This is a genomic window from Microlunatus parietis (assembly GCF_013407955.1).
GTDB classification, from domain to species: Bacteria; Actinomycetota; Actinomycetes; order Propionibacteriales; family Propionibacteriaceae; genus Microlunatus; species Microlunatus parietis.
Genome location: NZ_JACCBU010000001.1, coordinates 3,046,019 through 3,268,650, shown reverse-complemented (window position 1 = coordinate 3,268,650; position 222,632 = coordinate 3,046,019). Strand labels below are relative to the sequence as shown.

Sequence of the window (222,632 nt, the reverse complement as noted above, 5' to 3'; positions counted from 1 at the left end):
CCGCGGGGTGTTCACATCGTGTGCGGGCACTCGCGGCGAAGTTGATCATTCTGATCTACTGAGGCCATGGCTGATCAGGTTCGCATCGGAGTCGTCGGCGCCGGCAGCATCTCGGTGCGGGGGATCCTGCCGCATCTCGCTCAACCTGATCTTGCTGACCGGGTCGCGCTGGCCGCAGTGTGCGACCCGGTGCCGGGCAGGGCCGCGGCGGCAGCCGAGAAGTTCGGGGTCGAGCAGGCGTTCACCTCGTACGAGGAGCTGCTGGCCGCCGGTGACGTGGACGCCGTGACGATCGCCTCGCCGATCGGGTTGCATTACGAGCAAGGGAAACTGGCGCTCGAAGCGGGCAAGCATGTCCACTTCAACAAGACGATGACGATCACCGTCGCCGAGGCGACCGAGTTGATCGATCTTGCTGCGGCCCGGCAGCTGCGGATCGTCGCGTCGCCGGGCGAGATGCTCCGTCCGCATCACGTACGAACTCGCGAACTGATCGCGGAGGGCGCGATCGGGACACTGTCCTGGGTCAGCTGCGGTGCCGCCTTCGGGACGTACCACGAGAACGAGTCGGTCCGCGGCGGCAGCGACGTCCTGACCAACATCGACCCGTCCTGGTACTTCCGCAAACCCGGCGGCGGCCCGATGTACGACATGACGGTCTATTCGCTGCACACCGTCACCGGGATCCTCGGACCGGCCCGGCGGGTGACCGCGATGTCCGGCGTCCGGGTCCCGACGCGGTCGTTCGGCGATCGCTCGGTGGAGACCGACGCCGACGACAACACGGCGGTCTTGATCGACTTCGGCGACAACCTGTTCTGCGTGGCGACCGGTACCGCCGCCGGAACGATGACCGGTGGCATGGGCGGCGCCTTCTACGGGACCGACGGCACGATCAACGGGCTGCTGCTCAACGGCGAGCCGTTCGACTTCCCGGGCCGCAACCCCGCCGAGACGCAGGCCCGCGGGCCGCTCAACCAGGCGCTGCTGCCGCACGTGACCGGGCCGCATCGGGAGATCGAGGAGCAGCACGTGTACGAGGACGTGATGCAGCTCGTCGACTGGGTCCGCGACGGTACGCCCTCGATCGTCACTGCCGAGCACGCCCGGCACGTGATCGACATCATCGAGTCCGGTTACCGCGCGGCGGAGACCGGTCAGACCCAGGACCTGACGACGACGTTCTGATCGAATCGGCCGACGCGGCTACGCGACCACTAAGCTGCTGCCTCACGGTGCCACGGCGGGACCGAGGCAGGGGTGCGCGGAGTTGTCAGGTGGTGACACGGATCTGGACCTCTCGGGCTGGTCGCTGCGCGACCTCGAGGCCCAGCTGCGCCAAGCCGACGAAGCGATCCGGACCGTCAGCATGCTCGACGGCGTCGCGCGGAGCCGGAACAAGAACATGGCGATCCGTGAGGTCGCGATCCTGTCCGTTCGCCGGCGTCGGATCCTGGCCGAGATCAAGCGTCGTCGGAAGGCGCTCGAAATCTGGCGGGCGAACCAGACGCTCGTTCACTCGCCGGCCACGCCCGACGTCTAGTCTTCGGCGGCAGCCCTGAGTCGGGGACCGGCGTGCCCGGCCAGCAGGCGCCACCGGCCGGAGTCCCTGATCCAGGTCATGGTAATCAACAGCCGGAACTCCTCCGGTTCACCGCCCGCGCCGGCGACGATGTCGATCACCGTCCCGGTCAGCACGGCGCAGTCGCCGATCACTCGGATCAGCGGCTGCACGATCTCCTGCGCCGCCCAGCCGACCGTGGTCGTGTTGCGCCGGATGTAGTCGTCCCGATCCAGTACCAGACCGGCGAACGAGGTCCAGCGGCACTCCTCGTGCATCGACGCCCGCAACCCGTCCGCGTCACCGGTCGACAGGGCTTCGGCCCGCCGCCGGGCCGCGGCCAGAACATCCTCCGCGTCGCTCATGCCGCCCAGCCTGGCGGGCCGGGGCCCTTGATCAACACTGGGTCGATCATGCCCGAAGGGTTGCGCCGCGAGCATTTGTTCTACAAGATAGAAGAATGGTTGGACGACGACGCCAGGTGCCGGGCGGGCTCGAGTTGGTCGCGCTGCTCGCTGTGGCGGAGCTCGAGCAGGAGGCGTACGGGTTGAGCATCCGGCGCGAGGTGAGCCGGCGCTGCGAGCACGACTACTCGGTCGGCGCGATCTACACCACGCTGGCGCGGCTGGAGGAGAAGGGCTGGGTCAGCTCGACCGTCTCCGCGCCGTTGGCGGTCCGAGGCGGCCGCTCCCGTCGCCAGTTCACCCTCACCGGCGACGGTCGTCGAGCCTTGGCCGCCGCCCGGCGGCACGCCGAACAGCTGTGGCAGCCCACGATCGGAGAGCAACTCACATGAGGAACATGATCACCGAGACCACGTTCGCGGCCCTGGTCTCCGACCGGGCGACGGCGGACGCCATGCTCGGCGACCTGGTCGAGGAGCGTTCCGAGATCGCCGCCGAGCGCGGCGAGTCGGCGGCCCGGCGTTGGTATCGCTGGGAGTTGATCCGTTCTGCGCCGGCGTTGGTTTGGCGTCGAATGCGGGAGGCGCCGGTGCCGGTGCTCCTGTGGGCTCTGCTCGGCCTGTTGATCATCGGCGCCGTGGCGCCGGTGATCGGTATGGCGATCGAGCTGCTGCAGCAGGTGATCACCGGACCGACGCCGTACACCGACCTGTTCGTTCCGCTCGCGATCGGTCATCTCGTCGGCGGCGTGGCCGCCGGTGGGATCGTTGGCCGGCTGAGTCGGCGCGCCCCGCTGGCCACCGCTGTCTGGGTTGCGTTGGCCTGGATTGCCTGGCTGATCATCTCGGTCGTGCTCAGCCCGGTTGCGGTGTGGATGTTGCTGACGCCGGTCGGGTCGGTGACGGAGGTCAACCTGGCCGGCCGGACGTTCTCGATCGTTGCGGGAGTTCCTGATCTTCTGGTGATCATCGGTGTGCTCGCCGGCGGATTCGCGGTCACGCTGCGTTCCGCTCCCGGACCGCGTACGTCAGGTAGGTCACCCCTCTCGGCGAGGCCTCCGCACTGACCGGCTCCAGGCCGAGACGATCGGCGTCCACGCCTTCGAACAAGCGGATTCCGGTGCCGAACAGCACCGGGGACAGCGTGATCATGAACTCGTCGACCAGGCCGGCGTTCAGATATTCCATGATCGTCGTGCCACCACCGGAGATGCGGACGTCGCGATCGCCGGCGACCTGGCGGGCCTGGACGAGCGCCGCCTCGATGCCGTCGTTGACGAAGTGGAACGTGGTCCCGCCCGGACGTTCCCAGGGATCACGCTGCTCGTGCGTCACCACGAAGACCGGAGTGTGGAACGGCGCTTCCTCGGGCCAGGACAGCTCGCCCGCGTCGAACATGCGCTTGCCCATGACGTTCGCGCCGATGCGCTCGTGCGTCATCCGCGCGACGTCGTTGTCGAGGCCTTCCTCGCCGCCCTGACCGAGCTTCAGGTTCTCCCGGAAGAACCGCTGCGGAAAGGTCGCCTGATGCAGCTCCGACCACTGGGCCAGCCAGCGCCGCACCTTCGGATCGTCCGGTTTCCGCTGCGGCCCGAAAAGATCTTGGGCGGGTACGTCCTCGGGTGCGACGAAGCCGTCCAGCGACATCGCAACGCTGAAGAACACCTTGCCGGTCATCGGTCGATCCCTGTGTTGATCATGATCATGAGTCGAGGCCGGCCAGCAGCTTGCCGATCGCGTCGAGCAGATCGGAAGTGCCGGACTCGCGGCCGGCGGCGGCATCCGGCCCGGGCCCGTGCACCCCGTCGAGATGGACGCCCTGCTCGGTGAACGTGAGCCGGGTCCCCGCATCGATCGGCTCGAACATGATCGTGGTGATCGACGTCGAGGCGTGGGGCCCCGTCGAGCCACATGTCGTAGCTGTAGACGATCCGTTCGTTCGGCACGATGTCGGTGTAGGTGGCACGGAACTGGGACAGCGGACCGTCCTCGCCGTGCCGGGCGTCATCGATCACGAGCCCGCCGACCCGGAAGTCGTCGCTGCGCTCGACGTAGACGAAATCGTCGCTGCCGAACCACTGCTGCTTGATCTCGGGGTCGGCGAACGCGGTCCACACGCGCTCGACCGGAACCGGGTACTCCCGCTCGAGCACGAAGGTGGCATGGGTCTGGGTGCGGTCGGTCATTGTCAGTCCTTCTGATCTTGTGATGTTCGGGTGAGGTAGTCGCCGAGCCGGTCGAGCCGGCTCTCCTGCGGGCGGCGCTGGGCCACGATCCAGGTGTTGGCCGGGACCAGTGCGTCGGGCACGAGTTGGTACGTCCGCACTCGGCCGACCTTCTCCGACGACACGATCCGCGCCTCCTCGAGCACCCGGAGGTGCTGGACGACGGTCGGCAACGCCATGGCGAACGGCTCGGCGAGCTGGCTGACCGAGGCCGGCCCGTGCACCAGCCGGGCGACCATCGCCCGGCGAGTGCCGTCAGCCAGCGCCCGGAACATCCGGTCGAGCTCGGCGTCTCCGCCGCCCTCCTCCGAATACTTAGCCATATGACTAAGTATTCGGGAATCGAGCGGGACGTGTCAAGCGCAGGAAGCGGTGACTCAGACCTTGAGCCGGACGACGACGTGGATCCAGGGACGTCGTTGATCACCGGTGAACTCGTCGAGCGCGGTCGGCTTGAAGCCGAGCTTCTCGTACATCGACAGCATGCCGGTGTGGTCCATGGTCTTGGTCGTGACTGCGCAGCCGTTCACCCGGCCGATGCCCGGGATGTCCTTGGTCGGCCAATGATCACGGAGATAGGCAGCGATCTCCGGCGATCGCCAACCGTGCGCCCGGCGCAGCTTCGTCAGCATCGGGTCGCGGTGCGGAAAGGCCGCCGGGGTCGCCTCGATCCAGCCGCCGCCGCGCTTCTTGATCGCCGCCACCGCCGCCGCGAGGGCGGTTCCGGCCACGCCGCGGCGTCGATGATCGATCCGGGTGAGCAGGCAGGTGATCCGCCAGTCCGAGGACGGATCGCGGGCGAACATGCGTTGCGGGATGGAGTCGTCGCGGGGGACCGGGACCTCGTCCGCCCGGCCGAAGTGGCACCAGCCGACCGGCTCCCCGTCCGCGTAGACCAGGATCCCGTGCGCAATCCCCTCGCGGACGAGCTTCGCCACCGCCGCCAGCTCGCCGGCCCGCCAGTCCTTGCCGGTGAAGCGCCGGCCCTGATCGCCCAAGGTCTCGGCCGGGCTCAGGTGCCGGCCGAAGAGATACAGCGCGCAGGCGCACCCGTTGACCTGCCAGAAGAACCGCTCGAAGTCGGGCAGGGTGCGCACCGAGAGCTCCCGGGTGGTGTAGGGACCTGTCTGCGACGTCGCCATCAGGTCAGTCTGCGCTGTCGTACAAGACATCCTGTGTCCGGTACGGACCGGACGGAGTCTTCGGTCCGGTACAAGACGGGCTGCTCAGCCGGGTGATTGACTCCGGCCCATGCGCAAACTGGTCGAATACGATCACCTCTCCATCGACGGGAAGATGTCCGGCGACGCCTGGTGGGCGGGCCAGCAGAACGTCGTCCCGAACGACAACCACTTCGCCTACCAGCGCGAGCTGCTGTCCTCGGCCGTCGGCCTTGTGCTGGGCCGGGCGACGTACGAGGGTTTCGCCGAGACCTGGCCGACCATGACCGGAGAGGTCGCCGACAAGATCAACTCGCTGCCCAAGCATGTAGCGTCGACGACGCTGACCGAGACCACCTGGAACGCCGAGGTGCTGGCCGGCGATCCGGTCGAGGCGGTCGCCAAGCTGAAGGAGGCCGGTGACGGCACCTTGATCAAGTACGGCAACGGTCCGTTCAGCCGGGCGCTGGTCGAGGCGGGCCTGCTGGACGAGCTGCATCTGAGCGTCTCCCCGTTCGTGGCCGGGTCCGGCGAGTCGCTGTTGTCCGGACTCGCCACGACCGCCGTCGAGTTGAAGAAGGTGACCGACCTCGGCAACGGCACGGTGGTGCTGGCCTACGCCTTGAGTGGTTAGCCTGCACTCCAGATATCCCTTCCACGGCAGACGAAAGGTAGCGACATGGCGCAGGGCGCGTACGCCTCGGTGAACGGCATCGATCTCTACTACGAGATCCTCGGCGAGGATCGACCGGGACCGCCGTTGATCATGCTGCACGGCGGCGCGCTCACGTTCCGGCTGAGCTTCGAGGCCCTGCTGCCGGCGCTGACCGCCGAGCGGAAGGTGATCGGCGTCGAGTTGCAGGGCCACGGGCACACGGCGGACAGCGATCGGCCGTTCTCCCTCCGGCAGTGCGCGGAGGACGTGATCGCGTTGCTTGATCAACTCGGTATCGAGCAGGCCGACTTCTTCGGCTACAGCCTGGGCGGGCTGGTCTCCACCGAGGTAGCCGTCCTGGCGCCCGGACGGGTCGGCCGGCTCGTGCTGGCCGCCTCGCACTTCGGTTCGACCCGCGGCAAGGCCTACTACCCCGAGATCACCGGGCTGGACCTGGAGTCGCCGCGGATGCCCACCGAGGAGGAGGGTGCGGCCATGATCAGCGCCTACCAGGAGGTGGCGCCGGATCCGGATGGCTTCTTCAGCTCCGTACCGAAGTATCAAGCTGCGGTGCACGACTACGAGGGATGGACCGACGAGCAGTTGGCCGGGCTGACCATGCCGATCTTGATCATCATCGGCGACACCGACTTCGTCCGGCTCGAGCACGCCGTGGAGATGAAGCAGGCAGTGCCGGACGCGCAGCTGGCGATCCTGCCGGGTACGAAGCACATGAAGGTCATCCGGCCGGACCTGGTGCTCCCCATGGTGACCGCGTTCCTGGGCCGGTAACCGACCGTTCTCGTGATCTTCCAGCAGCCTCCCGGTTCTCCGCGTAGCGTTGGTGCCAGGGCACGAGAGCGGGGAGGCAGCCATGGCTGTCACGGTGGGCACGTTCAATCTGAACAACCTCTTCGACCGGTGGAACTTCGACGGTGCGGTCGAGGCACTGGCCAAGGGCAGCAAGGAGATTCCGGCGACGTACGAGTTCGCGAGCGAGTCGGAGCGGCGGCTCCGGCTGGACTCCCGCGGCAAGTTGATCTTGGCCAAGAAGCCGGAGGACACGGCCCGAGTCGCGGAGCGGCTGCTGGCCGCCGACGTCGATGTCTGGATCGTGCAGGAGGTCGAGCACGCCGACGCGTTGAAGGAGTTCAACCGTGATCACCTGGCCGGCGCCTACCGGCATCTGATGGTGATCGACGGGAACGACTCGGCCCGGTTCATCGATGTCGGGATCCTGTCCCGGCGCCCGCTCGGCGGAGTGACCAGCTGGCAGCGGACGTTCCACCCCGACGATCCCTCCGGGCCGATCTTCTCCCGCGATCTGATCGAGGTCGAGATCCTGGACGCGCGCGGCCGGCGCCAGCTGACGGTCTTCGGCACTCACCTGAAGTCGAAGTTCGTCCCCTTCGACGACCCCGACCCCGTCGCGGCGGACCGGCGCAACGACCTGCTGCGGACCCGGCAGGCGGACATGATCGCCCGGATCGTGGCGGCCCGGACGAACAGCCGGCAGCGTTACCTGGTCTGCGGCGACATGAACGACACCCCGGACTCGGCCCCGCTGCAGCCGATCGCGTCGGCCGGCCTGATCAACGCCCTGGCGGAGCCGATCGAGATCGGGACGGTGAAGACCACGGTCGACCTGCCGGCCAGCCCGGCCTGGACCTCGACGTACAAGGAATCCGGCAAGCCGCGCACGTTCGATCTGATCGATCAGATCTGGCTGAGCCCGGCCCTCGCCTCGAAGCTGACCGGCGCGTTCATCGGCCGGCGGCGGAAGCTGAGCCGGGACGGCACCGATCACGATCCCGCCTGGGTCAGCTTCGATCTCTGACGGGCTCGACGGCGCGGACCAGGATCACCGCGCCCAGCCCTCGGCCGTGGTGATCGGCCGCTCGTCGTCGCGCCGCTCCACCGGACGTCCCTCGTACTGGGTGGACAACACGATGTGGGTCCGCATCTCGCCGTGGGCGCCCAGCTTCTCGATCAGCCCCTCGAGATCACCCAGCGACGACGCGCGGACCTTGAGCATGGTGCAGTGCTCGCCGGAGAGCTTGTGCACCTCCACCACCTCGGGGTAGTCCTCCGCCGACGTGGTGCGCAGCAGGCAGTCGGCCGGTCGGCAGCGCAGTTGCAGGAACGCGAGCAGCGGCTGCCCGGCCTTGGCGGGGTCGACCTTGGCGCCGTACCCGGCGATCACGCCGGCCGTCTCGAGGCGTCGTACGCGTTCGGCGATCGCCGGGGCGGACAGGTGAACCCGCCGCCCGAGTTCCTTGTACGACAGCCGCCCGTCGGCCTGCAGTTCGCCGAGGATGCGCCAGTCGGTTTCGTCCATCTCGGTCGACTGGAAAGTCTTCATCGCGAAATCCCTTTCGACTGGAATCCGGAGCGCCCGGTACACCGTTACTGTCTCATTCTCTTTGCAGCTTGACTTTTCTAGCGTAGTTCCCGTGACGAACTCGAGGGGACGACTGCGGGGCATCTGGGGATTCGCCGCGCTCGGCGGCCTGGCCCAATCACTCGCGGGCGCGGCGGGCGGACTGCTGGCCCGCGAACTGGGCGGCACCGAACTGATGGCCGGCCTGCCGGCGACGATGCTGACCCTGGGCGCCGCGGGCATGGCGGTCGTGTTGTCCCGGATCACCCGGCGACGGGGACGGCTGCCGGCCCTTCGGCTGGGCAGCATCCTGGCGGCCGTCGGCTGCGCCGCGGTCGTCGTCGGCGGCCTGCCGGGCGTCATGATCGGAAGCCTGCTGGTCGGCTCGGGCAACGCGGCGGTGATGCTGGCGCGGTACGCCGCCGCCGACCTGCGGCCCGCCGTGGCCCGAGCCCGGTCGATCGCCTCGGTGATGGTCATGATCACCGTCGGTGCGGTGGTCGGTCCCAATCTGCTCGCGCCCAGTGCGGCGATCGGGGTTCTGATCGGTGCTTCCGGCCTGGCCGGTGGGTACGTCGTCGCCGGCGTGATCTTCGTCGTCGCGGCCGTCGCGCTGGGACGGACCGGGTCGAGGCCGGCGGGTTCGGACCTGACGGCGGTGCGCCCGGCCGGCCGGTTGTCGGCGTCGGCTCGCAGCGCCGTCGTCGTCCTGGCAGTCAGCAATCTGGTGATGGTCGGCGTGATGACGATGGCGCCGCTGCACCTGGAGCACGGCGGCACCGGGCTGGCCGGCATCGGGCTTGTGGTGAGCCTGCACATCGCGGGCATGTTCGCGCCGGCGGTCGTCAGCGGCCGGATCACCGAGCGCCTGGGTGCGCGGCCGGCCGTGCTCGTCGCCCTGGCGCTGCTGGTCGGGGCGGGTGCCTGGGCGGCGCTGGCCGGTGCCGATCCCGTCCCGCTCGGCGGGGCCATGATCATGCTCGGAATCGGCTGGAATCTTGCCACCGTGGCCGGCAGCGATCTGCTCACCGCTGACGTACCGCCGCTGGAACGTCCGCAGCGGGAGGGCCTGGGCGAGCTCGGCATGGGTCTCGCGGCCGCGCTCGGCGGAGTCGGCTCCGGCGTCGTCATGCATCTGACGAGCTATCCGACCCTGGCCTGGCTGGGCGCCGGGCTACCCGCGCTGCTGCTGGCGGCGCTGTTCATCTGGAAACCCTCGACCGAGGAGATTGATCATGTTCGAACTGATGACCCCGGACCTGCCCCTTCAGCTGTACGCGGAGCTGGTGCGAACCAGGGAACAGGAGCGCCTTGCGCGTCGCCTGAGCCGGGAGCGTAAGGCGACCTCGCGCGCCGAGGATCGAGGTGTTCTCAGAAGGCGGGGTGGGGCGTTGCCGTGCCCGGAACGAACGGCTGAGGCCGCTTGCCCCGGCGGGTGAGCCGGGCGGCGAGGCGGGCGAGCCGCCGCTCCCGGAGGATGCTGCGGCCGAGCCGGTCCTGCCGGGCGATCTCGGCCAGCTCCGCGTGCCGGTGCTGCTGCACCGCGGAACCCAGCAGCGTCTCGTGGCCGGTCGTCGGTCCGTACATGATCATTCTCCTCGGTCGGGGAATCCGTTGTCGTTACCCCTATCGACCGAGCTCGGGGCCAGGACTCATCGGCCGGAGCGCTAGTTCATCCGAGGATCTTCCGTCGGGTCGTCGTAGCGGGCCGGACAGCCTCGGTCGTCGGCGTCGGGCCGCAACTCGTAGTGCCACGGTTCGTTGTCGTAGATCTGGCACAGCCCGTAGTCGGCGCCGTGCTCGGCCAGCCACATCGTCGCCTTCGCCGGACCAAGATCAACAGCGTCACCCGACACGTGCTGCGACTTCTCCGGTGTCGCTACCCAGCGACGGGCTTCCGCCTCCGAGCCGTACTTCTCGATCGCCTCCCGGAGCAGCTGGTTCTGGTACGCCGTGGACCGCCAGCCGCTGTTGACGACGAACTCGACGCCGTCCTGCTCGGCGTCACCGGCGGCCTCGCGCAGCGCCTCGAGCAGGGCCGGATCGAGCTTGCCCACGGCCGGGACCTTGTCGTCGAAGACCGTCGTGCCCTCCGGTACGGCACCGTCGGCGATGCCGAGCTTTCCCTTCCCCTGGGCCTGGCCGCGGGGCTGGCGCTGGTCCTTCGTCTGCGCCTTGGGTGGCGTCTTCGGCGTGGGCTTGGTCTCGGTCCCGGGGGTCGCCGAGGTGGCCCGGGCGGCCGGAAGGGGCGGGGCCGACTCGGTCGCCGGTGCCTGGCAGCCGAGGGTCCCGAGGAGGGCCGCGCCGGCGAAGGCCAGCGCCAGGGCGGTCGCTCGGGAACGACGTTCTGCGGGTCTGCTGGAGGGCATGCCCTCCAGTCAAGGCAATGTCCTGTTGCCGGTCCGTATGCGGTTTTCGATACGCCGACGATAGGTCAGGGCCGCTGCGGCCCGGCCCGGACCAGGGACCGCACGGCCTGGAGATCGAGCGGGTGCGGGTCCTGGTCGGTGAGGATCCAGGTCGCGCCGGCGTCGACGTACGGCGCGGGGTCGGTGCCGGCCTCGAGCGAGACCACGAAGTCGTACGGCGTCGTCGGGTCCTCGCGCAGTGCGGTGATGGCGCCGACCGCCTCGCCGAGCTCGTCCGGGTGCTGCAGATTGACCGGGAAGAACCCCTCGTGCCGGGCCGCCCGGCGGCGTGGCCGGACCTTGCCCGGGAACCCGGCGACCCAGACCGGGATGGTGCCCTGCACCGGCCGAGGAAGGAAGTCCAGCTCGTCCACCGTGTAGTGATCACCGCGGTGGACGACCCGCTCGCCGGACCAGGCCCGCCGCAGGATCGTCAGCGACTCGTCGAGCATCGCGGCCCGGGTCGGCTCGTCGGCCACCTCGCCGGTCCGGGAGTACTCGTCGCCGAAGCGGTCGCTGCCGACCCCGACACCCAGGATCAGCCGACCGTCGCTGAGCAGGTCGAGGGCCGCGGTCTCCCGGGCCACCAGCGTCGGCCGCCGTCTCGCCAGCGGCGTCACCATCGGGCCGATCCGGACCCGCTCGGTCGCGGCGGCGACGGCGGCCAGCGTGATCCACGGGTCGAGGGCGGCCCGCACCGGAGCCCGCCAATGGGTGTGGTCCCAGACGAAGAATCCGTCCCAGCCGGCCTGTTCGGCCTCGACGGCGAGCTCGACCACCAGCCGCGGGTCGGCCAGGGCGTCGAAGAGCGGCAGCCAGATCCCGAAGTTGATCTTGGGCGGAGTCGTCATACCCGGCAGGTTACGTCAGCGTGGCTCCGATCCTCTTGAGCGTCCTGGCGAGCCGGGCGTGCGCCGGCGCGGAGAGGTCGCGCGTGAGTTCCTTGTCGAGCTCGATCGCCGCCTGTACCGCGTTGCGCAGCAGTGCCTCCCCGATCGGAGTGAGGACCAGGAACTGCCGGCGTCGGTCGTCGGTATCCCTCTCCCGCACGATCGCCCCCAGCCGCTCGAGGTCGTCGGCCAGCCGCACCACGCTGCCCGAGGTCATGCCAAGATCCGCTGCGTACTCGTTCTGGGGCGCGCGTTCCGCAACCCTGATCGCCGTGAGCAGACGGACGTGCAGAGGGCGTAATCCCAACCGCGCGAGCCGGTCCGCGTACCGGTCACCCGCGGCGCGGCCGAGTCGCATCAGGTGAAAACCGAGCGTGTCGGGGAGGTCGGTCACGGGACGACCCTAGATTCCTCGACTCAACTGCAAGCTTTCGCCGACTGTCGGGACGGCACGCCGCGGGCAGGAGATCTCAACCCTGCATCGGTGGTTGAAAAGCTGCGGTGGATCCTGAACCGGCGACAACAGGTGGCCCTCGAACCAGGCCCCGACTCTACGTCGCAGGTTGGTGCACGACTGTGCGAAACCTGGTTGCGCGCGGGCGATGGGCTTGCCACGGTGGCGTCATGATCACGCTCCGGACGGCGACGCGGGCCGATCTTCCCGTCAGGGCCAGAGGATCGGCACGTCGTTGATCATCGAGCTGATCGAGGAGGCCCGGGCGACCGGACGGCCGCTGCACCTCATCGTCGACAAGATCAACACCGGTGCCCGCCGGCTGTACGAACGGCTCGGCTTCGGCCTGGAGGCCGAGGAGGAGCAGGAACTCCGTCTCGTGATCAGGCCGACGTCCGTGCCGTACGACACTAGGCGGGGACCGGGTCCCAGCCGGAGGCGAACCAGGTCACCGCACCCGTCGCCGGGTCGTAGCGCCGGCGCTGGATCGTCCCGATGTTGCCGCCGTAGACATGGATCCCGATGGTCGGTACGTCGCCCTCGGCCACCACCGCGTGCACGTCGTCGTCGGTGGTGCAGCAGATCGTCACCTGGCCGGCCCGCCAGCGGGTCTCGCCGGCCGGCGTCAGCGGCGCGGCCGGCGCGGTGGCGGACGGCTTCAGAAAGCGGACCTCGTGCTCGATGCCGGAGTAGATGCCGACGACGCCCCAGGTCTCGTGGCCGTGCACCGGGGTGCGTTGATCAACATCCCAGACCACCGAGGCCAGGCACCAGCTGTCGTCCGGTGCGATGTAGAGCGGATAGGTCATGTTGTGGTCCGGCGACGGCCGGGTGCACTCGTCCGGCAGCCGGTAGCCGTCGGTCAGCAGTTCGGCCATCAGCGGGGAGATCCGCGCCGTGAGTTCGTACTGATCATCGGTGTCGGCAACCACTCGGTCGACGTCCTCGATGAACCGCCGCAGTCGCTTGGTGATCATGATCCGCTCCGGGTCACCCGGTACTTCAGGTGGGTCACGCCCGGTGCCTCGACGGCCCGGACCTGTTCCAGCTCGATGCCCTGGACGTTTGCGTCGAAGATCCGGGAACCGCCGCCGAGCAGCCGCGGGACGACATGGAGCTCGAGTTCGTCGAGCAGGCCCGCAGCCAGGTACTCGCCGATGATCTGGCCGCCGCCCCAGAGCTTGACGTCCTTCCCGCCGGCGGACCGCTTCGCCTGCCCCAGCGCGGCTTCGATGCCCTCGGTGACGAAGTGGTACGTCGTCCCGCCCGCCATCTCGACCGGCTTCCGCGGGTGATGCGTGACCACGTACACGTCGTGGTGGTAGGGCGGGTTGTCGCCCCACCAGCCGGTCCAGGTGTCGTTCCAGGCCCCACCGCCGATCGGGCCGAACATGTTCCGGCCCATGATGCTGGCGCCGATGTTCGCCTGCGCCTCCTCCATCACCGGGGTGCTCGCGTTTACCTCTCCGCCCTCCTTGTCGTGACCCTCCCGGAACGCGGCCAGTGGCACGACCCAGTCGTGCAACTCCTCGCCTCCCACGCCGAGCGGGTCCTGCTCGCTCTGCTCCGGGCCGGCGACGTAGCCGTCCAGCGAGATCGAGATGTCGCACCTGAGCTTGCTCATCGTTGTCCCCTCACGCCTCGGCGCCGTCGTTCGGTGCCCTTGCCAAAAGCATCGACCGGATCGAAGATGACGTCTAATGCCTATTCTTCGACGAACTCATCAAGGTCTTTGATCTATGTTCAACCTGACTCATCTCAAGGTGCTGGCGGCGGTGGCGCGGAACGGTTCCGTCACCGAAGCCGCCCGCGAACTGCACTACTCGCAGCCCTCCGCCAGCCATCACCTGTCCCGGCTGGAGGCGGCCACCGGGGTCAAGCTGGTCCAGCGGGTCGGCCGCGGAATCCGGCTGACACCGGAGGGGCAACTGCTGGCGAACCGCGCGATCGAGATCATCGGCCGGATCGACGCGGCCGCGACCGAGCTCGCGGCGCAGGCCGAACTGCGGACCGGCCGGGTCCGGCTCGCCGCCAACGCCTCCGTGCTGAGCACGATCGTGCCGAAGGCGGCCGCCGTGCTCGCCGAGTCCCATCCCGGTCTCGAGCTTCAGGTGATCGAACGGCACCCGGTCGAGGCGTTGCAGCAGTTGCGGGAGGGCGAGATCGACGCCGCGCTCGTCTTCCGCCACGCGCACTCGCCGCTCGCCGACGAGGAGTTCCGGCTGGTCCCGGTCGGCAGTGATCAGATTCACCTGCTCAGCCGGCAGCCCGACGACAGCGTCGAGAACCATCGCGAGTCGGCCTGGATCGGTGGCTGCGAACGCTGCCAGAACGAGTTGACCGCGATCTGCGCGCAGCAGGGGTTCACACCGCGGATCCAGTCGATGAGCGACGACATCGTGGTGGTCCAGGCGCTGGTCGCGGCGGGCGTCGGTGTCGCGATCATTCCCGGGTACGCCCTCCAGGCCCATCACCGGCCCGGCGTGCAGGCCACCGCCATCCCGGAGGCGATCCGGCACATCCACGTCGCCACCTACGGCGATCCGCCAGACCCGCCGGCCACGACGGCGCTGATCCGGGCGATCAAGGAAGCCGTCGCGGTCTGATCTTCGTACCGGACTGAGGATGTCCGGTATCCCTTGCCACACTGGCCCGATGGGACAACGAACGTCACCGAACGTGGAGATCGTCGATCTGGCGCCGGGGCTGTGGCTCTGGCGTCTGGAGCATCCGTCCTGGAGCGAGGGCCACGACTGGCCGGAGGTGGTGACAAGCGTCTGCGCCGACGCCGGCGAGGAACGCTTGGTGATCGACCCGCTGCTGCCGCCGGAGAGTGCGACCGTGGTCTGGGATCGGCTCGCCGCCCGGCCGCCGACCGCGGTCGCGGTCCTGCTCGGTGATCATCTTCGCGAGACCTGGGACGACCGGAGCCGGTGGAGCAGCGACGTGCTGGCCGACCGTTTCGGCAGCCGCGTGTTCGGGCCGAACGCCTTCGACCCCGACATGATCGAGAACGTCGGTCCCGCGGTCGCCGAGGTGAACCAGATCATTCCGGGCCGGGAACTGCCGGGCGGCGTGCTCCCGTTCCGCGACGTCCGGGGCTGGCACGAGACGCCGCTCTTCCTTCCGGAGCAGGGAACCCTGGTCTTCGGCGACGGGATGACCGAGCGCGACGGGGCGCTGCGGGTCTGGATGTCTCCGACGCACGAGGAGCGTGCCCTGCCCGATCTGCGCGCCATGCTCGACCTGCCGTTCGAGCGGGTGATCATCTCCCACGGCGAACCCGTCCACACCAGGGCGGAGTTCGAGCAGGCCCTGGAGCGTCCACCCTGGCCCGCCTCGTCCCTGCACATCGCGGCCTGGCGCGGTGATCTTGATCAGGTACGCAAGCTGGTCGAGCGCGGCGCCGACCTGACCGCCCGCTCCGACACCGGTCACGAAACCCCGGTGGAATGGGCCGTCAATGCGACCCGGAACGACTGGTCCCGCCAGCCCGGTCACGACGACGTGATCGCCTACCTGCGCGCGGCGATGGCGGCGAACGGGGTATAAAGGGAAGCGACAACAGCACAGCACCATGTTCAGGGACTGAGGTGGGCGAACCCAGGTGAGGTCTGCCCATGATCAACTCGTCCCGGGTGGCTGCTGCCAGCCCCCGTCGCAACATCAACCGGCTGTGGTTCGCCCAGTCGGTCTCGCTGGTGGGACTCCAGACCGGTTCGGTCGCGGTTCCCTTGCTGGCCGTGGATGTGCTGCAGGCCAGCGCGTCCCAGGTCGCTCTGATCGGCACCCTGTCGAGCGCCCCGTGGCTCGTCGCGCCCGTGATCGGGACACTGTTCGACCGGGCGAACCGGAAGCGACTGCTCGTCGTCTCCCATCTCGCGCGGGGCCTGCTCTGGCTCAGCATCCCGGCGGCCTACCTGCTCGGTGTCCTGACGCTGCAGCAGGTGTGGCTGGTTGCCGGTCTGGTCGGCCTGCTCGGCGTCGTGTTCGTCATCGGCTACCGGACGTTCCTGCCGACGATCGTGGCCAAGGCGGAACTCGGTGCTGCGAACGGGAAGATGGCCGGCACCGACGCCGTCGCGCGCGCCACCGGACCAGCCGCCGCCGGGTTTCTGGTCCAGACCCTCGGCTCCGCGTGGACGATCTTGATCCAGACGGCGACCTCGTGGGCGGCGGCTGGGGCGACCGTCGCCATCCGGCCCGGGTCGGCGGCGCCGTCCCGGGCCCGGCGCGAGGGACGGTCGGGCCGGCTCGCCGAGTGGTGGCGGAGCGTGATCGACGGCTTCCGCTGCCTCCACCGGATCAGGCCCTTGCGGTGGCTGACCCTGGCCGACACGGCCTATCTGTTCTGCTTCGACGTCTGTTTCGCCGTCGTCGTGGTGTTCTTCCGGGAGTCGCTCGGGATCAGTGCGGTCATGATCGGGGTGATCTTCTCGGTCGGCAGTCTGGGCGGCATCGTCGGCGCCGCGCTGGCCCATCGGCTGCGCGTCCGGGCCGGCTTCGATGTGATGATCAAGGTAGCCGCAGTGCTGCGCGGCGCCGGACTGATCGCCCTGCCCCTCGGTCTGCTGGTGCCCGGCGGTGCCGTCCTCGCGGTCCTCGTCGCCGGCCGGGCGATCAATGCCTGCGCCTGGAGCGTGTACGAGGTGCTGTCCGACACGTACCAGCAGACCGTCCTGCCCGATGATCACCGGGGCAGCGCCACGGCAGCGAGTCTGTGGCTGGGCAACGGTGCTGCGACGCTCGGAGCCACGACCGCGGCGGTGCTGGCCGCCGTCGTCGACGTCGCCGTCCTGCTCGCCGTGGCGGGGATCGGGGCCGTGGCCGCGGGCCTGATCAGTTTCCTGGTGGACACCGGAGGGCGCGGCGAGCGGATCAGTGACGAGCGACGATGATCAACTCGTTGCCCTCCGGGTCGGCGACGACGTGCCGGTCGCCGTCGCCGCTCAGCAGGCGTCCGCCGGCTCCGAGCGCGGTCTCGAGGCGGGCCGTGGCCCGGTCGTGCGGCACCTGGAGTTCGAGCCGGATCCGGTTGCGCTGCCGCCGCCGTTCGTGGTCGTCCCGGTCGAGGTCCTGGAAGAAGATCACCGGCAGCAGCCGGCGCGGGTCGTAGCGGTCGGTCAGCCAGTCCCGGTGATCGGCCTGAAGACCCAGCGTCGTGGCCCAGAACCCTTGCACAGCGGGGATGTCGATCGCGTCGACGCCGAACTGGACGAACCTGAGCCGGCTCGGATCGGCGGTGAGGCCGAGCCGTCGCGCCGCGTCCTGGACCTGGCCGGCGAGTTCGGTGAACCGCTCGGGGTCCTCCTCCCAGCCGTCCTTGCCGCTGTCGATCGTGACCCCGTCGTGGCGGAGGTCGATCAGCAGCGGGATCGCTGCGTGGTGGGCGAGGGCGACCGTTGCCGCCGCGAGCTCGGCCGCCGTCGTGGCCGACGTGACCGGATAGTGCACCATGGCGCCGAACACGGTGTGCCAGTCGGCGGTGTCCGGGCCGGCCGGCAGCCGCCCGCCGGGCACCAGGTCGATCTCGTTGCCCTCGGTGTCGGCGAGGGTGACCCCGAAGGCACCGTACGGTTCGCGACGGAGTTCGGTCCGGACCGCTGACACGGCGGCGGGCGGGCGGACCACGTCGACGTGAATCCGGTTCCGCAGCGGACGCGGCTCGGTCAGCTCGCCGACCATGATCATCGGGTCGCGCCGGGACGGGTCGATCAGCCCGGAGCCGTCCGCTCGGTAGCCGAACACCGTCTGCCAGAAGGCGCGGACCGCGGCGGGCTCGGTGGCGGCGACCTGGACCCGCAGCGAGGACAGTCCGGTCGGGTCCGCAGTGAGGTCCAGATCCCGGGCGGCGGCGGAGATCGCCTCCGCGAGGTCCGGCTCGGCGGCGGCCACCGTGACCCGTACCCCCTGCGGTCGCACCTCCAGCGCGGGCATCCGGGTGGCCTGGCTGAGCCCGGCGATCCGCCGCACCAGTTCCACCCCGGCCGGCGGCGACGGTGCCTCGAACCAGGCCGTGCAGCCGTTGGCGAGCGGGCGCCAGTCACTCGTGATCATGGTCATGAGTCGACGATAGACCCGGTTCCGGACGTTCCCCGTCCTGATCGGGGATGAGCGCGGCACGGGCCACGACCAGGAGACCCGTACCGCGCAACTCGGGGGATCAGAAGTTGATCTTGCAGGTCACCTTCCGGCTGATCAGGCTCCACTCGGCCGAGATGAGGTACTCGTGCACCCGCCAGCCGTGGCCGGTGGGACCGGTCCAGGTCTTCGTGCGCAGGTACTCCCAGTAGTAGGAACCGGAGTGTTGTCCCTGGGGGATGCATTTCGGCGGCGGTGCGTTCGGGGGCTGGCACAACGGGCAGACGCTGGCCGCTGTCGTGCTCTTCGTACTGCCGGCACCGACCGGCGCTGCCGACGCCTGCGCCGGGGCCAGCATCAGCGCCGCCACCGCGACCAGGGCTGTCACCAAACCCCGCCAGGGCAACACACCGCGTTGTCCGATGTTCGAGATCATCGATCCTCCTCGTTCCGGGACAGCCCCGCATGAGCTGTCCGGACCAGGGGATCAGGTGCGACTGACGTGGCGCTGACGTGTCACTGACCGGCCGCGAGCGCCGCGACGATCAGCTCCAGCACTTCGTCGGGATGCGTCGCGACAAGATCATGGCCGGCCGGCACCCGGCGCACCGTGATCGTCGGCCGGGAGGCGGCCAGGGTGTCGACGGCGTCGCGCCAGGCCTGGTTGAGCTCGCGCGCCCGGTCGCTCTCGGTCCCGGCCATGAACTCGGACATGATCATCGTGATCGGCCCGTCGATCCGGTCGAACCGCTCGGCGGCGGTCCGGCGATGCTGGTCGATCTCGTCCTGCAGCCGGAAGATGTCATCGCCCGACAGCGCGACCTGGTGCGGCGTCCCGGCCAGCGAGCGCTGGAGTTCCAGGGCCTCCTCGCTGCCCATCGCCTGCCGCATCCCCTCCAGCTCCGCCGGGGTGAGCAGTGAGGACGACAGCGGGGTCCCGCCGTCGATCAAGATCAATCCGCGCGGGGCCGCCGGCAGCGCGGCGGCCTGATCCACCAGCAGGTCCGCGCCCATCGAGTGTCCGATCAGCACCAGCGAGCCCGGCCCGCCGAGCGCGTCCAGGACGGCGGACGTGTCGGCGCCGAACGTCGGGTAGTCGTACGGCCCGCCGACGCTGCTCGTACCGTGCCCGCGATGATCGAATGTCGCCAGCCGAAGGTGGCGCCGGAGTCCCTCGAACAACGCCCCGAGTTGGGCCTGGGTCCCGCCGAGACCCGGCACGAACACCGCCGCCGGCCCGTCCCCGGCCACGGTCACCGGAATCGCCGCCCCGTCCCGCCGGATCGTCAGCTTCTCCATGCCCGGCAGTCTTTCACGACCTCCTCCACGATGATCTTCATGGTCTGCCATGATGTTGATCATGCTCAGTGAAGAGGCGCGGCCCAAGGTCTCCGCCTTCGTCACGCGATCGGACGGCCGATTGCTGGTGTTCGCGCATCCCGAGTCGCGGGAGGCCGGCATCCAGGTGCCGGCCGGAGGGATCGAGCCGGGCGAGGATCCGGCTGCAGCCGCGGTGCGCGAGACCGAGGAAGAGACGGGCTTCACCGGGTTCGTGGTCGAGCGCTTGGTCGATCGCCAACTGCTGCAGGAGCGGCGCCGGGGCCGGCTGGAACGACACGACCGCTGGTTCTTCCACCTCATCGCGCCGGCCAGCCTGCCTGATCGGTGGCGGCACGGCGAGGGCTCCGATCCCGGGGCGGACGACTGGATTCCGTTCGACTTCTTCTGGATCGATCCCGACGCCGAGCCGCTGCCCCTCACACCTGATCATGCTGCCGTCTTCCGCCGCCTTCGTGAAGCCACCTAGTCGTCACCCTCGGCCATCAGCGGCCGGCTGTTGTCGATCATGACGTCGGTCAGCCAGTACGTGCAGTCGGGATCCCAGCCGCCGATCAGGCACGCGGACCCGTCGGGCAGTTCGATCGCCTTTCCGGCGGCGCTCAGGTAGCCCGCGGCGGTGAGGTGCACCGCGTCGAACTCGGTCGCGACCTCGGCCCAGTCCGGCAGGCACCAGCGCCCGTGCCGGCCGGTCGCCCGGTACCAGTCGTGCCGGCGGTCGGCGGTGACGTCGATCGGGTGCCGGACACACACCTCGGCCCAGTCCGTCGCGGTCCGCAGCTCCAGGACCCGTGGCTCCCGGTCGAGCACGACCTTGCGGGCGGTCGCGGTCTCCGGCTGGACCTCGTCCTCGGCCAACCACCAGCTGGTCGGCCCGCCCGCCGGCAGCCACCGGCTGGTCCGCGGCAGGTCGTTCGGCGGGGTGGACCACCAGGTGCCGCTGATCGGCTCGCGGGGATCGGCCGGCCGCTCCCGTACCGCTTGGGCCTCGTCGGCGAGCGTCCCGGAACGCCAACGGTGCAACCGATCCGCGGCATCCGTGCCCGTGATCGGCGGTCGGCCGGGTCGCTCGACCAACCACTGGCCGGTCAGGTCGACCGGCGCCGCCCACCACGCCGCGTGCGGGGAGACGACCAGCGCCGCAGCGACCCGCCGCAGCGCCGCTAGCACGGCGGGTTCGGCGGCGAGCACGTCCGCTCCGTCGAGTTCCTGCCAGGGCCGGGCGCTGGCGACGGCGTCGGCGAACGCGGTCCGGACCACCGGCTCCGCGAGTTCGTCGAGCGGGACCTCGTTGATCAGGGTCGCGGTCTCCTCCGGTGTCGCCGGGCGCTGGGAGCTCGCAGTGATCAGCCGCGCTCCGTCGGACTCCCGAGCCGCCGCAGCGAAGAACAGCGCGGTGGTCAGGTCCGCCCCGTCCGGCCGCTCGCTCGCGACCAGGCGGACCAGTTCCAGGCAGCACCGACGTCCGCGCGGCCCGGCCAGCAACTCCTGCGCAGTGATCATCACCCGACCACCTTAGGTGCCGGTCCAGCGAGATGGGATGATCATGAACCGGGAGGCACCGTGATCAGCAGGACGGAACGCCGGGTCGCCGCGGCGGACTCGATCGAACAGTTGCGCCGGATCGCCCGGCGCCGTACGCCGCGGGCGGTGTTCGACTACACCGACGGCGCGGCCGAGGAGGAGCTCACCCTGCGCCGGGCGGAGGCGGCGCTGCGGTCCGTCGAACTGCGGCCCCACTCCTTCGGCCCGACGCCCGGAATCGACACCAGCACAGAGATCCTGGGCCGGCGGGCCACGCTGCCGCTGGTGTTGGCGCCGACCGGTTACACCCGGATGATGCACCACGAGGGCGAGTTGGCGGTGGCCCGGGCGGCCTGGTCGGCCGGGCTGCCGTACACGCTGTCGACGATGGGAACCCGGTCGATCGAGGAGGTCGCCGCCGAGTGCCCGGCTGCTGATCGCTGGTTCCAGCTGTATCTCTGGCGGGACCGGGCCGCCAGCGAGGACCTGGTCGACCGGGCCGGCCGGGCCGGCTACCGAACCCTGATGCTCACCGTCGACACCGCGGTCGGCGGGCTGCGGCTCCGTGATGTCCGCAACGGGCTGACCATCCCGCCGGCGTTGACCGCGCGGACCCTGTTCGACGGCGCCCGGCATCCGCACTGGTGGTTCAACTTCCTCACCACCGAGCCGCTCAGCTTCGCGTCGATGAAGGCCTGGACCGGAACCACCGAGGAACTGCCGAACCTGTTGTTCGACCCGACGGTCACGCTGGCCGACCTGGCATGGCTCCGCTCCGCCTGGGCCGGACCGTTGTTGATCAAGGGCATCCAGCACGCCGACGACGCGCGTGCGGTGATCGACGCCGGGGCGGACGGGGTGATCATCAGCAATCACGGCGGCCGCCAACTGGACCGGGCCGCGACGACGATCGACCTGCTGCCGGGGATCCGGGCCGCGCTCGGCCCGGCGGCGACGATCTTGGTCGACGGCGGCTTCCGCTCCGGCGCTGATCTCGCCGCCGCCCTGACCCTCGGCGCCGACGCGGTGATGATCGGCCGCCCGTACCTCTACGGGTTGATGGCCGGCGGCGAGGCAGGCGTACGGCGAGCGCTGGAGATCTTCGACTCCGGGCTGCGCTCCACGATGCGCTACCTCGGCGCCGGCACCATCACGGACCTCACTGGAACTCGGGCATGATCTTGTCGTGAATCAGCCGGAGCTGGGTGTTCACGTCGGCGACGCCCTCGATGTCGCGGCCCATGAACGTCTTCACCAGCGTGGCATCGGTGATCGCCAGGATCATGTGGTTCACGCCGGCGGCGGCGATGTCCTTGAGCTTGGCGACGCATTCCTCCGGCGTGCCGGCGATCGACAGTGTGTCGCCGATCTCGGGCGTGGTGGCCTCGATCGACCCGGCCAGGTCGCCCGCGCCGAGCTTGGCGATGATCGGTGCCATCGCCTCCGGCGCGATCCCGTTGCGCTGCAGCTGCTCGGCCGGCATCGCCGACGCATAGAGGCCGACCATGGACCGGGCGGCGTCCTTAGCCACGGCTGAGTCCTCGCCGGTTGCGAACACCACCCAGGCGCCGATGTCGAGGCTGTCGACGTCCTTGCCGGCCCGGTCGGCGCCGATCTTCATGTTCTCGTACATGTATTCGTAGGCCTCGCGGGTGTAGCTCAGTGCGTGATGGCAGCCGTCGCTGAACTCCGCGGCGACCTGGAACGACTTCGGCCCGCGCATCGCACCGAGCTTCACCGGAAGATGATCTTGGACCGGGCGGGCGAACGAGAACAGTCCCTGATAGTGGTAGAACTCGCCGCCGAACGTGATCGCGCCGTCGTCCAGCAGGGTCCGCACCACGTGCGCGCCCTCCTTGGTCCGGGACAGCGGCTTCTGGGTCGACCAGTCGATCCCGTACTGGGCCAGCAGGCCGAAGTTGCCGGAGGAGAGGACGACCTCGGCCCGGCCGCCGGTGAGTTCGTCCAGGGTGGCGGCGGCCTGGGCGATCAAGGTCGGCTCGCGCAGGGCGACGGTCGAGACGCTCGGTCCCATCCTGATCTGCTTCGTCTTGTCCGCGGCAGCGGCGAAGATCAACCACAGATCCTTGTGCCAGGTCTCGTCCGCGGCATAGACCGCGTGGAAGCCGAGCTCGTCGGCGAGTTTGATCGATTCGAGCGACTCGGCGACCGGATAGTCGGGCAGGGTGACGTAACTGAACTTCATCGGGAGACCTCCTGATCGTTCACGGGTGGTACGGGTTGCGGGAACAGGGTCGAGTCGGTGATCGCATCGCCGTACGGCGTGCTGCCGCTCCGGTACGGCCGCGCACCGAACAGGTAGACCGCGCCGAGACCGATCACGATCACCGCGCCGAGGACGACGATCCAGTTGTCGTACCAGGGCGCGTCGGGGGTGCGCGGCCAGGCGATGTTGATCATGGCCAGTACGCCGTACGCCAGCGCGCCGATGGTCACCGGCAGACCCCAGCCGCCGAGCCGGAACGCACCGGCCGGGCGCCAGCCCTTGAGCCGGGCGCGCAGGGCGGCGAGGACGACCATGTGGAAGCCGAGATAGATGCCGAGCGTGGCGAAGGAGATGATCTTGGTCAGCGCTTCGGCGGAGGCGATCGAGACCAGGATGATCAAGGCCGGAACGGCCGCGGCGACGACCATCGCGTACGGCGGCACGTGGCGCTTCGGTAGCACGACCCGCAGGGCACGGGAACCGATGATCATGTCGTCGCGGGCGTACGAATACATCAACCGGGAGGCCGCCGCCATCAGGCTCAGGGTGCAGGACAGGAACGAGATCAGCACCACGCCGAGGACGATCAAGCTGGCGACCGGGCCGAACGCGGTGGTCAGGATGGTGCCGATCGGATCGGGGTCGGTGCCGCCGATCACGGCCGCGTAGTCCTGCACGGCCAGGATCAGCGACAGGCAGACGAACATCGCCGCGGCGCCGCCGATGTAGATCGTCATCCGCATCGCCTTCGGGATCCGCCGGGTCGGGTCCGGCACCTCCTCGGCGACGTCGCCGCACGCCTCGAAGCCGTAGTACTGGAAGATGCCGATCAGGCCGGCCGCCAGGAACGCCCCGACGTAGGAGCCGCCGGACCCGGCGCCGAACGAGTCGAACAGCACCTCGAGCCCGTGGTGCCGCTGGCTGATCAACAGCCAGCCGCCGACCACCAGCGCACCGAGCAGCTCGGCGACGAAGCCGATGATCGCCGCGTACGCCAGCCACTTGGTGCCGCCGAGGTTGATCACCAGCGCCGCCGCGATCAAGATCAGCGCGCACAGCACCGTGGTCCCGGTGCCCGCCTCGAAGTCGAACAAGGCGCCGAGATAGGGCCCGGCTCCGTACGCGACGCCGGCGATCGTCGCCAGCAGCGCGAAAAGGTAGACCCAGGCGGTCATCCAGGCCCACTTGCGGCCCCAGAGCCGGCGCGCCCACGGATAGATGCCGCCGGCCACCGGATACTGCGAGACGACCTCGCCGAACACCAGCGCCACCAGTAACTGGCCGAGCCCGACGATCACCAGCGACCAGAACATCGGCGGCCCGCCGGTGGCCAGCGACACCGCGAACAGCGTGTAGATGCCGACGACGGGGGACAGGTAGGTGAAGCCGAGGGCGAAGTTCGCCCACAGACTCATGTCCCGCTTGAACTCCGACCGGTAGCCGAGCGCCGCCAGCTGGGCGTCGTCATCGATCGGGGTGGTCATCGTCCACCTCGGCCAGCAATTCGGAGCCGGTGATCACTCGCTCGGCGAAGTGCCGGTGCATCCAGTCCAGATGATCATGGCGGGCGTTCATGATCCGCAGCGAATCCCAGTTGGGGAAGGTCTGCTGCAGCACCCAGCGCTCCATCAGTCGCGGATCGACCTCGTACAGGTGCGGATGGGTGGTGACGGCGACCTCGCTGACCCGCTCGGCCGGCGGCGGCGAGGACTGCTCGACGTACCGGTAGCCGAGTTCACGAGGATCGAGTCTGGCCATGATCAACCACGCCCTCTCAGCGCGTCCAGGGCGGCCAGCGGATCGCCGGCGTAGGCCGCGTCCAGCAGGTACTTGCCCGGGTTCATGATGTTGTTCGGGTCGAGGGTCCGCTTCAGGTCGAGCATCACCTGGTAGCCGCGGCCGAGCTCGTCCGGCACCAGGTCGACCTCGCCCTCGCGGCAGGAACCGTGGCAGGCGCTGATCGACCCGTTGTTGGCCAGCGCCACGGCGGCGATGTCCCGCTTCGCCTTGACCCATTCGGCCCAGGCGGCATCGCCCAGTTGCTGTTCCCAGATGCCGATGTCGATCTCGGTCAGGTAGTCGACGCCGGTGTCGGCGGACGTGTAGGCGAACATGCCCCAGTCGTCGAAGATGTCGGTCTTGCGGCGAAGCTCGGCGACGATCTCGTGCCAGGCCTTCGTCACCGCCGGCAGCAAGGTGTAGTTGATCGCGGCGTCCTCGCAGTGCCAGCTCATCGGCACCACCTGCCCGGTCCGGGTCCGGCCGTGCAGCGGGGTCGCGTAACGATCATGGCGGGCCGCCCAGTCACCCTCGGAGATCTCGTCGCCGAGGTAGCGGGCGCCGTGTTCCTTGGCGATCTTGAACAGCCGCCGCCCGGCCGGCCGGACCTCGTCCTCGTAGCCGTACATCACGGCACAGACGAGGGCCCGGACGTCGTTCGGCTGCGGGATGTAGGCCTCGTCGTCCCGCCGCAGGTACGCCACCTTCCACTCGTCGAACAGCACGGCGCCGGCGAACGTGGCGACGCCGGCCCGGGCCAGCGCCCCGACACAGCGGTACGCGTCGTCGTAGTTGTCGAAGGCCCAGAACGGGGACAGCTCCGCCTCGGGCTTCGGATAGAGCTTCAGCGTCGCCCGGGTGGCCACGCCCAGCGTGCCCTGGTGCCCCATGAACAGGTGCTTCAGCTGGTAGCCCGACGAGGACTTGGAGATCTTGTGGCCGAACCCGTCACCGACGTGCAGCACCTCACCGGTCGGCAGCACATGATCGAACGAGAGCACCAGATCACGGGTGTGCCCGTAGCGGGCTCCGATCAACGACCAGCCCGAGGTGCCGATCCGGCCGCCGACCAGCGAGCACGGATAGGAGGCGGGATCGTCGGGGTAGATCAACCCGTGCCGGCCGAGTTCCTCGTTGAGCTTGAGCATGTTGATCCCGGTGCCGACCGTGACGGTGCGGTTCTCCAGGTCGAGTTCGTGGATCTGGTTCATCCGCTTCACGTCGAGCACGATGCCGCCACGCAGCGGCACGGCGCCGTCGGTCAGCCCGGTCCCGCCATCGCGCGGCACGATCGGCACCTTCAGTTCGTTGGCGATCGTGATCACCTGGGCGACCTGCTCGGTCGAGGTCGGCAGCACGGCGAGGTCGGGCACCCGTTCGGCCCACCGGTGTACCGGGAACGGCGCCGGCACCCGGGCCCGGTTGTACCGGTCGGTGCGGCTGGTCAGGATCTGGTCCTCGGCCAGCACGGTTCGCAGTCGCTGCACCATCTGATCGAGTTGATCTTGGCCCGGGCGTTCGGTGACAACGGTCATGATCACTCCTTCCCGCAACCGCAGCTGCCGCCGCCACAACCGCCGGTCCGTCGATCGCCGACCTCGCCGCGGCTGCCACCGACCTCGATCCCGACCGACTCCGCCAGCAGTTCGTGGATGTCGATCACATCGATGTCGTGCGCGTCGCCGGCGGCGGACAGCGGCCGTTCCGACCAGGGGCAGGCGCTGACCAGCAGATCGGCGCCGGTCTCCGCGGCCTTGGTCAGTCGGAGCTCGCTGATCGCGGCGGTGAGCTCCGGCTTCTCGATCGGCAGGCCGCCACCGCCGCCGGAGCAGTACGACCACTGGGTGACCCGGTCCACGTCGTTGAACGTCAGGCCGGGGATCGAGCGCAGGATCGCCCTGGGCTCCTGCCAGATCCCCTTGCGCTTGTTCAGCCGACAAGGATCGTGGTACGTGATCGTCCGCTCGACCGGCACCGTCGGGGTGAGCCGGCCGTCCTTGATCAACTCGGCCAGCAGCTCGACCACCAGCACCACCTCGATGTCGTACGCATCCCCGAAGTACTTGGGATAGTCCTCGGTGAATGTGATGTAGTCGTGCGGATCGAGCACCAGCACCCGCTTGGTCCCGGTGGCGTGCCAGTTGTCCAGGTTGTGCTGGGCGAACCGCTTCGCCTGGTCCACGTACCCCATCTCCGCGGCCGGCCCGCCGCAGCACCACTGCTCGCCCATCAGCCCGAACGGGTACCCGGCCTTGATCAACAACTGGGCCACCGCGCGCGGCACCGAGGTGCGATAGAAGGCGGCCTCGCAGTCGACGAAGAGCACCGTCTCACCGCCGATCGGCAGCTCCAGTCCGTCGGCCCAGTCGCGCACCGTCTCCTGGCTGACGTCCGTCTCGCCGAGCACCGGCTCGTGGGTCTGCGCGTTGGTCCGCGCGTTCCAGGTCTGCCAGCCGGGCTGGTGGACGCCCTGGTCGACGGCGAGCGCCCGGACCGCCTTGACGACGTCCACGGTGCGGGTCCGGAACCGGTAGAAATCCCCGGTGAACAAGGTGTTCGGGCAACGCAGCTCGCAGGCGCCGCACTGGGTGCAGTTCACGTAGTCGGCCGCGATGTCGGCGACGTCCAACTGCCCCTGCTCGAGCGCGATCACGTTGGCGTGGAAGGCGGTCGGGGTCCAGGATTCGTTCCGGGTCACCTGCATCACCGGGCAGACCTCGCGGCAGAACTTGTGGCCCGACGAATAGCAGTTGTACGACGCGTTGCGCCACTCCTCGACGAACGCGCGGGTGGTCGGGTCGGGCAGCGGAACGGGCTCCGGCCGGGCCAGCGTCTCCGGGAACTCGGCGAGTCCCGGGTCGTTCGTCGGCGCCCCCGGCGTGAACGGCCGGGCCAGTGCGTCGTCGCGCACCGGAATCTCGGGGGGCGTCGGTCTGGGGTCGGTCTGGGTCACGAGGCCTCCTCGTCGACTGTGACGTGTACCACGGGGTTCCGCTAAAACATATAAGATCATAGGATTAACGGAGTCTCAAGGGCGCGGAGCCGAGGAGGACACATGTCGAGTGCCGAATCCGAATACGCGGTGATCAATCCGGCGACCGGCGAGCGGGTCGCCGACTATCCGACCATCTCCGACGCGGACCTGCGGGCCGCGATCGATGCCGCGGCGGCGGCGCACCGGTCCTGGTCGGTGGCGCCGGTGGCCGAGCGGGCGGCGGTGATCGGCCGGGTCGCGGACCTGCACGAAGAACGCCGGGAACAGCTGGCGGCGATCATCGTGCGGGAGATGGGCAAGCCGGTCGAGCAGGCGCTCGGCGAGGTCGACTTCTGTGCCGCGATCTACCGCTACTATGCCGACAACGGGGAGAGGTTCCTTGCCGACGAGCCGATCGAGCTGCTCGACGGCGACGGCTCGGCGCTGGTCCGCTACTCGTCGGTCGGCGTGCTGCTGGGGATCATGCCGTGGAACTTCCCGTACTACCAGGTGGCCCGGTTCGCCGCCCCGAATCTCGTTGCTGGCAACACGATCCTGCTCAAGCACGCGCCGCAGTGCCCGGAGTCGGCGGCGGCGCTGCAGCAGGTGTTCGACGACGCCGGGCTGCCTCGGGGCGGGTACGTCAGCATCCTGGCCAGCAACGACCAGGTGAAGACGGTGATCGCCGATCCGCGGGTCGAGGGCGTCTCGGTCACCGGCTCGGCGCGGGCCGGCTCGGCGGTCGCCGCGACGGCCGGGAAGCACCTGAAGAAGGTGGTGCTGGAGCTGGGCGGCTCGGACCCGTTCCTGCTGCTGTCCACCGATGATCTTGATGCGGCGGTGCAAGCCGCGGTCGACGCCCGGCTGGAGAACAGTGGCCAGTCCTGCAACGCGGCCAAGCGGTTCATCGTGCTCGATCCCCTGTACGACGCGTTCCTGGAGAAGTTCACCGAGCGGTTCACCGCGGTCCGCCCCGGCGATCCGGCCGACCCGGAGACCGCGCTCGGGCCGCTCTCCTCGGCGACCGCCACCGAGCGGCTGCAGCACCAGGTGGCCCGCGCCGTCGAGCAGGGTGCCGAACTGATCTCCGGCGGCGAGCGGAAGGGCAACTTCTTCCCGCCGACCGTGCTGACCAAGATCACGCCGGAGTCGGAGGCGTTCACCGAGGAGTTCTTCGGGCCGGTCGCGTCGGTCTACCGGGCGGCGACGGAGGACGAGGCGGTGGAGATCGCCAACGGCACCCCGTACGGGCTCGGTTCCTACGTCTACTCGAATGACGAGGAGCAGGCACTCCGGGTCGCCGACCGGCTGCAGGCCGGCATGGTCTTCGTCAACGTGGTCGGGGCGGACAGCGCCGAGCTGAGCTTCGGCGGCGTCAAGCGGTCCGGCTTCGGCCGCGAGTTGGGTCGGTTGGGGATCGGCGAGTTCGTCAACAAGAAGTTGATCAGGATCGCCCCCACGAACCCTGAGTCTGGCGAAGGGCCAAGATCATGACCGCCACCCCGCTGCTGGGCGGGCCGACCCTCCCGCAACGGCGCGAGCTCCGCACCGATCTGCCCGGCCCGAAGTCCCGGGCCCTGCTGGACCGCAAGGTGGCCGCCGTCGCGCCCGGGGTCGGGCTGAGCCTGCCGGTCTTCGTCGCGGCGGCCGGTGGTGGCGTCTTGGTCGACGTCGACGACAACGTCCTGATCGACCTCGGCTCCGGGATCGCGGTGACCACGATCGGCAACTCCGCGCCGGCGGTGGTGGCAGCGGTCACCGAGCAGGTGGCCCGGTTCACCCACACCTGCTTCATGATCACCGGGTACGCGTCGTACGTCGAAGTGGCCGAGGAACTCAACCGGCTGACCCCGGGTGATCATGTCAAGACCACGGCGCTGTTCAACTCCGGCGCGGAGGCGGTGGAGAACGCGATCAAGATCGCCCGGCGGCACACTCGCCGCCCGGCCGTCGTCGCGTTCGACCACGGCTACCACGGCCGGACCAACCTGACCATGGCGCTGACGGCGAAGGTGATGCCGTACAAGGACGGGTTCGGGCCGTTCGCGCCGGAGGTCTACCGGGCGCCGGCCTCGTACCCGCTCCGGGACGGCCTGTCCGGCGAGCAGGCGGCCGCCCGGGCGATCGGGCAGATCGAGAAGCAGGTCGGCGTCGACAACCTGGCGGCCGTGATCATCGAGCCGATCCAGGGTGAGGGCGGGTTCGTCGTACCGGCACCGGGATTCCTGGCCACGTTGGCCTTCTGGGCGAAGGAGCACGGCGTCGTCTTCATCGCCGACGAGATCCAGACCGGATTCGCCCGGACCGGTGATCTCTTCGCGTGCGAGCACGAGGACGTCGTGCCGGACCTGATCACCACGGCCAAGGGGATCGCCGGCGGCCTGCCGCTGTCCGCCGTCACCGGCCGGGCCGAGATGATGGCGGCGGCCCACCCCGGCGGACTCGGCGGGACGTACGGCGGCAGCCCGGTGGCCTGCGCGGCCGCCCTGGCGGCGCTGCGCAGCTACACCGAACAGGACCTGGCCGGACGGGCTCGGGCCGTGGAAGCGATCATCCTCGACGAGCTGTCCGAACTCCGAGACGACCCGCGGATCGGCGAGATCCGCGGTCGTGGGGCCATGATCGGCATCGAGTTCGTCGGCGAGGGCGGCCGGCCCGACCCCGACCTGACCACGCGGATCGTCGCCGCCGTGCACGCTCAGGGCGTGGTTCTGTTGACCTGCGGCACCTACGGGAACGTGATCAGGCTGCTGCCGCCGCTCTCCATCCCGGACGACCTGCTGCGCGAAGGGCTCGCAGTGTTGAGGGAAGCCGTGCGGTCGGTCTAGGTCGGTCTAGGACGGATAGGACGTCCCGCCGTGGTGGAGAATGGCGCGGTGAGCACGACGCATGCGCGCGGCCTGGTGCCGTCCCGGATGCGCAGCGCCATTCTGTTGCCGGTCGGCGACGAGGGCAGAGTCGAGCAGGTGGAACAGCGGCTGATCCAGGCCGTGACCGGAGGTGTGCTCCGGACCGGTGAACGGCTGCCGTCGGAGTCCGAGCTGGCCCGGGTGCTGCGGGTCTCGCCGGTCACCGTACGCGAAGCCCTGGGGTTGTTGAGAGATCGCGGCCTGATCACGACGAAGCGAGGCCGGTCCGGCGGCAGCTTTCTCACCGAGGCGGCCGATCCGGTGGTCTTCGCGCGGGACCGGCTGCGCGGCCTGACCCGGCTCGCGTTGCGCGACCTCGGCCAGCATTACGCCGCGATCGGTTCGGCGTGTGTCGCGCTGGCGGCCCGCCGGGCCCGGGCCGAGGAGGTGGACGCGATCCGCCGCCGGCTCGCGGCCGCGACCGCCCATGATGATCATGAATGGTCCCGGCACCTGGACGAGGCGGTGCTCGAACTGACCGCGCTCGGCCAGTCGGCCCGGCTGACCCGCGAGCAGATGCGGTTGCAGGCCGAGTTCTCGCCGCTGTTGGCGTTGATCGACGGGGATCGCCGGAAGGCCAGGGAGACGGCGTTCCGGCGGGTGCTGACCGCGGTCGAGCGGGGCGAGGCGCGGGCGGCGGCCGATCGGTTCGCCGCCGCGACCGAGGCCGACCTGGTGAATCTGATCGAGATCCAGCAAGATCTACAGCAGTGATCACACAGGAGTGATCATGGAAGGGGAACCGTACCGTGGGAAATCGCACGCAGCGCCGTCCCGCCGTGGCCCGGCTGGTCTGTGACTTCTTCGACACCGCCTTCGATGTCCTGGAGAGCTGGAAACCCGACCTGGCCGCTGAACTGGCGGCGATCACGGACGACACCCGGCTGACCTCGGCCCGGCTGGACGACCTGGTCCGCCCGTACGCGGCGCAGACGCTCAGCGAGACCAGGATCCCGGTCTACGGCGCCGGCTTCATCGCCGCGATCGGCCTGCTCCGCGACGCCCGGGGCCACCTGTCCTGGTGGCAGGGCCCGGACCGCGAGAAGCTGTCCCTGGCCTGGTCGATCATCAACAAGGAACACCTCGACTACAGCGAGTTCGAGTGGTACCGGGTCCCGATGAACACCGGCAAGGCGCATCTCAGCGGCCCGAGCGTCGACTACCTGTGCAGCGATGAGTACACGATGACCATCGCCACCCCGGTCACCATCCGCGGCCGGTTCGTCGGCGTCGCCGCCCTGGACCTGTTGGTGGACAGCGTGGAACGGCAACTGGTGCCACGGCTGCGCCAGGAGGCCGACCGGGCCACCTTGATCAACAGTGCGGACCGGATCATCGTCTCCACCGACCCCAACCTCGCCGCCGGCGACCCGATCAGCCGAGCCAACGCCGACTCCGCCATTCGGCACTCCTGCGGCTCCCTCGCCCTGCTGATCGGCTGATCCGAGCCGGCATGACGCTGTACCAGATCGACGGGCTGTCCGGGACCGGCAAGTCGACCCTGGCCAGCGAACTGCGCCGGCGCGGACACCGCGCTGTGGACGCCGACGCGGAGTTCGGCTACTACGGCGACCCGGCGACCGGACGGCCGTCCAAGATCATGATCCGTGACCACTGGATCTGGGATCTCGACCGGCTGCGTACGTTTGCCGCCGAGGTCGCGGATGGTCACGTGTTCCTCTGCGGCGGCGCCCTGAACCAGGAGCAGGTACTGGACCTCTTCGCCCGCCGCTTCGTGCTTCACATCGACAACGACACCCTGCGCCACCGGCTCCGGACCCGAACCAACAACGACAACGGCAAGGCCCCGGCCGAACTCGCCGAGCAGCTTCGGCTGAACGAGCAGGCGCTCGTCGACGCGGAACGTCAGGGAACCGCCGTGATCGATGCGACCCGCCCGATCGCGGACGTGGCCACCGAGATCCTGGCCCGGGTCCGGCGCCGAGCGTGAGGTTGCGACCCCCGTTCCGGCGGATTACGGGTACGCAACCTCACACTCGACGCCCTTCGAAGAGGGAGCGCCAAAGCGGGGTGTAGGTGGGACGGCGGCCGGAGTAGCCGCGTTCGGTGAGGACGGTGTAGGTGGTCTCGGCGATCTCGCGGGGGTTGGTCAGCCGGCCGTTGGTGACGCGGATGATCCGGTAGCCGGCGGCGACGGCCGCCTCGTGGCGGGCGATGTCGCGGCTCCACTGCCATGGGTCAGTCCGGTGTTGATCGCCGTCGTACTCGATGATCGTCTTGTAGTCCTCGAGGACCAGGTCCATGCGTCCGATCGGGGCAGCGGCGGTGCCGATCCGGGGATTGCAGCGGGGCTCCGGCAGGCCCGCCAGGACCAGCAGGAGCCGCAGCTCGGTCTCCTTCGGCGACTCGGCCCCGGCCCGACACAGGCCAGCGGCGCGGCGGGCCAGTCGGCAGCCGCGCCCCGCCGCCTGCGCCGCCAGGGCCTGAAGCCCATCGGGTGTCGTCCGGCCCAGCCGCGTCAGCCAGTCCGCAGCGGCCACGGCCTCCACCAGATCGAACTCCGTGCAGGCGGCCAGCCAGGCAGCCGACGGCGTCGCGACGCGTCGCCGGCACTCGGGAAGCCGCCCGACGCGGCTCAGCCGGATCTCCGGCCGGACGGACTGAGTCTTGGTGGCGGTCGCAGCCCGGATCGGCATTGGCGAGCCGACCTCGACCCCGTGCAGCCACAGAGCCGTCACCCCGGTGATCACGGTGTCCATTGGGCAGGACGAGGAGCGCGGCGGCGGCCAGCTCGGTCAGGTTCGGATCGTCCGGTCCCGTTGTGTAGACGCCCCGCGCCAGCCGGCGAAACCGGGATCGCCGCTGGAGCTGTCGCGCCCTCAATCCGTGCCGCGCGGCGTGGCGCACGGTCATCAAACGCGGAAGTTCCATCCAGCCACCCAACACGCGCCGCCCCAACTCCGCCATCCCGAAGCCGCGTTATCCACAGGATGGCGCGCCGAGGGCGTCGAGTGTGAGGTTGCGTACCCGAAATCTGCCCGAACGGGGTCGCAACCTCACACTCGGCGCATCTGCGCTGTGGGGTCAGGTCGAGGCCAGGTTCTCGGCGGCGCGGCAGAGGGCCGGGGTCCAGGACGGGACGTCGTTGTCGACGCTCCAGCAGGCGTTGAACAGGTGGTTGATCATCCGGTAGAGGCGGATCCGCCGATGATCGATCTCGCCCGGGTAGGCGGCCAGCATCCTTGGTTGCAGGACGGCGTGGATCGGGTCGTCGGCGGGGCCGCCCATCGAGAAGATCGCGACGTCGAACAGCGGGTCGCCGATGATCGCCGCGGCCCAGTCGAGCAGCCCGGTCACGGCGCCGGTCGCGGGATCCACGAGGACATGGGACAGTCCAAGATCACCATTGAGGATGCTGCCCGGCAACCGCTCGGGTACGTCCTCGTCGATGGCCGCGTGTGCCCTCGTGACGAAGTCCGCGGACAGCCGCGGGCCGAGCTTGGCTGCGCTCTCCGTCACCTGCTGCCGCAGCCACTCGCGCCAGGACGAGGACGTACCGCGGCCGTCGTCGCCGACCCAGCCCCAGCCCGGTGCGCTGAGGGTGGCCAAGATCGACAACAGCCGGGCGACCTGGCCGGTGACGGCGTCCAGCCGCTCGGGCGAGGCGTTGCTGGCATCGAAGCCGACGCCGGGCAGTCGGCGCATCACCAGCCAGCGGCCGCCGGGCAGTCGATCAACGACGCCCTCGCCGACGATCTCCGGAGCGGGCACGCCGGCGGCACGGACCCGCCGGGCGATGATCGCCTCGGCCACGGTGCTGCGATCACCGTTCGCCTTAAGCAGCAGGCCGTCCCGCTCCACCACGATCGAGGCACCCCAGGTCTCGTGCACCGTGACCGGCCCGCGAGCTCCGTACTCCCGACGCAGGATCTCGGCCGCGATGTCGGTGATCATGGTCCGTGAGTCTTCCCGCCTGGGTCGCGGGCTTCAACCGGATTTCGGCTCAGAGCAGTTGGCGCTCCAGTGAGTCGGTGACGAACTGCTCGAACTCCGCCGGCTTCCAACCCGACTCGTCAACCAGTTCCTGGTACACACCCGGTGCCGCCAGGGCACGGTAGACGGCCTGGGCGCGGCGCAGCGGAATCCGTAGTTGATCTTTGAGCGAGGCGATGATCTTGTCCATCACCTGGTTCCGGCCGGCCAGCTTCGAGCGGAGCAGGGCCTTCGTCTCCGCGCTCTCGTCGGTCGCGGCCTCGAAGATCAACACGACGTCGAACCCGGCGACATAGAGCGTGGTGAGCCAGTTGGCCGCGCCCCGCACCCGCTCCCGGGGGTCGTCCAGCGCGAGCACCTGCTGGGCCAGCTCGATCGCGTTCGCGTCGCGGAGCCACTGGTCGCAGATCAGGGACAGGATCTCCCGCTTGGCGCCGAACGCCGAATAGACGGTACGGGTGGCGACGCCGGCCTCCTTGGCGATCGCGTCGATGCTCGTCGCGCCATATCCCTGCTCGGCGAACAGCCGGCGGGCGGCGTCGGCGATCCGGAGCCGCGTCGCCTCCGCCTGTTCCTGGCGGTAGGTTCTTGACAACCTTGGTCACGGAGATCCTGACCGAGGGCTTCGGGACCGGCAACGCCGGCCTCGTCGACGAGTTGTGTGCTCCGGATCTGATCGAGCACCAGTTCGGTCTCGCCGGAGTCGGCGAGCAAGCCCGGAACAACGTCAAGGCCGCCATCCGCCAGGTCCACGCGCTGATGCCGGACGTCGTCTACACGGTGGAGGATTCGATCACCGTGGGTGACATTGTCTGGGTCCGCGGCCGAGCCCGCGGTACGGCGACGGGAGGCTTCTTCGGGCCGCCGAGCCACGCCATGATCGACATCGCGCTCTTCGAGCAGGCCCGGGTCGTGGACGGCCGGATGGTCGAGCACTGGGGCTGTCCGGACCGGTTCGCCCTGTTTGCCCAGACCGGCGTCCTGGAGCGGCTGCAGGAACCTGCACCCGCCGGAAGCGGACTTCCGGCGGGCCCAGGGTGATGATCAGTTTCAGCTCGCCGGACGCCGGTCGGCGACGGTGAACCGGATCGTGTCCGTGTAGGTCCGACCATGATCATCGGTCACCGTGACCCGCGCGGTGTGGGTCCCCTCGGCGAGCTTCTCCGACAGCGGCAGCTTCCACAGGTGCGGCGTGCTGCGCGGTACCGAACCGCTGCTGAGCAGGTTGCGGGTCGCCCCGTACGGATCGGCCCATTCCCAGCCCTGCCGCAGCGCCTCACCCTTGGCGGGCTGGGTGTGCTCGGCGGCCACCGGGTCGCCGCCGTCCAGCGCAACCTCGACCTTGGTGCCGGTCGAGCCGAGGTAGACGTTGGCTGTCAGCCAGCTCCCGCCGGCAAGATCATCACGGGTGATCAGATGCTCGTCGCCGAGCGCCGGAGCGGGGCCCTCCTTGCCGTTGTCCCGCCAGGCCAGGGCCTTCGGCGCCCACTGCCGCCAGTGCGGCGAGTTCAGGCCGAGCGAGAACCGTACCGAATCCGGCTCGTTGCGCACCGTGTAGCGCTCGGAGAACTCGCTGCCGTTCAGTTCCAGGGTCAGAATGCCCGGCCGGGAACCCTCCGCCATCAGCGAGTACGGCAGCCCGCTCTCGTCCAGCGCACCGGAGTACCAGTCACCGGACACGGCGCCGGCGACCAGCTGGGTGAACTGCAGTTCCTCGATGCCCACCTTGGCCCACTCGGCCCGGCGATCACCCGGCCGGTGCTTCTCCGCGGTGTGGGTGTGGCCGCCGATGGTCACCGCCTTGCGGCCCTCCAGCAGGTCATAGAGCGCCGTGCCGTTGACGGTCATCATGAACCGGTGGTCGACGATCGGCGCGTGTGCGGCGATCACGATCAACTTGTCCTTGCTGACGCGCTTCAGGTCCTCGGCCAGCCACGCCAGCTGTTCCTCGTCGAGCTGCTCCTCGTACCCGGTGGCGCCTGGCGCCCTCGGATACAGGATGTTGTCCAGCACGACGAAGTGTGCCTCGCCCACGTCGTAGGAGTAGTAGGCAGGCCCGACCAGGTGCCGGTAGGTGTCCAGGCTGTGCCCAGATTCATTGGCGTCGAAGTCCATGTCGTGGTTGCCCGGCACCATTCGGACCGGGCCGTTGACGTCGCGGTAGATGTCCTTCAGAGCCGGGTAGAGGCTGAGGTCGTCGCCGACGTTGTCGCCGAGCAGCAGCACCCCGCAACCGCCATAGTCGGTGCGGTCGACCAGGTCGGCCACGGCACCGTCACGGGCGTAGCCCATCTGCTGCAGGTTGTACGGCTGCGTGTCGGCGGCGATCGGGCAGTTCTGTTGCTTCGCGCCGGTCGTCTTCGACTTCACCAGCGGGAAGTTGATCGCCTTCGGCAGCGGCCCGGTCGCCGGAATGCCGCCGTACTTGAGCTTCGGCGATCCTGCGGGCAGGTGGTTGTAACTGAACTGGGCAATGTTGTCCTCGTCCACCGGCACGGTCCAGCCGGCCGGCTGGGTGACGAAGACGGTCATGTTGTCGAAGGCGGGGATCCGGTAGCCGCCGCTCCGGTCGGTGATCACCACGTCGCGGCCGTTGGAGACGGCGACGCCGGCGATGCCGCGCTCCCGGCTGTCGTGTTCGGAGTCCTGGTCGGTGTCGTCGAAGACGGAGCCCACCAGGACCTTCTGGTCGGCGGCGGCGCCTTCGACGACCTGGACCTTGCCGACGTACGTGTCGGGCAGGACCTCGGCCGGCGCCTTGGCCGGTGCGGGGTCGGCGATGGCGAGCGGGGCACCGAGCGACAGACCGATCAGGGGGATCAGTCCGATCGCTGCGAGTCGGGATCTGTTCGGGGTACGGGACGTCATGGCGTTCACTCCTCAAGCAGTCTTGGTGGTGACGCTAGGCAGCAGGAGTGACCCCGCCGTGACGACGAGAAATCCTTGCCCGGAACGGATGTGGACGTGCCACACCAGACGTTGATCATCTGCGACGGGACCAGACCCGGGTCGGCGAACGCGACATGATCATCAGGGGACGACCAGGTGAGCAGGCGGTCCCGGTCGACTGAAGGCGAATCCTTGATATCGATTTCGTGTTGCCCCTCCCGCTGCGCGCCGGGAGGCAATAGGGTCCTGCGTGGACCAGTGACGGTCCGGCCACCCGTCCGCACCAGCCGGTGCGGCCCTTCCGAGGAGCACCTCATGAAGCGACGCAGCTTCGTCGGCCTCGCACTCGCCGCGCCCCTGGCGGCCTGCAGCACCGGCACGCCCACCGGTACGGTCAGCAGCCCGGCGCCGAGCAGCGCGCCGTCGACGCCGGCCGCCCAGAGCGCGAAGCTGGTGGTCTGGGTGGACGGATCGCGGGCGCCAGCGGTGAAGGAGATCGGCAAGCAGTTCTCCACCGACAACCCCGGCGTCACGATCGAGGTGGTGACCAAGAACTTCGCCGACATCGGGCCACAGTTCTCCACCCAGGTGCCGTCCGGGAAGGGCCCCGACATCGCGGTCACGCCGCACGACGGGATCGGCAACTTCATCAAGTCGGGCGTCGTCGCGCCGATCGAGCTCGGTGATCTTGCCAACCGGCTGACCCCGCTGGCGGTGTCGGCGTTCAGCCAGGACGGCCAGTGCTACGGGCTGCCGTACTCGATCGAGAACATCGGGCTGGTCCGCAACAACGCCCTGAGCAAGGACGTCCCGCAGACCTGGGAGGACTTGATCACGGCCGGCAAGGAGGCCGGGAAGAAGTACCCGCTGCTGCTCGGCGTCGGCGAGGGCGGCGATCCGTACCACACGTTCCCGTTGCAGTCCTCGTTCGGCAACACGGTGTTCCGGATGAACGACGACGGCACCTTCTCCGACACGCTGACCATCGGCGACGAGACCGGGCTGAAGTTCGCCACCTGGCTGGGAAGCCAAGGAAAGAAGGGAAACAAGGTCCTGGACACGTCGCTGACCGGCGACATCGCGAAGGAACAGTTCCTCAACCAGAACTCGCCGTTCTTCATCACCGGTCCCTGGAACACACCCGACTTCGAGAAGAAGAAGCTGGACGTCACCGTGATGCCGATCCCGTCGGCCGGCGGCCAGCCGGCCCGGCCGTTCGTCGGCGTGCAGGGCTTCATCCTGTCGGCACGGAGCAAGAACGCGTTGCTGGCCACCGAGTTCCTGGTCAACTACCTGGGCACCAAGGAGGTCCAGCTCAAGCTGTTCGAGCAGGGCGACCGGGTGCCCGCCCTCACCGAGGCCGCCGAGGACGCGACCGTCACCGGCAACCCGCTGGTGCAGGGGTACGCGGAGGCCGGCCAGGACGGCCTCCCGATGCCGTCGATCCCGCCGATGGCCCAGGTCTGGACGTTCTGGGGCGGTGCCGAGGCCGCGATCGTCGGTGGCGCCGAGCCGGAACAGACCTGGACCACGATGGCCAAGAACATCGAGGCGGCGATCAAGAAGGCCGGCTGATGCCCGGGTTCCTGATCAAGCTGCTGCTGATCGCGCTGGTCAACGCGTTCGGCGTCTATCTGGTGGCTCGGGCGATCGCCACCGATCACCCGGTGATCGCCGGTGTCTGCGTCGTGCTGGTGATCATCGCCGACATCGTCTACTTCGCCCGCCGGGCGCTGCCGCTGCGCTACCTGCTGCCCGGGTTGATCTTCCTGCTGGTGTTCCAGGTGTTCAGCATGGGCTACACCGGCTACGTCGCGTTCACCAACTACGGCGACGGTCATCTGGTCACCAAGGCCGAGGCGATCGACTCGCTGTTGGCCCAGAACGAGAAGCGGGTGGAAGGCTCGGCGCAACTGCCGGCCTCGGTGATCCGCAACCTGCAGAATCCCAGCGAGTACGGGCTCGCGGTGATCATCGACGGGCAGGTGCAGCTCGGCACCGCCGGCCAGCCGCCGCGCCCCGAGCCGGCCGCGACGATCACCGGGACCAAGATCACCGCCGTGCCCGGCTGGCAGGTGCTGACCCTGACCGACCTGCTGCCGATCCAGGACCAGATCAACGCGCTGCGGGTGCCGGCCTCGGCCGACGCGGAGGACGGTGCGTACCGGACCACCGACGGGTCGCACGCCTACCTCTACAAGTCCTTCCTGATCTACGATCCGGCCGCCGACACGCTCACCGACACCGAGTCGGGCACCGTCTACCGGCCGAACGAGCGGGGCAGCTTCGCCGCCGCCGACGGCCAGGAGCTCGGCACCGGCTGGGCCGTCCCGGTCGGTACGGAGAACTTCACCCGGCCGTTCACCGACACCCGCTACTCGACGATCATGGGCCAGGTCCTGCTCTGGACCGTGGTCTTCTCGATCGTGACCGTGGCGACCACGTTCCTGGTCGGACTCGGCCTGGCGATCACCATGAACGACCGCCGGGTCCGGGGCCAGCGCCTCTACCGGTCCTTCTTCATCGTCCCGTACGCGTTCCCGCCGTTCATGTCGGCGCTGCTCTGGTCCGGCATGCTCAATACCGACTTCGGGTTCATCAACCAGACGTTCTTCGGCGGCGCGTCGATTCCCTGGCTGACCGACCCCTGGCTGGCCAAGCTGTCCGTTGTGCTGGTCAACCTGTGGCTCGGCTTCCCGTACATGTTCCTGATCTGTACCGGCGCCCTGCAGTCGATCCCGGCGGAGTTGATCGAATCGGCCCGGATCGACGGCGCCTCCGCACTGCAGATCTGGCGGCTGATCACGCTGCCGCTGCTGCTGGTCTCGGTGGCCCCGCTGTTGATCGCCTCGTTCGCGTTCAACTTCAACAACTTCAACATCATCTATCTGCTGACCCGGGGTGGGCCGCCGTTCCCCGGTGCTCCGGTCGCGGTCGGCCAGACCGACATCCTGATCTCGATGGTGTACCAGATCTCCGGCCTGGCCGGGCAGGGCGGCACCCGTCAGTACGGCCTGGCCAGCTCGCTGTCGATCATCATCTTCCTGATCGTCGGGGCGATCTCCTTGATCAGCTTCCGGCAGACCCGGCGGCTGGAGGAGATCAACTGATGATCGAGACCCGACGTTCCCCGAGCCTGTCGGAGGGCGACAAGCTGACCGGCACCCGCTGGTGGCGGGAGATCGGCTGGCGGCACGTCATCGGTGTGATCGTCATCGGGTACGCGATCTTCCCGATCGTCTTCGTGATCTCCGCGTCGGTCAACGCGACCGGCAGCCTGGTCGGCAGCAGCCGGCTGTTCAGCTCGTTCTCGACGGCGAACTTCCAAGCCCTGAACGAGACCCAGTTCTGGTCCTGGATCGGCAACAGCCTCTGGATCGGCGCGGTGACCAGCATCGGCTCGGTGCTGATGGGCGCCGCGGCCGCGTACGCCTTCTCGAGGTTCCGGTTCTCCGGCCGCCGGGCCGGTCTGATGACGCTGCTGATCGTGCAGATGTTCCCGCAGCTGCTCACGTTCGTCGCGATCTTCCTGCTGCTCACCGCGCTCGGCGACCTGCACCCGCTGCTCGGCCTGAACAGCCGGATCGCGTTGATCATGGTCTACCTCGGCGGCGCGCTCGGCATGAACACGTTCCTCATGTACGGCTTCTTCAACACGGTGCCGAAGGAACTGGACGAGGCCGCCAAGGTGGACGGCGCCAGCCACCTGCAGATCTTCTTCGTGATCATCCTGCGCCTGGTCGCGCCGATCCTCGCCGTGGTGGGCCTGCTCGGCTTCATCGGCACCTTCTCCGACTACCTGCTGGCCGGGATCATCCTCACCGACGAGAGCAAATGGACCGTCGCCGTCGGCCTGTTCCAGTTCGTCTCCGAGCAGAACTCGGCCCGCTGGGGTCTGTTCGCCGCCGGCGCCGTGATCACCGCGATCCCCGTGGTGGTGCTGTTCCTGGTCCTGCAGCGCTACATCGTCTCCGGCCTGACCGCCGGCGCAGTCAAGGGCTGACTGTCCCGGGTGCGCTGGGGTGCCCTGTCAGTACCTCTATCGGCAGGGCCTCCCGCGCGGGCACAGCATCGGGTTGGCTGAAGGTGACCATGACGCGCGAGGAGGACCTGGCTATGGAGTTGATTCCCGCTGTGCCGACGGCGAAGGGACCGGCGGAGACCTTTGTCGGCGACGTGTACGTGGATCCGATCAAGGAGGCGGCCGAGCCGTCGCGGTTGAACGTCAGCGCCGTCCGGTTCACACCGGGTGCGCGGACGAACTGGCATTCCCATGCGGTCGGGCAGACCCTGCACGTGACCGACGGTTCGGGCCTGGTGGTGAACCGCGACGGCACGGTGATCCGGCTACGCCCCGGTGACACGGTGTGGACACCGCCGGGTGAGGAACACTGGCACGGGGCGACGGCCGACCGGCTGATGTGTCACCTGGCGATGTTCGAGGGCACCGAGAGCAGCAACGGCACGACCTGGCTGGAGCCGGTCAGTGACGCCGAGTACGAGGCCGCGCAGCGAACCTGACGTCCGGGATTCCGGTCCCGGCCGATCACCGCGATCGCCCGTCCAGGGGATCGGTCTCGGGTGGCGCGGCGGTCCGGTCGGGGGCGAGGGAGCGGTCGGGGAGCCAGAGGACGAAGGTGCTGCCGATCCCGGGCCGGCTGAACAGCACGAGCCGGCCCTCGTGGCTCTCGGCGATCTGGCGCGCGATGGCCAGGCCGAGGCCGGAGCCGGGCGTCGACCGGGTGGACGGGTCGCTGCCCCGGTGGAACCGGTCGAAGACGCGTTCCTGTTCCTCCACGGCGATTCCGGGGCCCTGGTCGCGGACGGCGATCCAGGCCCAGCCGTCCCGGCTGCCGGAGGCGATCATGATCGTGCTGCCCTCGGGTGCCAGCCGGACGGCGTTGGACAGCAGGTTGGACACGGCGCGCTCCAGCGACTCCGCGTCGCCGTACACGATCGGCCCGTCATGGCCGCGAAGATCAAGACGGATCGAACGTTCGTCGGCGACCAGCCGGTACGCGTCGGCGACGTTGCGGCCCAGCCGGGCAAGATCAAGTTCCCGATCGACGAACGCCGCCGAGCGCTTCCGGGCGGTCGCCAGCAGATCCTCCAGCAGCCGGGTCATCCGCGCGGTCGCGTGGGTCACCACGGCCGTCGCCTCGCGGCGCTCCGCGATCGTCGCGGATTCGTTGCCCAGCACGGCTTCCACGTTCGCCTGGACCACGGCGACCGGGTTGCGCAGCTCGTGCGAGACGTCCTCGACCAGAGTCCGCTCGGCGCGGAACGCGGTGTCCAGCCGGTTCAGCATGTCGTCGATCGTGTCCGCGAGCGTACGCAGTTCGTCCGGCGGCCCGCTCGCGCCGATCCTCCGGGACAGGTCGGTCGCGGTGATCTCCCGGGTCGCCGTGGTGATCCGCTTCACCGGTCGCAGCGCGCGGCCGGCCACCCACCAGCCGATCACCAGGCTGAGCCCGAACATGATCACCAACGCCAGCACGGAGTAGTCGCGGACCGTCTGCAGCACCGCGAAGTTGACCGCTTTCTGGACGCTGGCCAGGTCCGCGGCCTGGAACTGCTCGCCGGGCCGGTACACGATCGTGCCGTCGGAGTTCTTCTCGAACCGCTTGACCGTCACCGGGTCCAGCGGCTCGGCGACGATCGTCTGGGACAGCGCGACGTAGAGACAGACCAAGATCAACGCGGTGATCCCGAACAACAGCGCCGAGTACGTCAGCGTCAGCCGGACCCGGATCGTCCGCGCCCCGTCCGGCAGTCGCAACCAGGCTCGGCGCAGCAACCGTCCGGCCGGGGTCCGTGGTACGACGAGCTGATCGGCCATGATCATTCCTCGAAATCGTGATCACGGAGCCGGTAGCCGCGCCCGACCAGCGTCTCCAGAAGTTGCGGCTCCCCGTCGACGGTGAGCTTGCGGCGCAGCGTGCCGACCGTGACCCGGACCGTCTGGCTGAACGGGTCCGCGTTCTCGTCCCAGACGTGCTGCAGCAGTTCCTCGGCCGAGACGACCGCCTCCGGTTTCGTCAGCAGATAACGGAGAACGCCGAACTCCTTACGGGTCAGCCGCAGCTCGCGCTCGCCGCGGTGCGCCAGCTGCCGGGCCGTGTCCAGCCGGACCGGGCCGTGGCTGAGCACGGCCGTGTCGCCACGGACCTCGCGGCGGAACAGGGCTCGGATCCGCGCGGTCAGCTCGGCCAGCGCGAACGGCTTCACCAGGTAGTCGTCGGCGCCGACGTCGAGCCCGCGGACCCGGTCCTGCAGCTGGGTCCGGGCGGTCAGCATCAGGATCCGGACGTCGGAGCCGGACATGCACTCGACCCGGCCGTGCCGGATCGCCTCGGCGAGCGAGAAGCCGTCGCCGTCCGGCAGGTTCGCGTCGAGCACCAGCAGGTCGTACTCGGCGGTGCCGAGCTTGAAGCGCGCCTCGGCGCAGGTGAGGGCGACGTCGACCGCGTACCCCTGATGGGCGAGGCCGACCCGGAGGGCGCTGGCGAGCCCCGCTTCGTCTTCCACGATCAGCACGCGCATGAGGTCAAAGCTAGACGTACCGCGAAAATCCCGCTGCTCCTTCTTTCGCTCGATTTTCGGCTGCACTTCCGGAGGCTTTCGGCCCTGCGTGCTGATCTTGAAGCAGGCCCGCACCACCGCGGCGCCGTACGACGGAAGGAACGACTGACCTCATGACTGCACCAGCCAAGCGCCGACTGACCATCGCTGCCGTACTCGCCGGAGCCGGGATCGCGATCGCGACCGTTTCCGGTGTCGCCTATGCGGCGACCGAATCGGCCGAACCGATCTGGGCCACTGTCGTCGACGGCACCGGCTCCGGGGCTCCCGACCCGTCAGGCGCGACCGACGACGGCGCCGCACCCGCGGCGGACCCCGGGAAGGACTGCCCGGACGGCTCGACCGGACCCGGCTCGGGCTCCGCAGCCCCGGGCCAGCCGCAGACCGAGAGCGACGGTGACCTGTGAGGACCGACCAGACCTCCGCCGACGCCGTGACCGGGATCGCCGCGGGCGAACGCCGGCTCGCGCCGGTCGGGATCCTGGAGCGCGCCCTGTTCGAGATCAAGCGCGTCGTGGTCGGCCAGGACCAGATGGTCGAGCGGATCCTGGTCGGGCTGCTGGCCCGCGGCCATGTCCTGATCGAGGGCGTGCCGGGGGTGGCCAAGACGCTGGCCGTCCGCACCCTCGCGGACGTGGTCGGCGGCCAGTTCGCCCGGCTCCAGTTCACGCCCGACCTGATGCCGGCCGACATCGTCGGCTCCCAGGTGTGGCGACCGGCCGACCAGAGGTTCGGTACGGAGCTCGGTCCGGTGTTCGCCAACATCGTGCTGGCCGACGAGATCAACCGCGCCCCGGCCAAGGTGCAGTCGGCCCTGCTGGAGGCGATGGCCGAGCGCCAGGTGAGCATCGGCGGCGCCACCTACCGGTTGCCGGAACCGTTCCTGGTGCTGGCCACCCAGAACCCGATCGAGACCGAGGGCGTCTACGCGCTGCCCGAGGCGCAGCGGGACCGGTTCCTGCTCAAGGTCGACGTCCGGCACGCCGGTGAGCTGGAGGAACTCACGATCGTGCAGCGGATGAGCGTCGCACCGCCACGGGCCCAGACCGTGCTCAGCCTGACCGAACTGCAGGCCCTGCAGCAGGAGGCGGACCAGGTCTTCGTCCACCACGCGGTCGCGCTCTACGCGGTGCAACTGGTGATGGCGACCCGGCAGCCGCACCGGTTCGGGCTCGGCCACCTGGACCAGGTGCTGGACTACGGGATCAGTGCCCGCGGCACGCTCGGGCTGGTCGCGGCGGCCCGGGCGATGGCCCTGCTGCGCGGCCGGGACTACGTGCTGCCGGCGGACGTCGCCGACGTGGCCCCGGACGTGCTGGCGCACCGGCTGGTGCTCGGCTACGACGCGATCGCCGAAGACGTTGACCCGCGGCAGGTGATCGGCGCCGTGCTGGCCGCGGTGCCGAGCCCCCGGGTCGCGCCCGACGACGAGTCGGAGCAGGCCGCGTGACGAGCCGGGATGCCGCGCTGGGACGCTTCCGCAGGCTGGATCTGACGGTCCAGCGGCGGCTGGACGGGCTGCTGCACGGTGATCATCAAGGCGCCCGGCTGGGGCCGGGTGACGATCCGGAGGAGCTGGTGCGTTACCAGCCCGGCCACGACGTACGGCGGATCGATCAGCACGTGACGGCCCGGGCTCGCGAGCCGTACGTCTGGCTGACTCGGGCCCAGCACCCGCTGGACACCTGGGTCCTGCTGGATCGCTCCGCGAGCATGGCGTTCGGTACGGCCACGGACGAGAAGGACGACCTGGCCCAGAGCCTGTCGGCGGCGATCGGCCTGCTCACCGATGCTCCCGGCAACCGGCTCGGGCTCGGCGAGCTGACCGCCGACGGGCTGCGCTGGCGGCGGCCCACGCCGGCTCGGATCGGCGCCCAGCTGGCCCTGCGGACCGAGCCGCCGCCGCGGTCGGGTTCGGCCCCCGTCGGCCTGGCCGAGGGTCTTCGCCAGTTGGCGGTACGGCATCGGCGGCCGGGCCTGCGGATCATCGTGTCCGACCTGGTCGACCCGGACGGGCGGAGCGAGCGGCCGTTCGACTGGGAGGCGCCACTGCGCCGGTTGGCCGCCCGGCACGAGGTGATCATGATCGAGATCGTCGACCCGCGGGAGCTGGAACTGCCCGAGGTCGGCCTGCTGGTCCTGGTCGATCCCGAGTCCGGCCGTCAGCGCGAGGTGGACAGCAGTGACCTCAGGCTGCGCCATTCCTATGCCCGAGCGGCCGCCGCCCACCGGGAGGCGACCGCGGCGGCCGTCGCCGGGGCCGGCGTTGATCATCTGCTGGTCCGGACCGACGGCGACTGGGTCGCCGATCTCTCCCGTTTCGTTCAGCTCCGCCGGCATCGGCCGGCCCGTCGTCGGAGGACACGATGACCTTCCTGTCACCACTCTTCTTGTTGATCTTGATCCCGGTGGCCGGGCTCGCGGTCGGCTATGTCCTGATGCAGCGGCGTCGCCGACGCTATGCGGTCCGGTTCGCGGCGCTGCCGATGCTGGACAAGGTCGTGCCGAAACGCCCCGGCTGGCGACGCCATCTGCCGGCGACGTTGATCTTGGTCGCCCTGGTGGCGCTCGGCCTGGCCGCGGCACGGCCCGAGCTCGCCCTGCGCGTGCCGTACGACCGCGCGACCGTGATCGTCGCGGTCGACATCTCCGGATCGATGGCAGCGACCGACGTCAGCCCGAACCGGCTGTCGGCGGCGAAATCGGCGGCAGCGGCGTTCGTGGCCGATCTGCCGGAGACCGTGAACGTCGGCGTGGTGACCTTCGCCGGCAGCAGCACCGTCGTCGCGGCGCCGACCACTGATCACGAAAGCGCGCAGCGGCAGATCGAGTCGCTGACCACGGCGGGCGGGGGCACGGCGATCGGGGAGGCCGTGTTCTCCTCGATCGACCAGGTCGCCCGGCTGGCCGCCGAGGAGGGCGCCGAGGGCGTACCGGCCCGGGTGGTGCTGCTGTCCGACGGCGACAACTCGGCCGGCCGCGATCCCGGTCAGGCCGCTCGGGCCGCGGCCGAGAGCGGGTTGCCCGTGTCGACGATCGCGTACGGGACTCCCGACGGGGTCCTGCAGAACGGCCGCGGGGTCAGCCAACCGGTCCCGGTCGACGAGGAGGCGTTGCGCGAATTGGCACAACAGACCGGCGGCACGGCCTACACGGCGGCCAGCGGCGAGGAGTTGGCCGCGGTCTACTCCGACATCGGCTCGTCGATCGGCTGGCGGGTCGAGCCGCGGGAGATCACGCCCTACCTGGCCGCGGGCAGCTTGATCATCGTGCTCGTGGCCGGTGCGTTCTCGTTGCGCTGGTTCGCCCGGATCGTCTAGCAGAGCAGGAAAGGAGAACGACCGATGACGTACCCGAATCATGATCAAGATCCCCGGGGATCCGGGGCGGGCTGGCCGGGACTCGGCCGGCCGGCAGGTCCGCCGATGGAGTCAGGCCGGCCAGGTCCGGCGGGCCCGTTCGCTCCGCCGCCGGGTCCCTTCGAGGCGCCGCCGGTGCCCGCTGCCGGCCGACCGGCCCCGCCACGGCGCGGCCGCGCCGGCACCGTCGCGGTCGCTGCGACCGTCGCCCTGGTGGTCGGCGGACTGTCCGGGGTCGGCGCGACCCAGCTGATCGACCGGGCGGAACCGATCACCCAGATCGTCCAGGGCCAGCGGCCGGCCCCACGGTCGGTCGGCGAGACCGAGGCCGAGCAGGCGGCGGCCGTGATCCTGCCCAGCGTGGTCCAGGTCCGGGCCGGCCGCGGCAGCGGTTCCGGCGTCGTGATCGACGGTGCCGGTCACGTGATCACCAATCACCACGTCATCGCCGGCTCGCAGACGGTCCGACTGGTCCGCGCCGACGGCCGGTCCGTGTCGGCCAGGATCATCGGCTCGGACGCCACCAACGACATCGCGGTCCTGCAGGCGGACAACGCGAACGGGCTGCCGGCCGCGGACCTGGGCGACAGCGACGAGTTGCGGATCGGCCAGTCCGTGCTGGCCGTCGGCTCACCGCTCGGCCTGAACGGGACCGTGACCGCCGGCATCGTCAGCGCCATCCAGGGCCGCAGTACGCCGCGGGCGATGATCCAGACCGACGCGTCGATCAACCCCGGCAACTCCGGCGGCCCACTGGTCGACCTGGACGGCCGGGTGGTCGGGATCAACACCTCGATCGCCACCCTCGGCGGCCGGACCTCGGGCAACATCGGCATCGGCTTCGCCGTCCCGATCGACCGAGCGGTCGACGTCGCCGAACGGATCCTGACCGGCTGAGCCCGACCCTTGTCGCAATCCCTCCACACACGGAGTGGTTAAACGTTCAGAGCGCTTCCAGCGTTCGGCTGATGGAGGTTTCGCGACATCAGCCGAGGTCGACCAGCGCGACATCGGGTGCATAGGCGGCCAGGGCTCGCTCCAGGGCCGGGCGGTCGAGGGTCCAGCCCGAGATGGGTCGGCTGACGGCGATGACCCAGGGCGGGACATGAGGGACGAAGTGCGCCGCCGCCGGCCCGAAGCCGCGCAGCGGCGGCGCCGCGATCGGCCCGGTCCGGCCGTCCAGGCCGAGGTAGGGTGGCCGGCTCGGCCCGACGTGTTGCCGGAACAGGACGACGGCGCCGATCTCAGACCACGGCACGAACAGGCTGGAGGCGGGTCCGTGAAAGGCAAGTCGGCCGAGCAGGACTCCGTTCGCGTCGACTCGGAGCGCCGGCTTCCCCCAGACCATGACGGTGCTGATGATCATCGTGACGGCACAGGCTCCGAAGAACAGGATTGAGGCGATGGCCACGATCGGATTCCGATCGAGCAACCAGACGCCGAGGGCGACAAATCCCAGGCCGATGACGATCACCAGGACGTTCTTCGGGGTGATTCCGTGCCTGGCTTCGTAGCTCGCACCGTTCACCCCGAGCATGTTAGGCCGAGCCGGGCTCGGTCAGCCGGTCTCGACCCAGGTCAGGTTGGCTCTGGGTAGCCTGGTCCGGGTGAGCGACGAAGCCGTCGAATGGCTGCTCGCCTCGGACGAGCCGGCGATCCGAGCGCTGACGCAACGGGCTGCACAGGTTCTGCGCCAATGTGGAGGGGCACGCGTTGATCATCGGCTGTCGCCTCGGCCGGGTTGGTGACGATCCCCGGCTGTCGTACCTGGCCGAGAAGTTGATCGAGTGGCAGTGGCCGGACGGCGGCTGGAACTGCCATCGGAACGCCTCGGGCCGCCGCTCCTCGTTCCACGAGTCGATCGCCGCGATGCTCGGTCTGTACGAGTACGCGAGGGCCACCGGTGATCATGATGCCGCGGCTGCCGCCGATCGTGTCGCCGAGTTGTTCCTCGACCACCGATTGATCTTCAGCCTCGGCACGGGACGGCCGAGCCGGTTCCGGCCGAAGCCGCCGCCGGAAGGCCAGTTGATCAACGAGCGTTGGGGAAAGCTCGGCTACCCGTCGTACTGGCACTACGACGTGCTGGTCGCCCTGCGCTATTTGACCCGGATGGGACGGGTCGCCGATCCGCGGAGCGCGGACTGCCTTGATCTGCTGGAGCAGAAACGCGGGCCGGACGGTCGGTGGGCCGCCGACCGGCAGTGGTGGGTGCCACCGGGCCATCGGTTCGCCGAGAATCAGGGCGAGGCAGTGGACTGGGGTGCGGTCCGCCAGCCGAGCGAGTTGATCACCTTCCACGCCTTGCGGATCCTCAAGGCTGCCGGTCGCGCGGCTCCCAGGGATTGATGACTTCCAGGCCCAAACCCTCGAAGTGGCGCACGTTGCGGGTTGCGATCGCCGCTCCATTCGCTGCGCAGATACCCGCGATCATTCCGTCCTCGGCGGAGAACTGCCGGCCCCGGGCCTCATGCTCGGCGCGAAGCCCGGCAAATGCACGCGCTGCGTCTTCGTCGTACGGCAACCGGTGGCGAGCGGTCGACTTGATCATCTGCTCGACCGCCTTGATCATCTCCGTCTGTCGGCGACCGGTCGGCAGACGTCTGGCCCCATAGACGAGCTCTCCGATCGTCACCGTCGTGATCGCCAGGTTGGCCGACTCGGCAAGGAGCCAGTCGAGCACGTGGGGATCCGGTCTGCGTCGGACGGGCTCCGAGACGACGTTGGTATCGATGACGATCACGACAGATCGACGGTGCGTGCCGGCGAACGCTCGGGGATCGGAAGCGGGTCACCGCGAAGGGACTCGGCCGCGTCGAGCCACTCCTCGACCCAGTTCGGGCCGCCGTCACCCACTGCCTCCTCGAGAATGCTGCGAGCCTCGGCTTCCATCGACCGGTTGTTGCGAGCGGCCCGTTCCTTGAGTGCCCGCCGGGTCGCCTCTGGCAGGTTTCGAACCGTGATCGTCGACATGTCGGCACCTCCTCCACGCACTATGCAAGCAATGCTAGCACCCCGCTCTAGCCGGTCTCGACTCGGCTCAGGTGGGTCTCGGGGTCGTAGAAGATCGTGACCGGGCCGCCAGTCGTCGTGTAGGTCATGTTCGGGCCGTCGCGGACGCCGCCCTCGCCGTAGTTCTCCTCCCAGGAATTGTTCAGGGCGATCTTGTACTCGTAGGTCCCGGCCGGGATGCCGGTGAAGGTCTTGGACCAGGTGCCGTCGTCGCCGAGCTCGAGGCGGGCGGCGGCGCAGTCGACCTGCCAGTCCGAGGCGCAGCCCATGGCGGCGTTGTGGGTGCCGGGCACGGTGACGATCCCGTCGCCCGGGTCCGGGACCGAAAGATCGACGGCGAAGCCGACGGAGCCGTACGACGAGGCGGCGGACCGGTGGCCGGCCGCGTCGACGGTGACCGCGCGGTATTCGATCAAGGTGCCGAGAGCAAGATCGGCGACGTCGTGCCGGACGGACGGTGCGGTCAGGTCGCTGGTGCCGAGCGGTTGCCAGTCCTTCGCTCCCGCCACTCGCCAGCCGAACGAGGTCTCCTGCCAGCGGCCCGGATCGACCACGGCCGTCACCGGTGCCAGGCCAGCCAGCGCCGCCCCAGGAGTCGGCGCACCGACCTTGATCGACTGCGCGGCGGCTGGTGAGGCGACCGATCGGTCGGCCTTGAGGACCACGGTCGCCAGCGCCGGTACGGTGATCGTCACAGAACCGTCCTCGGTGGCGGTGACCGGCTCGGAATCGCCGTACAACAAGGAGAACCGGGCACCGGGCGTCAGCGTATCGAACGTCACCATACGCGGCACGGACGCGTTGTTGAGGGCCACCAGGTGTTCGATCCGCTGCTCCCGATCGACCCGGCTGAACGCGTACACGCCGGGTCCGTCGTCGGCGAACCGCTCCCGCTGTGCGCCGGTGGCGAGGGACGGATGGTCGGCCCGGAGCCGGCCGAGTGCGGCCAGGTCGGGATACAGCGCGCCGTTCGTGTCGTAGCGGTCCCGCTTCCCGACCGGCTCGCCGGTGATCAACTTCTGCTGGGCGTACGCGTCGACCTGGGTGGCGAACATGTCCTGCCGCGCGGCCACGTCGGTCCACAGGTCGCCGCCGCCGGTGAAGCCCTGCTCGTCGCCGTAGTAGAGCACCGGCTGGCCGCGGCTGAGCAGCATCAACTCGTGGGCCAGCCGGTCCCGGTCCGGCAGCCGGTCGGCGTCGCCGAGCAGGTGGCCGATCCGGCCGATGTCGTGGTTGGAGACGAACGTCGAGAGGTTCGACGCCGACGCGTTCGGCGTGGTGTAGAGATCATCCGTGGCGAAGAACGCGGCCAGTCCGCGCGCTGTCGTACCCTTCGCGAAGTTCACCGCGTTGCCGGCGAACGCGAAGTCGAGCACGCCGCCGAGCTCGGTGTCGCGGACGTATGGGGCGAGGTTCTTCGGGTCGCCGTCGAACACCTCGCCGAACATGAAGAAGTCGTCGTTGCCGATCTCGCGGGCGTGTTTCATGATCGCGGCCGACCATTCCTGCCAGAACTCGAAGTTCACATGCTTGACGGTGTCGATCCGGAACCCGTCGACGCCGAAGTCGACCCACTTCTTGTACACGTCGATGTAGCCCCGGACCACCCGCGGATGCTCGGTCATCAGGTCGTCCAGGCCGAAGAAGTCGCCGTAGGTCACCGACTCGCCGGTGAACGTCGAGTCACCGCGGTTATGATAGAGCCGCGGATCGTTGAGCCAGTGCGGCTTCTTCGCGTTGCGCAGCGCGGCCGGCACCTCCGGGACGTACGGGAACGAGGTCTTCGGGTCCAGCGGCGGGAAGTCGGCGTCGCCGGCGATCGCCGCGATGTCGATCACCTTGCCATGCCGGTCCGTGTACGGGTGGTCGGCGATCGGCACGTAGTCGGACGTGCCGCCGGTGTACCTGATCACGTCGGCGGTGGTGTTGATCTCGATGTCGAAGTAGATCTTGATCCCGCGCCGGTGCGCGGACTTGATCAACCGGCGCATGCCCTGCTCGGTGCCGAGATGGGCGTCGATCGTGGTCAGGTCCAGTGTCCAGTAGCCGTGGTAGCTGCCCAGGCTGAGTTCGCCGACGGTCTGCACCGGAAGGTTGCCGAACGGCGGCGTGATCCAGATCGCCGTCGTCCCGAGGCCTTTGATGTAGTCGAGCTTCGACTCCAGGCCGGCCAGATCGCCGCCGTGGTAGAAGTTCGCGTCGGTCGGGTCGTAGCCGGAGCTGAGCTTGTCCGGCTTCCGGCCGCCGGTGTTGTTGGTCGGGTCACCGTCGGCGAACCGATCGGTCAGCGCGAAGTAGAACTGCTGGCCGGTGCCGGGCGCCCGGGCCGGCTTGCCGACCAGGCCGGCGTCGCCGGGATCATGATCACCGGGCAGATCCAGCGGGGTGAGCCCGATCCGGTGCACGGTGTCGTCGTAGCGGACCGTGAGCCGGACCTCGCCGGCGATCGTCAGCGGTACGTTCTCCGGCCCGCCGTTCAGGCCCCAGCTGATCTCCCAGCCGTGATCGATCGCCACCTTGTACGCGTACCTCCCGGCCGGCAGAGTGAACGTCGCGGCCCAGCGCCCCGGCTCGCCGGTCGGCCGCAACGCGGTCTGCGGGCAGGCCGGGTCCCAGTCCTGAGCACAGCCGAGTTCGGTCTGCAGATCACCGACCAGGGTGACCGCCGTCGGCGGCTGGGCCGAGGCCGGCGCGGCGCCGAACCAGCCCGCCACCAGCGCCAAGATCAACAACAACGACCAGCCACGTCGCCGCATGCGCGCACCACCTCACTGTGGGGAACTTCCGGCCGCGATGTCCCGGCTCGAACTTCCCCAATCTTGTCACGGAGAACCCGGTAGCGTTCCGATCATGACGCATGCCGTTGGGCGACCGCTGCCGGCCGGGTCGACGGTGCCGGAAGGCTGGATCGCCCGGCAGGCCAGACAGAATCTCGACGGCTTCGTCGGCGCGTTGCCGCGGATCAGCGCCGAGGTCGGTGGCGAGGTCTTCGCGGCCGGCCGGCTCGGCCCGGACTCCGCGGCCGTCGGCGACAACGTCGGCGCGGTCCAGTGGTGGAACGGCGAGAGCGAGGGCAACTGGCTGATCGGCTATGCGGGCCACGTGCGGATGGTCGGCACGGATCGGGAGCGGGCCGATGTGGCGGCGCGGATCGCGGCGGCGGTCGCGCACCAGGACCCGGACGGCTACCTCGGCATGTTCACCGCCGCGGCGCGGCAGGCGAGCCGGTGGCTGCCCGGCGACTGCTGGACGACGAGCCGGCTGCTGCTGGCGATCGAGGAGTGGGCCGGCGCTCACCATGATCATGACCTGCTGGCGGCCGTGGACCGGGCCGTCGACTGGCTCGGCGCCCGGTTCGAGGCCGCGGGTCCCGCGGCCTTCGCCGACGCCGAACCGGAGACCGCGGTCCGCGGCCACGATCTGCAGGTGGTCGACCTGCTGCTCGACGTGGCCCGGCGGACCGGTCGACCGGAGCCGGTCGACCTGGCCGTGCGGATCTACCGCCGGTTCAGCCTGGCCCCGTTGAGCTGGGTGGAGGACGACGGCCAGCTTGATCATCTGCTGTCCGGCGACCCGTTCCACGGCCACGGACCGCACGTCGCCGAGAACCTCAGGATCCCGCTCCGGCTGTACGAGTTCACCGGTGATCAACAACTGCTCGATGCGGCACAGGCCGGCTGGGCCAAGCTGTTGGCCGCGGTCGGCGTCACCGGCGCGCTGCGCAGCGACGAGACCGTGGGTGCCCCCGGTCAGCGGCCCTGGCCGGTGCCGGAGGCCGGCTACGAATACTGCGCGATCACCGAATTAGCGATCACCGCCTCGGAGTTCGCCCGGATCCTCGACCGGCCGGACGCCGCTGACCTGGCCGAGACCCTGTGGCTGAACGCCGCCCAGGCCGCCCGAGCCGCCGACGGCAGCGGCGCGGCCTACTTCTTCGCCGAGAACCAGCCCGCCGCCACCAGAGCCATGGGCGCCCGCTGGGACATCTCGCCCACCCATGACGACGCCGCCGTCTGTTGCGTGCCGAACGCCGGCCGGATCCTGCCGGCCATGATCGACCGGTCCGTGATCATGATCGAGAACGGTCTCCGCGTGGTGCAGTACGGCCCGATGATCACCACGGTCCGGCTCGGCGATCACCGGGTCACCCTGCGCCAGCGGACCGAGTTCCCGTTCTCCGACACGATCACGCTGGAGCTGTCCGGGCTGCCGACGGACTTCGTGCTGGAGCTGCGGGTGCCCGGCTGGTGCGAGAACCTGGAGTTCGTCGCGCCGGTGATCGAGACGCCGGAGGTCGGCACGGTGGTCCGGATCGCCGCCAGTTGGCCGGAACAGGCCGTCCTCACCGTACGGCTGCCGATGCGGATCGGGTCGAAGCGTTCCGTGGACGGCCGGGTGGCGCTGACGGCCGGGCCGTTGATCATGAGCCACCCGATCGAGCACCGAGCGGAGCCGACCAGGAGCTATCCCGGCAGTGAGTTCGCCGACCAGGATCTGACCCCGGCCGACCCGCGCTCGCTGCACGCTCCGTACCTGCTGCGGTCAGGCCTCGACACGGCGACCGTGATCATGAAGGAGCCGGGCGAAGATCCCTGGACCGCGCCGGGCCTGACGGTCGAGGTCGAGGGCCTCGACCCGAATCCGCGCCAGGAGGCGCTCGGCGGGGCGGGCACCGGCACGCTCCACCTGGTGCCGATCGGCTCCACTATGCTCCGCTACACCTGCCTGGTCGTGCTGGAGGGATGATGGCGCACAACGTTGCCGAGCGGACCATGACGGCGCTCCGCTGGTGGGGCCGGCGCGACGTCCGGGTGGACACGATCCCGGTGCCGGCCGAGCTTTCCGACGGCTGGGTGTTGATCGAGATCGAGGCCTGCGGCATCTGCGGTACGGATGTCGAGGAGTACCTGAACGGCCCGATCGTGGTGCCGCTGACCGAGCATCCGCTGACCGGGGCGAAGGCGCCGCTGACCTTCGGCCACGAGGCGGTCGGCACGATCAGGGAGTCCCGGGACCCGGCCGCGCCGCCGGTCGGCACCCGCGTCGTCGTCGAGGGAAACCGGTTCTGCGGTCAGTGCTTCTGGTGCGGCCGCGGCGAGTACCCGCTCTGCGCCCAGGTCGCCTCGCTGGGGCAGATGGACCACGGCGGACTGGCCGATTTCATGATCGCGCCGGGCTTCATGTGCCTGCCGCTGGACGCGGACCTGCCGCCGACCGAGGCCGTGCTGGTGGAGCCGCTCTCGGTCGGTGTCCGGGCGCTGAGCCGGCAGCCGGAACTCGCCGGGTCCTCGGTGGTGATCTTCGGCGCCGGTACGGTCGGGCTGCTGGCCGGACAGGCCGCCCGGGCGATGGGCGCCGCCGACGTGATCATGGTCGACGCGAACCCGGCCAAGCGGGAGGTGTCGCTGGCCTGCGGCGCCAGCACCTTCCTGACCCCGGCCGAACTCGGCGGCCTGCCGCAGCGGTACGAGGCGGGCGGGCCGGACCTGGCCATCGAATGCGCCGGGTCGACCGCAGCGGCGCGCAGCGCGATCGACGTGATCCGGCGCGGCGGCACCGCCATCCTGCTCGGCGTGCACGACGACACGTTCGCGGTGCCGATGCTGCCGTTCGTGCTGGACGAGAAGACCGTCACCTCGAGCCGCTCGCACGCGTGGGACACGGACTTCCCGCGCGCCCTGGAACTGCTCCGCTCCGGCGCGATCGTGACCGCGCCGCTGATCACCCGCGTGATCCCGTTGAGTCGCACGGTGGAGGACGGCTTCGTTCCGCTGTCCCGGCCCGGCCACAGCGAGATCAAGATCGTTGTCGTACCCGATCATCTGCACCCGACCGGAAGTTGATCATGATGGACCTGAATACTGCGAGTGACGCGGAGATCCGGCACTACCTGGACCGCCGGGGCATCCACGCCGGCACCCTGGCCCGCGTGGAACGGCTGCCCGGCGGGGTGTCCGGGATCGTCGTCCGGATCGATCTCCCCAACGGTCCGGTGGTCTGCAAGCAGGCCCTGGAGCGGCTGGCCGTACCCGGCGCCTGGCATGCCGACCGGCGCCGGATCCTCACTGAGGCAAGGGCTCTCGAGGTGTACGGGAAGCTGACCCCGGAGCTGGTGCCGCGGCTGATCGACGTCGACCCCGACCAGTTGATCTTGACCATGACCTGCGCCCCGTCGGAGTGGTGGCCGTGGAAGGAGCGGCTGCTGGCCGGCGAGAAGGCTGTGGTCGCGACCGACGTGGCCGGACGGCTCGGCCGTTGCCTGGCCCGGTGGCATGCGGGCACGGCCGGCGACGCGGCGCTGCTGGCCGCGTTCGATGATCAGGAGACCTATCGGCTGCTGCGCACCGATCCGTTCTATCGGGCACTGGGCGAGGTCCATCCCGACCTCGCCGGCCGGTTGCGCGAGCTCGCCGACGACCTGCATCGCGATCACCGGTGCCTGGTCCACGGCGACTTCTCACCGTAGAACGTGCTGGTCGGCGATGACGGCCTGTGGATCGTCGATCACGAGGTGGCGGTGGCGGGCCGGCCGGTCTTCGATCTCGCCTTCCTGGCCGCGCATCTGACCCTGAAGGCCGTGGAGCGGGAGCGGCGCTTCCTGCTCGACGCCGCGATGACGTTCTGGACCACGTACCGCGAGGCGTGGCCCGAGTCCGGCGTGACCGGCGAGGAGCTCGGTGATCATGTCGCGGCGCTGATGCTGGCCCGGGTCGACGGGGTGTCGAAGGTGCACTACCTGTCCGAGCGGCAGGAGGGTCTGGTCCGCGAGCTCGCCCGTGATCAGGTGGCTGGCGACGGCACGATCGAGGAGCTGTGGCAACGGGTCCGGGTCCTGAACGGGCCGGCGGCCGGAGAACACGCGTGATCAGGAGCCGAATCGAGCAGGTCCAGGCCTGGGAGGCGTTGGACTCACGCGGCCGCCCGACCGTCGCGGCCCGGGTTCGGCTGACCGGCGGGGCGACCGGCACGACCCGGGTGCCGTCCGGTGCATCGGCCGGTTCGCACGAGGCGCGCGAGCTCCGCGACGGTGGGGATCGCTACCAGGGTTACGGTGTACGGACCGCGGTCGCCGGCGTGATCGAGGCGCTCGAGCCGGCCGTCCGGGGTCTGGACGCGAACGATCAGGCGACTGTGGACGCGGCCATCGAGCAGGCCGCGGCCGACGCCGGGCCGGACCGGGTGGGCGCCAACTCGACCCTCGCCGTCTCGATCGCCACGGCGCTCGCTGCGGCCGACCAGGAGGGTGTCGACCTGGCCTGCCGGCTGGCCGGCGACGGGCCGCTGCTGCTGCCGATGCCCATGATCAACATCGTCTCGGGCGGAGCCCATGCCGGCTCGGCGATCGACCTGCAGGACTTCCTGGTGGTGCCGCACGGAGCCGCTTCGTTCGCGGAGGCGATCGCCTGGGCCCAGGCGGTACGTCAGAGGGCCGTCGAGGTGGCCCGCCGGCGCGGGTTCGAGGAGGCCGTCCTGGTCGCCGACGAGGGCGGGCTGGGGCTGCGGCTGGAATCCAACGAGGCCGCGATCGGGCTGGTGATCGAGGCCATCGAGGCGGCCGGACTGACACCGGGGGAGCAGGCCTCGGTGGCGATCGACGCCGCCGCGACCGAGTTCTACGCCGAGGGCGCCTACCGGCTGGCGGCCGAGGACCGCGTGCTCACGGCCGAGGAGTTGATCACCGAGTATGCGGGCTGGCTGGACCGCTATCCGATCGTGTCGATCGAGGATCCGCTGGCCGAGGACGACTGGGCCGGCTGGCAGACGATCACCGCACGGCTGGGCGGGCACTGCGATCTGATCGGAGACGATCTCTTCGTGACACAGCGAGATCGGCTGGACCGGGGCATCGCGGAGCGGTCAGCCAACGCGATCTTGATCAAGGTCAACCAGAACGGCCTGCTGAGCCGGACCCAGGACGTGATCACGGCAGCCCAGCGGGCCGGCTTCCGTACCGTGGTGTCGGCCAGGTCCGGTGAGACGGAGGACGCCTGGGTGGCCGACCTCGCCGTCGGCTGGCGGGCCGGGCAGATCAAGGTCGGCTCGACCCACCGCTCGGAGCGGACCGCGAAGTGGAATCGCTTGCTGGAGTTCGAGGCCACCGCCGACACGGAATGGGCCGGCTGGCCCTGACGGCGCGGGAAGTGGCGCGGCGGTGGCCGGATCGCTACCCTGCCGAATGCCTGCATCCTCGGGGGACGGACGCTTCACGTACGACCAGAGGACGGACATGCCCCGACGCTCCCTGCTGACCATCGGCTCACTGCTGCTCGCCACCTTGTTGATCCTGGCCGGTGCCGGCCCGGCCGCGGCGGCGCCGGCGGGCTGGGCCGCCTGGGAGCCGCTGTCCGGCAGCTCGCGCGACTTCACGACGACGATGCGGCAGCAGGCGGCGGGTTTCCCGGCCGCGTCGGTGGCCACGAACTCCGTCGGCGGTTCGGCGGTCGGCGTCCAGTCCGGCGTCTCGACCTTCCTGGCCCCGCAGACCCCGCCCGGCGAGAAGTACGGGTCGAGCCAGGGGCAGCCGTACCTCAATCTCCGACCCAACGGCCTCAGCGCGGCGCCACCTTCGACGACGACGTACACCTTCGAGCGGCCGACGCCGGCCTCCGGCTGGACCTTCGTACTCGGCGACGTCGACGCGGACGCGGTGACGATCAGCGCGACCGGTGCCGACGGCTCTGCACTGACCGCCGCCCAGCTGGGGTTCCAGGACACGTTCAACTACTGCGCGCCGGGCGTCTCGCCGAAGCCCTCCTGCTCCGGCCCCGGCAACGACGGCTCCGACCTGCCGACCTGGGACGCGGACACCTTGACCCTGACCGGCGGCGGCCCCGACACGGCGGGCGCGAGCGCTTGGTTCGAGCCGACCGTGCCGATCTCGACGCTGACCTTCGTGTTCAGCCGGACCTCCGGCAGCCCGGTCTACCAGACCTGGTTCTCCTCGCTGGCGTACGACATCTCGGGCACGGTGACCGCTCCGGCCGACCGGCAGGAAGGGATCACCCTGCAGCTGCTCGACAGCGACGGCGAGGTGATCGCCGAGACCGAGACCGATGCGGAGGGCAACTACACGTTCCCGGGTTACGCGACCTACGACGACTACCAGGTGACGGTCGTCCCACCGGCCGGGCTGGAAGCGGACGGATCGACCACCCGCGAGGTCGACCTGAGCGACGGTGATCAAGAAGGTGTCGACTTCGTCCTCGTCGAGCCGACCGAGCCGACCGGTTCGATCACCGGCACCGTGACCACCGACCAGGGCGATCCGGTGCCCGGCGCCAAGATCACGATCACCGGCCCAGAGGGCTTCGAACAGACCGTGATCACCGACGACGACGGCAGTTACCGGCTGGACGAGCTGCCCGCAGGCGACTACCAGGTGATGATCACGCCGCCGGAGGGCTACCAGACGTCCGGCCCGGCCGAGGGCGAGGCGACCATCGAGGACGACGGCGACGTCGCCGAGGTCGACTTCCAGCTGACGGCCACCGAGGAACCCGCCTACGACGTTTCGGGTACGGTCACCGATCCGGCTGGCGACCCGGTCCCGGACGTCGACGTCACCCTGACCGGTGACGAACTCGAGGAACCGGTCGTCGTCAGCACCGACGAGGAGGGCAGCTTCACGTTCCCGGACGTGCCGGTGGGCGACGACTACCAGGTGACCGTCGAGCCGCCCGCCGATGGCGAGGTGGTCGGCGATCCGTCGGTCACGATCGACGTCGTCGACGAGGACGTGACCGGGATCGAGTTCACGGTCGAGCTGGCGCAGCCGTCGCCGACCCCGACGCCCTCCGAGCCGACGGACGAGCCCTCCGACGAGCCGAGCGACGAGCCGAGCGACGAGCCGAGCGACGAGCCGACGGGCGAGCCCTCCGAGGAACCGACCGAGGAGCCGTCGGACGAGCCGACCGAGCCGGGTGAGGAACTGCCCAACACCGGTGGCCCCTCGGCCCTGATCGGTCTCGGGGCGGCCACCATGATCACCGCCGGCCTGGTGCTGGTGGCGCGGCGGCGGTCCAGGCTCTGACGGTCAGGCCTGCCAGACCCGGAGGTATGCCATCCGGACGGCGGCACCGTCGAGGTACATGCCGATCGGCTGGTTGTCGTAGCTGACGCCCTGGTAGACGCCGGGCGCGGCTCCGGCGGCCGTCTGCACGATCAGCCGGTCGTCCGAGCCGTCCTCGGCGTGCCGGTGAAAGACGCTGATCCGGTCGCCGGCCCAGGTGATCTTGAAGGAGCGGTACGTCTCGATCGGCGTCGGGTAGCTGACGTTGGCCAGGGTCGTGTACTCGTGGCCGAACTCGCGCTGGATGGTCACATACCCGGACTTGCGGATCAGCAGCACGGCGTAGTTGTAGTCGTTGCTGTGGTGACCGAGCAGTACCTTGAGCCCGCCGTTGGACGAGCGGGTCACCCCGTCGATCACCCGGCCGCCGAGCGGGTCGTACCAGAGCGTACGGCCGCGGACCACGACCGAGTAGTTCTGCTGGAAGCTGCGCCGGGAGCGGACCCGCACCCGCCGCACATTGTGGCCCCAATCGCCACGGTGGAAGGGATCCGTGTAGCTCCCGTTCTCCACGCTGCCGACCGCCGCGTCGTGCACCCAGAGCCCGCCGCGGACTCCGGTGGCGGCGTAGGTGATCAACTCCGGGCCGTCGGAGTAGTTGCCCTCGTCGCCATAGGACGCGGCGTTGCGGAAAAGGTTGTACGTGGTCGCGGCAGCGGCCGGGGTCGGATCGGGCCAGGCCGCGGCTCCGGCGGCCGCGAGTCCGCCGGTCAGGCCGAGGCCGAGCAGGCGACGGCGATTCAACTGCGGATCGGGCTGTTCGAGCATCGGAACCTCCTCGCAGGGGAGGGCGGCGACGCCCTCGGGTACCGACAGCTTGACCTGCAATCGGTTGCAGGTCAAGGGGTTGCCGGGGACCGGCGCGGGATCGGACTCAGCACGAGTCCAGGCTTAGGGTGGGGCGATGGCGTTGATCACCTGTGACTTCTTCTCGGACGTGCTCGAGGTCGGCACGTCGATGACCGTCGTACTACCCCAGGCGACCGAGGAACAGATCGGAGTCTCGCCGGCCGGGCTGCGGACCGACTTCCCGGTGCTCTACCTGCTGCACGGGCTCTCCGATGATCACACAGCCTGGCTCCGCTACACGAGCATCGAGCGGTATGCGGCCGCGGCCGGGCTCGCGGTCGTGATGCCGGCGGTGCACCGGAGTTTCTATGCCGACGAGGCGCACGGTCACCGCTACTGGACCTTCGTCTCGGAGGAACTGCCGAAGATCGTCGGCGCGTTCTTCCGGGTCTCGGATCGTCCCGAGTCGACGTTCGTGGCCGGGCTGTCCATGGGCGGCTACGGAGCGCTGAAGCTGGGCCTGACTCATCCCGATCGGTTCGGGGCGGTGGCCAGCCTGTCCGGGGCGGTCGACGTGCGCCAACTGCTCAATCGCCCTGAGCGGTCGGAGCTCGCGCGGCGCGTGTTCGACGATGAGATCGCCGAGTCCGATGATCTTTTCGCGCTGCTGGCCGGTGCCGCGCCCGGGACCGTACCGCCGCTCTACATCGCTTGTGGAACGGAGGAAGACCGCCTGATGCCGCCGAACCGGAAGCTCGCCGAGCAGGCCCAGAGCCAGGGCGTCGACGTGATCACCGACTTCCGGCCCGGTGTGCACGAATGGGGACTCTGGGACGACGTGATCCAGGACGTGATCACCTGGCTGCCGCTGCCCGGCCGGACCGAGGACTGACCGCGATGATCTTGCTCGTCGTCGGCGGCAGCGGGTTCCTCGGCCGCGAGGTCGTACGGCAGGGTGTCGCCGCCGGCCATCGGGTCACGGCGACCCACCTGACCCGACCGCCCGGAGCCGAGGTGTCGAGCGAGAAACTCGACGTCCGGGACCGGGCCGCCGTCGAGGACCTGGTGTCCCGGGTCCGTCCGGACGTCGTGATCAACACGGCGTACCAGTCGAAGGACTGGGCGAGCACCGCCGACGGCGCGATCCACGTCGCCCTGGCGGCAACGGCGACCGGGGCGCGGCTGGTGCACGTCTCCAGCGATGCGCTGTTCTCCGGCCAACATGATCATTACGACGAGTCCGCCCGACCCGATCCGATCACGCCGTACGGTGCGGCGAAGGCAGCCGCCGAGACCGCGATCATGATCATCAACCCGGCGGCCGTCGTCGCCCGCACCTCCTTGATCATCGGAGACGGCGACTCACCCACCGAGAGACTCGTCCACGCCCTGGTGGCGAAGGAGGCGACCGGGGGCCTGTTCACCGACGACTTCCGCTGCCCGGTCCACGTCGCCGACCTCGCCGCCGCCCTCCTCGAACTCGGGTCAGGCGACCGTGCCGGAATCCACCATCTGGCCGGCCCCGACTCGATCAGCCGCCACGACTTGGGCATCCTGATCGCCCGCCGCGACGGCCTCGACCCCGCCCTGCTGCCGACCGCGACCCGAGCCGGCAGCGGTATCCCCGGCCCCCTCGACGTACGCCTCGACTGCACGGAAACCCAGCGCACTCTTCGGACCCGACTCCGCGGTGCCCGCGAGTTCCTGTCGGGGTGATTGCCCTACTTCCGGGCTTGCACGAGGAACCGTCGGCTGTGCACGTCGAATCCACCGGTCCTGACGATGTGATCATGGATCCGTCTCAGTTCGGACCGATGCCGGATCGGGTCGAAGCCGGGGGCCTGCCAGGAGACGATCCGAAGCTGATAGATCACGGCACCGACGTCGAGGTACCGCGTGCGGATCGAGGCCTCGCGGGCTTCGATGATCACGAGCCCGGCACGCTGGAGTTCCTCCTCGAGCCGGGACAGGGAGATCGGGGCCGTGGGGTCGAAGGCCGGCGGGATGCCGAGAGCATCGTTGAACTCAAGATCGTTCTGCGCCGCGACCTGCTGGGTCAGCAGCAGACCGCCGGGTGTCATGGCCCGGTGGATCTCCGCTGAATCGAGATGGCCGTGGCGATTGAGCACAAGATCGAATTCACCGTCCGCGACCGGAAGTCGTTCGCTCGGGCGTTCGATCACCCGGACGCCGAGCGGACCGAGCCGAGCAGCGGCGACGGGAACATTCGGCGCGTGCGGCTCGACCGCGACACTCCCCGTGGGCGGGCGAAGCGACCCAAGGATCTCGCCGCCTCCGGTGTCGATGTCCAGGACCCGGCGCGCCCGGGCCACCAGCGGGCGGGCGAGGTCCTGGTAGCTCCAGGGCAACGGCTGATCTTCGGTGCGGCCCCGGTTGAACGAGAAGTCCCAGCCCTCGATGGGCACAGACACGGCCTCATCGAACAGTTCGTCGAACGATCGTGCGGATGATGCGTCGAGCAAGATCATGTCCCTTCAGGTGAATGCGAGCACGCTGAATGCGACCCCGGATCCGGGGCCAGGGCCAGACCTGCGCAGAAGACGATTCGGGTGCGGCCCGTCGCGTGAGGAGAACTTCGCGAACGGGCTAGCTAGCTCGGGACATCACGAAACCGTTCTACCACCCCGTCCCCTCGGAGTCCGGCGCGCCATCACTGAGCGGACTCCTTGACCCGAAAAATCGGCCGGAAACGAGGTCAACGCGTCCGCTCGACGTGTTTCGGACCGGGCTTGCAGGGTGGCCCGGAACCGAAGGTGACTGATCACGTCACCAGCGCTCACACGTCGCCCTTCGCTAGGTGCGATCCGAGGAAATGTCGGTGGTAGGTGCCAAGATTGCCTGCATGGGCAACTCTGTGCTGGACCGTGCGATCTACTCCTATGCGGACGTGGATCGCCTGGTCGGCCTGCGCACCGGGACAGCCCGCCGTTGGCTCGAGGGCTACGTGCGGGCCGGTCGCTACTACGACCCGGTCCTGCGACCGGCGGCGACTGGCTCGGACTCTGTCACCTGGGGTGAAATGGTGGAATCTCGCCTACTCGCTGAGTTCCGACGAGACGTGCCCGTGCAGCGTCTTCGGCCGGCGGTCGTTCGCCTCCGGGAGGAGTTCGGCGACTATCCGTTGGCAGTCGCTCGGCCTTTTCTCGACGTCGAAGGCCGGGAACTGGTCCGGGTCGTGCAGGACGAGGTCGGCTTGGAGAAGTCCCTCCAACTCGTGGTCGTCCGCAACGGTCAATTGGTCCTGACCGAGACCACCGAGAGGTTCCGGTCAGCGGTCGAGTACGACACAGATGTGGTGATTCGGCTTCGGCCGGATCTCCGCACGCCCGGCGTCATGATCGATCCGAGTCGATCCTTCGGGCAACCTGCGATCCGCAACGTGCGGACAGAATCGCTGGCGGAGGACTTCCGGGCCGGTACCAGCCGTGAGGAGTTGGCCGACCTCTACGACCTGACCGCGACGCAGATCGATGAGGCGCTGCGGTTCGAGTTGATCGCCGGAAGCGGGCGCGCCGCCTGATGCCGTCCAGGCCCGGGACGACATCGGCTACCCGGATCGACGGAGGTTTCCCGAGGTCGGGCTCGGCGCACTCGATTCGATTGGATGCCGGTGATCGCTGATCATGAGCTCATCGTCATGATCAGCTAGAGCTCTTCCTCTGGCATGAACCTCGGCTCGCGCGCGAGATCACCAAGCGGGGAGCCGGGCCGTGGGCGTTGGCGATGACCGGCACCGGAGTCCGTCCACTGACTCTGTACGCTCCGGTGCCGGTCATCGACGAGGATTCCTGAAGCTCGTCAGCCCACGTGCGCCGGGGTTCGTGTGCCGATCAGGCTCATCTCGTGGCCGGCGTCTTCGAGGACGTCGCCGAGGCGGGCGACGATCTCGTCGAGCAGGTCGCGGTCGCTGATCAAGGGCGGGGCGATCTGGACGACGCTGTCGCCTCGGTCGTCCGGGCGGGCGATCAGGCCGGCTGCCCGGAGTTTACGGGGGAGATAGCTGCGGAGCAGGAAGTCCCGTTCGGACTGATCGAAGCGGGTGCCGCGTTCGTCCTTGACCAGCTCGACGGCCCAGAAGAATCCGGAGCCGCGGACGTCACCGACGATCGGCAGCGAGCGCAGGGACAGCAGTTCGGCGGCGAGGTGCGGGGATTGTGCCCGTACGTTCTCCAGGATCCGATCCCGTTCGAAGATCTCGATGTTGCGCAGCGCGATGGCCGCACTCAACGGATGCCCGCCGAACGTGATGCCGTGCCGGAACGGTGAGCCGGTGCTGATCATGGGATCGATCACCCGGGACCGGGCGAGCACTCCGCCCATCGGCGCATACGCCGACGTGAGGCCCTTCGCGATGCTGATCAGGTCCGGTGCGATGGACTCGGCGGTGATGCCGAACCATTCGCCGAGCCGGCCGAACCCGGTGATCACCTCGTCCGCCATCAACAGAATGCCGTACCGGTCGGCGATCCGGCGCAGTCCGGCCCAATAGCCGGGTGGCGGCACCAGGCAGCCACCGGAGTTCTGCACCGGCTCGGCGATGATCATGGCGACGGTGTCCGGCCCGGCGTCGATGATCGCGTGCTCGACCTCGGCCAGCAGCCGGTCCCGGAACGCGACCGGGTCGGTGCCGTCCGGGGCACGGTAGGCGTTGGTGTTGGAGACATGGGTGACCTCGACCGGCGCCGGCCCGAAGCCCGCCGCATAGCCCGGCAGCCCGGTGAAGGACAACGCGCCGAGAGTCACTCCGTGATAGGCGGTCTTGCGGGCGATCGCCTTGGTCCGCTGCGGTTGGCCGATCGCGATGAAGTGCTCCCGGGCCAGCTTCCAGGCGGCCTCGACCGCTTCCGACCCGCCACTGGTGAAGAAGACCCGGTAGTCCTCGGCCGGTGCCCGGGCGGAGATCGCCTCGGCCAGTTCGATCGCGGTCGGATGGGCGGTCGCCCAGGTCGTGTGGAAGGCGAGCGTGCTGAGCTGCCGGCTGGCCGCCTCCGCCATCTCCTCGCCGTACGAATAACCGAGCTGTGCGCAGAACAGGCTGGACAGCGAGTCGATGTAGCGCCGCCCGTCGGTGTCGAACACATACGGCCCGTCGCCCCGCTCGATCACCAGCAGGTCGTCGATCCGTTGCTTGGAGAAGTGCAGCAACAGGTGGTCGCGTGCCCTCTCCTGCCAAACGTCGTGAGTCATGATGCCGCTGAACCCCTCAATCCCAGATCCCCTGATTTCCTGACGTCCCCGAGTGCTGAAGAACCCATCGTGCGCCCAATCGCGGCATCCGTCGAGGGGTCGAGCCGTCCCCCGGACCGTTGCCCTCGCCGGACCACCGGGAGAATGGTGCTGCCGACGACCGACGAGGGGACTCGCCATGGATTCTCGATCACGCGAAGCGACCGGATTCCAGGAAAGCGCGCCGTACGATCCGCGGATCGATCTTCGGACCGACTTCGTCATGGTGTACGGGCTCGACGACAGCACCGCCGAGCGGATCGCCCGCTGGCGCGAGGCCGGCTATCGAGTCCACCTGATGACCGGCATCTCCTGGGGGAAGTACCAGGACTATCTGGACGGTCGCTGGGACGGTACCGATCACTGGTCCGACGCGCAGACCGACGCCGACGGCAGGCCGATCCTGCACGGCGAGAGCACCGACATCCCTTATCTGGTGCCGACGATCACCTTCACCGAGTACCTGATCGAGAAGCTGGCGCCGATCGTCGATCTTGATCTTGACGGGCTGCACCTCGAGGAGCCCGAGTTCTGGGCCCGCGGGGGCTATGCCGAGTCGTTCCGCCGCGAATGGCTCGCCTACTACGGCGAGCCGTGGCAGCCGCCGCACTCCTCGGTCGAGGCCCACTACCGGTCCGGCCAGCTGATGCAGCATCTGCTGACTCGCAGCCTCGACCGGGTCACCACGGTGCTGCGCGACCGGGCCCTGCACCGCGGCCGGGACCTGCGCTGCTACGTGCCGACGCACAGCCTGCTCAACTACACCCAGTGGCAGATCGTCAGCCCGGAATCGCGGCTCCGTGAGCTGCCGGCCGTGCACGGGGCGATCGCACAGGTCTGGACCGGCACGTCGCGGACGCCGAACGTCTACGCCGGCCGGCACGCCGAGCGGACCTTCGAGACGGCCTTCCTCGAGTACGGCATCGCGCAGGACCTGACCCGCGGCACGGATCGCACGCTGTGGTTCCTGCACGACCCGATCGAAGATCATCCGGGCCGGACCTGGGAGGACTACCGGGACAACTACCACCGGACCCTGGTCGCCTCGCTGCTGCATCCTGGCGTGGACCGATTCGAGGTGACGCCGTGGCCGCGCCGGGTCTTCACCGGGCGCTACCTCCGAGAGGGCAGCGGCGAACGGGTGCCGATCCCGGCCGACTACGCGACCTCGTACCTGATCACGATGAACGCGCTACGTGATCTTGATCAAGCCGACGTCTCGGTCGAGACCGGCGGGCCGCGGATCGGTGTGATGCTGTCCGACACGGCGATGTTCCAGCGCTGGCTACCGGGAGCCGGGAGCGGTGAGAAGTATGACGGCCTGCAGGGCACGCCGAGCGAGGAATCTCGAAGGCTGCTGGACTTCTCGGCCTTCTACGGGCTCGCCCTGCCGCCACTGTTCGCCGGCCGGCGGGTGGTGCCGGTGCAGCTGGAGGCGCTGCTGGACGACCCGACCACGCTCGATGATCATGACCTGATCATCCTCAGTTACGAGTTCCAGAAGCCGCGGCTGCCGGTGATCAACGAGATCCTGGCCGGCTGGGTGCGCCGCGGCGGCGCGCTGCTCCATGTCGGGGACGGCGCGGATCCGTACCACGGTATCCGGTCCTGGTGGACCGGCCGGTATCCGACGCCCGGTCACCACCTGGCCGAAACGCTCGGTGTCGATCATGGAACGGCGGAGCCGGTGCCGGTCGGCAAGGGTTGGGTACGGTTCGTCGCCGAGGATCCGGCCGGCTTCACCGACAGCCCGGAATCCGCCGGCGACCTGGTCGCCGCGATCCGCGGGCTGGCCGAGGCCGCCGGGCAGGAGTGGCGATCGGGCGGCTGGCTCTCGGTCCACCGGGGCCCGTACCTGATCGGAGCGGTGCTGTCCGAGGCGGCCGAGTCGATCTCGCTGACCGGCCGCTATCTCGATCTGCTGGACCCGGACCTGCCGGTGATCACCGAACGCACGGCGATTCCCGGCGACGTGGTCTGGCTCCGCGATCTCGATCATGAGCCGCGCCCCGGCGAAGTGCTCGCCTCCGCCGGTCGGATTCGTGATCAAGAGATCGACGGCGACCGGATCAGCCATGTCTGCGAGGTGCCGGCCGGGATCGAGGCGATCACTGCGCTGCGGCTGCCCGAACGGCCGGGCGAGATCCGGGTCGACGGCGTCGCGGGCGCCGACTGGGATCACGAGGCGGCCACCGGCGTTCTGTGGGTTCGCCATCCCGGCGACCCGTCCGGCACCGCCGTCCAGATCAACCGGTGAAGCCGAGGTCGGCCGCCGCGATCACCGTACCCAGGCGTGGGAAGTCGAGCTCCACCGCCGCCTGGTGTTCTTCCGCGGTGAACGCCGTCATCGCATCCTCGACGAAGATCAACCGGTAGCCATGGTCCAGCGCCGCCCGGGCCGTCGACTCGACGCCGAGGTTGGTCGCGATGCCGGCGAACACCAGCGTTTCGACGTTCCGCTCCCGGAGCCGGTCGTCCAGGCCGGTGCCCTGGAACCCGCCGATGGTCCGCTTGACGATCTCGACGTCGCCGTCCTGCAGCAGCCCGGCGACCAGCCCGCTGCCCGGCGGCTGCTCGGCCACGTTCGGGCGCTCGACCCGGACCAGGACGACCGGCGCACCGTGCTCCCGGAACGCCGTCGCGAGCGATTCGGCCGTGGCGACCACCTCGCGGCCCGGACGCGGCTGCAGAGGTTGGTCGACGATGCGGTCTATCAGGTCGATCAGCACCAGCGCGGTGCGGCGGGGGTCGAAGAGGTCGGCCATGATCAGGAGCCTAGTCGGGACGACGGCGCGAGTACCCTGGCCCGCGTGATGACGGCGGACGACGTGCTGGAGGTGCTCGGGCTGATCCGGCGCGCCGGTGCCGAGGTGTGGATCGGCGGCGGGTGGGGGATCGACGCGCTGGTCGGACGGCAGACCCGTGATCATCGTGATCTTGACCTGATGCACCGGCGGGAACAGGAGCCGGCTCTGCTCACGTCCCTCGCGGCGGCGGGCTTCGTCCGGGGCCTGGACTGGTACCCGATCCGGTTCGTCATGGCGCACCCGGACGGCCGCGAACTCGACCTGCATCCGCTGGTGTTCGCCCCGGACGGCTCGGCCGGGCAGGCCTCCCTCGATCCCGATCATCCGTTCCACTACCCGGCCGACTGCTTCGTCACCGGCATGATCAACGAAACTCCGGTGCCGTGTCTGTCGGCCGAACAGCAGATCAGGTTCCACCAGGGCTACGAACCGGCCGACCGCGACCGGCACGACATGGCGCAGTTGCGCCGTGCCTTCGGCCTCACGACTCACTACTGATTCTGGGCTTGGAGTCTGCCGGTGCGACCGACCGGTCAGTTGTGCCGCGACACGCCGCAAAGACCGCTGCTTTTGTGACTGGTCGGCGGAGGGGTTAGGCGGGTTCGGCTGAGCGGGCCTCGGTGCAGGCGATGCCCAGGCGGTGCAGGACGAGCTCGCTGATCTCCCCGAGCGCTTCGAGCTGGGCCGGGTCGAGGGCGTCGACCAGATGCACCCGGATCCGCTCCTGCTGGAACCGGTCCGCGGCCCGGCGGGCCGTCCGGCCGGCGGCGGTGATCACGATGACCGTGCCGCGGGAGTCCTCGGTGCACTCGGTGCGGCGGACCAGTCCGCGCTGCTCCATCCGCCGCAACTGGTGCGACAGCCGGCTCTTCTCCCAGGCCAGCTCCCAGCGCAGGTCCCGGGCCCGCAGGGTTCCCTTCGGCGCTTCGGCCAGCGCGGCCAGCACCTCGTGGTCGGCCTCGGACAGCCCGGTGGCCTGGGCCAACTCCCGGCCGAGCACCCCGATCAACTGCGACTGCATGCGGTGGAACCGGCGCCAGGCCGCGACCTGGGCCGGGGTCAGGGGCGCACCGCGAGCCATGGGCCCCAGCCTAGCGCAATTTTGTTGATGTATCATCCATTCTGACAAAGGTTGACGTATCACCATGGAGGGGTGCGAGGCATGACGGACTACGGGCATGAACTGAAGTTCGGCGGGTTCCTGACTCCGGACGCCGGCGACCCGGAACGGGTGGTCGACCTGGTCCGGCTGGCCGAGCAGGACGGCCTCGACCTGGTCACCTTCCAGGACCATCCGTACCAGCCGGCGTTCCTGGACACCTGGACCTTGATCAGCTACGTTGCGGCCCGGACCGAGCGGATCAGCCTGGCCGGCAATGTGCTCAACCTGCCGCTGCGGCCGCCGTCGGTGCTGGCCCGCAGCGTGGCCAGCCTGGACCGGCTGTCCGGCGGCCGGATCGAGCTGGGTCTCGGCGCCGGCGGTTTCTGGGAACCGATCAAGGCGATGGGCGGCGAGCAACGGGCGCCCGGCGAGGCGGTCGCCGCGGTCGACGATGCGATCTTGATCATGCGCGAGCTGTGGGACACCGAGCAGCGCGGCGGGGTCCGGGTGCGCGGCAAGATCTACCAGGTCGAGGGCGCGAAGCGTGGCCCGGCGCCGGCGCACCGGATCGGCATCTGGCTCGGTGCCTACAAGCCGCGGATGCTCGAGTTGACCGGGCGCGCCGCCGACGGTTGGCTGCCGTCGCTGTCGTACCTGCAACCGGGCGATCTGACCCGCGGCAACAAGATCATCGACGAGGCGGCGGAGGCGGCCGGCCGATCCCCGAGCGACATCCGCCGGCTGCTCAACCTCGACCGGACCCGGCCCGAGGAACTGGCCGAACTCGCCCTGACCGAGGGGATCGGCACCTTCATCATCACGGCCGACGACCCGAACACGCTGCGCCGGTTCGCCGCCGAAACCGCTCCTGCGGTACGGGAGCTGGTCGCGGCCGCCCGCCGCGGCGGCGGTTCCGGCCCGGACCTGACGCCGGCCACCGGACCCGTCCAGTCCGGTGGGACCGGCAGCGACGTGTTCGACCGGCTCGGCGTCCAGCCGACCCCGGACGACGGCACCCGGCTGTTGCCCGATCAGCCCTGGGACGAGTCGGCCCGGCCGCACCGCGACATCGTGCCGCAGCAGGAGTACGACCCACAGGGGACCGCGATCGGCCAGCACCTGATCGACGTCCATGATCATCTGCGACAGGAACTGGAGACCGTGCGGGATCTGGTCCAGCAGGTCAAGCAGGGCACGATCGAGGCTTCCCGGGCCCGCTCGGTGATCAACGAACTGACCCTGCGGCAGAACAACTGGGCGATGGGTGCCTACTGCGCGTCCTACTGCCGGGTGCTCACCCAGCACCACACGATCGAGGACCGCAGCATGTTTCCGCACCTGCGCAGCACGGACCCGGAGCTGGCGCCGGTGCTGGACCGGCTCGCCGAGGAACACGGGGTGATCCACGAGGTGCTGGAGGAGCTGGATCGCCGGCTGGTCGAGCACCTCAAGGCTCCTGGCGAGTTCACCGAACTCCAGCACGCGGTCGATCGGCTGACCGACACGCTGCGGTCTCATCTCTCCTACGAGGAAAGGGAGCTGGTGGAGCCGCTGGCCCGGGTCGGGATGTACCAGGGCCAGGTCTGACCCCAGACGGGCGGGGCCAGCCGGTTAAGCTCGTGAGCATGTCCACCTCCGACGGGATCACCGCAGCCGGGGGCTGGGCCGTGATCACCGGGGCCACCGGTGGGCTCGGCGCCAGTTTCGCCCGCGCCCTGGCCGGCGAGGGCCGAAACGTCCTCCTGGTCGGCCGCAACGAGACGGCGCTGGACGGGCTCGCGACGGAGCTGACGGACCGCTTCCGGGTGTCGGCCCGGCCGCTGGTCGCCGACCTGGCCGAGCCGTCGGCGGTGTCCGACCTGGTGAAGCAGCTCAACGAGCTCGACATCGACCTCCTGATCAACAATGCCGGTTTCGCCCAGCACGGCCCGTACGAAGCCCTCGACCCGGCCGGCCAGCATGATCAACTCCAGGTCTGTGTGGTGGCCCTGGCCGACCTGGCCCAGGGAATCGCCCCGCAGCTGGTCCGGCGCGGCCGCGGCGGCATGATCAACGTCGCGTCCACGGCGGCGTTCCAGCCGACCCCCTATCTGGCTGCGTATGCCGCCAGCAAGGCGTTCGTGCTTTCGTTCAGTCAGGCGCTGCACGACGAACTGCAGGGCAAGGGCGTGACGGTGACCGCGCTCTGCCCGGGCCCGGTGATGACCGGCTTCTGGGACCAGGTCGGTTCGACCGACGCCGCGTTCGGGCAGCGGCTCACCGCCGATCGGGTGGTGGCCCAGGGCTTGGACGGCTTCCGCCGCGGCCAGGCGGTCGTCGTCCCGGGCTGGCGGAACCTGATCACCGCCCAGGCGAACCGGATCATCCCGCGCCGGCTGGCGGTCAAGATCGCCGGCCTCGCCGTACGACCTCGGGGGCGAGCCTGATGAGTGATCACTGCTGCGCCCCGGAACGGCCGGCCGGCCCGGCCCCCGAGGACTCGAGCCGCCGGACCAAGATCATCCCGGCCGACGGCCGGCACCTGATCGAGCAGGCCGAACTGCCCGGCGGCTCGTTCACCATGGGGGACCAGCACGGCGACGGACTGGCCGCCGACGGCGAGACCCCGGTGCACCAGGTGACGCTGTCCCCGTTCTCGATCGACGTCACCTCGGTCACCAACGCCGACTACGCCCGGTTCGTCGACGCGACCGGCTACCGGACCGACGCGGAGATGTTCGGCTTCTCGGCTGTCTTCCATCTGGCCGTCCGGGCCAAGCCGAGCCAGGTCATGAGCAACGCCGACGGCACGCCGTGGTGGATCGGTGTCCGCGGTGCCGACTGGCGCCATCCCGGCGGGCCACTGTCCGACCTGGACGGCCTTGATGATCATCCGGTGACCCACATCAGCTGGACCGACGCCCGGACCTACTGCCGGTGGGCCAAGCGGCGGCTGCCGACGGAGGCGGAGTGGGAGTACGCCTCCCGCGGCGGCGTCGAGGGCGATCGGTACCCCTGGGGCGACGACCTGGACACCGAGGACTGGGCCTGCAACATCTGGCAGGGCACCTTCCCCAAGATCAACACCGAGCAGGACGGCTGGCTCACCACGGCGCCGGTGCGCAGCTACCGGCCGAACAGCTTCGGGCTGTGGCAGACGGTCGGCAACGTCTGGGAGTGGTGCGCCGACTGGTTCGATCCCTTGTATTACACGGCTTCGCCGGGCACCGACCCGAAGGGGCCGCCGGGCGGCCGGAGCCGGGTGCTGCGCGGCGGCTCGTACCTCTGCCACGACTCGTACTGCAACCGCTACCGCAACGCGGCCCGGTCCTCCAACACCCCGGACTCGTCGATGGGCAACGCCGGCTTCCGGACCGTCTCGGCTCGCTGACGTCGCCTGCCCAGCGGCTTCCCAGCGTTTCTCCAGCGTGTACTCCCATGCTCGGAGTGCTCCGTCGGCCTCGGCGGCCGGTGAGCCGGAGCCTACGGAGGAGAGCACGATGAACCTTGTCCACGGGGGACGCCTGGTTCCCGCCGCGATCATGAGCCTGGTGATCTTGGTGGCCGGCGCGGTGCAGGCGACGCCGGCCCGAGCAGCCGATCCGCCGGTTCCCGGTCAGATCGCGGTGCTGACCCAGAACCAATCCCTCGGGGCGGACCTGCGGCCGGTGCTGAACGCGCGCGACCAGCCGACGTTCCAGCACGAGATCCGGAAGGCCCTCAAGCAGGTGGCCGACAACCCCTTCCAGGTTCGTGCGCTGGCGTTCGCGTACCAGATCGTCAAGGCCGATCCCGATGTCGTGGCGCTGCAGGAGGTCTTCGATCTCCGCCGCAACGGCGAGCACGCCGCGGGCCCGTACCGTGATCATCTCGCGGACACGCTGGCCGCCCTCGACCTGCTCGGCGGCCGGTACCGGGTGGTGGCCAGGGTGCAGAACATGTCCACTACCTTCCCGGTCGACCTCGATCGGAACGGCAGTCTCGAGACCCAGGTCGGCCTGGCCGAGCACGACGTGATCTTGGTACGCGAAGGCCTGACCGCGGCGCCGGTCCCGTTCCCGGACCTCTGTCTCCGGCCCTCGCTCGACGGGTGCCAGTTCCAGGTCGTGTCGATCGCGACCGACCTGCCGAACGGCCGGGTGAACCGGGAACGCGGCTTCGTCGGGATCGACGTCTCGCTCAACGGTCGTGCGTTCCGCGTCGTGAACACCCAGCTCGAGGAGTTCGACGTGGAGCCGGAGACCGGACCGATCTCGCGGACGTTCCAGACGTTTCAGGCCAGCGAACTGATCACGATGATCGAGGCGTCCAACCCTTCGGGTCGCACCGTCGTCGTCCTCGGCGACCTCGCCTCGACCCCGGACGACGAAACCATCCTGCTCGGCACCCTGCCGGTCGTCCCGGGCTACATCGTGCTCCAGACCAATGGGTTCCGCGATGCGCTGACCCTGGATCCCGACAACCTGCCGCTGGGCGACACCTGTTGCCAGGCGCCGGATCTGCGGAACCGGAAGTCCAGGCTCGACCGGCGCGTCGACCACGTCTTCACGACCGACCAACCGGTCGAGGTGCATTCCGACGTCCTCGGCGACTCGGAGCTGGAGCGCCGCCTGCTCAAGCGTTGGCCGTCCGACCACGGCACGGTCTACGCCCGGATTCGTTACCAGTAAGGGATCAGCGGGCGTGTCGGCGCAGGCTGAGCCGACGGAAGATCCGAGACCAGCGGTCCTGGTGCCGCTGGTCCGGATACTCCGGCACGTAGCCCAGGCGCAGGTACGCGGAGATCGCCGGCAACCGGTCGTCGTCGGTGTGCAGGATGCTCGCCGCCAGGCCGTCCGCCGCGAAACGGCGCAGAACGGCGAGGGTCACCGTCAGGCCGAGCCCGCGGCCGCGCAACGCCGGATCGCTCGCGACCCAGTGCAGGATCCCGACGTCCGGCTGGTCGGCCCGCACCAGCGCGGACGCCGTGGCCACCGCGAGCCGGCCGCGACGGACCAGATAGGTGTCCCGGACGTCCGGTTCGTCCAGCAGTTCGCGGCGGACCCGGGCCGGCGTCCATTCCTTGGTGAACGCAGCATCCAGCAGCCGGGCCAACCCGTCGGCGTCGGCACCGGTGGCCCGCTGGACCCCGGTTGGAAGCGGCGGCAGGTCGTCCAGGTCCGGCCGGCGCATCCGTAACTGCATGGGCGGTTCGGTCAGGCGGCGGCGTCGCGCGCGTTGGTCGCGACCCGGTAGAGGCTGGTGGTCGCGGCGATGTAGACGTCGGTGCCGTCCGGGCCGCCGAAGCACAGGTTGGCCGCGGTCTCCGGCAGCCGGATCGCCCCAAGCTGCCGGCCGGCCGGGTCGAACACGCCGACGCCGTAGCCGGTCGAGGTCCACAGGTTGCCGGCCGTGTCGACCCGGAGCCCGTCCGGCACCTTGTCCGCGATCGTGATCACGGTGCGCCCGTTCTTGCAGCGGCCGTCGACGAGGTCGTACGCGCGGATGTGGGCGTTGCCGATACCCGGATGGAGGCCGGTGCCCGAGCCGGAGGAGTCGGCGACGTAGATGATCTTCTCGTCCGGGGAGAAAGCGAGCCCGTTCGGGGCCTCCACGTCCATGATCACCGGGCGGGTCTCACCGGCCGTCTCGTCGTGCCGGAACACGTACTGATCACGGTACTCGCGCTCGCCGGGATGACCCTCCTCCGGGATGGTGATCCCGTACGCGGGGTCGGTGAACCAGATCGAGCCGTTCCGGGCGACGATCACGTCGTTCGGCGAGTTGAACCGGTGCCCGTTCCACTGCTCGACGATCGGGGTGACCTCGCCGTCATGATCACGTTCGACCCGGCGGCGGCCGTGCGAGCACTGGACCACCCTGCCCTGCCGGTCCAGCGTCCGCCCGTTGGTGAACTCGGCCGCCTCGGAGTAGATGATCGTCCGGCCGTCGTCGACGTGGAACTGCAGGATCCGGTTGTTCGGAATGTCACTCCAGCGAACGGCCCGCAGGTCAGGCAACCAGACCGGACCCTCGGACCAGATGGCGCCGGTCCAGAGGCGTTCGACTTCGGTGCCGGAGTCGATCAAGCCGGCCAGGCCCTCGACGACGGGGGCGGGGTTATCAGGCATGGCAGGAATTATCACCGGCCCGCCATGGCCCGCGGCGGGCGGGTGGACCAGAATGGCGGACATGGCTAACTCGACGGAATCGATCGTCATCATCGGAGCCTCGCTGGCCGGCGGCGCCGCGGCCGTAGCCCTGCGGGACGGCGGCTACCAGGGCGAGATCACCCTGCTGGGCACCGAGACCCACCGGCCGTACGAGCGACCACCGCTGTCCAAGGCCCTGCTGCTCGGCGACGCCGACGAGCCGGACTGGGTCGGCGAGGACGGGTTCTTCGACAGCGCCGTCACCTGGCTGCCGGGCACCACGGCGACGGCGATCGACACCGACCGGCACATCGTCGTCGCCGGCGCGGCGGAGTATCCGTACCAGAAGTTGATCATCGCCACCGGATCGACGCCGCGCCGGCTTGACCTGCCGGGCGGCGACCTGGCCGGCGTGCTGACGCTGCGTACGCTCGACGACGCCCTGGCCCTGCGGGAACGGTTCGCGGCCGGCGGTCCGATCGCGGTGATCGGAGCCGGCTGGATCGGGTGCGAGGTCGCCGCCGCGGCCCGGAAGCATGGTGCCGCCGTGACCATGATCGCGCCCGAGGAACAGCCGTTGGTCCGGGTGCTCGGCGAGCAGGTCGGTGCCGTGTTCGGCGACCTGCACCGCGAGCACGGGGTCGAGCTGCGGCTCGGCGCCTCGGTGCAGGGCTTCGAGGGTGACGGCTCGATCTCCGGGGTCCGGCTTGGCGACGGCACCGTCGTCCCGGCCCAGACCGTCGTCCTCGGTGTCGGCGCGGTGCCCAACGTCGCGCTGGCGGAGGCGGCCGGGCTGGACCTCGCCGACGGCGGTATCGCGGTCGACCCGACGTTGCGTACCTCGGAATTCGACGTCTACGCCATCGGCGACATCGCCGCTCATGATCATCCGCGCTATCCGGGCCGGGTCCGGGTCGAGCACTGGGCCAACGCGAAGGACCAGGGCGCGCATGTGGCCGCCAACGTCCTCGGCGCCGAGAAGCCTTATCAGGCAAGCCCGTACTTCTTCACCGATCAGTACGACCTCGGCTGCGAATACCGCGGCCTGGCCGATCCCGATCATGATCGACTGGTGGTCCGGGGCGACCTGGCCGGCCGGGAGTTCATCGCGTTCTGGGTCCGCGACGGTGTGGTGACCGCCGCCATGAACGTCAACGACTGGGATCACGGCGACGCCCTCGGCGCCCTGGTCGACTCCGGTCGCCAGGTGACCGACGACGAGTTGATCAACGGCGAGCTGGGATAGGGCGAGCGCTTTCCTGAACGGCCACCTGTCGGTCACCCGGTGGTCACCGGGCTGACCACCAGGCGTCGGACTGGCGTCGCACGGTGGTCCCATGGGGACTCGGGGGCCTTCGCGCCGCACTCTGATCAAGGCCGGACTGGCCACCGCGACGACGTCAGCGCTGGCGTTCTCGACGAAGGGTGCCGCAGCGGCACCCTCGCCGCGGCAGAACCCGTTCACGCTCGGCGTCGCCTCCGGTGACCCGTGGCCGACCAGTGTGATCTTGTGGACCAGGCTCGCGCTGAACCCGCTGGCCGACGACGGCCGCGGCGGGATGCCGGAGCGGGACTACGAGCTGGTCTGGCAGGTGGCGACCGACCCGGGCTTCCGCAAGGTGGTCAAGTCCGGGCGGGCGGTCGCACGGCCGGAGTTCGGCCACGCCGTGCACGTCGAGGCGACCGGGCTGCAGCCGGGCCGGGAATACTGGTACCGGTTCCGGCAGGGCAGCCACGTCTCCGGGCCGGGCCTGACCAGGACCGCGCCGGGGCGGGGCGAGTCGCCGGCTTCGCTCGCGATGTCGTTCGTGTCCTGCTCCCAGTACGAGCACGGCTGGTTCACCGCTTACCAGCGTCTGGCCGAGGACCAACCCGAGTTGATCTTGCACCTGGGCGACTACCAGTACGAGTACAAGGCCGGCGTCTACGTCGCGCCGACCGGCAACGTTCGTGATCATGCCGGGCCGGAGACCACCGACCTGGCGACCTATCGGCAGCGGCACGCGCAGTACAAGGCGGATCCCGATCTTCAGGCGGCGCACGCGATCGCGCCCTGGCTGGTGGTCTGGGACGATCATGAACTGGACAACAACTGGGCCGACGAGATGCCGGAGAAGCCGGCCGAGGCCGGCCCCGCGTACCTGGAACGGCGCGCCGCCGCGTTCCGGGCCTACTACGAGAACATGCCGCTGCGGCCGAGCTCGGCGCCCCAGGGGATCGATCTGCTGCTCTACCGCCGGATTCAGTGGGGCGACCTGGCCACGTTCCACATGCTCGACACCCGGCAGTACCGCGATGATCAAGGTTGCGGCGACGGCTACAAGACCGACTGCCCGGCCGCCGTCGACCCGGCCCGGACGATCACCGGCGACGAGCAGGAGGCCTGGCTGCTGGACGGCTTCCGGCAGTCGAAGGCGCGCTGGGACATCATCGGGCAGCAGGTCTTCTTCGCGTCTCGCGACAACAACGTCTCGCCGGACATCAAGACGGTCTCGATGGACGGCTGGGACGGCTATCAGGCCTCCCGGGAACGGATCACCCGCGGCTGGGTCGACGCCGGCGTCCGCAACCCGGTCGTCCTGACCGGCGACGTACACGCGCACTGGGCCTCCGATCTCAAGATCAACTACGACGACCCGGATGGCGAGGTGGTCGGGTCGGAACTGGTCTGCTCCTCGATCACCTCCGGCGGCGACGGAGCGGACTCGGCGACGCCGCACCCGTGGCTCGGCTGGAACCAGCACCTGAAGTTCCAGAACAACCTACGCGGCTACGTGAACACCACGATCACCGCCGACCAGCTGGACGCCGATTTCCGTTGCCTGCCGAAGGTTTCGGTCCCCGACCAGCCAGTGTTCACCCGGCGCTCGTACAAGATCGTCGACGGGGAACGCGGCCTGCAGCAGACCGCCGACAACCCGCCCGCCGCCCTCCGGACCACCGGTCGCGGCGCCGAGGAGATCACCCGGGAAACCGTGGCCTGGGAGACCGAACGCCCCTGAGTCGGGCCCAACGTTCCCTGAGCAAGGCGGAAGGGCGGACCACCTCTGGCCGGGCACTTCGACAGGCTCAGTGCGCGTCTTGACCTGGGCTGGTCGGTTCGCGTTGGATGAGGGCAGCCGAGGTGCGGGAGGGTGACCCGATGTCGCGTCCGATTCGTCTGATGGCTGTCCTGTCGTTGGCGGTGCTGGCGGCCTGCGCGCTGCCGGCGGGAGCCGAACAACAGAACGTTTTCCGGGCACCGCTGAACAACGGCGCCGATCCGTTCATGGTGGTGCACGACGGTGCGTACTACCTGATGACGACCCGGGGTGATCGGCTCACGATCAACACGGCGCCGAGCATCGCGCAGCTGCCGGCCGCCGAAGATCACGACGTCTGGATCGGGGCCGAGGACGACCCGAGCCGCAGCACGCAGATCTGGGCGCCCGCCCTGTACCAGTTCGACGGCGCCGACGGCCGGCCGCACTGGTACATCTACTACACGGCCAGTGACGGCGTCGACGCCAACCACCGGATGTATGTGCTGGAGTCGGAGGGCGACGATCCGCTGGGCCCGTACGCCTTCAAGGCCAAGATCGCCGACCAGGGCGAATACATGATCGACGGCGAGCCGATCGTGGTGAACGGCCGGCCGTACTTCACCTGGTCGATGAACGGACGCGGCCACGGCGGCGGGCCGCAGCAGGTCTACATCCAGAAGATGATCAATCCGTGGACGACGGACGGGCCGGTGGTCGAACTGCCGGTCGATGCCGGAATGTGTTCCGAGGTACGGGAGGGGCCGACCTCGATCGTGCACGGTGATCGGCTGTTCCTCACGTACTCCACCTGTGACACCGGCAAGCCCGACTACTCGCTGTATCTGATCTCCATCCCGACCGACGGCGACCCGATGGTGCCGGGCAACTGGACCACCTATCCGGACCCGATCCTGACCCGGAACGACGATGCCGGCGTGTACGGTCCCGGGCACCACTCGTTCTTCAAGAGCCCGGACGGCAGCCAGGACTGGATCGCCTACCACGCGAAGAACACCAGCGACTACACGTACGAGTGGCGCACCACGCGGGCACAGCAGGTGACCTGGAGCGACGCCGGGCTGCCGGTGATCGGCCCTCCGGCGGCGCTCGGCACCGATCTTCCCTTGCCGGCCGGGGATCCCGGACCGGGACCGCGCGCGATCAACGACACCGACACCGGGACCGGCGCCTTCCAGGTCGAGTACAGCGGGACCTGGTCGTCCGGCTCCGGTTGCGGGAATCAGTGCTACCGCGGCGATGATCACTGGAGCGGAGAGACCGACGCGACGGCGACGTTCCGGTTCACCGGGACCCAGCTGGCCCTGTTCAGCGTCCGCGACGTCGGCAACGGCATCGCCGCGATCTCCATCGACGGCGGCCCGGAGACCCGGCACGACTTCTACTCCTCGCCCCGGCAGGGCCAGGTGATGAACTACCGCACCCCGGAGCTGCCGCCCGGTGATCATGTGGTCACGGTCAGGGTCACCGGCGAGCGGCATCCCGAGTCGACCTCGGCCGTGATCAGCATCGACCGAGCCGAGGTCTGGTCCTGATCTCGGCCAGGTAACGATCAAGGTGAGGTCCGGCGCCGGGCAGGAACCGACCGCATACTGCTGGTCGGGGGGCGGTGGCGACGGTCGTGGGGACCGCCGACGGGGGCCTGCCGGGAATTGAGGGATTCATGCGGATCAAGCGCGCGCTCATCGGGCTGGCGGCCGCCTCGGCCCTGCTGGCCGGGACCACGGTGCTGCCGGCGGACGCGGCTCCGAAGCCGAAGTCGTACAAGAACTGCGCGGCATTGAACAAGGTCTATCCGCACGGCGTGGCCAAGAAGGGCGCCAAGGACAAGGTCAAGGGCAAGTCCAAGCCGGTCAAGAACTTCACCGTCAGCAGCAAGGTCTACAGCTACAACGACGGCAAGCCGAAGAAGTACAAGGGCGAGCGGGACCTTGATCGGGACAACGACGGCGTGGCCTGCGAGAAGCGCTGATCATCGGCGTTCCGTACACCAGGACCTGAACGGGGCCGGCGGCAGCGGCGTCGGTAGGCTGCGTGCTGCGTGAGTTCCGCGCAGATCGGGTCCGATGGTGGAGGAAGCGACGTGGTTTCGCTACGCAGTCAGGAGTGGTACGCCGGGCAGGATCGGGACGGCTACATCCACCGGGCCTGGATGCGCCGGGGGCTCCCGGTGGACGCGTTCGACGGCGAGAAGCCGCACATCGCGATCGCCAACACGGCGTCCGACCTGACCCCGTGCAACCTGCACCTCAACGAGGTCGCCAGCAGCGTTCGGGACGGCATCTTGGAGGCGGGCGGGGTGCCGCTCAACCTGCCGGTGGTGTCGCTCGGCGAGACGCTGGTCCGGCCGACCGCGATGCTCTGGCGCAACATGGCCGCGATGGCGATGGAGGAGATGTTCCGCGCCAACCCGATCGACGGGCTGGTGCTGCTCGGCGGCTGCGACAAGACGATCCCGTCACTCCTGATGGCGGCCGCGTCGGTCGACCTGCCGGCCGTCGTCGTGCCGGGCGGTCCAGCGCTGACCGGCACGTTCAAGGGCCGGCCGCTCGGCTGCGGCACCGATGTCTGGCGGCTCAGCGAGGACGTCCGCGCCGGCGTGATGTCCGCGCAGGAGTTCACCGACTCCGAGTCGGCCATGCTCCGGAGCAAGGGCCACTGCAACACGATGGGGACCGCCTCGACGATGGCGGTGGTGGCCGAGGCGCTCGGGATGACCATCCCCGGCGTCGCGGGCACCCCGGCGCCGGACGCGCGGCTGCTGGCGACGTCGCACGCGACCGGCAAGTTGATCATCGAGATGGTGCGCGAGGACCGCCGGCCGAGTGAGATTCTGACCAAGGCTGCGTTCCACAACGCGATCGTCGCGGTCGCCGGCGTCGGTGGCTCGACCAACGCCGTCGTGCATCTGCTGGCTCTGGCCGGTCGGCTCGGCGTTGACCTCACCCTGGCCGACTTCGACGAGATCGGCCAGCGGATCCCGCTGCTGGCCAACCTGCAGCCGTCCGGTACGCATCTGATGGACGACCTGTTCCGGGCCGGCGGCGTCCTCGCCGTGCTGGCCCAGCTCAAGGACCAGCTCCGGCCGGAGGCGATCACGGTCACCGGCAAGCCGCTGGTTGACTACCTCGGCGACCGGCCGATCTATGACGACGACGTGATCAAGCCGGTCACCGAGCCGGTTCTGGAGGACGCCGGAATCGCTGTCCTGCGTGGAAATCTGGCCCCGAACGGCGCGATCATCAAGCCGTCCGCCGCGTCGCCGGAGTTGCTCACTCACCGCGGCCCGGCCGTGGTCTTCCACAGCATCGAGGACCTGCACGCGCGACTCGACGACGAGGACCTGGTCATCACCCCGGATTCGATCATGGTGCTGCAGGGCTGTGGCCCGCGCGGCTACCCGGGCATGCCGGAGGTCGGCAACATGCCGCTGCCGCAGAAGCTGCTTCGCCAAGGGGTACGGGACATGGTGCGGATCAGCGACGCCCGGATGAGCGGCACCGCGTACGGCACGGTCGTGTTGCACGTGTCACCGGAGTCGGCGGCCGGTGGCCCGCTCGGCCTGGTCCGGGACGGCGATCTAATCTCGCTCGACGTACCGAACCGGACCCTGGTGCTCGAGGTCTCGGACGAGGAACTCGCCGCCCGCGCCGCGGCACCGGCCGACTCGTCAACCGCTGCGCCGACCCGCGGCTGGGAGAAGTTGTACGTCGACCACGTGATGCAGGCCGACACCGGCGCCGACCTGGACTTCCTGGTCGGCTCCAGCGGCGCCAAGGTCGGCCGCGAGTCTCACTGACCCGGCGACGGACCCGGTCAGGGTCACCCGGCGGAGGCGAGCAGGTTGCCCAGCAACTCGTGCCGGTTCTTGTCGCCCCAGGCCTCCAGCGGGCGGAGGGCGACGTCGAGTTCCCGGCCCAGCGGCGTCAGCGAATACTCGACCCGCGGCGGCACCTCGGCGTAGACCTCCCGGTGCACCACGCCGCTCGCTTCGAGCTGGCGCAGGTTGGCGGCGAGGACCTTCTCGCTGACGCCGGTCAGCAGTTTGCGGATCTGGCCGAAACGCTGTGGGCCGGCCGCCAGCACCCAGATCAGGTGCAACCGCCACTTACCGCCGACGACATCGATGGCGACGCTCATGCCGCAGACGTCGTGATCCGTGTCACTGCTCATGGTGCCAGTATCCCTCCTGACCTGATTTCGGACCTCGCGGTAAGTAACCCCACCTCGATGTGCGGTCTTCCCCGTTGCCTCGGCAGCCGCTGATCATGGAGCCCGATCCTGATCAACGTCTGAACGAGAAATGGAAGGGACACCCGATGTCCGAACAGAATGCGCGCTCCGTCGCCGTCATCGGCCTCGGCCCGATGGGGAAGGCCATGGTTCGGGCCTTCCTGGACGCGGGCGTGGAGGTGACGGTGTGGAATCGCAGCGAAGGCAAGATCACGGAGATGGTCGAGCTGGGCGCCAAGCGGGCCGGGTCGGTCGCGGAGGCGCTGGACGCCAACCTGGTCACGGTCCTCAGCCTCACCCACTATGCCGCCATGTACGACGTGCTGGGCCAGGCCACCGACCGGTTGGCGGGAAAGGTGATCGCGAACCTGTCGTCGGACTCCCCGGAGAAGGCGCGCCAAGGTGCCGCCTGGGTTCGTGATCATGGTGCGGAGTTCCTCTCCGGCGGCGTGATGTCGGCCGGGAACAACATCGTTCATCCGGCGTCGTACATCTTCTACAGCGGTCCGCGGGAGGTCTTCGACGCTCATGCCGAGCTGCTGCGCCCGCTCAGCCCGCAGGAGTACCTCGGCCCGGACGACGGCCTGGCCCAGGTCTTCTACCAAGCCCTGCTGACGATCTTCCACCCGTGGTTGCTGTCGTTCGACCAGGCGACCGCGGTGATCGAGCGCTCCGGCCAGAGCATCGCCCAGTTCGTCCCGTACGCCGTGCGGTCGGCCGCGGCCTTCCCGTACTTCATGGAGGAGTTCTCGGTCGCCAACCAGAACGGCGGTTGGGCGTCCCTGGCCGGGCTGAAGATGATGGAAGCGGGCGCGCAGCACGTGATCGACGCCAGTGAGGAGGTCGGCGTCGACGCGACGCTCTCGCACACGGCCCAAGGCTTCTGGCGCAAGGCCGTCGCCGCCAGCGAGGAGCGAGGCGAGCCGGTGTCGACCTACACCCTGATGATCAACTCCCCGCGAGAATGATCGCGCTGGTGTAGTAGTGGCCGGGCCCGGTCGGCTTCGGGACCACCACCTCGCTGCGCAGCGTCACGCCGGGCAGGTCGAACGCGCGGAGGGTGGTGGTCTCCTGATCTTCGGGGGAGCTGAGCACGTAGAGCGTCTGGTCCTTGATCGCGATCATGTCGAGGCCGCCGCCGACGTCGAACCGCTCCACCTTGCCGGTCCGGGTGTCGTAGCGCGAGACCCAGCGATACTCCGACCGGTCCCGGTACCCGGGGTTCATGAAGGTGTGGCCGATGTAGAGGTCTTCACCCGACTCGACCATGAGGTACGGAGCCGGTGAGCCAAGATCAACTCGTGAACGTCGCCCGGTCCTCAGGTCGATCACCCGCAGGTGGGTCCCCTCGCTGCCGTTGACGGTGGTCTCCGGATAGTAGAGGCGATCGTCGATGATCGCGCCGGCGTACGGCGAGCCATGCTCGGGAAACACGACCCGATCCAGCTCGACCAGCGAGTCCGCGTCGAGCGTGATCATCATCGTCCGGTCGTCCTCGAGACTGGCGCCCAGCGCATAGAGGCGGTCGCCGTGAACCAGCAGTTTGGTCGGGATCACGCCGGCCAGCGCGATCTCGGCCAGCACCGCCCGGTCCGCGTCGCGACGCCGGATCACACCCTCCCAGTTGAGCGTGTTCGTCGTGTAGACCTCCTGACCACGGGTCTCGATGCTCCAGACGCTGGACTCCTCGACGCCGTGACCGGTGACCGAGCAAACGCCGGTGTCGATGGTGATCAAGTGCCTCGGGCCGAAATAGGGCGAACCATCGGCGGCCATGATCGCGTCCTGACCGGACTGCTCCACGGCCGCAGTCGAGGCGGTCGAGAATCCGATGTACGGCAGGTTCTGGCGTTCGATCCGGCCGTCCCCGGTGACGTAGGCCAGCTGGCTGTACCAGCCACCCTCGGTCGACCAGAGCACCGCCGACTGCCAGCCGGCCGGGCAGGGCCCGCCGGCGGGAAGGCCGGGAACGACCCCGCACCCGGCAGCCAGGGTCAGCGCCAGGACACCGACGATCCACGGCAGCGGACGCCGCCTCCGGATGCCGTAACGCCTCATGATTCCTCCCGCGGTTCAACCATCCCGACGCACCCTGTACGGACAGAGTGCCCGATCGGTTGTCACCGCGACCGAACTTTCTCAGACTCGCCTGGGTACCGGTGAGTCGGACGGCCAGGGCAACCTGCCGTGCCCAGGCCCTGCCCTTGGGGCCTACTCGGGTCGACGGCGACCGGATCGATGATCGGAAGTGGTTGACCCGGGCGCCTGCCGGGTGCGAGGCTTGGAATTAGCAAACCGGGTTTCGCAATTCGTCACGGGAGCGTGCGTGTCAACCGAGGACCCCGCCGGCGCGGCCGTCCGCCAGGCCAATGCGGCGGCCTGCCTGACGGCACTGCGGGATCAGGCGCGGCCGTTGACGATCGCCGAGCTCGCCGTGGCGACCGGGCTGTCCCGCCCCACGGTCAACGCCGTGATCACGGACCTGCTCCGGAGCGGTCCGGTCCGGTCCGCCGGCCCCCGGCAGGCACCGGGTGCAGGCCGGCCGGCGCGGGCGTACGTCTTCGATCCGGAGGTCGGCCGGGTGGCCGGGATCGACGTCGGCGATCGCCGGGTCCGGGCCTGGGTAGCCGATCTGGCGGGCCGGCTGGTCGGGCTGGCCGAGACCAGGGTGCTGAGCGGGACCACCGGAGCCGGCCGGATCACCGCGATCCGGCAGTCGGTCCGGGACGCACTCGCCGACTCCGCGGCCGAGCCGGGCGCGCTGCGCGCCGTGGGCATCGGGGTGCCGGGCATCCTGGACGCCGCGGGCCGGGTGGCCCGCAGCCTCGCGGTGCCTGATCTGGTCGGACTCGACCTCGCCGCCCGGCTGGAACGGTCGCTCGGCTGCCCGGTGCTGGTGGAGAACGACATCAAGCTGGCCGCGCTGGCCGAGCAGCGGCTGCGCTCCGACGACGACGATCTGGTCTTCCTCCAGCTGGGGCACCGGATCTCGGCGGCGTTGATCATGAACGGGGCGATCCTGCAGGGCCGGCATCGGCTGGCGGGCGAGCTGGGCAGCCTGCGCGGGATGCGCTGGACCGAGTCGTCGGTCCGCGGCCGGCTGCGCTGGCGTACGGCACGGACGGGGCGGAAGGTGTTCGACCTGGCCCGGTCCGGTGATCAGCGGGCGGCCGCCGAGATCAAGGCCTTCTGCGCGGAGATCGCGCCCAAGATCGCCACCCTGGCCCTGACCGTCGACCCGTCGGTGATCATCATCGGCGGTGGGCTCTCCCAGGCCGGCGACACCTTGATCGAGCCGCTCACCGCGGCCATCCACCACGACCTGATGACCGACGACAAGCCGGCCGTCGCCGCCGCGCACCTGTCGACCGAGGGCACGCTCTGCGGTGCGCTCGGATCCGCTTTCGAATTCCGTTCGGCCGAGATCGTCGGTGTGCCGGGAGTGCCGGCACGCTGGAGTTCCTGGGCCGACCTCCCGACCACCCACCGAGAGAACACGAGGATGATCAGATGAAGTTCGGCTTCAGCTCCTACAGCTTCAACCAGAAACTCAGCAGCGGCGAGATGACCCTGTTCGACGTGATCGACTGGGTCGCCGAGAGCGAGGGCGAGCACCTCGAACTGGCCGCGATCTACCCGAACGCGGACGGCCCGGTGCCCAACGCCGACAGCGATCCCGGCTTCATCGACAAGATCGCCGAGCACGCCGCCACCCGCGGCGTGACCCTGTCCAACCTGGCCATCGGCGCCAGCTTCCTCGGCGACGAGACCGAGAACGCGGTCGAGGTGGAGCGGGTCAAGGCGCACGTCGATCTGGCCGAGCGGCTCGGCATCAAGCTGATGCGGCACGACGTGGTCCGGCATGCCGGCATCGAGGGCGACGACACCCCGGCCTTCGAGGAGGCCCTGCCCAAGATCGTCAAGGCCAGCAAGGAGATCGCCCAGTACGCAGCGACCAAGGGCATCACCACCAGCCTGGAGAACCACGGCTTCTTCGTCCAGTCCAGCGACCGGGTGCGCCGGATCGTGCACGCCGTCGACGAGCCCAACTTCAAGACCACGCTGGATGTCGGCAACTTCATCTGCGTCGACGAGGACTCGACGGTCGCGGTGCCGGCCAACCTTCCGTACGCGATGATCGTGCACTTCAAGGACTTCTACATCCGGCCGGCCGACCGCAACCCCGGCGAGGGCTGGTTCCGCAGCCGGGGCGGGAAGTACCTGCGCGGCGCGATCGTCGGCAACGGCGACCTGGACACCTGGAGCATCGCGAAGTCGATCAAGGAGTCGGGGTACGACGGCTATGCCTCGATCGAGTTCGAGGGCCACGAGGACTGCCTGATCGGCTGCGCTCGCGGCGTCGCCAACGCCAAGCGGATCTACGACGAAGCCTGACCCGGCAAGATCATCAGACACCGAATTCAAGGAGAACCATGCAGCAGGTCAAGATCGGCGTCGTCGGCACCGGCGGCATCGCCGGCTGTCACCTCAAGGCCTACCAGGGCAACCCGCGGGCCGAGTTGCTCGCGGTGTGCGACATCAACGCCGACCGGGCCACCTCGGTGGCCAAGCAGTGGGGCGCTGCCCGCTCCTACAGTGATCCCGCCGAACTGTTCGCCGACCAGGACGTCGACGCGGTGAGCATCTGCACCTGGAACAACACCCACGCCGAACTCGCCGCCGCCGCGATCGAGGCCGGCAAGCACGTGCTGGTCGAGAAGCCGATGACCCGCACCTACGCGGAGGCGCAGAAGCTCGAGGACGTGGTCAACGCCCATGATCGCGTGCTCCAGGTCGGCTTCGTGCGCCGGCACTCGGCCAACTGCCGGGTGCTGAAGTCGTTTATCGACGCCGGCGAGCTGGGCGACCTCTACTACGGCAAGGCCAGCTGCATCCGCCGGGTCGGCAACCCCGGCGGCTGGTTCGCCAACAAGTCCATCTCCGGTGGCGGGCCGTTGATCGACATCGGCGTCCACGTGATCGACCTGGCCTGGTATCTGATGGGCAACCCGCGGGTCACCTCGGTCAGCGCCAACACGTACGAGAAGCTCGGCAATCGCTCCAACATCACCACCATGCCGCGCTACAAGGTCGCCGACTACGACCCGACCCTGAACGACGTCGAGGACATGGCCAACGCCATGATCAGGTTCGACAACGGTGCGTCGCTGATCATGGAGTCCTCGTTCTCGCTTCACGCCACCGAGGATTCGCTCAGCGTCTCGGTGTACGGCGACAAGGGCGGCGCTGACCTGGAGCCGAAGCTGCAGATCGCGACCGAGAAGCACGAGACGGTGCTCAACGTCACGCCGCGGATCGGCTTCGAGACGTTCAACCTCGACGACGGCTTCAGCCACGAGATCGAGAACTTCGTCGCCGCCTGCCTGGGCGAGGCGGAGAGCATCGCCCCGGTCTGGCAGGGCGCCGAGATGATGAAGATCCTGGACGCCGTCTACACCTCTGCCGCGGAAGGCAAGGAGATCCAGGTCTAGTTGGCGAAACCACAACGCTCCCTGAGCTTGTCGAAGGGCAGGTCCGATGAACCGGGCCCGAACCCTTCGACAGGCTCAGGAAACGAAAGAACCGGCGGGTCGTGGACCCGGGCGTTGATCACCAGCGCCGCGTTGGCGATCTTGCTCGCGCTGACCTGGCTGGTCTCGGATCTTGCGGTACGGCGAGCCGACCCGGCCGTGGTGGCGGCCGGGCGGTCGGCGTTCAGCGCGCTCGGCCTGTGCCTGCTGGCCTTCCGCGGCAAGGGCGCCCTGCGCCGTTCGATCAACCAGCTCCGGCAGCGGCCGCTGTCGCTCGGGTTGTCCGGGCTGCTCGGCGTCTCGATCTACGCGCTCGGCTCGCTGACGGCGATCTCGCTGGTCGGCGTGACCGTACCGAACCTGCTGCTGGCGACGACGCCGTGCCTGTCGCTGCTGATCGGCGTGCTGTTCTTCCGCAAGCGGACCAGTTGGCCGGCGGTGGTCGGCGTCGTGGCCGGGTCGGCCGGCGCGGTGCTCTTCGTCACCGCGAGCTTCGCGCTCCGGCCCGACCTGTCGAGCTCGACCGTGCTGTCCGGGGTGATCGCCTCGGTGGTGGCGGTGATCGCCATCGCCGCGTACGGACAGCACTATGCGCGGCTGGCCAAGGGGCACGACCCGCTGGACCTGCTGCCCGGGATCTTTGGCATCGGAACCCTGGTCGTGATCATCTTCCTGGTGATCACCGGCCAGCTCGGCGGCGTGGCTCGACTGACCTGGCTGGACTGGGGCCTGCTGGCGCTGCTCGGGGTCGGGATCTACGTGCCGGTCTACGTGCTGCAGCATCAGTTGATCCACCTCCGCGGCGCGGTGTTCAAGGCCTCGATCTCGCTGGTGGTCCCGTTCCTGGTCCGGTTCGCCGAGACCCTGCTCGGCGCGCCGCCGCCGACCCTGTTCGAACTGGCGACCATGATCGTCTGCGTGGCCGGAGTCGCGCTGGTGATCCGGCACCCGGAGCGGGACCGGGACCGCGGGTGACACACTGGTTCCCATGGCAGGCAAGGAACACCACTACCGGGTGACGACCACCTGGACCGGCAACACCGGCACCGGGACCTCGGGTTACCGGGACTACTCCCGTGATCACGAGGTGGCGATCGAGCCGAAGCCGGCGCCGCTGCTGGGCTCGGCCGACCCGACGTTCCGCGGCGACCCGCAGCGGTACAACCCGGAGGAGCTGCTGCTCACCGCGCTGAGCCAGTGCCACATGCTGTCGTACCTGCATCTGTGCGCGGTGAACAAGATCATCGTCACCGGGTACGTCGATCGAGCCGAGGGCACCATGGCGACCGACCAGACCGGCGGCCACTTCACCGAGGCGACCCTGAACCCGGAGATCACGATCACGCCGGAATCGGACGCCGAGCTGGCCGCCCGGCTGCACGAGCCGGCCAGCGCCAATTGCTTCATCGCGGCCTCGGTCAACTTCCCGGTGCACCACCGGCCCACGATCACGCAGTGAGCCCACCCGGCGGACCTCCAGGTCACGACCCGACGCACTGGATTTCCGCCGCGACTCGGCCTCTTCGATCCGCTTGTTGCGCAGGAACCGCAACTTGGCTGCGGTCATGCCGTTGGCGTCCCTGGAATCCGACCACCAGTCGGCCGCCAAGGTGCCGCTTCGCAGCGTGTCGTCGCGGTTGGCGCCACTCGAGGTCGGAATCCAGGGTCGACGAGGGCGTTCACTTCGGGGATGAAGGAAACGCCCCGCTCGGTGCCGTCCGGGGTCGATTCAGAAGGCCGACTCGGGCAGGTCCATCACCGCGTTGACTGGGGCGTGTTGCGGATTCGGCACCGTGGGCGTTCACCGTAGATCTTGTGGTTCGTCGTGCGGGCGGCCTGGGTCGCGGTTCGGCTCGTGCGTCGAGTGTACGGATATCGACCTCGAGCTGGCCCGAAGCGGTCGTTACGTCGCCACTCGACGCTCGTGGTGGAGCGCCCGCCGGAGGGATCCGCTCGGGACCGGAGATTCTTCGGTATCCGCGTTGCGCCTTGATCGCGTGGGCGGGGCCGGGGGAGAGAGATCTTGTTGGTGCGGTGACGGCCGATCGGGTGTGGCCGCCGCCGCGGCCGGGTCGCAAGATCTTCGGCGTTGAACCATCCGGAGCGAATTCGCACAGGCTCACTTACCGACGCGAGCTCACTAGGTCGTGTGGAACTGCACCTACTCAGGAGATCAGCCGGACGCTGAACAGCGTTGCCGTGCGGAGCCGGCGGACGTTGTCCGGGTCGCCGCCGTTCTGGCTCTCCCAGTACGCCGACGCGACGTAACGGGCCAGCGAGAGCCGGCTCGCCCAGCCATGATCGACTTCGGCGGCGCGGGCGGCCTCCTTGGTCAGCTCCGCCAGCGTCGCGGTGTCGCCGATCTCGGGCAGCCGGCTCCGGACGATCGTGTGCACCTCGTGGGCGACCGGGCCGGCGACGAGCAGCGGGTCGATCGCGACCCAGCGACCGTCGCCGTCGGAGAGGACATTGTCGAGGCTCAGATCGCCGTGGGTCAGCCGACGGGGCCGGCTGCGGCCGAGCTCGGCGACCGCCTGCAGCGCCTGGGCGAACAGGTCGTCAGGGAACGCGAGGCCGGCCTGATCCGCGGCCTCGTGCTGTTCGATCAACTGGTGCCGCCATGCTTCGGCTCCGTCGTCGAGGCCCGCGATGCCGGCCGGCGCCGGGGTCTGGCCCAGCCGAGCAGCCAGCCCGCCCGCGATCCGTACCGCCGCCTGCGGGTCCGGTTCGGAGTCCAGAGACGGACCGGGCAGCCACTCCAGCAAGAGGGCGTTCGCCGTGGGGTCGGCTTCGAAGAGCCGGACGACGCCGTCACCGTCGAAGGCCTGCAACGCCGTGGCCTCCGTCGTAGCATCGATCGTCGGCCCGATGATCTTGAGTGCCGCCCGGCCTGCCGGCATGATCACCGGAACCACCATCGAGGTGCCCCCGGCGGCGACGGGACCGCTGATCGTCAGCCGCCACCGGCGGCACAGCTCGGCACAGCGCCCGGGCAGCTCGGCCAGCCAGGCCGCGCCGGCGACCGGAGTTCGGCGCAGCACCTCGTGCCGGAACCGGTCCGGGACCTGAAGTTCGGATGCGTGCACACCGCGAGTCAACCACCGGCACGGGAACGCGTGCTGGGGCTTGCCGCGATCGACAGGCACGACTTACCCTATATAAGGAAAAGTCTTTCGAAATATCGAAGCTAACTCGGGAAGGTCACAACGATGCGACGACTCCTGCTCGGGGCGATGCTGGCCCTGCTGATGATGATCACACCGGGGATCGCGGTGGCGAAACCCGCACCAGGTTCGGTGATCCCGAAGGGTACGTTCCTGTCCGCGATGACGGGCGGCAACATCGTCGACTCGCCTTTGCGGGAAGAGAAGCCGCGGGCCGACGGCTATCGGCACATCGACACACCGGCCATGATCAAGCGTCTCCAAGGGCTCAATGTGAATACGTTTACATACGGTGTCTGGGACCAGCACACCGACTGGCAGGACCTGGTCGAGGAGTTCGCGCCGGCGGCCCAGCGGGCCGGGATCAAGATCATGGTCTACATCGTGCCGCCGAGCGAGTGCTTCCTGAACGACGTCACGCACCTGGACGGCCGCTGCTCGCGCCCGTTCAACAAGGATTACCGGGCCTGGGGCAAGGCGATCGCCGAGCTCTCGGTGACGTACGACAATGTCGTGTCCTGGGGCATCGACGACTTCCTGGTCGGCGACAACAGCCAGCTGTTCACCAAGGCGTACCTGGACAGCATCCGGGCGATCATGGACGGGATCAACCCGGGCCTGAAGTGGTACGTCACCATGTATCACTGGGACATCACGCCGGCGCACATGGCGACGATCAAGGACGCGCTGGACGGCGTGATCTATGCCTACAACGGCTACCTCAACAACACCGTGGACCCGACCTGGCTCGAGCCGCGGGTGGACGCGGCGCTGCAGGTGACCGGTGACGCGAACCTCGAGCTGGTCCTGTTGATCTACAACGGCCGGTTCCTGGACGGGATCATCTATCCCGACGACCGCTACGCCACGGCGATGCTGAAGCGGGCCGAGCCGTATCTCGCGGACGGCCGGCTGACCGGCGTGATCGCGTACGGGACCCCGCTGCAGTTGGAACAGCAGGCACCCAGCTGGGACTCCTGGGCGCACGGCGGGATGGGCCGGCTCAGCCTCAGCGTGAGCAACTTCACCGCGACGAAGGACGGTTCCTGGGCGGCGGCCGAGCAGCGGATCAGCGTGCCCGGCGATGATCAACCGCGCAAGCTCACCTTCCACCACCATGATCAGGACGAGGCCGGTCTGCCCGGTTATCAGTACAAGCAGTTGCTGGTCGACGGCGAGGTGGTCTGGCAGACCGACATCACGGCCGACCCGCGGATGGAGTGGCTGAAGACCACGGTCGACCTGACCGAGGCCCTACGTGGCAAGACCCAAGCGACGCTCTCGTTCCGGCTCTTCCATGCCAAGGGCGTCGGCTGGTGGCCGGCCGACGTCGCCATCGACGATCTCAGCGCCGAAGGCTTCACGATCAAGGGCGGCGACTTCGAGTCCGAGACCGGCTGGACCCTGGACCGCAACGAGCCGACCATGCAGCCCTACATCGAGCTGTACACGCCGGATCGGTGGACCACGACGTTCAACGCGATCAGCGAGGGTTTCGCCCGCCTGCAGGGCCGGGAGTTCCGCCCGGTCTCGTACAACTCCTGGCCCAATCTCCGGATCGGCCGGGACAACCGGGCGATGTACGGTAACGGCCGGCTGCAGTTCAGCACCCCGAAGAACACACCGATCCCCGCGAACACCTGCGCGACCGCGACGCAGACCGCGACCGTCCTGCCCGGACTCGGCCGGTACGAGATCTCGTTCTGGCACACCGACTGGTACCAGGCCAACTTCGGCAACCTGTTCAAGCAGTTGCGGATCGACGGCAAGATCATCTGGGACCGCGACGCCGGCGACTACTGGCCGTGGTTCTACATCAACGGATCCGACCATCAGGGCGTGATCGACCTGACCGACCTGGTCAAGGGCAAGCAGCAGGTGGAGATCGAGTTCGCCGTCTGCAGCAAGGCCGCGATCGCGAAGTATCAGACCGAGATCGGCTTCGACCACATCGAGACGATCGGGCTCGATCTGGCCAACGGCGAGCTGGAGAACACGTCCGGCTGGAAGCTTGCCTCAACCGCCCCGATCACCGCCGCGTTCGACCTGCACGGCCCGTGCCAGGTCGACGACGACGCGCGGGTGATCACCGGTAAGCACCGCGGTTCGCTGGTGATCAAGGACCGGGTCTGCCTGGACCGGGCCGAGGTCACCGGCTCGGTGGTGATCAAGGAAGGCGGCTCGCTGGAGGCGACCGGCTCGGTGATCACCGGCAGCCTGTCGGCGGCCGGCGCCGTGTCGATCCGGCTGGCCGGGACCAAGGTCGGCGGGGCGGTGTCGATCACCGGCAGCACCGGTGAACTGAGCCTGGAGCACAGCCGGTTCGGTGGCGCGGTCTCGCTGACCGGCAACCACACCGACGCCTGGCGCACCGTGTTCCGGAGCAGCGAGGTGGGCGGAGCGCTGGCCTGCCGGGACAACCAGCCCCGGCCGACCGACCTCGGCTTCTCGAACCGGGTCCGCGGGCCGGTCAGCGGGCTGTGTTGATCACTCGGTAGCGCAGGTGGGTGGCGTTGGGCGAGTCGATCACCTCGGTCCGCTCCAGCGCCGCCTGCCCGCCGAGGTTGATCGACCTTCCCCGAGACCTCGGTTTCCCGGTCAACGGGGTCCGCCTATAAACGCCGGAACGACGACGGTTAAGTGTGTAACGCAAACCGCTAGAATCTATCTCCTTGACCGCGAAAGTGGCGAGGAGAAGGTTCAGCCATTGCGAGAACGATCATCGGTGAGGTTGACAAGAACGTGATCACGACATATCCGATCAACGCGCACTGTTGAGACATGACCAAACCTGCGTCAACAGCGAGTCTCCTCCGGCGACTTGTCGAGACTTTGGCCAGCCGAGGTGTGCAGCCAGTGATCGAGGGCACCGCATTTGATTCTGTCGTCGATGTCCCCGTTGTGCTCGACCCTCGAACGCGGATGAGACTTTCTTTTACACTTGAAGACTTCGGTCGTGCCGTCGATGAATTGGACGTAGGCACGGCCTCGCTTTGGCCCGATCGCCCGGCGAGAGTGCGCGCACTGCAGCTCATGCTCGTTCATATTGATGAGGATCTGGCTACGCGAACGCATGGCGCTGCAGAAACCGTGATGACGCTTCATCCTGGGGGACAAGCGAGGATTCGTCCCGCCTAGTGCAACTGTCGGACCTCGTGATCGATCGTGGTTTGCTGTCGCCAAAACTCCACAACTCGACTGATGGAGGGTCCTATAGCGCTCCAGCGATCGAGCCACGGAGCTTTCGCGACAGACACGAACCTCGACCTCAACCGGTGCCGCCAGACCCAGACCGCCATGCCGCCAGATCACGTTCGGCTGTCGGCTCGACGGACGGCCGGTTGTCGAGAGCGGGGCCACGATGGTGCATGGCCTTACCTCGGCTTCCCGAACCGGGTCCGCGGGCCGGTCAGCGGGGCGTGTTGATCACCCGGTAGTGCAGGTGGGTGGCGTTGGGCGAGTCGATCACCTCGGTCCGCTCCAGCGCCACCTGCCCGCCGAGGTGATCGAACAGCCTGGTCCCGGACCCGAGCAGGACCGGCACCAGATGCACCTGGAGCTCGTCCATCAGGCCGGCGGCAAGGCACTGCTGGGTGATGCTGGCCCCGTGCACGCCGACCACCTTGTCGCCGGCCGCAGCCCGGGCCTGCTCGACCGCGCTCCGGACGCCGTCGGTGACGAAGGTGAACACGTCGCGAGCCCGTACCGTCTCCGGCTCGGGCACCCGATGGGTCACCACGAAGCAGGGCACCGGACCGGCCGGACCGCCGTCGCCCCAGCCGCCGTCCCCTTCGGCAAGGTCGTAGGACCGGCGGCCCATCAGGATCGCCCCGACGCCGCCCCGCATGCTGGCCAAGAGCTCCGAGTCGAGCCGGTCCGGCTGCCACAGCCATCGGTGCAGGACCGCGCCGCCGTCGCCGAGCTGCTGGTCCCGGGTGACGTTGGGGCCGGTGACGAAGCCGTCCAGCGACATCGAGATTCCGGCGATGACCTTGCCCATGATGGTTCCTCCTTGATCGAGTACGGCGACCTCCGCCGTCACCCCCTCGTCGGAGCCGAACAGCCGGTCACGACAGTCCGCGGCACGAATCTGCCGACTCCTACTCGAAGTGGATCCGGGTGGTGAGGTATTCGGTCAGGTCCGGTTGGTCGTCGAGGTCGTTGGTCAGTTGCGAGAACCGCCAATAGGTCCGGAACGGCTGGAACCGCGGCAGCGGGAGGATTTCCTCGTAGCCGCGGCGGAAATCGTCCGGGCGGGTGAGGCACAGCTCGGCGACCGTCAGCTCGAGCTCGCGCGGCCCGGCGACGTAGGAATCGAGGTCGACCACGCCCGCGATCCGCGCGCCGTCGTAGACGAACTGGTTGGCGGAGACATCCGGCATGATCGGCGCCGGCGCAGCGGCCAGCGCGTCGGGGTCGGTCCGGATGATCTGGCCTTCGAGGAACGCGACCACGTCGGGCCGGTGCGTCCAGTAGCTGTCGACGATGGTCGCCATGCTCTGGTTCGCCCGGGCGATCAGCCGACCGGTATCGAACGGCTGGTGCTCCAGCGTCCCGAATCCCTCCAGTCGGCTGCCGTCGGCGTGCAGCGTGGCCAGGTAGCGCCCGAGCTGCTCGTGCACGTCTGCTGAGTCGGGGAACTCGTCCGGCTCCCACGCCTCGCCGTCGACCCAGCTGAAGAGGTAGGCCGTCGTGTCCCCGAACGGCCCGCTGGCCACCGGCCGAGGCGCGGCGACGATGCCGGCCCGGCCGATCCGCTCCGCCAGCGGTCCGACGTGGCCGAGCTGGGTGCCGTACCGAAGGCCGAACGTGTCCCGCAACTGTTGCCAGTACGCCGACAGCCGATCCGGCCGGAGCAGCGGCACCCGAAGCGAATAGCGGGCGCCCGTTTGGCGGTCCGGTGCGACGGTCGACAAGGTTTGTCGGAAAAGTTCGGCCGAAGTGTCGTGATCGTGTCGACGGCTCCGTACGAGAGGTGACAGCAACCTCGACCAAGGAGTCATCATGACCACGCAGACCCTCTCCGCCACCGCCGTCCGGCCGGCCCGGACCGGCGGCCGAGTTCGTACCGTCTCCTCCTGGATCCTCCAGGTGGCGCTGGCCAGCCAGTTCGCGATGGCCGGCATCCCCAAGCTGGCCGGCGATCCGCTGATGGTCGGCATGTTCGACGTGCTCGGGGCCGGTCAATGGCTCCGGTACGTCGTCGGAGCGCTCGAAGTGGCCGGCGCCGTCGGTCTGCTGATCGCGCCGCTGGCCGGCATCGCCGCGATCGGCCTGTTCGCCCTGATGATCGGCGCGGCCGTGTCCTGCGTCGGGCCGCTCGCGACCAGCCCGGCGATCCCGCTGACCGTGGCCGCCGTCGCGGCTGTCGTGGTCCTGTTGCGGCGGCATCGCCTGCTCGCCTTCGTCACGGTCATCCGCCGGTACGCTGAGCGCACCGCAACGACGAGGAAGGCCCGGTGATCTCCATGAAGTACATGCTGATGACCTTCGGCGACGAGTCCTCCTGGGACTGGGACCAGTGGCCGCGCGAGCGGGTCGAAGATCATTTCCGGAACATGAACGCGTTCCTCGAGGAATTGCAGGCCTCGTCGGAGCTGGTGACGGGGGAGGGCCTCACCCCGCCGTCGCATGCGCTGACCGTGGAGCTCCGGGACGGCCGGCCGGTGGCCTCCGACGGCCCGTACGCCGAATCCAAGGAGGTGCTGGCCGGCTTCCTGATCGTCGAGACCGAGTCCCATGATCGCGCGCTGGAACTGGCCGGCCGGTTCGCCGGGCTGGTCGAGAGCCGGGTCGAACTGCGGCCGGTCGACGAGAACGCCGGGCCGGACTACATCTGAGCCGAAGTGCCCCAAACCACCGGGTTCGAGAGCCTGCTGCGCGAGATTGCGCCGCAGGCTCTCGGCGCGCTGACCCGGCGGTACGGGCGGTTCGATCTCTGTGAGGACGCCGTCCAGGAGGCCTTGCTGGCGGCCGCGACGCAGTGGCCGGAGTCGGGGGTCCCGGACAATCCGGCGGCCTGGCTGACCACCGTGGCCGGCCGCAAGCTGACCGACCTGCTGCGCAGCGAGCAGTCCCGGCGGCAGCGGGAGCAGCGGGAGTTCGTCCGCGAGGTGCCGATGCCGTCGCCGGCCCCGGACACGCCGCGGCCGGAGGATCGCGACGACACGTTGATCACGGTCTTCCTGTGCTGCCATCCGGACCTGAAGCCGCCGTCCCAGATCGCCCTGACGCTGCGCGCGGTCGGCGGCCTGACCACGGCCGAGATCGCTCGCGGGCTGATGATCCCGGAGACCACGGTCGGGCAGCGGATCACCCGGGCCAAACAACGGATCCTCGAGTCGGGCGCCCGATTCCGGATGCCGGAGCCGAAGGAACGGGACAAGCGGCTGGCCGCCGTGCTGCAGGTGCTCTACCTGATCTTCAACGAGGGCTACACGGCCTCGTCGGGCCCCGACCTGCAACGGGTCGAGCTGGCCGACGAGGCGATCCGGCTGACCCGGTTGCTCTGGTCCCGGCTGCCCGACGAACCGGAGGTCGGCGGCCTGCTCGCCCTGATGTTGATCACCGCGTCCCGCCAGGACACCCGGACCGGGCCGGCCGGCGAACTGATCCCGCTGGGCGAGCAGGACCGCAGCCGGTGGGACCGGACCATGATCACCGAAGGGGTTGGCCTGCTCGAGCAGGTGCTGCCGCGGCAACGCCCGGGCAGCTACCAGCTGCAGGCCGCGATCGCCGCCTGCCATGCCGAGGCGGAACGGTACGAGGACACCGACTGGCCCCAGATCGCTGCCCTGTATGGCGTTCTGGACCGGATGTCGGACGACCGGATGGTCACCTTGAACCGGGCCGTCGCGGTCGCAATGGCGGATGGCCCGGTCGCCGGGCTGGCATTGATCGACGGCGTCGCCGACCATCCGCAGCTGGCCGGGCATCACCGCCTGTTCGCCGTTCGGGCTCATCTGCTGGAGCAGGATGATCAACCGGAGGCCGCCCAGGCCGCCTACCAGGAGGCCGCGCGGCTGACGCTCAGCCAGGTCGAGCGGCGCTATCTGCAATCCCGCGCCGCTCGCCTGGCCGACGGTTAGGCGTTCTGCGCCTGCCCTTCGATCGCCGCGACTCGGCGCTGGATGTTGCGGAGCCGGGTCAGGTCGAACTTCGGCTTGCGGTCGAAGAAGAAGACCCCGTTCTGCTCCTGGAACACGTCGGTCAGCTGGGTGTAGCAGTAGCCGAACATGTTCGGGTCGTCCATCAGCACCTTGAGCAGACCCTCGAACCGCTCGTAGAACTCCTCCTCGGTGCGCGGCCGATCACCGTACCCCCAGGAATCGCCCTGCTCGACGCCGGACGCGGCGACCTCGGGATTCCACCAGATGCCGCCGAACTCGCTGCAGAAATAGGGCTGTCCGCGGTACGGCAGCGACCAGAGCCGGTCCGGTGCTTGATCATCCGGATTCGCGTACGGCTTGCCCTCGGCCAGCGGGGCCATGATCGCGGCGAACTTCGCCGGATCCTGCTCGTAGTTGTGCGAGTCGTAGATGTCGGTCTCGGCGACCCGGTGCGAATAGCCGGAGGAGTCGATCACCGGCCGGGTGGTGTCCATCGCCTTGGTGGCCAGGAACATGCCGCGGGTGACGTCGTCCAGGACGGTGACCTGATCACTGATCACCTGCCAGGTCTCGTTCAGCGGGCACCAGCCGACGATGCTCGGGTGCGAGTAGTCCCGCTCGACGGCCTCGAGCCACTGGGTGACGAACCCCTGCGACGGCTGCTGATGATCATAGGGAGCCTGACCGGTGCCACAGCCCCAGTCGCCGAACTCGCCCCAGACCAGGTAGCCCAGCCGGTCCGCGTGGTAGAGGAAGCGTTCCTCGAAGACCTTCTGGTGCAGCCGGGCGCCGTTGAAGCCGGCCTCCTGGCTGAGCCGGATGTCGTCGATCAAGGCCTGGTCCGACGGGGCGGTCATGATCCCGTCCGGGTAGTAGCCCTGGTCCAGCACCAGCCGCTGGAACACCGTACTGCCGTTGATCCGGACCTGCTTGCCGACGATCGAGACGCTGCGCAGCCCGGCGTAGCTGAGCACCGAGTCGATCAGGTTGCCGTCAAGATCACGAAGCTCGATGGTCACGTCGTAGAGGTACGGGTCGTCCGCCGACCACCGCCGGGCCCGGTCGGCCGGCAGTCGTACCTCGGTCCGCGGAGCAAGATCGAGATCGGCCCGGACCGACCGCACCGCGACGGTGCCGGTGTCGTCGGTGATCGCGATCCTGATCATGGTGTTGTCGCGGTTCTCGGACAGCGGCAGCTCGAACTCGAACGAGGTGCCGGCGACGTTCGGCGTGATCCGGGGCCGGCGCAGGTGGTGCTGCGGCACCGACTCCAGCCAGACCGTCTGCCAGATCCCGGTGGTCCGCGTGTAGAGGCAGCCGTACTTCTCGTAACGCGTGGACTGCTTGCCGCGCGGCTGCGGGCTGTCCCGATCATCGCGAGCCCGTACGGTGATCCAGGCGGGCCGGCCCGGCGTCACGGAGTCGGTGATGTCGAGCGTGAAGCCGGTGAAGCCGCCGCGGTGTCGGCCGACCTCCTCGCCGTCGACCCAGACCGTCGCGTCGTAATCGACCGCCTGGAAGTGCAGCAGCACCCGGTCGCCGGCCCAGTCCGCGGGCACGGTCACCTCACGCCGGTACCAAACGGCGGTCATGAAGTCGACGTTGCCGATGCCGGACAACTCCGACTCCGGAGCGAACGGAACCGTGATCTCGTCCGGCAGATCACTGGTCACCAGCCCACGCTGCAGGCCGGAATCGCCCGGATCCTGGGCGAACTGCCATTGGCCGTTGAGGTTGAGCCAGCGCTCCCGACGGAATTGCGGGCGCGGGTATTCGGGTCTCGGGATGTCGGTCACGAGGTTCCTTCGGTACGGATCGGAGGTCACGATGTCAGCGAGCACAGAGCGTCTATCGTGGCAGACTCCACCGGGCGCCACGCCTGGAGGTCGCGATCAGTTGGTCGGGCGGTCACCACGCAGCAGACTGGCGCCATGAACGGCGAACCGGTGCGCCCTGAGCCTTCCCCACCCCCGCGCCCTGAGCCTGTCGAAGGGCCCGGCGCGGGCTGCCCTCTCCCGGCGTCCCTGGCGCCGGCCCGCCTGAACCACCTCCGCCGCGGCATCTCGGGCACCGGGCCGCTGCAGCAGGCGATCATGCCGTTCACCGGCCAGCCGCTGACCGAGTTGCCGACCTCGACCACTGATGATCTTGATGCGGCGGTGAGCCGGGCCCGAGCGGCCCAGACCCGCTGGGCCGAGACACCGGCGCAGGTGCGGGCCGCGGTCGGCCTGCGGCTGCAGGAGGCGATCCTGGACCGCTCCGACGAACTGCTCGACGTGATCCAGGCCGAGACCGGGAAGGCCCGCGGACACGCGTTCACGGAGCTGCTCGAGGTCGCGCTGTTGAGTCGGTTCCTGGGCCTGGTCACCCGCTCGACGCTGGCGCCGCGCACACTGCCGGGCGCGTTGCCGATCTTCACCCGGGTCCGGCAGCATCGGTTCCCGGTCGGACTGGTCGGGCTGATCAGCCCGTGGAACTACCCGTTCTCGCTCGGCGTCGGCGACGGTCTGGCTGCGTTGCTGGCCGGGAACGCCCTGCTGCACAAGCCGGACAGCCAGACCGTCCTGACCGCGCTGCTCGGCCGAGAGTTGATCATGGACGCCGGCCTGCCGGCCGACCTGTGGCAGATCGTGGTCGGGCCCGGCGGCGAAGTCGGTCCGGCCGTGATCGACCGGTGTGACCAGGTGCTCTTCACCGGCTCGACCGCCACCGGGCACCGGATCGCCGAGCAGGCCGGGCGGCGGATGATCGAGGCGAGCCTCGAACTCGGCGGCAAGAACCCGATGATCATCCGGGCCGACGCCGACCTGGATCGGGTGGTGCCGGGCGCGGTCGCGGCCTGCTACTCCTCCGCCGGCCAGCTGTGCGAGTCGATCGAACGGATCTACGTCCACCGGGCGGTCGCGGCGGAGTTCACTCGCAGGTTCACCGCGGTCACCGAGCGGCTGGTGGTCGGCGTCGGGTTCGGCGATGACTACGACATCGGGTCGCTCACCTCGGCCGAACAGCTGGCCAAGGTCCAAGATCACGTCGCCGACGCGATCGCGCATGGAGCACGAGTGCTGGCCGGCGGCCGGCCGGTGCCGGAGACGGGACCGTACTGCTATCGGCCGACGGTGCTGACCGACGTCCCGCCCTCGGCTCGCTGCTACCGGGAGGAGACCTTCGGCCCGGTCGTCGCGATCACGCCGGTCGAGTCCGACGACGAGGCGGTCGCGCTCGCCGCGGACTCCGAGTTCGGCCTGAACGCGTCGATCTGGTCCGCCGATGTCAGTGCGGCCCGGGCGCTCGCCGCACGGCTCCCGTTCGGCAAGATCAACATCAACGACGGCTTCGCCGCCGCCTACGGGTCGGTCCACGCCTCGATCGGCGGCTGGGGCCAGTCCGGCGGCGGCCACCGGCACGGCCGGGAATCCTTGCTCGCCGTCACCCGGGTGCAGACCGTCGCCCGGCAGGCCGGCGTGCCGACCGGCGAGTTCGGCCCCTTCCGCGGCGAGTCCTACCGCCGCCTGATGACCGCGGTCCTGCGAGCCGTCCGAATCCTCCCCGGCCGCTAGCGCGCGAGCGCCCCTATCTACTGCCGCGACCGTTCCTCGCGTCCGCGACCGTTGCAACGGTCGCGGATGGGTGCAACGGTCGCGGCTGCGGCGGGATGCGGGTCGCTACGCGGATTCTGGGCTGATGTTGTGGTTGCGCGCGAACAGGTTGGCCGGGTCGTAGCGCCGCTTGATCGCCGCCAGCCGGTCGAGGGTCCCGGCCGGGTAGACCGCGGCAAGATCATCTTCGGACGTCCCGGTGAGGAAGTTGGCGTAGGCACCACTCACGTGCGGGGCCAGCCGCTCCCACAGGGCCGCGACGCCCGGTCCGGCGGCCTCGAGCACCGGCGGCGGGCCGGCGACCACGGTGATGATCATCAGTTCGGCCTGCCGGTGCGGGTACGCGGTGGCGTCGTCGGCGACCCGGGACACGGCCCCGCCGAGGCTGCGGATCGCGATGAACGGCGACCGGCCCGACGTGCCGACCTCGGCCAGCAGCGACAGCGCCTGCGGCACGGAGTCCCGGTCGACGAAGGCGTTCCGGGTGATCAACTTCAGGCCGGGTGGCAGCACCTGGCCCGGCACCAGGACGTCGCCGTACGGCCGCGGCGCCACGTCGTCGTCGATCACCGGGGCGAGCCGGCGGATCTGGTCGAGGATCCGGGCGGCCAACTCCGGATCGTCCGTGTCCACGGCGACCTGGACCTGCACCGGAGCGGCCGGGCCGCCGGCGAGCGGATTGGCCAGGTCGGCGATGGCGGTCAGCTCCTCGGGGGCGTCGCGGAGCACGTCGGCCCAGCCCTGCAGCACGGCGGCCGCGTGCTCCTGCGCGAAGGTGATCTTGCCGAAGTGGACGTCGGTGGTCGGGTGGGCCGCGAACTCGAAGGCGGTCACGATGCCGAAGTTGCCGCCGCCGCCCCGGAGCGCCCAGAACAGATCATCATGATCATCCGCGCTGGCCCGGACCAGGTCGCCGTTCGCGGTGATCACCTCGGCGGCGACCAGCTGATCGAGTGCGAGGCCGTACTTCCTCACCTTCCAGCCGATCCCGCCGCCCAGGGTCAGCCCGCCGACGCCGACGGTGCGGGTGTCGCCGGACGAGATCGCCAGACCGTGCGGGGCCAGGGCGTCGGCGACCTGACCCCAGGTGGCGCCGCCGCCGATCCGGACCAGGTGCCGGTCTTGGTCGATCACCTCGACACCGGCGAGCGAGCCGAGGTCGATCACGATGCCGCCGTCGTTGGTGCCGAAGCCCGGGAAGCCGTGACCGCCGCCGCGGACCGACAACGGCAGCCCGCTGGCTGCGGCGAACCGTACGGCGGCCCGGACGTCGGTGACGGTCTCCGGGCGGAGGATGGTGGCCGGGCTGCCGAGGGCGAGGGGCGTCCGGCTCGCCGCCGCGTACTGATCACTGGTCGCGTCGATGATGACTCCGCCGAAGTCACGGCCGAAGAGTTCGAGGGTGGTGCTCATGATGGTGTCCTTCCACGTCAACGGAACGCTCACAAGACGCCGCCCGCCGGCCACCTGTGACCGCCCACCGCTGTGACCTAGGTCACGGAAGTGGACGTGTCACACGCGCGCGGCCGGAGGAGTCTTATGGGTGACCGCCGAGCCAGAGGAGCACCATGCCCAGCGACCCGGACGCCGCCACCGAGACGTTCGTCGAGCACCGCAACCTGCTCTTCACGGTCGCCTACGAGTTGCTCGGCTCGGCCGCGGACGCGGAGGACGTGCTGCAGGAGTCCTGGCTGCGCTGGGCGGCTGTTGATCTTGATGAAGTACGTGATCGGCGGGCCTATCTGGTCCGGATCGTCACCCGGCAGGCGCTCGACCGGCTGCGCTCGCTCGGTCGGCGCCGGGAGTCCTACGTCGGGCCCTGGCTGCCGGAGCCGCTGCTGACCACGCCCGACGTGGCCGACGACGTCGAACTCGCCGAGAGCGTGTCGCTGGCGATGCTGCTGGTGCTGGAGACGCTGTCGCCGACCGAGCGCGCGGTGTTCGTACTGCGGGAGGTCTTCGGCCTTGGGTACGACGAGCTTGCCGCGGCCGTCGACAAGAGCCCGGCCGCCGTCCGCCAGATCGCGCACCGGGCCCGGGAACACGTGGCCGCCCGCCGGCCCCGCGGCGAGGTGTCCCGGGAGGAGGCCGGCGCCGCGTTGGCGGCGTTCCAGCGGGCGGTCGAGACCGGTGATCTGCAGGGCCTGGTGGACCGGCTGGCGCCCGATGCCGTACTGCTCGGCGATGGCGGCGGTGTCGTCCAGGCCACGCTGGAGCCGCTGGTCGGCGCCGACCGGATCCTGGGCCTGCTCTCGCTGCGGCTGCCGATCCCCGACCTCGAGTCCATCGAGCAGGCCATGATCAACGGCTGGCCGGCGTTGATCATGCACATCGACGGCAAGATCAACACCGCCGTGACGCTGCGGCTGGACGGCGGCATGATCACCGGCATCTACCTGGTCCGCAACCCGGCCAAGCTCTCCCGCCTCACAGAGCCGACCATGATCACGCGGTGATCGACTTCACGGGATCAGCGTCGTCTGAGCGGGGTGCGCCTTGGCCAGACCGCGGTCGAACGTCGCCAACCGTCCATGTCTGCTCTGGGCGAGCGCGGCGAGGTAGGTGTCGGTGACCTGGCGGTGCCCTGTGACGTGGTCCAGGTCGGCCGCCGAGTAGGAAAAGGAGTCCTCCCAGAACTCGCAGCGAGCTGAATCGTGCATGGCCTCGAGTACGGCCTTGGCGGTGGCCGGAGTCTCGCCGGTTCGGACGAGGAAACGGACCAGCGCACCTTCGACGATCGGACACAAGGCGATACTCTCTGCGTCACGCGCCCAGCGGGCAGCTCTGTCGTGATGCTCGTGGTTGGCGACGACCAGAGCGATCAGGACGTCCGCGTCCAGAAGGTAGGTCACGCGTCGTCCAACACTTCGGCGACATCATCTGAGGTGATGACCCGGTCGCCGAGGGTCAGGGCCGGAAATCCGCTGACCGGATCGGTCGTCACCTGGACCGGTTGCCCCAGCGTGGCGAGGCCACGCGTCGTGAGCTCGGCGACGACCGTTGACAACGACTGATGACGTTCGCGCGCCAGTTCGCTCGCGCGCCGATGGACGGCTGGCGGCAGATCGACCGTGGTTCGCATGCCTGCATCATACCTGCATCATCTTGATGCAACTAGGTGGTGACGCGGTTCGTCGCCGGGAGTGCGGTCCGATCCGGGCGTCGACGATCTTCCCCTCGCCATAGCACCAGCCAGCTGGGGGTGCGGTTGTCGACATTCCGACGCCGAGTCCGGCGAACTGCGTGCGGTTGTCGACAAACCCGCAGTGTTGGGGGAGCGGGTCGACGTCAGGTGTTGACCCGGTCCATGGCGTCGGGGTGCGGGCCGATCCGGGCGTCGGTGTTGAGGGCGGTGATCGCGGCCACGTCCTCGTCCGACAGTTCGAAGTCGAACAGGGCGAAGTTCTCCTCGACCCGGCTGCGAGTGATCGACTTCGGGAAGACGATGTCGCCGCGCTGCAGGTGCCAGCGCAGGGTCACCTGCGCCGGCGTGCGGCCGACTCGCGCCGCGATGCCCTTGATCACCGGGTCGTCGGCGACCTTGCCCTTCGCGATCGGCGCCCAGGCCTCGGTGGCGATCCCGTGCGCCTGGTTGTAGGCCCGGACGACGTCGTTGGTCAGGTACGGGTGTGCCTCGATCTGGTTGATCGCCGGTACGGTCTCGGTCTCGGCCGCCAGCCGGTCCAGGTGGGCCGGCTCGAAGTTGGACACCCCGATCGCGCGAACCCGGCCGCCGGCCAGGATCTCCTCCATCACCTTCCAGGTCTCGACGTAGTCGCGGACGGTCGGCAGCGGCCAGTGGATCAGGAACAGGTCGAGATAGCCGAGGTCGAGCTCGGCGAGCGTCCGCTCGAACGCGGCCAGAGCGTCGTCCCTGGTCTGGTACGGATTGTTCAGCTTGCTGGTGACGAACACGTCCTCGCGGGCCAGCCCCGACTCCCGGACCGCCTCGCCGACACCGCGTTCGTTGCGGTACATCTGGGCCGTGTCGATGTGCCGGTAGCCGACCTCCAGCGCCGCCAGGGTCGACTCCCGGGTCTGCTCCGGCGGCACCTGGTAGACCCCGAAGCCCAACTGGGGGATGGTGACGCCATTGTTCAACGTGATCACTGGCACGGAAGTCATGCGTCCAGCCTATCGGCCGCGGGCGCGCCGGTTCTTCGTGGTCGGCGTGATCACGTACGCGGTCGGGCTGACCCCGCCGAAGCTCAGCACCCGCTCCCGGATGATCTTGATCCCGCCGGTCCGCTGCACCGACTCGGCGAACAATCGTTTGTCGTCGGTGAGCAGCACCGCCCGGCCCCGCGGATCCAGGATCCGGCCGATCTCGCGCAGCGCGGCGGGGTAGAGCTGCTCGTTGTCGCGGTGGCTGCCGACCTGCTTGCCGAACGGCAGGTTGGCCACCACCCGGGCGGCGGCCCCGTCGCGGAGCTCGATCGACTCGGCCGATCCGGTACGCCAGCGAGCCCGGATGCCGAACCGGTCGGCGTTGAGCTTGGCCAGCCGGATCGCCTCCGGGTCGCGATCGGAGCCGAACAGGCGCGCCTCCGGCTCGGCCAACCCGGCCAGGACGAGCAGCGTCCCGGTGCCGCAGAACGGATCGGCGACCAGGTCGCGCGGGCCGATCTTGGCCAGCCGGACCAGGGTCGCGCCGAGCACCGGCGTGCTGGACCAGGGCAGCCGCTCCAGCCGGCCGAAGCGCCGGGACCAGTGCAACGGACCGAGCTCGGCCAGCCAGCGCTCCCCGTACCGGGTGAGGTTGACCAGCCAGTCGCCCGGCGCGTTGACCCAGCCGAACTCCGCCGTGATCTTGTCGGTCAGCGCGGTCCGGACCTCGGCGGAGTCGTGACCCACCCGGAAGGTGATCGCACCGTGCTCGGGCGCGAGCGCGGCGATCATCCCGTGCTCGGCGGACTCCCGCAGCGGCGCCAGGTCAGGATCGGCAGCATCGCCGAGGGGCAGCGCCGCGGTGGAGCTGAGCCGGAGCCGGGTCAGCGTCTCGGGCGGCCCGGCGGCGGTCCCGGTGACCCGGCGCTCACCGAGGGCGAGTTCGGTCAGGCCGGCGTCGCCGAGCTCCTCGGCCAGCAGGTCCTCGGCGCCGCCGATGGTCCGGAACTCCAGCCGGTCGGTGATCATGAGCGGCTCCGTCGCCGGGCCAGCTGTCGCTGGGCGTACCGCTGGATGATCAAGGTGAGCACCCCGGCGACGATGATTGCCGCGAGGTTGATCAACAACTGCACGACCGAGCCGCCGGCCTCCCACGGCACCCAGTAGGCCCCGATGCTGGCGATGATCATGGCCACCGTCATGAGGACCAGGTACGTCCAGCTCAGCTTCGCCTCGTCGCCGGAGCGCTGCTCGATGTCGGACCAGACGATCGCGTCACTCGGCTCACCCGGCGTCCTGTCGACGGCCGAGTCGGCAGCGGTGGAGAGGGTCAGGTCGACCTGCTCGACGCTGATGCCGCCCTCCTTCTCCAGCCCCAGCCCGCGGAGCCGGTCCAGGATGTCCTGGGCACCCTCCCGCGCGATGTCGCAGCTGATCACGTCGCCGGCCGGGCGTTGCGCGGCGCCCCGGAGCACGAACAGGTGGGTCACCGCCTCGTCGTCCCGCAACAGGTCCAGGGTCGGGTCGGTGAGCGCGTCGGGCGAGATCACCCGCAGGTGCAGCATCCGTTCCTCCTCGGCGATCCTCGATTCGCCGTCCAGAATCGCATAGCCTTCCCGACAGCGCGGAAGGGAGCGGGGCGATGGTCGCCGATCGGACTGCCGGAGTGGAACTGTGGACACCCGACGAGGACGCCACCCAGCGGTCGCAGGTGGCCCGGTTCCGGGACTTTGTGGCTGCCGACCTCGGCCTGCACCATCCGGACTACGCCTCGCTGCACCGCTGGAGTGTCGCGCAGCCGGAGGAGTTCTGGGCGGCCGTCTGGCGCTTCTTCCGGCCCGGAGTCGATCTTGGCGCCGAGCGGATCCTGGCCGATCCGACGATGCCCGGTGCCCGCTGGTGTCCCGGCGCCCGGCTCAACTTCGCCGAGGAATTGCTCCGGCCGGTCCCGGACGAGTCGCCGGTCGCGTTGATCGTGATCGACGAGCGGGACGAGCCGGTCGAACTCACCCGGGCCGAGTTGCGGCGCCGGGTGGCCGGCCTGGCCGAGACGCTGCGCTCGGCCGGGATCGGCCCGGGCGACTGCGTCGCGGCCTATCTCCCGAACGTCGCCGAGACCGTGATCGCGCTGTTGGCCGCGGCGAGCCTCGGCGCCACCTGGACCTCCTGCTCGCCGGACTTCGGCGTGGCCGCGGTGGTGAGCCGGTTCGAGCAGGCGGAACCGTCGGTGATCTTGGTCGCGGACGGCTACCGCTACAACGGCAAGCTGTTCGACCGGACGCCGCAGGCCCGGGAGTTGATCACCGCGCTGCCCGGCGTCCGTCTGGTGATCACGGTCGACCTGGTCGGCGGCGCCGACTGGTCCGGCCTCGGCCCGCAACGGATCGCCTGGACCGAGGCCGTGGCACCCGAGGCCGAACTGATCTTCGCCGCCCTGGAGTTCGATCATCCCCTCTGGGTGCTCTGGTCGTCCGGCACCACCGGCCGGCCGAAGGGCATCGTGCAGTCCCACGGCGGCATCGTGTTCGGCTTCCTGGCCTCGATCGGGCTCGGCTCCGACATCCGGCCCGACGATCGCTACTGCGTGATCACCTCGGCGAGCTGGATGATGTGGAACTACCTGGTCGGCGGCCTGATGTTCGGCGCCACCGTGATCTTGTACGAAGGCAGCCCGACGGCCGGCGGCGGCGACGCGGTCTGGCGGATCGCCGCCCGGACCGGGACCACCGTGCTCGGCATCGGCGCCGGCTACCTGGACGCCGGGTTCCGAGCCGGCGCCCGGCCGCGGGATGATCATGACCTGAGCCGGCTGCGGTCGATCCTGCAGACCGGCTCGCCGTTGCCGGCCGAGGCCTGGGTGTGGGTTTCCGAGGCCGTGTCGGACCGGTGTTGGTTCGCCTCGGTCAGTGGCGGTACGGATCTCTGCGGCGTGCTGGTCGGCGCGTCCCAACTGCTCCCGGTGTATGCGGGCCGGATGGCGGCGCCGTACCTCGGCGTCGACCTGCACAGCTGGGATCCCGACGGCAACGACCTGATCGGGACCGAGGGCGAGATGGTGATCACCGCTCCGCTGCCGTCGATGCCGATCCGGCTGCTCGGCGACCCGACCGGCGAACGCTACCGCGAGGCCTACTTCGACCTCTATCCCGGCGTCTGGCGGCACGGTGACTGGCTCACGATCTTCGCCGACGGTTCGGCCGCGATCTCCGGCCGCTCCGATGCCACCCTGAACCGGCAGGGGATCCGGATGGGCTCGGCCGATCTCTACGGCGTCGTCGACGGCGTGCCGGGCATCGCGGACAGCCTGGTGATCGGCGTCGAACTGCCGGACGGCGGCTACTTCCTGCCGCTGTTCGTCGTCACCGAGCCCGGCACCGAGCTGGACGACGCGCTGCGCGACCGGATCAAGACGGAGCTGCGGACCCGGTTGTCGCCGCGGCACGTGCCGGACGCGATCATCGCGGTGCCCGCAGTGCCGCGCACCCTGACCGGCAAGAAGCTCGAGGTGCCGGTGAAGCGGATCCTGCGCGGCGCCGACCTGGCGTCGGTGAGCGGCGGCAAGGGTTCGATCACGGCGCCCGAGATGCTGGACTGGTTCGCCGACTTCGCGCGGCGCGAGCCGCGGCTGGCCCCGCTCCGCGACCAGAAGGGGAGCTGAGCAACGTTCCCTGAGCCTGTCGAAGCGCGTTGCTCTACACTGATCATGATTCGAGACATTCTGTATTGAAATGTGAGACGACCATGATCAGCGAATTCCGCCGCTGGGCCCTGTTGGCGGTGAGCATGCTGGCCCAGGCGACCAGCGCGTTCTTCGTCCATGGCATCGCCTTCATGATCCCCGAACTGCGCGGCCGGCACGGGTTGACGCTGATCGAGGCGGGCGTCGTCGTCGCGATGCCGACGATCGGGACCATGCTCGCCCTGATCGCCTGGGGCGCCGTTGTGGATCGGATCGGTGAGCGTCGAGTGCTGGTCGTCGGCACCGCGCTGACCGCGGCCGCGGGAGCCGGGGCGGCGCTGTCGGACTCGATGATCATGATCTCGGCGTTCCTGCTGCTGGGCGGGATGGCCGCCGCCAGCACGAACGCGGCCAGTGGGCGGGTCGTCGTCGGCTGGTTCCCGGCGCACCGGCGCGGCCTGGCGATGGGGATCCGGCAGATGGCCCAGCCGCTCGGGGTCGGCCTGGCGGCGATCACCGTACCCACCTTGGCCCTCGGGTACGGCCTCGGCGCCGCCCTCTGGCTGTCCGCCGCGCTGGCGGTGGCGGCCGCCGTGCTGTCCTTCCTGGTCGTGCTCGATCCGGCCCGGCCGGAGCGGTCCGACCCGGCCGCGGCGGGTCAGCTGGCGAATCCGTACCGGAGCGGCGGGTTTCTCTGGCGAGTGCACGCGGTGTCGGTGCTCCTGGTGGTGCCGCAGTTCATGGTCTGGACGTTCGGCCTGGTCTGGCTGATCGGCGAGCGCGGCTGGTCGCCGGGCGCCGCCGGTACGTTGATCGCGATCACCCAGGTGCTCGGAGCCCTGGGCCGGATCGCGGCCGGACAGCTGTCGGACCGGGTCCGCAGCCGGATGCGTCCGCTGCGTTGGGTGGCGATCGCGGCGGCCGTGACGATGATCATGCTCGCCGCCGCCGATCAACTCGATTCGCCCGTGGCGGTCGTGATGCTGGTCCTCGCCACGGTGATCACCGTGGCCGACAACGGCCTCGCCTTCACGGCGATCGCGGAGCGGGCCGGCCCGTTCTGGTCCGGCCGGGCTCTCGGTGCGCAGAACACGGCCCAGTTCCTGACCGCCTCGCTGGTACCGCCCGTACTCGGCGCCGCGATCACCGTTCTGGGCTATCCGTTGGCGTTCGCCCTGACGGCGGTTTGCCCGGCGATCGCGGTGTCCCTAGTTCCGGCACGGCAGGAGGAGTTGATCAGCTGATCGGCTGATCGGCTGATCAACTCCTGCCCGGCCGAGCGTCAGTCGGCGGCCTTCTTGCTGCCGAACCGGTTGGAGATGAATCCCCAGATGATCAAGACGATCAGCGAGCCGACGATGGCGAGCAACCAGCTGCGCAATTCGAAGAATCCGCCGAGGTTGACGTTGAAGATCAGCCCGCCGAGCCAGCCGCCGAGCAGCGCTCCGACGACTCCGAGAATGAGGGTGGCGATCCACCCACCGGCCTGCTTCCCGGGCAGGATCAACTTGGCAATGGCTCCCGCAATCAGGCCCAACAGCAAGAATCCAAGAAAGCCCATCTCTGTCTCCCTCAATCGTTAGTTGGACCAAACCAACGTAGCGCTCGTTCGCCGGTTCTGGCGATGATCAGCCGCACGAATTCTTCGCGTCGTGACCGACCGACATCAAACCGTGATCCTGAGTCGCGGTTGATCACCACAATCTGTTTGACGGCCCTCGATCCTGGGTAGCACGACGGGTCGGCCCGGGTCCCGCGGTGCGATCGGGAGTTGACCTCAACCGAGGTTGAGGTCCTACCGTCCAGGGCATGGAACTTGGCAAGGCAGGCATCGCGGTTGAAGTGGCGGACGACTTCACGTCCCAGGCACAGCGGTACGAAGAGCAGGGCTATCGAGCCGCCTGGATCGCGGGCGGTCAACTGAAGTCGCTGTCGCTGGTCGGCGACCTGATCCTGGGCACCCGGGCCATGACGGTCGCGACCGGCATCATCCCGACCGGGGTGTTCCCGGCCGACCAGGTGGCCGCGGCGTACGCGGACCTGGAGGCCGTGGCTCCGGGCCGGTTCCTAGTCGGGCTCGGCGGCGCCCAGCAACCCCGTTCCCTGCAGGCGTTGCACGACTATCTCGACCGGCTCGACCGGGCGGCGACGCCCGTCCCGCGGGAGCGTCGCTATCTGGCCGCGCTCGGCCCGCGCAAGCTGGCTCTCGCCCGCGAGCGCTTCGCCGGCGCGATCACGCTGCTGGTCACGCCCGAGTTCACCGCGCAGAGCCGGCAGGCTCTCGGCGAGGCGCAGCAGATCGTGGACCTGCTCGTCGTCGGCGACACCGATCCGACCCGGGCCCGGGCGGCGGTCCGGGAGACGCTCGGCTTCCTGACCCAGGTGCCGGGCTACCGGTCCCATCTGACCCGGCTCGGGTTCGCCGAGGCGGAGCTGGACCGGGTGGACGATCGTCTGGTCGACACGGTGGTGCCCTGGGGTGACGCGGAGACGGTGGCCGCCGAGGTGCGGCGGCACTGGGACGCCGGTGCCGACCAGGTGGTGATCAGCCCGACCGGCGCCGGTGCCGCCGAGTTCGCCGCCGAACTGAGCGACGTGCTCGGCCTGGCCTGACCCTCGGCCCCGCTCGCCCCGACACCACGGCTCAGCGCAACAGCGCACCGAGCAGCCGGACCGCCGGTCGGTCCGGCGGCAGCCAGTCGACGGTCGCCAGCTCGGCCCGGCCGAGCCAGCGAAGCTGATCATGGGAATCGGCGGGCGCCGGCTCCCGCCCGTCGGCCCGTGTCGCGGTCCAGACCCGGAGCCGCCAGGCCGGCGTGATCATCCAGGGAGTGCCGTCGGAGAGCTCGGTGCCGAGTTCGATCATGACGCCGAGCTCCTCGACGATCTCGCGCACCAGCGCGTCGATCGGCGCCTCGCCCGGCTCCACCTTGCCGCCCGGGAACTCCCACCGGCCGGCCAGTTCGGCCGGCCGGCTGCGTCGCGCGGCGAGCAGCCGGCGAGGTCGTACCGGATCATCGAGGATCGCGGCCGCGACCACCAGCCCGGGCGGTTCCGGGCCGGTGGTCTCCGGCGCGGCTGGGGTCACGAAGGAACGATCGTCCCCCGGTACAGCGACATGACCACCGGGTTGTCGATGTAGGCGGCGCTCTGCCAGATCGGGTCGTCGTCGGCCGGGAACTCCTTCACCCGCGGCCCTTCCTGGGCGGGGTTGTTGCCGAACCGCTCCCAGGCCGGGAGCCGCGGCAACTCGTGGTTGAAGATAATCGCCAGCTGCTGGATCAGCGCCCGCTGCTCGTCCTCGTTCAGGCCCTGGCCCGATCGGATGACGAGGTCCTGGATGTCGACCTGGCCGACGCCCGGGACGTTCCGCTTCAGATCGAAGTCCATCCCGCGGCCGCCCTGGTTGCGGGCGATCGGCTCGTTGTCGTTGATGAACGCCGTGCTGTACGCGTAGTGCGGATGGACCTCCTGGCCGCCCCACGACGCGGTGGCCAGGTCGAACCGGCTCTGGTAGATCCGGTCGGTCATGTTCGGGCTCTCGATGCCGTCCAGGGCCACCTTGATGCCGAAGGCGGTCAGCTTCTCCGCGTAGTACTGCGCGCTCGGCGGGTAGTCCGCGTAGTCGCTCGGGAAGGTGAACTGGTACTCAGCGGGCTTGCCGTCGGGCTTCGCCCACGCGTTGTTGCTGCGCTTCCAGCCGGCCTCCTCGAGCAGGGCCGCGGCCTTGTCCTGGTCGAAGGGGTACGGGTTGAGCTTGGCCTTGGTCTCGTCGTCCAGCCAGCGCTCGTCGAGCAGGCTCGGCATCCCGGACATCGTCTCCGACACTTTGGCGGAGGCGTCCAGCGAGATCAGGCCAGCCTCGGCCCGGTCGACCGCGTGCGCGATCGCCTGCCGGAAGCGGGCGTCCTTGAACTCCGGATGGCGGTTGTTGCCGAACAAGATCGACATGCCGGCGTAGACCGCCGGCTTCAGGGTGCGGTGCTTGCCGTCGGACTCCCAGTTCTTCTGCGTCGAGACCGGGAACCCGTGGGTCGCGTAGTCGATCGTGCCGTCCAGCACCAACGGCGTGATGTCGTTGGTCTCGCCGTTGTAGATGTGGATCGTCTTGAACTCCACCTGGTCGGCGAGCAGGCCGCTGTCCCGCTTGGTCAGGGTCAGCCGGGCATCGGTCATGGAGTCGATGTCCCAGTGGAACGGGCCCGAGGACAGGACCTCGGTGGCGTTGTCCTTCGGGCGCCAGGCCGACACCTCCTCGCGGAGCGCGTTCGCCTCGGTGGAGTCGGTCGCCTTCTTCGCCGCGAAGAGCGCCTTGGCCTCCTCGCCGAACCGGCCGTAGACCGACGCCGGCAGGATCGCGGCCTTGAGGATCCGCCGGTCGAGCACCGTCGACGGGGCGGTGAGGGTGAACTCGACGGTGTCGTCGCCGGTCGCCTCGAGCCCGCTGATCATCGGCCACTCCTGCTGGTTCATCAGCCAGCGCAGCCAGAACGTCATCTCGACGTCCTTGATCGTGATCGGGGAGTCGTCGCTCCAGGTCAGCCCGGACTTCAACTTGTAGGTGAACTTCTGCTCGTCGAACTGGTGGCTCTCGGCGAGCAGATACAGCCACTCCTGCGCCGCCCAGTCCCACATCGCACCGGCGGGCAGGGTGAACTCGCGGTAGATGCCGAGCGCGACGGCCTGGGTCAGGCCCGGGGTGAAGTTGAAGTGTCCGGTCGGCGGCATCACATAGGGGTACGCGGCGTGGAACGCGCCGTCGGGGTTGCTGGACCCGACGTCACCCCCGTCTCCGTCGGCGTTCGGGTCGGCGCGCATGCAGGCGCCGAGTGCGGGCACGCTCGCAGCGCCCAGGACCAGGGCCGTGAACGAGCGTCGGGTGAAGGCCGGGAGCGATCCCGGTCGGGGCCCATCAGTCATGGTGCTTCCTCTTCTCTGGGTGTACTGAACTGCTGCGATCATCGGATCGTTGCGACCGCCGGAGGATGATCATCAGGAGCGTGCACAGGAGTGCCGCCGCGGCCAGCATGATCACGGTGATCACGAACGGGGCGCTGCCGGGCGCCGGGCGGCCGAAATACAAGATCATCGCGGCCAGGACGAAGACGAACATGATCATGCCGAGTCCGGCCCGTCCGACCTCCAGCGGAAGTTTCATCAGGCCGTCGCCTCCTGCAGCCGGCGGGCGGCGCGCTTCTGCTGGGCCAGGTCCGGGTCCGGCTCCGGAACCGCCTCCAGCAAGGCCTGCGTGTACGGGTGCTGCGGCCGCTCGATCACGTCGAGGGTCGGCCCGGACTCGACGACGGCGCCGTGCCGCATCACGGCCATGGTGCCCTCGGCGCCGAAGAACTTGGCCATCGCCAGGTCGTGGGTGATGAACAGCATGCCGACCTGCCGGTCGACCCGCAGCCGGGTCAGCATCTCCAGCAGGCCGATCCGGATCGAGACGTCCAGCATCGAGGTGGCCTCGTCGGCCAGGATCACCTTCGGGTTCAGGGTCAGCGACCGGGCCACCGCGACCCGCTGCCGCTGGCCGCCGGACATCTGGTGCGGGAACAGCGAGATGAACCGGTCGGCCGGTTTCAGGTCCACCTCCAGCAGGAGTTCCCGGACTCGCTGCTCGGCCTCGTCCGCGCCCTTGACCAGCTTGTGCTCCAGCAGTGGCGCGGACAGGATCGTGTAGACGTCCTGGATCGGGTTCAGCGAGGCGTAGGGGTCCTGGTGGACGTACTGCACGCCGCGCCGGAACGTCTTCCAGGCCCGCCGGTTCCGCCGGTCGTAGACGTCCTTGCCGTCGTAGCGGACCTGGCCACCGGTCGGCCGCCGGAGTCCGGCGGCGATCTTGGCCAGCGTGCTCTTGCCGGAGCCGCTCTGCCCGACCAGGCAGACCACCTCGCCGGGACCCACGTTGAGGCTGACGTCCTTGACCGCGACCACGCTCTCCCGGGTCGAGTGGAACACCTGCCGGATCGAGTCGAGTTCCAGCAGCGGACCGGTACCGGGGGACTGGCTGGGTTCAGACATCGCGCTGCTCCTGGTCGGGGCGCCGGGCGGCGCCGGTCAACGTCGGCACCGAGCCGATCAACTTCTGCGTGTACGGATGCTGCGGGCGGTAGAAGATGTCCCGGACGTCGCCGACCTCGACCATCTCGCCGTCGTACATGGTGGCCACCCGAGTGGCCAGCTCGGCCGCAACCGCCAGGTCGTGCGACACGAAGATCATCGCGAAGTCGAGCCGCTCGTGCAGGTTGTAGATCAGATCGACGATCCGACGCTGGGTGAGGATGTCCAGGGCAGTGGTCGGCTCGTCCAAGATCAGGATCTGCGGCTCGAGGAGGATCGCCATCGCGATCAGGACCCGCTGCCGCATGCCGCCGGACAGCTCGTGCGGATAGGCGCGGAGCACCCGCCCCGGCTCCAGGTCGACCTCACGCAGCGCGTGCTCGGCCCGCTCGGTGATCTCCCGCTTGCCGATGCCGTCCTGATGATCACGGATGGTGTCGGCCATCTGGTCCTTGATCTTCAGCACCGGGTTGAACGAGTTCATCGCACCCTGGAAGACGATCGCCGCCTCGGACCAGCGGAACCGGCGCATGGCCGACTCGGACAGGTCCCGCAGATTGATCAGTTGACCCGAACGGTTGCGGTACTCGATCTGCCCGCCGCTGATCCTGGCGATCTTGGGCAGCAGCCGGAGGATGCTCAGCGCGAGGGTGGTCTTGCCGCACCCGCTCTCGCCGATCAGGGCGATGCTCTCGTGCGGATAGAGCTCGAAGCTCACCCCGTCGACGGCGCGGAGCACGTGCGCGTCCGATCGTTGGCTCGCCTCGGTGCGGTATTCGACAGTGAGGTCCTTGATGCTCAGGACCGGGCCGGCGTTCATCGTGTCCACCCCGTTCTCAGTTGTGCCGCAGCCGCGGGTTGAGGATCTCTTCGAACGACCTGGACATCGTGACCAGGGACAGCTGCAGCAGGGAGATGGCGACCACCGGTCCCATCGCCCACCAGACCGACTCGTCGCGGAAGTGGGCGCCGGCCTTCGTGGCCCAGTGGATCGTGATGCCCCAGTTGGTGCCGGTCAGCGGCGCCAGGCCGAGCAGGTAGAGGCCGACCAGCGAGTAGATCGCGTTGATCGCGCCGAGCACGAAGTTCATCATGATGTAGCTCGCCATGTTCGGCACGATCTCCCGCAGCACGATCCGGCCGATGCCCAGGTCGAGCAGCCGGGCCGCCTCGACGTACTCGCGTTCCTTGATCGAGAACGCCTGGGCGCGCACCGTTCGGAGCAGGCCTGGCCAGCCGAGCACGCCGATCAGGACGGCCAGCCCCCAGTCGGAGCCGATCGAGTAGAACGCCGCGATCACCGCCAGCAGGATGATCGACGGGATCGTCAGCGCGATGTCGGTGGCGGTGACGATCACGGCGTCCAGCCGGCCGCCGACGTACGCGGCGAGGGAGCCGAAGAAGACGGCGATGGCGGTCGAGATCAACGCAGCCAGGAAGCCGACCAGGATCACCGCCCGGCCGCCGTCGATCACGTCGACCAGGACGTCCTTGCCCATGTTGTCGGTGCCGAGCCAGTGCTGCCAGCTCGGCCCGGCCAGTCGGTTGGCCACGTCGGTGCTCTGCTCCGGCGTGAAGAACGGACCGACCAGGCAGATCAGGAGCATCGCCACGAAGACGCAGAAGCCGACGAAGCCGGACCGGGACCGCCGGATGCCGCGCCAGAACACCTGCAGCGCGTTGGGCCGGTCCAGGCGGCCGCCGGTGGCCGGAGTGGTGGGTTCCGGTCCGGTCGGCTCGTCACCGACCGGGCTGGTACCGGACGCGATGATCATGCCCATGGCTCAGCCCTCCTGTCCGCGGACCCGGACCCGGGGATCGATCGTGCTGTAGAGGAAGTCGGCCGCCAGGTTGGCGATCACCACCGAGATCGTGGTGAGCAGCAGGACCCCCTGGATCGTGGTGTAGTCGCGACTGCTGATCGAGTCGTACAGCAACTGGCCGATGCCCGGATAGCGGGTGATCGTCTCGACCAGGATCGAGCCGCCGACCAGGAACCCGATCGAGAGCATGAACGCGGTGAACATCGGCAGCATGGCGTTGCGGCCGACGTACTGGTACTGGATCCGGGAGGTGCGCAGCCCGCGCGCCCTGGCCACCTGGACGTAGTCGTCGCCGAGCACCTGGACGGTGGAGGACTTCATCACCAGCATCCAGCCGCCGACCGAGGTGAGGATGTAGCACCAGATCGGCAGCGCCGCGTGGAACAGCGCGTCCATGATGAAGGTGAGGTTGAAGCCGATCTCCACCCCCGGTGTGTACGCGCCGCGCATGTCGGCCAAAGGCAACCAGCCGAGCTTGACCCCGAAGATGACGATCAACATGATCGCCAGCAGGAACGACGGGATCGACTGGGTGACCGAGCCGAACGCGGTGGCCACATGATCGAACCAGCTGCCCCGGCGGTACGCCATCACCATGCCGAGTGCGACACCGGAGACGAAGCTGATCACCAGGGCGATGCCGACGCTGAACAGGGTCCAGGGCAGATACTGGCCGATCATCGAGGCGACCGGAGTCCCGGGAGCCGTGATCGAACTGCCCAGATCCCCCTGGACCAGGCCGCCCAGGTAGTCGAGGTACTGCTCGACCGGCGACGCCGTGGGGTCGAACGAGAACAGCGACGCCGCCGCGGCGGCGGCCTCCTCGTAGCTGCGGCCGTACTGGGTGATCTGCTCGTTGATGTAGACGTCGAGCGGGCTGCCGGGCAGCAGTCTGACCAGGAAGAACGTCGCGGTGGCGACCACGAAGATCGTCAGCAGAGCCCGCAGCACCCGGAACGCGACGTAACGGATGGTGCCGACCAGATGTCGGCGGCGCCACTCCGCGGAGCTGGCCGCGGCCGCCGAGGCCTCGTCAGCCTCATCGAGTTCCGGCAACGGGTCGGCGGACGTCGCCGTGGTGCCGGAAGAGATCCTGCTCGAGTCCGTCATTCAGCCTGACCCTCCTGGCCTCGTTCGAAGACAACGCGTGTGTAGGTCCAGGTGCGTCGTTGCCCTCATGCCGATCTGTTCCGCCGCCTGTTGGCGCCGAACCGGAGCGACCCGTCGCGTCCGTGCGACGGCCCTCGACCAGATTGTCAGGCCATACCCCGATTGCGGGAAGACTTTACCCCGAATTGCGCCCGAACTTGTTCAGGTAGATTACAAACCGAACACAATCACTCACACCGTGGATCTGCGGTCGAGCCGCCGGTACGCTGTGCCGGCCTCCCCAGGAGATCCGGGCGAGTAGGGTCACACGCGATGTTGCTCTCCAACCGGATCCCGGCCACCCCCGACCCCGACGCCGTCTTCGAGGCGTTCGTCGACTGGTCCGTCGAGCGCGGCTGGCAACCGTACCCGGCGCAGACCGAGGCCCTGATCGAGATCGCCTCCGGCTCGAACGTGATCATGGCGACGCCGACCGGCTCCGGCAAGAGCCTGGTCGCCACCGGGGCCCAGTTCGCCACCCTGGCAGCCGGCGGCACCACGTACTACACGGCGCCGATCAAGGCGCTGGTCTCGGAGAAGTTCTTCGCCGCGACCGAGTTCTTCGGACCCGAGCGGGTCGGCATGCTGACCGGCGACGCCAGCGTCAACGCCGGCGCGCCGATCATCTGCTGCACCGCCGAGGTGCTGGCCAACATCGCGCTGCGCCAAGGGGATCGGGGGCAGGGTGATCGCGGCGCCATCGACACCGTGATCATGGACGAGTTCCACTACTACGCCGAACCCGATCGCGGCTGGGCCTGGCAGGTGCCGTTGATCGAACTGCCCTCGGCTCAGTTCCTGCTGATGTCGGCGACGCTCGGCGACATGACCCGGTTCGAGGCCGACCTGTCCCGGCGGACCGGCCGGCAGACCGCGGTGATCAGCTCCGTGGAACGCCCGATTCCCTTGTACTACTCGTACGTGACGACGACGCTGCACGAGACGATCGAGGAGCGGCTGGAGTCCCGGGACGCGCCGATCTACGTGGTGCACTTCAGCCGGGCGGCCGCGATCGAGCAGGCCCAGGCGATGGCCAGCCTGAAGGTGGCGACCCGGGAGGAGAAGGACAAGATCGCCGAACTGATCGGCGACTTCCGGTTCTCGGCCGGCTTCGGCAAGACCCTGTCTCGGTTGGTCCGGATGGGCATCGGGGTGCACCACTCCGGGATGCTGCCGCGCTACCGGCGGCTGGTCGAGCGGCTGGCCCAGGCCGGTCTGCTCAAGATCATCTGCGGTACGGACACGCTCGGCGTCGGGATCAACGTCCCGATCCGGACCGTACTGCTGACCTCGCTGAGCAAGTACGACGGCGTGAAGCCGCGGCTGCTCACCGCCCGCGAGTTCCACCAGATCGCCGGCCGGGCCGGGCGCGCCGGCTACGACACCGCCGGCAACGTCGTGGTCCAGGCCCCCGATCACGTGGTCGCCAACGAGAAGGCGCTGGCGAAGGCCGGCGACGACCCGAAGAAGCGGCGCAAAGTGGTTCGCAAGAGGCCGCCGGAGGGCACCGTCGGGTACGGCCAGCCGACCTACGACCGGCTCGTCGCGGCCGAGCCGGAGCCGCTGGAGTCGAGCTTCGGGGTGAGCCACGCGATGGTGATCAACGTGATCGCCCGCGGCGGCGACTGCTTCGCCGGGATGCGGCACCTGCTCACCGACAACGACGAGCCGCCCGCCCGGCGCCGCCGGCACGTGCACCGGGCGATCGAGATCTACCGCGGCCTGCTGGCCACCGGCATCGTCGAGCCGAACCCGTCCGGCACCGGGGCCCGGCTGACCATCGACCTGCAGGAGGACTTCGCGCTGAACCAGCCGCTGTCGCCGTTCGCGCTGGCCGCGCTGGACCTGCTCGACCCCGAGTCCGACGACTACACGCTGGACATCGTCTCGGTGATCGAAGCGATCCTGGAGGATCCGCGGCCGGTGCTGACGGCGCAGCGGAATCGGGCCCGCGGCGCGGCGGTGGAGGCGATGAAGGCCGAGGGGATCGAGTACGAGGAGCGGATGGAGCTGCTCGAGGACGTCACCCACCCCCGGCCGCTGGCCGAGCAGCTCGGGCATGCGTACACCGTCTATGCCCAGACCCACCCCTGGGTTCTTGATCATCGGCTTTCCCCGAAGTCGGTCGTCCGCGAGCTCGCCGAGCAGGCGATGACGTTCTCCGAGTACGTCAGCCAGTATCAGCTGGCCCGGTCCGAGGGGATCGTGCTGCGTTACCTCTCCGATGCGTACAAGGCCTTGCGGCAGACGGTGCCGGAAGCGATGCGGACGCCGGACCTGGCCGACCTGATCACCTGGCTCGGCGAGATGATCAGGCAGGTCGACTCCAGCCTGGTCGACGAGTGGGAGGAGCTGCGGCACCCCGGCGCGCAGCCGAAGGAACACCCGATCGACGAACGACCGGCGCCGGTCACCCAGAACCAGCGGGCCTTCGCGATCATGGTCCGCAACGCGATGTTCCGCCGGGTCGAGTTGGCCGCGCGGCGTCGCTGGGAGGACCTCGGAGCGCTGGATGGCGACGCCGGTTGGACCGCGGACGACTGGTGGGAAGCCCTGAAGCCGTACTTCGAAAGACACGGCGAGATCGGCACCGGTCCGGACGCCCGCGGTCCGCAACTGCTCGCGCTGGACCGTTCCGAGGACCGCATCCTGGCCCGGCAGACGCTGGACGATCCGGCCGGCGACCGGGACTGGGTGATCGAGGCCGAGGTCGACCTGGCCGCCAGCGACGAGGCCGGCGAGCCCGTGGTGCGGGTGCTCCGGGTCGGCGAGCTGACCGGCTTCGCCTCGAACGAACCCTGAGCCTGTCGAAGGGTCGTGGAAGTTAGGCAGCCCTCACCTATAGTGGTTCGGTGACGACCGGGGATGGGAGCTGAGCGCCGATGGACTTTTGGCGCGACTGGCCCTACCCGGTGGCCCTGTCGGTCCTGTTCCTGGTGATCCTGCTCCGCGCCAACGCCACCTATTGGATCGGCCGGGCGGCCAATGCCGGGGCCGACCGGACCCGGCTGCACCGGCTGATGGAGACCTCGGGCTATCGGCGCGCGCGGGACCTGGTGGTCCGCTGGGGCGCTCCGGTGATCACCGTGTCCTTCCTCACGGTGGGGTTGCAGACCTTGATCAATCTCGCCGCCGGGGCACTGCGGATGCCGTACCGCCGCTATCTGCCGGCGATGCTGATCGGCGGCGTGCTCTGGTCGTTCCTGTACGCGACGTTCGGCTTCGTCTCGTTCGAGGTGTGGCAGCGGCTGTACGAACGCTGGCCCGGACCCGCCGTGGCGCTGCTGGTGCTGCTGGTGTTGATCTTGGTCGGCTTCATCATCCGGCAGGCGACCCGGTCCCGGCGGCGCGACCATGATCAAACCTCGCCGGAGGGTGCCGATCGGGCGTCGGGGGATAACGTGGGGGCGTGACGTTCGACCCAGCCCTGTGGCAGCCGATCGACGGCTTCGCCTTCACCGACATCACCTATCACCGCGCCGTCGATGCGCCCGTCGTGCGGGTGGCGTTCGACCGGCCCGAGGTGCGCAACGCGTTCCGCCCGCACACCGTGGACGAGTTGTACCGCGCACTTGATCATGCGCGGACCAGTTCCGACGTCGGCTGCGTGCTGCTCACCGGCAACGGACCGTCGCCCAAGGACGGCGGCTGGGCCTTCTGCAGCGGCGGTGATCAACGGATCCGCGGCCGGGCCGGCTACGAGTACGAACCCGGCGATGAGGAAACCGACCGGGCCGCACGCGTTGATCCAGGTTCATTGGGTCGGCTGCACATTCTCGAGGTGCAGCGGCTGATCAGGTTCATGCCGAAGGTGGTGATCGCGCTGGTCAACGGCTGGGCGGCCGGCGGCGGGCACAGCCTGCACGTGGTCTGCGACCTGACCCTGGCCAGCGCCGAGCACGCCCGGTTCAAGCAGACCGACGCCGACGTCGGCTCCTTCGACGCCGGCTTCGGCTCCGCGTACCTGGCCCGCCAGGTCGGCCAGAAGTTCGCCCGCGAGATCTTCTTCCTCGGCGAGGTTTACGACGCCGAGGACGCCCACCGGATGGGCATGGTCAACCGCGTCGTTCCCCATGATCAACTCGAACCGGCCGGGATCGAGTGGGGGAAGAAGATCTGCGGCAAGAGCCCGACCGCGCAGCGGATGCTCAAGTACGCCTTCAACGCGATCGACGACGGCCTGGTCGGCCAGCAGGTCTTCGCCGGCGAGACCACCCGGCTCGCGTACATGACCGACGAGGCCGTCGAAGGCCGCAACGCCTTCCTGGAGAAGCGCCCGCCGGACTGGTCCGCCTTCCCGTACTACTACTGAGTCGGCTGAGTCCATAACTATTGCATAGTTATGTGCGGTTTGCAGGCAGCACTTGCATAGTTCATAACTATGCATAACTATGGACCTCGTGACTCCAGCGGATCTTCGACGGCTCGTGCAAGCGGGCGAGACATTCACGACGGAGTTCAAACGTGCCAGGGGTCTCAACGACAGCGACATCGTGAACGCAGTCGTGTGCATGGCCAACGGCAAAGGCGGGCACCTTCTCCTGGGCGTCGAGGACAACGGGGACATCACTGGCCTCCCCCCGCGTCACGGCGATCGGACCGACCCGGATCGCCTTCGTGCCTTGATCCTCAACAACACCGAGCCTGCGGTTGCAACGGAGGTCGAACTCGTCCAGATCGACGAGGGTCTCGAAGTTGCAGCGATCGAGATTGCGGCCGCTCCGAGTCCAGTGGGCAGCAAGGCGGGCGTCTTCTTGCGCCGCGCCACGAAGTTCGACGGGTCCCCCGAGTGTGTGCCCTATCGTGCGCACGAGATCATCTCAGCGGGCCTCAGTGCCCAGGGTCGCGACTATGCGGAGACGCCAGCACGGGGTGCTCGGATGTCTGATCTCGATCCACGCGAGTTCGACTCGTTCCGCCGGCTGTGCGGTGACGGCCGAGGTGACCGCGGACTGGCCGAGGCCGACAACGAGGATGTCCTGCGTGCACTTCGGGTGGTCCGGCCGGACACCGGAGAGCTCACGCTCGGCGCCGTTCTGCTGTTCGGGCGGGAGTCCGCGTTGTTCACACATGTGCCAACGGCAGAAGTCCTGTTCCAGGAGTCGACCGAGGGTGAGATCACCACGAATCAGCAACTCCGGCTCCCTCTATTCCGGGTGGCCGAGAGGATTCGCGAGCTCATCGAGGTTCGCAACACCGAGCAGGAGTTCGTTCTTGGGCTGCACCGCGTGGGCGTGCCGCGTCTGCCGGACGGAATCGTCCGCGAGGTCGTTGCCAATGCGCTGATCCACCGCGACTATTCCGAACTCGGGCCCATCGCCGTGAGACTGAGCGAAGATCAACTCCAGGTGTCCAGCCCCGGCGGACTTCCGCCGGGGATCACGTTGCGGAGCTTGCTGACCGAGTCAAGGCCGCGCAGTGTCATCCTTGCCGACGCCTTCAAGCGTGCTGGCCTAGTTGACCGCTATGGCCGCGGTGTATCCGAGGTGTACCGGCAGTTGTTGCGACTTGGCCGCGATGGTCCGGACTACTCCGCGACGAGCGAGAAGTCCGTGATCGTCGACATCCCTACGAGCGATGCCGATCTCGAAATGGTTCGATTCGTGATCGAGTATGAGGAGAGTGAGGGCAAGCGGCTCACGCTCCTTCACCTTCGGATCCTGCATGAGATCAAAGCGATGGGGGACGGGAGCATCTCCCAGTTGGCCTCGTCCCTCGATGTAGCGGACGTGACGGTCCGAGGAGACCTCGCGAGACTCACCGAGCTGGGACTGGTCGAGCCGCGAGGCAGTGGCCGCGGTCGACGGTTCCACCTGACCGCGGCCTTCTACCGGAAGGCGGCGTCCTCGGCGTACGTAAGGTTGCAGGACACTGAGCCGATCCAACAGGACCACATGGTGCTCGCCTATGTTGATCAATGGGGCTCCATCACGCGCAGTAAGGCAGCCGAACTCTGCCGGTTGAGTCCACTGCAGGCGAGGACGACCTTGCGGCGGCTTGTCGACGCCGGCGAGCTTGAGCTCCGTGGTGAGCGGCGCGGCGCCCATTACGTACGTCCGGGTCGAAACTGACATTGCGGACTGGTGATCCTAGACCGATGCCAGGGTCGACGGGGGACGACATCACATGATCAACAGCACGGCGGGCGCCGGTCACTCTGCGATCGCCGAACACCGTCGATCCACCAAGATGGAACCCGTGCCGCGTCTGGTGGTGGATAGGTCCACAATCCATCATGATCATGAAGCCGAGACCAGGTCCACTCCGAGTGCGCGCGCTTTTCGGCCGCACGCGGTGGGCGAGCTCTACCGCGCTCTTGATCATGTGCCAGAGCGCTCTTGGGGCCTCTACGGGCACAGAAAATCCCGTCTGGGCACCGAGCGGCAGGGCTCGAACATCTGCGACGTCGTCTGCAACCCAGCGAAAGCAGGGCAGGATGCTGGTCGGCCAGCAGGTCTTCGCCGGCGAGACCACCCGGCTCGCGTACATGACCGACGAGGCCGTCGAAGGCCGCAACGCCTTCCTGGAGAAGCGCCCGCCGGACTGGTCCGCCTTCCCGTACTACTACTGAGGCCAGCTGTTGCAACGCGCTAAACTGTGAACCACAGTTGACATGTGGTCGAGGTGGTGATCCTGCTGCTGTGTGGCGGTACGAAGTCGGGCCAGGAGGATGACATCGAGCGTGCGCGAGAGATCGCCCAGGAGTGGAAGGAGTCGAAGAAGAATGATCAAGAAGAGTGAGACGTTCGGCCGGTTCGACTCCGCCGACTACCTCGTCGACATCGAGCGGGCTTCGGCCTACCTCGAGGTTGCGCTGGAGGAGGCGGACGACGATCCGGCACTCATCGCCCAAGCGCTCGGAACGGTGGCCCGCTCGGGAAACATCAGCGAGCTCGCTCGCCGAGTCGGCATGAGCAGGGAGGGCCTCTACAAGGCGCTGTCGGCCGACGGTAACCCGAGCTTCTCCACGATCGTCAAGGTCGCCAAGGCACTCGGACTGAGGGTTCAGTTCTCCTCGGTTGCTTGACGCAACGAATCGGCGCTCGGTCGGACCGGTTCGATCCGGCTCAATCGACGACGCCGTACAGCCGGTCGCCGGCGTCGCCGAGCCCCGGCACGATGTAGCCGACCTCGTTGAGCCGTTCGTCGACGGCGGCGGTGACCAGATGGCAGGGCACCTGAAGATCGTTGAGCAGCCCCTCGACCCGGGCGATCCCCTCCGGCGCGGCCAGCAGGCAGATGCAGGTGATGTGATCGGCGCCGCGATCGACGAGGTATTTCACCGCCGCTGCCAGGGTGCCGCCGGTGGCCAGCATCGGATCGAGGACGTAGCACTGGCGGCCGGACAGGTCCTCCGGCAGCCGCTCCGCGTACGTCGAGGCCTCCAGGGTCGCCTCGTCCCGGACCATGCCGACGAAACCCACCTCGGCGGTCGGGATGAGCCGGGTCATCCCCTCCAGCATTCCCAGGCCGGCGCGCAGGATCGGCACCACCATCGGCCGTGGCTGGGCGAGTTTCACGCCGACACAGTCAGCGATCGGGGTCCGCACCGTGTGCGGCGTCACCCGGACCTCCCGGGTCGCCTCGTACGCCAGCAGGGTGACCAGTTCCTCGGTCAGGTGCCGGAAGGTCGGCGAGTCCGTACGCTCGTCGCGCAGTGCGGTCAACTTGTGCGCCACCAGGGGATGGTCGACAACCCGAAGTTCCATGGCGTAGAGCGTGCCACAGATCGCGGTTCCGTCCGTAGGGGCGCCGATGAGGTCAAGAGCGGGTATCAGTTGACCCCGCGAGGATGTGCCTGTTGCCTTGTTCTGCCACCATTGGGTGGCGAATGAAGGGAAGGCTGATGAGTGACTTTGACGACGACGAGTACGAGTCGTTCGATCTGGGGTCCTCGCGTGCGCGGGGCCGGACCGGTACGGGGACCGATGCTCGGAGTACGGATGAGGACTTGTCTGATTCCGATGATCTTGACCTCGACGATGTCGACGACAGCGACGACGATGATGACGACGACTTCGACGACGACGACGATGACGACTACGACGATGATGATCTTGAGGACGCGACCGACGACGAGATCGACTTCGTCGTCGCCGCGTACCGGGAGGACGGCCAGGCGGTCGCGCAAGGGCTGCGCAAGGACCTGGCCAACGACCTGGAGGAATTGATCGACGAACTGCGGCGGTACCCCGGCGACGGAGGAACGCTCGGGTTCGTCTCGCTGACCCAGTCCGTGTTCGTGATCACCAGGGTCCGCGGCAAGCTGGTCCAGGTGCTGTTGTCCGACGGCGGTGCGGGCGACGAGTGGCCCATCGCGCGCGACGTCGCCGACTTCCACGGCATCCCGGTGCCGGACAACGACGAACCGCTCGGTGATCTTGATCTGCTGACCGACCTCGGGATCGGCTCGTTCGAGCTGGAGGCGATCAGCAGCGATCTTGACGAGACCAGCGAGGACCTGGTGTATCAGATCGTCGACAAGCTCAAGATCGGCTCGGAGTTCCGCCGGGTCGTCCAGTCCACCTTCCGTTGATCAACTGATCTTCATGATCACGAACGCCTGATCACGGTGCCCAGCCGCTGGGACCCGGCGATGCGGGTCGCCCTCGACCAGGCCGCCGCGGCGGCCGGGCACGGTGACGTACCCGTGGGTGCGGTGCTGCTCGACCCCGCCGGCGAACTGATCGCGGCGGCCGGCAACGAACGCGAGCAGACCGGCGACCCGACCGCACACGCCGAGATCCTGGCGCTGCGCCGGGCCGCCGCGGCGCTCGGCCACCGCCCGGACGCCTGGCGGCTGGACGGCTGCACGCTCGTGGTCACCCTGGAGCCGTGCACCATGTGCGCGGGAGCCCTGGTGCTGGCCCGGATCGGGCAGCTGGTCTTCGGCGCGTACGACCCGAAGGCCGGCGCGGTCGCCTCGCTCTGGGACGTCGTACGGGACCGGCGACTGAACCACCGGGTCGAGGTGATGGGCGGCATCCTGGCCGACGAGTGCGGCGCCGTCCTCAAGGACTTCTTCGGCGACCGCCGGTAGAGGCGTTTCGATTCGCGCCGACCCATCCGGATTGGGTACGCTCTTCGGCGGTGGCGTGTCTGAGCGGCCTAAAGAGCGCGCCTCGAAAGCGCGTGAGGTGAAAGCCTCCGCGGGTTCAAATCCCGCCGCCACCGCTCTGGGAAGCCCGCGTCCACCCGTGGACGCGGGCTTCCCTGTCCCCACCCTCGGTAACGGTTGACCTCCGGCTGGTCCGGACACGGCCCCGACGTCCGGGATCCGGCGGCCGACCAGCGAAAATGACCGGATGGAGATCAATCTCGACGGCATTCTGCTGGTCAGTGCCGTCGTGTTGATCGCCGCGATCATCGCGGCCCGGCTCGGCGCCCGGATCGGGCTGCCGTCGCTGTTGCTGTTCCTCGGGCTCGGCATGCTGATGGGGGATTCCGGGCTCGGGCTGCAGTTCTCCGACCCGGACCTGGCCCGCGCGCTCGGCTTTGGAGCGCTGGTGTTGATCCTGGCCGAGGGTGGCCTGACGACGCGCTGGCACGACATCCGGAGCTCGGTCGGCGTGGCCGGGGTGCTGGCCACCGGCGGGATCTTCGTCAGTGTCGCCCTGATGACCCTGTTCGGGCACTTCGTGCTCGGTCTGGACCTCTGGATCGCGGTGCTGCTCGGCGCGGTGACGTCGCCGACCGACGCGGCCGCGGTCTTCTCCGTGCTGCGCCGAGTGCCGATCCCGCACCGGCTGCGAGGCGCGCTGGAGGCCGAATCGGGGCTCAACGACGCGCCGACCGTGCTGCTGGTCGTGCTGGCCAGTGCCGCCGCGACCGGCGATCAGCCCCAGGGTGCCGGAGGCTTCGCCGGGGTGGCCGTCATGATCACGTTCCAGCTGGTGGCCGGTGGGGTGATCGGGATCGCCCTCGGCTGGGTCGGGGTGCAGATCCTGCGCCGGGTGGCGCTGCCGTCGTCCGGGCTCTACCCGCTCGCGGCGCTGGTCTGGACCGTGTTCGCGTACTCCGTCGGGGCGACCCTGAACACCAGCGGCTTCGCCGCGGTCTACATCTGTGCGCTGCTGCTCGGCAACGCGCAACTGCCGCACCGCGGCGCCACGCGTTCGTTCGTCGAGGGGATCGGCTGGATCGCCCAGATCGGCCTGTTCATCATGCTTGGGCTGCTGGCCAGTCCGAACCGGGTCACCCTGCAGGCCGTCCTGATCGCGCTGGCGGCCGGCGCGGTCCTCACCTTCGTCGCCAGGCCGGTCTCGATCCTGGTGGTGGCGCCCTGGTTTCGAATCCCGCTGCGGCAGCAGGCGTTCCTGTCCTGGGCGGGGCTGCGCGGTGCCATACCGATCGTGCTCGCGACCATCCCGCTCTCCGAGGACGTCGCCGGCGGCGCCTTCCTGTTCGACGTCGTACTCGTCTTCGTGATCGTCTCCACCCTGCTGCAGGCGCCGACCCTGCCGCTGGTCGCCCGGCTGCTACGGCTCATCGACGAGGAGTCCGCGCGCGACGTCGAGGTCGAGGCCGCGCCGCTGGACCGGATCTCGGCCGACCTGCTGCAGGTACGGATTCCGAAGGGCTCCCGGCTGATCGGGGTGGAGATCGGCGAACTCCGGCTGGGCACCCAGACCGTGGTGTCGCTGGTGATTCGCGACGACACCCCGTTCCCGCCGACCGAGCAGACGCGGATCCGGGAGGGCGACGAGTTGTTGATCGTGACGCCGACGACGCTGCGCCAGCACACCGAGGACCGGTTGCGCAGCCTGGGCCGCAGCGGCCGGCTGGCTCGTTGGCGGGAACGTCTGGAGGACACCGAGAACTAGTGTCGTGCGTCGCTAGTTCCTTAACAGTTGGCGACGCCCAGGCACGCACCTCGCGGCGTTCTCCTCAGTCGATATATGACCCGATATGTCTTCCTCGTCGGCCTGGCGATGCACGCACCTGGACGCCGCCACCTGTCAAGGAACTAGGGACGCACGACACTAGGCGATCAGCCTTCGGGGGCGGCGCTCGACTTCGGGATCGACGGCAGGCAGACGGTCTTGGCCTTCACCGGCAGGGTGGTCTTGGCCTTGTCGGCGAAGTGCTTGTCCCAGTTCCAGTTGTTGCCGACCAGGACGTCGACGCTGTGGTCGGCCCGGCCGGGCTCGACCTTGACCGTGGAGCCGGGGAAGAACTGCTTGACCAGCAGCACCTCGGGGTTCTTCGCGCCCTGGCCGACGATCACCGTCGCGCCGACCTTCTCGGCGGTGTTGGACTCACTCTGCACTCGGAACCCGCGGTCGCGCAGCCGGATGCCGAGGTCGCGGGCGAGGCCGCGCTTGCTGCCGCCGTTGTAGATGTTGAGCGTCACCTGGCTCGCCGACAACGCGCCCTTCTTGACCGGGACCGAGACGCACGGGGTCGGCGGCAGCGGGGGGATCGGCTTGAGCACGTTCGTGTATCCCCACCAGGCCCCGTAACCCAGAATTCCGAGCAGGACGAGCAGGGTCAGTGGCGTACGCACGATGCGCCACACCCGGCCGATCAACCGAACCAACTCCCTTCCCCTGGGCGCACCCGCCCGCGGCCTCCCGCAGTCGCAGCGCCCGCCGCTGACCTTACTTCAGATCGAGCACCCGGGCATGCATGGTCTGCCGCTGCTGGAGGGCCGCCCGCAGCGCCCGGTGCAGGCCGTCCTCGAGGTACAGCTCACCGCGCCAGGCCACGACATGGGCGAACAGATCACCGTAGAAGGTGGAGTCCTCCTCGAGCAGCGCTTCCAGATCCAGGGTCCGTTTCGTCGTGACAAGCTGATCCAAGCGAACCTGGTGCGGAGCGATCGCTGCCCATTGTTTCTGGGCGTACCCGTGGTCCGGGTAGGGACGTACGTCACCGACACGCTTGAAAATCACTGTGACACTCTATTCACAAAGGTGGCAGGGCACCGAACACGGCCGCGTAACGGTTTCGCATGCGCGGGTCTACCGTCTCGCCAGTCGGATATGGAAATCTGATGCCCATGACCGAGCACGCCGAGCCGACTGATTCCGGCACCGAGCCCACCACTGGAACCGCCACAACGGAACTGCCCGCGGAGGTCGCCAAGATCGCCGAGGGGTACGTTTTCGAGGGCGCCGCGATCGACCTCGGCGTGGTCGTCGAGGACGGCAAGCCCCTGCCGGCGGCCGGCGTCCGGCTGCCGCTCGGGATGATGAACCGGCACGGCCTGGTGGCCGGCGCGACCGGTACCGGCAAGACCAAGACCCTGCAGTTGCTGGCCGAGCAGCTCAGCGCCGCCGGCGTGCCCGTGTTCGCCGCCGACATCAAGGGCGATCTGTCCGGCATCGGCGCCGAAGGCGAGTCCAGCGAGAAGCTGCTGGCCCGGACGGCGGGGATCGGGCAGGACTGGAAGGCGATCGCCTGCCCGACCGAGTTCTACGCGCTCGGCGGGCAGGGCACCGGGGTGCCGATCCGGGCCACGATGAGCTCGTTCGGACCGGTGCTGCTGTCGAAGGTGCTCGGGCTGAACGACGTCCAGGAGTCCTCGCTCGGGCTGGTCTTCCACTACGCCGACCAGGCCGGCCTGCCGCTGCTCGACCTGTCCGACCTGCGCGCCGTACTGCAGCATCTGACCAGCGACGAGGGCAAGGCGGAGCTGAAGGCGATCGGCGGTCTGTCCGCGGCGACGGCAGGGGTGATCCTGCGGTCCTTGATCACCTTCTCCGACCAGGGCGCCGAGGCGTTCTTCGGCGAGCCCGAGTTCGACTCGGCCGACCTGCTCCGGACCGCCGAGGACGGCCGGGGCGTGATCTCGCTGCTCGAGCTGCCGAACCTGCAGGACCGGCCGGCCGTCTTCTCCACGTTCCTGATGTGGCTGCTGGCGGACCTGTTTCACGATCTGCCCGAGGTGGGCGACGTGGACAAGCCGAAGTTGATCTTCTTCTTCGACGAGGCGCACCTGTTGTTCAACGACGCCTCGAAGGCGTTCCTCGACTCGATCGCGCAGACCGTACGGCTGATCCGGTCGAAGGGTGTCGGCGTCTTCTTCGTCACCCAGACCCCGGGCGACGTGCCGGACGAGGTGCTCGCCCAGCTCGGGTCGCGGGTGCAGCACCAGCTGCGCGCGCACACGCCGAACGACGCGAAGGCGCTGAAGCAGACCGTGTCGACGTTCCCGAAGTCGCACTACGACCTGGCCGAGGCTCTGCAACATCTCGGCATCGGCGAGGCGATCGTCACCGTGATGGATCCCGACGGCGCGCCGACCCCGGTGGCCTGGACCCGGATGCGGGCGCCGCAGTCCCTGATGGGCCCGATGCCCGCCGAGCGGATGACCCAGGCCGTCAACGGCTCCCCGTTGAAGGCGAAGTACGGCGAGCCGGTGGATCGCGAGTCCGCCCGGGAACTGCTGGCCAAGAAGCTGGAAGCCGGCGCCGCCGCGGCGGCCCAGGAACAGGCCCCGGCTCCCGCTCCGGAGGCACCAGCGCCGGAACCCGAGCGTCGCGGCCGCAAGGAGAAGAGCCTGATCGAACAGGTGACCTCGAACAGCATGTTCAAGCAGCTGGTGAACACCGCCGGCCGCGAGATCATTCGAGGCCTCTTCGGCACCGCCCGCCGCCGCCGCTGACCCCACCCCCCAACAAACCTCCGCCGACCGGTCACAAAAGCAGGCGTTTTGGCGGCGTGTCGCTGCGGAAGTGACCGGTCGGCGAAAATGGTTGGGGTGGTTCTCGAGATGATCACATGACGGTGGTACGGATCCGGGTGCCGCACGTGGACGAGGCGGCACCGCCGGAGCAGCACGCCGCGATCGGGCCGGAGCTGGATCGGCGATGCGCGGCGATCGCATCGGCCGCGGAGCCGGTGCCCGGGATGGTCGGGATCCGTGGGATCTCGCTCACCGACCATCCGGGCTGGACCGCCGACACGCTTGCGGCGGAGATCATCCGGACCGGTACCGACCGGCACGACCCCGAGCGGCGGCTGCCGTTCACCGAGTTCTACGACAACCATGGCGTCGAACTCCACATCGAGCCGACGATGATCAAGGACGGCCGGCTGCGCGCAGTCCGGCACGACGAGTCGAGTTGCGGCCGGATGCTGCGCGACTTCCGGGTCGGGCCGCCGGTGGACCGTGGCGGTGAGCCATTGCGGATCGACTTGATCACGCTCTATGACCTTGACCGGCTGGTGTCGGTGCCGGTGCCGTACGACGGCGGGTATGTGGACCGGCTGACCTCGTGGCGGTTCGGACCGGACCGGGCAGGCGCCGTGATCGCCGTGGTGATCTTGGACCGTTCTGCGGCTTGATCGATCGCCGTCGATTCTGTCAACGTGGTCACGATGAACGAACCACAGGTCCAGCCCCAGCCCGCGCCGCCTAGCCGGTCGGGATCACTGGGCATGATCAGTTTCGTCGTCGCCCTGATCGGATTGATCTTGGCAGCCGTCGCCATGTACGCACTCCCGACCGCAGCCGCACCACCCGTGACCGGATTCCTCGTCACCCGTGTCGGGATGTTCTCCGCGTTCGCGGCGATCGGAGTCGGCCTGATCGCCGTTGTGATTGCCGCCGTCGGCGTCGCCGTACGGCTCGGCCGCCGGTGGGCCCTGATCGGGCTGGTCGTCGGGGTGCTCGCCTGTCTGATCGCGTTGGGCGGCATGGTCGTCGGCTACCTGAGGTCCTAGCGATCCGCGGCGAATCCCGACGTCACAGGTAGCCGCCGGAATCGCCCCGGTCGGCGGGGATTTGGGTCAGGTGGAGAGGGTGAGGGGGAGGGTGAAGCGGGCTCCGGCGGTTATGTCGTAGGTGTAGCCGGCGTTGGCGTCGTCGGGGTCACGCAGGCCGCGGATCAGGGTCTGGTCGCCGAGCTCGAGGACGAACCGGTTGATGCTCACCTTCCGGGCACCGACGATCTTGTAGCTGCCGTTGCGCTCGCCGTCGGTCGCGACGTGGACATAGAGTCCGGTCAGCGTCGCCGGGTCGAAGCGGGGGCCGTGGCGGCCGTCGGCGAGGTCGACGGTGAGTTCGTTCCGGTCGGTCAGCTCCCGGGTGAAGTCGGCGACCGTACCCTCGAACCGGGAATGGGAGCGCTGGCCCTGCTCGCCGAGCAGCCGGCAGTCGTGCAGGAAGTGGTGCCGCTCCTCGCCGTCCTGCAGGGTGCAGACACCGAACCGGCCGCGGAACCGCAGGCGCCCGTCGATCACATACACCTGATCATCGGCGGTCGAGCTGATCACGTAGTCGGTCCGGCCGTCCGCGAAGTCGATCTTGACCGCAGCGACCTGGAATTGATCAACCTCCTGGCCGTCCTCGGTGCGCACCGGGACCAGGGTACGGCCGGTGATCACGCTGTCGCCCGGGTAGGACTCGATCACCGACACGAAGTTGCTGCGTAGCTCCGACCCCTGCCGGTGCGCCAGCAGGTAACGCAGCCGGTCCGGATTGCCCGGCTTGTTCCGCGGCGGGATCCCGTCGGCGAGCGCGACGTCGTCCACCGGGGACAGCAGGGTCAGCCGGAGGCGGGCATCGGGATCCTGAGCGTGGACGTTCCAGTTGTCGGCGATCTTCCAGTCGACCCGGAACGGCCCGGCCGGCGACGTGTCGCGCTGCACCGCGTTGAGGTAGTTGAAGCCGCCGAGCTTGCCGTTCTTGTTGTAGTCAGGATCCTGGAACGGGACGTCCGGACCGGCGTAGGAACCGCCCGCCTGGTCGACGAGGTCGAGGCCGGTCGTGGTCACCGTGCCCTTGGCGCCGTGGAAGCTGAACACGTGATCATCGCCGCCGTCGACCCGGAAGAAGTCCACCAGGTAGGAACGATGATCATCGACCGTGATCATGGTCGTGGTCCGGCGGTACAGCTCGGTCTGCGAGTACGCCCGCGGAGCGTCGACCTCGACCACCCGGACCCGGTCCGAGTCACCGATCAGCCTGGGCAGGGCGACCCAGTGCGCCTTCTGGGAGGACTCGTCGACGACCACCGTGTTGTGGCTCACCGTGGCCATGGTCCAGTTCAACCGCTCAGGGTCGGAGCCGGTCACCTCGGGATAGCCGAGGTCGGGCGCCAGGTCCATCCCGGACGCGTGCACGCCGAGGTTGAGCGTGTCCCGGTGTCCGTGGCCGCCGCTGCGGCCGTAGTAGATCCAGGCGCCCCGGGCGTCCGCGCCGCTGCCTTCGCGGAGGGCCGAGAACCCGTAGCCGGTCTGGTGCACGGTGCCCGGGTTGAATCGGCCCTGTTCGTCGACGATCGTCTGAATCTCGGCGACGACACCCTCCGGCTCGGCGTCGTAGATGTTGCCGCGCAGGTTGGCCGTTGAGTTCCCGTTGCGCTGGAAGATCAACTGGGCGAGCCCGGGGTCCTTGGTCTTGGTGAAGCCCAGCAGGTCCGTCGCGAGTGAACCGACCATCGCCGGCCCGCCGGTGTTGCCGCTGTCGCCGATCGTCGGCGTGTAGCGGGACAGCATCGTGATCGGATAGATCGCGGTGAACATCTTGAGGAACTTGAGATGCCCGAACAGGTCGTAGTCCGGGTATCGCTGATATCCGTCGACGGCGTCGGCGAGCAGCAGGAAGTTCCCCAGCCAGCCGGCGTTGTAGCCGGGTGCCGCCTCGTTGCCCCAGCCGTCCCGGTCGATCTCGTCGATCAGCACCCGGGCCATGTTGCCGCCGGTCACCTCGTAACGACGGCCGTACGGCGCCGCCGGGTCCGCGACCTTGATCAACTCGCCGGGCTTGAAGACGAAGTCGAGCCACTCCTTGCTGGTGTTCTCCTCGTCCTGTACCACCGCCGCGAGCGCGAGCACGCTCTGGTGCATGCCCGTGTTGCCGCGGATCCGAGAGTTCTGCACCGCGGGATAGACGAGCCGGACGATGTGATCCTCGACGTGCTTGCGGAACTCGGCCGGGGTCGACTTCGGCGTCGTGATCTTGTAACGAGCGGCCTGTGCGGCGACGAAGTCGAGCAGCTCGATGTCGGTGTCGATCGCCGGATAGAAGGCGTCGTAGGCGAGCAGGAAGGCGCGCGCGATCCCGGTCTCCCAGATGTCGTGCAAGATCTTTCCCTGCACCGTATGGACGTTCGGGTCCCCGTTGTCGAAGCCGTTCTCCCACCTGTACGCCGACACGTCCATGGCCGGATAGACGTCGGCGATCCGGTCCAGCAGGACCAGGCCCTTGTGTGCGTACTCGGTCTGGCCGGTGAACAGATAGGCGTCCCGCAGCGAGTTGAGGGCTCGCAGGATGTAACCGTGGAAGGCCTGGCCGCCGCCGGTGTTCCAGACCGCCCAGTGGTTGTAGTACGCGACGAAGGTCCAGGTGTCGCCGTCCGGATCGGTCCAACCCATCCCGTCGTCGACGCCCCAGCCCTCGCCGCGCGCCGGGTAGAGCTCGTTGATCAGGAACTGGGAGCCGCGTTCCCGGGCCAGCACGGGATCGAAGATGCCGTGTTCGTTCAGCCCGGCGGCGTAGAAGGAGGCGAAGTCGTTGCTGGGGTAGCGCTCGCCGGTGACCGGGCTCTGCAGCTTCCACGGGTGGTTGACCGCGTCGATCTTCCAGGGGTAGTTGCCGAACTTGTTGATCTCGGCTCCGTCCGGGCCGGGGCTGCCCTTGATCCGCTGCCGGTAGCGGATCAGCACGCCCAGGCTGCGGGAGACGCTCTGCGGAGTGACGAAGTTCCACCAGAACTCGTCGTCGTGCGCCAGGAACGGGGCGGCGGCAGCCACCGTGGCGTCACGCTGCTGTCGCGCCCAGGGGTAGCGCTCGATGTTGCGGCGGGCGTTCGCGACACGTTCGGCGGTGTAGTAGGTGGAGTGGGTCTTCGTGGCCGAGGTCGGTTCGGCCGCAGCCCGGCTGGTCGCCCAACCGGAGAGCGGCACGGCAAGGGAGAGGCCGGCTCCGGCCTGGAGCAGGCGGCGGCGGGCGATGGGATGCGGGCTGGACTCAGCAGACATTGGCGCGTCCTTCGGGGATCCGGAGAACCCCGAAGTTAAGCGACAGTCACTAATAGGGCAATAGGTGCGGCTGTAATTGACCGCTGGTCGGCCCGAAACAACAACATCCCCGGATCACGGTGGATCCGGGGATGTTGGTGCGGGGAAGGGGTGTCGCGGCGGCTCATGCCGGGCGGGCGACGGGCTGCCGCCGGCCACGGGGTGCGCGAACCTTGGCGGCTCGCCGCTGCTGACGGCGCTCCTCGAGGGCGCGCTTGAGTTCGTACCGCTTCGCGGCCAGGTGGCTCAGGGTCTGGTTCGAGTGGCTGATCCGCGGGTCGAGCATCGACTGGCGATTGAGCTGGCCGTCGAGATCGGCGAGGTGGAACGACATGGTGGGTCTCCTTCTGAGGTGATGACACAACTATGACATCAGAATGACGTCAAAATCAAGAGACAAGACATCGATACTGGGAAGAGTGACGTCAGACGGCGCCGGGTGGTGTCAGGACGGTGCCTGAAGACGCGCAGGAACGATCGTCAGCGAGGTGCGGAACGGAATCGACCCACAGCCGGAACGTCGGGTCAGCCGACGACGACGGTGCCGACGACCGGGGCGCCACCGTTCACTGCGGCGGCGACGGCAAAGGTCGGGCAGAACTTGATCATGGTGGCACCTCCTCGAGGTCGTACGGTCACAGGCCGTGGACGACAGTACGGCGCAACGCCGAGGCCGGCAACCGAATTATCGCGGCCAACGAGATGATCATGGACGCGGCGCGGCGCGAGTGATCGATTCGGGCAGAATCGACCCATGCTGCCCGTCTTCACGCCCGGCTCGGACATCGTCGTCGAGGAACGCTGGCGCGGCCGGCTGTGGAGTGCGGTCCCGCATCGCGTCCTCGCCAGCGGACCGGAGTCCTTGATCACCGCCGTCCCCCGGACGACCCGGATGGTGCTCGCCACCAACCGCGGTCTTCCGGAGGCCGAGGGGCTGACCCGGGACCAGCGCAAGCACGAGGCGCTGAAGACCGGGATCGCGCGCCCGCTGGAGTTCGACGACTGGCTGGACAAGGTCTTCGTCTTCGAACCGGGTCGCTGGGCTCGGGTCAACCTCGCCTGGGATCCCAACCAGGACGGGAAAATCCTCGGTTGGTACGTCAACTTCGAGCTGCCGCCGGCCGGGACCGCCGCGGGGTTGTGGGGCAAGGACCTGGTGCTCGACCTGTTCGTCTACGCCGACGGAAGCTGGGCCTGGAAAGACGCCGAGGAGTTCGACCGGGCGCTCGACGACGGGCTGTTCGCGCCGTCCCTGCGCAGGATCCTGGAAGCGGAGGCCGAACGGGTCCTCGATGATCATGCGCACCGGCGCGGCGCCTTCGATCCGGCCCTGTTGGACCTGCGGCCCGAGTCGGCCGACGTTCCCGTACTGCCGGCCGACTACGCGCCGGACGGGGATCGCTGGCGTCGGACCTATCCGGTGCAGGCGATCCCGCACGAGTCATGATCAATTGATCTTGGCGCGGGCCCGGTCACTGCGAGTGGGGTGGCAGGGGCCAGTCACCCGGAGGCTCGGCCGCCGGCCGCGGCGCGGGCGGTGCCGGCATTGAGGTCGGGGCCTGGTGCCCGGTCGGTGGCGGCTGCGGCGGGCCGGCTCCGAGCCACGGCGGCGAGGTCGGCGGTGGTTGGCTGGGCGCGCCCGGTCCGCCGTTGGTCTGCCGGGCCTGGCGGGCCGACTGCGGCGTGGCGCCGGGCTCGCCCTCGGCTCGTGGCCGCAGGACCACGGCAGTGCCGTACGCACAGGCCTCGACCAGCTGCTCAGCCAGTTGGCTGAGGTCGTAGCGCATCCCGACGACGGCGTTCGCCCCTCGCTCGGCGGCTTCGATCCAGAGCCGGTTCATGGCCGCGGCGCGGCACTGCTGGACCAGAGTCTCCCTCGTCGCCGTTCCCGCGGCCGGGCCGTCGGAAGCGGTGTAGCTGCCCCAGCCGTAGTTGTTGTAGGCCACCGCACCCATGGTCTCGCCCAGGACCTCGACGATCTCGTAGCCCGCCACCTCGTCCGTTGTCACGATGATCACGAGGGCTATTCCACCAGGTCAGCGTGCCGGGCGCCGCCGAACTGCACCGATCCAGCTCGCACCGAGCACCGCAACCTCCAGCACCAGCGCCGGTCCGCCGACGATCGACCACAACCCGGGCCCGAGTGGGCGGACCAGCAACGCCGGGTCGGAGACGGCGATCGCGACCGTCTGCAGGATCAGCAGCAGCCCGCCGATCCCGACCAGGACGGCGACCGGCCAGCGTGGCCTGGAAGCCGTGGCCACGGACCAGGCGCCGAAGGCCAGCGCGAAGGCGATCACCGAGAGTCCGAGGCCGAAGGTCAGGTACTCCACCCAGGGCCGCCAGCCGGCCAGGGCTAAGCCGTACGTATTGACGCCGGTGTGGACGATGCCGAGGACGGCGACGAAGATCGCCCCGATCCGCCCGGTGATCAACGCGACGCGGCCGGCGCGGGTGCGGACGTGATCAAGGCCAGGAGATCGGAGCGACGAAGTGGTCATGGCCCAAGCCTCGATCGCCGTACCACGGAAATGATCACCCGCTCGGGGGAGGCCGCTCCCTGTCGACAGGGGAATCGGGTCAGTTGAGGCGTTCGGTGAGGTGGACGGTCACCTCGTCGCCGTCGGCCTTGCCCAGCGTCTTCCGAATCTCGGCGTTGACCGGCAGCTTGTGAGTGCCGTCGCCGAGGGCCATGAACGCGCCCTTGAACGGCAGCCCGTCGACGGTGCCGGCCACCTTGACCAGCCCGCGGGTGCCGAAGATCGTCGCCGAGTCCGGAAGCTGTACGCAGGTCCAGGTGTCTCCGGGCCGGACCTTGCCGAGCACGGCGCTGAACGTGAGGTCGATCGGCCCCTTGGTGTCGGACATGGTGCACTCCTCTGGTTGGTCTTTCGCTCATGATGACTCGCTCCGTACCGGAAAGTCATCGGCCGTCGACCAGCGCGGCCGCCTGCGCGCGAACCTCCTCGGGTGACCGTGACGCATCGACGGTTTCGAGCGGCCAGCCGGCCTCGGCCGCGGCCTGGAGCTCGAGCTCTGTGGCCGCATTGTGGTGCGTCGCCCAGGCCGTGATCCGGTCTCGTCGTTCCGGCTGATCATGCCCGGCGGCTCGGGCGATCCGGTCGTAGCGGTCGAGCCAGTCCTCGCCGCGTTCGGCCGCGGCCCGGTCGACGGCCTGCCCGATCGGCACGCACAGCCGAAGTTGAAGCACCCGTCCGCCGGCCAGCGCGCGGACCCGCCGCAGATGCCGCACGTAACCGGGCCGGTCGGCCAGGGCCCAAGGAAGATCACCGGCCATGCCCGACGGGCACCAGTCCATGATCGCCACGGCGTCCTGGGGAAGCCCGGCCAGCCAGCTGCCGTACGCCTCCTCGAACTCCGCCGGGACGGGATGCCCGCTGCCACGGAAGCCGGCCGCGACCCGGGCGAAGGACGGCCGGGTGAACAGTTCCTCCTCGCCGAACCGGTCCACCGGACGGTCCCGGCCCAGCGTCGCGGCGAGGCCCTCGGCCAGGGTCGACTTGCCGGCGCCCGCCGGGCCGGACATCGTGATCCAGAGTGCGGGCCTCACAGGCCGATGGAGCGGGTCGGCGTGTTCGACAGTCCGTTCCGGACCAGGTCGATGATCTTGGCGCGTGGAACCTGATCAAGCTCGGCGTCGGTCAGCCAGGCCGCCTGGTCGGAGCTGCCGTCGACCTCGTGGCGCAGCTCGCCGCCGACGATCTCGACGCCGTACACGATGTTGACGCTGTGCAGATCGTGGCCGGAGGTAGTCGTCCACCGGTTGGTGTGGATGCCGAGGAGCTCGGTGACCCGGACCAGATAACCGGTCTCCTCCTCGACCTCCCGGACGACCCCCTGCTCCGGATGCTCGCCATGATCAACTCCGCCACCGGGAAGACCCCAGGTGCCGGACCGGTAGCGGGACAGCAAGATCGAACCGTCCTCGGCTCGACAGACGGCGTACGCACCGATGCGTTGGAGGCGTTGATCAGTGGGGGACACGATCCAAGACCGTACCCTGACCTCTTGTGACGACGAGAGTGACCACGGTCGATGTGGGCGGGCTGGACGAGGTTGTCGGCGTACTGCGGGAGTGGCAGATCGAGGGCGCGCCGATGCAGCTGCATCCCGGGGATATCGGATGGTTCCGGCGCTTCGGGGCGGACGCGGCGGCGAAGGCGCTCCGAACCTGGCGTCGCGACGGCCGGATCGTCGCGCTTGGCCTGCTCGACGGAACGGACCTGCTGCGGCTGACCACCGCGCCGGACCTGCGGCGCGACGACGAGCTGGCGAGCCGGATCGTCGAGGACGTGGACGATCCCGGCCGCGGCGTTCTCGGCAAGGGCCGGGTGTCGGTCGAGGCACCGGCCGACGCCCTGGTGCGCGACACGCTCGCCGAGGCCGGCTGGTCGGTCGGTGAACCGTGGAGCCCGTTCCGCCGCAAGCTCGCCGAACCGGTCCCGGATCCCGCCCTTCGGGTCGAGGTGATCGGACCGGACCGAGCCGAGCAGCGGGCCGCCGTGCAGCGGGCATCGTTCGACGGTTCCACCTTCACCGCGGACCTGTGGAAGACGATGGCGGACGGCCCGCAGTACGCCGACGCCCGCTGCCTCATCGGGTACGACAGCGAAGACGCCGCGGTCGCGGCCGTCACAGTCTGGTCGGCCGGTCCGGCCCGGCCAGGTCTGATCGAGCCGCTCGGCGTACATCGTGATCACCGAGGCCACGGCCACGGCCGAGCGATCACCCTCGCCGCGGCCATCGCCCTTCGTGATCTTGGTTCGTCGAGCGCCGTCGTCTGCACCCCGACCGCCAACCTCGGCGGCGTAGCCACCTACCGCTCGGCGGGCTTCGAACTTCTCCCGGACCAGACCGACCTGACCCGGGACGCCTGACTCCAGGATCAGGGACGGCTGCTTCGTGGCGTGAGCCTGACGGTGCGCAGGCGTTCGTAGAACTTCTCATGGTGTGCGCTGAATTCCGCAAGGCGCGGCGTGTTGGCCACGGTGGCCGGGTAGTCGGTGGCCGGGTCCGAGAACTGAGTGCTCCCGGCAACAGTCTCGTGCCATTCATCGGTCAGCCGCCATTCCGTACGGTGCCCGGTGTCCCAGGTCAGGGAGTCCTCCCGGAAGGGAATTCCGACCGCGCGACAGTACAAGATCATCATCTGCTCGGGATCGGCGACAAGATCAGCGGCGTCGATCACGGGTGGAGGTGTGGCTGACAGCTCGGAAGCCCGCGCATGGGCGTCCCAGAGATTCTCGACACCCACCTCTCCACACCGCATGTCCGGCTTGATCGCGGAGAAGGACGCCGCGATCTCAGCCGGGCGCCGAGACCCTAGACATCGGATCGCTGCAGATGAACGCGACCGCCGGAGCTGGTGAAGCTCGCTACCTCCTCGCGTGGGAGGCGGACCCTGTCGTACTCACGAGGTTGGACGATCAGCCACTTCGGTCCCAGCGATGGAAGTGCACCTGGGACTCGCCGAATCACGGCTGCTGCCCCGGTGAAAGTCCGCCAACTAGGCTCCGCTGGCCTGACCGACCGCCGGAACGGGCTCCAACGATGCGCCTCACGATGAACGGTCGTGGCATCGCCATCGCAGCTTCGACATCACCGAACGGACCGCTTGACCGGCAGAACGCGCCGAATGCGAGGTCGTATCGTCCGCTCAGTGAATTGCGCCACCACCCCGAACTGAGACTGGACAGGAAACGCCGGAGCGACTCATGCGAATCGATCCGGCGTTCCACGTCGAGGGCTTGGCCCGCGTTGGCGGAGGATAGGGGATTCGAACCCCTGAGGGCGTTAACCCAACCCGCTTTCCAAGTCCGCCAACGGGTGTTCGGCCGGACAACTCCCACCGTGAACCGGCTCGGCTGCCGTCGGTCGTCTCCCATCCCGAACGTCGGCGAACGGTGGCGACTGAGACTAGAACTGAGACTAGAACGACCCTCGCCACACCTGCCCCGTCCCCCTCGTAGGCGCCCGTTTTTGGCTGGAACGGAGCGCGTCAAGGGTAAGAGCAGACGAGTTCCTGACACCCGCTCCGAAACGGTTGGTGCCCCGTCTTGATCAACCTCGATCACACCCGACGCGTTCGGTCGACACCTGCCGACTCTGACTCATCCGGCGTCGACGGACATGAGCTGGCGAACCGCTCCACCGCTTGGCCGGCACACCGTCTGAGCAGGACACGAAGGCGTTTCGGAGCGGGTGTCAGGAACTCGTCTGTGGCCCTTGACGCGTGGAGTGGAGGCCAAACACTGGTCCTACGAGGGGGACGGGGCACCGCGACGTCAGAACCGAACCTGATCAGCGCCGGACCTCGTTATGAGCGGCCGGGCAGAGTGGCGGCGTGCCAGAGCGCCGCCCGGCCGCAGGCGGCCCGGAGGGCCGCCCTTGAAATCTAAGAGAGGTCAATTCGACAGGTCCACAACATCGGCTCGTCGAGAGGTCGGAATCATCCAGGATGAGGCTCCGACCGGCTGCTCAGCCGGGCAGCATCGGCAGCCCGCAGGAGCGCGAGGCGTTCAGTGAGGGGGCCCGTACTCGTAGGCTCGAATGGTGGCTTTCGCTGAGCGAGGATCTCAATCAGAGATTCCCGAGCCATGCGCTGAAGAACCGGGCGTCCATCTGATTCGTCATAGATTCGATAAAAGGAAACATCTGGATATCGTTCCTGGAATTCATACACCATGCTTATGCGCGATTCCTGGAATGCTGGGCCTACATAGATCCCGGTTAGCGCGGTGCGAATGTCGAGTTCGCGCGGATGCATGGAGCCGGTTGGATCTAGAAAGAGGAGTCGATACTCGTGCTCGCTCTGCCAATCGCTGTGTTTCCGCAGGAACAAGGTCTGGTAGTGCCTTTCGATATAATGACTCAAGGCAGCGTCAAGACCGAACTCTCGCATGTATTCGTATCGAACCTCAGAGATTGGCACAAGGCTAAATTCATCTAGGTAGTACTCAACGTCTCCGTAGAAGACCGGACCGTATTCGGCGAGCTGCTGTCGTAGGCAGTCTTCGAGTTTCGTAGCGCTAAACTCAAGACAGATACCGGAATGGCGGCCCGCATAGTGCGCCCATTGCGCAGCATGGGACCACCCTGTGAGCTCATCACCAAATGCCATCGATCCATCTGTCATGTAGTCGCGCGTGAAGCACGCTACCTTCATTTGCGTACCGAGGTACGTCCTTGTGTACTGATTCACAGCCATACCATCTTGCCCGGATGGTTGGATGTCACTATCTGTGTTCACCACGAATCCGTTGATATTGCGCTTTGACTCGCGCGGATCGTTGACATTCGCGAACGATGAAAGTCGAATCTTGCCACTGCTGAGTATTCCGAGTAGCGCAGCTTCGGAACTCGTGTAGTGATAAACGTTGTCGGTTGGATTGGCTGAATAGCCAGGCCCAGTCCGTATTGCCATGCTGTCCCCCCATTTGCTCACTCGATCCGCAACGACACCTCCAGGACTGATCGGCGTCGCCTGATCAGCAGTATGGGGGCACGATCTCGTCTACGGGGCCGGATGGTCGGATTCGAGTCGATCTGCTGCAATCCGAGGCGCGTAGGGCGTGGTTACGTGCCTTGGCCCCTTCGGGCCGGGCTGGTACCGGAGGAGGACAACCCCTCCAATCTGCTGCACAGCCTCCAGCTCCATGCGATTGTCAGAGGTCCATGGATACTTGCCATCGGCAACGAAACGCGGAGCCTGCGAGTTTCCTACAAAGAACGGGGCAACAACGAGTTGCAGCTCATCTACGAGGCCAGCAGTCAAGAATTGCGTGTGCATCGTCTGACCGCCTTCGACCATAAGGCGCTCAATTCCACGGGCGGCAAGATCGGTCAAGATCCGGCTGAGGTCGAGTGATTCGCCAGCGTCGATGACAATTACGGAAGAATTCTCGGCGAGCAACGCGGTCGTCTTCGTCGCTGCTTCGCTGGGGCAGTAGACGAGCTTCTCTACGTCACCTGCCGTAAAGAACTTCGATTCGGGGTTTAGGTTTCCGGTCCCGGTGAGCGTGACCTTCGTCGGGCTGGCTGGTAGGCCTGCTGCGACGCGGGCGGCCTGGCGGTCATCGGAGCGGACGAGCAAGCGAGGGTTGTCCTGGCGGATCGTGGAGGCGCCAACGAGGATGGCGTCAACCTTGGCTCGCTCGGCGTCGACGCGGTCGAAGTCCTCATCGTTGGACAACAACAGGCGGCGGTCGGTTGCGTCATCGATGTATCCATCAATGGACATCGCGCAGCTTAGGAGCACGTGGGGCCGCGTCATCTCGTCACTCATCTACTTCTCCCGATTCCTGGATCGTGCCCGTAATCTCACGTTCGACAATCTGCGCGTACTCGTCAGCATTTGCGGTAGCGAGTGCAGCGAAACTCTCATCACTTAGCCATGTCCGGTATTTGGGGTCGCGCTCCAGCATTTCGTACACACGGGCAGCAGTTCCGCCGCTGGCCGGCATCGGAAGAATCTTCTGATTCGCGGATAACGCGAGGTGGGCTTCGACCAGGGTTCCCTTGCCGCCGCCAACGATGAGCATGTACTCAACATCGCGGACTACGTTCGCGTGGCCGATGATGCCGCCGATTGTGGTCAGACCGGGCGGTTTGTCGTTGTCGGCGATGTAGGTCAGGACCTCTGTTCCGACACCGACCGGACCGTGGTTGACCTGGAACCGGTGACGGAGAAGTAGACCGGCAAGCGCCCGCACAGCTGCGTCAACGATCTGGCGGGGGGCATCGTCCGTCCGGCTCCCGCAGATGGCCACATGGTGGGGCTGTTCGGCGCTGGCTGCCAGCGACCAACCTGTGATGACCGGGCTCGGGGCACCGGCCTTGCGCATCTGCGAGATGCGGCCAGGTGTGAGTCCGACGGCCTTCGCCACCTGGTCCTGGGTCATGCCAGCGGCGAGGGCTTCCTCGATTGCCTGGCGCCGCATCCTCGACGCGTCGGTGACGGCTGCCTGGTACTGGGTGAGCAGACGGCTCAGCGTGCGGGCGCGCTCGATCGGATCCTCGATCTCCGCAGCGCCCTTCAGTAGATCCTGGTCGCTCACTGTCGCCTCTCCAACCCATTGCCAGAGGCCAACTTTAGCCCCCCTGTTGATTTCTCCGCGAACCTGTGTCTATAGTCCCTCTATAGTGACGTTAGACCCCCTAAACTTGAGGAGCTTGAGATGGCGATCTACGCGGTGGACAGCAAGCGGCAGCAGATGGTGGCGACGGGGAACGTGGCGCCGGTGAATGAGTGGATGGACACGCCGAACGGTCGGCGTCAGTCGGATGAGCAGGCCCGTGACGCCGATACCGGGATGCTGCTGTGGGAGGTCGAGGTTCTGTATCAGTCGGTGTCGTTCGGCAAGCACGTGACGGTGACGGCTCCGGTCCAGGCCGGCTCGGATGCTCAGCCGGACGTGAAGGCGTTCACGCCGGTGGAGTTCGTCGACCTGGTCTGCTCGGCCAACGTCACCAAGGGTGGTGGGCTGCGGGAGTCGTGGCGGGCTGAGCGGCTGGCGGACGGGAAGCCGGGTCGTGCTGCTGGTCAGGGTGCGAAGCCGGAAGGGCAGGCCGCGTAATGGAACCGGTCAGCCTGCGGGTGCCGCTGGCCGCGCCGATCACGGCCGCGTGTGTGTCCTACCCGACGGCCCCGCCGATCTTGTCGGTGTGGACCTCGCGGTACTTCCTGACCTTCCTGGCCGGAACCCGGACCGTGACTCCGCTGGACGTGGAAGCGGTCCGGCACCTGGCGAACGTGATGCGTGAATTCGCCGACGAACTTCAGCAGCACATGGAACGAGAGGACGATTCCATGATCAACATCGGAGGTGCAGCATGATCACGCTGAACGTACACCTCGACTCGACGACGAAGATCGACCACACGGAGTTCCCGAAGGGCCAGGTCAGTCATACGTTCGTCGCGATCAAGATCGGGCCTGAAACGAGCCTGATGGCTGACGATCCGGCTGATCTTGATCGGCTGATCGAGGCCTGCAAGCAGGCTCGCCGGTTCCTGGTCCAGGAAGCCGCCCGGGAGGCAATGGCGTCGCAGCCTGACCTGCTGGCTGATCTTGAGCAGGTGAACCGGTCATGAGCCGCAAGGAAGCGGTGCAGGTGCGGCGGAAGTCGCTTGGTGTCCCGGTGTGGCTGCAGGTCGTGGCCGTGATCTGGGTCGGTGTCGGGCGGTTCGTCCGGTTCCTGTGCACGACGCCGATCTTCGGCGGGCCGCTGCTGGTCCTGGCTGGGCTGGTCGCTATCGGGCTCCGCTGGGGCGCGAACACGATGATGATCATCGGTATCAGCCTGATCCTGGGCTCGGTGGTCGGCGGGTTCGTGTGGCAGCGCAAGGCGCCGGACTCGTTCCTGCGGTGGGTGTCCGGCCCGGCACGTGGCCAGTGGCGGCGGCTGGCGGTGTATCGGCGGTTCTGGCAGCCGGGCATGGCTGAGGCGAAACTGACCCGGGGCACGGCTGACCGGGAACGGCTGCCGAAGCTTGGCCGGGTCCAGTCCTCCCGGTACACCGACCGGGTACGGGTGCAGGTGCTGCGCGGTCAGAAGATGTCGGACTGGGCGATGGAAGCGACGCGGCTGGCGCAGGCCTTCGACGTGGAACACGTCCGGGTCGTGACGGTGTGGAAACGGCAGTCCAAGCGGGCGATCAAGGCCCGGAAGCTGCCGGACCGGAACCGGCAACAGCTTGACCTGATCGCGCTGCGGCGTGACCCGCTCCGCGATGGTGTCGCCTCGATTGATCATCCGATCGAGGACGAACTGAACCAGGCCGACACGGTCGATCTGTCCGCGCTGCCGATCGGCTGGACCGAGGACGCGACCCTGTATCGGCTGCCGCTGCTGGGCAATCACACTCTGAACGTCGGGTGTACGGGTGCGGGTAAGGGCTCGTTCATCTGGAACGTCGGTAAGGCGCTCGGGCCTGCGATCCGGTCGGGCCGGGTGCGGCTGCTCGGGATCGATCCGAAGCTGATCGAGCTCCCGTTCGGCGAGGACATGTTCCACGAGCTCGTCACCGGCGATGTGGTGGACGAGACCGAGGAACCCGACGCTGCCAAGGCCAACGATGCCGTACTGATCAACTTCGCCGAAGCGCTGGAACGGTGGGCACGGCTGATGTCGGACCGGCTGAAGCAGATGAAGGGCAAGTCACGGCTGCACATCCCGACGCCGGCCGAACCGCTGTATGTGATCTTCATCGATGAGATGGCGGCGCTGACCTGCTACATCACCGACCGCAAGATCAAAGACCGGATCGCCTCGGTGCTGGCCCGGATCCTCACCCAAGGCCGCGCACCCGGCTTCATCGTGATCGGGTGCACCCAAGACCCGCGCAAGGAAGCCGTTCCGCAACGCGGCCTGTTCACCGTGCGGCTCGGGATGCGGCTGAACGAAGCCGGAGACACCGAAATGATCTTGGGCAAGGACGCCATCGAACGCGGCGCCCTGTGTCACGAGATCGACCGGAACATGCCCGGCACGGCCTACGCCCTGGTCGATGGCATCCCCGAGGCCGTACGGCTCCGGTTCCCCTGGATCAGTGACGACGACATCCGCGAGATGGCGCAGTACTACCGGCCCCGCTCGGCGGCGCCGACCCTGCAGGCGGTGGCCTGATGTCCGGCCGGGTGCGCGTCGTCGTCGTGGCGGGCCTGGTGCTGGCGGCGCTGGTTCTGGTCGCCGTGTTCGCGGCCTGGCTGGTCGGTGAGGTCTCGTCCGGGAACTTCCTCGCGCTGCTGTGGGTGCTGCCGTTTCCGGTCGTGGCCTGGCTGATCCGGAGCGCGCACGCTGACGGGATGGACAAGTGATGATCACCGAGCCGGTACAGCTTCCGCTGCCGTTCCTGCCCGGCCTGCTCGCCCACCATCGGGCCGTCCTGGTCGAGGTCGCTTCCGGGTCCTGGCAGCGCCGCGCTGCATGCCGTGATGGTCGCCCGGATGACTGGTTTCCCGAAGATGAGCAGGACGGCTCTGCGGCCTTCGAACCGCGCCGGGTCTGCGGTGGGTGCCCGGTGGCCCGTCAGTGCCTCTCGTGGGCGCTCCTGGCCGATGAGCAAGGTATCTGGGGCGGCACCACCGGGACGGAACGGGACGCGATCCTGGCCGACCTCGGCTCCGGGCTGCCCCTCGGCCGTGTCCCGGCAACCGAAGCGCTGGCGGCGTGACCATGCCCGATCAAGAACCGCTCTTCACGCGCGAACCCGAGCCGGAGCCGGTACCCGAACCGGTCACCGCCACCGATCCCGATCTTGTCTACCGCCCTGCTCGGCCGGGTGAGTGTGACTGCCTGCAATGCCGAGCCCTACGCATCGTCCGCGCCCGCCAACGCCAAACGAGAGGAGGCCAATCATGATCACGGAACCAGCGGCGACGATCACTGAACTGGCCGACGCTCGCAACCTCGAAATCGCGGGCAAGACGCCATCCGTCCAAGGGCTGACCGATCTGGCCGTCAAGCACGGCGTCTGTGTCCGGCCGGTGCTGCAACGGCTGATCGACACCACGACAGGCGAGACCCGAATCGTGCCGATCCCGTGCGGCACCACCCGCGCCGACCGCTGCCCACCGTGCGCGGACCGTAACCGCAAGCTGCGGATGACCCAATGCCGCGAGGGCTGGCACCTCGAGGACGAACCCGAGACCGACGATCACGACACCACCGAGGACGCCGACGAAGACGAGGACCAGGGCAACGACGGCGATGGCGACGGCGGCGCTGACGATGATCAAGACCGGCGTGTGCGGTCCACCCGCCGCCGCCAAGACGTGCCCGACCTGCCGAAGGGTGACCGCCGTGACGGCACCGTGGCCCGTCAACTGACCTCGCCCAACGGCAACAGCTATCGGCCGTCGATGTTCTTCACTGTCACCCTGGGCAGCTACGGCCCGGTGCATGCCGAGTCCGGCCGTTGCCGCTGCGGTGAACACCACCGGCCCGGCTCCCCGCTGGCCGGTATGCCGCTGTTCCCGCACCGGTACGACTACCGCCGCGCCGCGCTCGACGTGCTCCACTTCGGCAAGCTCGTGGACCGGCTCTGGAAGAACCTGCGCCGGGTGGCCGGGTTCGAAATGCAGTACTTCGCCACCGTTGAACCTCAACGCCGCGGGGCGATGCACCTGCACGTCGCCACCCGTGGCGCCATGACCGGCAGCCTGCTCCGGGAGGTCGTGGCCGCGACGTATCACCAACTGTGGTGGCCACCGCACGACACCCCGGTCTACACCGATCCGGCCCGTATGCCGATCTGGAATGCCGACCTCGGCGCGTTCGTGGACCGCTCCACCCGTCGTCCGCTGCCGACCTGGAGTGAAGCGCTGGACGCTGTCGATGCCGACCCGGCTGCTCGGCCGGCACACGTCTCCCGGTTCGGTCCGCAGGTCGATCACAAGTGGCTTCTGGCCGGATCGGACCGCACCGAACGGGTGATCGGCTACCTGTGCAAGTACCTCACCAAGTCCGTCTCCGACACGCTCTCCGGCGAAGATGATCATGATCCGGCCGCTGTGGCTCGGACTCACCACCTGGACCGGCTGCATGCCCAAGTCCGTACCCTGCCGTGCTCGGACGAGTGCGCGAACTGGCTCCGCTACGGCGTCCAGCCGAAGGGTGCCAACGGCAAGATCACCGCTGGCCACTGCCGCCGCAAAGCCCACCGGAGAGAGAACCTCGGCTACGGCGGCCGCCGCGCCCTCGTTTCCCGGCGCTGGACCGGCAAGACCCTCACAGAACACCGGGCCGACCGCGCCGAAGTCGTGCGCCAGGTCCTCACCGCCGCCGGAATCGACATGCCCGACCCCGACGAATATTCGGCAAATGCGCCCGATGAGACCGGCCAGCCTCGCTACCGGTGGGAAGTCGTCAAGCTCGAAGACCCCGACCGGCCGAGCTATGTCGACATCGTCGGCCCCGCCGTCAACCAACGCCACCGCTGGCGAGTCCAGTACGACGAAGCCAAACGGGCCGGACCCGTCATTAATTCGGCAACCGCAGCAATGACGACGAAAGGAAGATGATCATGGAACTTGTACCCGACACCACCGTCAGCCTGACCGATGCTCCCGTGCTACTGCTGCGGATTGAGGAGGCGGCTGCCCGGCTCGGAATCGCCCGGACCCTGATGTACCACCTGGTCAGGACCGGTGAGGTTGAGTCGGTCCACGTTGGCCGTCTGCGGCGCGTTCCGGTGGCATGCCTTGAGGAGTACGTAGCTGCTCTGCGGGCTCGGCCGTCTGCAGCGGGGGAGTGATCGCGACATGGCTACGCGGAACCCCAACCGGGCGTCCTCGATCTACGAAGGTTCGGACGGCTACTGGCACGGTCGCGTCACGGTCGGGTTCAAGGATGACGGCAGCATTGATCGGCGCCACGTCATGCGGAAGTCGAAAGCAGAGGTCGTTACCGAGGTCCGGAAGCTGGAACGTGCCCGTGATCAAGGTGCGGTGCCCAAGGCAGGGAAGCGGTGGACGGTCGCATCCTGGCTTGATCATTGGTTGGAAACGATCGCTCGGCCGTCTGTCCGTGAGTCGAGCTTCAACGCGTACCGGAACGCGGTTCGCACGCACTTGGTGCCGAATCTGGGTAAGAACCGGCTCGAGCGGCTGGAACCGGAGCACCTCGAACGGCTCTACCGGAAGATGATCGAAGCCGGGGCGAGTCCGGGCAATGCTCACCAGGTGCACCGGACCATTCGCACTGCCCTGGGGGAGGCTCAACGGCGCCAGTACGTGGGTCGTAACGTGGCGGCCCTGGCCAAGGCTCCACGAGTCGATCCCGAACCGGTCGAACCGTTCAGGATCGATGAGGTTCAGCGCATCCTCGATGCTGCCGCCACCGGCCGGAACTCCGCTCGGTGGGCCATAGCTCTGGCCCTCGGCCTGCGGCAAGGTGAGGCGCTGGCTCTGAAGTGGTCGGATGTTGATCTTGATACGGCAACGCTGCGCGTCCGGTTCACCCGTCAGCGTCCGATGTACGGTCACGGCTGCGGAGGAACCTGCGACGCGAAAGCGGGCTACTGTCCGGAACGGAAACAACTGACTCCGACGCTCGGCCTGACGAAGTCGCGAGCCGGGAAACGGGTCATCGGTCTACCGGATGAGCTCGTGGCCATGCTCAAGCTTCATCGGGAGGTCCAGGACCAGGAGCGGCGTAATGCCGGCCAGCTCTGGAACGCCGAAGGTGACTGGGTCTTCGCGACGGAGACTGGCGATCCGGTCAACCTCAATTCGGACTACCACGCCTGGAAGGCTCTGCTGAAGCGCGCCGGAGTGCGTACCGCTCGGTTGCATGATGCGCGGCACACGGCGGCGACAACCTGCTCGTCCTCGGCGTTCCGGAACGAACCGCGATGTCGATCATGGGATGGTCCAGCACCTCAATGGCTGCCCGGTACCAGCACGTCACCGACCCGATCCGGCGTGATGTCGCTCGGCGGCTCGGCGGGCTGCTCTGGGCCACCGACGAAGACCGCGACGACGACCCGGAAACGGGCAAGTGAGACTAGAACTGAGACTAGACAGCCAAACGCCGGATCGACCCAAACGGGCCGACCCGGCGTTCTGCTGTGCTACTGCGGTCCGTTCGCCCTGGTCACGGGCTGGTTTCCGCGTGGCGGAGGATAGGGGATTCGAACCCCTGAGGGCTTGCACCCAACCCGCTTTCCAAGCGAGCGCCATAGGCCACTAGGCGAATCCTCCGCGCGGAAGATTACCCGGATGCGGGCCGTCGGGCTAATCAGGATGCGTCGGGGTCGTCGTTGCCGCGCTCCAGCCGGCGGCGCTCCTCCCGGCGAAGACGCTTGCGGTGCTGGTCATTCTGCTGCTGGTAGTGACCCCAGAGGCTGGAGACGGCGATCGGAACGAAGATCAACCACCAGTATTGGCCCCAGCCGATCGCGAAGAGCAGCAGCAGGGTGACCGGCCAGATGACGGCGGTCAGGACGCCCATGGCGTTGACCAGTTTCGGGGACATCGGCAGGGCGTCCGCGGCGGCGACGGGTGCCTTCGCGGCTTGCGGTACGGCCAGCTCCTGACCCGGCCGGGGTGCGGGCAGGTCGGTGAACAGGCGGTCGATGTCGGGTTGGGTACGGGCGCTCAGGGCGGCGGTCATCCGTTCGTCGAATTCGACCTGGTCCAGCCGGCCCTGGGCCAGATGCTCGCGGAGGTACTCCGTCGCCTGATCGCGCTCTGCGTCGCCGATGCGAGGGGCGGGAACTGGCTCGGTCACCCGACCAGTATCCCAACCACGCGGCCAGGCTGGCGTCCGGCGCCGAATCACGTACACTCGTCTCTGGTCCCCCGCGTGGCGATACCTTTCCCAACTCCCCCAGGGCCGGAAGGCAGCAAGGGTAAGAGAGCTCTTTCGGGTACGCGGGGGATCTTTGCTGTCCAGGTGTCAGTGCTGCCCCTTAGCCTCGGTGCGTGCTCACCATCGACACGGCGCAGCGGCGGATCCGGCTGCAACGCCGGCACGGGCTGGTCCCCGGCCATCCGGCAACGGTTGCCGAGGCGGCCGCGGCGATCGTCGTCGTGCACGCGACCGATCCGGCCACGGTCTATCTGTCCCTGCTGGCCCGCTGCCCGGGCGCCAAGCTCGGCGACATCTCCGCCGCGTTGTACGACGACCGTTCGCTGGTCAAGCTGATCGGGATGCGGCGGACCATGTTCGTCGTGCCGACCGACTTCGCGCCGGTGGTGCACAGTGCGGCCGGGCGGGCGATCGCCCAGCGGCTGCGGAAGCAGTTGCTCCAGCACCTGGGCACGCACCGGACCGAGCCGCCGGTCGGCGCCGACCTGGAGGCCTGGCTGACCGACGTCGAGGCCGGGACCGAACGTGCGGTCGACGCCCGGGGTGAGGCGCTGGCGAGCCAGCTCAGCCAGGACGAGCCGCGGCTGCGGACCACCCTGATCCCCAACGGCGACAAGGCTTACGACGTCCCGATGAAGCTCACCAGCCGGGTGCTCACGCTGATGGGTGCCGACGGCCGGGTCGTCCGCGGCCGCCCGGCCGGGACCTGGCTGTCCCGGCAACACCGCTGGGCGTCGGTCCGGTCGCTGTGGCCGGACGGGATGCCCGAGCTGCCCGAGGCCTCGGCCCAGGAGGAGTTGGTACGGCGCTGGCTCGGCGCGTTCGGGCCGGCGACGGTGGCGGACCTGAAGTGGTGGACCGGCTGGACGCTCGGCACGACCCGGAAGTTGCTGGCCCGGCTGGACGTCACCGAGGTCGGGCTGGAGGGGGAGACGCAGCCCGGTGTCGTGCTCTCCCACGACCTGGAGCCGGAGCCCGCAGCGCCACCGACCGCCGCGCTGCTGCCGGCCCTGGACGCGACGCCGATGGGCTGGCAGCGCCGGGAGTGGTTCCTCGGCCCGCACCAGCCGGCCCTGTTCGACCGCAACGGCAACATCGGGCCGACCGTGTGGTGGGACGGCCGGATCGTCGGTGGCTGGGCGATCCGGGAGGGCGAGATCGTCTGGCGGCTGCTGGAGGACATCGGCGCGGAGGGTGAGGTCGCCGTGGCCGAGGTCGCGGGACTGCTGCAGGGAAGGCTGGACGGCGCCACGGTCATCCCCAGCTTCCGTACCCCGTTGGAGCGAGAACTCGTCGAGGGCGGATCATGACCTGACCGAAGAGGGGAGCAAGGACATGCGGGAGCCGGTGCAGGGTGGCGTCGCGCTGGTCACCGGCGCCGGCGGCGGGCTGGGCCGGGCGATCGCTCAGCGGCTCGCCCGGGACGGCTGGGCGGTGGCGGTCAATGATCTTCGTTCGGAGCCGGCCGAAGAGACGGTGAGCGCGATCCGGGCCGGCGGCGGCCGGGCGGCGGCGTTTCCGGCCGACGTCACGGACTCGGACGCCGTCGAGGCGATGGTCGGGGCGATCGGTGCCGAGTTGGGTCCGGTGCTGGTCAGTGTCGCGAACGCGTCCGGCCCGCAACCGGTGGTCGGGCTCGACGAGCTGGCCTGGGACCAGGTGCTGACCCACCTCGAGTTCTTCGTCAAGAGTCCGCTGCTGCTGGCCAAAGCGGTCGTGCCCGGAATGCGCGCGGCGGGCGGCGGACGGCTGATCCACATCGGCTCGGACCTGTTCGATCGGGCCGATCCGGGCTGGTCCGGCTACATGGCGGCCAAGGGTGCGCTGGTCGGGCTGACCCGCGGTTGGGCCACCGAGCTGGGCCGGGACAAGATCACGGTCAACCTGGTCGCGCCCGGCTGGATCCCGGTCGAGCGGCACGGCACCCTCGCCGACGAGGTCGCGGACGGCTGGTTCGCCCGCCAGGACGTCCAGCGCTGGGGCGCACCGGCCGACATCGCGAACACCGTCGCCTTCCTCGCCTCGGCCGAGGCCGGCTTCATCACCGGGCAGCGGGTCAACGTCAACGGCGGCTTCCACTACCTCTGAGCCGCCGCCCGGGTCAGGGCTCGGCGACCTCGGCCAGGGTGCCGTCCTCGGCGCCGACCAGGCTGTCGATCGCGGCGAAGAAGGCGGCGATGCCCGGCAGGTTGGCGCCCTTGGCCCGGGAGGCCTCGCGGTCCTCGGGCGTCGCGAAGGCGACGATGTCGAGCCATTCGTCGTTCGGCAGCGACACCAGCCGCGCGTCCAGGAACCCGGTCCGGTCGGCGCGGAAGTCGGCCAGCATGGCCGGACGCGCGGAGAGCAGTTCTTCGGTGCGTTCCGGAGCGACCCGGAACCGGGTGAGTTCGATCGTGGTCATCGGGGCCCTCCGGTCGGTGATTGATCCGGGCAGCACAGCACCGTTCGGCCGCCGGGTATTCCCCGACCGCGCTCAAGCGACGCCGGCGCCGATTCCCGCCGCGGGCCGGTAGCCGGAGAGCAGCGGAGCCAGGGCCGCGACGCCGGCGTCCCGCGGGAACAGCTCGGCCTGGATGCCGATGCTCCGCGCGGCGTCGACGTTGATCTTGTTGTCGTCGAGGAACAGCACCTGTTCGGCCGGGGTGTCGATCCGGCGCAGGATCTCGCTGAAGTACGCCCGGTCCGGCTTCGCCAGGCCCAGTTCGCAGGAGTAGAACTGGTCGTCGAAGCCGTCGTCGTACCAGGGCAGGGCGTGCATCACGCCGCGCCGGAAGTTCTGCTGGTTGGTCGCCAGGTAGCAGCGGATCCTACCCCGCCGCAGCCGTTGGATCGCGGTGATCATCCGTGAGTCGACGATCACCGCATCCCACACCTTGAGGACCTCGCGGACCGGCCGGTCGACCTGCCAGCGGTCCAGCACCCGCTGCAGCGTCGACGGGAAGTCGCCGCCGGCCAGGACGGTCAGCTCGGCGGCGAACACCTCGGCGATGAAGGTCTCGGCCGCCTCCGGCGCCACGCAGGACCCGAGCTGGGCGCGCCAGCCCGGCCGCGCACGCTGCACGACGCCGTCGGCGTCGAACAGGATGGCGCTGATCCCCGCAGCTTGATCCACATGCCTACTTTGCCGTACCGGAGCGTCCGTGACGAGTCGGCGGGGCGTGCGTCGAGACGTGGCCCGGGGCATGATCGAGTCCAGGCAACGTCGCTCACCGCGGGAGGAACGATGGCTACGCAGACGGCAGCAACCGAACTCGAACGAAGGACGCTGCGCAAGGTGGCCCTGCGGCTGCTGCCGTACCTCGGCCTGCTCTACTTCATCAACTATCTGGACCGGACCAACATCGGCTTCGCCAAGCTGACCATGAGTGATGATCTTGGTCTGACCCAGACCGCGTTCGGCCTGGCGTCCGGGATCTTCTTCATCGGCTACCTGCTGCTGGAGGTGCCGAGCAACCTCGCGCTGCACAAGTTCGGCGCCCGCCGCTGGATCGCCCGGATCATGATCACCTGGGGGATCATCGCGTCGGCGCTCGCTTTCGTACCCAACGAAGGCGTGCTCTATGTGCTGCGGTTCCTGCTCGGTGTCGCGGAGGCCGGCTTCTTCCCGGGCATCATCCTCTATCTGACGTTCTGGTTCCCGAAGCGCGAGCGGGCCAAGGTGGTGGCCTGGTTCATGGTCGCGATCCCGGTCTCGACGGTGCTCGGGGCGCCGATCTCGACCGCGATCATGCAGACCTGGCACGGCCTGTTCGGGCTGGCCGGCTGGCGGGTGATGTTCCTGATGGAAGGGATCCCGGCGATCATCCTCGCCTTCGTCACCTGGTTCTACCTGACCGACCGGCCGCAGGACGCGAACTGGTTGGCCGACGACGAACGGGCCTGGTTGGCCGCAGAGATGGATGCCGAAGCGGCCAGCACCGAGCGGCAGTTCCACTTCCCGCTGCGCCGGGCGTTGACCGACGGCCGGGTGATCGCGCTGGCGTTCGTCTACTTCGGCATCGTGTACGGGCTCTATGCCCTGTCCTTCTTCCTGCCGACGATCATCAGCGGCTTCCAGCAGCAGTTCGGGGTGACCTACTCGCTGGTCCAGGTCGGCTTGATCACCGCGATCCCGTACGCCCTCGGAGCGATCGCCATGATCATCTGGGCGCGGCACGGTGATCGGACCGACGAACGGGTCCGGCACGTCGCGATCCCGGCCATCGTCGGCGGCCTGGCGATCCCGGTCGCGCTCTATCTGCAGAGCCCGCTCCTGGTCATGGTCGCGGTCAGCGTCTGCGCCATCGGCGTCTGTTGTGCGCTGCCGACGTTCTGGTCCCTGCCGACCGCGTTCCTGACCGGTGCTGCCGCGGCCGGCGGGATCGCCCTGGTCAATTCGATCGGCAACCTGGCCGGCTTCGCGGCGCCGTACATCACCGGTTTCCTGGCCGACCTCACCGGCAGCCAGAACGCCGGGATGTGGGCCGTCGGCGCGGCGATGATCGCGGCCGGCGTGCTGACCCTGATCCTGCGCGCCCTGCCGAAACCCGATCGGGAGGACGTGTCGAAATCGGCGTAACGGCTCCGTTCCCGGGGTGAGCGGCGGCCACCGTGGCCGCGCCGGAACACACCGGAGGAAGTCATGCGCAAGCTCATCGTTCAGCAGTGGATCACCGTCGACAACATCGTGGCCGAGGAGGACGGCGGCCTGGGTTTCGTGTCCGTCGAACCCTTCTCGGAGACCAGTGACCCGGCTTACAAGGCGGCCGTGATGGGTCTGCTGGACGGGATCGACACGATGATCCTCGGTGCGAACACGTACGCCCAGTCCACGGGCTGGGCGACCGCCGAGGACCAGGGCGAGTACGGCGAGAAGCTGAACAACCTGACCAAGTACGTCGCCTCGACCACCCTGACCGAGGCACCCTGGGGCGACTTCTCGCCCGCGACCGTGATGCGCGACCCGATCGCCACGATCCGCGACCTCAAGCAGCAGGACGGCCAGGATCTCTGGCTGTTCGGGAGCCTGACGCTGCTGCACTCCCTGCTGGAAGCCGGTGTCGTCGACGAGGTACGGATGCTCGTCTGCCCGGTGACCCGGGGCAGGGGTACGCGGCTGTTCGACGGCCGGCACGACCTGAAGCTGGCCGAGGTCACCGGGTTCTCCAACGGCGTGACCCTGATGCGGTACGAGCTCTAGGAGGTCTGCCGCCGAGTGTCGGCGGCAGACACTAAGGTGCAGTCTGTGGACGAGGCAGGGATCGACGAGGGCTCCGGACAGGACGAGGTTCTGTTCGACGAACCTGCTGCGGTACGGGTGCAGTCGGTGGCGCAGCTCGCGCTCTACCGGCGCTACCGGCCGGACACGTTCGCGGACGTGATCGGGCAGGACCACGTGACGGCGCCGCTGCAGCGGGCGCTGACCAACAACCGGGTCAACCACGCCTACCTGTTCTCCGGCCCGCGCGGCTGCGGCAAGACGACCTCGGCCCGGATCCTCGCCCGCGCGCTGAACTGCGAGCAGGGACCGATCGCCGAGCCGTGCGGGGAGTGCCGGTCCTGCCGCGACCTGGCCACCGGCGGTCCCGGCAGCATCGACGTGATCGAGATCGACGCGGCGAGCCACGGCGGTGTCGACGACGCCCGCGATCTGCGCGAGCGGGCGTTCTTCTCGCCGGTCAGCAGCCGCTACAAGATCTACATCGTCGACGAGGCGCACATGGTCACGACGGCCGGCTTCAACGCGCTGCTGAAGTTGGTCGAGGAACCGCCGCCGCACGTCAAGTTCATCTTCGCGACCACCGAGCCGGAGAAGGTGATCGGCACCATCCGGTCCCGGACCCACCACTACCCGTTCCGGCTGGTGCCGCCGAAGACCCTGTCCGCCTACCTGGCGAAGCTGTGCGAGGCGGAGGGGATCGCGGTCGAGCCGGCCGTGCTGCCGCTGGTGGTCCGGGCCGGCGCGGGCTCGGTCCGGGACTCGCTGTCGGTTCTTGATCAACTTCTGGGTGGCGCCGACGCCACCGGGGTGTCGTACGGGCACGCGGCGGCGCTGCTCGGCTACACGCCGGACTCGCTGCTGGACGAGTTCCTGGACGCGTTCGCGGCCGGCGACGCGGGCGGCGTCTTCTCCTGCGTGGACAAGGTGATCGAGGTCGGCCAGGACCCGCGCCGGTTCGCCGAGGACCTGCTGCGCCGGCTGCGCGACCTGGTCATCGTGGCCGCCGTGCCGAACGCGCTGTCGTCCGGGCTGGTCGACGTCTCCGGCGATCAGGCGGAACGGTTGGCCTCGCAGGCGGCGGCCCTCGGCCCGGGCGAACTGACCCGCGCCGCCGAGGTGATCGCGGTCGGGCTGACCGACATGAGGGGTACGACCGCGCCACGGCTGCACCTGGAGCTGATGTGCGCGCGGGTCTTGCTGCCCGGCGCCGACGTCGACGATCGCGGCGTGCACGCGCGGCTGGACCGGTTGGAGCGCCGGATCGGGATGGGCGACCCCGGCGCTCCGGCGGCGAGCCCGGCCCCGGCGCCCCAGGTCCAGCCCGCCGCGGCCCCGGCTCAGGCAGCCCCGGCTCAGGCAGCTCCGACTCAGACCGTTCCGACTCAGCCGGCGCCCGCCCAGACGGCAGCCCCCCAGCCGGCAGCAAGCCAGCCGGCTGCGAGCCAGCCGCCGCCCACCCAAGCGTCGCCGGCTCCGACAGTTCCGTCCTCGGCCGCGGCGCCGGGGCAGCCGACGCCGCCCGAACCGACCCCGGCCGCGGTTTCTGCGCCGCCGCCGGCCGCGGCGCCCGAGCCGCAGCCGCCCGGCGGGCTGGCCGCGGCGGACGTGCGCCGGCTGTGGCCGGAGGTGCTCGAGGAGATCAAGGGCAAGCGCCGGTTCACCTGGATCCTGCTCAGTCAGAACGCCCAGGTGATCGACCTGCGGGACAACGTGCTGGTGTTGGGGATGACCAACGCCGGTGCCCGGGACAGCTTCACCCGCGGCGGCAACGAGGACATCCTGTCCGACGCGCTGGTCCAGGTGCTCGGGGCGGAGTTGCGGGTCGAGGCGATCGTCGATCCGGGCGCGAACCCGGGTGGCGGCAATACGGTCAGTCCGCCGCCGGCGCCGCCGGCGCCGCCGGCGGCTCCGACGGGCACCGCCGCTCCCGTACCGCAAGACGGGCCGAGCAATCCCGGACCGCCGGCGGCTCAGGCCCCGAGTCCGGCGGCTCCGGAACCGTCCGCGCAGGCTCCGGACTCCCCGGCGGCGGACTGGCCCACGCCGGCGAGCCTGCCCGGATCGAGCCCCGGGACTCCGGTCGACCAGGCCGTCCTGGACCGGGCCCGGGAGCAGATCCGGCCGACCCGGAGGAGTGGGCCGGCCCAGCCCGAGGACGACGATGCCGAGGACGATCGCGACGCGGCCGCCAACCGGGACGACACGGTGCTGATCGAGGACACGCAGTCCCACACCGAACTGCTGCAGCGACACCTCGGCGCGGAGATCATCGCCGAGGAACCGTCGGACGCCGCGCACTAGTCTTGTCAGCACGACACCCAGAGAAACGGAGCGGTCCCTGATGATCCCCGAAGGCGGCGACATGTCCGGCCTGCTGGCGCAGGCCCAGGCGATGCAGCAGCAGTTGATGCAGGCTCAGCAGGAACTGGCCGAGTCCGAGTTCACCGGTTCGGCCGGCGGCGACCTGGTCACCGCGACGCTGACCGGGGCGGGCGAACTGACCGGCCTGACGATCAAGCCGGAGGCGGTCGACCCGGAGGACACCGAGACGCTGTCCGACCTGATCATCGCCGCGGTCCGCGACGCGAACAACAAGATGAAGGCGGGCGCGGCGGCCAAGCTCGGCCCGCTCGCCGGCGGACTGGGTGGATCGGGGCTGGGCGGTTCCGGGCTGCCCGGCCTGCCGTTCTGAGCGGTACGGACGCAGGGGGAGGCGAGCCGTGTACGAGGGACCGGTCCAGGACCTGATCGACGAGCTGGGTCAGCTGCCGGGCATCGGTCCGCGCGGCGCGCAACGGATCGCGTTCCACATCCTGGCCGCGGAGTCCGAGGACGTGCTGCGGCTGGCCGACGTGCTGCGCCGGGTCAAGGAAACGGTCAAGTTCTGCGAGGTGTGCTTCAACGTCTCCGAGGGCGAACGCTGCCGGATCTGCAACGACGCCCGGCGGGACCAGACCACGATCTGCGTGGTCGAGGAGTCCAAGGACGTGGTCGCGATCGAGCGCACCCGCGAGTTCCGCGGCCTCTACCACGTGCTCGGCGGTGCGATCAGCCCGATCGACGGCATCGGGCCGAACGAGATCAAGATCAGGGAGCTCTGCCAGCGGCTCGCCGACGGCACCGTGACCGAGGTGATCCTGGCCACCGACCCGAACCTCGAGGGTGAGGCGACGGCGACGTACCTGAGCCGGCTGTTGATCCCGATGGGCGTCAAGGTCAGCCGGCTGGCCAGCGGGCTGCCGGTGGGCGGCGACCTGGAGTACGCCGACGAGGTGACGCTGGGGCGTGCCTTCGAGGGACGCCGCTACGTCGAAGCCTGAACCGAGGGAGCGAGTCGCCGCACTCGCCGGCGCAGCAACAGGGTGAACGCGCTGCCGGTCACGACGAAGATCAGACACGGGATCCACAACATCGGCACCGAGTCCGGCGACCACACGAAGTCCGGATGCGTCAGCCCTTGGGCAACGGCCACGACTCCGGCGACGCACAGGCAGCACACCAGCATCCCGGTCAGCCAGGATCGCAGCGCCGTTCGTCGTCCGGTCCGCTGCACCAGTGCGCCGATCGCGAACCCCGCCAGGCCGCCGGCCGCGGCGGTCGGCGCCACCGCGATCATGAGGCTGCCCATCGGATCGGACGCCCAGAAGAGCAGGCCGTACCCCACCTTCTGGAACCACACCGATTCGAGACCGGCCGCCTCGCGGGACAGCCAAGCGAAGTAGCCGGTCGTCTCCAGCAGGATCCGGTAGCCGACCGAGGCCACCAGCGCGGTGGTGGCGCCGACGAGCAGGCCGAGTGCCGCCGCGCGGCGTGGATCACAGAACATGATCATCTTCGCGGTGCTCGACGCCGAGCTGGCGGCAAGCCTCCTCCAGCGTCTCCTGGACGGCCAGGGTGTCGTCCAGCGGCATGATCGAACTCTCGGTCCGGCCGGCCCGGATACCTTCGGTGACCTCGATCAACTCGTGGCAGTAGCCGCCGCCGGTCTGCGGCCGCTCGATCCGCTCGGGTTCCTGGCCGGCGCGGGTGATCACGAACGCGGACGGGTGGTGGAACCGCGGCAGAATGTCGATCCAGCCCTCGGTCCCGGTCAGCCGGGCGGCGCCCGGGGTCTGGTGCCGCAGCGTGGTGATCAAGGACGCGACCCGGCCGTCCTGGTAACCGAGCAGGAGCGCGGCGTCGGCGTCGACGCCGGTGGGGGCGAGTGAGCCGCGGGCGTTGATCGTGTCCGGCCGGCCGAGGAAGTAGAGCGCCAGCGACACCACGTACACGCCGAGGTCGAGCGCTGCACCGCCGCCCTGGGCCGGGTCGTAGAGCCGGTCCGCGGGATCGTACGGCCGGTTGACGCCGAGATCGGCCTGGACCTGCCGCACCTCACCGATCGCGCCGGCGTCGACCAGCTCCCGGACCGCGACGATGGCCGGCTGGAACCGGGTCCACATCGCCTCCATCGCGAACACACCGTGCGCGCGGGCCGCAGTGATCATCTTCTGCGCGCCGACCGCCGTAGCGGCGAACGACTTCTCCACCAGCACGGCCTTCCCGGCCTCGGCGGCGGCGATCGCAAGATCACGATGCTGCGGATGGGGCGTTGCGATGTAGAGTGCGTCGACCTCGTCGCTCATGATCAACTCGCGATAGCTCCCATACGCCAGCGGCAGTCCGTGCTCGGCGGCAAACGCGTCCGCCCGCTGCTGGGACCGGGACGCCACCGCGACCGCCCGCGCGTGCGGGACGTACGGGAAGTCCTTGATCACCTTCCCGGCGATGCCGCCGGGCCCGACGATGCCCCACCGAATCTCGCGGTCCTGTTGCTGCTCCGACGCCATGCGGCCGATTATCGCCGACTCCACGACTCAGGCCGGTCGGGATCCCTCGGCGACCGCCTTGATCCGCTCCAACGTGGTCCGCATGCCGGCCCGGTTCGTGCGGCCGCGCCACCGGCCCACCAGCGTCCAGTAGATCCGGGTCCCGCGCCGGTCCGCGAGCTCGTACGACTCGGTCACGGTGGTGCCGCCGTCCTTCGGCTCGAACCGGTAGCGCCAGGTGTTCAGCGACGTGTCACCGACGCCGACGACGAAGGCGAACTCCCGGCCGGGCTCGCACGCGACGATCCGGCAGGTGCTCCAGTAGACCGGACCCTTGCCGTTGCGTTTGACGTGACCGCGGAAGCGGACGCCGACTGCCGGCCCGGTCGCATCGTCCAGCCACTCCGCCTCGAACGTCTCCGGGCTGAACCGGCCGATCTTGGTCACGTCGCTGACCAGCGCCCACACGCCCAGCGGCGGAGCATCGATCCACAGGGATACGGCGTCGCGCATGATCACGACCCTACGTGGTGATCACCGTGCGGCCTCTTGCAGGCGGCCGATCCGGAGTGATAGCACTATGGAGGGAGGCCTTCAGGTTGCTCCGAGGGTGCTCTCCCCGATCAGTGAGCCCGGACGGCGGGCTCCGTCGAGAGGGAGAGCCATCATGGATCGAGCAACGTACGTCAACGAACTGCACGGCCGGTACGCCGTGCCCGAAGCAGTGATCAGCAGCGTCGTCGGGCGTGCCATGCAGGGCAAGGTCGCTGGCACCGAGCGGCTGATCAGGGGCGACGAGTACGAGGTGCACCGGGTCCACCTCGACGGCGGGTCGGCGGTCTATCTGCGCGCGGCCTGGCCCGACGCACCGCCGCAGAAGGTCGGCCAGGAAGCCTGGGCGATGGAGCAGGCCCGGGCCGGCGGGGTGCCGGTGCCCGAGGTCCTCGCGGTGGAACGCCTCGAGACGCCCGACGGCGAGCGGGCGGCGATGGTGCTGCGGGAGGCACCGGGCCGCCAGCTTCGATACGTCCTGCCGACCCTGTCGCCCGAACGACGGGCGACCGCCCTGACGGGACTCGGTCGTGCCCTGCGCATCCTGCACGAGGTCGCGATGCCGGGCACCGGCCGGCCCGATGATCATGGTCGGTGGGCCGAGCCGGAGCCGGACCGGCGCCGCTATCAGGCCGCCGTCGCCGACGACACCCAACACCTGATCACGGCCGGGCTGTCCGCGGCGGAGGTCGACAGCGTCCTCGAGTTCGTCCGTAGCGACGTCGTCCCCCTCGAGGACCCGCCGGTGCTGTGTCACGGCGATCTCTCCGCCGAGCACGTGTTCGTCGATCCCGAGCTGTCCGTGACGGGACTGATCGACTGGGGGATGTGGAATGCGAGTTCGGCCGAAGCCGACCTCACGCTGATCGGGATCCTCTTTCCGGAGCCGGACCTGGCCGCCGTCGCCGCCGGGCACGGGCTCCGCGGCGACGCCGAGTTCCGGGTCCGGCTCTGCTGGCACACGATCACGCAGGCCACCGGGCAGGTGCGCTGGCTCGTCGTCAGCGGTCAGAGCGGCGAACTGGCCCGACCCGTCGCCGTGATCAGAAAGGCACTGTCCATGATCACCAATCGGCCATGATCACCGACCGACGGTGATGACCCTGGCCCAGACCGCCTTGTGGGCCGGGGTGTTCGGGGTCCACTCGGCACCGCGATCACCGAAGGCGAGCAGCCGGTTCCGCCCGATCGGCAGCTGAGTGCCGTTGCCGGAGTTCAGGTAGTCCACCATCACCGGCGCCGACCATGATCGTCCGTTGCCGTCGGGCGAGGCGAGCATGGCCTGGCCGGGTCGGCCGACATAGAGAGCCAGCGTCCCGTTGTCGAGCAGGATCAGATCCGGGAAGACGCTGACCACCGGCAGCCGGTCCGGCCCGGCCAGGACCGGCACCGGCGTGCTCCAGGTGGCTCCGTCGTCGGTCGATCGAGCCTGGTACAGCGGCTGGTAGCTGCCGGTGCGCATCACGGCCAGCAGTGAACCGTCCTTGGTCCGAGCGATCGCCGCCTCGCAGAGGCACTCGTAGTTCTGGCGGTCCGGGAGGGCGGCGGCCACGGTGCCACGGACGGTCCAGTTCTCGCCGCCGTCGGTCGAGGCCAGGATGATCTGCCGGAACTTCCGGTCCTCGGCGTAGAAACCGTAGCCGGACTGGTAGAGGGTGCCGTCGTCGTCCTCGATCACCCGGTGCACCAGGACGAACCCGCCGAGCGGATGCCCGGGCCGGCTGGTCGCGTCGGAGATCGGCTTCATCGACTGCGGCGCGGTCATCCGGCCGGCCCGGTGAACCCACGTGTGGCCGCCGTCCTTGGACACGGCGGTCGGCACCTCGGCCTGGGTCTTGCCGGGCTCGTCGATCATGAACGTGTGGTACGAGACTGCCAGCAGGTCGCCGTTGCGAAGCCGGCTGAGGTAGAAGGATTGCTCGTTCGGGAAGGGATTCCGGTCGTCGGCGTTCGTCCAGGTCCGGCCCTGATCACGGGAGGAGGCCAAGGCCGTGCCGGTGTCGTGGGCGGTGTCGCCGTGCACCGGGTACGAGACCAGCACCTCCTCGGTGCCGTCCGGCTGGGGCACGCTGACCGCCGTGTTCGGCATCTGCATCAGGCCCTCGTCGGTCTCGTCGATGATCATCGGCCGGCCGACCTTGATCAACGGCTGGGGCGGCTTCGGCGCGGCTCCGGTGCCGTCGGCCACGGCCACGTCGTCGACGAAGATCACGTCGCCGGCCGGCCTTGTACCGGCACTGGCGAACTGGTAGCCGGTCACACTCGCGACCGGGCTGACGCCGACCGGGCCCGCCGCCCCGACGAAGGACCGGAGACCGGCCCGCTCGCCCACGAAGACCCGGGCCTCCGCGTGGCCCCGCGGCACTTCGATGATCATGGTGCTCCAGGAGCCGGCCGGTACGGTCCCGGCGGCGCCGATCTGGGTCCAGCCGAGGCCGTCGTACCAGGACAGCCCGCCGTCCGGCCGGACCATCACCTGGAACACCGGCACCCCGCTGGCCGGCTTGCCGACGAACGTGCCGAGCAGCGAGACCAGGAAGCCGTTGGGCAGCGTCTCGGGCCGGACGGCGAACCGGAGCTGCTGGCCGTCCCCTTCGGCGCCGGGACAGATGATCACCGTCTGCGCGTCGGCCGACGAGTCCGTCAACGCCAGCGACTGTCGGCCGCTGTAGGCCTCGGTGTCGGTCACCGTCGCGGCGGTCCGACCTGCCGGCGTCGAGCAGCCGGCCGGGACCGAGCCGACCGGGTCGGACTCGAAGTCCCGGACGGAGGGTCTGGCCTGGGCGGGCAGGGCGGTCAGCAGGGCCGCGGTGAGGCTCAGGCCGATGATCATCATGGGAAGCTGAAGCCGGGCTGGACGGTTCATCTGATCTCCTCCGACGTCCAGGGGGTGCCGCCGCCAGCTCATCCGGAACTGCATTCCATGTCAAGGGGGAGAGTCGTTGCCGGTGGACCAGTGCGAGCCGAAACCGGGTCCGGGCCGGCCCTGGGGTGCCGGTGATCGGCGGCCGTTGCCGGGTAGGTTCACGCCATGGACGAACGGTCTGGCCTGCGGGTGCCGGTGACCGGCGCCTCCGGGCCCGCCCGCCGGCCGCTGTTCCTCCGGCGTCCCTTTCTGGCCCGGATCGTGGTGCTGGCCGTTCTGGTCGCCGGCGCGGGCCTGCTGCACCTGTCCTTCGCCAGCCCGCAGGGCAGCGGCCGCTTCTACGGGCTCACCCTGGCGCTCGCCGCGGTCTGGCTGATCGGCGGCCTGCTGGTCCCGGTCGACCTGTGGCCCGTCCCGCGGCGCAGCCGGGCGCGAACCTTCCTCGCCCCGATCCTGATCGGCCTGCTGCTGGCCGTGATCTTCGTCCTCGGCGCGTTGCTGGTCGACCGGCTGCCGCTCTTCGACGACGCGTTGTCCGGCGTCTTCGGCTACGCCGACCGCGGCCTGCTGCCACTGGTCCTGGTGATCACCGTGGTCAACGGAGCCGGCGAGGAGGTGTTCTTCCGCGGCGCGCTGTGGCGCCTGACCCGCCCCCGGCATCGGTACGCCGTCACGGCCGCGCTCAACGTCCTGGTGACGATCCCGACCGGCAACCCGCTGTTGATCTTCGCCGCCGCCGTGCTGGCCCTGGTGACCGGCCGGCTGCGCCAGGTCACCGGCGGCGTGCTGGCACCGATCCTGACGCACGTCACCTGGGCGGTGGCCATGCTGCTCGCCGTGCCGCCGCTGACGTCCTGAACGGCGATACGGTGTCACGGTGTTCCGAGCAGCGATGGCAGGCGATCTCGAGGCGATCATGCGGCTGTACGGGCAGCTGAACCCGGACGACCCGGTGATCGAGGACGGCAGCGATCGCGAGGTGTTCGAGCGGATCCTCGCCGATCCCGGGCTGCAGCTGTCCGTGCTCGAGCGGGACGGCGAGGTCGTGGCGACCACCTATCTCAATGTCATTCCGAACCTGAGTCGGGCCGCGTCGCCGTACGCGATCATCGAGAACGTGGTCGTGGACGAGTCGCTCCGGGGCCGTGGCCTGGGCAAGCTGATCATGGACCACACACTCCAGGAGGCCTGGCGCCGCGGCTGCTACAAGGTGATGCTGCTGACCGGATCGAAGCGGGCCTCGACGCACGCCTTCTACCGGGCCTGCGGTTTCACGCCCGACGTGAAGACCGGGTACGTCGCTCGCCGGCTGCTGCCGCACGAGCGCACCCGGGCGGTCAGTCCGCCGGACCCTGGCGCAGCCGCCGCGGCGACTGACCGGTGACGGCGCGGCAGGCCTTGTTGAATGCCTGCAGGTCGGGGAAACCGACCGCGGAGGCGATCGCGGTGATCGACATCGTGCTGCTGGCCAGCAGCCGGCGGGCGTGGTCGATCCGGCGGCGCCGGATGTAGCCGACGACGGACTGGTCCACCTCGGCCGAGAACAGCCGGGTCAGGTGGTTGGCCGAGATGCCGGCCGCGGCGGCCACCTGCGGCACCGTCAGGGTCTCGGTCAGCCGGGACTCGATGTAGGCCATCGCGGTCACCACATGATCACGGGCCGGTGTGGTGGCCGGGCGCGGGGCCGGCCGGTCGGCCAGTCGGAGCAGCACGCCCCAGATGTCGGCTCGGGTCCGTTCCGGCCGGAAGGCGGCCGCGGCGACCGCGGACTCCATCAGGTCGGTGATCACCGGCAGTTCGGCTCCGGGCGACATGATCAACTGCAGCCGGCCGCGGGCCGGCGTCCCCGACCCGGCCTTGAGGTGGGCATACAGATGAGTGGACGGGCCCCGGTAGCGGTAGCGGATCGCTGCGGCGGGCGGGACCAGGGACACGGTGCCCGGCGCCACCTGGTGCGTCACCCCGTCGACCTCGAGGTCGGCGTGGTAGCCGTACAGGTGCAGCGACCACAGCCGAGGCAACTGGAACCGGTCCTCCAGGCTGCGCACCCCGTGCGTGCTGCGGCCCTGCGCCCAGACCTCGGGCGGTTCGGACAGATCCAGCTCCACCGCCGGAACCACGGTCTTGACCATGCAGGAATTCAACCAGTAGACGCCGCATCAGCACCACGACAGCCGGTCCCGGCACGCCTAGCGTTGTCGATACGACTCGCCATCTGTCGTACCAAAATCACGACCCCCGCGCTAGGAAGGACTGTGCCGTGAGTGCACTGGTCGATCGAAAACACCTACTTTCCTCGGTGGAAATGGCCCACTTCGTGTCCCACGGATCCGTGGCTCTGGAAGCCGTGGTCCCGGACGCCATGAACGCCCGCGCGATCGAGGTGCTGAACGCCGGCATCCCCGGCTATCCGTACGGGACGCCGTTGGACGTGGCCTTCCCGGTCGGCACGTTCGTCCGGGAGTTGCTCGACCTGCCCGCGGTCGCCGGTGCGGTGCAGAGCCTGGTCGGGCCCAACCCGAACATCGATCACCACGCGGTGCACGTCCGGCCGCCGCGCGGCGGTGAGGCCCAGAACATGCACGGCGACGCGATCCTGGACACTCGGGTCGAAGCGTTCGACGTCCAGCTCATGTATTACCCGAAGGACGTCACGCTGGAGCAGGGCGGCACGCTGAGCGTGCCCGGGACCCATCTGCGCAAGATCAACCAGACCGGCATCGGCCGCTACCAGAATCTGGCCGGCCAGACCCGGCTGACCTGCCCGGCCGGCACCGTCGTGTTCCTGCACCACGGCATCTGGCACGGCGGCCGGCGCAACGACTCCGACGTGCCGCGCTACATGTTCAAGATCAGGTTCAACCCGACGGTACGCCAGCTCCGGCTCTGGAACACCGACGACATCGACGACCCGCAGGTGATCAAGGAACTGACCGCGAGCTTCGGCTGGACGTCGGCCAACGAGGGTCGGCTGGAGCTGGTCAACCGGGCCAAGCTGTGGCGCGTGCTGACCGGTGATCACGAGTTCGACATCGACTACTACCTGACCCGGGAGCAGCTGCGGCCTCAGTTCGTCGCGCCGGGCGCCAGCGACGTCCGGCTCGGCTCGAACCGCTCCGCCGGCGGCTGGAACTTCTGAGCTGTAACAGGAAGATTGGGAACGAGGAACCATGACCACGACCATCGAAGAAGCGTTCGCGGCCAAACCGGCCCAGCCCAACCTGCGGCAGCAGGTGCTGATCCTCTACCTCGGCACCTCGGCGCTGGACTCCAACGTGATCGGCTGGACCCGTTACGACGGCACCGGCCGGTCCAAGCCGACCATGGGTGACAGCGACGAGCCGCCGTACCAGACCGGCCTGGAGGCTCTGATCGACGGCTGGCGGCTGCTCCAGCTGTCCCAGCTGCAGGCCCACCCGCCGGGCCACGAGTACGACGTGGCCTACCTGCCGTACGAGTTCGTGTTCGAGCGGATCGTCGACATCACGGCCTGACCTAGCGCAACGCGGCACCGTCGGCCCTCGCCGCGGAAGATCTTGTTGGTGCGGTGACTCGTCGAGCGGATGCGCCCTGACCGGCGGATCCGAGCCCCTCAATGACTTCCAACCCTGCGCGTCCCGTGCGGGTCGCACCCGTCCAGGGACGGCGGGCCGCCCAGTATCGGGCCCTGATCCGACCTGAAACACCCTTTGCACCATTCCGCAACGGGCTCCAGTCACGGCGGAGATCCACAGCGATCGTGTCGTGAGGTGAACGGGGCCGAACCCCACAACACGGCCAACTCCCGGCGAGCACTCCCACTCACTGAGCGGACGCCTTGACCCCCACATCGGGCCGGATCTGCCGGTCAAATCGTCCGCTCGACGACGTCACCGCACCAGCAAGATCTTCCGTGGCGCCGGGCGGGATCCTCCCCGTTGTCCTCGTCAGAGGTCGACCGGCAGTCGGCCAGGGGCGGTCCGGTGGCCCGACAGGACCTCGGCCACGGCCGCCATCGTCGCCGGGATCGCCGAGTAGCCGGTGATCAAGGTGGTGTCCGGCGGCAGCACCCTCAGGTCGTACGGATCTCGCGCCGACACCACGACCAGCCGCGGGTTGGCCGCCGCGACCGCCGCCGCCAGCGCCTGCTGCCGCTCGTCGCGCCAGGCCGAGGACGTGATCAGGACGACCCGGTCGACAGCGGCCGCGCGGCCGCCGGCTTCCTTGATCATCGCGTCGTCCGGCTCGGCGCCGGTGATCAACTCCTGGACCGAACCGGGCCGGCCCGACCGCAGCGCGGCGGCCAGCGCAGGCACGGCCTTGTCGCCCCAGCCGGTGACCAGCAGGCTCCCGTCGCCGAGCGGCAGCCCGCCGGAGTCGCGGACGATCGTGATCGCCGACCGAGCGATCCGGTCGGCGGTGTCGCGATGATCTTCGGAGCCGATCACCGAGAGCTCCGGCAGTTCCGGGTCGGCGCCGAGGGCGTACCCGCGACGCAGTTTCAGAGCCAGGATCCGCCGCACGCTCTCCGCGATCCGCTGCTCGCTGAGCCGGCCCTCCCGAACGGCCTGCACCAGGGCATCCCGCGCCACCACCGGAGCCGGCAGAGCGAGCAGCTGGTCGATTCCGGCCTCAATGGCCCGGACCACGATCTCGCCGTCCGGATAGCGGGTCCGGACGCCCTGCATGTCCAACGCATCGGTCGTGATCACCCCGGTGAAACCCAGTTCCTCGCGGAGCAGCCCGGTGATCACCGGCCGGCTCAAGGTCGCCGGGTCGCCGCTCGGATCGAACACCGGGCAGGACAGGTGTGCCGACATGATCAGATCGACCCCGGCGGCGATCGCGGCCCGGAACGGCGGCGCATCGACCCGGCGCCAGGTCTCATGATCATGAGTGATCACCGGCAGGTCATGGTGCGAGTCGACCGCGGTGTCGCCGTGCCCGGGAAAGTGCTTCACGGACGCCGAAATCCCGGCATCGTCCTGCAGCCCAAGGATCGAGGCGACCACGTGATCGGCGACCCGAGCCGGGTCGGACCCGAACGACCGGACCCCGATCACCGGATTGGCCGGGTTGACGTTGACGTCGCCGTCCGGCGCGTAGTCGGCGTTGATCCCGACCGCCCGCAACTCCCGCCCGGTGACCCGATAGGTGGTCCGGCTCAACTCGGGATCACCGGTGGCGCCGAGTGCCATCGCCCCCGGGAACTGGGTCACCGGCTCGCGCAGCCGGACCACGATCCCGTTCTCCTGGTCGGTGGCGATCATCAGTCCGACGCCCGGACCATGATCATCCAGCGACGTCCGCTGCAGCCCGGCACTGAGCGCCGCGGTCCGCTCCGGATGATCGACATTGCCTGACCAGGCGAAGTAGATCACCCCGCCCGGCTGCAGCGACCGGATCACCTCGGCCGGGGTGTCCACACCGAACCGCTCCCGGTTCTCCGGCGCCGCCGTGTCGATCGTCGCTCCGGTCAGGTACGGCACCAGCAGTTGCCCGACCTGCTGCTCCAGGCTCAACCGCCCCAGCTGCTCGTCCACCCAGTCGCTCACCGCTCGACCCTATTCCTGCGCCCGGGACGCCCGGTCCTTGGGCGGGCGCCTTGACAACGACGGTCAACCGTTATTCGATGACGGTTAACCGTTGACGAAGGAGGCTCCGTGCATCCGGATCTGCAGATCGCACCCCCCGGTCGCTTTGGGCGTCCACGTCACCGACCGGCTGCGGCGGGAGATCGTCTCCGGCCAGATTCCGGCGGGCACGCACTTGGTGGAGGGACGGCTGTCGGAGTTGTTCGGCGTGAGCCGCGGGCCGGTGCGGGACTCGCTGCGCCAGCTCGAGGCCGAGGGTCTGGTCGAGGCGCGGCGCCGTGGCGTCTATGTTCGCGGGTTGTCGCTGGAGGACATCGACGAGCTGTATTCGCTGCGGACGATGCTAGAGCGGGAGGCGCTGCAGCTCGCCATGCACCGTGAGCAGGCCGATTGGTCCGAGGCGCGGCGGTTGTTGGAGGAGATGACCGAGGCGGCGGAGCGGGGTGACGTCGAGGCGTTCGCGCACGCCGACCTCGAGTTCCACACCGCCTTCTACCGGTCGGCCGGCCATCGGCGGCTGGGCAACGTCTGGGCGCAGTACAAGCCGACGTTCGCCGCGATGCTGTCGGTGACGAACGCCCAGGATGCCCGGGACCTGCGGCCGACTCTTGCTGATCACGTGCAGTTGCTCGATGCCCTGGCAGCGAAGGACGACGCGGCGGTGCTGACCCTGCTCGCCGATCACATCGAGGGCTCGCGGCAGCGGATGCGGCACGCTCACGGTCGAGCCATCGCGCGGCCGGCCGAGCAGGCCGGGGCCTTCGGGCGGTCGCCGGCTCAGTAGAGGTTCACCTGCGGACACGTGCAGTTCCGGTGGAACAGCGAGGAGGCTGTGATCATGGTTGGTCGGATCACCGACCGCAGGGTTTCCCGAAGATCCGTCGTCACCGCGGCGGCATCGGTCGGCCTCGCCGGGCTCGGCGGAGGGTTGCTCTCCGGCTGCTCCGGCGGCCGAGGACGTACCGGGGAGGTGGAGTTCTGGTCCCAGCTGGCCGGCAGCAAACGCAAGGCCGGGATCGCGCTGGGGGAGCAGTTCGCCGCCGGTCATCCGGAGATCAGCGTCCGGGAGTCCTTGTACGGCAGCCCCAATCAGCTGAACCAGAAGCTGCTGACCGGCATCGTCGGCGGGACCTTGCCGGACCTGTTCATCCAGCACTGGGACTACTCGCTGATCTACGCCTCCGGCGGCCGGCTGGCCGATCTCGAGCAACTGGTCCCCAACACGGCGGGACTGACCGAGCGGTTCGCCAACTACTCGAGGCTCGGCGGTACGTTGATCTCCGCTCCGCTGTACGGGACGGCGCGGGCGCTCACCTTCAACGCCGACCTGATCGGCGCGGCCGGTCTCGATCTTGATCATCCGCCGGCGAACTGGGACGAGCTGCGCGACTGGGCCAGGGAACTGACCCGGTGGGACGGCGACAAGTTGGTCCGAGCCGGTTTTCACTTCTACAGCAACGATCTCGAGCTGTACGAGGCGTTCACACTCTTCCTGCAGGGGGCCGGCGGCAGCCTGCTCAACGAGGACGGCTCCGATGTCGCGTTCGACTCCGACGCCGGAGTCGCCGCGGTCGAGTTCATGGCCCGGCTGGTGATCGACGACCGAGTGACGGTGCCTGGGTTCGGCATCGGCGACAGTTCGTCGGCGCCGTTCCCGTCCGGTCGGGCCGCCTTCTCGATCAACGGCAACTACGGGCTGACCTCGGCGGAGAAAGGCAAGATCAACGTCGCGGTCCGTTCCATGCCGGGGCAGCGCGGTGGGCACACCTCGCTGATCGACCCGTTCGCCTTTGCGATCCCCGAGCAGGCGCCGGCCAAAGAAGCCGCAGCCCGCTACGTCGAGTTCGCGCTGGACGTGGAACGCCAGATCGCCTTCGCGGCCACCAGCCGGAACATCCCGGCGATTCCGGCGGCGGCCGAGTCCGAGGTGATCAAGAAGGATCCGCTGCTGGCCGCTTTTGTCGAGGCCGCCGAGCACGCACCGGAGCGCGCGCCGGTCACGCCGGCCGCGACCCGGATGATCCCGGTGATCGCCCGCTCGGTCTCCAGCGTCTTCTACGGGCGGTCGACACCGGCCGAGGCCGTCAGGTCCGCCGCGGCGAAGATCCGCCCGTTCGTCAAGGTCGGGAGTTGATCATGACCATCTTGCAGCCGGTACTCGCCCGGCGGACCCGCCGGGACTGGATCGCGTACGCGTTCATCGCCCCGGCCGTCGTCGTGCTCGCTCTGGTGGTGGGCATCCCGGCCCTGACCACCCTCGGCTTCAGTTTCACCGATGTCACCTTCCTCCGGCCGACCGAATTCGTCGGCCTGCGGAACTACCTGACCCTGATCGGCGATCCGGTCTTCGGCCAGGCCCTGTGGAACACGCTCTACTACACGGTCGGTGTAACGGTGCCGACCATGGCGCTCGGCCTGGGCACCGCCATGCTGCTCAATGTCCGGTATCCCGGACGCAACGTGTTCCGGGCGATCCTCTATCTCCCGGTGCTGGTATCGATCGCGGCCGCCGCGATGGTGTGGATCTACCTCTACGATCCTGATCTTGGTCCGATCAACGGCCTGATGCAGTCGGTCGGGCTGCCGACTCCGCGCTGGTTGCAGAGCCCCTCGACCGCGATGCCGGCCCTGATCGTGATGGGGATCTGGCGGGACTACGGGACCTCGATGCTGCTCTACCTGGCCGGATTGCAGAACGTCCCGGAGGAGGTCCGGGAGGCCGCCCGGATCGACGGCGCCGGGCCGGCCCGCGCGTTCTGGTCGGTGATCCTGCCGCTGCTCCGGCCGGTCACCTTCTATCTGGTGGTGCTCACCGTCACCGGCAGCTTCCAGGTGTTCGGGTCGATCTACATCATGACCCAGGGCGGGCCGATCGGCTCGACGTCGACCGTGGTCTACCAGATCTTCGAGAACGCCTTCTCCTACTCGGACTTCGGCTACTCCTCGGCAATGTCGGTGGTGCTGTTCGTGTTGATCTTGGTGTTCTCCATCGCCGGGGCCCGGCTCGTCAACGGGAGGGAACGATGACCGTCTCCGTGGTACGGCCGAGCGCCACGCCCCGCACCGAGACTCGGCCGGCCAACGCCGGTCCGGCCCGGTCGCGCTGGACCAGCCGCCGAATCCGCAACGTCGCCATCTGGTACGTCGTGGTCGCCGCGATCAGCATCGTCGCGATCTATCCGTTCCTGATGATGATCTCGACCAGCCTGAAGAGCGACGCCGAGACGGCGGAGTTCCCGCCCTCGCTGATTCCGGAGAGCTGGCAGTGGTCCAACTTCCTGACCGCGTTGTCGGCCACCGATTTCGTACGGCAGCTGGGCAACTCGCTGATCTACGCCCTCGGCTCCATGATCGCCAACGTGGTGCTCTGCGCGCTGGCCGGCTACGCCTTCGCGAAGATGAGGTTCCCCGGCCGGACGGTGATCTTCGCCGGAGTGATCGCGTTGTTGATGGTGCCGGCACAGAGCCAGATCGTCCCCGTGTTCATTGTGCTGCAACACATTCCGCTGGCCGGCGGCAACAACCTGCTCGGCATGGGCGGCAGCGGGCTGCTGAACACGTACGCCGGATTGATCATGCCGTCGGTCGCCACCCCGCTCGGCATCTTCCTGATGCGCCAGTTCTTCGCCGGCGTGCCGGACGAATACCTGGAGGCCGCCCGGCTGGACGGCGCCTCGCACCTGCGGATCTTCGCCAGCATCATGGTCCCGCTGAGCACGCCGGCCGTCGCGACGCTGGGGATCCTGTCCTTCCAGAGTGCGTGGAACGACTTCGTCTGGCCGTTGATCTTGACCACCGACACCGACCTCGCGACGTTGCAGCTCGGGCTTCAGCTCTATTCCTCCGGACAGGAATCCGAGACGAACATCCTGATGGCGGCCAGCACGCTGACCGTGATCCCGATGATCATCTTGTTCCTGGCCGCGCAGCGCTACTTCGTCGGCGGACTGGCCGCCGGCCTGAAAGGATGAGTTCCTTGCCGATCGAGTCGACGCGCAGCATCGTCTACCGCGAGCCCGGGCGGTTCGCCGGCTGGCCGGCCAACTACGGGCTGTGGGGTTGGGGCGAGGAGGTGGTGTCGATCTTCGTGGCCGGCTGGGTCGGGCCGGACACCGGGCTGCATCCGCGGGACAAGGCGCGGCCGTTCGTCCCGGTGGTCGCGCGGAGCCTGGACGGCGGTCAGAGCTGGAGCCACGAGCCGTTCACCGGGGTCATTCCGGGCGGTGTGGAGACCCTGTCCGGCGACGAGCATGTCGATCCGGAGCTGCAGATCGGGCCGCGGCTGGACGAGGGCGCGTTCGTCGAGCCGGAGCCGGTGGACTTCACCGATCCGGAGACGATCGTGCTGGTGGCGCGGACCGGCATCGTCGACGGGGCCCGTTCCTGGTTCTACGTCAGCCGGGATCGCGCCCGGTCCTGGTCCGGGCCGCACCGCCTCGGAACGTTCGGGGAGCGGGCGGTCGCCGCCCGCACCGACATCGTCCCGCTCGGCCCGCACGAGGCGCTGTTCCAGCTGACCACCGGCAAGGCGGACGGGAGCGAGGGACGGATCCGCTCGGTGTGGACCGGCGACGGCGGCCGCACCTTCGAGCCGCGCGGCTGGGTCGGCGACGAGCCGGCGGGCTGGGCGATCATGCCGTCCTCGGTCCGTCTCGACGACGGCACGATCCTCTGCGCGCGACGCTGCTCGGGCGTCGGTGACCGGGGCACGAAGCCGCACTGGATCGACCTGTACGCCAGCGACGATCAGGGCCGCAGCTGGCGCCAGGTCGGCACCCCGGTCCCGGATGCCGGAGCCGGCGGCAATCCGCCGGCACTGGTCCGGCTGGCCGACGGCCGCCTCGTCCTGGTGTACGGGAGCCGCGCCGAACCGTACGGGCTGCGGGCCATGATCAGCACCGACCGGGGTGCCAGCTGGAGCGCGACGGTGATCACCGACGACACCGCGGTCCGGGACCAGGGCTATCCGCGGGCGATCGCGATGGACGACGGCAGCGTGCTGGCCGTCTTCTACTCCAACGACGCCGAACGGTCGGAGCGCTTCATCGAGGCCGTACGGTGGGTGCCGTGACGAGTTCCGTACCCTTGATCATCTCCGCCGTCCCGACGCCGTTCGACGACGCGCTCCGGATCGACCGGGACGCGTTCGCCGAGCTGCTGGAACGGCTCCCGGATGATCATGCCGACGTACTCGTCGCCGGTACCACCGGCGAGTTCCCGGCCCTGGACCGAGCCGAACGTGATCAACTGACCCGGCTGGCCGCCGACGTCCTCGGACCCGACCGGGTGGTCGCCCACGTCGGCGCCGCTTCCTTGTACGAGTCGCACCAGCTCGCCGAGCGAGCCGCCGCCGCGGGGGTGCGCCGGGTCGCGCTGCTCACGCCGTACTATCTGCCGGCCGACGACCGGCAGGTCATCGATCACGCCCATTCCTTTGCGGCAGCGCATCCCGAGCTCGCTGTCTTCCCGTACCTGTTTCCGGACCGGACCGGTGTCGTGGTCGGCGCGGCGACGTTCCGGGCGCTGATGGAGCCCGCGAACGTCGCCGGGGCGAAGCTGTCCGGCCGCGCGAACGACGACTTCGCGGCCTTCGCCGCGCTGGTCCGCCCCGACCAGGCGCTCTACACCGGTGACGACTCCCGGTTGCCGGTGATCAAGACCGAAGGGGGAGCGGGCGTGGTGTCGGGCTGCTTCGCCGTCGTACCCGACCTGATGCTGCGCCACCGGGACGACCCGGACCGGATCCGGGCCATCGTCGGGCTGCTCGGACCCTCGATCGCCCGCCAGAAGTTCGCCCTGCAGGCCGCGACCGGCCGGCCCTGGCGGTCGAGGATGTCGATGCCCGAGCTCCGGACCGGGGTCGCCGCCGAGATCGCGGCGCTGGTCGAGCAGTTGCGGCGACTCGCCCCGGCCACCGGCAGCTGAGCTGTTCGCAGAGTGACCGGCGGACCGGGGAACCGCCCGATCCCGATTAGAGTGTGGGCTGGTCCGGCCTGGATTGGACCGCTGTGTCGGGGGAAGTTCGCGAACGGAGATGGGGAGTCGGCGTGGGCCGCGTAGTGCAGAAGTACGGCGGATCATCGGTGGCCGATGCCGAGAGCATCAAGCGGGTCGCCAAGCGCGTCGTCGCCACGAAGCAGCAGGGCCACGACGTCGTCGTCGTGATCTCGGCCATGGGCGACACCACCGACGAGCTGATGGACCTCGCACTCCAGGTCTCGCCGCTGCCGCCGCCGCGGGAACTCGACATGCTGCTCACCGCCGGCGAACGGATGAGCGCCGCGCTGCTGGCGATGGCGATCGCCGACCTCGGCATGCACGCACGCTCACTGACCGGCTCCCAGGCCGGCATCATCACGACCGGGACCCACGGCAACGCCCGGATCATCGACATCACCCCGGGCCGGATCGTGTCCGCGGTGGACGCCGGCGACATCGTCATCGTGGCCGGCTTCCAGGGCGTCGCCCAGGACACGAAGGACATCACGACGCTCGGCCGGGGCGCGTCCGACACGACGGCGGTCGCGCTGGCCGCCGCGCTGAACGCCGATCATTGCGAGATCTACACCGACGTCGACGGGATCTTCACCGCCGACCCGAGGATCGTGCCGAGCGCCCGGCGGATTCCCAAGATCAGCTACGAGGAGATGCTGGAGATGGCTGCCTGTGGCGCCAAGATCCTGCACCTGCGTTGTGTCGAATACGCCCGGCGGGAGAACGTGGCCGTGCATGTACGATCGTCGTTCTCGGACAAGGACGGCACCTGGGTGACCGAGGCAGAAAAGGGAAGTGCCATGGAACAGGCGATCATCTCCGGCGTCGCGCATGATCGCGGCGAGGCCAAGATCACCGTGGTCGGTGTCCCGGATCGCGTCGGCGAGGCCGCGCGGATCTTCGAGGCGGTCGCGGCCACGGAGATCAACATCGACATGATCGTGCAGAACGTGTCCGCGGTGGACACCGGCCGCACCGACATCTCCTTCACCCTGCCGAAGACCGACGGTACGGCCGCGAAGGCCGCCCTCGAGGCGCTGCGGGAGACGGTGGGCTTCGAGCAGGTTCTGTACGACGACCAGATCGGCAAGGTGTCCGTGGTCGGGGTCGGGATGCGCTCCCATCCCGGCGTCACCGCGAAGTTCTTCGCCGCCCTCGCCGACGCCGGCGTCAACATCGAGATGATCTCGACCTCGGAGATCCGGATCTCGGTGGTCGTCGATCAGGACGACGTCGACCGGGCCGTGGTCGCCGCGCACACCGCGTTCGACCTCGACTCCGACAGCGAGGCGATCGTCTACGCCGGAACCGGCCGTTGAACCCCGACATTCTCGCGTTCATCGCGGGACAGGGCGTGTACGCGCTGCCGATGCTGCTGGGGCTCATCCTGATCCCCCTCCGGACCCGCGGGTCCGCCCGGGTGCTCGGTCTGGTCGGCTGCCTGATCATGCTGATCGGGCACATCCTCAACGCGGTCTGGTCGCTGGCCATCCCCTGGGCGTCGCATGAGCTCAACGTCTCGATCAGTACCCTCGCGGGCCTGTCGGCCGTTCTGGGCCTGGTGTCCGCGGCCGGGCTGGTGCTGGTGATCTGCGCCGTCGTCGCGGGTCGGTCCGGCGGTTCGCCGGCCGAGGCGCAGCGCCCGTCGGTCCCGCCCGCGCCGGGTCAGTACGGGCAGCCGGCTCCGTACTCGACGACGAGTCAGTACGGACAGCCCGGGCCGCCGCAGGTCTAGCTCCAAGCTAGCTCGGGCAGCTCTTGGTCTTGGCCAGGGTGTCCATCGCCGAGGCGTACTTCTCCAGGTTCGGCGGAGCAGCCCGCCAGGTGTCCAGCCAGACTTCCTGCGCGTTGTGCACGTGGCCGCTCGCGGACTTCCGCATGTCGGCGAGGTGATCCGCCCAGTCGCCCATGGCGAGATCGGCTCCGGTGAGCGCGACCCGTACCTTCTCCAACCGGGCCCGGCACAGCTGCAGCTGCTCGGACTGCTCCGTGGTGGCACCCGCCACGGCCTTGCAGGCGTCGGGCACGGCCTTGTGGCCGGACCGCGCGGTCTCGTACTTGGCCACGTCCGAGGGGCCGGGCAGTCTGGTCCGCTTCCAGATCGCCTTGGTCTCGGCCTCGGTGATGCGGCCCAGCGTCAGATCGGTCTGCGCCTGGACGTGCTGGCGCCAATGGTCGACGCCCTGGCTCGCGGCCTGGAGCACCGACTCGCTCTGCGCCACCTCCCGGCGGCAGTCCGCGACGGCCTCGGCGACCGCCTCCTGCTCACCGGTCGATCCGCTGGCGTTCTCCGACGGTGCCCCCTTCGGGGCCGGGTCGTCCGACGCGGGCGCGGACGAGGACGGCGGTACGCCGCTGCCGGCGGAGTTCGGCGGCAGGCCGGTGGGATTCTGCTGGGCCGACCACACGAGCACGCCGGCTGCCGCCGCAGCGATCACGACGACCGGAACCGTACAGAGGATGGCGATGCGCCGCATCAGCGGCGACGGTGGTGGTGACTCTGCTGCTCTTCGCGGCCGAACCATGGGACGGTCCCCTCCCGAGTTTGCCGCTGCGAAGAGGACGAGGGCGTTCCAGGGCTCGTTGCCCACCGGAGTGCGCCGGCCCGACGAATCGGTCCGCGGGAAGATGCTGCGACGCTCCCCCGAACGACCCACGATACGCATCGTGTTACGCAGCGATGTTCATGATCATGCTAAAGAGCGCGACTCAGGGATTCCGCAGCAGCGCGTTAACTCGGACAACGCTGCCTCAGGAGTTCGTCAAGATCCCATCTTCGAGACCGCGTCCGCTTGACCCCCTTCGCTGCCTTGTGGAATTGGGCTAGCGCGGGCAGCTCTTGGTCTTGGCCAGCGTGTCCATCGCGGCCGAGTACCTGTCCAGGTTCTCCGGGGCCTTGCGCCAGGCCTCCAGCCAGGAGTCCTCGTAGTGGTGCAGGTCGTCCGGGTCCGCGTCCTTCAACGCCTCCAACTGGCGCTGCCAATCCTTCATCGCCAGGTCGGCGTTGGTCAGGGCCGACGACACCTTGGACAGCCGCGTGTGGCACAACTTGAGCTGCTCACCCTGGTCGTCCTCGGCGCCCTTCACCGGGCGGCACGCGTTGCCGTCGGCCTTCCGTCCCGACTTGGCCGTCTGGTACTTGGCGACATCGGAGGCGCCGGCCTGCCGGGTCCGCTGCCAGATCTTCTCGGCCTCGTCCTCCTCGGTGCGGCCGAGGGAGAGGTCGGTCTGGGCCTGAACGTGTTCGCGCCAGTGCCCGATGCCGTCGCCGGCCGCCGCGAGTACGGACTCGGCCACGGCCACCTCCCGCCGGCAGGACGTGATGGCCTCGCCGACGGACTGCTGGCCGGTCGGGCCGCTGCCGTCGTCCGGGGTCTCCTCGGCCGAACCGGCCGGCTTGGCCAGCGGTATCGCCGGCGTGCCGGGGCCGCCCTGATTGAGCGTCGTCCACACCACGACGCCGGCTGCACCCATCACCAGGAGCAGAACCGGAACCGTGAACCAGATGACCAGGCGTCGCAGCCGTGATCGTGGCGGAGTGTCCAGTGCTCTCCGCGGCTGAACCATACGGTGGTCCCCTCCCGAGTTGCCGGCGACCGCAGCGATTTCGGGCCATCGTAAGGAGGGCATCTCAACAGCGCCTCAGTGCACGGTCAGTCCGGGCGGGGGCGGCTCAGGAGTTGATCAAGACTCGGTGAACGGACCAGGTCGTGCTTGACCCGCCCTCAGGGCTCCTCACTCGGGGGGTTCCCGGGTTCAGCGCGGGCAGCTCTTGGTCTTGGCGAGGGTGTCCATCGCGTCGGAGTACTTGTTCAGGTTGGTCGGAGCCTTGCGCCACGCGTCGCGCCAGATCCCGTCCGGATCCTGGCTGGGGCTGACACTGGCCGGCGTCGAACCGAGGTGGATCTCCCAGTCCTTCAAGGTGAGATCGGCCGCGGTCAGCGCGGGTCCGACCTTGCCGACCCGGGCGCGGCAGATGCTCAACTGCTCCAGCTCGGCCTCGGTCGCACCCTTGACCGCGGCGCAGGCGCCGTTGTCGGCGCGGTAGGCGGCCTTGGCGGTCTGGTACTTCGCGATGTCGGACGGGCCCGCGTTCCCGGTCCGGTTCCAGACGTCCCTGGCCTCCTTCTCGGTGATCCGGCCGAGCGACAGGTCGGTCTGCGCCTGGACGCGTTGCCGCCAGTTCCGTACCCCGTCGTCGGCGGCGCTGAGCACGGACTCGGCCAGCGCGACCTCGCGCCGGCAGTCCGAGATGGCCTGCTTGATCTTCGCCGTGTCGCTGGGGCTGCTCGACGGCGGACCGGCAGGATTGACCGTCCGAGTGGCCTGCTGCTGCTGGTACAGATACAGGCCGGCGAACACGGCGGCGATCGTCACCGCCGGTACGGTGATCAAGATGACCAGCCGTCGCGCCCACGGCGACGACGGCTGCATGTCGATAAGGGCTCTGCGCGGCCGAACCATGTGGTCCCCTCCCGAGTTGCCGCCTGATGGCATGCATTCAGTTGTGAATGCCCGAGCTCCGGGAGCGAACGTGATCGTCACCCGCAGTGGGCTCGACCATCCTGGTTTCAGGGCGCCGAAGGGTTCCGGCTCCCGATACCTCGGGAGATATTACAGTACGTATTCCTCCTCGTCCGTAACCTTTTGCGGACGTGGACGCGGTCAGTCGTGGTCGAGCACGCAGAACAGATTGCCGACCGGATCGCGCATCACGACGAAGTCCGCGCCCTTCGGATAGGGCCAGTCGGGGACGCGTTCCGCGCCGATCGACTCCAGCCGGGCGATCTCGGCCTGCTGCTCCTCGGGACCGCTGGTCGACAGGTCGAGGTGGGTCGCGTCCCCGTACACCGCGAGAAACGGGCCGTCCCCGTCCGGCGGGACCAGTACGTCCTCCGCCTCGGGATGCGGCGCGTAGCCGAGCGCCTCGGCCCAGAAGCGGGCGCCGCGGCGCCAGTCCTCGCCGTGCAGGCAGACGGCGGCGATCTTCACCATGGCAACTCCTTCGTTCGGCTTGTCCCTGACCGTAGCGGCGGGCTCCGACAGTGGGCTGCCGATGCTCTGGCGTGTTCGGGATCGGAGCCCCTACGGTCAGGGGCATGGCACCGTCCGAACGAGCCGTGCAGCTGGAAGGCGAGGCCACTCGGCTGCTCGCCCAGCTCGACCTCGGCTCCGCCTTCGGTTGGCGGCCGCAGGTGATCGGCAGCGTCCGGTCCGGCCTGCTGGTCCTACGCGATCTTGACGTCATGTTCGACGCGCCGGACGCGACGGCGCCGATGATCTTGGCCGGTCTGGCGGCGCTGGCCGAGCGCGTCGTGATCATGGATGCAGACTTCCGGGACGAGCGCGGTGATCGGCGGCCTACGTCCAAGATCACGGACGAGCGGTTCTACCTCGTGCTCAAGCTCGGTGACGGTTGGAAGGTGGACCTGACCTTCTGGCTGCACGCCGTGGAACGGCCGCACGTCGCCGACGCGCTCCGGCTTCGTGAGCTTCCCGCCGCTCAACGCGAGCTGATCCTTCGCTTGAAGACGGAGTGTCCGGACTATCCCGAGCGGATCGGCGGATCCGAGATCTATCGGGCCGTGCTCGACCGCGGCGTCCGGACCGTCGACGAACTAAGGAGTTGATCATGGACCGGTTGCGGACCTGGGACGACGTGCAGGGGTTCCTGGCGGCGCTGCCCGGCGCCGAGTTCCACTCGCCGGGCGGGCACTTTCCGCGCGGCGTGATCAAGGTGCGCGGGAAGGTCGTGTCCTATCCCGCCGGCGGTGAGCGCGGGTCGCCGCCGGACGCGGTGGCGGGCGAGGAGTTCGTCTTCGTGAAGGCCGGGCCGGACGAGAAGGCCGCGCTGCTGGATCAGGACCCGGTGACGTTCTTCGTGACGCCGCACTATGCAGGCTCGCCCGGCGTGATCGTACGGCTGCGGACCGCGGACCAGGCTCAACTCCGGGAACTGCTGGTCGACGCCTGGCGCCTGGTCGCGCCGGTGAGCCTGGTCCGCGAGTACGAGCCCTAAGCGCCGAAGTCGAGCCCGCGCTCCCGGATCGCCTCGGCGAGCAGCGTGACGGCCTTCGGCCCGACGCCGTGCAGCGCCGCGAGCCGGCTCCTGCCCAGCACGGCCACCTGCTCCAGGGTGGTGATCCCCTCGTTCAACAGGGCGCTGTTCGCCGGCCGCCCGATCCGTGGCAGATCGCCGATCTGGGCCGGCACGTCACGTGTGCTCACCCGGCTCAGGCCAGCCACCCGGTCAACGTGGAAACCTCCGCCGCGTCTGGTGCCCCGAACATTCCACGCTGTCGGTGAGCGAGGTGCGCTGGTCGGGCTGCACGACCGAGGATCAAGGACCCGTGCACGTACCTGGTGAAGGAGTTGTCCGGGTGACGGGGGTGCTCAGCGATGATCACCATCGCCCTTGATCGCGCCGCGCGAGGCCCGATCGGCGAGCTTGGCGACGTTGCGCGCCGCGACGTCCTCCAACCGGATGTCGAGTCTGGTGCAGAGCTCCGAGACGTACCAGAGCACGTCGCCGAGCTCCAGCGCCAACGCGTCCCGGTCCGTGTCGGTGATCACGCCCTGCCGATCCCGGAAGATCTTCTTCACCTTCCCCGCCACCTCGCCTGCCTCGTTGACCAGGCCAAGGGTCGGATACGCGATCGGGTGATCGGTCGCGATCGGAGCACCGGTCCGGGCCGCCGCCTGCTGATAGCTGTCGAAGTCGAAGGTCACGGCCACAGTCTGCCTGGGTGCGCCCGGCCAGTCCTGCCACGCGCGAGTTCATCCTGCCGCAGGGGTCTGGGATTCCTCGAACCTGCGCAGTTCGTAGGTGTCGAACACAAGCTGGTCGGAGATGATCTTGCCGTCGCGTACGACGAAGTGGTCGGCGGCCCGGATCGTGCCGAAGGGGCCGGTCTGCATGTCGTACATGATCACCGCATGCTCGTCGTCACCGTACGCCGCGATGATGTCGATGCTCGCGACGGCCTGGGCGAACTGTCCCATCGCCTCGGCCACGTCCGGGGCGCCGGTGATCTTGACCCGCGGGCTCTCGAAGACGATGTCGTCGGCGCAGTAGCCGGCCAGTTTCGTCAGGTCCTTGGCCGCGAACGCCTCGATGAAGGCGACGGCGGTGGCGGTCGCGGGGCTGTGCTCGGTCATGGTTTGACGTCCTCGGTTCGTTCGATGGGTGGATTCTTCGGCGCCTGCGGCGCGGGGACAGCGGTGATTGCTTAAATGCATCACGTGGTTGACTATCACAAGCAAGGTTCGTTAAGTCAAGCGAGCGCGCGTACCCTTGGGCGCATGCCCAGATTGCGGAGTTACGGCCAGTACTGCGGGCTCGCGCATGCGCTGGAGATCGTCGGCGAGCGCTGGGCGTTGTTGATCATCCGCGATCTCGTGTTGGGCCCGAAGCGCTTCACCGACCTGCGTACCGGCCTGCCGCGGATCCCGACGAACGTGCTGTCGGCGCGGCTGAAAGAGCTGGAGAGCGCGGGTGTGGTGCGTCGCCGTACGATGCCGCGCCCTTCCGCGGCGGTCGTCTACGAGCTCACCGACTACGGAGCGCAGCTTGAGGACATCGTGCTGCGGCTGGGCCGGTGGGGCGCCAGCACCCTCGGCGAGCCGGGCCCGGAGGACATCGTCACTCCGGACGGGGAGGTGCTGGCCCTGCGCGCCACCTTCAAGCCGGAGGCCGCAGTCGGTGTCCGGGCCCGCTATCAGGTACGGGTCGCCGACGTCGTCGTGCACGCCCACGTGGAGGACGGCACCCTGATCGCCGGAGACGGCCCGCTCCCCGCGCCCGACCTGGTGCTGGAGATGGACGACATCAGCACCCACAAGCCGTTGCTGGCCGGCGAGCTCACCCCGGAGGAAGCGGTCGCGAAGGGCCTGGTCACAGTGACCGGCAAGCCGGCCGAGTTCAAGCGGTTCCTGAAGCTGTTCAGTGTCAGCACCGAAGGGTTGCCTGGTGACTGATGGTGTACCGACGCTGGTGGTCGTATCGGGACCGGCCGGCGCGTATGGCAAGACGACCCTCGCCCACAAACTTGCTCGGACCGTTGGCTGCCCCGCGATCTGTCGAGATGAGATCAAGGAAGGGATGGTCCACGCCAATCCTGGGTTCGAGGCCGGTCCCGGTGACGCCCTGACCCAACGGACCTTGCCCACCTTCTTCTCCGTGCTGGAGACCTTGCTTCGCGCTGGGTCGTCGGTTGTAGCGGAAGCAGCGTTTCACGATGATCTCTGGACTCCGGGACTGAACCCGTTGGCCGCGATGTCCAAGATCCGCGTGATCCAGTGTGTGGCTGACCGGGATGCCGCAGGTGCCCGGGACGTCCTGCGGTACTCAGCGAACCCGGTGCGAAAGGCTCACTCGGCGCTGACGCTTGGTCGCCGAGGCGGGTCGTTCACGCCGATATCGCTGGACGTACCGAAGCTCCTGGTGGACACGACCGAGGGCTATGACCCGTCGTTCCCGGAGATCGTGAGCTTTGTGAACGATGCTGTCGAGCAATAGGCGGGCGCGAAGATCGACATCATCAGGAAGCAAGCGGCCCTCTGACCTTGCGGTCAGAGGGCCGATCCCTGGGTCGGGGTGACAGGATTTGAACCTGCGACTTCTTCGTCCCGAACGAAGCGCGCTACCAAGCTGCGCCACACCCCGGTGGAGCCTCGGAGAGTCTAGCCCATCCGGGGCGGAGAACTCACATCGGTATCACTCCGCGTCTCGCGGGACCAGGGTGAGCAGGGTTGCCTCGGGTGGACAGGCGAACCGGATCGGGGCGTACGGGGACGTTCCGAGGCCCGCGGACACGTGCAGGAAGGCGCTCTGATCACCGATCCGATGGCTGGACAGGCCCTTCACCCGGGCCGCGTCGATGTCGCAGTTGGTGACCAGCGCGCCGTAGAACGGCACGCAGACCTGGCCGCCGTGGGTGTGGCCGGCGACGATCAGGTCGTGGCCGTCGGCGGTCATCGCGTCGAGCAGCCGGAGGTACGGGGCGTGGGTGACCGCGATCGCGACGTCGACCTCGCTCCGGTCGATCGGGCCGGCCACCTCGGCGTAGCGGTCGGCGCCCAGGTGGGCGTCGTCGGTGCCGCGGAAGCCGATCCGTACCCCGTGGATCTCGATCGTGGCCCGAGTATGGGTGAGGTCGAGCCAGCCGGACTGTTTGAAGGCACGGCCGAGGTCCTGCCAGGGCAGCGTGTTGTCGCTGGGCTTGGCGGTCCGCCGCGGCTGAGTGAGGTAGCGCAGCGGGTTCTTGAAGGTCGGGCGGAAGTAGTCGTTGGAGCCCCAGACGTACACGCCGGGCAGGTCCAGCAGCCGGCCGAGGGCGCGGATTGTCGGCTCGACGGCGTCGACGTGGGCCAGGTTGTCGCCGGTGTCGATCACCAGGTCGGGCTCGAGACCGGCCAGCCGGTTCACCCACTCCTGCTTCTTGCGCTGGCCGGGCGTCAGGTGCAGGTCTGACAGGTGCAGGATCCGGATCGGTACGGCGTCCGGCGGCAGCACCGGGACCTCGTACCGGCGCAGCCGGAAGGAACGCACCTCGTACCCGGCCGCGTAGGCCAGGCAGCCGGCCCCGACGGCACCCACTCCGAGCACCGTGCCGGCCGCGATCTTGGCCACCCGTCCTGCAGACATGGCGCAAGGCTACAAGGGTGATTCGCGTCGACACGCTCAGGCCGGGTGGGCAAGGATGGTGTCATGGCTGAACTGAAGGAACGACTGCGTACGGACATGGTGGCCTCGCTCAAGGCCCGCGACACCGTACGTACCTCGACGCTGCGGATGGTGCTCACGGCGATCACGGAGGCCGAGGTGGCCGGCAAGGCCGCCAAGGAGCTGACCGCCGAGCAGGAACTCGACGTCGTGATCAAGGAGGCCAAGAAGCGGCGCGAGTCCGAGGAGGCGTACGCCGAAGCGGGCCGCACCGACCTGGCCGAGAAGGAGCGGGCCGAGGCCGAGGTGCTGGCCGACTACCTGCCGCAGCAGCTGGGCGAGGCGGAGATCGCCGAATTGGTCCGGGAGGCGATCGCCGAGACCGGGGCCGCGGAGCTGGGCCCGCGCGGCATCGGCAAGGTGATGGGGGTGCTGACCCCGCGGACCAAGGGCAAGGCCGACGGCGGCGCGGTCGCCGCGGAGGTGAAGCGGCAACTCACCTGAGCCGGAACCCCCCGGAACGACGAAGTGCCCCGCGATCGGATCGCGGGGCACTTTCGTTGTCAGGAGGGGCGTCAGCCGTCGCCCTCCTCCTGCTTCTGGGTCTGCTCGGTCGGCTTCTTGTTGTCGCCCGGCTTCTTGTCGTCTTCCTTCTTCTCTTCGTCCTGCTTCTGTTCTTCCTGCTCCTGCTCCTGCCGCTTCTTGCGCTCTTCCTCGCGTCGGCGGCGTTCCTCGGCCTCGCGCTCGGCCTTCTCCTCGGCCTCACGCTCGGCCCGGACCTTCGCCGGGTCGCGGCCGGCCGAGAACAGGATGTAGATCGTCGAGAACTCGCGGACCTTGCCGCCGTACTGGCTGAAGCCGATGAAGTCGCCCGCCGGCACCGTGTCGCTGTAGACGCGGTCGCGGACGACGGTGAAGCCGGCGTCCTCGAGCTTGGTGGTGGCCTCCGCGATGGTCAGCCCGGCCAGGCCCGGCATCGGGACCATCTTGCCGGTCTCGATCTCCTTGGACGGCTTCTTGAACTTCGTCTTCGGCTTGTCCTTCAGGTAGCGCTCCATGGTCGGCTTCCAGATCTCCTGGCCGGCGTCGCCGCTGCCGGAACCCTCCAGGGACTCACCGCTCTCCAGCTTGAAGCCCTTCACGCCACGCGAGCGGAATCCCTTCTTGCCCCGGATGAACGGCTTCTGCCGCTTGTCGATCGCGATCATGGCGACCCCGGCCGCTTCCGGCGTGTAGCCGGAGAACCAGACCGCCTCGTTGCTGTCGATGGTGCCGGTCTTGCCCGCCTGCGGCCGGCCGTCATCGACTGCTGCTCGCCGGCCGGTGCCCTTGTTGATCACGCCGGAGAGGAGGCTGTTCACGCCGTCGGCGACATCCTTCTCCAGCACCCGCTTGCAGTTCGCCGACGGTGCCTGGATCTCCTTGCCGTCGGGCTTGGTGATCTTCCGGATGATGATCGGGTCGCAGTGGATGCCGCGGGCGGCGAACGTCGCGTACGCCTCGGCCATCGAGATCGGCGAGATCTCCACCGAGCCGAGCGTGAACGCCGGGATGTACTGGTAGTAATCGACCAGGTCACGGGTCTCGCCCTCGTGACCCTCACGCTCGTCCCGGCCGGTGCTCTCGATGCCCAGCTTCTCGGCCATCTCGGTGGTCCGGCAGAGTCCGACCTGCAGCACCAGCTGGGCGAAGTAGGTGTTCACCGACATCTGCATCGCCCGGTGCATGTCCATGACGCCGTTGGCCCCGGTGGAGTTGGACACCTTCCAATTGTCCAGCTTGGCCCGTCCCTCACAGGTCTGGAAGCTGCGGCCCTTGAGGTTGATCGTCTTCTTCGCGTCGTACTTCTTGTTGGTCGGGATGCCCTTCTCCAACGCGGCCGCGGCGGTGAACGCCTTGAACGTCGAGCCCGCCTGATACCCCTCCGCGCCGCCGAGGGTCGGGGACGCCGAGTAGTTGTAGTAGGTCTCGCCCTTCTTGGCGTTGTCGCCCATCACCGGCCGGCTCTGCGCCATGGCCAAGATCAATCCGGTGCCGGGCTGGATCATGTTCATCGTGGAGATGATCGGATCCGTCGGCGAGACGACCTTGCTGAGCCGCTTCTGCGCCATGTCCTGCACGTCCGGATCGATCGCGGTCTCGATCGTCAGACCGCCCCGCTTCAGCGCGTCCTCGCGCTCCTCCGGCGTCTTGCCCAGGCTCGGCGCCTGCAGCAGCGTGCGCCGTACGTAATCGCAGATGAACGGGTAGCGCGAGCCGACGCAGCCGTTCCGGGTCTTCTGCACGTTCTTCTCGTCGAACTTGGTGGCCTTGGCCTCCTTGACCTGGGCCGGCGTGATCATGCCGTACTCGGCCATCTTGTTGATCACCACGTCGCGGCGATCATGGGCCGCACCGGGGTTCGTCACCGGGTTGACCTGGTTCGGGTTCTGCACCAGGCCGGCCAGCATCGCCGCCTGCGGCAGGGTCAGCTTCGCCGCCGTGGTGTTGAAGTAGTGCCGGGCCGCGGCCTCGACGCCGTACGCGCCCTGGCCGTAGTAGGCGATGTTGAGATAGCGCTCGAGGATCTGGTTCTTGTCGAGCTTCTCCTCCAGGGCCAGCGCGTACCGAAGTTCCTTGATCTTGCGCTGGTAGCCCTCGATGCCGCTGGACTGGATCATCCGCGCGATGCAGGCTTGATCAAGTTCGCAGGACTCGACCAGCACCATCTTCACGTACTGCTGGGTGAGCGTCGAACCACCCTGGGTGTCGCCGCTCGAGGTCCGGACGAACGCCCGCAGGGTGCCGATCAGGTCCATCGCGCCGTGCTCGTAGAACCGGTGGTCCTCGATCGCCAGCTGCGCTTGGACCATCACCGGGGCGATCTTGTCGAGCGGGACGTAGATCCGGTTCTCGTCGTAGAAGTACGTCAGCACCTCGCCGTTGCCGAGCAGGACCTTCGACCGCTCCGCCTGGGGCGGGGTCTCCAGCTCGGCCGGCAGGTTCTCCAACTCTCCGGCGGCGGCCTGTCCGGTGACCCCAGCCAGACCGGCGAAGGGGACGAACAGGCCTGCGACCAGGACACCCGCCAAAACGCTCACCACAAGGAACATGGCGAGCGATGAGAGGACCTTGGCCGGACGTTTGAGGCTCACAGGCATGGCTCTTAGGGTACGGGAGCCGACGGCCCATGCCGAATCTTTCGTACGCGCGCTTCACGTTGTGCAAAAAATACGTGCCGACCCCTAGTCAGACCGTACTTCCGTTCGTAACATGCATATGCCGCGCTCGTTGTTGGGAGGCTTCGAGGGCGGTCGGAAGGAAGGGAAAGGGGGCCGCATGATGCGGACTGCTGCGTGGAACGACTGGACCGTCAGGGCCAAATGTCGAGGAATGAATGACGCTCTGTTTCCGGACGCTGTCGACCAGAAACGAGCCAAGGTTGTGTGCGCCGGGTGTCCGGTGCGGTCAGAGTGCCTCGCCGAGGCGCTGGACAACCGAATCGAGTGGGGTGTCTGGGGCGGGATGACCGAACGGGAGCGCCGCTTGTTGCTGCGCCAACGTCCGGACGTCAGGTCCTGGCGCTCAGCCCTGAACGGCGAGAAGGTCGCCAACCAGGCGTAACGCGTCCAGATCGGACACGTCTGTCTGCAGCGCCGGCACCCGGGTTGTCAGGATCCGGGTGCGGGCGGCTGCGAAGCGGTCGAGCAGGATCCGTTCCCGCTCGATGACCTGCATCAAGGCTGCGTGTTGCTGGAGAGCGACGGAGGCGACCGGGTGCCGAACCGGGTCGAGCTCCTCGGCCAGCGCTTGCGCACGCCCTGCGGACAACGGCAGCTCGGTCCGGTGGACCCGATTGACCACCAGACCGGACAGCGGCATCGACTCTTCGTCGAGCCGGTCGACGAAGTAGGCGGCCTCGCGGAGGGCGTCGGCGTCGGCGGTCGCCACCACGACGAACGTGGTGTGCTCGGAGGCGAGCAGGTTGAACGTCTGCTGCGCGCGCTGCCGGAAACCGCCGAACAGCGTCTCGAACGCGGTCGCGAACGTCTGCACGTCGGTGATGATCTGCCCACCGAGGATCTTGTTCATCGCCGACGAGACCAGGTTGAAGCCGACGCTCATCAGGCGCAGCGGTCCGCGGGCCGGCGCCAGCAACAGGCGCAGGAACCGGCCTTCGAGCAGCGAGCTGAGATGCTCCGGCGCGTCCAGGAAGTCCAGCGCGGACCGGGCCGGCGGCGTGTCGACGATGATCAGGTCCCAGCGACCGTCGGCCTTCGACTGCTGGTGCAGCTGGCCGAGTTTCTCCATCGCCATGTATTCCTGGGTGCCCGCGAACGACGACGACAGCGCGACGTAGAACGGGTTGCGCAGGATCTGCGCGGCCTTCTCCGGCGTGGTGTGGGCGAGCACGACCTCGTCGAACGTCCGCTTCATGTCCAGCATCGCGGCGTCCAGGCTGCCGCCGGCAGCGGTGTCGATGCCGTTGACCGGGTGGGGCGTGTTGTCCAGTTCACCGAGGCCGAGCGACTGGGCCAGCCGGCGGGCCGGGTCGATGGTGAGGACGACGGCCTTGCGACCGGCCTCGGCGGCGCGCAGGGCGAGCGCGGCCGACGTGGTGGTCTTGCCGACCCCGCCGGCGCCGCAGCAGACGATGATCTCGATCGAGCGGTCGGCCAGGATCGCGTCCACGTCCAGTTCGCCGGGCCGGCCCGGGCGGGTGGGTGCCGGCATCAGGCGACCTCGGCGGGGAGCTGTTCGGCGAGTTGGGCGGCGATGCCCCAGACCGCGCCTGTATCGATGCCGGTCGAGTCGAGCCGGATGTCGACCACCGGGAGCCCGGTGCCGAGCAGGTGGTCGCGGCGGGCCCGTTCGGCGATCATCCGGTCCGCCTCGCCGGCGAACTCCTCGGTCAGCAGCTTGCTCTGGGCCGGGTCCAGCCCGGGCACGTCGAGGACCGGCTCGCCGGTGGCCGCCTGGCGAAGTTGATCATCCGTGAGCGGGGTGGCCCGGACCTTGTTGGCGATGATCACGCCGAGCCGGATCTGGGTCGGCCGGAGCTGCTGGATCGCCTCCTCGGTCTCGGTCACCGGCATGTCCTCCAGCAGGGTGACCAGGTGCACGGCGGTGGTCACGGAACGGAGCAGCCGCATGATCGAATCGGCCTGGCTGCGGATCGGGCCCATCCGGGCCAGCCCGGCGACCGCCTCGTGGACGTTGAGGAACTGGGCGATCCGGCCGGTCGGCGGCGCGTCCAGGACGACCGCGTGGTACGCGTTCGGGCGGCCCTTGATCTGGCGCCGGACCGCCTCGTACACCTTGCCGGTGAGCAGTACGTCACGCAGCCCGGGCGCGATCGAGGTGGCGAAGTCGATCGCCCCGAACCGGTCCAGCGCCCGGCCGGCGATGCCCAGGTGGTAGAAGGTCTCCAGGTATTCCAGCAGCGCGTCCTCGGCGTCGATGGACAGGCCGAACACCTCGCCGCCGGCCGGCGTCCGGCACAGCCGCCGCTCCTCGGAGCCGTTCAGCGGCGCGGAGTCGAACAGCGCGGGCAGCCCGTCGCGGCCCTCCACCTCGCAGACCAGGACCCGCCGCCCGGCCGTGGCGAGCGCGCAGGCGAGCGCTCCCGCCATCGTGGTCTTCCCCGTGCCGCCCTTGCCGGACACGATGTGCAGCGTGTGCAGCGGGGGCGACGACATGCGGCCGATGGTAGTCCCGCCGGTCACGTCACTAGGCTGACGGCATGACGAAGTGGGAGTACGTGACCGTCCCGGTGCTGGTGCATGCGACCAAGCAGATCCTGGACAACTGGGGCGCCGACGGCTGGGAGCTGGTGCAGATCGTGCCCGGCCTGAACCCGGAGAACCTGGTGGCCTACCTGAAACGGCCGATCGTCGAGGGCGACTCGGAGTGAGCTCGCCGCAGGACCGGTTGGCCGAACTCGGATTGAGCCTGCCGCCGGTGCCGGCGGCGCTCGCGGCCTATCTGCCCGCGGTCCGGTCCGGGGAGTTGATCTTCACCGCCGGCCAGCTGCCGCTGGTCGACGGCGCGCTGAGCGTGGTCGGGCGGGTCGGTGCCGAGGTGACCGAGGAGCAGGCCTACGATGGCGCCCGGCAGGCCGCCCTGAACGGGCTGGCGGCCGCGGCCGAGGCGGCCGGCGGGCTGGACCGGATCGCGGCGGTGATCAAGGTCGTGGTGTACGTGGCCGGGGTGACCGAGTTCACCGGGCAGCCGAAGGTGGCCAACGGGGCCAGCGACCTGATCGGTGCCGTGTTCGGCGACGCCGGCCGGCACGCCCGGTCCGCGGTCGGCGTGGCCTCGCTGCCGCTGAACGCGCCGGTCGAGGTCGAGCTGGTGGTCCGGGTGACGCCCGATCCGTCGCGGATCGTGCCCGCCTGAGGACTGTCGTGTCGTTCCCTGAGCAAGGCGGAAGGGCAAGCCTGATCCGGCTTGGCACCCTTCGACAAGCTCAGGACATCGCTTCGACAGGCTCAGAGCGCGTTGCCACCGAGTGGCGTTGATCATGGTCAGTCACTCGCTCGACGTGCTGGGCCGGATCATCGTGCCGGTGCCGGACGCGGTGGTCGAGCGGGCGCTGAGCTTCACCGGGACACCGGTGCCACCGCGGCCCAGTGCGAGCGTGATCTTGATCCGGGAGTCCGGCCGGGCCCTCGAGGTCTACCTGATGCACCGGCACGCCCGGATGGCGTTCGCCGCGTCGATGGTGGCGTTCCCGGGCGGCGGTGTCGACCCCGCCGATCATGATCAACCGGGCGATCCGGTGCTGGCCTGCGCGGTACGGGAGCTGCAGGAGGAGACCGGGGTCCGGCTGCCGCCGGGCGACCTGGCCCCGTGGGCGCACTGGGTCACGCCGGAGGTCGAGCCGCGCCGCTACGACACCTGGTTCTTCCTTGCTGTGGTCCCCGAAGATCAAGAGCCGGCCGACGTGTCCGGCGAGGCCTCGGCGGCGGACTGGGCGACTCCGGCGGAGACGCTGGCCGCGCACCGGGCCGGCGCCCTGGGGCTGATGCCGCCGACCCTGTCGATCTTGGTCGAGCTGGCCGGCCTGGGTTCGGTCGCGGCCGTGCTGGCCGCCGCCGCGGACCGGGTCGTCGAGCCGGTGCTGCCGGTGCCGGAGCGGGTCGGCGATCGCTGGCTGTTCCGCTATCCAGGAAGGGATTGACGTGAGCGTGGCGATCTTCCGGGCGGACAATCCCGGGCCGATGACCCTGGACGGAACGAACACGATCATGGTCGGCGATCCGGCCCGCGGCCCGGTCGTGGTGATCGACCCCGGGCCGGACGACGAGCGTCATCTGCGCCGGGTGCTGGACGCCGCCGGCGAGATCGCGATGATCATCGTCACCCACCGGCATCTCGATCATTGCGCCGGTGCCCCGACGCTGGCCCGGTGGGCCGGCTGCGACGTGCTCGCCGCCGATCCGGCGGTCCGGGTGGGGGAGCGGGGCCTGGTCGACGGCGAGCGGATCGCGGTGCCGGGGGCCGACCTGCGGCCGCTCGCGACGCCCGGGCACACCAGCGACTCGTACTCGATCGTGATCAACGGCGAGGACGGCGTGAACCGGCTGGCCACCGGCGACATGGTGCTCGGCCGCGGAACGACGGTGATCATGCACCCGGACGGCGACGTCGGTTCCTACCTGGCGTCGCTGGACACCATGATCACGCTGGTCCGGGAGCAGGCGATCGCCGAGATCCTGCCCGGCCACGGGCCGGTCGTGACCGACCCGGCTGGCGTGCTGGCGTACTACCGGGAGCATCGGCTGGAGCGGCTGGACCAGGTCCGGGCCGCCGTCGCCGCAGGCGCGCGGACCCCGGCCGAGGTGGTCCGGGCGGTGTACACCGAGATCGATGAGGCGGTTCGGCCCGCGGCCGAGCTCTCGGTCGCGGCCCAGCTGGCCTATCTCGCATCGCGGACCGGAGAATCCGGCCGGTCCTCCGCGAATCCGACCCATTCGTAACCTGTGCGACACCTAGGCCCGATAGTGGTTGTGGTGCGATGACCTCGATTTCAGTGGGGACGGCTGTGGATCGTGGCAGGGAGCCCGACTTCTCGGGCAGTTCGCTGGCGGAGTTGGAGGACGAGCTTCGTCAAGTGAGTCGTGCGATCCAACTGGCCGGCTCACCCCGCGGGGTCGCGACGATCGAGAGCGAGGCGCAGGCGCTGCGGAAGGTGGCGGCGCTGTCGGCGCACCGCCGGGCGCTGGAGGCCGAGGTCAAGTTCCGGCACGCGGCGCTGACGGCCTGGCGGGCCGATCAAGATCAACTCAGGGCGCTGGTTCACGGTGACGGCGTCGTGTAGACCAGCAGGGTGTTGGCCGAGCCCGGCTGGGTCCGGGTCTCGGCCAGGGTGAACGTGGCCGGCGACGCGAAGGCCGGGGTGCCGCTGCCGTACGTGATCGGCGCGACCATCAGGTGCAGCTCGTCGACCAGACCCTGGGCCAGCAGCGCGTTCCACAGCACGTGGCTGCCGAAGATCACGATCTCGTCGGCGCCGGACTCAGTCACCGAGGCGATCCAGGCCGCGACGCCGTCCCGCGGCACGACCGTGGTGGTGTCCCGCCAGGGATGATCGTCGGGCACCCGGTAGCTGTCGGTGACGACGGCCTTCGGGGCCTCGTTCCAGCGCCGGCTGATGCCACGGTTGACCTCGTCCAGCGATCGGTCCGCCGGATCGTCGGGCGCGTCGGCGATCCGGGGCCAGTAGTCGCCGAACCCCTGGTACGAGGTCCTGCCGAGCAACACCGCGTCCGCGGCGGTGATCCGCTCCAGGTTGTACGCGTCGAAGAACGCATCCATCGCGGCCAGCGGCGGGTTCCCGTCCGGACCGGCGAAGTAGCCGTCCAGGGAGACCATGTTGCAGACGATGACCTTGCTCATGACGGTGACTCCTTGCCTCGGGTGAAATGACCTTCTCCCTTGTATCGAGACACCGGGCGGCGCGGATTCATCGGTGATCGCCGAACTCGTTCGCGGCGATCCGTTGCGGCAGCGGGATCCGGGCCAGCAGGTCGGGCCCGATGAACGAGGCCAGCCAGGTCACCCGGTCGCCGTCGAGGTCCAGCACCAGCACCGCGGCCAGTTCCAGGGTGCCGTCGTCGGCCGGTTGGTAGCAGGCCAGCGACGGCTGGTCGTTGAACCGGGCCGGCCGAGCCCGCCAGTCGAGCGCGAAGACGCGCTCGGTCAGGAACGCGATCACGTCGTCCTTGCCGTCGAGCCAGGCCGGCAGCGGCGGCATGGTGAAGCGGGCCTGTTCGGCCAGCAGGTCGACGATGCCCGAGACGTCGCCGGCGTCGAAGGCCGTCACGAACGCGGCGACGATGCTCCGCTCCTTGCCCTTCGGCGTCGCGACCTGGTCCAACGGCAGCGTGGTGTCGGCCAGCGTGGCGTGGGCCCGCTGGAGGGCGCTGTTCACCGAGGCCGGGGTGGTGTCCAGCAACCCGGCGACCTCGGCGGCCGGGTAGCCGAGCACGTCGCGCAGGATCAGGACGGCCCGCTGGTTGGGCGGCAGCCGTTGCAGCGCGGCGACGTAGGCGAGGCCGATGTGCTCGCGTCGCTCCCGTACCCGCTCCGGATGGTCGGTCTCGGTCGGCAACGGCTCGACCCAGACGTCGCCCTCGACCGGGCTGCCCAGGTCCTCGCCCGGCCGGCGGGCGGGACCGTGATCCCAGGACAGCAGCCGGGCCGGCTTGGACTTGGCCAGCCGGAGCGCGCAGTGGGTGGCGATCCGGTGCAGCCAGGTGCGCAGCGAGCTGCGCTCCTGGAACCCGGCCAGCCCGCGCCACGCCGCGAGCAACGTCTCCTGCACCGCGTCCTCGGCGTCCTGGGCCGAGCCGAGGATCCGGTAACAGTGCGCCGTCAGTTCCCGGCGGTACGGCAGCACGAGGGCTCCGAACGCGTCCTCGTCGCCGGCCCGCGCGGCCGCCAGCAACTCCATGGTCCGGAGTCTTGCAGGTGTCGCGCGCGGCGTGTCGAGTTGAGCCGCAAGTCGAACATGCATTCTAATGATGACTTCCCCACCGCCTGCTCCCGGCGGGCGACCTTCAGAAGGAGAGCGCCGTACGATGACTGTAGACACCCTGGCACCCGAAGCGCCGGCCACCGACGTCGAGCTCCCGTCCCTCGACGCCCCGGTCCCGGCCGTTGCCGAGGTGAAGCCGCTTGACCGTCCCAAGAAGGCTCCGGGCCGCAAGCCCGGCGCGAAGCGGACCAAGACGCTCGAGTTGACGCTCACCGTCACCGGCACTGCCGACGGCGAGTGGCACGCCGACCTGAAGCACGGATCGTCCTACCTGGCCCGCGACCTCGCCGTAGCCGCGGCGGCGGTCTCCCGGGCCGCCAAGGAGCTCCACGAGGACCTCGCGACCCCGATCGACGAGGTCATCGAGGCCGCCCGGGAGCAGCAGGCCGCCAAGGTGGCTGCCCTGGAGGCCGAGCTCGAGGCGGCCCGGAAGGCCCTCGCCGACCTGGCCGACTGATTCCTGAGCGTTCGTTGATCAAGCCCGGGTGCTGTCGGTCCAGCTCGCGTCCGACAACACGCCGTCCCTTCGACAGGCTCAGGACAGGCGCCACGCCGGCTTTGGTGACCGGTCGGCGGAATGGGTGGGGGTGTAGTGGTCGAGGCGGGACTCCAGCAATCCCTCGCCGTGCGTCGCGTTGTGCAGGTTGCGGCGGATCGGATCCAGTGCGGCCGTCGGAATCGTGCCGGTGATCACGGCGAGCGCGCCGTTGATCATGGGTGTGCCCGGCACCCCGCGGTGCCGCCCGATCAGCGCCAGGGTGCCGGAGATCGCGTCCACCGGAGCCTCCAGCGTGAACCGGTCGACCGGCTCGCAGACGATCGTGCCGGCCTGCCGGACCGCCTCGGCGACGACCTGTTCCACAGTGTGCTTGACGTGGGTCGTCGACGGGCCGGGCGGGATGAAGTCGCTCTCGGTGACGGTGAGCCTGAGGTCGGTGACCCGCCAGCCGTACGGCCCGGCGCCGAGCGGCAGCTCGACGTAGCGGGCCAGCGCCTCCCGGAACGCGTCGACGGTCGAGTACACGTGCATCGGCACCTGTGACCGCGGCACGTCCAAGATCAACTCCAGTCCGGCGCCGGGCCGGTGCGGCTCGACCGTGACGCCGAACGTGTAGCCGAACAGGTGATCAGGATCGCCCATCCGCAGCACGGCCCGGCCGATCCCGGCCGGACGCTCGACGCAGATCACCGTCGTGGAATGGAAATCGACCTCGATCCCGTGCTCCAGCAGCAGCGTGTCGGCGATCACCTGCTGCTGGACCTCGCCGTAGATCGAGATCCGGGACGCTCCTTGATCATCGGTGCGCAGCCGGATCAGCGGGTCGCGGTCGCCGAGCTCGCTCAGCGCGACATGCAGGGTGTGCTGTTGATCACGGTTCCGGGCGATGATCGTGGTCTCCAGCGCCGGCGGCGGGAAGTTCAGCTCCGGCAGTCCGGCGGGTGCGGCGCCGAGCCGGTCGCCCAGCCGGGCCTTGCCGAGGCCGTGTACGCGGGCGATCTGCCCGGCCACGGCTCGATCACGATGGGCCGGGCCGCCGGGCTCGAACACCTCCAGCCGGGTGACCCGCCCGGCCTCCTCGGTGCCGACGGGCACCGGATCGCGGACGGACAGGGTGCCGGTCCGGATCCGTACCGAGCAGACCCGGTCGCCGGAGTCGTCGCGTTCGATCTTGAACACCTGACCCGACACCGGCCCGGCGGGATCGGCCGTCTCGGCCGGCATCAGCTCGGTGACGATGGTGTTCAACTCGGCGACGCCGGCGCCGGTCACGGCCGACCCGTAGGTCAGCGGCTGACAGACGCCGCGGCGGGTCAACCGGCCCAGCGCCGCCGTGAACCCGGCCGGGTCGAGCAGTCGGCCATGATCGACCCAGGACTGCAGCACGGCATCGTCGTGATCGGCCAGCCGGACGGTGACGGCCTCGGCGGTGCCGGGATCGTCGAAGTCCAGCGGCACCGGGGCGGCGGTCGGGGTGCCCGGGTCCCGCACCGTTCCCAGGGGTATCACCGACGGGGTGAGCCGGCGCCGGATCGCGGCGATCACCCGGTCCGGGTCGGCGCCGCTCCGGTCGATCTTGTTGATCATGAAGACGACCGGGACGCCGAGCCGGCGCAGCGCCCGGTAGAGCACGATCGTCTGCGCCTGGACGCCTTCGACGGCGGACAGCACGAGGATCGCCCCGTCGAGCACGGCGAGCGACCGGTCCACCTCGGCGATGAAGTCGGGGTGGCCCGGCGTGTCGACGAGGTTCACCGTCACGTCGCCGACGGCGAAGCTGGCCACGGCGGTACGGATCGTGATGCCGCGCCGCCGTTCCAGGGCGAGCGTGTCGGTCTGGGTCGTGCCGTCGTCGACCCGGCCGAGTTGATCAAGGGCGCCGCCGGCATGCAGCAGCGCCTCGGTCAGGCTGGTCTTGCCGGCGTCGACGTGGGCCAGGACGCCGAGATTGAGCCAGCGACGGGTGCCGGCCGGCGAATGATCAGGTGCTGCGGCGGCCTTGCTGGTGGCTGAGCGGTGCATCGGTCCTCGGGTTCGCAGAGACGGTGGTCGGGAACACGAGTTCGCGCATGACTGGTCCTCTCGCTCGGCGGCCACCGGGGCCGATGTCTGGCCCGAGTTCAGCCCGTCCGCCGCCGGATGTCAACCGGATTTCGCCCGGTGTCGATCCGCGGCCGGTCCCGTTCGTCGGTGGGGCATCAAGCAGGAATCACGGACCGAAAGGAACTGATCATGAACACCGCAAGCTTCAGCGTCGAGTTCACCGTCCCGCAGCCGCCCGAGCAGGTCTACGCCGCCGTCACCCGGGTGCGAGATTGGTGGAGCGAGCAGATCGTCGGCGACTCCGGCGCGGTGGGCGACGAGTTCGTCTTCTCCGACGAAGGGATCCGGCACGCCAGGTTCCGGGTGACCGAGGCCGTCCCCGGGCGGCGGATGGTGTGGCAGGTGGTCGACTCGTACCTGAACTTCGTCGATGATCATGACGAGTGGACCGGCACCAGGGTGATCTTCGACCTCGCCCACGGCGCCGACGGAACCACCCTGCGGCTCGCCCACGAGGGGCTGCTGCCGGCCGTCGAGTGCTACGACGCCTGCTCGCTGGGCTGGACCGCCTGTCTGCACAGCATCAAGGAACTGGTCGTCACCGGCCGGAGCCAGACCGGCCCGCGCTCCTGATTCCCGACCTCTTACCGCTCTCATTCGCCGGCCACAGCGAAGGCACAGGGAGCGGAGAGACGGTCGAGTCATGGACAGCCACGACAAGGATGGCGGAGCGCCGGGACAACCCGCTCAGCCCTGGGGACCGCCCCAGCACGATCAGGGCCAGGCTCACGAGCTGGGCCGGCCGCACGAGCAGAGCCAGGCCCACCACCCGGGCCGGCCGAGCGCACCGAACCAGGGTCCGCAGCCGACCCACCTGAACACGCCGCCGTTCGGCTATCAGCCGCCCGGCGCGCCCACCCCCGGCCCCACCACCGCGGCCGACTTCCCGGCACCGCCGGGAGTGTCGCCGGTGACCACGTACGCGCCGAAGAAGGCCCGGCCGAAAGCCGCCGTGGTGCTCGTCGCGGCCATGCTCTCCGCGGTGATCGGCGCCGGGGCCGGCATCGGCAGCTATGCCGCCGCGACCGCCGGTGGCGCGATCACCTCACCGATCCGGGTGAGCACGCTGCCGGCTGCGGACAGCCCGAAGTTGGACGGTTCGATCACCGCGGCGGCGGAGAAGATCAGCCAGTCGGTGGTGACGATCAACGCGCAGACCCGGCAGGGCACGGTAGGCGGGACCGGCGTGGTGCTGGACACCGAGGGGCACATCCTCACCAATGATCATGTGGTCTCCGGCGTCGGTCAGGGCGGCACGGTGCAGGTCACGCTGCCCGACGGCCGCGTGGTCGACGCGAAGGTGATCGGCACCTCGCCGAACAACGATCTTGCGGTGATCAAGGTCGACGGCGTCGAGGGCCTGGTGCCGGCGACGTTCTCCTCGTCCTCGAACGTCAAGGTCGGGCAGTCCGTCGTCGCGGTCGGCGCCCCGCTCGGGCTGTCGGAGTCGGTGACCAGCGGAATCGTGTCCAACACGGCGCGCCCGGTCCGCTCCGGCGACACCGGCGAGGCGGTCTACCTCGCGCTGCAGACCGACGCCGCGATCAACCACGGCAACTCCGGCGGACCGCTGGTCGACCTGAACGGGGCCGTCGTCGGGATCAACTCCGCGATCGCCACCGGTTCCAACGACAGCGAGGCGGGCAGCATCGGGATCGGCTTCGCCATCCCGTCCGACGTGGCCACCAGGGTCGCCGCCGAGTTGATCAAGGAAGGCCGCTCGGTCGACGCCAGCCTCGGCGTCACCGTCGCGGGCGTCGGCAGCCAGCAGCAGGCGGAGGATCCGAACGGCGTGCCGCTGCAGAGCGTCGCGCCGGGCAGCGCCGCGGACCGGGCCGGGCTGCAGGCCGGTGATCAGGTGACCAAGATCAACGACATCCGGATCACCAGCGCCGACGGCTTGATCGCGGCGATCCGGTTCTACGCTCCGGGGACCAGCGTCGAGATCACGTACCAGCGCGACGGGCAGACGCACACGGCTCAGGTGACCCTGGGCTCGGCCCAGTAGTGGCGGGTTCGAAGGTTGGCCGACCGGCCGCGGCAGCGGTCCGGCCGGCCAGCAGCCCTGCGGTCAGCCCGCCGCCGATCACCAGGGAACCGATCACCAGCGCCGGCGAGACGGACTCCCAGCCCAGGGCGACCGAGACGGCGGTCGCGGCCAGCGGGGTGACCCCGATCCACAGTCCCGCGGCGGCCGGGCCGAGCCGCTGCAGTCCCGCATACCAGGCCGCGAACGCGCCCGGTGTGAACAGCACTCCCATGATCGCCAGCGCACCGGCCTCGGTCGGCGTCGGGAACCGCAGGAACGGCCCGGGTACGGCCTGGCCCATGATCAACACCAGGCCGATGATCGACAACAGCAGCACGCTGAGCAGGCTCGCCGCGCAGGACACCCGAAGCGGGCCGTAGCGGGGCAGCAGCGGCATGGCGAGCAGCGAGAAACCGACCTCGCCGAGCAGGACGCCGATCGCCAACACGGTGCCCAGCAGGGAACCGCCGCCGGCGCCCTCGATGATCACGATCCCGGCCAGCACCACCAGGGCGGCGATGATCACGCCGAGCCGGGGCCGCTGCCGCTGGATCAGCGGGCCGGCGATCGCCAGCAGCAGCGGCGCGCAACCGAGGATGGCCCCGATCAAGGACGGGTTGGCGTACCGGGTGGCCGGGATCAAGATCAGATTGAAGCCGACCATGCCGCTGCCGGCCAGCGCGAGCAGCCGGAGCAGGTCGGTCGGTGACGGGCGGAGCCACGGGATCCGGCGGAGCTGCAGCGCGGCGAGCAGGATCAGCCCGGTGGCGAGATAGCGGATCGCCTGACCGCCGAACACCGGGAAGTCCCGCATCGCGCTGGTGACCGAGATGGACGCGCCGACGGCGGCGCAGGCGGCCGCGCAGAGCAGCGAACCGGTGATCCGTGGTGACATGGCCTCGACGGTAGGAATCATCTGGATCTTGTTCCAGGTCCAGTTTCGGCCTAGCTTTATGGGCCAGATGTCCGACTCAGCGATCCGTCCGGAAGACCTCGTCCTGTTGCTCGGCGCCCGTCCACGGCGCGGTGTCCGGGCCTGGCTCTATCGCGGTATCGCCAAAGCAGTCCGGGACGGGCGGCTGCCCCCGGGTTTGCGGCTGCCGTCCAGTCGTGCCGTCGCGGCCGCACTCGGGGTCGCTCGCGGTCCGGTTTCGGAGGCGTTGGAGTTGCTCGCCGCCGAGGGCTACGTGATCACCCGGGACCGCAGCGGCAGCCGGGTGGCGCCGCGCGCCGAGTCCGTACGGGCGGAGCGGCCCGAGGTCGCCCTGCGTCCGCCGCCCAGTCCGGGGACTCCCGATCCCGCCTTGTTTCCTTGGGCTTCCTGGCTCCGGTCGATGCGAATCGGGTCGGCCCGGCTGCGCCCCGATGATCTTGGGTACGGCGATCCGCGGGGACTCCCGGCGTTGCGCGAACGGGTCGCGGAACTGCTCCGGCTGACCCGCGGCGCCGTGGTCGCGCCGGACCAGGTGGTGATCATCAGCGGGGTCGCCCAGGGCCTGACGCTGCTGGCGACCGTGCTGCGCCGCCGCGGTGCCGGACCGATCGGACTGGAGGATCCCGGCTCGCCCGGTGCCCGCGACTCGCTGCGCAGCCTGGGCGCCGACGTGGTCCCGGTGCCGGCCGACGGTGACGGCCTCGACATCGACCGTCGGGTCGGGGAGCCGGGCGCGGTGCTGGTGACGCCGGCGCACCAGTATCCGCTCGGCGTGCCGCTCTCGCCGGACCGTCGCCGCCGGCTGCTCGACTGGGCCGCCGCCGTCGATCGGCTGGTGATCGAGGACGACTACGACGCCGACCTTCGCTACGACGGGCTGCCGATCGGCGTGCTGCAGGCGATGGCGCCGGACCGGGTCGCCCTGCTCGGCTCCGTCTCGAAAGTGCTGGCACCGGGGATGCGGCTCGGCTGGCTGGTCCCGCCGCCGCACCTGTACGACGAGCTCGTCGCCGCGAAACGGAACGCCGACCTCGGCACCTCGGTGTTCGACCAGGCCGCGTTGGCCGAGTTCATCGGCAGCGGCGAGTATCAGCGGCAGGTCAGGCGGCTGCGCCAGGTGTACGGGGAGCGCCGGGCGGCCCTGGTCGGCGGACTGCGGGAGCGGTTCGACGTCTCGCCGGCGGGGTTCTCCGCCGGCCTGCACGTCTTGGTCCGGCTGCCCGACCACGACGCCGAGCAGCGGGCGCTGGCGTACCTGGCCGAACGGAACGTCGCCGCCCACGCCCTCTCCGACTGCTTCTTCGCCGACGGCGACCCCGGCCTGGTCCTCGGCACCGCCCGGATCCCCGCTCCGGACCTGATTCCCGCCCTGCCCGACTAACGGCTCCTAGCCCAGGAGCCGGATCGCCAAGGTCCTCAAGCCTGCCTTGATGCGGTCCAGGTCGTAGCCGTCAGCGCGCCGTTGCTGGACGAAGATCGCGGCCGCGAGCGGTGCCAGCAAGGTGTCCGCGAGGTAGTCGGCGTCGAGGCCGTGGTCGGCGGCTTGGGCCAGGTCACGGAGGTGGGTCCAGTGCGCCAGATAGGGGCCGGTCCGGAACCGGCGGGGTCCGCTCATCTTCGCTTCCGCCGCTGCCATCACCTCCCCGAAGTCCTCGAGGATGTCGGCGTAGGCGTGCAGGAACGCGACGGCCCGATCGGCCGGCGGGGCTCCGGGCCCGAGCGGCGGCTCGCCCACCCGGATCGCGGACTGCAGTTCGGCTTCGCGATGGTTCATCACGGCCAGCAGCAGTCCTGCCCGGTCCCCGAATCGCCGGTAGACGGTGCCGACGCCGACCCCGGCAGCCTCGGCGACTTCGGCCATGGAAAGGCCGCCGACCTCCGCTTCGGCGAGCAGTTGCATCGTGGCCGCGAGTCGAGCGTGGTGGATGGGCGGACTCAGTCCGTCCCACCGAGGATGCTGCTGGTCGTGCTCTGCGGGGCGCAGTTCATGCTGGTCGTGGATACGACGATCGTGGCCCTCGCGCTGCCGCTGATCGACGAACAGTTGGGTTTCGGCTCGCCGGCCTCGTTGCAGTTGGTGGTCTCGCTGTACGCACTGACCCTCGGCGGATCGCTCATCGTGGCGGGCCGCGCGGCTGACCTGGCGGGTCCGAAGCCGGCGTTCATCGCCGGGCTCGTCCTCTTCACGGTCGCCTCGGTCGGGTGCGGACTGGCTCTCGAGCCGTGGCACCTGCTGACCGCGCGTGCCGTTCAGGGCGTTGGTGCGGCGCTGACCGCGGCGGCGGGACTGACCGTGCTGACGCGGTCGTACCCGGCGGGACGGGCGCGCCATCGCGCCCTGGGTGCCTGGGGTGCGGTGGGCGGTGCGGCCGGGGCTGCCGGTCTGGTGATCGGTGGCGTGCTCACCCAGGCGCTGGGCTGGCGGTCGACGTTCTTGATCAATCTGCCGATCGGCGTGATCATCGTCGCGGGTGCCGTCGCAGCGATCTCGATCGACCAGCGCGACCGAGTCGACCGGAAGCTCAACGCCACCGGTGCACTGGCCCTGACCGCGGCCATCGGTTTGTTGATCTTCGGACTCGGCTTGATCAACGATCGTGCAGCGCCGCCGGCGGCGCTGCCGGTGACCCTCGCGGCCGCGGTGGCCGCTGCCGTGATCTTCGCGGCCCTCGAGCGCCGGACCTCCTCACCCGTTCTGCCGTCGCGGATCTTCGCCCTGCCCGGTGTCGTCGCGTCGTACCTCCTGGCCTTCACCCTCAATGCGGTGATCGCGGCGACCCTGTTCTTCACGACGCTGTTCATGCAGCAGCTGCTCCGGCTCGGGCCACTGGCGACCGGGGTCGGCTTCCTGCCGAACAGTGTCCTGGTCATGGTCGGCGCCTTCCTGGCCGGCCGGCTGGCGACGCGCCTGGGCGCCTGGCCGATCCTCGGAGCCGGTTCCGGCGTGATCATGGTCGGCGCCCTCGTCCTGGCGACCGTTCGGTGGGGCGGGGACTATCTCTTCCCGGTCCTGCCCGGGTTCGCCCTGATCGGACTCGGTCTCGGGCTGGCCTTCACTGCGGTCACCATCGCCGCGACCGAACGGGTTCCGGCCGCGGATCAGGGCACCGCCTCCGGCATCCTGAACACCGTCCAGCAGCTGGGCTTCGCCATCGGCATCGCGTTGATCGTCACAACGGCGCAGCTGGCCTCGGATCCGGCGACCGGCTTCAGCGTCGGCTACCTCACCTGTGCGGCGGCACTGATCATCGCGCTGGCGGTGGGCCTGCCGCTCTCGGGCAAGACTGTCGGGCGAGGAGGCACGGGCCCCTGAGAAGGTGGCGGCGAACGGTGACCAAGCTCCGCTAGCTTCGTTGGGTGACTGGCGTCGAGCACGTGCCTTGAGGACTCGGAGCTCCCTCACAGACGGAAATGGCAGATTTCGGCACAGCAGATTTCGGCACCAGTGGTCCCGAGCGTTCCCGCGGGAACGTCTGGCAGACCCGGCGCGGGTGTCTGACGCGTTCAACTGGTCTCCCCCGCACTTTGCCGACCGATCAGTGGTGCCGTCAGCGGGCGCGGCGCTCCACGCGTTCGACGTCGATCAGGGTGACCGAGCGGGGCTCCAGGCGGATCCAGCCGCGGGCGGCGAAGTCGGCCAGGGCCTTGTTGACGGTCTCCCGGGACGCGCCGACCAGTTGGGCCAGCTCCTCCTGGGTCAGGTCGTGGTGGACGTGGATGCCCTCGTCACGCTGGTCGCCGAACCGCTTGGCCAGGTCCAGCAGGGCCTTGGCGACGCGGCCGGGCACGTCGGAGAAGACCAGGTCGGCGGCGTTCTCGTTGGCGCGGCGGAGCCGGGAGGCCAGCTGGCCGAGCAGGCCGCGGGCGACCTCCGGCCGGCCGGTCAGCCACTGGGTCAGCTCGTCGTGCTCGAGCACCCGGAGCTCGCACGGGGTCACCGCGGAGGCCGTACTGGATCTGGGGCCGGGGTCGAACACCGACAGTTCGCCGAACATCTGGCCCGGGCCGAGCACGGCGAGCAGATTCTCCCGTCCGGCCGAGCCGCTCCGGCCGAGCTTGATCTTGCCGCTGACAACGACGTAGAGGCGATCTTCGGTGTCGCCCTCGTGGAACAGCACGTCGCCCTTGTTGAGCTTGATCGTGCCCATGGCGGCAGCGAGGGTGCCGGCGGCCTCGTCGTCGAGTTCGGCGAACAACGGCGCCTGCTTCAAGACCTCTGGATCCACTCGTCCTCCTGCTCAGAACCAGTTACCGGGCCCAAGGCTACCGTTCAAGCCTCGGATTGGGAGTTTCCGTCACCTTCTCACGTTCACTCTCTCAGTACGGCCGTCAGTGCCGCCGCGTAGGGTTGCCTGCCATGGAGCGGTCGCATGGTGATTGAGGTGGCGGAGGAGTTGCCGTCGTCGCGGGATCGGAGTCGTACGGCCTTGGTGCGGCGGGCCCGGACGATGAACCGGGCGCTGGCGGAGACGTACCCGGACGCGCACTGCGAGTTGGACTTCCGGAACCCGCTGGAGCTGCTGGTCGCGACGATCCTGTCCGCGCAGTCCACCGACCGGCGGGTCAACCAGGTGACGCCGGTCGTCTTCGCGCGCTATCCGGACGCGAAGGCGTACGCGGAGGCGGACCGGGTCGAGCTGGAGACGCTGCTGCAGCCGACCGGCTTCTTCCGGGCCAAGACCGACTCCCTGCTGAAGCTCGGCGCGGCGCTGGTGGAGCGGTTCGACGGCGAGGTGCCGGGCCGGCTCGAGGATCTGGTCACGCTGCCCGGCGTCGGCCGGAAGACGGCGAACGTCGTCCTCGGCAACGCGTTCGGTGTCCCCGGCATCACCGTGGACACCCACTTCGGGCGGCTGATCCGCCGGTTCGGCTGGACCCGGGAGACCGACCCGGTCAAGGCGGAGGCCGAGATCGGCGCGCTGTTCCCGAAGTCGGACTGGACCCAGCTGTCGCACAACGTGATCTGGCACGGCCGGCGCCGCTGCCATGCCCGCAATCCGGCCTGTGGCGCCTGTCCGATCGCCCGCTGGTGTCCCGCCTACGGGGAGGGCGAGACCGACCCGAAGAAGGCCGCCAAGCTGATCCGGGAGCCCCGTGGCTGAGTCCTGTTCCGAGGCGGGCTTGGCCCCGCCGCCGGAGCTGGCCCGGCTGGCCGAGGGCCTGACCGACCAGGCCCGGCTGGACGGAGTCGTCGGTCTCCGGCCCGGTCGGGGCGGTCGGCGCGCCGCGGTGTTGATCTTGATCGAGGTCGGCCTGGACGGTCCGGCGATCCTCTTCCTGAAACGATCCCGGCAGCTGCGCCACCACGCCGGGCAGATCGCCTTTCCGGGCGGTGGCGTCGATCCGACCGACGTCGATCTGGTGGCGGCGGCGCTGCGCGAGGCCGAGGAGGAGACCGGGCTGGACCGGTCCGGCGTCACCGTGCTCGGCGTCTCGCCGGCCGCCCACGTCGCGGTCAGCGGCTTCGACGTCTCGGCGGTGGTCGGCTGGTGGCACGCGCCGAGCCCCGTCGCGGCGGTCGATCCGCGGGAGGTGGAGACGGTCCGGATGATCCCGGTGGCCGAGCTGACCGAGCCGCGGAACCGGGCCCGGGTGCGCCATCCGTCCGGCTACACCGGTCCGGCGTTCAGAATCGATGACTGGCTGATCTGGGGGCTGACCGCCCACTTCGTGGACGGGATCCTGGAGCTCGGCGGCTGGGCCCGGCCCTGGGACGAGTCCCGTACCGTCGAGATCCCGGAGCGCTACCTGACCGACCGGCGCGACACCTCAGGAGACGTCAATGCCCATTGAGGACGAACTGCGCACCCGCTGGCAGCAGGTGCTGCCCAGTCAGCCCGAGCTGGGCGAGGAACTGATCACGAGATACGGCGAGCCGCACCGCAGGTATCACAACCAAGATCATCTGCTGGCCGTGCTGGAGGCGATCGACCGGTTCGCCACCAGTGATCATGATCTCTACCTGGTCCGGCTGGCGGCCTGGTTCCACGACGCCGTGTACGACATCCCGGAGCGCGAGCTGACCAACGAGGAGGCCTCGGCCCGGCTTGTCGTCCGACGGCTGCAGCGGGCCGGCTTGGAGACCGAGGACATCAATCAGGTGGCCCGGCTGGTCCGGCTCACCACGATCCACCAGGTAGGTCCGGGCGACGCCGACGGCGAGCTGCTCTGCGACGCCGATCTTGCCGTGCTGGGCGGCACCCCGGAGGAGTACGCGCGGTATGTGGACGCGGTCCGGGAGGAGTATGCGGCGGTGGACGACGAGCAGTTCTGGGCCGGCCGGCTGGACGTCCTGGACGGCCTGGCCGCCACCCAGCTGTTCCGGACCGGCCGCGGCCGCAAGCTGCTCAAGCAGGCCCGGGCCAATCTCGACGCCGAGCGCGCCGAGCTGCGCCAACGCCTCGGTCTGCCCGACCCGGACGACGCGTGACTTCTGCCGCAGGGCAGGAATGGTGGCGATCGGCGGTCGTCTACCAGGTCTATCCGCGGTCGTTCGCCGACAGCAACGGCGACGGGATCGGTGATCTGCCGGGCCTGGTGGGACGGCTGGACTACCTGCACCGGCTCGGGGTGGACGTGGTCTGGCTGTCCCCGGTGTTCGCGTCGCCGCAGGACGACAACGGCTACGACATCAGCGACTACTACGCGATCGACCCGGTGTTCGGCACCCTCGATGATCTTGATCGGTTGATCGACGGGCTGCACCGGCGCGGCATGAAGTTGATGTTGGACATGGTGGTCAACCACACCTCCGACGAGCATCCCTGGTTCGTCGAGGCGCGGGATCCGGCGTCGCCGAAGCGGGACTGGTACTGGTGGCGTCCGCCAGCCGCGGACGGCGGGCCGCCGTACAACTGGGCCTCGGTGTTCTCCGGCTCCGCCTGGACCCTGGACGAGCGGTCCGGCGAGTACTACCTGCACCTGTACGGCGCCAAGCAGCCCGACCTGAACTGGGAGAATCCCGAGGTCCGGCAGGCCATGCAGGCGATGATGCGCTGGTGGGCCGACCGCGGCGTCGACGGGTTCCGGCTGGACGCGATCAACCTGATCGCCAAGGCGGACGAGTTCGCCGACGGCCCGCCCATGCCTGGTTCTCCGTACGGGATTCCGTGGGACCTGGTGGCGTACGGGCCGCGGCTTGATCAGTTCCTGGCCGAGCTGCACCGCGAGGTCGGCTTCACCGAACGGAAGTTGATCACCGTCGGCGAGACGGCGGGCGTGACGATCGAGCAGGCGCGGCGGTTGACCGATCCGGCCCGCGGGGAGCTCGGGATGGTGTTCACCTTCGATCATCTCGATCTTGATCAGAAGGCGGTCGGGGCGAAGTGGGGCCTGGCCGACGTCGAGCTGCCGGTGCTGAAGCGGGCGTTCGCCCGGTGGCAGGACGGCCTGGCCGACGTCGGCTGGAACTCGCTCTACTGGAACAACCATGATCAACCGCGGGTGGTGTCCCGGTTCGGCGACGACTCGGCCGAACACCGGGTGGCGTCGGCGAAGACCCTGGCCACGGTGCTGCACCTGCACCAGGGCACGCCGTACGTCTACCAGGGCGAGGAACTGGGCATGACGAACACGGCGTACACCGAGATCGGTCACTACCGTGATCTTGAGTCGCTGAACTACTACCGCAACGGGCTCGGTCTCGGCCTGCCCGAGGAGCAGTTGCTGCGCGCGCTCGCGGCCAGGAGCCGGGACAACGCCAGGGCGCCGATGCACTGGGACGACACGGCACAGGCCGGCTTCACCGAGGGCACGCCGTGGATCGACGTCAACCCGAACCACACGCTGATCAACGCGGCCGCCGCCGAGGCCGACCCCGACTCGGTGTTCCACCACTACCGCCGCTTGATCAAGCTCCGGCACGCCGAGCCGGTGATCGTGCACGGCCGGTTCGAGCTGCTGCTGCCCGACCATGATCAACTCTGGGTGTTCACCCGGTCCCTCGACCATGATCGACTCCTGGTCCTGGCCAACTGCTCCTCGGCGCCGGCCCTGCTACCGGCCGGCGAGCTGCCCGAGTTGGCCGGGGCGACGACCTTGATCAGCACCCACGGCGAACCGTCCGGTGGCGAGTTGCGGCCGTGGGAGTCGACCGTGCTGCGGTTGAGGACATAGCGCGGAGAGGCGGAGGGCCGGAGAGTCCGAGCGCTCGGTCGGTGCGCCGGTGCACGGCGCGAGCGAGGATCCGCGAGCGACCTGAGGCAGGCGGTCCGAGGGCAAAGTGTCGTTATTCCTCCACGGTTCGAGCATTTCCACGTGGCATTCGCCCTGGGTGCGCGAACCGTGGAGGATAAACGACACCAACCACGCCCAGCAGGGCCCGTGTACTCGCTACGCCTGTCCCGTCCCGCGCCGCCTGTCCCGTCTCGCGCCGCCTGTCCCGTCCCGCGCCGCCTGTCCCGTCTCGCGCCGTACGTCCCGCCGCCCCGTCGCCGCGCCGCACGTTCTCGTGCGCAGGTCGTCCCCGCGCAAGCCCCGTCCCCGCGCCGGCCCGTTGGGCGCGCGCTGCCGGTGACCGACGCTCGCGTATCCTCACCGTTCCCAGTAGGACCGCGTCGGGTTGTCGACAATCCCACCGCTGGCGCGAGCCCTGGCGTGGAAATATCGACAACCGACGCACAAGGCGGGTGGGCTGTGCGAAGGTGCCTGCCTCGTGTTGCCAGTCCCCGTAACGCCGCTACTTGCATCCCGCCTGTTGCGCACGCCCGGCTTGCGCGCCTGCTCGCGCTGCCTGTCGCCGCGCTGCCCATCGGCGTGCCGCCTGTTCCTCGCGCCGCCCGTCCCTGCCCCTGCGCATAGCCCTCGCCGTCCTCGCGGGTCGCCCGACGCACAAGGCGGACACGCGGGGTGCGGCGTCGGAGGGGTGGGCGAGGGCCTCGGGCGGGAGGCGGGCTCGGGTGGGGGCGGCTGCTGCGTTGGATCGGATGGGCGCGCCGTCGGGGGAGGGCGACGGGTTCCCGGGGTGGGCACGTCGAGCAATGCGGTGTCCGGTTGGCCCCGGTGACGGGCGACGCGTTGGCGGGTACGGGGCGCGCTCGTCGTGCTAATTGGCGGCCAGCAGTTGCAGGGTGTCGATCACCCGGTTGGAGAAGCCCCACTCGTTGTCGTACCAGGCGACCACCTTGACGTGCCGGCCGTCGACCCGGGTGAGCAGGCTGTCGAAGATCGCCGAGGCCGGCTGCCCGGTGATGTCGCTGGAGACGAGCGGATCCTCGGAGTAGTCGAGGATGCCCTTGAGCTTGCCGTCGGCCGCGGTTCGATAGGCCGCGAGGACATCGTCCCGGCTGACCTCGCGGGCCACGGTGGTGTTCAGCTCGACCAGCGAACCGACCGGCACCGGCACCCGGATCGAGTCGCCGGACAGCTTGCCGTTGAGGTTCGGCAGCACCAGGCCGATCGCCTTCGCGGCCCCGGTGGTGGTCGGCGCGATGTTGACGGCGGCCGCGCGGGCCCGGCGCGGGTCGCGGTGCGGGCCGTCCTGCAGGTTCTGCTCCTGGGTGTACGCGTGCACGGTGGTCATGAAGCCGTGCTCGATGCCGGCAAGATCATCAAGCACCGCGGCGAGCGGTGCCAGGGCGTTCGTGGTGCAGGACGCGTTCGAGATGATCACGTGCCGATCCGGGTCGTAGGCCTCGGTGTTGACGCCGTACGCCAGCGTCACGTCGGCGCCGGCCGACGGGGCGCCGACCAGCACCTTCCGGGCGCCGGCGTCGAGGTGGGCTCGGGCGGCGTCGGCCGCGGTGAACCGGCCGGTGACCTCGAGCACCAGCTCGACGCCCAGGTCGGCCCAGGGGAGCTTGCCGGGTTCGCGTTCGGCGAGCACCTGGATCCGCTGTCCGTCGACGATCAGGTCCGAGCCGTCCACCTCGACCGGGACGTCGAGGCGGCCGAGCGAGCTGTCGTACTTGAGCAGGTGGGCCAGGGCGTCCGGCGCGGTCAGGTCGTTGACGGCGACGACTTCGAGCTTGGTGTCTCGTTCGAGGAGGCCGCGGAGCGTGTTGCGGCCGATCCGGCCGAAGCCGTTGATGGCGATGCGTGTCATGAGCTCATGCTCTGCGCTCACGTACGGGCTCGAAAGTGGCTCGAACGACACCGTACGCAAGGATCGCGCCGGACCTTTCGCCAGCCATCGCAAGGATCTCGCCAATGAGGAGTCAGGCCGAGAACGTGTGCCGGTATTCGGTGGGGGACGTGCCGAGGATCCGGTGGAAGTGCAGCCTCAGGTTGGCGGCGGTGCCGAGGCCGACCCGGTGGGCGATCTGTTCGACGGTGAGGTCGCTGCGCTCCAGCAGCTCGCGGGCCAGGTCGACCCGCGCCCGGAGCACCCACTGCATCGGCGTATAGCCGGTGTCCTCGACGAACCGCCGGGAGAACGTCCGCGCCGACACCCGCGCGTTGCGGGCCAGCCGCTCCAGGGTCAGCGGCTCGGCGAGGTGCCCGAGCGCCCACTCGCGGGTGTCGGCGAACAGGTCGCCGAGCGGCTCGGGGACGCTCCGCGGCACGTACTGCGCCTGCCCGCCGCTCCGGTACGGCGCGGCGACTAGCCGCCGGGCGACGTCGTTGGACAGCCCGACCCCGTGGTCGCGCCGGACCAGGTGCAGGCAGAGGTCGATGCCGGACGCCGCCCCGGCCGAGGTGAGCACGGTGCCCTCGTCGACGAACAGCACGTTCTCATCCACCCGGATCCTGGAATGCCGCTCCTGCAGGGCCCTCGTGTAGTGCCAGTGCGTCGTCGCCCGCTTGCCGTCGAGCAGTCCGGTCCCGGCCAGGGCGAACGCGCCGGTCGAGATCGCGGCCAGCCGGGCGCCGCGGGCGTGGGCCGTCTTGAGGGCGTCGACGACGACGGCCGGCGGGTCGGTGTCGGCGGGCGTCCGGTAGCCCGGTACGAAGATCGTGTCGGCCCGGTCGAGCGCCGCGAGTCCCTCGGCCACGTGGTACGAGAGCCCGTCGCCGCCGGTCACCAGCCCGGGCGCCGCCCCGCACACCTGCACGTCGTACGGCATCGTCGGCCGGTTCGAGAACACCTGGGCCGGGATGCCGACATCGAGCGGCTTCGCGCCCTCGAGCACGAGCACGGCGATCTGGTGATTGCGGGTCCCACTCACGGTGCCCCAGTCTGGCGGATGGGTGAACTACCGGGCTACAGTTAGAGAACTATGAGTTCTCTAATCGAGTCGACGCCGGTCCTGGTCACCGGCAGCCTCGCCGAGGCCGGCACCTCGCTGGACGACCTCGGCGGCAAGGGTGCGAATCTCGGCCGGCTGGCGGCCGCGGGCTTCCCGGTGCCGGACGGCTTCGTGATCACGACGGCCGCCTACCACAGCCAGGTGGCCGGCCTCGACCTCACCGCCGAACCGGCCGACCTGCGCGCACGGATCGAGGCGGTGCCGATCGAGCCGGCCCTGGCCGACCGGATCCGGCAGGCCTACGACCGGCTCGGCGGCGGTCCGGTCGCCGTGCGCTCCAGCGCCACCGCCGAGGACCTGCCCGGCGCGGCCTTCGCCGGCCAGCAGGACACCTACCTCGACGTCGACCGGGACGACCTGCTCGGCGCGGTCGCCCGCTGCTGGGCGTCGCTGTGGACCGACCGAGCGGTCGCCTACCGGCGCCGGCTCGGCATCACACCCGACGAGGTCGCGATCGCCGTCGTCGTCCAGGCGATGGTGCCGGCCGAGCTGGCCGGGGTCATGTTCACCGCGGACCCGGTGACCGGCGACCGGGACCGGTTCATGATCGACGCCGTGTCGGGGCTCGGCGAGGCGCTGGTCTCCGGCGACGTGACGCCCGATCACTATCTGGTCGACCCGACCGGGGGCCGGCTCGAGTTCCGCTCCGGCGGCGACGGCGAACCGCTGCTCGATGCCGGCCGGCTGGCCCGGCTGGCCGAGTTGGGCGCCGCGGTCCGGGACCTGTTCGGCGGCCCGCAGGACCTGGAATGGGCGATCGCCGACGGCAAGATCCGGCTGCTCCAGGCCCGGCCGATGACGGCACTGCCGGAGCCCGTACGAGCCACCAGGGCGCAGCGGTTCGCGGTCTCCGTGGCCACCGAGTACTTCACCGAGCGGCCGTACCCGCTGGACAGCACCACCTGGCTGCCGTACGGGCCGGCCGGGATGATGCTCAATCTGATCAAGGCCCAGGGGCTCGACGTCGAGCTGGCCGACCTGCTGCCGGAGACCGACGGCGTGGTCGTCCAGTTCCGGCCGCCCACCCCGCGGCCCACGCCACGCCTGCTGATCGCCCTGCCTCAGTTGCTGATGCGGATGAACCGGTTCGACCCGCGGCGCTGGCGGCAGGATCCGCGGGTGTCGCAGTTCGAACGCCGGCTGGCCGACCTGGCCGGCGATCCGGCCGCGCTGAGCTGGCGGGACCTGCTGCGCCGGCCGCGGGATCTGTTCCGGGTGGCCGAGCTCGGCGAGTCGCTCCGGGCCGACTTCCTGCCCGGGATCGGGCTGGCGCTGCTCCGGCTTCGGTTCCGGCTCGCGCTGATCCGCGAGACCAAGCTGCTCGGCGCCCTGATGGCGGGGGCCGAGACCGTGACGTCGATCATGAACAGCAGGCTGGCCGATCTTGCCAGGTCGGTACGGCAACGGCCCGAGGCCGCCCGGCTGTTCGCGGACCTGAGCACCGCCGACCTGCTGGTACGGCTGCGCACCGACCCGGCCCTGGCCGACCTCGCCGCGGACTTCGAGCGGCTGCTCTCCGACTACGGCCACCGGGAGACCAGCAGCCCGGTGCTGGTCTCGCCGCCGACCTGGATCGACGCGCCGGAGGTGCCGCTCGGCATGCTCCAGGCGCTGGTCGCGAACCGATCCACCGCCGCACCGGCCAGCCGCAGTGCCGAGGCCGAACAGATCGTGTACGCCAAGCGCAGCCTGGCCGACCCGCGGCGGCGGGAGGCGATGCGCCGGGCGATCGAGGCCGCCCAGGCCGGGATGGCGTTTCGGGAGGACTCGCACGACCTGCTCACCCGGCCGGCGCCGGTGCTCCGGCGCTGCCTGCTGGAGATCGGCCGGCGACTGCACGAGGCCGGCGTGCTGCCGGAACCGTTCGACGTCTTCCACCTGCGGCTGGAGGAACTGGAGCGGCTCGACGAACCGTCCCGGCTGGCGGAGGCCGAGCGGGACCGGCTGGCCCGGCTGGTCCGGCAGCGGGCGATCAGCCGGGACCGGCTGGCCTCGGTGCCCATGATCAACCGCGGCGCTACGTTCGCCGCCGGTGCGGACGCCGGCGACGCGCTCGTCACCGGCATGCCGGCGGGCGCCGGGGTGGCCACCGGGCCGGCCCGGGTGATCACGACGCCGGCCGAGTTCGCGACCATGCGACCGGGCGAGGTGCTCGTCTGCCCGTACACGAATCCGTCCTGGACCCCGCTGTTCCAGAGCGCGGTCGCGGTGGTGGCCGACACCGGCGGCGTCGGCTCGCACGCTGCGATCGTGGCCCGCGAGTACGGCCTGCCGGCGGTCATGGGCACCGGCGACGGGACCCGGCGTTTGCGTACCGGGCAACGGATCCGGGTCGATGGGTCGACGGGCACGGTGACCGCGGCCGAGGACGGCGTGTGAGCGATCATCGGACAGAGCCGCGTCGGCGGGGTGATCAACTTCTGGCCGCGATCTACGACGCGGTGCTGGCCGAACTGACCCAGCACGGCTATGCGGCGGTGACCATGGAGACGGTGGCGCAGCGGGCCCGGACCGGGAAGGCGTCGCTCTACCGGCGCTGGCCGACCCGGGTCGAAATGATCATGGACACGATCTACTCCCGGCTGCCCGCCGACGATTCCATGATCGACACCGGGACGCTGCGGTCCGATCTGATCATGCTGTTCGAGCGGTTCGCCGGCGAGTTGAACGGTCCGGTCGGCGTCGCCCTGCGCGGGCTCTGGGCCGAGTCCCTCGACGACCCGGAGCAGCACGCCCGGGTCCGCGGGTATTCGCGGCACGGCGGGTTGCGGCTGCTCCGCTCGATCGTCGAGCGGGCCGCGGCCCGGGGTGAGATCGATCCGGCGGTGATCACCGACCAGCGGCTGGAGGCCGGTCCGGCGATCCTGCGCTACCGACTCCTGCTGGACGGCCGGCCGCTGGATGTGGCGGGCCTGGTGGACGAGGTGGTGCTGCCGCTGCTGGCCGGGCCGACGGTGCCGACCGGTCGGCCGGTCAGCGGAAGTCCGGCCCGGCCTTGATCGCGGTGCGCTCGGGCAGCGGCGTGTTGACTGCCGCCAGGCCGCGCTCGGTGGCCGACTTCACGTCCTCGATCGCCTTGTTCGCCTCCGCGATCGTCGCCTCCGGCGGCTTGATCTTGCGCACCGACGTGTAACCGATCAGCGCCAGGATCGCCGCGATCAGCAACAGCACGCCGGCGACGATCAGGAAACAGAGCGCGACGTGGATCCCGGTCAAGGCCCACAGGCCGAGCGCCGCCGCGACATAGAGCAGCGTCAGCGCGTTGATCACGAAATAGCCGGCCGCGCCGAACATCCCGGCGCCGATGCCGCCCCGCTTGGCCGACTCGGAGAGTTCTCGCTTGGCCAGTTCGACCTCGCCCTGGATCAGGACCTTGACGTCCTCGGTGATGCTCTTGACGATGTCGCCCACCGCTGGTTCTGCCATGATCTGCTGCTCCTCTCGTCTCTGCGGGAGCCTAACGGAACCACGCCCCAGGGTGTGTCGGACCAGCCGGGTTCACCCTCAGGAGTCGGCGCGCCGCCGTGCCGACGTACGCCGACGCAGGGAGACCGCGGCCAGGCCGGCGGCCAGCAAGGAACCGATCAGGACGGCGGCCTTGGCCAGTTCGGCCATGGCCTTGTCGTCACCGAAGGCGAGATCGGAGATCAACAGCGACACGGTGAAGCCGACGCCGGCCAAGATCGACACCGAGAACACCTCGGACCACTTCAGGTCCGGCGCCAGCTCGGCCCGGGTGAACCGGGCCGTGAGCGCGGCGCCGCCGAACACGCCGAAGGCCTTGCCGATCACCAGTCCGGCCACGATGCCGATCACCGCCGGCTCGCTGATCATGGTCCGCAGTACGTCGGGGGACAGCGCGACACCGGCCGAGAACAGCGCGAACAGCGGCACCGCGACCCCGGCCGACACCGGCCGCCACAGATGCTCCCAGCGATCCACCGGGGTGCCCGCGTCGCCGGCCAGGTCGTCCTCGCGTTCCCGGGCCCGGGTCAGCAGGCCCAGCAGGACCCCGCTGATCGTGGCGTGGATCCCGCTGGACAGGGTGAGCCACCAGCACAACAGACCGAGTGGCAGATAGAAGTACCAGCCGCGAATCCGACGCCATTGCAGCAGCGCCCACAGCCCCGCGCAGCCGGCGACGCCGAGCAGCCACAGCGGCTGCACCTCGGCGGTGAACGCGATCGCGATCACCAGGATCGCACCAAGATCATCGACGATCGCCAAGGTCAGCAAGAACGCGCGCAGGCTGGCCGGCAGACCGGGGGCGACCACCGCGAGGATGGCCAGCGCGAAGGCGATGTCCGTGGCCATCGGGATCGCCCAACCCTCCAGCCGACCGCCGGGCGCAATGACGTTCACAGCCAGGTAGACCGACGCGGGCAGGGCCATGCCGCACAGCGCGGCGACGATCGGCACCAGGGCGTTCGCCGGCTGCGACAGCGAGCCGACCGTGAACTCCCGCTTCAGTTCCAGCCCGGCCACGAAGAAGAAGATCGTCAACAGCCCGTCGGCCGCCCAGTGATGCAGGTCGAGCGGCCCGAGCTGGAGATGCAGGACGTCCTGATAGCTCGCCTGGGCGAGGTTCGCCCAGATCAGTGCGGCCGCGGCCGCGACCAGGATCAACACCCCGCCGGCCGTCTCCTGCCGCAGGACATCGGCGACCGACCGCGCATCGGCGTCGCTGGTGCGCCCGAACAGCACGATGCGTTGACGTCGAGCGATCACAGGCAACTCCCGGGGTCGATGGCAGAACTGCCGACCAGACTTCCCGGCACACCTGGCTCCCACCCTAGATGACAGGAGCGGGAGCCACGAATCGTCGTGGCTCCCGCTCCGTCCGGCGTCGTTCCCGGTGATCAATCCTCGCTGGGCGCGGTGGCCAGGTTGGACTTGATCAAGTCCATCACCGTCGAGTCGGTCAGCGTGGTGACGTCACCGAGCTCACGGTTCTCAGCGATGTCGCGCAGCAGCCGCCGCATGATCTTGCCGGACCGGGTCTTCGGCAGTTCCTCGACGACCATGATCTGCCGCGGCTTGGCGATCGGGCCGATCTCCTTGGCCACGTGGTTGCGCAGCTCGGTGACCTGATCCGCGCCGCCGTTCGTGGCGTCGCCGCGCAAGATCACGAACGCGACGATCGCCTGGCCGGTGGTGGCGTCGGTGGCGCCGACGACCGCCGCCTCGGCCACGCTCGGATGCGATACCAGGGCCGATTCGATCTCGGTGGTGGAGAGCCGGTGGCCGGACACGTTCATCACGTCGTCCACCCGGCCGAGCAGCCACAGGTCGCCGTCCTCGTCCTTCTTGGCCCCGTCGCCGGCGAAGTAGCGGCCTTCGAAGCGCGACCAGTACGTGTCCACGTACCGTTGATCATCGCCCCAGAGGGTGCGCAGCATGGCCGGCCACGGCTTGGTGATCACCAGGTAGCCGCCCTCGCCGTTCTGCACCGGGATGCCCTCGTCGTTGACCACGTCGACGCTGACCCCGGGCACCGCCTTCATGGCGGCGCCGGGCTTGCCGCTGGTCACGCCGGGCATCGGCGAGATCATGTGCATGCCGGTCTCGGTCTGCCACCAGGTGTCGACCACCGGCGTCTTGTCGCCGCCGATGTGCTCCCGGTACCAGACGTACGCCTCCGGGTTGATCGGCTCGCCGACCGACCCGAGCACGCGCAGCGAGGACAGGTCGAACTTCGCCGGGATGTCGGCGCCCCACTTCATGAACGTGCGGATCGCCGTCGGCGCGCAGTAGAGGATGGTCGCCTGGTACTTCTGGACGATCTCCCACCAGCGGCCCTTGTGCGGCGTGTCCGGCGTGCCCTCGTACAAGATCGACGTGGTGGCATTGGAGAGCGGCCCGTACACGATGTAGGAGTGGCCGGTCACCCAGCCGATGTCGGCCGCCGTCCAGTAGATGTCGGTCTCCGGCTTGAGATCGAAGGTCGCCCATTGCGTGTACGAGCAGCCGACCAGGTAGCCGCCGGTGGTGTGCAGGATGCCCTTCGGCTTCCCGGTGCTGCCGGACGTGTACATGATGTAGAGCGGATGCTCGGCCGGGAACGCCTCCGGCGTGTGCTCCTCGGACTGCTTGCCGACGATGTCGTCCCACCAGACGTCGCGGCCGTCCGCCATCGCGGTCTCCTGGCCGGTCCGCTTGATCACGACGACCGACCGGACCTCCGGGCACGACTTCAGCGCCTCGTCCACCGCGGGCTTCAGCGGCGACGGCGCGCCCCGGCGGTAGCCGCCGTCGGCCGTGATCACGACCTCGACGCCGCAGTCCTGGATCCGCGACGCCAGCGCGTCGGCGGAGAAGCCGCCGAAGACGACCGTGTGCGGCGCGCCGATCCGGGCGCAGGCCAGCATCGCGAACACCGTCTCCGGGATCATCGGCAGGTAGAGCGCGACCCGGTCACCGGCCTTGACGCCCAGTTCGAGCAGCGCGTTGGCCGCCTTCTTCACCTCGGTCGTCAGTTCCGCGTACGTGATCGTGCGGGTGTCACCCGGCTCGCCC

232 protein-coding genes, 3 tRNA genes, 1 other RNA gene and 4 pseudogenes (1 of these 240 cut by a window edge) are annotated in these 222,632 nt (G+C 69.2%); 133 read left to right on the top strand and 107 right to left on the bottom strand.

What is annotated here, in order from left to right:
* The first annotated feature begins 66 nt into the window (after positions 1–66).
* Positions 67–1,188 carry a Gfo/Idh/MocA family protein gene (locus tag BKA15_RS15815; RefSeq protein WP_179752313.1) on the top strand — a complete coding sequence of 374 codons (1,122 nt, stop codon included), beginning with the start codon at positions 67–69 and terminating at the stop codon, positions 1,186–1,188.
* Between the two features lie 82 nt (positions 1,189–1,270).
* A complete protein-coding gene (locus tag BKA15_RS15810) occupies positions 1,271–1,543 on the top strand; it encodes a hypothetical protein (RefSeq protein WP_179752311.1) in 273 nt (90 codons plus the stop codon).
* Here BKA15_RS15810 and BKA15_RS15805 read toward each other — a convergent pair.
* Positions 1,540–1,926, bottom strand: coding sequence for a nuclear transport factor 2 family protein (locus BKA15_RS15805; RefSeq protein ID WP_179752310.1), 387 nt, complete (start codon positions 1,924–1,926; stop codon positions 1,540–1,542). The genes BKA15_RS15810 and BKA15_RS15805 overlap by 4 nt on opposite strands.
* Before the next feature lie 95 nt (positions 1,927–2,021).
* Between BKA15_RS15805 and BKA15_RS15800 the strand changes: the two genes are divergently transcribed.
* Together BKA15_RS15800 and BKA15_RS15795 are read left to right on the top strand one after the other, a co-directional pair.
* On the top strand, positions 2,022–2,357 hold the full coding sequence (locus tag BKA15_RS15800; protein WP_179752308.1) for a PadR family transcriptional regulator: 336 nt from the start codon (positions 2,022–2,024) through the stop codon (positions 2,355–2,357).
* A gap of 5 nt (positions 2,358–2,362) precedes the next feature.
* The gene (locus BKA15_RS15795; protein ID WP_179752306.1) at positions 2,363–3,031 is read left to right on the top strand and encodes a hypothetical protein; all 669 of its coding nucleotides are present in this window, start codon (positions 2,363–2,365) and stop codon (positions 3,029–3,031) included.
* Here BKA15_RS15795 and BKA15_RS15790 read toward each other — a convergent pair.
* The 5 genes and pseudogenes from BKA15_RS15790 to BKA15_RS15775 all read right to left on the bottom strand — a co-directional run bounded on the left by BKA15_RS15790 (position 2,961) and on the right by BKA15_RS15775 (position 5,331).
* The gene (locus tag BKA15_RS15790) at positions 2,961–3,641 is read right to left on the bottom strand and encodes a dihydrofolate reductase family protein (RefSeq protein WP_179752304.1); all 681 of its coding nucleotides are present in this window, start codon (positions 3,639–3,641) and stop codon (positions 2,961–2,963) included. The genes BKA15_RS15795 and BKA15_RS15790 overlap by 71 nt on opposite strands.
* A 25-nt stretch (positions 3,642–3,666) precedes the next feature.
* Positions 3,667–3,831: an SRPBCC family protein gene (locus BKA15_RS35580; protein ID WP_246322355.1), complete on the bottom strand. Its 165-nt coding sequence runs from the start codon at positions 3,829–3,831 to the stop codon at positions 3,667–3,669.
* Between the two features lie 103 nt (positions 3,832–3,934).
* A pseudogene (locus BKA15_RS37295) lies at positions 3,935–4,150 on the bottom strand (SRPBCC domain-containing protein); the annotation flags it as partial.
* 2 nt (positions 4,151–4,152) lie between these two features.
* Entirely contained in the window at positions 4,153–4,512 is a 360-nt protein-coding gene (locus BKA15_RS15780; protein WP_218871355.1) for an ArsR/SmtB family transcription factor, read from the bottom strand.
* Positions 4,513–4,566: 54 nt separating this feature from the next.
* The gene (locus tag BKA15_RS15775; RefSeq protein ID WP_179752303.1) at positions 4,567–5,331 is read right to left on the bottom strand and encodes a GNAT family N-acetyltransferase; all 765 of its coding nucleotides are present in this window, start codon (positions 5,329–5,331) and stop codon (positions 4,567–4,569) included.
* 109 nt (positions 5,332–5,440) lie between these two features.
* On the opposite strand from BKA15_RS15775, the gene BKA15_RS15770 reads away from it, so the two are divergent.
* From BKA15_RS15770 to BKA15_RS15760, 3 genes are all read left to right on the top strand, one after another.
* Positions 5,441–5,983 carry a dihydrofolate reductase family protein gene (locus BKA15_RS15770; protein ID WP_179752301.1) on the top strand — a complete coding sequence of 181 codons (543 nt, stop codon included), beginning with the start codon at positions 5,441–5,443 and terminating at the stop codon, positions 5,981–5,983.
* Positions 5,984–6,028: 45 nt separating this feature from the next.
* Positions 6,029–6,796: an alpha/beta fold hydrolase gene (locus tag BKA15_RS15765; RefSeq protein WP_179752299.1), complete on the top strand. Its 768-nt coding sequence runs from the start codon at positions 6,029–6,031 to the stop codon at positions 6,794–6,796.
* Positions 6,797–6,878: 82 nt separating this feature from the next.
* Positions 6,879–7,841: an endonuclease/exonuclease/phosphatase family protein gene (locus tag BKA15_RS15760; protein WP_179752297.1), complete on the top strand. Its 963-nt coding sequence runs from the start codon at positions 6,879–6,881 to the stop codon at positions 7,839–7,841.
* A gap of 24 nt (positions 7,842–7,865) precedes the next feature.
* On the opposite strand, the gene BKA15_RS15755 is transcribed toward BKA15_RS15760, so the two are convergent.
* Positions 7,866–8,366, bottom strand: coding sequence for an Lrp/AsnC family transcriptional regulator (locus BKA15_RS15755; RefSeq protein WP_179752295.1), 501 nt, complete (start codon positions 8,364–8,366; stop codon positions 7,866–7,868).
* 91 nt (positions 8,367–8,457) lie between these two features.
* On the opposite strand from BKA15_RS15755, the gene BKA15_RS35570 reads away from it, so the two are divergent.
* On the top strand, positions 8,458–9,723 hold the full coding sequence (locus BKA15_RS35570) for an MFS transporter (RefSeq protein ID WP_179752293.1): 1,266 nt from the start codon (positions 8,458–8,460) through the stop codon (positions 9,721–9,723).
* 32 nt (positions 9,724–9,755) lie between these two features.
* On the opposite strand, the gene BKA15_RS15745 is transcribed toward BKA15_RS35570, so the two are convergent.
* The 4 genes from BKA15_RS15745 to BKA15_RS15730 form a co-directional block, all read right to left on the bottom strand.
* The gene (locus BKA15_RS15745) at positions 9,756–9,971 is read right to left on the bottom strand and encodes a hypothetical protein (RefSeq protein WP_179752291.1); all 216 of its coding nucleotides are present in this window, start codon (positions 9,969–9,971) and stop codon (positions 9,756–9,758) included.
* An 80-nt stretch (positions 9,972–10,051) separates the two neighbouring features.
* Entirely contained in the window at positions 10,052–10,753 is a 702-nt protein-coding gene (locus BKA15_RS15740) for a M15 family metallopeptidase (RefSeq protein ID WP_179752289.1), read from the bottom strand.
* 65 nt (positions 10,754–10,818) lie between these two features.
* Positions 10,819–11,643 (bottom strand): LLM class flavin-dependent oxidoreductase, encoded by an 825-nt coding sequence (locus BKA15_RS15735; protein ID WP_179752288.1) that lies wholly within the window; start codon positions 11,641–11,643, stop codon positions 10,819–10,821.
* Between the two features lie 10 nt (positions 11,644–11,653).
* On the bottom strand, positions 11,654–12,076 hold the full coding sequence (locus BKA15_RS15730; protein ID WP_179752286.1) for a MarR family winged helix-turn-helix transcriptional regulator: 423 nt from the start codon (positions 12,074–12,076) through the stop codon (positions 11,654–11,656).
* A 208-nt stretch (positions 12,077–12,284) separates the two neighbouring features.
* Here BKA15_RS15730 and BKA15_RS37290 point away from each other — a divergent pair.
* Positions 12,285–12,467, top strand: a pseudogene (locus tag BKA15_RS37290) (GNAT family N-acetyltransferase); the annotation flags it as partial.
* 79 nt (positions 12,468–12,546) lie between these two features.
* Here BKA15_RS37290 and BKA15_RS15720 read toward each other — a convergent pair.
* Positions 12,547–13,113 carry a cysteine dioxygenase family protein gene (locus BKA15_RS15720; RefSeq protein ID WP_179752284.1) on the bottom strand — a complete coding sequence of 189 codons (567 nt, stop codon included), beginning with the start codon at positions 13,111–13,113 and terminating at the stop codon, positions 12,547–12,549.
* On the bottom strand, positions 13,110–13,760 hold the full coding sequence (locus BKA15_RS15715; RefSeq protein WP_179752282.1) for a dihydrofolate reductase family protein: 651 nt from the start codon (positions 13,758–13,760) through the stop codon (positions 13,110–13,112). The genes BKA15_RS15720 and BKA15_RS15715 overlap by 4 nt, the downstream gene beginning before the upstream one ends.
* A 115-nt stretch (positions 13,761–13,875) precedes the next feature.
* Between BKA15_RS15715 and BKA15_RS15710 the strand changes: the two genes are divergently transcribed.
* The 3 genes from BKA15_RS15710 (at position 13,876) to BKA15_RS15700 (ending at position 17,034) form a co-directional block, all read left to right on the top strand.
* Positions 13,876–14,742, top strand: coding sequence for a LysR family transcriptional regulator (locus tag BKA15_RS15710; protein ID WP_179752280.1), 867 nt, complete (start codon positions 13,876–13,878; stop codon positions 14,740–14,742).
* A 49-nt stretch (positions 14,743–14,791) separates the two neighbouring features.
* Positions 14,792–15,688: an MBL fold metallo-hydrolase gene (locus BKA15_RS15705; RefSeq protein WP_179752278.1), complete on the top strand. Its 897-nt coding sequence runs from the start codon at positions 14,792–14,794 to the stop codon at positions 15,686–15,688.
* Positions 15,689–15,756: 68 nt separating this feature from the next.
* Positions 15,757–17,034: an MFS transporter gene (locus BKA15_RS15700; RefSeq protein WP_179752276.1), complete on the top strand. Its 1,278-nt coding sequence runs from the start codon at positions 15,757–15,759 to the stop codon at positions 17,032–17,034.
* On the opposite strand, the gene BKA15_RS15695 is transcribed toward BKA15_RS15700, so the two are convergent.
* From BKA15_RS15695 to BKA15_RS15685, 3 genes are all read right to left on the bottom strand, one after another.
* Positions 17,015–18,199, bottom strand: coding sequence for a VOC family protein (locus BKA15_RS15695; RefSeq protein WP_179752274.1), 1,185 nt, complete (start codon positions 18,197–18,199; stop codon positions 17,015–17,017). The genes BKA15_RS15700 and BKA15_RS15695 overlap by 20 nt on opposite strands.
* A gap of 100 nt (positions 18,200–18,299) precedes the next feature.
* A complete protein-coding gene (locus BKA15_RS15690; protein ID WP_179752272.1) occupies positions 18,300–18,653 on the bottom strand; it encodes a hypothetical protein in 354 nt (117 codons plus the stop codon).
* A gap of 80 nt (positions 18,654–18,733) precedes the next feature.
* Positions 18,734–19,516: an alpha/beta fold hydrolase gene (locus BKA15_RS15685; protein WP_179752270.1), complete on the bottom strand. Its 783-nt coding sequence runs from the start codon at positions 19,514–19,516 to the stop codon at positions 18,734–18,736.
* A 61-nt stretch (positions 19,517–19,577) separates the two neighbouring features.
* On the opposite strand from BKA15_RS15685, the gene BKA15_RS15680 reads away from it, so the two are divergent.
* Positions 19,578–20,024 (top strand): NUDIX hydrolase, encoded by a 447-nt coding sequence (locus BKA15_RS15680; RefSeq protein WP_179752269.1) that lies wholly within the window; start codon positions 19,578–19,580, stop codon positions 20,022–20,024.
* On the opposite strand, the gene BKA15_RS15675 is transcribed toward BKA15_RS15680, so the two are convergent.
* Positions 20,021–21,058 carry a hypothetical protein gene (locus BKA15_RS15675; RefSeq protein WP_179752267.1) on the bottom strand — a complete coding sequence of 346 codons (1,038 nt, stop codon included), beginning with the start codon at positions 21,056–21,058 and terminating at the stop codon, positions 20,021–20,023. The two genes, BKA15_RS15680 and BKA15_RS15675, sit on opposite strands and share 4 nt — an antisense overlap.
* Before the next feature lie 60 nt (positions 21,059–21,118).
* On the opposite strand from BKA15_RS15675, the gene BKA15_RS15670 reads away from it, so the two are divergent.
* A complete protein-coding gene (locus BKA15_RS15670) occupies positions 21,119–22,258 on the top strand; it encodes an alpha-hydroxy acid oxidase (RefSeq protein WP_179752265.1) in 1,140 nt (379 codons plus the stop codon).
* Here BKA15_RS15670 and BKA15_RS15665 read toward each other — a convergent pair.
* The 5 genes from BKA15_RS15665 to BKA15_RS15645 are packed head-to-tail and all read right to left on the bottom strand — an operon-like array spanning position 22,239 to position 28,038.
* The gene (locus BKA15_RS15665) at positions 22,239–23,285 is read right to left on the bottom strand and encodes an LLM class flavin-dependent oxidoreductase (RefSeq protein WP_179752263.1); all 1,047 of its coding nucleotides are present in this window, start codon (positions 23,283–23,285) and stop codon (positions 22,239–22,241) included. The genes BKA15_RS15670 and BKA15_RS15665 overlap by 20 nt on opposite strands.
* Positions 23,282–24,790, bottom strand: coding sequence for an APC family permease (locus BKA15_RS15660; RefSeq protein ID WP_179752261.1), 1,509 nt, complete (start codon positions 24,788–24,790; stop codon positions 23,282–23,284). Before BKA15_RS15660 ends, BKA15_RS15665 begins: the two co-directional genes overlap by 4 nt.
* The gene (locus BKA15_RS15655) at positions 24,771–25,064 is read right to left on the bottom strand and encodes a hypothetical protein (protein ID WP_179752259.1); all 294 of its coding nucleotides are present in this window, start codon (positions 25,062–25,064) and stop codon (positions 24,771–24,773) included. The genes BKA15_RS15660 and BKA15_RS15655 overlap by 20 nt, the downstream gene beginning before the upstream one ends.
* 2 nt (positions 25,065–25,066) lie before the next feature.
* Positions 25,067–26,620, bottom strand: a complete 1,554-nt coding sequence (locus BKA15_RS15650) for an FAD-binding oxidoreductase (RefSeq protein ID WP_218871353.1) — start codon at positions 26,618–26,620, stop codon at positions 25,067–25,069.
* Between the two features lie 2 nt (positions 26,621–26,622).
* Positions 26,623–28,038 carry a (Fe-S)-binding protein gene (locus BKA15_RS15645; RefSeq protein WP_218871351.1) on the bottom strand — a complete coding sequence of 472 codons (1,416 nt, stop codon included), beginning with the start codon at positions 28,036–28,038 and terminating at the stop codon, positions 26,623–26,625.
* Between the two features lie 102 nt (positions 28,039–28,140).
* Between BKA15_RS15645 and BKA15_RS15640 the strand changes: the two genes are divergently transcribed.
* The 5 genes from BKA15_RS15640 to BKA15_RS15620 are packed head-to-tail and all read left to right on the top strand — an operon-like array spanning position 28,141 to position 32,919.
* On the top strand, positions 28,141–29,553 hold the full coding sequence (locus BKA15_RS15640) for an NAD-dependent succinate-semialdehyde dehydrogenase (RefSeq protein ID WP_179752255.1): 1,413 nt from the start codon (positions 28,141–28,143) through the stop codon (positions 29,551–29,553).
* Entirely contained in the window at positions 29,550–30,887 is a 1,338-nt protein-coding gene (gabT, locus tag BKA15_RS15635; protein WP_179752253.1) for a 4-aminobutyrate--2-oxoglutarate transaminase, read from the top strand. The genes BKA15_RS15640 and gabT overlap by 4 nt, the downstream gene beginning before the upstream one ends.
* Before the next feature lie 48 nt (positions 30,888–30,935).
* Positions 30,936–31,682 carry a GntR family transcriptional regulator gene (locus BKA15_RS15630; RefSeq protein ID WP_218871349.1) on the top strand — a complete coding sequence of 249 codons (747 nt, stop codon included), beginning with the start codon at positions 30,936–30,938 and terminating at the stop codon, positions 31,680–31,682.
* A gap of 35 nt (positions 31,683–31,717) precedes the next feature.
* On the top strand, positions 31,718–32,410 hold the full coding sequence (locus BKA15_RS15625; protein WP_179752251.1) for a cache domain-containing protein: 693 nt from the start codon (positions 31,718–31,720) through the stop codon (positions 32,408–32,410).
* A gap of 11 nt (positions 32,411–32,421) precedes the next feature.
* Complete coding sequence (locus BKA15_RS15620) at positions 32,422–32,919, top strand: ATP-binding protein (protein ID WP_179752249.1); 498 nt, start codon at positions 32,422–32,424, stop codon at positions 32,917–32,919.
* A 40-nt stretch (positions 32,920–32,959) separates the two neighbouring features.
* Here BKA15_RS15620 and BKA15_RS36885 read toward each other — a convergent pair whose 3' ends face one another.
* The 3 genes from BKA15_RS36885 to BKA15_RS15605 all read right to left on the bottom strand — a co-directional run bounded on the left by BKA15_RS36885 (position 32,960) and on the right by BKA15_RS15605 (position 35,517).
* Positions 32,960–33,679 carry a DUF559 domain-containing protein gene (locus BKA15_RS36885; protein WP_179752248.1) on the bottom strand — a complete coding sequence of 240 codons (720 nt, stop codon included), beginning with the start codon at positions 33,677–33,679 and terminating at the stop codon, positions 32,960–32,962.
* A 334-nt stretch (positions 33,680–34,013) separates the two neighbouring features.
* The gene (locus BKA15_RS15610; protein ID WP_179752246.1) at positions 34,014–34,883 is read right to left on the bottom strand and encodes a phosphotransferase family protein; all 870 of its coding nucleotides are present in this window, start codon (positions 34,881–34,883) and stop codon (positions 34,014–34,016) included.
* A 49-nt stretch (positions 34,884–34,932) separates the two neighbouring features.
* Entirely contained in the window at positions 34,933–35,517 is a 585-nt protein-coding gene (locus BKA15_RS15605) for a TetR/AcrR family transcriptional regulator (RefSeq protein ID WP_179752244.1), read from the bottom strand.
* 2 nt (positions 35,518–35,519) lie between these two features.
* On the opposite strand from BKA15_RS15605, the gene BKA15_RS15600 reads away from it, so the two are divergent.
* Positions 35,520–35,963 (top strand): ester cyclase, encoded by a 444-nt coding sequence (locus BKA15_RS15600; protein ID WP_179752242.1) that lies wholly within the window; start codon positions 35,520–35,522, stop codon positions 35,961–35,963.
* 9 nt (positions 35,964–35,972) lie between these two features.
* On the opposite strand, the gene BKA15_RS15595 is transcribed toward BKA15_RS15600, so the two are convergent.
* Complete coding sequence (locus BKA15_RS15595) at positions 35,973–37,790, bottom strand: calcineurin-like phosphoesterase C-terminal domain-containing protein (RefSeq protein WP_179752240.1); 1,818 nt, start codon at positions 37,788–37,790, stop codon at positions 35,973–35,975.
* A 336-nt stretch (positions 37,791–38,126) separates the two neighbouring features.
* On the opposite strand from BKA15_RS15595, the gene BKA15_RS15590 reads away from it, so the two are divergent.
* The 4 genes from BKA15_RS15590 to BKA15_RS15575 all read left to right on the top strand — a co-directional run bounded on the left by BKA15_RS15590 (position 38,127) and on the right by BKA15_RS15575 (position 42,332).
* Positions 38,127–39,386, top strand: coding sequence for a sugar ABC transporter substrate-binding protein (locus tag BKA15_RS15590; RefSeq protein WP_179752238.1), 1,260 nt, complete (start codon positions 38,127–38,129; stop codon positions 39,384–39,386).
* Positions 39,386–40,921 carry an ABC transporter permease subunit gene (locus tag BKA15_RS15585; RefSeq protein ID WP_179752236.1) on the top strand — a complete coding sequence of 512 codons (1,536 nt, stop codon included), beginning with the start codon at positions 39,386–39,388 and terminating at the stop codon, positions 40,919–40,921. The genes BKA15_RS15590 and BKA15_RS15585 overlap by 1 nt, the downstream gene beginning before the upstream one ends.
* On the top strand, positions 40,921–41,814 hold the full coding sequence (locus tag BKA15_RS15580) for a sugar ABC transporter permease (protein WP_179752234.1): 894 nt from the start codon (positions 40,921–40,923) through the stop codon (positions 41,812–41,814). The genes BKA15_RS15585 and BKA15_RS15580 overlap by 1 nt, the downstream gene beginning before the upstream one ends.
* Before the next feature lie 89 nt (positions 41,815–41,903).
* Positions 41,904–42,332 carry a (R)-mandelonitrile lyase gene (locus tag BKA15_RS15575; RefSeq protein ID WP_246322353.1) on the top strand — a complete coding sequence of 143 codons (429 nt, stop codon included), beginning with the start codon at positions 41,904–41,906 and terminating at the stop codon, positions 42,330–42,332.
* A gap of 25 nt (positions 42,333–42,357) precedes the next feature.
* Here the strand turns inward: BKA15_RS15575 and BKA15_RS15570 are convergent, their stop codons facing one another.
* Positions 42,358–43,650 carry a sensor histidine kinase gene (locus BKA15_RS15570; protein ID WP_179752232.1) on the bottom strand — a complete coding sequence of 431 codons (1,293 nt, stop codon included), beginning with the start codon at positions 43,648–43,650 and terminating at the stop codon, positions 42,358–42,360.
* A gap of 2 nt (positions 43,651–43,652) precedes the next feature.
* Positions 43,653–44,354: a response regulator transcription factor gene (locus tag BKA15_RS15565; protein ID WP_179752230.1), complete on the bottom strand. Its 702-nt coding sequence runs from the start codon at positions 44,352–44,354 to the stop codon at positions 43,653–43,655.
* Positions 44,355–44,506: 152 nt separating this feature from the next.
* On the opposite strand from BKA15_RS15565, the gene BKA15_RS15560 reads away from it, so the two are divergent.
* From BKA15_RS15560 to BKA15_RS15540, 5 genes are read left to right on the top strand one after another with little or no spacing between them, the layout of a single operon-like run.
* Positions 44,507–44,800 carry a hypothetical protein gene (locus tag BKA15_RS15560; protein ID WP_179752228.1) on the top strand — a complete coding sequence of 98 codons (294 nt, stop codon included), beginning with the start codon at positions 44,507–44,509 and terminating at the stop codon, positions 44,798–44,800.
* A gap of 26 nt (positions 44,801–44,826) precedes the next feature.
* The gene (locus BKA15_RS15555; protein WP_312879692.1) at positions 44,827–45,843 is read left to right on the top strand and encodes an AAA family ATPase; all 1,017 of its coding nucleotides are present in this window, start codon (positions 44,827–44,829) and stop codon (positions 45,841–45,843) included.
* A complete protein-coding gene (locus tag BKA15_RS15550; protein WP_179752226.1) occupies positions 45,840–46,763 on the top strand; it encodes a DUF58 domain-containing protein in 924 nt (307 codons plus the stop codon). Before BKA15_RS15555 ends, BKA15_RS15550 begins: the two co-directional genes overlap by 4 nt.
* Positions 46,760–47,713: a VWA domain-containing protein gene (locus BKA15_RS15545; RefSeq protein ID WP_179752225.1), complete on the top strand. Its 954-nt coding sequence runs from the start codon at positions 46,760–46,762 to the stop codon at positions 47,711–47,713. The genes BKA15_RS15550 and BKA15_RS15545 overlap by 4 nt, the downstream gene beginning before the upstream one ends.
* A gap of 24 nt (positions 47,714–47,737) precedes the next feature.
* Entirely contained in the window at positions 47,738–48,649 is a 912-nt protein-coding gene (locus tag BKA15_RS15540; protein WP_179752223.1) for a S1C family serine protease, read from the top strand.
* Between the two features lie 88 nt (positions 48,650–48,737).
* On the opposite strand, the gene BKA15_RS15535 is transcribed toward BKA15_RS15540, so the two are convergent.
* Positions 48,738–49,280, bottom strand: a complete 543-nt coding sequence (locus BKA15_RS15535; protein WP_179752221.1) for a hypothetical protein — start codon at positions 49,278–49,280, stop codon at positions 48,738–48,740.
* 170 nt (positions 49,281–49,450) lie between these two features.
* On the opposite strand from BKA15_RS15535, the gene BKA15_RS15530 reads away from it, so the two are divergent.
* Positions 49,451–50,101 carry a hypothetical protein gene (locus BKA15_RS15530; RefSeq protein WP_179752219.1) on the top strand — a complete coding sequence of 217 codons (651 nt, stop codon included), beginning with the start codon at positions 49,451–49,453 and terminating at the stop codon, positions 50,099–50,101.
* Here BKA15_RS15530 and BKA15_RS15525 read toward each other — a convergent pair.
* From BKA15_RS15525 to BKA15_RS15515, 3 genes are read right to left on the bottom strand one after another with little or no spacing between them, the layout of a single operon-like run.
* Entirely contained in the window at positions 50,067–50,495 is a 429-nt protein-coding gene (locus BKA15_RS15525; RefSeq protein ID WP_179752217.1) for a type II toxin-antitoxin system VapC family toxin, read from the bottom strand. The two genes, BKA15_RS15530 and BKA15_RS15525, sit on opposite strands and share 35 nt — an antisense overlap.
* Positions 50,492–50,725 carry a FitA-like ribbon-helix-helix domain-containing protein gene (locus tag BKA15_RS15520; RefSeq protein ID WP_179752215.1) on the bottom strand — a complete coding sequence of 78 codons (234 nt, stop codon included), beginning with the start codon at positions 50,723–50,725 and terminating at the stop codon, positions 50,492–50,494. Before BKA15_RS15520 ends, BKA15_RS15525 begins: the two co-directional genes overlap by 4 nt.
* Before the next feature lie 47 nt (positions 50,726–50,772).
* On the bottom strand, positions 50,773–53,520 hold the full coding sequence (locus BKA15_RS15515; RefSeq protein WP_179752213.1) for an alpha-amylase family glycosyl hydrolase: 2,748 nt from the start codon (positions 53,518–53,520) through the stop codon (positions 50,773–50,775).
* Positions 53,521–53,614: 94 nt separating this feature from the next.
* Between BKA15_RS15515 and BKA15_RS15510 the strand changes: the two genes are divergently transcribed.
* The 6 genes from BKA15_RS15510 (at position 53,615) to BKA15_RS15485 (ending at position 60,794) form a co-directional block, all read left to right on the top strand.
* Positions 53,615–55,510, top strand: coding sequence for a beta-L-arabinofuranosidase domain-containing protein (locus tag BKA15_RS15510; protein WP_179752211.1), 1,896 nt, complete (start codon positions 53,615–53,617; stop codon positions 55,508–55,510).
* Entirely contained in the window at positions 55,507–56,607 is a 1,101-nt protein-coding gene (locus tag BKA15_RS15505) for an alcohol dehydrogenase catalytic domain-containing protein (protein WP_179752209.1), read from the top strand. The genes BKA15_RS15510 and BKA15_RS15505 overlap by 4 nt, the downstream gene beginning before the upstream one ends.
* A 2-nt stretch (positions 56,608–56,609) precedes the next feature.
* A complete protein-coding gene (locus BKA15_RS15500; RefSeq protein ID WP_179752207.1) occupies positions 56,610–57,230 on the top strand; it encodes a phosphotransferase family protein in 621 nt (206 codons plus the stop codon).
* A 3-nt stretch (positions 57,231–57,233) separates the two neighbouring features.
* Entirely contained in the window at positions 57,234–57,629 is a 396-nt protein-coding gene (locus BKA15_RS15495) for a hypothetical protein (protein WP_179752205.1), read from the top strand.
* Positions 57,626–58,894 carry a phosphopyruvate hydratase gene (eno, locus tag BKA15_RS15490; protein WP_218871347.1) on the top strand — a complete coding sequence of 423 codons (1,269 nt, stop codon included), beginning with the start codon at positions 57,626–57,628 and terminating at the stop codon, positions 58,892–58,894. The genes BKA15_RS15495 and eno overlap by 4 nt, the downstream gene beginning before the upstream one ends.
* Before the next feature lie 97 nt (positions 58,895–58,991).
* The gene (locus BKA15_RS15485; protein WP_179752203.1) at positions 58,992–60,794 is read left to right on the top strand and encodes an MSCRAMM family protein; all 1,803 of its coding nucleotides are present in this window, start codon (positions 58,992–58,994) and stop codon (positions 60,792–60,794) included.
* 3 nt (positions 60,795–60,797) lie between these two features.
* On the opposite strand, the gene BKA15_RS15480 is transcribed toward BKA15_RS15485, so the two are convergent.
* Positions 60,798–61,601, bottom strand: coding sequence for a hypothetical protein (locus tag BKA15_RS15480; protein ID WP_179752201.1), 804 nt, complete (start codon positions 61,599–61,601; stop codon positions 60,798–60,800).
* A gap of 136 nt (positions 61,602–61,737) precedes the next feature.
* Here BKA15_RS15480 and BKA15_RS15475 point away from each other — a divergent pair, with 136 nt between their 5' ends.
* Positions 61,738–62,514 (top strand): alpha/beta hydrolase, encoded by a 777-nt coding sequence (locus BKA15_RS15475; RefSeq protein WP_179752199.1) that lies wholly within the window; start codon positions 61,738–61,740, stop codon positions 62,512–62,514.
* A gap of 5 nt (positions 62,515–62,519) precedes the next feature.
* Positions 62,520–63,338, top strand: a complete 819-nt coding sequence (locus BKA15_RS15470; RefSeq protein WP_179752197.1) for an SDR family oxidoreductase — start codon at positions 62,520–62,522, stop codon at positions 63,336–63,338.
* 5 nt (positions 63,339–63,343) lie between these two features.
* Here the strand turns inward: BKA15_RS15470 and BKA15_RS15465 are convergent, their stop codons facing one another.
* On the bottom strand, positions 63,344–64,054 hold the full coding sequence (locus tag BKA15_RS15465; protein WP_179752195.1) for a class I SAM-dependent methyltransferase: 711 nt from the start codon (positions 64,052–64,054) through the stop codon (positions 63,344–63,346).
* 431 nt (positions 64,055–64,485) lie between these two features.
* Here BKA15_RS15465 and BKA15_RS15460 point away from each other — a divergent pair, with 431 nt between their 5' ends.
* Positions 64,486–65,163, top strand: coding sequence for a DUF433 domain-containing protein (locus tag BKA15_RS15460; protein WP_179752193.1), 678 nt, complete (start codon positions 64,486–64,488; stop codon positions 65,161–65,163).
* A gap of 278 nt (positions 65,164–65,441) precedes the next feature.
* Here the strand turns inward: BKA15_RS15460 and BKA15_RS15455 are convergent, their stop codons facing one another.
* The gene (locus BKA15_RS15455; RefSeq protein ID WP_179752191.1) at positions 65,442–66,830 is read right to left on the bottom strand and encodes an aminotransferase class III-fold pyridoxal phosphate-dependent enzyme; all 1,389 of its coding nucleotides are present in this window, start codon (positions 66,828–66,830) and stop codon (positions 65,442–65,444) included.
* A gap of 178 nt (positions 66,831–67,008) precedes the next feature.
* Here BKA15_RS15455 and BKA15_RS15450 point away from each other — a divergent pair, with 178 nt between their 5' ends.
* On the top strand, positions 67,009–69,126 hold the full coding sequence (locus tag BKA15_RS15450; protein WP_179752189.1) for a hypothetical protein: 2,118 nt from the start codon (positions 67,009–67,011) through the stop codon (positions 69,124–69,126).
* On the opposite strand, the gene BKA15_RS15445 is transcribed toward BKA15_RS15450, so the two are convergent.
* Positions 69,116–69,634, bottom strand: coding sequence for an isochorismatase family protein (locus BKA15_RS15445; RefSeq protein WP_179752187.1), 519 nt, complete (start codon positions 69,632–69,634; stop codon positions 69,116–69,118). The genes BKA15_RS15450 and BKA15_RS15445 overlap by 11 nt on opposite strands.
* Positions 69,635–69,682: 48 nt before the next feature.
* Here BKA15_RS15445 and BKA15_RS15440 point away from each other — a divergent pair, with 48 nt between their 5' ends.
* Positions 69,683–70,174, top strand: a complete 492-nt coding sequence (locus tag BKA15_RS15440; RefSeq protein ID WP_179758482.1) for a nucleotidyltransferase domain-containing protein — start codon at positions 69,683–69,685, stop codon at positions 70,172–70,174.
* A gap of 94 nt (positions 70,175–70,268) precedes the next feature.
* Here the strand turns inward: BKA15_RS15440 and BKA15_RS15435 are convergent, their stop codons facing one another.
* Positions 70,269–70,757 (bottom strand): MarR family winged helix-turn-helix transcriptional regulator, encoded by a 489-nt coding sequence (locus tag BKA15_RS15435; RefSeq protein WP_179752185.1) that lies wholly within the window; start codon positions 70,755–70,757, stop codon positions 70,269–70,271.
* A gap of 81 nt (positions 70,758–70,838) precedes the next feature.
* Here BKA15_RS15435 and BKA15_RS15430 point away from each other — a divergent pair, with 81 nt between their 5' ends.
* The 4 genes from BKA15_RS15430 to BKA15_RS15415 all read left to right on the top strand — a co-directional run bounded on the left by BKA15_RS15430 (position 70,839) and on the right by BKA15_RS15415 (position 75,427).
* Entirely contained in the window at positions 70,839–72,365 is a 1,527-nt protein-coding gene (locus BKA15_RS15430; protein ID WP_179752183.1) for an LLM class flavin-dependent oxidoreductase, read from the top strand.
* A gap of 38 nt (positions 72,366–72,403) precedes the next feature.
* The gene (locus tag BKA15_RS15425; RefSeq protein WP_179752182.1) at positions 72,404–73,204 is read left to right on the top strand and encodes an SDR family NAD(P)-dependent oxidoreductase; all 801 of its coding nucleotides are present in this window, start codon (positions 72,404–72,406) and stop codon (positions 73,202–73,204) included.
* Positions 73,204–74,148 carry a formylglycine-generating enzyme family protein gene (locus BKA15_RS15420; RefSeq protein WP_179752180.1) on the top strand — a complete coding sequence of 315 codons (945 nt, stop codon included), beginning with the start codon at positions 73,204–73,206 and terminating at the stop codon, positions 74,146–74,148. Before BKA15_RS15425 ends, BKA15_RS15420 begins: the two co-directional genes overlap by 1 nt.
* A 109-nt stretch (positions 74,149–74,257) precedes the next feature.
* Positions 74,258–75,427 (top strand): endonuclease/exonuclease/phosphatase family protein, encoded by a 1,170-nt coding sequence (locus BKA15_RS15415; RefSeq protein WP_179752178.1) that lies wholly within the window; start codon positions 74,258–74,260, stop codon positions 75,425–75,427.
* A gap of 4 nt (positions 75,428–75,431) precedes the next feature.
* Here BKA15_RS15415 and BKA15_RS15410 read toward each other — a convergent pair whose 3' ends face one another.
* Positions 75,432–75,941 (bottom strand): GNAT family N-acetyltransferase, encoded by a 510-nt coding sequence (locus BKA15_RS15410; protein WP_179752176.1) that lies wholly within the window; start codon positions 75,939–75,941, stop codon positions 75,432–75,434.
* 11 nt (positions 75,942–75,952) lie between these two features.
* Positions 75,953–76,867, bottom strand: coding sequence for an SMP-30/gluconolactonase/LRE family protein (locus tag BKA15_RS15405; protein ID WP_179752174.1), 915 nt, complete (start codon positions 76,865–76,867; stop codon positions 75,953–75,955).
* A gap of 61 nt (positions 76,868–76,928) precedes the next feature.
* On the opposite strand from BKA15_RS15405, the gene BKA15_RS15400 reads away from it, so the two are divergent.
* From BKA15_RS15400 to BKA15_RS15380, 5 genes are all read left to right on the top strand, one after another.
* The gene (locus tag BKA15_RS15400; protein WP_179752172.1) at positions 76,929–78,134 is read left to right on the top strand and encodes an NAD(P)/FAD-dependent oxidoreductase; all 1,206 of its coding nucleotides are present in this window, start codon (positions 76,929–76,931) and stop codon (positions 78,132–78,134) included.
* Positions 78,135–78,225: 91 nt separating this feature from the next.
* On the top strand, positions 78,226–79,890 hold the full coding sequence (locus BKA15_RS15395; RefSeq protein ID WP_179752171.1) for an alkaline phosphatase D family protein: 1,665 nt from the start codon (positions 78,226–78,228) through the stop codon (positions 79,888–79,890).
* Between the two features lie 161 nt (positions 79,891–80,051).
* Positions 80,052–81,464 carry a glycoside hydrolase family 43 protein gene (locus tag BKA15_RS15390; protein WP_246322352.1) on the top strand — a complete coding sequence of 471 codons (1,413 nt, stop codon included), beginning with the start codon at positions 80,052–80,054 and terminating at the stop codon, positions 81,462–81,464.
* A 128-nt stretch (positions 81,465–81,592) separates the two neighbouring features.
* Positions 81,593–81,901 (top strand): excalibur calcium-binding domain-containing protein, encoded by a 309-nt coding sequence (locus BKA15_RS15385; protein WP_179752167.1) that lies wholly within the window; start codon positions 81,593–81,595, stop codon positions 81,899–81,901.
* 111 nt (positions 81,902–82,012) lie between these two features.
* A complete protein-coding gene (locus BKA15_RS15380) occupies positions 82,013–83,728 on the top strand; it encodes an IlvD/Edd family dehydratase (protein ID WP_179752165.1) in 1,716 nt (571 codons plus the stop codon).
* Positions 83,729–83,751: 23 nt separating this feature from the next.
* Here the strand turns inward: BKA15_RS15380 and BKA15_RS15375 are convergent, their stop codons facing one another.
* A complete protein-coding gene (locus BKA15_RS15375) occupies positions 83,752–84,102 on the bottom strand; it encodes a winged helix-turn-helix transcriptional regulator (RefSeq protein WP_179752162.1) in 351 nt (116 codons plus the stop codon).
* Between the two features lie 146 nt (positions 84,103–84,248).
* Between BKA15_RS15375 and BKA15_RS15370 the strand changes: the two genes are divergently transcribed.
* On the top strand, positions 84,249–85,130 hold the full coding sequence (locus tag BKA15_RS15370) for an NAD(P)-dependent oxidoreductase (RefSeq protein WP_179752159.1): 882 nt from the start codon (positions 84,249–84,251) through the stop codon (positions 85,128–85,130).
* Here BKA15_RS15370 and BKA15_RS15365 read toward each other — a convergent pair.
* Complete coding sequence (locus BKA15_RS15365; RefSeq protein WP_179752157.1) at positions 85,111–86,220, bottom strand: hypothetical protein; 1,110 nt, start codon at positions 86,218–86,220, stop codon at positions 85,111–85,113. The two genes, BKA15_RS15370 and BKA15_RS15365, sit on opposite strands and share 20 nt — an antisense overlap.
* Before the next feature lie 268 nt (positions 86,221–86,488).
* On the opposite strand from BKA15_RS15365, the gene BKA15_RS15360 reads away from it, so the two are divergent.
* The 5 genes from BKA15_RS15360 (at position 86,489) to BKA15_RS15340 (ending at position 91,152) form a co-directional block, all read left to right on the top strand.
* On the top strand, positions 86,489–87,676 hold the full coding sequence (locus BKA15_RS15360; RefSeq protein ID WP_179752155.1) for an ROK family transcriptional regulator: 1,188 nt from the start codon (positions 86,489–86,491) through the stop codon (positions 87,674–87,676).
* The gene (locus tag BKA15_RS15355; RefSeq protein ID WP_179752153.1) at positions 87,673–88,557 is read left to right on the top strand and encodes a sugar phosphate isomerase/epimerase family protein; all 885 of its coding nucleotides are present in this window, start codon (positions 87,673–87,675) and stop codon (positions 88,555–88,557) included. Before BKA15_RS15360 ends, BKA15_RS15355 begins: the two co-directional genes overlap by 4 nt.
* Positions 88,558–88,595: 38 nt before the next feature.
* Positions 88,596–89,654 (top strand): Gfo/Idh/MocA family protein, encoded by a 1,059-nt coding sequence (locus tag BKA15_RS15350; RefSeq protein WP_179752151.1) that lies wholly within the window; start codon positions 88,596–88,598, stop codon positions 89,652–89,654.
* A gap of 114 nt (positions 89,655–89,768) precedes the next feature.
* Positions 89,769–90,668 carry a DMT family transporter gene (locus tag BKA15_RS15345; RefSeq protein ID WP_179752149.1) on the top strand — a complete coding sequence of 300 codons (900 nt, stop codon included), beginning with the start codon at positions 89,769–89,771 and terminating at the stop codon, positions 90,666–90,668.
* Between the two features lie 13 nt (positions 90,669–90,681).
* On the top strand, positions 90,682–91,152 hold the full coding sequence (locus BKA15_RS15340; protein ID WP_179752147.1) for an OsmC family protein: 471 nt from the start codon (positions 90,682–90,684) through the stop codon (positions 91,150–91,152).
* A 706-nt stretch (positions 91,153–91,858) separates the two neighbouring features.
* On the opposite strand, the gene BKA15_RS15335 is transcribed toward BKA15_RS15340, so the two are convergent.
* A complete protein-coding gene (locus tag BKA15_RS15335) occupies positions 91,859–92,779 on the bottom strand; it encodes an aminoglycoside phosphotransferase family protein (RefSeq protein WP_179752145.1) in 921 nt (306 codons plus the stop codon).
* 123 nt (positions 92,780–92,902) lie between these two features.
* On the opposite strand from BKA15_RS15335, the gene BKA15_RS15330 reads away from it, so the two are divergent.
* Positions 92,903–95,344 (top strand): hypothetical protein, encoded by a 2,442-nt coding sequence (locus tag BKA15_RS15330; RefSeq protein ID WP_179752143.1) that lies wholly within the window; start codon positions 92,903–92,905, stop codon positions 95,342–95,344.
* Here the strand turns inward: BKA15_RS15330 and BKA15_RS36400 are convergent.
* The 3 genes from BKA15_RS36400 to BKA15_RS15320 form a co-directional block, all read right to left on the bottom strand.
* Positions 95,328–95,459 carry a hypothetical protein gene (locus BKA15_RS36400; RefSeq protein ID WP_281385288.1) on the bottom strand — a complete coding sequence of 44 codons (132 nt, stop codon included), beginning with the start codon at positions 95,457–95,459 and terminating at the stop codon, positions 95,328–95,330. The genes BKA15_RS15330 and BKA15_RS36400 overlap by 17 nt on opposite strands.
* Before the next feature lie 807 nt (positions 95,460–96,266).
* Positions 96,267–96,857, bottom strand: a complete 591-nt coding sequence (locus BKA15_RS15325) for a dihydrofolate reductase family protein (protein WP_179752141.1) — start codon at positions 96,855–96,857, stop codon at positions 96,267–96,269.
* A 100-nt stretch (positions 96,858–96,957) separates the two neighbouring features.
* Positions 96,958–97,722 carry a phosphotransferase gene (locus BKA15_RS15320; RefSeq protein ID WP_179752139.1) on the bottom strand — a complete coding sequence of 255 codons (765 nt, stop codon included), beginning with the start codon at positions 97,720–97,722 and terminating at the stop codon, positions 96,958–96,960.
* Positions 97,723–97,861: 139 nt separating this feature from the next.
* On the opposite strand from BKA15_RS15320, the gene BKA15_RS15315 reads away from it, so the two are divergent.
* The 3 genes from BKA15_RS15315 to BKA15_RS15305 are packed head-to-tail and all read left to right on the top strand — an operon-like array spanning position 97,862 to position 99,945.
* The gene (locus BKA15_RS15315; protein ID WP_179752137.1) at positions 97,862–98,320 is read left to right on the top strand and encodes a DoxX family protein; all 459 of its coding nucleotides are present in this window, start codon (positions 97,862–97,864) and stop codon (positions 98,318–98,320) included.
* A gap of 5 nt (positions 98,321–98,325) precedes the next feature.
* A complete protein-coding gene (locus BKA15_RS15310; protein ID WP_246322924.1) occupies positions 98,326–98,697 on the top strand; it encodes a YciI family protein in 372 nt (123 codons plus the stop codon).
* Positions 98,698–98,703: 6 nt separating this feature from the next.
* Positions 98,704–99,945, top strand: coding sequence for an RNA polymerase sigma factor (locus BKA15_RS15305; protein ID WP_179752133.1), 1,242 nt, complete (start codon positions 98,704–98,706; stop codon positions 99,943–99,945).
* On the opposite strand, the gene BKA15_RS36880 is transcribed toward BKA15_RS15305, so the two are convergent.
* Entirely contained in the window at positions 99,942–101,762 is a 1,821-nt protein-coding gene (locus tag BKA15_RS36880) for a glycoside hydrolase family 2 protein (protein ID WP_312879049.1), read from the bottom strand. The genes BKA15_RS15305 and BKA15_RS36880 overlap by 4 nt on opposite strands.
* A gap of 135 nt (positions 101,763–101,897) precedes the next feature.
* Between BKA15_RS36880 and BKA15_RS15295 the strand changes: the two genes are divergently transcribed.
* Positions 101,898–103,523, top strand: a complete 1,626-nt coding sequence (locus BKA15_RS15295; RefSeq protein ID WP_179752131.1) for a succinic semialdehyde dehydrogenase — start codon at positions 101,898–101,900, stop codon at positions 103,521–103,523.
* Positions 103,524–103,628: 105 nt separating this feature from the next.
* On the opposite strand, the gene BKA15_RS15290 is transcribed toward BKA15_RS15295, so the two are convergent.
* Entirely contained in the window at positions 103,629–104,975 is a 1,347-nt protein-coding gene (locus BKA15_RS15290; protein ID WP_179752129.1) for an FAD-binding oxidoreductase, read from the bottom strand.
* Between the two features lie 155 nt (positions 104,976–105,130).
* On the opposite strand from BKA15_RS15290, the gene BKA15_RS15285 reads away from it, so the two are divergent.
* Entirely contained in the window at positions 105,131–106,018 is an 888-nt protein-coding gene (locus BKA15_RS15285) for an RNA polymerase sigma-70 factor (RefSeq protein WP_179752127.1), read from the top strand.
* A gap of 6 nt (positions 106,019–106,024) precedes the next feature.
* Here BKA15_RS15285 and BKA15_RS15280 read toward each other — a convergent pair whose 3' ends face one another.
* From BKA15_RS15280 to BKA15_RS15260, 5 genes are all read right to left on the bottom strand, one after another.
* Entirely contained in the window at positions 106,025–106,414 is a 390-nt protein-coding gene (locus BKA15_RS15280) for a TA system VapC family ribonuclease toxin (protein WP_179752125.1), read from the bottom strand.
* On the bottom strand, positions 106,411–106,644 hold the full coding sequence (locus tag BKA15_RS15275; RefSeq protein WP_179752123.1) for a hypothetical protein: 234 nt from the start codon (positions 106,642–106,644) through the stop codon (positions 106,411–106,413). The genes BKA15_RS15280 and BKA15_RS15275 overlap by 4 nt, the downstream gene beginning before the upstream one ends.
* Before the next feature lie 206 nt (positions 106,645–106,850).
* The gene (locus tag BKA15_RS15270; RefSeq protein ID WP_179752122.1) at positions 106,851–107,687 is read right to left on the bottom strand and encodes an aldo/keto reductase; all 837 of its coding nucleotides are present in this window, start codon (positions 107,685–107,687) and stop codon (positions 106,851–106,853) included.
* Positions 107,688–107,696: 9 nt separating this feature from the next.
* Positions 107,697–108,698: a methyltransferase domain-containing protein gene (locus BKA15_RS15265; protein WP_179752120.1), complete on the bottom strand. Its 1,002-nt coding sequence runs from the start codon at positions 108,696–108,698 to the stop codon at positions 107,697–107,699.
* Complete coding sequence (locus BKA15_RS15260; protein ID WP_179752118.1) at positions 108,695–109,234, bottom strand: hypothetical protein; 540 nt, start codon at positions 109,232–109,234, stop codon at positions 108,695–108,697. Before BKA15_RS15260 ends, BKA15_RS15265 begins: the two co-directional genes overlap by 4 nt.
* Positions 109,235–109,311: 77 nt before the next feature.
* On the opposite strand from BKA15_RS15260, the gene BKA15_RS15255 reads away from it, so the two are divergent.
* Positions 109,312–111,327, top strand: coding sequence for an acetoacetate--CoA ligase (locus BKA15_RS15255; RefSeq protein WP_179752116.1), 2,016 nt, complete (start codon positions 109,312–109,314; stop codon positions 111,325–111,327).
* A gap of 83 nt (positions 111,328–111,410) precedes the next feature.
* Positions 111,411–112,592 (top strand): MFS transporter, encoded by a 1,182-nt coding sequence (locus tag BKA15_RS15250; RefSeq protein WP_179752115.1) that lies wholly within the window; start codon positions 111,411–111,413, stop codon positions 112,590–112,592.
* Positions 112,593–112,630: 38 nt separating this feature from the next.
* On the opposite strand, the gene BKA15_RS15245 is transcribed toward BKA15_RS15250, so the two are convergent.
* A complete protein-coding gene (locus BKA15_RS15245; protein WP_179752113.1) occupies positions 112,631–112,909 on the bottom strand; it encodes a GlsB/YeaQ/YmgE family stress response membrane protein in 279 nt (92 codons plus the stop codon).
* 248 nt (positions 112,910–113,157) lie between these two features.
* Here BKA15_RS15245 and BKA15_RS15240 point away from each other — a divergent pair, with 248 nt between their 5' ends.
* Entirely contained in the window at positions 113,158–113,961 is an 804-nt protein-coding gene (locus tag BKA15_RS15240) for a TIGR03620 family F420-dependent LLM class oxidoreductase (RefSeq protein WP_179752112.1), read from the top strand.
* Positions 113,962–113,992: 31 nt separating this feature from the next.
* Here the strand turns inward: BKA15_RS15240 and BKA15_RS15235 are convergent, their stop codons facing one another.
* Genes BKA15_RS15235 through BKA15_RS15205 form a run of 7 tightly spaced genes read right to left on the bottom strand, consistent with a single transcriptional unit; the run spans position 113,993 to position 120,344 of the window.
* The gene (locus BKA15_RS15235; protein ID WP_312879048.1) at positions 113,993–114,436 is read right to left on the bottom strand and encodes an NUDIX domain-containing protein; all 444 of its coding nucleotides are present in this window, start codon (positions 114,434–114,436) and stop codon (positions 113,993–113,995) included.
* Positions 114,433–116,268: an ABC transporter substrate-binding protein gene (locus BKA15_RS15230; protein ID WP_179752110.1), complete on the bottom strand. Its 1,836-nt coding sequence runs from the start codon at positions 116,266–116,268 to the stop codon at positions 114,433–114,435. The genes BKA15_RS15235 and BKA15_RS15230 overlap by 4 nt, the downstream gene beginning before the upstream one ends.
* A complete protein-coding gene (locus BKA15_RS15225) occupies positions 116,261–116,506 on the bottom strand; it encodes a hypothetical protein (RefSeq protein ID WP_179752108.1) in 246 nt (81 codons plus the stop codon). Before BKA15_RS15225 ends, BKA15_RS15230 begins: the two co-directional genes overlap by 8 nt.
* On the bottom strand, positions 116,506–117,372 hold the full coding sequence (locus BKA15_RS15220) for an ABC transporter ATP-binding protein (protein ID WP_179752106.1): 867 nt from the start codon (positions 117,370–117,372) through the stop codon (positions 116,506–116,508). The genes BKA15_RS15225 and BKA15_RS15220 overlap by 1 nt, the downstream gene beginning before the upstream one ends.
* Positions 117,365–118,231 (bottom strand): ABC transporter ATP-binding protein, encoded by an 867-nt coding sequence (locus BKA15_RS15215; RefSeq protein ID WP_179752104.1) that lies wholly within the window; start codon positions 118,229–118,231, stop codon positions 117,365–117,367. The genes BKA15_RS15220 and BKA15_RS15215 overlap by 8 nt, the downstream gene beginning before the upstream one ends.
* Positions 118,232–118,247: 16 nt before the next feature.
* Positions 118,248–119,192: an ABC transporter permease gene (locus BKA15_RS15210; protein ID WP_246322351.1), complete on the bottom strand. Its 945-nt coding sequence runs from the start codon at positions 119,190–119,192 to the stop codon at positions 118,248–118,250.
* Positions 119,193–119,195: 3 nt separating this feature from the next.
* Entirely contained in the window at positions 119,196–120,344 is a 1,149-nt protein-coding gene (locus tag BKA15_RS15205) for an ABC transporter permease (protein ID WP_179752102.1), read from the bottom strand.
* Between the two features lie 312 nt (positions 120,345–120,656).
* Here BKA15_RS15205 and BKA15_RS15200 point away from each other — a divergent pair, with 312 nt between their 5' ends.
* The 7 genes and pseudogenes from BKA15_RS15200 (at position 120,657) to BKA15_RS15175 (ending at position 127,410) form a co-directional block, all read left to right on the top strand.
* Positions 120,657–123,185 (top strand): DEAD/DEAH box helicase, encoded by a 2,529-nt coding sequence (locus BKA15_RS15200; protein ID WP_179752100.1) that lies wholly within the window; start codon positions 120,657–120,659, stop codon positions 123,183–123,185.
* 80 nt (positions 123,186–123,265) lie between these two features.
* Positions 123,266–123,796 carry a DedA family protein gene (locus tag BKA15_RS15195; RefSeq protein WP_179752098.1) on the top strand — a complete coding sequence of 177 codons (531 nt, stop codon included), beginning with the start codon at positions 123,266–123,268 and terminating at the stop codon, positions 123,794–123,796.
* Positions 123,793–124,695, top strand: a complete 903-nt coding sequence (locus BKA15_RS15190) for a 1,4-dihydroxy-2-naphthoyl-CoA synthase (RefSeq protein ID WP_179752096.1) — start codon at positions 123,793–123,795, stop codon at positions 124,693–124,695. Before BKA15_RS15195 ends, BKA15_RS15190 begins: the two co-directional genes overlap by 4 nt.
* Before the next feature lie 79 nt (positions 124,696–124,774).
* The gene (locus BKA15_RS15185) at positions 124,775–126,454 is read left to right on the top strand and encodes an RNA-binding domain-containing protein (protein ID WP_179752094.1); all 1,680 of its coding nucleotides are present in this window, start codon (positions 124,775–124,777) and stop codon (positions 126,452–126,454) included.
* Positions 126,455–126,822: 368 nt separating this feature from the next.
* Positions 126,823–126,954 (top strand): annotated as a pseudogene (locus tag BKA15_RS15180) (1,4-dihydroxy-2-naphthoyl-CoA synthase); the annotation flags it as partial.
* Between the two features lie 44 nt (positions 126,955–126,998).
* Positions 126,999–127,124 (top strand): hypothetical protein, encoded by a 126-nt coding sequence (locus BKA15_RS35560; RefSeq protein WP_281385287.1) that lies wholly within the window; start codon positions 126,999–127,001, stop codon positions 127,122–127,124.
* Positions 127,108–127,410, top strand: a complete 303-nt coding sequence (locus BKA15_RS15175; RefSeq protein WP_179752092.1) for an addiction module antidote protein — start codon at positions 127,108–127,110, stop codon at positions 127,408–127,410. Before BKA15_RS35560 ends, BKA15_RS15175 begins: the two co-directional genes overlap by 17 nt.
* 40 nt (positions 127,411–127,450) lie before the next feature.
* On the opposite strand, the gene upp is transcribed toward BKA15_RS15175, so the two are convergent.
* Positions 127,451–128,092 carry a uracil phosphoribosyltransferase gene (gene upp / locus BKA15_RS15170; RefSeq protein ID WP_179752090.1) on the bottom strand — a complete coding sequence of 214 codons (642 nt, stop codon included), beginning with the start codon at positions 128,090–128,092 and terminating at the stop codon, positions 127,451–127,453.
* Positions 128,093–128,229: 137 nt separating this feature from the next.
* Between upp and BKA15_RS15165 the strand changes: the two genes are divergently transcribed.
* The 4 genes from BKA15_RS15165 (at position 128,230) to BKA15_RS15150 (ending at position 131,206) form a co-directional block, all read left to right on the top strand.
* Entirely contained in the window at positions 128,230–128,919 is a 690-nt protein-coding gene (locus BKA15_RS15165) for a tRNA adenosine deaminase-associated protein (protein ID WP_179752089.1), read from the top strand.
* A gap of 60 nt (positions 128,920–128,979) precedes the next feature.
* On the top strand, positions 128,980–129,423 hold the full coding sequence (locus tag BKA15_RS15160) for a nucleoside deaminase (protein WP_179758478.1): 444 nt from the start codon (positions 128,980–128,982) through the stop codon (positions 129,421–129,423).
* 49 nt (positions 129,424–129,472) lie between these two features.
* Positions 129,473–129,557: transfer RNA gene (locus tag BKA15_RS15155), tRNA-Ser, on the top strand.
* Positions 129,558–129,688: 131 nt separating this feature from the next.
* Positions 129,689–131,206 (top strand): potassium/proton antiporter, encoded by a 1,518-nt coding sequence (locus tag BKA15_RS15150; protein WP_179752087.1) that lies wholly within the window; start codon positions 129,689–129,691, stop codon positions 131,204–131,206.
* A 167-nt stretch (positions 131,207–131,373) separates the two neighbouring features.
* Here the strand turns inward: BKA15_RS15150 and BKA15_RS15145 are convergent, their stop codons facing one another.
* Positions 131,374–131,889: a LytR C-terminal domain-containing protein gene (locus BKA15_RS15145; protein ID WP_179752085.1), complete on the bottom strand. Its 516-nt coding sequence runs from the start codon at positions 131,887–131,889 to the stop codon at positions 131,374–131,376.
* Positions 131,890–131,983: 94 nt separating this feature from the next.
* A complete protein-coding gene (locus BKA15_RS15140; protein WP_152361098.1) occupies positions 131,984–132,277 on the bottom strand; it encodes a type II toxin-antitoxin system VapB family antitoxin in 294 nt (97 codons plus the stop codon).
* Positions 132,278–132,384: 107 nt separating this feature from the next.
* Between BKA15_RS15140 and BKA15_RS15135 the strand changes: the two genes are divergently transcribed.
* From BKA15_RS15135 to BKA15_RS15125, 3 genes are all read left to right on the top strand, one after another.
* On the top strand, positions 132,385–133,992 hold the full coding sequence (locus tag BKA15_RS15135; RefSeq protein WP_179758477.1) for a helicase HerA-like domain-containing protein: 1,608 nt from the start codon (positions 132,385–132,387) through the stop codon (positions 133,990–133,992).
* A gap of 116 nt (positions 133,993–134,108) precedes the next feature.
* Positions 134,109–134,675, top strand: coding sequence for a hypothetical protein (locus BKA15_RS15130; protein WP_179752083.1), 567 nt, complete (start codon positions 134,109–134,111; stop codon positions 134,673–134,675).
* 33 nt (positions 134,676–134,708) lie between these two features.
* Entirely contained in the window at positions 134,709–135,053 is a 345-nt protein-coding gene (locus tag BKA15_RS15125) for a hypothetical protein (protein ID WP_179752081.1), read from the top strand.
* A 66-nt stretch (positions 135,054–135,119) separates the two neighbouring features.
* Here BKA15_RS15125 and BKA15_RS15120 read toward each other — a convergent pair whose 3' ends face one another.
* Positions 135,120–138,314, bottom strand: coding sequence for a heparinase II/III domain-containing protein (locus tag BKA15_RS15120; RefSeq protein ID WP_179752079.1), 3,195 nt, complete (start codon positions 138,312–138,314; stop codon positions 135,120–135,122).
* Between the two features lie 163 nt (positions 138,315–138,477).
* Positions 138,478–138,687: a hypothetical protein gene (locus BKA15_RS15115; RefSeq protein ID WP_179752077.1), complete on the bottom strand. Its 210-nt coding sequence runs from the start codon at positions 138,685–138,687 to the stop codon at positions 138,478–138,480.
* A 420-nt stretch (positions 138,688–139,107) separates the two neighbouring features.
* On the opposite strand from BKA15_RS15115, the gene BKA15_RS15110 reads away from it, so the two are divergent.
* Positions 139,108–139,800 (top strand): DUF402 domain-containing protein, encoded by a 693-nt coding sequence (locus BKA15_RS15110; protein WP_179752075.1) that lies wholly within the window; start codon positions 139,108–139,110, stop codon positions 139,798–139,800.
* Positions 139,801–139,825: 25 nt separating this feature from the next.
* Here the strand turns inward: BKA15_RS15110 and BKA15_RS15105 are convergent, their stop codons facing one another.
* The 5 genes from BKA15_RS15105 to BKA15_RS15085 form a co-directional block, all read right to left on the bottom strand.
* A complete protein-coding gene (locus tag BKA15_RS15105) occupies positions 139,826–140,371 on the bottom strand; it encodes a YbjQ family protein (protein WP_179752073.1) in 546 nt (181 codons plus the stop codon).
* A gap of 18 nt (positions 140,372–140,389) precedes the next feature.
* Complete coding sequence (locus tag BKA15_RS15100) at positions 140,390–140,854, bottom strand: hypothetical protein (RefSeq protein ID WP_179752071.1); 465 nt, start codon at positions 140,852–140,854, stop codon at positions 140,390–140,392.
* Positions 140,855–140,933: 79 nt separating this feature from the next.
* A complete protein-coding gene (locus tag BKA15_RS15095; RefSeq protein WP_179752069.1) occupies positions 140,934–141,221 on the bottom strand; it encodes a DUF1905 domain-containing protein in 288 nt (95 codons plus the stop codon).
* A gap of 55 nt (positions 141,222–141,276) precedes the next feature.
* Entirely contained in the window at positions 141,277–141,900 is a 624-nt protein-coding gene (locus BKA15_RS15090; protein ID WP_179752067.1) for a nucleoside/nucleotide kinase family protein, read from the bottom strand.
* Between the two features lie 20 nt (positions 141,901–141,920).
* Positions 141,921–142,358 carry an NUDIX hydrolase gene (locus BKA15_RS15085; RefSeq protein WP_179752065.1) on the bottom strand — a complete coding sequence of 146 codons (438 nt, stop codon included), beginning with the start codon at positions 142,356–142,358 and terminating at the stop codon, positions 141,921–141,923.
* A gap of 26 nt (positions 142,359–142,384) precedes the next feature.
* Between BKA15_RS15085 and BKA15_RS15080 the strand changes: the two genes are divergently transcribed.
* Positions 142,385–143,251, top strand: a complete 867-nt coding sequence (locus tag BKA15_RS15080) for a GNAT family N-acetyltransferase (protein ID WP_312879047.1) — start codon at positions 142,385–142,387, stop codon at positions 143,249–143,251.
* An 8-nt stretch (positions 143,252–143,259) separates the two neighbouring features.
* On the opposite strand, the gene BKA15_RS15075 is transcribed toward BKA15_RS15080, so the two are convergent.
* The 4 genes from BKA15_RS15075 to BKA15_RS15060 all read right to left on the bottom strand — a co-directional run bounded on the left by BKA15_RS15075 (position 143,260) and on the right by BKA15_RS15060 (position 147,430).
* Positions 143,260–143,709, bottom strand: coding sequence for a sulfotransferase-like domain-containing protein (locus BKA15_RS15075; protein ID WP_312879690.1), 450 nt, complete (start codon positions 143,707–143,709; stop codon positions 143,260–143,262).
* Between the two features lie 1,113 nt (positions 143,710–144,822).
* Positions 144,823–145,797, bottom strand: a complete 975-nt coding sequence (locus BKA15_RS15070) for a DUF2971 domain-containing protein (RefSeq protein WP_179752062.1) — start codon at positions 145,795–145,797, stop codon at positions 144,823–144,825.
* A gap of 90 nt (positions 145,798–145,887) precedes the next feature.
* Complete coding sequence (locus BKA15_RS15065) at positions 145,888–146,658, bottom strand: RibD family protein (protein ID WP_179752061.1); 771 nt, start codon at positions 146,656–146,658, stop codon at positions 145,888–145,890.
* Positions 146,651–147,430, bottom strand: coding sequence for a hypothetical protein (locus tag BKA15_RS15060; protein WP_179752059.1), 780 nt, complete (start codon positions 147,428–147,430; stop codon positions 146,651–146,653). Before BKA15_RS15060 ends, BKA15_RS15065 begins: the two co-directional genes overlap by 8 nt.
* 120 nt (positions 147,431–147,550) lie before the next feature.
* Between BKA15_RS15060 and BKA15_RS15055 the strand changes: the two genes are divergently transcribed.
* The 9 genes from BKA15_RS15055 (at position 147,551) to BKA15_RS15015 (ending at position 154,002) form a co-directional block, all read left to right on the top strand.
* Complete coding sequence (locus BKA15_RS15055) at positions 147,551–147,949, top strand: hypothetical protein (protein WP_179752057.1); 399 nt, start codon at positions 147,551–147,553, stop codon at positions 147,947–147,949.
* The gene (locus BKA15_RS15050) at positions 147,949–148,209 is read left to right on the top strand and encodes a hypothetical protein (protein WP_179752055.1); all 261 of its coding nucleotides are present in this window, start codon (positions 147,949–147,951) and stop codon (positions 148,207–148,209) included. Before BKA15_RS15055 ends, BKA15_RS15050 begins: the two co-directional genes overlap by 1 nt.
* Complete coding sequence (locus tag BKA15_RS15045; RefSeq protein WP_179752054.1) at positions 148,206–148,466, top strand: hypothetical protein; 261 nt, start codon at positions 148,206–148,208, stop codon at positions 148,464–148,466. Before BKA15_RS15050 ends, BKA15_RS15045 begins: the two co-directional genes overlap by 4 nt.
* Positions 148,463–150,001: a hypothetical protein gene (locus tag BKA15_RS15040; protein WP_179752052.1), complete on the top strand. Its 1,539-nt coding sequence runs from the start codon at positions 148,463–148,465 to the stop codon at positions 149,999–150,001. The genes BKA15_RS15045 and BKA15_RS15040 overlap by 4 nt, the downstream gene beginning before the upstream one ends.
* Positions 150,001–150,192, top strand: a complete 192-nt coding sequence (locus BKA15_RS15035; RefSeq protein WP_179752050.1) for a hypothetical protein — start codon at positions 150,001–150,003, stop codon at positions 150,190–150,192. The genes BKA15_RS15040 and BKA15_RS15035 overlap by 1 nt, the downstream gene beginning before the upstream one ends.
* A complete protein-coding gene (locus BKA15_RS15030) occupies positions 150,192–150,548 on the top strand; it encodes a WhiB family transcriptional regulator (RefSeq protein WP_179752048.1) in 357 nt (118 codons plus the stop codon). The genes BKA15_RS15035 and BKA15_RS15030 overlap by 1 nt, the downstream gene beginning before the upstream one ends.
* A 184-nt stretch (positions 150,549–150,732) precedes the next feature.
* A complete protein-coding gene (locus BKA15_RS15025; protein ID WP_246322350.1) occupies positions 150,733–152,397 on the top strand; it encodes a replication initiator in 1,665 nt (554 codons plus the stop codon).
* Positions 152,394–152,630, top strand: a complete 237-nt coding sequence (locus BKA15_RS36385; RefSeq protein ID WP_218871336.1) for a helix-turn-helix domain-containing protein — start codon at positions 152,394–152,396, stop codon at positions 152,628–152,630. The genes BKA15_RS15025 and BKA15_RS36385 overlap by 4 nt, the downstream gene beginning before the upstream one ends.
* Before the next feature lie 7 nt (positions 152,631–152,637).
* Complete coding sequence (locus tag BKA15_RS15015) at positions 152,638–154,002, top strand: tyrosine-type recombinase/integrase (protein WP_246322349.1); 1,365 nt, start codon at positions 152,638–152,640, stop codon at positions 154,000–154,002.
* On the opposite strand, the gene BKA15_RS15010 is transcribed toward BKA15_RS15015, so the two are convergent.
* Positions 153,990–154,077, bottom strand: a tRNA-Ser gene (locus tag BKA15_RS15010). The two genes, BKA15_RS15015 and BKA15_RS15010, sit on opposite strands and share 13 nt — an antisense overlap.
* Positions 154,078–154,114: 37 nt before the next feature.
* Positions 154,115–154,606 carry a DUF1707 SHOCT-like domain-containing protein gene (locus BKA15_RS15005; RefSeq protein ID WP_179752047.1) on the bottom strand — a complete coding sequence of 164 codons (492 nt, stop codon included), beginning with the start codon at positions 154,604–154,606 and terminating at the stop codon, positions 154,115–154,117.
* A 62-nt stretch (positions 154,607–154,668) separates the two neighbouring features.
* Between BKA15_RS15005 and ffs the strand changes: the two genes are divergently transcribed.
* The 3 genes from ffs (at position 154,669) to BKA15_RS14990 (ending at position 156,775) form a co-directional block, all read left to right on the top strand.
* Positions 154,669–154,765: signal recognition particle sRNA small type (gene ffs, locus BKA15_RS15000), an RNA gene on the top strand.
* 35 nt (positions 154,766–154,800) lie between these two features.
* A complete protein-coding gene (locus tag BKA15_RS14995; protein WP_179752046.1) occupies positions 154,801–155,997 on the top strand; it encodes a winged helix DNA-binding domain-containing protein in 1,197 nt (398 codons plus the stop codon).
* Positions 155,998–156,022: 25 nt separating this feature from the next.
* Positions 156,023–156,775: an SDR family NAD(P)-dependent oxidoreductase gene (locus tag BKA15_RS14990; protein ID WP_179752044.1), complete on the top strand. Its 753-nt coding sequence runs from the start codon at positions 156,023–156,025 to the stop codon at positions 156,773–156,775.
* Positions 156,776–156,788: 13 nt separating this feature from the next.
* Here the strand turns inward: BKA15_RS14990 and BKA15_RS14985 are convergent, their stop codons facing one another.
* The gene (locus BKA15_RS14985; RefSeq protein WP_179752042.1) at positions 156,789–157,088 is read right to left on the bottom strand and encodes a hypothetical protein; all 300 of its coding nucleotides are present in this window, start codon (positions 157,086–157,088) and stop codon (positions 156,789–156,791) included.
* Between the two features lie 72 nt (positions 157,089–157,160).
* Positions 157,161–157,799, bottom strand: coding sequence for an HAD family hydrolase (locus BKA15_RS14980; RefSeq protein ID WP_179752040.1), 639 nt, complete (start codon positions 157,797–157,799; stop codon positions 157,161–157,163).
* 111 nt (positions 157,800–157,910) lie between these two features.
* Between BKA15_RS14980 and BKA15_RS14975 the strand changes: the two genes are divergently transcribed.
* The 5 genes from BKA15_RS14975 (at position 157,911) to recR (ending at position 163,207) form a co-directional block, all read left to right on the top strand.
* Positions 157,911–159,245 (top strand): MFS transporter, encoded by a 1,335-nt coding sequence (locus BKA15_RS14975; RefSeq protein ID WP_179752038.1) that lies wholly within the window; start codon positions 157,911–157,913, stop codon positions 159,243–159,245.
* Positions 159,246–159,308: 63 nt separating this feature from the next.
* Complete coding sequence (locus tag BKA15_RS14970) at positions 159,309–159,866, top strand: dihydrofolate reductase family protein (protein ID WP_179752036.1); 558 nt, start codon at positions 159,309–159,311, stop codon at positions 159,864–159,866.
* Positions 159,867–159,956: 90 nt separating this feature from the next.
* On the top strand, positions 159,957–162,188 hold the full coding sequence (locus BKA15_RS14965; RefSeq protein WP_218872102.1) for a DNA polymerase III subunit gamma and tau: 2,232 nt from the start codon (positions 159,957–159,959) through the stop codon (positions 162,186–162,188).
* A gap of 40 nt (positions 162,189–162,228) precedes the next feature.
* Entirely contained in the window at positions 162,229–162,579 is a 351-nt protein-coding gene (locus BKA15_RS14960) for a YbaB/EbfC family nucleoid-associated protein (RefSeq protein ID WP_179752034.1), read from the top strand.
* A 28-nt stretch (positions 162,580–162,607) separates the two neighbouring features.
* Positions 162,608–163,207 carry a recombination mediator RecR gene (gene recR / locus BKA15_RS14955; RefSeq protein WP_179752032.1) on the top strand — a complete coding sequence of 200 codons (600 nt, stop codon included), beginning with the start codon at positions 162,608–162,610 and terminating at the stop codon, positions 163,205–163,207.
* On the opposite strand, the gene BKA15_RS14950 is transcribed toward recR, so the two are convergent.
* Genes BKA15_RS14950 through BKA15_RS14940 form a run of 3 tightly spaced genes read right to left on the bottom strand, consistent with a single transcriptional unit; the run spans position 163,192 to position 165,208 of the window.
* Positions 163,192–163,719 (bottom strand): hypothetical protein, encoded by a 528-nt coding sequence (locus BKA15_RS14950; RefSeq protein WP_179752030.1) that lies wholly within the window; start codon positions 163,717–163,719, stop codon positions 163,192–163,194. The two genes, recR and BKA15_RS14950, sit on opposite strands and share 16 nt — an antisense overlap.
* Positions 163,703–164,716: a Gfo/Idh/MocA family protein gene (locus tag BKA15_RS14945; protein WP_179752028.1), complete on the bottom strand. Its 1,014-nt coding sequence runs from the start codon at positions 164,714–164,716 to the stop codon at positions 163,703–163,705. The genes BKA15_RS14950 and BKA15_RS14945 overlap by 17 nt, the downstream gene beginning before the upstream one ends.
* Before the next feature lie 27 nt (positions 164,717–164,743).
* A complete protein-coding gene (locus BKA15_RS14940; protein WP_179752026.1) occupies positions 164,744–165,208 on the bottom strand; it encodes an SRPBCC family protein in 465 nt (154 codons plus the stop codon).
* Positions 165,209–165,362: 154 nt separating this feature from the next.
* On the opposite strand from BKA15_RS14940, the gene BKA15_RS14935 reads away from it, so the two are divergent.
* Positions 165,363–166,328, top strand: coding sequence for a phosphotransferase family protein (locus tag BKA15_RS14935; protein ID WP_179752024.1), 966 nt, complete (start codon positions 165,363–165,365; stop codon positions 166,326–166,328).
* On the opposite strand, the gene BKA15_RS14930 is transcribed toward BKA15_RS14935, so the two are convergent.
* The gene (locus BKA15_RS14930) at positions 166,329–168,113 is read right to left on the bottom strand and encodes a sialidase family protein (RefSeq protein WP_179752023.1); all 1,785 of its coding nucleotides are present in this window, start codon (positions 168,111–168,113) and stop codon (positions 166,329–166,331) included. It abuts the gene before it with no gap.
* A gap of 165 nt (positions 168,114–168,278) precedes the next feature.
* Here BKA15_RS14930 and BKA15_RS14925 point away from each other — a divergent pair, with 165 nt between their 5' ends.
* Complete coding sequence (locus BKA15_RS14925) at positions 168,279–168,971, top strand: CPBP family intramembrane glutamic endopeptidase (RefSeq protein WP_179752021.1); 693 nt, start codon at positions 168,279–168,281, stop codon at positions 168,969–168,971.
* A gap of 10 nt (positions 168,972–168,981) precedes the next feature.
* Positions 168,982–169,497 (top strand): annotated as a pseudogene (locus BKA15_RS14920) (GNAT family N-acetyltransferase); the annotation flags it as partial.
* Here BKA15_RS14920 and BKA15_RS14915 read toward each other — a convergent pair.
* Positions 169,451–170,245: a helix-turn-helix domain-containing protein gene (locus tag BKA15_RS14915; RefSeq protein ID WP_179752017.1), complete on the bottom strand. Its 795-nt coding sequence runs from the start codon at positions 170,243–170,245 to the stop codon at positions 169,451–169,453. The pseudogene BKA15_RS14920 and the gene BKA15_RS14915 sit on opposite strands and share 47 nt — an antisense overlap.
* A gap of 200 nt (positions 170,246–170,445) precedes the next feature.
* Here BKA15_RS14915 and BKA15_RS14910 point away from each other — a divergent pair, with 200 nt between their 5' ends.
* Together BKA15_RS14910 and BKA15_RS14905 are read left to right on the top strand one after the other, a co-directional pair.
* Entirely contained in the window at positions 170,446–171,252 is an 807-nt protein-coding gene (locus tag BKA15_RS14910; RefSeq protein WP_312879045.1) for a phytanoyl-CoA dioxygenase family protein, read from the top strand.
* Between the two features lie 31 nt (positions 171,253–171,283).
* Positions 171,284–171,607 (top strand): hypothetical protein, encoded by a 324-nt coding sequence (locus BKA15_RS14905; protein WP_218871334.1) that lies wholly within the window; start codon positions 171,284–171,286, stop codon positions 171,605–171,607.
* 432 nt (positions 171,608–172,039) lie between these two features.
* On the opposite strand, the gene BKA15_RS14900 is transcribed toward BKA15_RS14905, so the two are convergent.
* Positions 172,040–173,647 carry a glycoside hydrolase family 3 protein gene (locus BKA15_RS14900; protein ID WP_179752013.1) on the bottom strand — a complete coding sequence of 536 codons (1,608 nt, stop codon included), beginning with the start codon at positions 173,645–173,647 and terminating at the stop codon, positions 172,040–172,042.
* Between the two features lie 91 nt (positions 173,648–173,738).
* On the opposite strand from BKA15_RS14900, the gene BKA15_RS14895 reads away from it, so the two are divergent.
* The 8 genes from BKA15_RS14895 to BKA15_RS14860 all read left to right on the top strand — a co-directional run bounded on the left by BKA15_RS14895 (position 173,739) and on the right by BKA15_RS14860 (position 181,415).
* Positions 173,739–174,470 (top strand): GntR family transcriptional regulator, encoded by a 732-nt coding sequence (locus BKA15_RS14895; RefSeq protein WP_218871333.1) that lies wholly within the window; start codon positions 173,739–173,741, stop codon positions 174,468–174,470.
* Positions 174,471–174,524: 54 nt separating this feature from the next.
* Positions 174,525–175,820 (top strand): ABC transporter substrate-binding protein, encoded by a 1,296-nt coding sequence (locus BKA15_RS14890; protein ID WP_246322914.1) that lies wholly within the window; start codon positions 174,525–174,527, stop codon positions 175,818–175,820.
* A gap of 2 nt (positions 175,821–175,822) precedes the next feature.
* Positions 175,823–176,713, top strand: coding sequence for a carbohydrate ABC transporter permease (locus tag BKA15_RS14885; RefSeq protein ID WP_179752009.1), 891 nt, complete (start codon positions 175,823–175,825; stop codon positions 176,711–176,713).
* Positions 176,710–177,657 (top strand): carbohydrate ABC transporter permease, encoded by a 948-nt coding sequence (locus BKA15_RS14880; protein ID WP_179752007.1) that lies wholly within the window; start codon positions 176,710–176,712, stop codon positions 177,655–177,657. The genes BKA15_RS14885 and BKA15_RS14880 overlap by 4 nt, the downstream gene beginning before the upstream one ends.
* A complete protein-coding gene (locus BKA15_RS14875) occupies positions 177,654–178,757 on the top strand; it encodes a sialidase family protein (RefSeq protein WP_179752005.1) in 1,104 nt (367 codons plus the stop codon). The genes BKA15_RS14880 and BKA15_RS14875 overlap by 4 nt, the downstream gene beginning before the upstream one ends.
* A complete protein-coding gene (locus BKA15_RS14870; protein WP_179752002.1) occupies positions 178,754–179,611 on the top strand; it encodes a dihydrodipicolinate synthase family protein in 858 nt (285 codons plus the stop codon). The genes BKA15_RS14875 and BKA15_RS14870 overlap by 4 nt, the downstream gene beginning before the upstream one ends.
* 122 nt (positions 179,612–179,733) lie before the next feature.
* Positions 179,734–180,999 carry an aspartate kinase gene (locus tag BKA15_RS14865; RefSeq protein ID WP_179752000.1) on the top strand — a complete coding sequence of 422 codons (1,266 nt, stop codon included), beginning with the start codon at positions 179,734–179,736 and terminating at the stop codon, positions 180,997–180,999.
* Entirely contained in the window at positions 180,996–181,415 is a 420-nt protein-coding gene (locus BKA15_RS14860) for a hypothetical protein (RefSeq protein ID WP_179751998.1), read from the top strand. The genes BKA15_RS14865 and BKA15_RS14860 overlap by 4 nt, the downstream gene beginning before the upstream one ends.
* 7 nt (positions 181,416–181,422) lie before the next feature.
* Here BKA15_RS14860 and BKA15_RS14855 read toward each other — a convergent pair whose 3' ends face one another.
* The 4 genes from BKA15_RS14855 to BKA15_RS14840 all read right to left on the bottom strand — a co-directional run bounded on the left by BKA15_RS14855 (position 181,423) and on the right by BKA15_RS14840 (position 184,675).
* Positions 181,423–182,157 (bottom strand): hypothetical protein, encoded by a 735-nt coding sequence (locus tag BKA15_RS14855; RefSeq protein ID WP_179751996.1) that lies wholly within the window; start codon positions 182,155–182,157, stop codon positions 181,423–181,425.
* A gap of 346 nt (positions 182,158–182,503) precedes the next feature.
* A complete protein-coding gene (locus BKA15_RS14850) occupies positions 182,504–183,154 on the bottom strand; it encodes a hypothetical protein (RefSeq protein WP_179751994.1) in 651 nt (216 codons plus the stop codon).
* A 282-nt stretch (positions 183,155–183,436) separates the two neighbouring features.
* Complete coding sequence (locus BKA15_RS14845; protein ID WP_179751992.1) at positions 183,437–184,114, bottom strand: hypothetical protein; 678 nt, start codon at positions 184,112–184,114, stop codon at positions 183,437–183,439.
* 231 nt (positions 184,115–184,345) lie between these two features.
* Positions 184,346–184,675 carry a VOC family protein gene (locus BKA15_RS14840; protein WP_179751990.1) on the bottom strand — a complete coding sequence of 110 codons (330 nt, stop codon included), beginning with the start codon at positions 184,673–184,675 and terminating at the stop codon, positions 184,346–184,348.
* Between the two features lie 104 nt (positions 184,676–184,779).
* On the opposite strand from BKA15_RS14840, the gene BKA15_RS14835 reads away from it, so the two are divergent.
* On the top strand, positions 184,780–185,310 hold the full coding sequence (locus BKA15_RS14835) for a hypothetical protein (RefSeq protein WP_179751988.1): 531 nt from the start codon (positions 184,780–184,782) through the stop codon (positions 185,308–185,310).
* A gap of 2 nt (positions 185,311–185,312) precedes the next feature.
* Positions 185,313–185,699 carry an MmcQ/YjbR family DNA-binding protein gene (locus BKA15_RS14830; protein ID WP_179751986.1) on the top strand — a complete coding sequence of 129 codons (387 nt, stop codon included), beginning with the start codon at positions 185,313–185,315 and terminating at the stop codon, positions 185,697–185,699.
* Here BKA15_RS14830 and BKA15_RS14825 read toward each other — a convergent pair.
* From BKA15_RS14825 to BKA15_RS14815, 3 genes are all read right to left on the bottom strand, one after another.
* Positions 185,696–185,908 carry a helix-hairpin-helix domain-containing protein gene (locus tag BKA15_RS14825; protein ID WP_179751984.1) on the bottom strand — a complete coding sequence of 71 codons (213 nt, stop codon included), beginning with the start codon at positions 185,906–185,908 and terminating at the stop codon, positions 185,696–185,698. The two genes, BKA15_RS14830 and BKA15_RS14825, sit on opposite strands and share 4 nt — an antisense overlap.
* A gap of 165 nt (positions 185,909–186,073) precedes the next feature.
* Entirely contained in the window at positions 186,074–186,409 is a 336-nt protein-coding gene (locus tag BKA15_RS14820) for a nucleoside triphosphate pyrophosphohydrolase family protein (RefSeq protein ID WP_179751982.1), read from the bottom strand.
* Positions 186,410–186,457: 48 nt separating this feature from the next.
* The gene (locus BKA15_RS14815) at positions 186,458–186,838 is read right to left on the bottom strand and encodes a nuclear transport factor 2 family protein (protein WP_179751980.1); all 381 of its coding nucleotides are present in this window, start codon (positions 186,836–186,838) and stop codon (positions 186,458–186,460) included.
* A 144-nt stretch (positions 186,839–186,982) separates the two neighbouring features.
* Between BKA15_RS14815 and BKA15_RS14810 the strand changes: the two genes are divergently transcribed.
* Positions 186,983–187,657 carry a winged helix-turn-helix transcriptional regulator gene (locus tag BKA15_RS14810; RefSeq protein ID WP_179751979.1) on the top strand — a complete coding sequence of 225 codons (675 nt, stop codon included), beginning with the start codon at positions 186,983–186,985 and terminating at the stop codon, positions 187,655–187,657.
* On the top strand, positions 187,650–188,198 hold the full coding sequence (locus tag BKA15_RS14805) for a P-loop nucleotide/nucleoside kinase family protein (RefSeq protein WP_179751977.1): 549 nt from the start codon (positions 187,650–187,652) through the stop codon (positions 188,196–188,198). The genes BKA15_RS14810 and BKA15_RS14805 overlap by 8 nt, the downstream gene beginning before the upstream one ends.
* 73 nt (positions 188,199–188,271) lie before the next feature.
* Here the strand turns inward: BKA15_RS14805 and BKA15_RS14800 are convergent.
* A tRNA-Pro gene (locus BKA15_RS14800) sits at positions 188,272–188,345 on the bottom strand.
* Between the two features lie 51 nt (positions 188,346–188,396).
* Positions 188,397–189,326: a metallophosphoesterase gene (locus tag BKA15_RS14795; protein WP_179751975.1), complete on the bottom strand. Its 930-nt coding sequence runs from the start codon at positions 189,324–189,326 to the stop codon at positions 188,397–188,399.
* A 63-nt stretch (positions 189,327–189,389) separates the two neighbouring features.
* Here BKA15_RS14795 and BKA15_RS14790 point away from each other — a divergent pair, with 63 nt between their 5' ends.
* On the top strand, positions 189,390–189,848 hold the full coding sequence (locus BKA15_RS14790; protein ID WP_179751973.1) for a GatB/YqeY domain-containing protein: 459 nt from the start codon (positions 189,390–189,392) through the stop codon (positions 189,846–189,848).
* Between the two features lie 71 nt (positions 189,849–189,919).
* On the opposite strand, the gene BKA15_RS14785 is transcribed toward BKA15_RS14790, so the two are convergent.
* Positions 189,920–192,484, bottom strand: coding sequence for a transglycosylase domain-containing protein (locus BKA15_RS14785; RefSeq protein ID WP_179751971.1), 2,565 nt, complete (start codon positions 192,482–192,484; stop codon positions 189,920–189,922).
* A 181-nt stretch (positions 192,485–192,665) separates the two neighbouring features.
* On the opposite strand from BKA15_RS14785, the gene BKA15_RS14780 reads away from it, so the two are divergent.
* Positions 192,666–192,947: a WhiB family transcriptional regulator gene (locus BKA15_RS14780; RefSeq protein WP_179758470.1), complete on the top strand. Its 282-nt coding sequence runs from the start codon at positions 192,666–192,668 to the stop codon at positions 192,945–192,947.
* Here BKA15_RS14780 and bagB read toward each other — a convergent pair.
* Together bagB and bagA are read right to left on the bottom strand one after the other, a co-directional pair.
* Complete coding sequence (bagB, locus tag BKA15_RS14775; protein WP_179751969.1) at positions 192,909–194,057, bottom strand: ArsA family ATPase; 1,149 nt, start codon at positions 194,055–194,057, stop codon at positions 192,909–192,911. The two genes, BKA15_RS14780 and bagB, sit on opposite strands and share 39 nt — an antisense overlap.
* Complete coding sequence (gene bagA / locus BKA15_RS14770) at positions 194,057–195,022, bottom strand: ATPase BagA (RefSeq protein WP_179751967.1); 966 nt, start codon at positions 195,020–195,022, stop codon at positions 194,057–194,059. The genes bagB and bagA overlap by 1 nt, the downstream gene beginning before the upstream one ends.
* Positions 195,023–195,066: 44 nt before the next feature.
* Here bagA and sp36 point away from each other — a divergent pair, with 44 nt between their 5' ends.
* The 5 genes from sp36 to BKA15_RS14745 all read left to right on the top strand — a co-directional run bounded on the left by sp36 (position 195,067) and on the right by BKA15_RS14745 (position 197,646).
* The gene (gene sp36 / locus BKA15_RS14765) at positions 195,067–195,237 is read left to right on the top strand and encodes a Sp36 family protein (protein WP_179751966.1); all 171 of its coding nucleotides are present in this window, start codon (positions 195,067–195,069) and stop codon (positions 195,235–195,237) included.
* Positions 195,234–195,722, top strand: coding sequence for a RidA family protein (locus tag BKA15_RS14760; protein WP_179751963.1), 489 nt, complete (start codon positions 195,234–195,236; stop codon positions 195,720–195,722). The genes sp36 and BKA15_RS14760 overlap by 4 nt, the downstream gene beginning before the upstream one ends.
* 124 nt (positions 195,723–195,846) lie before the next feature.
* Entirely contained in the window at positions 195,847–196,506 is a 660-nt protein-coding gene (locus BKA15_RS14755; RefSeq protein WP_246322909.1) for an NUDIX hydrolase, read from the top strand.
* A gap of 1 nt (position 196,507) precedes the next feature.
* On the top strand, positions 196,508–197,305 hold the full coding sequence (locus BKA15_RS14750; protein ID WP_312879042.1) for an MBL fold metallo-hydrolase: 798 nt from the start codon (positions 196,508–196,510) through the stop codon (positions 197,303–197,305).
* Positions 197,306–197,439: 134 nt separating this feature from the next.
* Positions 197,440–197,646, top strand: a complete 207-nt coding sequence (locus tag BKA15_RS14745) for a hypothetical protein (protein WP_179751960.1) — start codon at positions 197,440–197,442, stop codon at positions 197,644–197,646.
* Here the strand turns inward: BKA15_RS14745 and BKA15_RS14740 are convergent.
* The gene (locus BKA15_RS14740; RefSeq protein WP_179751958.1) at positions 197,625–198,224 is read right to left on the bottom strand and encodes a dihydrofolate reductase family protein; all 600 of its coding nucleotides are present in this window, start codon (positions 198,222–198,224) and stop codon (positions 197,625–197,627) included. The two genes, BKA15_RS14745 and BKA15_RS14740, sit on opposite strands and share 22 nt — an antisense overlap.
* 67 nt (positions 198,225–198,291) lie before the next feature.
* Entirely contained in the window at positions 198,292–199,281 is a 990-nt protein-coding gene (locus BKA15_RS14735) for an RNA polymerase subunit sigma-70 (RefSeq protein ID WP_179751956.1), read from the bottom strand.
* 127 nt (positions 199,282–199,408) lie between these two features.
* Here BKA15_RS14735 and BKA15_RS14730 point away from each other — a divergent pair, with 127 nt between their 5' ends.
* Complete coding sequence (locus BKA15_RS14730) at positions 199,409–199,822, top strand: DUF6319 family protein (protein ID WP_179751955.1); 414 nt, start codon at positions 199,409–199,411, stop codon at positions 199,820–199,822.
* A 78-nt stretch (positions 199,823–199,900) separates the two neighbouring features.
* Here BKA15_RS14730 and BKA15_RS14725 read toward each other — a convergent pair whose 3' ends face one another.
* Entirely contained in the window at positions 199,901–201,886 is a 1,986-nt protein-coding gene (locus BKA15_RS14725; protein WP_179751953.1) for an elongation factor G, read from the bottom strand.
* Positions 201,887–202,096: 210 nt separating this feature from the next.
* Between BKA15_RS14725 and BKA15_RS14720 the strand changes: the two genes are divergently transcribed.
* Positions 202,097–202,540 (top strand): SRPBCC family protein, encoded by a 444-nt coding sequence (locus tag BKA15_RS14720; protein WP_179751951.1) that lies wholly within the window; start codon positions 202,097–202,099, stop codon positions 202,538–202,540.
* Positions 202,541–202,610: 70 nt separating this feature from the next.
* On the top strand, positions 202,611–203,975 hold the full coding sequence (locus tag BKA15_RS14715) for a trypsin-like peptidase domain-containing protein (protein ID WP_179751950.1): 1,365 nt from the start codon (positions 202,611–202,613) through the stop codon (positions 203,973–203,975).
* On the opposite strand, the gene BKA15_RS14710 is transcribed toward BKA15_RS14715, so the two are convergent.
* A complete protein-coding gene (locus BKA15_RS14710; RefSeq protein WP_179751948.1) occupies positions 203,914–204,891 on the bottom strand; it encodes a DMT family transporter in 978 nt (325 codons plus the stop codon). The genes BKA15_RS14715 and BKA15_RS14710 overlap by 62 nt on opposite strands.
* Positions 204,892–204,958: 67 nt before the next feature.
* Here BKA15_RS14710 and pdxR point away from each other — a divergent pair, with 67 nt between their 5' ends.
* Positions 204,959–206,311, top strand: coding sequence for a MocR-like pyridoxine biosynthesis transcription factor PdxR (gene pdxR, locus BKA15_RS14705; protein ID WP_179751946.1), 1,353 nt, complete (start codon positions 204,959–204,961; stop codon positions 206,309–206,311).
* Between the two features lie 6 nt (positions 206,312–206,317).
* Here pdxR and BKA15_RS14700 read toward each other — a convergent pair whose 3' ends face one another.
* The gene (locus BKA15_RS14700) at positions 206,318–206,830 is read right to left on the bottom strand and encodes a TetR/AcrR family transcriptional regulator (RefSeq protein ID WP_179751944.1); all 513 of its coding nucleotides are present in this window, start codon (positions 206,828–206,830) and stop codon (positions 206,318–206,320) included.
* Positions 206,831–206,884: 54 nt separating this feature from the next.
* Between BKA15_RS14700 and BKA15_RS14695 the strand changes: the two genes are divergently transcribed.
* Entirely contained in the window at positions 206,885–208,243 is a 1,359-nt protein-coding gene (locus BKA15_RS14695; RefSeq protein ID WP_179751942.1) for an MFS transporter, read from the top strand.
* Between the two features lie 235 nt (positions 208,244–208,478).
* Here the strand turns inward: BKA15_RS14695 and BKA15_RS14690 are convergent, their stop codons facing one another.
* Entirely contained in the window at positions 208,479–209,156 is a 678-nt protein-coding gene (locus BKA15_RS14690) for a Crp/Fnr family transcriptional regulator (protein ID WP_312879041.1), read from the bottom strand.
* A gap of 144 nt (positions 209,157–209,300) precedes the next feature.
* On the opposite strand from BKA15_RS14690, the gene nth reads away from it, so the two are divergent.
* Genes nth through BKA15_RS14670 form a run of 4 tightly spaced genes read left to right on the top strand, consistent with a single transcriptional unit; the run spans position 209,301 to position 213,045 of the window.
* A complete protein-coding gene (gene nth / locus BKA15_RS14685) occupies positions 209,301–210,032 on the top strand; it encodes an endonuclease III (RefSeq protein ID WP_179751940.1) in 732 nt (243 codons plus the stop codon).
* Positions 210,033–210,069: 37 nt separating this feature from the next.
* The gene (locus BKA15_RS14680) at positions 210,070–210,723 is read left to right on the top strand and encodes an NUDIX hydrolase (protein WP_179758467.1); all 654 of its coding nucleotides are present in this window, start codon (positions 210,070–210,072) and stop codon (positions 210,721–210,723) included.
* Complete coding sequence (locus BKA15_RS35550; protein ID WP_179751938.1) at positions 210,713–211,360, top strand: HD domain-containing protein; 648 nt, start codon at positions 210,713–210,715, stop codon at positions 211,358–211,360. The genes BKA15_RS14680 and BKA15_RS35550 overlap by 11 nt, the downstream gene beginning before the upstream one ends.
* Positions 211,357–213,045: a glycoside hydrolase family 13 protein gene (locus tag BKA15_RS14670; protein ID WP_179751937.1), complete on the top strand. Its 1,689-nt coding sequence runs from the start codon at positions 211,357–211,359 to the stop codon at positions 213,043–213,045. The genes BKA15_RS35550 and BKA15_RS14670 overlap by 4 nt, the downstream gene beginning before the upstream one ends.
* A gap of 928 nt (positions 213,046–213,973) precedes the next feature.
* Here BKA15_RS14670 and gap read toward each other — a convergent pair.
* Positions 213,974–214,972 carry a type I glyceraldehyde-3-phosphate dehydrogenase gene (gene gap / locus BKA15_RS14665; protein WP_179751935.1) on the bottom strand — a complete coding sequence of 333 codons (999 nt, stop codon included), beginning with the start codon at positions 214,970–214,972 and terminating at the stop codon, positions 213,974–213,976.
* A gap of 112 nt (positions 214,973–215,084) precedes the next feature.
* Positions 215,085–216,035: a GlxA family transcriptional regulator gene (locus tag BKA15_RS36875; RefSeq protein ID WP_179751933.1), complete on the bottom strand. Its 951-nt coding sequence runs from the start codon at positions 216,033–216,035 to the stop codon at positions 215,085–215,087.
* Positions 216,036–216,086: 51 nt separating this feature from the next.
* Between BKA15_RS36875 and BKA15_RS14655 the strand changes: the two genes are divergently transcribed.
* Together BKA15_RS14655 and BKA15_RS14650 are read left to right on the top strand one after the other, a co-directional pair.
* A complete protein-coding gene (locus BKA15_RS14655; protein WP_179751931.1) occupies positions 216,087–218,495 on the top strand; it encodes a PEP/pyruvate-binding domain-containing protein in 2,409 nt (802 codons plus the stop codon).
* Entirely contained in the window at positions 218,492–219,115 is a 624-nt protein-coding gene (locus tag BKA15_RS14650) for a TetR/AcrR family transcriptional regulator (protein ID WP_179751929.1), read from the top strand. The genes BKA15_RS14655 and BKA15_RS14650 overlap by 4 nt, the downstream gene beginning before the upstream one ends.
* Here BKA15_RS14650 and BKA15_RS14645 read toward each other — a convergent pair.
* The 3 genes from BKA15_RS14645 to acs form a co-directional block, all read right to left on the bottom strand.
* Positions 219,090–219,542 carry a phage holin family protein gene (locus BKA15_RS14645; protein ID WP_179751927.1) on the bottom strand — a complete coding sequence of 151 codons (453 nt, stop codon included), beginning with the start codon at positions 219,540–219,542 and terminating at the stop codon, positions 219,090–219,092. The two genes, BKA15_RS14650 and BKA15_RS14645, sit on opposite strands and share 26 nt — an antisense overlap.
* Positions 219,543–219,620: 78 nt before the next feature.
* Entirely contained in the window at positions 219,621–220,844 is a 1,224-nt protein-coding gene (gene nhaA / locus BKA15_RS14640; protein WP_179751925.1) for a Na+/H+ antiporter NhaA, read from the bottom strand.
* Positions 220,845–220,975: 131 nt separating this feature from the next.
* On the bottom strand, positions 220,976–222,632 hold the 3' portion of the coding sequence (gene acs / locus BKA15_RS14635; RefSeq protein WP_179751923.1) for an acetate--CoA ligase. Its footprint extends 314 nt past the window's final position; only the last 1,657 of its 1,971 coding nucleotides appear in the window; its start codon lies beyond the right edge, outside the window; it ends in the stop codon at positions 220,976–220,978.

Coding starts and splice junctions, on each gene's coding strand:
- BKA15_RS15815 (WP_179752313.1), top strand. CDS start 67: ATGGCTGATCAGGTTCGCATCGGAGTCGTCGGCGCCGGCAGCATCTCG.
- BKA15_RS15805 (WP_179752310.1), bottom strand. CDS start 1,926: ATGAGCGACGCGGAGGATGTTCTGGCCGCGGCCCGGCGGCGGGCCGAA.
- BKA15_RS15800 (WP_179752308.1), top strand. CDS start 2,022: ATGGTTGGACGACGACGCCAGGTGCCGGGCGGGCTCGAGTTGGTCGCG.
- BKA15_RS15795 (WP_179752306.1), top strand. CDS start 2,363: ATGATCACCGAGACCACGTTCGCGGCCCTGGTCTCCGACCGGGCGACG.
- BKA15_RS15790 (WP_179752304.1), bottom strand. CDS start 3,641: ATGACCGGCAAGGTGTTCTTCAGCGTTGCGATGTCGCTGGACGGCTTC.
- BKA15_RS35580 (WP_246322355.1), bottom strand. CDS start 3,831: ATGTTCGAGCCGATCGATGCGGGGACCCGGCTCACGTTCACCGAGCAG.
- BKA15_RS15780 (WP_218871355.1), bottom strand. CDS start 4,512: ATGGCTAAGTATTCGGAGGAGGGCGGCGGAGACGCCGAGCTCGACCGG.
- BKA15_RS15775 (WP_179752303.1), bottom strand. CDS start 5,331: ATGGCGACGTCGCAGACAGGTCCCTACACCACCCGGGAGCTCTCGGTG.
- BKA15_RS15770 (WP_179752301.1), top strand. CDS start 5,441: ATGCGCAAACTGGTCGAATACGATCACCTCTCCATCGACGGGAAGATG.
- BKA15_RS15765 (WP_179752299.1), top strand. CDS start 6,029: ATGGCGCAGGGCGCGTACGCCTCGGTGAACGGCATCGATCTCTACTAC.
- BKA15_RS15760 (WP_179752297.1), top strand. CDS start 6,879: ATGGCTGTCACGGTGGGCACGTTCAATCTGAACAACCTCTTCGACCGG.
- BKA15_RS15755 (WP_179752295.1), bottom strand. CDS start 8,366: ATGAAGACTTTCCAGTCGACCGAGATGGACGAAACCGACTGGCGCATC.
- BKA15_RS15745 (WP_179752291.1), bottom strand. CDS start 9,971: ATGTACGGACCGACGACCGGCCACGAGACGCTGCTGGGTTCCGCGGTG.
- BKA15_RS15740 (WP_179752289.1), bottom strand. CDS start 10,753: ATGCCCTCCAGCAGACCCGCAGAACGTCGTTCCCGAGCGACCGCCCTG.
- BKA15_RS15735 (WP_179752288.1), bottom strand. CDS start 11,643: ATGACGACTCCGCCCAAGATCAACTTCGGGATCTGGCTGCCGCTCTTC.
- BKA15_RS15720 (WP_179752284.1), bottom strand. CDS start 13,113: ATGATCACCAAGCGACTGCGGCGGTTCATCGAGGACGTCGACCGAGTG.
- BKA15_RS15715 (WP_179752282.1), bottom strand. CDS start 13,760: ATGAGCAAGCTCAGGTGCGACATCTCGATCTCGCTGGACGGCTACGTC.
- BKA15_RS15710 (WP_179752280.1), top strand. CDS start 13,876: ATGTTCAACCTGACTCATCTCAAGGTGCTGGCGGCGGTGGCGCGGAAC.
- BKA15_RS15705 (WP_179752278.1), top strand. CDS start 14,792: ATGGGACAACGAACGTCACCGAACGTGGAGATCGTCGATCTGGCGCCG.
- BKA15_RS15700 (WP_179752276.1), top strand. CDS start 15,757: ATGATCAACTCGTCCCGGGTGGCTGCTGCCAGCCCCCGTCGCAACATC.
- BKA15_RS15695 (WP_179752274.1), bottom strand. CDS start 18,199: ATGACCATGATCACGAGTGACTGGCGCCCGCTCGCCAACGGCTGCACG.
- BKA15_RS15690 (WP_179752272.1), bottom strand. CDS start 18,653: ATGATCTCGAACATCGGACAACGCGGTGTGTTGCCCTGGCGGGGTTTG.
- BKA15_RS15685 (WP_179752270.1), bottom strand. CDS start 19,516: ATGGAGAAGCTGACGATCCGGCGGGACGGGGCGGCGATTCCGGTGACC.
- BKA15_RS15680 (WP_179752269.1), top strand. CDS start 19,578: ATGCTCAGTGAAGAGGCGCGGCCCAAGGTCTCCGCCTTCGTCACGCGA.
- BKA15_RS15675 (WP_179752267.1), bottom strand. CDS start 21,058: ATGATCACTGCGCAGGAGTTGCTGGCCGGGCCGCGCGGACGTCGGTGC.
- BKA15_RS15665 (WP_179752263.1), bottom strand. CDS start 23,285: ATGAAGTTCAGTTACGTCACCCTGCCCGACTATCCGGTCGCCGAGTCG.
- BKA15_RS15660 (WP_179752261.1), bottom strand. CDS start 24,790: ATGACCACCCCGATCGATGACGACGCCCAGCTGGCGGCGCTCGGCTAC.
- BKA15_RS15655 (WP_179752259.1), bottom strand. CDS start 25,064: ATGGCCAGACTCGATCCTCGTGAACTCGGCTACCGGTACGTCGAGCAG.
- BKA15_RS15650 (WP_218871353.1), bottom strand. CDS start 26,620: ATGACCGTTGTCACCGAACGCCCGGGCCAAGATCAACTCGATCAGATG.
- BKA15_RS15640 (WP_179752255.1), top strand. CDS start 28,141: ATGTCGAGTGCCGAATCCGAATACGCGGTGATCAATCCGGCGACCGGC.
- gabT (WP_179752253.1), top strand. CDS start 29,550: ATGACCGCCACCCCGCTGCTGGGCGGGCCGACCCTCCCGCAACGGCGC.
- BKA15_RS15620 (WP_179752249.1), top strand. CDS start 32,422: ATGACGCTGTACCAGATCGACGGGCTGTCCGGGACCGGCAAGTCGACC.
- BKA15_RS15610 (WP_179752246.1), bottom strand. CDS start 34,883: ATGATCACCGACATCGCGGCCGAGATCCTGCGTCGGGAGTACGGAGCT.
- BKA15_RS15595 (WP_179752240.1), bottom strand. CDS start 37,790: ATGACGTCCCGTACCCCGAACAGATCCCGACTCGCAGCGATCGGACTG.
- BKA15_RS15590 (WP_179752238.1), top strand. CDS start 38,127: ATGAAGCGACGCAGCTTCGTCGGCCTCGCACTCGCCGCGCCCCTGGCG.
- BKA15_RS15585 (WP_179752236.1), top strand. CDS start 39,386: ATGCCCGGGTTCCTGATCAAGCTGCTGCTGATCGCGCTGGTCAACGCG.
- BKA15_RS15580 (WP_179752234.1), top strand. CDS start 40,921: ATGATCGAGACCCGACGTTCCCCGAGCCTGTCGGAGGGCGACAAGCTG.
- BKA15_RS15575 (WP_246322353.1), top strand. CDS start 41,904: ATGACGCGCGAGGAGGACCTGGCTATGGAGTTGATTCCCGCTGTGCCG.
- BKA15_RS15570 (WP_179752232.1), bottom strand. CDS start 43,650: ATGGCCGATCAGCTCGTCGTACCACGGACCCCGGCCGGACGGTTGCTG.
- BKA15_RS15565 (WP_179752230.1), bottom strand. CDS start 44,354: ATGCGCGTGCTGATCGTGGAAGACGAAGCGGGGCTCGCCAGCGCCCTC.
- BKA15_RS15560 (WP_179752228.1), top strand. CDS start 44,507: ATGACTGCACCAGCCAAGCGCCGACTGACCATCGCTGCCGTACTCGCC.
- BKA15_RS15545 (WP_179752225.1), top strand. CDS start 46,760: ATGACCTTCCTGTCACCACTCTTCTTGTTGATCTTGATCCCGGTGGCC.
- BKA15_RS15540 (WP_179752223.1), top strand. CDS start 47,738: ATGACGTACCCGAATCATGATCAAGATCCCCGGGGATCCGGGGCGGGC.
- BKA15_RS15520 (WP_179752215.1), bottom strand. CDS start 50,725: ATGTCGACGATCACGGTTCGAAACCTGCCAGAGGCGACCCGGCGGGCA.
- BKA15_RS15515 (WP_179752213.1), bottom strand. CDS start 53,520: ATGCGGCGACGTGGCTGGTCGTTGTTGTTGATCTTGGCGCTGGTGGCG.
- BKA15_RS15510 (WP_179752211.1), top strand. CDS start 53,615: ATGACGCATGCCGTTGGGCGACCGCTGCCGGCCGGGTCGACGGTGCCG.
- BKA15_RS15505 (WP_179752209.1), top strand. CDS start 55,507: ATGATGGCGCACAACGTTGCCGAGCGGACCATGACGGCGCTCCGCTGG.
- BKA15_RS15500 (WP_179752207.1), top strand. CDS start 56,610: ATGATGGACCTGAATACTGCGAGTGACGCGGAGATCCGGCACTACCTG.
- BKA15_RS15485 (WP_179752203.1), top strand. CDS start 58,992: ATGCCCCGACGCTCCCTGCTGACCATCGGCTCACTGCTGCTCGCCACC.
- BKA15_RS15480 (WP_179752201.1), bottom strand. CDS start 61,601: ATGCTCGAACAGCCCGATCCGCAGTTGAATCGCCGTCGCCTGCTCGGC.
- BKA15_RS15475 (WP_179752199.1), top strand. CDS start 61,738: ATGGCGTTGATCACCTGTGACTTCTTCTCGGACGTGCTCGAGGTCGGC.
- BKA15_RS15470 (WP_179752197.1), top strand. CDS start 62,520: ATGATCTTGCTCGTCGTCGGCGGCAGCGGGTTCCTCGGCCGCGAGGTC.
- BKA15_RS15460 (WP_179752193.1), top strand. CDS start 64,486: ATGGGCAACTCTGTGCTGGACCGTGCGATCTACTCCTATGCGGACGTG.
- BKA15_RS15455 (WP_179752191.1), bottom strand. CDS start 66,830: ATGACTCACGACGTTTGGCAGGAGAGGGCACGCGACCACCTGTTGCTG.
- BKA15_RS15450 (WP_179752189.1), top strand. CDS start 67,009: ATGGATTCTCGATCACGCGAAGCGACCGGATTCCAGGAAAGCGCGCCG.
- BKA15_RS15445 (WP_179752187.1), bottom strand. CDS start 69,634: ATGGCCGACCTCTTCGACCCCCGCCGCACCGCGCTGGTGCTGATCGAC.
- BKA15_RS15440 (WP_179758482.1), top strand. CDS start 69,683: ATGACGGCGGACGACGTGCTGGAGGTGCTCGGGCTGATCCGGCGCGCC.
- BKA15_RS15435 (WP_179752185.1), bottom strand. CDS start 70,757: ATGGCTCGCGGTGCGCCCCTGACCCCGGCCCAGGTCGCGGCCTGGCGC.
- BKA15_RS15430 (WP_179752183.1), top strand. CDS start 70,839: ATGACGGACTACGGGCATGAACTGAAGTTCGGCGGGTTCCTGACTCCG.
- BKA15_RS15425 (WP_179752182.1), top strand. CDS start 72,404: ATGTCCACCTCCGACGGGATCACCGCAGCCGGGGGCTGGGCCGTGATC.
- BKA15_RS15420 (WP_179752180.1), top strand. CDS start 73,204: ATGAGTGATCACTGCTGCGCCCCGGAACGGCCGGCCGGCCCGGCCCCC.
- BKA15_RS15415 (WP_179752178.1), top strand. CDS start 74,258: ATGAACCTTGTCCACGGGGGACGCCTGGTTCCCGCCGCGATCATGAGC.
- BKA15_RS15410 (WP_179752176.1), bottom strand. CDS start 75,941: ATGCAGTTACGGATGCGCCGGCCGGACCTGGACGACCTGCCGCCGCTT.
- BKA15_RS15405 (WP_179752174.1), bottom strand. CDS start 76,867: ATGCCTGATAACCCCGCCCCCGTCGTCGAGGGCCTGGCCGGCTTGATC.
- BKA15_RS15400 (WP_179752172.1), top strand. CDS start 76,929: ATGGCTAACTCGACGGAATCGATCGTCATCATCGGAGCCTCGCTGGCC.
- BKA15_RS15395 (WP_179752171.1), top strand. CDS start 78,226: ATGGGGACTCGGGGGCCTTCGCGCCGCACTCTGATCAAGGCCGGACTG.
- BKA15_RS15390 (WP_246322352.1), top strand. CDS start 80,052: ATGGCTGTCCTGTCGTTGGCGGTGCTGGCGGCCTGCGCGCTGCCGGCG.
- BKA15_RS15385 (WP_179752167.1), top strand. CDS start 81,593: ATGCGGATCAAGCGCGCGCTCATCGGGCTGGCGGCCGCCTCGGCCCTG.
- BKA15_RS15375 (WP_179752162.1), bottom strand. CDS start 84,102: ATGAGCAGTGACACGGATCACGACGTCTGCGGCATGAGCGTCGCCATC.
- BKA15_RS15370 (WP_179752159.1), top strand. CDS start 84,249: ATGTCCGAACAGAATGCGCGCTCCGTCGCCGTCATCGGCCTCGGCCCG.
- BKA15_RS15365 (WP_179752157.1), bottom strand. CDS start 86,220: ATGAGGCGTTACGGCATCCGGAGGCGGCGTCCGCTGCCGTGGATCGTC.
- BKA15_RS15355 (WP_179752153.1), top strand. CDS start 87,673: ATGAAGTTCGGCTTCAGCTCCTACAGCTTCAACCAGAAACTCAGCAGC.
- BKA15_RS15350 (WP_179752151.1), top strand. CDS start 88,596: ATGCAGCAGGTCAAGATCGGCGTCGTCGGCACCGGCGGCATCGCCGGC.
- BKA15_RS15340 (WP_179752147.1), top strand. CDS start 90,682: ATGGCAGGCAAGGAACACCACTACCGGGTGACGACCACCTGGACCGGC.
- BKA15_RS15330 (WP_179752143.1), top strand. CDS start 92,903: ATGCGACGACTCCTGCTCGGGGCGATGCTGGCCCTGCTGATGATGATC.
- BKA15_RS15325 (WP_179752141.1), bottom strand. CDS start 96,857: ATGGGCAAGGTCATCGCCGGAATCTCGATGTCGCTGGACGGCTTCGTC.
- BKA15_RS15315 (WP_179752137.1), top strand. CDS start 97,862: ATGACCACGCAGACCCTCTCCGCCACCGCCGTCCGGCCGGCCCGGACC.
- BKA15_RS15310 (WP_246322924.1), top strand. CDS start 98,326: ATGAAGTACATGCTGATGACCTTCGGCGACGAGTCCTCCTGGGACTGG.
- BKA15_RS15295 (WP_179752131.1), top strand. CDS start 101,898: ATGAACGGCGAACCGGTGCGCCCTGAGCCTTCCCCACCCCCGCGCCCT.
- BKA15_RS15290 (WP_179752129.1), bottom strand. CDS start 104,975: ATGAGCACCACCCTCGAACTCTTCGGCCGTGACTTCGGCGGAGTCATC.
- BKA15_RS15285 (WP_179752127.1), top strand. CDS start 105,131: ATGCCCAGCGACCCGGACGCCGCCACCGAGACGTTCGTCGAGCACCGC.
- BKA15_RS15275 (WP_179752123.1), bottom strand. CDS start 106,644: ATGCGAACCACGGTCGATCTGCCGCCAGCCGTCCATCGGCGCGCGAGC.
- BKA15_RS15270 (WP_179752122.1), bottom strand. CDS start 107,687: ATGACTTCCGTGCCAGTGATCACGTTGAACAATGGCGTCACCATCCCC.
- BKA15_RS15265 (WP_179752120.1), bottom strand. CDS start 108,698: ATGATCACCGACCGGCTGGAGTTCCGGACCATCGGCGGCGCCGAGGAC.
- BKA15_RS15260 (WP_179752118.1), bottom strand. CDS start 109,234: ATGCTGCACCTGCGGGTGATCTCGCCCGACGCGCTCACCGACCCGACC.
- BKA15_RS15255 (WP_179752116.1), top strand. CDS start 109,312: ATGGTCGCCGATCGGACTGCCGGAGTGGAACTGTGGACACCCGACGAG.
- BKA15_RS15250 (WP_179752115.1), top strand. CDS start 111,411: ATGATCAGCGAATTCCGCCGCTGGGCCCTGTTGGCGGTGAGCATGCTG.
- BKA15_RS15245 (WP_179752113.1), bottom strand. CDS start 112,909: ATGGGCTTTCTTGGATTCTTGCTGTTGGGCCTGATTGCGGGAGCCATT.
- BKA15_RS15240 (WP_179752112.1), top strand. CDS start 113,158: ATGGAACTTGGCAAGGCAGGCATCGCGGTTGAAGTGGCGGACGACTTC.
- BKA15_RS15230 (WP_179752110.1), bottom strand. CDS start 116,268: ATGACTGATGGGCCCCGACCGGGATCGCTCCCGGCCTTCACCCGACGC.
- BKA15_RS15225 (WP_179752108.1), bottom strand. CDS start 116,506: ATGAAACTTCCGCTGGAGGTCGGACGGGCCGGACTCGGCATGATCATG.
- BKA15_RS15220 (WP_179752106.1), bottom strand. CDS start 117,372: ATGTCTGAACCCAGCCAGTCCCCCGGTACCGGTCCGCTGCTGGAACTC.
- BKA15_RS15215 (WP_179752104.1), bottom strand. CDS start 118,231: ATGAACGCCGGCCCGGTCCTGAGCATCAAGGACCTCACTGTCGAATAC.
- BKA15_RS15210 (WP_246322351.1), bottom strand. CDS start 119,192: ATGGGCATGATCATCGCGTCCGGTACCAGCCCGGTCGGTGACGAGCCG.
- BKA15_RS15205 (WP_179752102.1), bottom strand. CDS start 120,344: ATGACGGACTCGAGCAGGATCTCTTCCGGCACCACGGCGACGTCCGCC.
- BKA15_RS15200 (WP_179752100.1), top strand. CDS start 120,657: ATGTTGCTCTCCAACCGGATCCCGGCCACCCCCGACCCCGACGCCGTC.
- BKA15_RS15195 (WP_179752098.1), top strand. CDS start 123,266: ATGGACTTTTGGCGCGACTGGCCCTACCCGGTGGCCCTGTCGGTCCTG.
- BKA15_RS15185 (WP_179752094.1), top strand. CDS start 124,775: ATGGACCTCGTGACTCCAGCGGATCTTCGACGGCTCGTGCAAGCGGGC.
- BKA15_RS15175 (WP_179752092.1), top strand. CDS start 127,108: ATGATCAAGAAGAGTGAGACGTTCGGCCGGTTCGACTCCGCCGACTAC.
- upp (WP_179752090.1), bottom strand. CDS start 128,092: ATGGAACTTCGGGTTGTCGACCATCCCCTGGTGGCGCACAAGTTGACC.
- BKA15_RS15165 (WP_179752089.1), top strand. CDS start 128,230: ATGAGTGACTTTGACGACGACGAGTACGAGTCGTTCGATCTGGGGTCC.
- BKA15_RS15160 (WP_179758478.1), top strand. CDS start 128,980: ATGCGGGTCGCCCTCGACCAGGCCGCCGCGGCGGCCGGGCACGGTGAC.
- BKA15_RS15150 (WP_179752087.1), top strand. CDS start 129,689: ATGGAGATCAATCTCGACGGCATTCTGCTGGTCAGTGCCGTCGTGTTG.
- BKA15_RS15135 (WP_179758477.1), top strand. CDS start 132,385: ATGACCGAGCACGCCGAGCCGACTGATTCCGGCACCGAGCCCACCACT.
- BKA15_RS15130 (WP_179752083.1), top strand. CDS start 134,109: ATGACGGTGGTACGGATCCGGGTGCCGCACGTGGACGAGGCGGCACCG.
- BKA15_RS15125 (WP_179752081.1), top strand. CDS start 134,709: ATGAACGAACCACAGGTCCAGCCCCAGCCCGCGCCGCCTAGCCGGTCG.
- BKA15_RS15120 (WP_179752079.1), bottom strand. CDS start 138,314: ATGTCTGCTGAGTCCAGCCCGCATCCCATCGCCCGCCGCCGCCTGCTC.
- BKA15_RS15115 (WP_179752077.1), bottom strand. CDS start 138,687: ATGTCGTTCCACCTCGCCGATCTCGACGGCCAGCTCAATCGCCAGTCG.
- BKA15_RS15110 (WP_179752075.1), top strand. CDS start 139,108: ATGCTGCCCGTCTTCACGCCCGGCTCGGACATCGTCGTCGAGGAACGC.
- BKA15_RS15100 (WP_179752071.1), bottom strand. CDS start 140,854: ATGACCACTTCGTCGCTCCGATCTCCTGGCCTTGATCACGTCCGCACC.
- BKA15_RS15095 (WP_179752069.1), bottom strand. CDS start 141,221: ATGTCCGACACCAAGGGGCCGATCGACCTCACGTTCAGCGCCGTGCTC.
- BKA15_RS15090 (WP_179752067.1), bottom strand. CDS start 141,900: ATGTCCGGCCCGGCGGGCGCCGGCAAGTCGACCCTGGCCGAGGGCCTC.
- BKA15_RS15070 (WP_179752062.1), bottom strand. CDS start 145,797: ATGGCAATACGGACTGGGCCTGGCTATTCAGCCAATCCAACCGACAAC.
- BKA15_RS15065 (WP_179752061.1), bottom strand. CDS start 146,658: ATGAGTGACGAGATGACGCGGCCCCACGTGCTCCTAAGCTGCGCGATG.
- BKA15_RS15055 (WP_179752057.1), top strand. CDS start 147,551: ATGGCGATCTACGCGGTGGACAGCAAGCGGCAGCAGATGGTGGCGACG.
- BKA15_RS15050 (WP_179752055.1), top strand. CDS start 147,949: ATGGAACCGGTCAGCCTGCGGGTGCCGCTGGCCGCGCCGATCACGGCC.
- BKA15_RS15045 (WP_179752054.1), top strand. CDS start 148,206: ATGATCACGCTGAACGTACACCTCGACTCGACGACGAAGATCGACCAC.
- BKA15_RS15040 (WP_179752052.1), top strand. CDS start 148,463: ATGAGCCGCAAGGAAGCGGTGCAGGTGCGGCGGAAGTCGCTTGGTGTC.
- BKA15_RS15035 (WP_179752050.1), top strand. CDS start 150,001: ATGTCCGGCCGGGTGCGCGTCGTCGTCGTGGCGGGCCTGGTGCTGGCG.
- BKA15_RS15030 (WP_179752048.1), top strand. CDS start 150,192: ATGATCACCGAGCCGGTACAGCTTCCGCTGCCGTTCCTGCCCGGCCTG.
- BKA15_RS15025 (WP_246322350.1), top strand. CDS start 150,733: ATGATCACGGAACCAGCGGCGACGATCACTGAACTGGCCGACGCTCGC.
- BKA15_RS36385 (WP_218871336.1), top strand. CDS start 152,394: ATGATCATGGAACTTGTACCCGACACCACCGTCAGCCTGACCGATGCT.
- BKA15_RS15015 (WP_246322349.1), top strand. CDS start 152,638: ATGGCTACGCGGAACCCCAACCGGGCGTCCTCGATCTACGAAGGTTCG.
- BKA15_RS14990 (WP_179752044.1), top strand. CDS start 156,023: ATGCGGGAGCCGGTGCAGGGTGGCGTCGCGCTGGTCACCGGCGCCGGC.
- BKA15_RS14985 (WP_179752042.1), bottom strand. CDS start 157,088: ATGACCACGATCGAACTCACCCGGTTCCGGGTCGCTCCGGAACGCACC.
- BKA15_RS14975 (WP_179752038.1), top strand. CDS start 157,911: ATGGCTACGCAGACGGCAGCAACCGAACTCGAACGAAGGACGCTGCGC.
- BKA15_RS14970 (WP_179752036.1), top strand. CDS start 159,309: ATGCGCAAGCTCATCGTTCAGCAGTGGATCACCGTCGACAACATCGTG.
- BKA15_RS14960 (WP_179752034.1), top strand. CDS start 162,229: ATGATCCCCGAAGGCGGCGACATGTCCGGCCTGCTGGCGCAGGCCCAG.
- BKA15_RS14950 (WP_179752030.1), bottom strand. CDS start 163,719: ATGATCATGTTCTGTGATCCACGCCGCGCGGCGGCACTCGGCCTGCTC.
- BKA15_RS14945 (WP_179752028.1), bottom strand. CDS start 164,716: ATGGCGTCGGAGCAGCAACAGGACCGCGAGATTCGGTGGGGCATCGTC.
- BKA15_RS14940 (WP_179752026.1), bottom strand. CDS start 165,208: ATGCGCGACGCCGTATCCCTGTGGATCGATGCTCCGCCGCTGGGCGTG.
- BKA15_RS14935 (WP_179752024.1), top strand. CDS start 165,363: ATGGATCGAGCAACGTACGTCAACGAACTGCACGGCCGGTACGCCGTG.
- BKA15_RS14930 (WP_179752023.1), bottom strand. CDS start 168,113: ATGAACCGTCCAGCCCGGCTTCAGCTTCCCATGATGATCATCGGCCTG.
- BKA15_RS14925 (WP_179752021.1), top strand. CDS start 168,279: ATGGACGAACGGTCTGGCCTGCGGGTGCCGGTGACCGGCGCCTCCGGG.
- BKA15_RS14915 (WP_179752017.1), bottom strand. CDS start 170,245: ATGGTCAAGACCGTGGTTCCGGCGGTGGAGCTGGATCTGTCCGAACCG.
- BKA15_RS14905 (WP_218871334.1), top strand. CDS start 171,284: ATGACCACGACCATCGAAGAAGCGTTCGCGGCCAAACCGGCCCAGCCC.
- BKA15_RS14890 (WP_246322914.1), top strand. CDS start 174,525: ATGGTTGGTCGGATCACCGACCGCAGGGTTTCCCGAAGATCCGTCGTC.
- BKA15_RS14885 (WP_179752009.1), top strand. CDS start 175,823: ATGACCATCTTGCAGCCGGTACTCGCCCGGCGGACCCGCCGGGACTGG.
- BKA15_RS14880 (WP_179752007.1), top strand. CDS start 176,710: ATGACCGTCTCCGTGGTACGGCCGAGCGCCACGCCCCGCACCGAGACT.
- BKA15_RS14875 (WP_179752005.1), top strand. CDS start 177,654: ATGAGTTCCTTGCCGATCGAGTCGACGCGCAGCATCGTCTACCGCGAG.
- BKA15_RS14855 (WP_179751996.1), bottom strand. CDS start 182,157: ATGCGGCGCATCGCCATCCTCTGTACGGTTCCGGTCGTCGTGATCGCT.
- BKA15_RS14850 (WP_179751994.1), bottom strand. CDS start 183,154: ATGGGTGCAGCCGGCGTCGTGGTGTGGACGACGCTCAATCAGGGCGGC.
- BKA15_RS14845 (WP_179751992.1), bottom strand. CDS start 184,114: ATGCAGCCGTCGTCGCCGTGGGCGCGACGGCTGGTCATCTTGATCACC.
- BKA15_RS14840 (WP_179751990.1), bottom strand. CDS start 184,675: ATGGTGAAGATCGCCGCCGTCTGCCTGCACGGCGAGGACTGGCGCCGC.
- BKA15_RS14835 (WP_179751988.1), top strand. CDS start 184,780: ATGGCACCGTCCGAACGAGCCGTGCAGCTGGAAGGCGAGGCCACTCGG.
- BKA15_RS14830 (WP_179751986.1), top strand. CDS start 185,313: ATGGACCGGTTGCGGACCTGGGACGACGTGCAGGGGTTCCTGGCGGCG.
- BKA15_RS14815 (WP_179751980.1), bottom strand. CDS start 186,838: ATGACCGAGCACAGCCCCGCGACCGCCACCGCCGTCGCCTTCATCGAG.
- BKA15_RS14810 (WP_179751979.1), top strand. CDS start 186,983: ATGCCCAGATTGCGGAGTTACGGCCAGTACTGCGGGCTCGCGCATGCG.
- BKA15_RS14795 (WP_179751975.1), bottom strand. CDS start 189,326: ATGTCTGCAGGACGGGTGGCCAAGATCGCGGCCGGCACGGTGCTCGGA.
- BKA15_RS14790 (WP_179751973.1), top strand. CDS start 189,390: ATGGCTGAACTGAAGGAACGACTGCGTACGGACATGGTGGCCTCGCTC.
- BKA15_RS14785 (WP_179751971.1), bottom strand. CDS start 192,484: ATGCCTGTGAGCCTCAAACGTCCGGCCAAGGTCCTCTCATCGCTCGCC.
- BKA15_RS14780 (WP_179758470.1), top strand. CDS start 192,666: ATGCGGACTGCTGCGTGGAACGACTGGACCGTCAGGGCCAAATGTCGA.
- bagB (WP_179751969.1), bottom strand. CDS start 194,057: ATGCCGGCACCCACCCGCCCGGGCCGGCCCGGCGAACTGGACGTGGAC.
- bagA (WP_179751967.1), bottom strand. CDS start 195,022: ATGTCGTCGCCCCCGCTGCACACGCTGCACATCGTGTCCGGCAAGGGC.
- sp36 (WP_179751966.1), top strand. CDS start 195,067: ATGACGAAGTGGGAGTACGTGACCGTCCCGGTGCTGGTGCATGCGACC.
- BKA15_RS14755 (WP_246322909.1), top strand. CDS start 195,847: ATGGTCAGTCACTCGCTCGACGTGCTGGGCCGGATCATCGTGCCGGTG.
- BKA15_RS14740 (WP_179751958.1), bottom strand. CDS start 198,224: ATGAGCAAGGTCATCGTCTGCAACATGGTCTCCCTGGACGGCTACTTC.
- BKA15_RS14735 (WP_179751956.1), bottom strand. CDS start 199,281: ATGGAGTTGCTGGCGGCCGCGCGGGCCGGCGACGAGGACGCGTTCGGA.
- BKA15_RS14730 (WP_179751955.1), top strand. CDS start 199,409: ATGACTGTAGACACCCTGGCACCCGAAGCGCCGGCCACCGACGTCGAG.
- BKA15_RS14725 (WP_179751953.1), bottom strand. CDS start 201,886: ATGCACCGCTCAGCCACCAGCAAGGCCGCCGCAGCACCTGATCATTCG.
- BKA15_RS14720 (WP_179751951.1), top strand. CDS start 202,097: ATGAACACCGCAAGCTTCAGCGTCGAGTTCACCGTCCCGCAGCCGCCC.
- BKA15_RS14715 (WP_179751950.1), top strand. CDS start 202,611: ATGGACAGCCACGACAAGGATGGCGGAGCGCCGGGACAACCCGCTCAG.
- BKA15_RS14710 (WP_179751948.1), bottom strand. CDS start 204,891: ATGTCACCACGGATCACCGGTTCGCTGCTCTGCGCGGCCGCCTGCGCC.
- pdxR (WP_179751946.1), top strand. CDS start 204,959: ATGTCCGACTCAGCGATCCGTCCGGAAGACCTCGTCCTGTTGCTCGGC.
- BKA15_RS14700 (WP_179751944.1), bottom strand. CDS start 206,830: ATGCAACTGCTCGCCGAAGCGGAGGTCGGCGGCCTTTCCATGGCCGAA.
- BKA15_RS14695 (WP_179751942.1), top strand. CDS start 206,885: ATGCTGCTGGTCGTGCTCTGCGGGGCGCAGTTCATGCTGGTCGTGGAT.
- nth (WP_179751940.1), top strand. CDS start 209,301: ATGGTGATTGAGGTGGCGGAGGAGTTGCCGTCGTCGCGGGATCGGAGT.
- BKA15_RS35550 (WP_179751938.1), top strand. CDS start 210,713: ATGCCCATTGAGGACGAACTGCGCACCCGCTGGCAGCAGGTGCTGCCC.
- gap (WP_179751935.1), bottom strand. CDS start 214,972: ATGACACGCATCGCCATCAACGGCTTCGGCCGGATCGGCCGCAACACG.
- BKA15_RS14655 (WP_179751931.1), top strand. CDS start 216,087: ATGAGTTCTCTAATCGAGTCGACGCCGGTCCTGGTCACCGGCAGCCTC.
- BKA15_RS14645 (WP_179751927.1), bottom strand. CDS start 219,542: ATGGCAGAACCAGCGGTGGGCGACATCGTCAAGAGCATCACCGAGGAC.